Here is a 225,917-nt window from a genome sequence, read left to right as displayed (position 1 = left end):
CGATGACCATTGCGCGATTCCAATCAGCGATTGCAGCAACAACTTCACCCGCAGCAGGATCGGCCATAAAGCTGTTTTCAACGATAGGACGGCCCCAAAGCTTGTAAACGCCTTCTTTTGCGTCCCAAACAAGTTCACTACCTGTGGAAGCTGTCAAAGTGTGCAATTGCGAATACGCACCTGTAGACATAACGATTACAGCGTTTTTGCGGTACTTTTCGGATAGACCGAATACCATTTCGCGTAGATCGTCCAATGTGATTGCAGCAGCAGCATCCGCAACAACAGGGGAAGCAACAGCTTCAATTGTTGTAACATGTTCGGCAGCTTCTGTTTCAACAGCCAGACCCAAGATTTGGTTAATCATGCTTGCGTCAAAGTTCACAATGTCAGAAATTGTTTCGTTGGAAACATATTCAAGACGGTCATAAGAACCGATTGAAACTGTCTTTTCAGTGATTGTGGAATCTGTAGAAGTGTTTGCAGTACCACGTGTAGCGCCATTCTTAGTGAAGCCAGATGCGCCACCAGCGAAGAAAGGAACTTTTGCAGTTGTTGCAGTTGTAATCTCTTTACGTGCCAATAGGCGGAATGGGTTGTCTTCGTGTAGACCAGATGCAACACCGAATGTTTGTGAAGGTGCACCAGTTACATTTTGTGCTTGGTTAAGAGCCTTTGTTTCAATTGCAACGCCAGCTTTGCCGTTTTCTTCCACGTCATCAAAAGCTTTTGAAAGTGTAATATCTTCCATTAAATTTTCCTCTTTATTAATTACTGGTGCCGCTTCAAATTTTGCGATTGCGGATTCCAATTCTGTTTTGATTTCTTGAACGGTTGCTTTTTCAGCTTCCAATTCCTTTTTAAAATTTTCAAAAACATCGGATTTAACAAAAGCTTCCAACGCGTCTTCCTTAACAACGCCTGCAAATTTTTCGTCCAACATCTCTTTAATTTGTGTTTCAATTTCCATTTTTAATTCCTCTTAATTTTGTACGTACTTTTAGGATTAATAATTTTTAATGGCCGCTAAAATGCGTTCCAATTGCTCTGCCTTTTCGCATTCCACGTTTTCGGCTTTGCGTAATTGAACGATTCCGTTCCAACCATTTTCGAATAGTGCTTTGATTTCTTGTGGCGTCATTCCAACGCCTTTCAAACTTTCACGAAGTGCTTTTGTAGAAATCATTCCGTCTTCCGATTTAACGGAAACAACGTTAGCAAGCGCATTTGCTGGATTAACAACAACGCTTGTTTCTAAAAGGTGAATTTCACTAAATGTGTTTCCACCGAATTCATTTTTTTCAACTGAATCTTTTCTTGCGCCAAAACCAATGGAAACGTCTTTCAACTTTCCCATTTTCATTAATTTGTATAAGTCAGCGCCACGGCTGGTTTCAGTAAAGATTACCCCTTTGGCTAAAACGCCATGTTCATCAGCAACTAAATCTGTCCATTCACCAGCAGGTAAATCTTTAGTGTTGTGGTTGAAAAACATTGGCAACATTTTGTCATCTGGTGAAAAACCAGTTATGAAATTGTCTAATGCGCCTTTCTTGATAATGTCATTGACTTTATCTTTGTTTTCAAACGTAGTTAGATAGGCCGTAAATGTGCCTTCATCATCTGCAAAATCTTCCATCTTAATGTGGAATGATTTAGTAAAAGTGCTGTCCATTATTGAACCCCGTTAAATTTTATTCCTCATTATTATTTAGTCATTTGAATCAATTGGGATTTTCAAAAACGGGAATTAAAAACAAAAAAAGCCCATTTGAACTTAATCAAACGGGCTTTAGGATAGTTATTTTTGGATTTTGTTAGTTTGGTTTAATTTTCCATCCTTTTTCCTTTAATTCCTTTTCATTCGCACCATATGCAGATGCAAAATCGTCTACATTTTTAACAACGTATTGGTTGCCATTTGGGCAATTAACAACGTAGGAATTTGGCGTTTCTGGTTTTGCGTTTTTGTAAACTGTTTCTTTCTTTTTCTTATTCATTGGATGGCCCCGCGCTTGTTCTTGGTCCTTTCGGATCATTTGTTTCATAGTTGTTGTGACTAGTTGGTTGTGGTGCAGACGGTGTTTCAATGAAAGATTCACCATCTTCAATTTTTGGCAAACCTGCCATTTCACGGGCTTCATTTTTTGTCATTAATCCACCTGTGAATAGATCAAGAGCAACTTTGCTGTTCATTTGAATGTCACCCTTCGCATATCGTGTGCTGTCAAAACCGATTGTGTATTCGGTATCTTTTCCGAGCAATGCAGCCGCTAGTTTGTCCGCGATGTTGTTTGCAATTGGTTTCAATCCACGGTTGTAGAAGGTGGAATTAGCCTGTGCCATGTTGCTAAATTTGGCGCTGTCAGTGTCATTCAAAAATTGCGCTGGCACGTTAAATAGAGCAGCTATTCGGCGCATAGATTGTTGTTTCAAAGCTTGGCTGTCAGCATCACTTGCCTTCATTGGCAGGTGCTGTTTGAACGTCATCCCGTCAGTTAGAATAGCTGTTCCACCAACAGACGTGCCACCAGCACCAAATCTTTTCTGCCAGCCCTCAACAATCGCTTTTCGAATATTTGGTTCAACAGATGTTGGTGCTTCAATTACACCGCCAACAGACGTGCCATTACGAAAATTATTCGTTAAATTTTGGTCTAATGCCGTGTCTTGTTCGATTAGTGCTTTTGACAACATTATCCTGCTGTCACCCTCAACATTCTGCCCTACAATGTCGCGAATGTGGATGATATCTGCTTCTTTGTAGATCGTGCCGTTTGTGTGGCGATAACTGCGAATATAAAATTGGTTCATTTGCGGCGTAATATCAGCAGGGTCTAGTGGTACAAGATCAGTTACCCGATTGTTGCCACGAAAAATTTGCACATACGCATTGCCATAAAATAGAATGTCGGAAACTAATCTTTCTTTAAATTCACTGGCAGACATATTGTTATTTGGACGTTTTAAAATCGCGTTCAATGGATGGTCAACAGGTTCAAATGACTCTGAATCTTTCTGTGCAACAGACCAAGACAATTGCCCAATTTGTTCTGATAATATGTTTACACAATTTAGCACAGTCGGATTTTGACGGGCTATTTGAACGTCAAATTCGGTCGCTTTTGACGCGCCACTAATATAAAAATCATATCTTGATTGTGCTTGTGGTGTTTCTTTTGGTGTTAACCATTGTGATAATCTTCCAAACATTAATTATTTCCTCAAAAATCTATTTCCTTTCTTTCTATTATTTAGTGTTAATAGAACTCGTATTCGGTTGTTCCAGTTTCAGTTTCTGTTTCAGTTTCGATATCGTCTTCACCAAAATAGAAACCATAATTTGGTTTTGGCTCGTTTAAATTGGCTCTTACCATTGCCATAATGATAGCAATTACGGAGTCAATTTTTAGATTAACGTCTTCACCTTTACGAACTTTTACGTTTTCATTCGTATCAACAAAGATGCGACAATTCGAAACCATCCAGTTTAAAAATTCGTCTTTTTCGCTAATCAATTCACCATTCAAAATTTTGATTTCAACTTCTTTGGTTGTTGGTGAAAGAGCCTTCATAGATTGTTGAACATCAACCATTGTAAACCCGTCTTCTGCAAGCTGGTTTGTCAAAGTAATTGCAGACCAATCGTCAAAACAAATTTCTTCTACCTGATATTTGCTGGCTATTTTGTGGATGAAATCGCGGATTGCAGCGTGATCAGCTACTTCACCTTCTGTGACAATCAATTTGCCACTATCACGCGCGTCTGCATACACTTGGCGAACGTACTTTGCCGCCTCTTTGAATGCCTTTTCTGGAATAAAACATTGGTGATCTACATAAAATTTGCCGTTGGTATCAGGTCCAAACACCATCGCAACAGATGACAAATCTTTGGTAGCGCCTAAATCTAGACCAATATAAAGGGGTAAATTGCGATTAATTTTTTCAACAGCGTTCTTTTTCCATTTCTCAATAGGAATCCAAGATTCATTTGTTTCAATGAATTCATTTAGATATTTCGTTCTGTAATTTGCGGCTACTGTGGTGATTGATTTGGCTTGTTCTAATTCCTCTTGGTAGAAATCTTTTTTTACAGACACGCCAAGGTTTGGTTGTGCCTTGATAACGTTTCGCAAGTCCTGCCAATCGTCGCCGCTGTCAATTTGATAGGCTAAACAGAATATTCTTTCGTCTTCTAATATCCCGTCTAAAACTTTCTTCGCATAATCCAGTTGACCTAGGAAAAAGCTATTTTCATTTCCGGGCTGTCCTGTTGTTAGATGCACGATCAACGGGCTTTTTTGGTTGCCCATTGAAGATGTGACCACGTTAATTAGGTTAGGATCGGTGATCGCTGCACTTTCATCAGCAACAGCTAAACGAATATTCAGACCGTCCAGACGTTTTGAATCTTTTGACAAGGGAACGTAACGATTCCACTTGGCCAGATTGGATAGATTGTTTGTAGTTTCCTTAACATCTTTTGTTAAAATTGGGTCTGAAACGTCTTTCATTCTGCCAGACATGCCGAACACCAGCTTTGCCTGTTCCTTACGCGTGGCCAAAGTGACAATCTGGCTACCCTCTGGTGCAAACATAAGCTCATACAAGGCAAGTGCGCCCAAAATGGTAGATTTCCCTGCTTTACGTGCAACTAAGGTTATGGCGCGGGTATAGCGTCTTATATCGCTGTCGTTCTTATCTATCCAACCGTATAGGTTAACCATCAAGAATGCTTGCCACGGTTGTAGTATGATATTTGAACCAGCAACTGGCCCTTCGACAAAATTTAACGCTTGAATGTAGGCCAGCACGTGGCCAGCCTTTTTAACATCAAATTTCCAACGAAAATCTTTGTTATATTGACGTTTTTCAACATCATTTAAGAACTTTTGCGCCTGTTTAATTACATATTCACCAGCTATTAATTCGCCCTCTGCTACCTTTCGTGAATATTCAACCGCGTCTTCAACCGTCGATTTCCTTTCTAAAATAAAATTTGTTGTCATTTCCTTTCTCTGTTTGGTTATGATCCATTCATTAATGACTCATTTTCGTTTACCTCAACTGTCGTACCTTCAATTAAAGGTACGCGCGTATTTGGCGTTAAATGAAATTCAGACAACATGGGGATTATTGAACGGCTAATTTCCAATAAAACAGATGACGCTAATTTGCGGTCTATTTTTAACGTAGCTCGTTCATTCTTTGGCGCGGATTCATACAATTGCATAACATCGCGATACATAACAATTTGATCAACCAACAACGAAAGCAGGATTCCGTGTTCCTCTTGCGTCTGCCCTTGATTGTGCAAATAGTCGGAAAATGTATTGAATATTGTTTGCTTTGAAACGTCACTGCCAGCTTGCATAAAATAGGGAATATCCAAGTGCGATAGCCGCTCAACTGGAACTATTAAACCGCCATGTAAATCGTTTCTAAATGTGCCTTCTAATTTGTGTTCAGCTAAACTTTTTTTATTATGTCCGCCAGAACGCCCCTTTTTGCCAGCCATTAATTCCCATTTCCTCTTTTAATATCTCATTTAATTCAATGGTATTTAGTGGAAATGAGCAGTTTATCCCTAAATAATTTTGTACAATAAGGGGAACAAATAAATGGATGATTACGATTACGTCAGAAAAAGATTAGATCAACATTCAGAAACAATATCTAATCACTCTGCAAAAATTGGCGTGATTGAAAGCAAAGTTGACACCAATGGCCGAGATTTAAAAACTTTTAAAGATGCTGTTGTTAAAGTTTTGGTTGGTTTGATATTGGCAGGAATAACGGGACTAATTGGATTCTTGATTAGTGGCGGTCCTGCATTATGAAAGAGAAAACAAAATTAAAGAGTCTGGTAATTTCGGCTTATACAATATTGGCAATCAATTTAGCGATATTTGCTAAACCGTCTTTGGAATCGGTGATATTTCCAGTTGTTTCAGAAATTGAAACGGTTGAATCCACGAATATAGATGCCGATTTACAGCGCGTTTTTGTGAGATTTAAAAAATATCGGGATTGCGATTTTGTCGGATTGAGAATGTCAGACCCACTTGGCTACAGAGTCAAATTCGAATTTTTAGATCAGCATGGCGGCGATAGCTATCATTCAAGGCCAGCAGGGGTGAACGTAGCTGGTCCTTGGTTGGTGTACAGCAGCTATCCACTAGAAGAAATGAAAATAGAGGCCATTCACTTCTGTGACGGTCTATTCGGTAGAAAAAATAAAGTAACAAGCGTGATGAATGATGGAAAATAAAACATACAAAAGAGAAGTGGCAATTGCGCTATTGGTAGTAATGTTTCTGCTATTCGCCGCTGGCTTCTATGACGAATATTTTAAAGAAATCGGTGAATTGCTGGTTAGCCCTGTATTCCTGTTTAGTGGTGCATCTTTTGGGCTGGATTCATTCTCAAAACAAATGCGAAAATGAAGAATAAACGAGCTAACAGACCATGTACAAAGATGAGTGGTTGCCGTGCTTTTTCTTGTGATGACGATCTGTGTAGAGCTAAGAAATTTAAGCGTCATGACGTAAAACGAATAGGTAACGAACACCACAAATTTTATAATACTAAAGTATGGGCGGCTATTCGTGATGTTCAGTTGTCGCAATATCCACTGTGCGAACGCTGCATTGGAATGGACGTGGTTACACCTGCTGTTGTGGTAGATCACATTATACCATTTCGCACTGCTGACGATGCTGGCTGGAAATTGTTTGTATCACGCAGTAATCACCAGTCATTGTGCAAAGCCTGTCATGACAGTGAAAAGCATAAAGGCGAAGTGAAAGGCATATTCCATAATTGGACTGATAGCAGACATAAGCAGACATAAAAAAACCGCCACAATGGGCGGTCTAGTTGCGAGTCATTATCAAAAAAGAGCCATTTGCTAACATGTAAAAAAATTCACTGCGGGTGTGCTATATTGTCGCACCCCTTTTTGCGTTTTGGGAGTGTGACATTTATGTAACAAATATAAACGAGCGGGATAGACAAAGAAAACTACCCCGCTCTGACTGAACATCGTTATTTAGGTGTTTTTACAATCTTCAATCTTAACTAAAAGCTCTGGCTGTGTTTTCTTAATTATACCAGAAATCATGACACCAGCAAATACAGCCATGCCGCCAATTTCTTCGTCTTCCAACATTGATACTGTAACAGCGCCGCTTACGTTAAGAATAAACTGGTCAAATCTTTCTGGATATTCTTCACCAGCAAAAACATAGAACACAATTTCTTTCGGTGATAGATCACGGTCTGTTTTCTTGTCTTTGTTTGTCATACTTTGAATAAACATTTTCTCTACATGGGGTAAAATCTTTTTCTTTTCCCATGACCAAAGGCTGTCATATTCTGCAACTGCTTCAACTACCTCTACACATTCTTCTTTCGTAAATGGATCAACAAGGCCCATTTTTTCTTCTGCATAAGCTGGTGCAACTGCGCCACTCATTACCATTGCTGCTGTCGCTGCTGTCATTAAAATCTTTTTCATTTGTCTTTTCCTTTTGTTGTCTTGTCTTGTGATTGTATTTAGTAATTTACCGTTTTTGCTCGATTATCACCTTTTCTAATAGGCTGGCATAATATGTGCCAACCAAGATCGCTATTAAGTTACCTTTCAATAAAGGTTTGCCTCTAATTTTCCTTTCAAATGTTGCACCATTCTGTCCCTTAACTGTTAACTTTCCGCTGTCATTAATGGACATTTTCAGATTAACGCCATTAAACTTAAATGGATTCACGTCACCATTAATTGCTTTCTGATATGCAATCGCTAATGTTTCACGATCATTCTGGTCAATTGGCATAACAATTTGACTGCTGTTATGCGTTGTTTGAAGATGGTTTTCCAATCTCATATTTGTTGGACATACATTTGATTCATCACCGTCAATTGCAATTACCTTCGTCCCTATTATTCTTTCACCAATGTAGATTCCAAATGCTTCACGAATAGCTTTGAACGTTTTATTGGTTCCTGATAGCTTTAATGCATATGTTCCAGCAGTTGACCTTTTCTTAATGATACTTCCATTACGTCTGTAATAACGTCCTTCGTGAATATAAAATTCCTTTTCAATTTCTTCTAATGTCATTTCCTTTACCTGTTTAAGAATCATTAACTGTTATTATAATTGATGTTGTTACGCCGGTAAACCGGATGAATAATCTTTTTCTTGTTTTCATTAGTGGATAATTAATGTGAAAAAAATCTGGCGATTTTTGTTCCTGCTGGCGCAGGTCTCTTTGTTCTTATTCTTTGTTCAATCATTATGACAATCACCAGTGACACCTGAATAGGTAGTAGGGGGAATAGGTTCTCTACGTACTAACGGTTAACCTATATTTTTACAAAAAAAACACCAGTGACACCTGAATAGGTAGTAGGGGGATGTATCTCTACGTACTAACGGTTAACCCTATTTCCCATATCACATAGTTAACCGTTAGTACGTAGTACTCTACTACTCTCCCCATTCTCTAAAGAGTCACTGGTGAATGTAATTAATGGTTATTGTTACTGTTGATTAGAATTTAATTAAAATATCAGGACGTGAAACGAAAAATCGTCAGATTTTTCCCACTAATGATTCATTAATGAATGTTATGATTTTGTTTCCAAATCTATTGACCAGACATTGAAAGTTTGATATAGTTTCTTTAGTGGTTATCATTAATTTTTCTAATGATTCGTTTAGTTATTATGAAAACTTTTCATGTAAAAATGTTAAAATAATTGGGAATAGCTACCCTTTTAAGCATTCTTTATTACTAAATACCACTGTTAGGCATTAAGCTTTAAAAATGGAAGGTGAAGGGGGCAGCGCAGCCCCCGACACTACTTAAATTTCATTTTACCATAGTTTGAACGTCTAATTTCATTTTTAAAGAAAGCTTAAGACACGAATTGATTTTTCATTATACCATGTAATCGCCTCTTAGTTTTCAACACTAATTGAGGTATTTTTTATGTCTAATGACAAGTTAATTAACGAAAGTTTCCACACACTACCAGCGTTTCGCAACTGCCCATCTTTAAAGCAAGTTGTTATTACTGGTGATAGTTTCCGCACAGTTTCAGATAGCATATATGCTGAATACAACTTTGATGATTTGATTTCAAAGAAAGGCGGTCCAAAACCAAATATTCCCATTATTCTAGATGTTATCCTGTCAAATTTGATAGCAACACACCGCAAGAATCCCGATTTCTATTTGCGCGTTAGTCTTGACGAAAGAAACCCCATTTACATTAGAAAGAGCCGCTACAATGCGCACGGTATAACGAATAAGATTATGCCTATTCTAGATCATATGGTGAAAGTTGGTCTGATAACCATGCACAAGGGGTACTATGACCGCCTAAACGACACCAGCAGCCAAACTAGAATAAAGGCCAATGCCGAGCTAACAGCCTATTTTGAGCGTGTCAGCGGCTATTCTATTGATCACGGGAAACGTGAATCTATCATTTTGAAATCAGCAGACGGGAAATTGTTAGACTATTCTGATAATGAAGCTGTTGTACTCATGAGAGCTAACCTAAGACTGTACAACGAACTACTAGCCAGCACCCATTTTACAATTGCAGGTAAGGAAGTTTACGCAGAAGACTATAGCAACCGACCAGAACACGCCTTAGCTGGGATGGTTATTGAGCACGATTTGAATGAAGATAAGTTCGTTCGTCGCGTCTTTAATCGCGGAAATTGGTTTCATGGCGGTCGTTTTTATGGCGGTGCATGGCAACAGCTACCATCCAAAACCCGCAAAAAACTTGAAATCAATGGTAAAAGAACTGTCGAGATTGATTACTCTGGTCTACATATCCGCATAATTGCTGCTAGGTGTGGCGTCGATCTAGGCAAGAAAGACCCTTATAAAGTTGGTGTTCTTGATACTTCCATTAATTCAGAGCAGCAGCGCAAGATTTTGAAACTAATCATTTTGATTGCTATCAATGCAAAATCGGTGCTGGAAGCTTGTAGATCATTCACCAACAAACATGCCAACTTGATTGCCCATGTTGAGGGAAGCAAACACGATTACATCAAAAAATATATCAACCGTTTTGTTGAAATTCACCCTTGGGCAAAAAGCTACATCTGTGCAGATGCTGGCATTAAGTTAATGAATGAAGACGCGCAGATTGCAGAAAGTGTAATTATGCACTTTGTTAAAAAGGGGATACCCGTTCTGTGTGTACATGACAGTTTCATTGTTGACGCTGATTATGCAGACGAACTTGAAACTGTCATGCGCGAAGTAACTGTCATAAAATATGGAGTCGAATTTCAGACCGATTATGACAAAGAACCTGTTGCACCAAAGACCCCCAAAACAGAAACTATTTTCGATTTATTCGCTAATTCCAAGCGTGTCAAAAAGTGTGACGTGGTAGCAGGTAGAGGCGAATTTATGACATTGTTGGTTCCAGCTTTGAAAGACATTGCTAATACCAATTCCATTTTGAACAACCAAGTTCTTTTGGAAGACACCACTGTTAAAGTGATAAGATTGCATAACAAGATGCTGAAAAAGGAAAAATTAGGACGTTATGGCATGAAAAAGCCAAACGATTTTGTATTACCAGAAAACTTTGATGACGCTCAAAAAGTGTTTGACCTTCTACAAGATGCCATGACCAACTATTTAAACCAAAAAGCAGGATAAGAATAGATAGGAAAGGAAAAATGTCACTATATATTAAGAATGAGATATTGGCTCGAAACAAATTTACTGCAAACACTGTCACGCAATGTGACCCGTTTGTTTACCTTTGGGAAAATGAAAAGAACGGTATGAAATATATTGGCGTTCACAATGGACAGAAAGGCTATTGCTATGCTGGTAGTGGAAAATTGTTTGTTGAGGCATTTAACGAAAATCCCGAATATTTTTCTCGTGTTATTTTGGATCACTCAACCAGTTATAATTACGTTATTGAAAGGGAACAATATTATCTGAATCATTTTTGGGCTGGCGGTAATGAAAGTTGGTACAACTTGACGCCAATGACAGATCAGGAACAGCAAGTTTGGAGAGACAAAGAAAATAGATTGAGGCAAGAGCACATCGCCGCCCTACGTCAAAAAATTGGTTATTCTGGTGTTTCATTTAAATAATCCCAAAATTTCGTTTTTACTAAATAATAATAAGAAATGAGAATTTCTACTGAACAAGACATTAAACAAAGAGAAAGGAAATGATTACAAACAAATTAAAAAAAATTGCAGCCGCCAAAGATTGGGATATTGTATCAGAAATCACAAATTCGAATGGAAAAAAGAAAGTTAGATTAAAAAACAAAACTTGTGATTGCGTCAAAGAAGTCAGTCATGGCCATTTGTACAGCCAAACACGTTCACTAAAATGCAGGATTCATGGCGAAACAAGAAAAGAAACAACAGATTTATACATAGCATCAGCAGAAGAGCGCGGGTTTGAATATGTCGGACGTTCCACTAAAAAAGCTCACGTTGAGCTTGAATGTGAAAATTGTGGTGCACCAAAGACTGTCCATTCCAGCAATCTAGTCCGTTCGTCCATTCGTTGCCGCGAGTGTGATCTAAGTGGCGCTAGAAACGGCAACGAAGCTGCTTTCACATATCTTGCACGTGTCACCATGCCAGACGGGTATATTTGGATAAAACACGGTTCCACGCGAATGTTGGAATATCGTATCAAAAATTTAAGTTCAAAGAATGGTGCAACAGTTGAGCTATTGGCGCATAGGGTGCACCCAAATAGAAAAGAAGCATTTTCTGCCGAAACCGATTTCAAAGCTACCTATGCGTCTTTTCAAATTGATTATGATGACGCGATTAAAAAGAAAATTGTGGATGGTAAAAAAGAGGCGTTTACACCAGATATTTTAGCAGAAATTGGCATTGGCGTGTAATCATGATCATGATCATTATTGCAGCTATCCTATTCGCATCAATTTACTACGTGCAAACAACGAAAATTACAGAATATGACATTTTTTTACTGCAACAGGCACAACACCACTGTGAGAAAATAAAACGAATAATCGAAAAATAAAAAAAAACCGCGTCACAATCAAATGACGCGGTTTTTTACTAAGCAGGGGATATGATTACTGGTTTTCGATCCGAACAGCGTCTTCACCGTACTTTTCAACAGCCTCTGCGAACCAAGCTGGCTTTCGTCCAGCAGCGCCACAAGTTAGTGAATGATCGTCAGGATGGCGGAAAACTGGTGCAGCTTTCTTGCGTGTCTTTGTTCCAAACAAATCTTCTTTTGTGAGTCCAAGCATTTCAGCTTTTTCTTTCAAATCAGCAATAGCTTCTTCTTTTTTGTTTTCAATGGCGTTGGTCAACTGTTGCTGTGCATCCATCAGTTCTTCCAAAGACATATTCGAAAAATCCATTTTCATTTTTTTAAACTCCGTTTTGTTATTGTTCCTGTCGTTTTTCTAAATTCCATTTCTTATCCGGTCAAGGGGCAAAAATCGCGATTTACTAAATAAAGGTATGAACAACAAAACAAAGAGGAATACCAAAATGGAAAACGAATATATTAGCCCTTACCAAATTTTACGAAATATAGAAGCTTACAACAAAGAAGTAAAAGCGATTACCGTGCGCGCAAAAGCACGTCAAAGAGCGTTTGAAAAAAAGAAAGAACAGCTTTTGAAAAAGGTGCAATAATGAATAGACAACAATTTAAAGAGCGTGTGGCGTTAATGGTGATTGCGATAATTGAAGACGAATTTGACAGGTCATCAAAAGAAAAAAAGCCAATGTCATTTTTTTCACAAGAAGTAGACGATATTTTAAGAACCGTTGAAAGATATGACGCAGAAATAGCCGAATTGATTCATGATAAGATATAAGAGGAAACAAGATGTTTAATGTAATGAATAAAGCGCCACTTTATTTGATGAAAAATGGTCACAAACTAGTAGGGCGATTAGATCGCGCAGAAGTGCCAGTAGACGAAGCAATAGCCATTATGGACGAACTACCAGAAATGGACGAAGACGCCGCAACACAAATTTGGCTGTTGTTGGCAGTTTGGCTATTCAAAAATAGTAAAAGTGATATTGCCCATTTCGAATTAATGTCACCAGCGCCTGACGGTCTACCATTTGATGAATCTGAAATCGCTGATTTGATTGATCAGCATCAAATGTAATGGAATCATTAACTGTCGGATCAACCAGAGCCACGTGAAAAAGATGCAAAATCCGCTTGACAGGGTAAATTTGGGGTAACTTGGATAGTGTTTTGGATACTAAATGTGATACTATTTGTCCGCTAATACCCTTCACAAGTTATTGATTTTAAACGATTTGTAATTTCGTCGGACAATCCCTGTCTCTCCGCCATTCACTCTCGTTCCCCAGTCAGTCCAACCTTATTCCCGTACGTCACTACGCCCGCGCTCTTGACACGACTCGCGCCCTTTCAAATACTGACTGAGTGACCAGTTAATTTCCGTTCAGTGGAAATCACGGGCTTGGGAGGGCTTTGATTTTGGGACAGACGAAGGCGCAGTCAGCAGGGGTGGAATCTCTTTCCGCGGCTAAGGAATCCCGTTTTGATGCTATTCTGGATGCGTCTGAAACCGTCTTTGCCCGCTGCGGTTACGAAGGTGCCACCATGCGCGAGATTGCGGAGCGTGCGGGAGTGGCGCAGGGGTTGATCCACTATCATTTCAAATCCAAGGAAGTTCTGTTTGAGGCTATGGTGTCGCGCCGGTCGAAACAGATCAATGAAACGCGGGCCATGCTACTGGACCAGATATTGCAACAGGCGCAGAGGCCCGATCTAGAACCGATCGTTGAGGCGCTGTTCCGCCCCACCATTGAGGCCGGACTCTCGCAAGCCAGTGACGGCGGTGCCTTTGCGCAGATTCTGGTTACGACAGCCAATTCCGCAACGGAGCGGGAACAACTGCTGACCGAGAAATACTACGACCCTATCGCGCAGAAATTCATCCGCGCCTTTATGCAGGTAGAACCCGGCCTGACCCGCGCCAATGCGGTTTGGGCCTATATGTTTGCCATTGGCGTGGGCATGACCATGATGGCCAAGACCGGACGTCCGGCCCGCCTGTCCGATGGTCTGTGCGACGACGGGGATGCGGATGAGATGTTGACCAAGATCGTCCCGTTCATCTGCTCCGGTATCAGGGCGCTTGGCTGATTATATACTATCGAAATTCACTTCTGGGAGGAAAAGAATGAAACATTTGATTAAAAACAGCGCCGTAGCGGTGGCCCTATTGGCCGGAGCGACTGTCGCCGCGCCCCCTGCCACGGCCGAAGAAATCAGCGCCACGGTGGTGGCCGGACATCCCCCGGTTTTCCGCTGGGTAAAACACGTCAGCCAGACCTTTATTCCGGCGGTGAATGCCGCGCTGGAGGATTCGGAATATACCATCAACTGGAGCGAGCAATACGGCGGGTCGCTGGCCAAAGTGGGTGACGAACTGGAAGCAACCGAGGAAGGGCTCGCGGAAATCGGTCTGGTGTCGAGCCTGTTTGATCCGGCCAAGCTCGCCGTGCAGAACGTCACCTATTTCACGCCGTTTGTATCCAGCGACTCTACCGTTGTGGCGGAATGGATGGACAAACTACAGGCCACAGATGCGGATATGAAGGCGGCGTGGGAGGCAAACGGTCTGGAATATCTGGGCGGGGCTACGGGCATCGACGACTATCTGCTGATGACCAATTTCCCCGTGGACAGCATTTCGGATCTCGAAGGCAAGAAGATCGGCGCGCCCGGTCCGGCTGTGAACTGGCTGAAAGGCACTGGCGCTGTCGGGGTCTCGGGCAACCTGACCACCTATTACAACGAGATCAAAACCGGCGTTTATGACGGTGTGATCGTCTTTGCCTCTGCCGCTGTGCCGGGCAAGCTGTATGAGGTTGCGCCCCATGTGACCCGCATCGGGTTCGGTGCGCAATATGCCGGTGGTATCGCGGCCAATAAGGACTGGTATGACGCCCTGCCCCCGATGGTGCAGAAGGCCCTGAAAGGGGCGGCGATTACCAACCGGATCGCCTATCACAAGGATCTGGACGCAACCGTTGGCAAATTCCTGAGCATCATGGAAGAAAACGGTGCGACCGTTAAACAGGTGGACGAAGCCTTCCGCAAGGAATGGGCCGACGGCATGGATAATGTTGCCAAAATCTGGGCCGACAAGCTGGATGCGGACGGCGTTGGCGGCACCCGCGTTTTGAAATCCTACATGGACACCATGCGCGAGGCGGGTGCAACGCCGGTTCGCAACTGGGATCAAGAGTAATCTCCCTGACTGGGGCGGGTCGTTTGCCCGCCCCTTTTTTTCCAAGCTGACTGGACCTTTCGATTATGACCGATTTTCATGCCGACTCCGGGCAGGCGTTTCTGCCGCCGTGGTTTCAGTGCATCCGCCGGATTGCAGACGTAATGACGCTTGTGCTGAACGTGATCGGCACCCTTTTGATCCTTGCGGTAATGGTGCTGGTGAATGCCGATGTGATCGGGCGCGTGGGGTTTAACACCCCCGTGTCGGGCGTGCCTGAAATCGTCTCAATGTCCATCGTCGCCATCGTCTTTTTGCAAGTGGCGCAAGCGTTTCGTAAAGGCCGTCTGACCCGCACCGATGCGGTGCTCGATTACATCCAGAAACGCGCACCGCGCCTGCGCAGCTTGTTGGAATTGATATTCACTCTGGCCGCTATCGCATTGATCTGGCAGCTTTATGCGGCAAGTGAGCCCCTGTTCGTCAAAGCATGGGTACGAGGCACCTATGAAGGCACAGTGGGCGATTTCACCGCCCCGATCTGGCCGGTGAAACTGATCATCCTGATTGGCTGTGCGGCCCTTTTGGTGCAACTGGTGCTGCATGCCGTAACCAGCCTGTTCGCGCTGTTCGCTGCGAAAGGTCCCACGTCATGAGCCCGTTTGAAATTGGCCTGACCTCCTTTGGTGCGATGGTTGTCATGGTGTATCTGGGGTTCTGGGTGCCCTTTGCGCTGATGTTGTCGTCTTTCGTCGGCGTCTGGTTGATCAAGGGGTCGCCTCTGCTGGCAGGCAAGCTGCTGGCGCTGGCCGCCTCTGAAACCATATCGAGCTATTTCTTCGGCGTGGTTCCGCTGTTCATCATGATGGGGTTTATCGTTTCGGTCACGGGCATGGGGCGCGATGCTTTTGACGTGGCAAATCATATGTTCCGGCGGGTCCGCGGCGGGCTTGGTTTTGGCACGGTCGGGGCCAATGCCATTTTTGCAGCTATTACAGGAATTTCAATTGCTTCTGCGGCAGTCTTCACACGCATTGCCGTACCAGAAATGCGCCGCCACGGTTATTCCAAGCGGTTTTCTGTCGGGGTTGTCGCCGGATCTTCGGTGCTCGGGATGTTGATCCCGCCAAGCCTGCTTTTGATCCTCTATGGCCTGCTGACGGAACAATCCGTCGGGGACCTGTTCATCGCCGGCGTTTTGCCCGGACTGTTGCTGGCCTTTGTGTTCTGCCTCGGGATCTTTCTGGTGGCTCTGTTCAAGCCCAAACTGATTGGCGAGGGCATTACCGATCCTTCTGACGATACGGATACGCTGACCACGCGGGAGGTATTGGCCAAAGGTCTGCCCATCGCCGCGTTGATCGGTCTGGTTCTGGGCGGGATTTACGGCGGGTTCTTCACCCCGATTGAGGCCGGTGCCATTGGCTGTTCCGGTGCTATCATCATCGGATTGCTGCGCCGCGCCCTTACCCTAAAGGATTTCTGGGAGGTTCTGACCGATACCGGCCTGATCACCGCCGCGATTTCCTTTCTGATCATTGCAGCACAAATGTATTCGCGGATGCTGGCCCTAAGCGGCGTACCTGCGGGCTTTGGCAATTTTGTTGCAACCGCGGAAATCGGCTATTGGGGCGTGATCCTTGCCTATGTGCTGCTGGTGATCCTGATGGGCACCATTCTGGACAGTTCGTCAATCATGCTGATCCTCGTGCCCTTGATGCTGCCGGTTCTGTCCCTGTTGCAAGTGGATCTGATCTGGTTCGGAATCATCACCATCATCGCCGTTGAAATCGGGCTGCTGACACCGCCCTTTGGCATATCGGTCTTTGTGATCAAATCTTCTCTGGATGATCCGAGCATCACGCTCGGGGACATCTTTTATGGCGCAGCGCCCTTTGCGGTGTTGATGCTGGTGGTGCTCGGCCTTGTGCTCGCCTTCCCGCAACTCGCCACGGCATTGCTTTAGGAAAGGACATATTATGCCCCGTCGCTTTGTAGATCTCTCTGTTCCGCTGGAAACCGGCATTGCCTCGGACCCGCCGATCATGCTGCCTGAAATCGAATATATGACCCACGAGCAAACCGCCGAGCAGGTTTTATCCTTCTTCCCCGGTCTCCAGAAAGAGGACCTTCCGGGGGGTGAAGGCTGGGCGGTTGAAAAACTGACCGTGGCCACCCACTGCGGCACCCATCTGGACGCGCCCTACCACCACCACTCCACCATGAGCAACGGAGAGCGCGCGATCACCATCGACGAAGTGCCGCTGGAATGGTGCATGAACCCCGGCGTCAAACTGGACTTCCGCCATTTCGAGGACGGTTATCTGGTCACAGCGCAGGACATAGAGGCGGAACTGAAACGCATCAATCACGAAATACAACCCCTTGATATTGTTGTGGTGAACACCTCTGCCGGTGCCGCCTATGGCCAGCCGGATTACCTGTTGAAAGGCTGCGGCATGGGCCGCGAGGCGACGTTGTATCTGACCGAACGGGGCGTGCGCGTCACCGGAACAGACGCGTGGAGCTGGGACGCCCCCTTTGCCCTGACCGCAAAGATTTATGCCGAAACCAAAGACCCCTCAATCATCTGGGAAGGCCACCGCGCCAGTATGGACATCGGCTATTGCCACATGGAAAAACTCAGCAATCTGGAGAGCCTGCCCGCGACCGGATTTGAGATTTCCTGCTTCCCTTTCAAAATCAAGGCAGCCTCCGCCGGTTTCACCCGCGCCGTTGCCATTTTCACGGAGTAATTCCGATGCGCCTTGCCACTGTTACCTACAACGACCGCCCGCTGCTGGTGGCTGCAATTTATGACGACCGTCTTCTTAATCTGCGTGCCGCAGCCAAAGCCGCCGGACAGGATGACGGGGATTTCACCTCTATGCAGAGCCTGATTGACTCCGGACAAAGGGGGCTCAGCATTGCCCGCGGGCTGGTCGATCACCCCCAGCAATCCGCCACGATTGCGCAGGCGGATGTGACCTTTCTGCCCCCGATCATGCCAGTGCAATACCGGGATTGTCTGGTGTTTGAGGATCACCTGACCAATTGTTTTAAAGTGATGGAAGAAACCACAGGCCGCAAACACGAGGTGCCGGACGTCTGGTATCAGCAGCCGATCTATTACAAAGGCAACCGCATGTCCTTTATCGGGCATGGCATAGACGTGCAGTGGCCCACCTATGCCGAGCATCTGGATTTTGAACTGGAACTGGCCATCGTTGTTGGCAAAACCGGCAAGAATATTAGGGCCGAAGACGGGATCAACCATATTTTCGGGTATACGATCCTGAACGATGTATCCGCGCGTGATGCACAAATGGCAGAAATGCCGGGGCAGCTTGGCCCCTGTAAAGGCAAGGATTTTGACACCGGAAACATCCTTGGCCCTTATATCCTAACCGCTGACGAAGTCCCACATCCCGTTGCACTGGATATGGAGGCACGGGTGAACGGCGAACGCTGGGGCGGTGGCAACAGCCGCCAGATGCACCACGACTTTGGCGCAATTCTGGCCCATATCTCGGCCTGCGAAACCGTCTATGCAGGGGAAGTCATCGGCTCTGGCACGGTTGGCACCGGCTGCGGTCTGGAACTGGGCAAACGTCTGTCGGATGGCGACAGATTTGAACTGGAGATCGAGAAAATCGGCATTCTCGCAAACCGGATCGTTAAAGGAGCCTAAGCCATGGGAAATCCCATCGACGGCTTTGCGATCGACCCGGACAGCCTGAATACAGTTGGCACGGACCTACAACGCCCCGAATGTATTCTGGCGGAACCGGACGGCTCGCTCTGGTCAGCGGACGCACGGGGCGGTGTGGTACACATACGCCCAGACGGAACCCAGACCCTGATCGCGCAAAAGGTTGAGACCGGCTTTGCCCAAGCCAGTGATGACGCCAGCCGCTTTACCACCGGCACCCTGCCCAACGGACTGGCTTTTGCCCGCAGTGGCGACATCCTGATTTCGAACTTCGGAACCGACCGGCTTGAACTGATGAAGCGCACAGGCGACAGCGAGGTGCTTTACGACAGCATCAACGGCAAGCCCATTGGCAAGGTCAACTTTGTGCTGCGCGACAGCAAGGACCGCCTGTGGCTGACGGTTTCCACCACGATCCCGAACTGGATGGAGGCTTGTAGTCCGAACATCATCGACGGCTTTATCGCTATGGCCGATGAAAAGGGCCTGCGGATCATGGCGGACGGGCTGCATTTCACCAATGAAATACGCTTTGATGGGAATGAAAGCCATCTTTACGCCGTGGAAACCTGTGGAATGAGGATCACCCGCTTTCAGGTGGCCGACAACGGAGACCTGAGCGGGCGAGAAACATTTGGCCCCGAAAGCCACAACGCCTTTATCGACGGGATCGCCTTTGACGCCTATGGCAATCTCTGGGGCACCCATGTGATGACCGACCGCATCTTTGCGATCACGCCCGACGGGGATCTGCGTATCCTGTTGGATGACGACAATGGCTCCCCCGAAGGTAAGGCGCTGCTAAAGGCTTTTGCGCAAGACAAGGTCACACCCGATTTACAACTGGCCTGCGGAGGCAGCATCGCCAACTGGATGGCCAGTATCACTTTCGGCGGACCCGATCTGACGAACGTCTACATTGGCAGCCTGCGCGGCACCACTATCCCCTATTTCAAATCCCCCGTGGCCGGCTTGCCGATGATCCACTGGAACGAGAGGTAATTCCCATGAGCGATACAGAAGAGCAACCGCAACAGGCACTGGTGCAGTTTGACTGTAAAGGCCACGCCACCGGAAAGATGCGCAATGATCTGGAAGTTACCATGTCACAGCCCTTTGCCGAAGGCCCCTTCCACATGGCCACAGATGAAGGCAGCTTTCACGGCGGTGATGCCTCTGCCCCGCCGCCACTGGCGCTGTTTGTCGGGGGACTGACGGGCTGCATCATGACGCAAATCCGCGCCTTTGCGAAACGGCTGAAGGTAACAGTGAAGGATCTGGACGTGGAAACCCGCGTTGTTTGGAACTGGGAGGCCAAGGGCCGCGTCTACGAAACCGCGCCGAAGTCATTTGAAATCGACGTATTGATCGACAGCGACGATCCGCAGGACAAGGTTATCGAACTGATCGAAGCTGCGAAAAGGGGCTGCTTTCTGGAACAGACGCTGGGACAGCAAAACACCATTCACCACCGGATGAAGACACCCGATGGCTGGGTTGACGTTTAAGCCATTTCAATCCTGTCAGGGCTTTACCAGCCCTGACATCACATCCGCTGCAATCTCGAAAGACCGCAGCCGCGCCTGATGATCGTGAATCATCGCCGTGACGATCAATTCGTCCGGTTTGTAGCGGTCCAGAATGATTTCAAGCTGGCTGTTCACAGTATCCGGCGCACCAACCGCGGACACTGACAGCGCATGTTCCACGCCTTCCATCACGGCAGGAGGGATTTGCGCTTTCACATCATCCACAGGCAGCGGCAGCTTGCCCGGTTTGCCCGTGCGCAATCGCGCAAAAGCCAGCAATTGCGAGGAGCGCAAATATTCTGCCTGTGCATCCGTATCCGCCGCGCAAACTCCGGCTGCGACCATCACATAAGGTTCGGACAGAATGGGTGACGGCTTGAAAGATCGACGGTACACATCCAGCGCCTGATCCAGCATGGCAGGGGCAAAATGGCTGGCAAAAGCATAAGGCAGCCCCAGCATCGCCGCCAGTTGCGCCCCATAGAGGCTCGACCCGAGGATATAGACCGGCACCTGTGTGCCAACACCCGGAATGGCACGCACCGGAGCATTGTCGGGCATATCGTCGAAATAGCCCATCAACTCCTGCACGTCCTGCACAAAAGTATCTTCCGGCGACATATGCCGCCGCAAGGCCCGCGCAGTTGCCATATCCGTCCCGGGTGCCCGCCCGAGCCCGAGATCAATCCGGTCGGGATAAAGCGTGGCGAGCGTGCCGAACGCCTCAGCCACCATTAAAGGCGCGTGGTTGGGTAGCATAATACCCCCTGCCCCCACACGCATGGTCGAGGTCGCCCCCGCCACGTGGCCAATAACCACAGCGGTCGCAGCACTGGCAATGCCGGGCATATTGTGATGCTCCGCCAGCCAGTAGCGATGATACCCCGCCTTTTCCGCCAGCTGCGCCAGTTCAACCGTATTTTGCAAAGCCTGCCCCGTGGTCTGGCCTTCGGGGACAGGTGAGAGATCGAGAAGAGAAAAATGTTTCATATCAGCCTATGTAAGCATGCGTTTCATTTCCCCAAGGGGATTGCCCACAGATCAACCGGAGTTTGTAGCTGAGCACAAGGGAAACGGTGGGTCGTGAGGGGGCGAACAATAGCTACAATCAGACATACCGCCCGCTAGCTGGCAGTAGATCGGCGGAACAGAAGGCCCGTGATTACGTTTTGAAGGACCGTTTCAGGGATAGCTTATCTCTGTGCGAAAGCGGTCGTCCTTGTGCATCTGCCAATAGGCTCGGGTGATTTGCTGAGTTATCGGCCCGACCGATCCGGTTCCGATGAATGTGTTATCAACCTTGGTCACAGGCATCACCCCGCCTGCGGTAGAGGTCACGAACACTTCATCCGCCAGCCGTAGATCCTCGGGCGACAGATCACCCGTCACATAAGGGATCTGCAAGTCTTTACCGATGTCAAAGATGGTCTGGCGCGTTATCCCCAACAACACCCCGTATTCGGGCGTGTAGATTTTCCCTTCCTTCACAGCGAAAACGTTGAAACCGGGACCTTCGGCAATATTCCCCTCGGCATCCAAAAGGATCGCAGTTTCAGCGCCCTGCGCATAGGCCGCGTATAATCCTTGAACCAGATCCAGCCAGTGATAGTTCTTCACGGTCGGATCAACTGACGCAGGCGGAATCCGGACCAGATCGGTAACAGCGACATGAAGGCCACGGTCCATCTGTTCAGGGTTGGCAACCGAGGCGAAGGGAATCGCAAAGGCGATAAATCGGTTGACCGCATCCCGCGGGTCGCGGCTGAATGTGGGGGACGTTCCCCGCGTGCAGATGAACTCAACATAGGCGTTGTTCAAACCGGACAGTGCCACGCAGTTTTTGAGGATCTCCGTCACTGCAGCGCGATCGAGCGGGATCGACATATGCAGTTTTTCCATTCCGGCAAAGAACCGATCAAGGTGATCGTCCAGCCGGAAAAATGCGCCCTGCCACACATGCACAACATCGTAGGTCGCATCCGAGTGGAGAAATCCGTTGTCCAGCACGGAAATCTTCGCCTCGCTTATCGGAAGATACTGGCCATCCATATAGGCAACGCCCGGCGGGTATATCGCGGGGTCGGAATGACGGTCAGAAAGCGCGGGGAAGGTATTCATCTTTGCAAACTCCAGTGATCGCAAAGTTATAACGCGCCCCTTGCACAGAGCAATGAGCATGTCATCCCCCCGTCCCTGTTGAGACCTGAATGTGCCGCAAATCAAGGATCATAACGCTGCTTTGCGCCGTATTTTGCTCGTTACAACCACTAATTTTATTGAGTACAAAATGGGGTTAAACCAAGAACCTGAACATACGTATAGTGAATGAAGCGTGAACATGTACGATTTGAACGCGAAATCGTGCATTGTTGGGATAAGCAAAGGCGTGGCCCGTTCTCAGGGCCGATTTAGACAGGTTTATAACCACGCAGGATCACGCACATGGTCAGATTTTCGATGTGGTGGTGCAGCGCTCAGGCTTGGTTAGCGTCTGGCAGGCGATCAGCGCAAAGCGGCGATGATGCGCGGATTAACCTGCTCGGGGCTGCTTAGGACCGCCATGTGGCCCCCCTTGTCGATCTGCTCAAAATTCCACCCCGAGATATTCTGGCGCAGCAGTTCATATATCTCGTCGATGGAATTGACCGTGTCGGCGGCGGTTAGAACGGTCGTCTGCGCGGGCAGATCCCTTTCCCATTCTCGCAGGGAGGTTTCTTCCTTCATTACCGCATCCCACTCATGAAAATTCGGCTTTAATGCTTGGGAAAACTTTTCCTTGCGGTCGTCAGGCATGGCGTTCCAACTGCCTGCTCCGGTCCAGTAATCGGCAAATTTTTCGGCAGCGATCTCCCACGATCCGGCTTTGCCGTGTGCCTTGATCAGATCGCGCAGGGTCACAGCCTCTTGATAGGCGGCGGCGCGCCCGTGCTTGTCCAAAAGGTAAAACGGATTCGGCTCTATCAGGACCAGACGGTTTACCTGCTCCCTGAACAACGCAGCCGCTTTCATTGCGACGCTCCCGCCAAACGAATGCCCGACAAGCGAGAATTGTTCGCCTTTTTCCGGTAGGAAAGGCTCGATCAATCTGGCTTGATCTTCCAGCCGTTGCGCCCCGCTGTCCGCTCCCCAAGCGCGCGTTTTCCCATACCCGAACAGATTAATCGCAATGACATGGAATTCATCCGCAAGTGCCGCCATCAAACTGCGCCACTGTCTGGCGCCTGCGACGCTTGAATGGATCAGGATGACTTTTTCACCACGTCCCGCTTCGATGAAATCTGTGTCGTGGGCTCCCATAACAGCGCCTTTGAAATGCCAAGATGAACCATTCCTACCACAAAAAGCGATTCTACGGAATGTTGCCTCGTCCGCCCGCCATCGAACCTGCCCGTGACGATAGATCAGCACCGGACTCAGCCGATCAAACGAACCGACAAGATATAAACTGTAGAAATCGGGGGTTTTGCGCAAGGAATTGTCAGGACGACCCCAATTAAAGGAAATTGTCCAATAATTTCAAGTGGTACCCGAGGCCGGACTCGAACCGGCAAACCTTGCGGCGGGGGATTTTGAATCCCCTGCGTCTACCAATTCCGCCACTCGGGCAACGCTTGGGTGATTTAGCCTTCCCGATTATCCGCGTCAACGGAAAAATCGGGTTTTTCCCTCACTTACAGCGACGCGGCTCCGAAGGTGTCGCATTGCTGGATGTCGGCGGTTTCAAAACCGCGCTGGAACCAGTTCTGGCGCTGCGCGGATGTGCCGTGGGTAAAACTGTGGGGGTTCGGACGCTGGCCGGCGTTACGTTGCAGCGTATCGTCCCCGATCTGGCGGGCGGCGTTGAGCGCCTCGCCCAGATCGCCCCGTTCCAGCGTGCCAAGCCGGTCCTGTGCATAGCGGGCCCAGATGCCGGAAAAACAATCCGCTTGCAGTTCGATCATTACGGAAACGCGGTTGCTCTCCGCCTGCCCCATCCGCGCGCGGGCCTTGTTCGCCTCGGCCAGAATGCCCAGTTCGTTTTGAACGTGATGGGCGATTTCATGGGCGACAACATAGGCAGCGGCAAAATCCCCCGACGCACCAAGCCTGCGGGACAAAGTGGTGAAGAAATCCGTGTCGAGGTAGGCTTTCCGGTCTGTAGGACAGTAAAACGGACCCGAAGCGCCATTTGCACCGCCACAGGGGGATTGGGTCGCGCCTTTGAAAAGGACCATCGTGGCGGGACGATAGGTGGCATTCAACTGCTGTTCGAAAATTTCGGCCCAGATGGTTTCCGTATCCGCCAGCGTCACCGAGACAAATTGCGCCGCCTGTTCGTCTTGCGGTGTCAGTTCCACACTGCGCCCGCTGGTGATCTGACTGCCACCGGTATTAAGGAATGGCGTCACATCCACCCCGAGGAAATATCCGATCGCCAGCACAGCAAGCAGTCCAAAACCGCCGATGCCACCCGCAGCCCGTACCCCGCCGGAGCGACGGCGGTCCTCTATGTTACGGCTTCCCTGCCGGCCTCTCCATTTCATCTCAGCACTCCCGAAAATGTGATTTTTATTGAAACTAGCGCAGCCGCGTCGGGGCGCAAGGCTTGACCCATACCGGACGACGGGGCATGAGAAACAAAAAACGAGAGGCGCTTGCAGTGTTACGCAGATTTTACGAGTGGATTCTGTCTCTGGCCCAATCCCGCTGGGCGCTGGCGGCACTGGCCGTTATCGCTTTTGTGGAAAGCTCGGTTTTTCCGATCCCGCCCGATGTGCTGCTGATCCCGCTGATCCTTGCCGCACCGACCCGCGCCTTCACGCTGGCGGCGGTCTGTACGGTGTCATCGGTTCTGGGCGGCGCCTTTGGCTATTACATCGGGGCAGAGCTGTTCGACGCCATCGGACGCCCGATCCTAGAGTTTTACCACAAGGCAGAGGCGTTTGAATCCTTCAAGCTGCGGTTTAATGAACAGGGCCACTGGGCGGTTCTTTTTGCCGGGATCACCCCGTTTCCCTATAAGGTCATCACCATCACGTCAGGCGCGACCGACCTGCCCTTCTGGTCTTTCCTGTTCTGGTCGCTGATCGCGCGCGGTGTGCGGTTCTTCATCGTGGCGGCGCTTTTGTGGCACTTCGGCGCACCCATCCGTGATTTCATTGAACGCCGCCTTGCCTTGGTGTTCACTGTGTTTCTAATACTTCTGGTTCTCGGATTCTGGGCGGTGAAATACTTCTGATGCAACAAAGACTTATCCTACTGGCCGCGCTTGGCTCTGCGCTGATGCTGGCCACGGCTTTCGGGTTTCAGCACATTGGCGATCTGGCCCCTTGCAAGCTGTGCATCAACCAACGCTGGCCCCATGCCGTGGCCGTTCTGATCGGCTTGGTCGCGGCCTTGTTTCCCCATCGCATTCTGGCCCTGTTTGGCGCGGCGGCGGCCCTTAGCACTTCTGCCATCGGCTTTTATCACGCCGGAGTGGAGTGGAAATGGTGGGAAGGTCCAAGCACCTGTACCTCTGGTCCGGTCGGAGAACTGGCGGTGAAGGATCTGTTAAACCAGATACTTGAGGCGCCAATGGTGCGCTGTGACGAAATCCCGTGGGAGATGTTCGGCCTGTCTATGGCAGGTTGGAACGGCGTTATCTCGCTTGGTCTGGCGCTGGTCTGGCTGGCAGCGGCGTTTCAGCCAAAAACCCGCTAGGGCATTCAGGACTCTGGCGACTCAGGCTTCGAGTTCGGCATCCCAGTAGAGAAAATCCATCCAGCTTTCATGCAGGTGGTTTGGCGGGAATTTACGCCCAGCGTTCAGCAACTGGTTGGCCGAAGGCTGCATCGGGGTGCGGCGCAGTTTCATATTTGCCTGCCGCAAGGAACGCGCCCCCTTGCGCAGATTGCAAGGCCCGCAAGAGGCCACAACGTTCTGCCACGTGGTCTTTCCGCCACGGGACCGTGGCACCACATGGTCAAAGGTCATATCCCCGCGCGACCCGCAATACTGGCAGGTGAATTCGTCCCGCAGAAACAGGTTAAACCGCGTAAACGCCGTTGTTCGCGCCGGTTTTACGTAATCTTTCAACACGATCACCGAGGGAATGCGTATCTCGACAGAGGGCGAATGCACTGTTCGCTCATACTCTGCCACGATTGTGACGCGGTCCAGATAGGCCGCTTTTACAGCCTCCTGCCAGCGCCACACCGACAATGGAAAATAGCTGAGCGGCCTGAAATCCGCGTTCAGGACCAGTGCCGGGTTTTCCCGCAGCCCAGCCGGATTTCGGATGAAGTCTTGTGTAAACTCGGAAGTCATTAGCGTCACGCATCCCTGCTCTGTTGCGATTATCTGGCATCAGAGCGGGGCCTCCCGCCCGTCACCTTAAGGAAAACTATATATAGATGCTTTCCCAGAACAACCCTCTATATTCAGCAGGTAACAGGCTTATGACTGAAGACTAGCTTTCCGATTTATCCTCTTCGGTGCTGTAACGGGCAAACAATGGTCCCTGAACGATAAAGAAAACAAACACCAGCGCGGTGAGACCGAAGGTTTTGAAATTGACCCAGGCATCGGTAGACATGAAGCGCCAGACCAGTTCGTTTGCCAGTGCAAGGGCCAGAAAAAATGCGCAGACCCGTTTGGTCAGGATCATCCAGCCCTCATGGGTCATGGGCACCATTTCATCCATCACACTGCGCAGATAGGATTTCCCCTGCAAAAGGCCGATGCCCAGCAACCCGCCGAACAGCAGGTAGATAATCGTCGGTTTCATCTTGAAGAAACGGTCGTCATTGAACCAGATCGACATGCCGCCAAAAACAACCACCAGAACCGCCGTCATCAACTGCATCCGTGACAGTTTACCCGTCAGCCACCAAAGCAGGCCGGTAGACACCAGCAGCACCGGAATAAACGCGGCAGTGGCAATGATAAAGCCTTCATAGCTTTGGCCGAAAATCTCAAACTCGCGGTCTTTGATCCGTGTATAGGCCACAAAGAACAGGACAACCGGCCCAAGTTCCAGCCCGAGTTTCAGCATCGGGTTGATTGACTTCTCACTCATGAATTTTTGCCTCTAAACTGTCGTTTCTTGTGGTTTAGCCGCTAAACTCTACCAAAACCGCACCGCCTGCAATGGCTACCATCAGGGCTGTGCGCAAAAGACCGACTTTCTCATGCAGGAACAGCCAGCCGATCAACGCGGCAAACACCACAGAGGTTTCCCGCAGCACCGCGACCTCTCCGACTTTGTCCAGCCGTGTGGCAAACATGATAGACCCAAAGCTCGCGAAGGCCACCAATCCGCCGATAACGCCGCGCACCGCCATCGCGCGCAGTGCAGGCTGCATTTCCATCCTGCGATAGCGATACAGCGCAAACCACGGAAACACCAATCCATCCAGAAAGAACAGCCAGAAGATAAAGGTAAACGGGTTAAGCGTCGCACGCACCCCATAGGCATCCCAAGTGGTATAGGCCGCCACGCCAAAGCCTGTCAGCACCGCATAGAACAGCCCCATACCCATCGTACGCCGGTCAATGCCGCCCTGCATCAGGTTGATCCCCGCCAGCAGAAAGATGGCTGAAGACAGCAGGATTACTCCGGACCATTGCACCAGATTATAGCTTTCGTGAAAGCGGTCCTGAAACAATACGCCCACAAACAACATCGTCACCAGCGGCCCCATGCCCCGCACCACCGGATAGACCACCGTATAGCTGCCCCGCGCATAAGCCATAGCCTGAAAGAATTTATACACTAGATGAATACCCATCGCCCCGATCAACAAGGGCCACAGATGTGGTTCCGGAAAGGGCACAAGGAACAGGATCACCGGCAGTGACATCAGGCTGTAGCTTACATCAATCGCACCCCGCGCCAGCCAGGGATCGAGTTTTCCCTTTTGCAGCGCACCGAAGACAGCATGCAGCACCGCCGCCAGTATCGCCAGAGCCAGCGCAAGATTGCGTCCGAACTGGGTTCCGTCTACTTCTAGTAACCACTCGGTCATATCCGGCCCCCAATATCAGGATTTACCATGTACTCTGCCCTTGCCAGTGAATTCCAGATCAACGGCTCTGTCGTACCACTGGGTATTGTTATCTTCCGTATGTTCGCAGCAACGCTTATGGGAGGTATTATCGGTTGGGAACGGGAACACAACGCCCGCGCCGCCGGATTGCGTACCCATATGATGATTTCCGTTGCGTCCTGCCTGTTTGCGATCGTGGCGCTGGACCTGATTGCGCTGGATACCGAAGATCAGAACCGGATCAAGGCCGACCCTATCAAGCTGATCAGTGCCATTACCTCCGGCGTGGCGTTTCTCGCCGCCGGTTCTATCATCATTTCCGGCGGCAAGGTGCACGGGCTGACCACGGGGGCAAGCATGTGGCTGGTGGGTGCTGTCGGGCTTAGCTGTGGTACGGGGCGTATCCCGCTGGCACTGGTTGCAACCGTGATCGCCCTGATCATCCTATGGATCGTGAACCGTGTGGCGGCGCGGCCCGTGAAAAACCCATCGGAGACCGACGACAGCGACGATGATGAGAATGAAGGTTCGGAAAAAACAGAGACAGGCTAACCCTGCGCGTTTATTCCAGTCCTGTCAGGGCACGGGCGAACTCTTCCGGATCAAAGGGCGCCAGATCGTCGATTTGCTCTCCCAGCCCGATGGCATGGATCGGCATTCCAAAACGATCTGCCAGCGCCACGAGCACACCGCCCTTGGCGGTGCCGTCCAGCTTGGTCATCACCAACCCTGACACATCTGCGATCTTCTGGAAAATTTCCACCTGAGACAGCGCGTTCTGCCCCGTGGTCGCATCCAGCACCAATAGCGTGTTATGGGGCGCTTCGGGGTCTTTCTTGCGGATCACCCGAACGATTTTGGCCAGTTCCTCCATCAGATCCTGACGGTTCTGCAACCGCCCCGCCGTGTCGATCATCAACAGATCGGCCCCGTCCTGTTCCGCCTTGGTCATGGCGTCAAACGCCAGTGACGCCGGATCGGATCCTTCGGGCGCTGTCAGAACCGGAACGCCGGCCCGCTCTCCCCAGACCTGCAATTGTTCCACGGCGGCAGCACGGAAGGTATCGCCCGCAGCAATCACCACAGATTTGCCCGCCGCCTTGAACTGGCTGGCCAGTTTGCCAATGGTTGTCGTCTTGCCAGAGCCGTTAACCCCGACCACCAGAACCACCTGCGGACGTTTTGCATAGAGCGGCATCGGGCGGGCCACAGGCTCCATGATCCGCGCCACCTCGCTGGCGAGCAGCGATTTCAGCTCTGCGGTGGACAGCTTCTTGCCCATACGTCCTTCGGCCAGATTAGCGGAGACCCGCATCGCGGTCTCAACGCCCATATCAGCCGTGATCAACAAATCCTCGATGCTTTCCAGCATGGCATCGTCAAGCGCACGGCGCACAACTGTCTTGTCGGCTGTGCGACCGCCGAACAAACGCCCCAAAAGGCCCGGCTTGGCGGCTTCGGCCTCTTGCGCGGCTTTGGCAGCCTCCGCCTGTGCAGCAGCCTCACGGGCTGTTTCGGCCTCGGCTGCGGCCTGCTCTGCGCGGCGGCGCTCCTCGGCTTCTGCTTCTCTCTCACGACGGGCCTGCTCTTCGGCCTCAATCCGCGCCAGTCGCGCGGCTTCTGTGGCCTCGGCAGCCTTGCGGGCGGTTTCTTCTGCTTCCTGCTCTGCCTTGGCGCGGCTTTCTGCATCAAGTCGTGCGGTTTCCTGCGCTTCGGCTTCCAGTTGTTCCGCGTGACGCCGTGCGGCCTCTTCGCGCTCCACCTTGGCCGCCTCTGCGGCAGCCTCTGCCTCGCGCGCAGCCGCTTCCTGTTCCGCCAGTTCCCGTGCAGCGGCGGCCTGTGCCTCTTGCGCCTGTCGTGCGGCAGCGGCCTCTGCTTCGGCCTGACGGGCCAGTTCCGCTTCACCGGACTCTGCTTCGGCGGTCCCGCCATCCTCTACAATCGCATCAAGCCCTTCTTCGATCTTGGACGAAGAGTTGAACATGCGGTCTTTGAGTTTCTTGAAAAAGGACATATGACGGTTGCTCTTGATAGAAGTGAATTCACATGCAGGATGCTCTATTTCACCTAACCTCCGGCACGCAATTATTAAAGCCCGATTTTAACGTGTCATGCCGGATCCTCGCGTTATATCCCCCATTATGCGCCTGATTTTCATCCTTTTCCTGCTGTCCTCCCCCGTGTTTGCCGAACCACCCGACCGCCAGTGCAACACGGGCCGCTGGGGGTCGGTCTGGTGTATCCGCAACGATTTCATCGCCTATGACACCTGTCAGGCGATCCGTGATGCTGCCGTACTGCACCGGCTCGACACCGGCTTTTTCGCCCGGCTGATCTGGCAGGAAAGCCGGTTTGACCCCTACGCCCTGTCCCCCGCCGGAGCCGAGGGCGTGGCCCAGTTCATGCCTGCCACTGCAAAACTGCGCGGCCTTGGTGCCAGTTACAATCCGGCAGAGGCACTGGATCATTCGGCCCATTACCTTTCTGAACTGATCGCGCGTTTTGGCAACGCAGGACTGGCCGCTGTCGCCTATAACGGCGGCGAGCGGCGGGCCGCGGAATTTATCGCAGGCACTGGCGGACTGGCCCAGGAAACCGAGGATTACGTGCGCATCATCACCGGCCAGAGCGCGCTGGACTGGCGCGACGCTCCGCCAAAGGCGCTCGATATGGCACTCTCGCCGGATCAAGCCTTCATGCCCGCATGCCTTGCACTGGCCCGAACCAGTCGCGTCAATAAGCTGAAATCCCTGCGCCCCGTCCCAAGCCTGCCACCGTGGGGCGTCCAGCTCGCCGCCGGTTCCACACAGGCCAAGGCCGCCAGCAGCTTTCAGCGCAACTCCCACGCCTGCGACACGGAAATCGGCAGCCAAAAGCCGGATTACATCCGCAAAAAACCACAGGTACGGGGCCGCAAACCCTATTTCGTGGCACGCCTCGGCGCCCCCTCGCGCGGGGCGGCCCAGCAATTGTGCAACCGCCTTCGCAAATTCAACTGTGTCTGCGCCATCTATAAAAACTAAAAAAGCCGGATCAGGCGACCCGGCTCCTCCATTTTCTTCAAATATCCGCGCCGCAGGCATCCCCGCATTTGCGGGGACACTCCGGTATGGATCGCAGGCTTAGATCATCGCCATGCCGCCGTTCACGTGCAGGGTCTGGCCGGTGATGTAGCTGGCCTCTTCGCACGCCAGATAGGCCACCGCTGACGCAATCTCCCCCGCGTCGCCCATACGCCCCATGGGAATAGAGCCGAGCATCCCGTCCTTCACCGCATCGCCCAATTCTGCGGTCATCGCGGTTTCGATAAAGCCCGGAGCCACGCAGTTTGCTGTAATCCCGCGGGATGCGATTTCCTGCGCGTAGGATTTGGTCATGCCGATCATGCCCGCCTTACTGGCCGCATAATTCACCTGCCCCGCGTTGCCCGTCACACCTACAATCGAAGTGATATTGATCACACGGCCCCATTTCTGCTTCATCATCGGACGCATGACCGATTTCATCAGTCGCATGGTAGAGGTGAGGTTCACGTCGATCACATCCTGCCAGTCCTCGTCCTTCATGCGCATGAACAGATTATCCCGCGTGATACCCGCGTTGTTTACAAGAATATGCAAACCGCCCATCGCCTCGGACGCCTGCCCCGCCAGCGCATTCACAGCCTCGGCATCGCCAAGATTACACGGTGTTACAAAAGCCCGATCGCCCAGTTTTGCAGCAAGCTCTTCCAGCGGACCAACGCGGGTGCCGGATAGAGCCACAGTCGCGCCCTGCCCGTGCAATGCGGTCGCAATCGCCCCGCCAATACCGCCCGATGCGCCTGTGACCAATGCACATTTTCCTGTTAAATCAAACATCCGGTTATCCAATCTTTTCTGCTGCGGCTTTGGCCCCGTCAGGGTCATTCACAGCCACACATTCAATTTCGCGGGCAATCCGGCGGATCATTCCCGACAGTGCCTTACCGGCACCGATTTCATAGATTTCGCTTACACCCTGCGCCGCAGCATAACCCATGCTCTCGCGCCAGCGCACAGACCCTGTCACCTGCTCTACCAGCAGATCGCGGATCATGGCGGCATCAGAAACAGCTTCGGCCCGAACATTGGCAATCAGGGGCACGGCAGGGGCGTTGATGGTCACTTCGGCCAGCGCCTCGGCCATCCGGTCTGCGGCCGGTTGCATCAATGCGCAGTGGAACGGTGCAGAGACCGGCAGCAGCATCGCCCGTTTCGCGCCTTTATCCTTGGCAATCACCAGCGCGCGTTCAACGGCGGCTTTGTGGCCGGACACAACCACCTGGGAGGGATCATTGTCATTGGCGGCCTGACAGACCTCGCCCTGTGCGGCTTCTTCTGCAACTTCGGTGGCGGTGGCAAAATCCAGCCCCAGCAGAGCTGCCATCGCGCCCACGCCAACGGGAACCGCCTTTTGCATCGCCTCGCCGCGAATGCGCAGCAGGCGTGCCGTATCTGCCAACGAGATAGAACCGGCGGCACAAAGCGCTGAATATTCCCCGAGACTGTGGCCCGCCACATAAGACGCCGCCGTAACCGATACGCCTTCGGCTTCCAAAGCCGCCATCGCCGCCATGGATGTGGCCATCAGCGCAGGCTGTGCATTTTGCGTCAGGGTCAGGGTTTCAATGTCGCCTTCCCAGATCAGACCGGAGAGGCTCTCGCCCAGGGCTTCGTCCACCTCGTCAAAAACTGCTTTCGCCGCAGGATAGGCGTCCGCAAAGGCCTTTCCCATACCGATGGTCTGGGCGCCCTGGCCCGGAAATACAAATGCGCGTGTCATTGATGCCTCTTTTTTGCTTCACGTATTTTTAGAGTCTGTTACGGTTGGGGACAAGAAACTTCAACACGCGAGCCGGATTAACCGGCAAATGCCCCGCCAGCACGCTTACAGCTTGCATTCACCTCAGGCTTCGCTATACCCGCCCCATCTTCCGCAGATTTACGTTCACGCGGATGCCTCTCGTACCGGGGGGCGGAAGATTAACCCGGTTTTGAAGCACGCTTACATATGGTGATAAAATGGCGCTCTACGAGCACACATTTATTGCGCGTCAGGATCTTTCCAACGCGCAGGCCGAAAGCCTGATTGAGCATTTCGGCGCCGTTCTGACAGACAACGGTGGTAAAGTTGTCGAGAACGAATACTGGGGCCTGAAAACAATGGCCTATAAAATCAACAAAAACCGCAAGGGCCACTATGCCTTCCTGAAAACAGACGCGCCTGCGCCGGCTGTTGCAGAGATGGAACGCCTGATGCGTTTGCACGATGACGTAATGCGCGTTCTGACCATCAAAGTTGATGAGCACGAAGAAGGCCCTTCCGTTGTAATCCAAGCTAAAAACTCCCGCGACGAACGTCGCCGCGAACGTTAAGAAAGGACGCTAAATCATGGCCAACAAACCATTTTTCCGTCGTCGCAAATCTTGCCCGTTCTCTGGCGACAATGCGCCGAAGATCGACTATAAAGATACGAAACTGCTGCAACGCTACATTTCCGAGCGCGGCAAGATCGTTCCGTCCCGTATCACCGCAGTCTCTGCCAAGAAACAACGCGAGCTGGCCAAAGCCATCAAACGCGCACGGTTTCTGGCGCTGCTGCCCTATGCTGTGAAGTAAGGAGAAAATCCATGGATGTTATCCTTCTCGAACGTGTGGCCAAACTGGGCCAAATGGGTGATGTAGTTTCCGTTAAGCAAGGTTACGCCCGTAACTTCCTGCTGGCCCAAGGCAAGGCGCTGCGCGCCACCAAAGGCAACATGGAAAGCTTTGAAAACCGCAAAGCCCAACTTGAAGCACAAAACCTCGAAACCAAAAAAGAAGCCGAAGCAGTGGCTGCGAAACTGGACGGACAACAGTTCGTTGTGATTCGCTCCGCATCCGACGCCGGTTCGCTTTATGGTTCTGTTTCCACGCGGGACGCGGCAACTGCTGCAACCGAAGCCGGCTTCACAGTCGACAAGAAACAGATGGTTCTGGAAGCTCCGATCAAGGAACTGGGCGTACACACAATGCGTGTTGTCCTGCACCCTGAAGTCGAATGTTCCATCGAAATCAACGTTGCCCGTTCTGCTGAAGAAGCCGAACTGCAAGCCTCTGGTAAATCCATTCAGGAACTGGAAGCCGAAGCAGAAGCGGAAGCAGAATTTGAAATCTCCGAACTGTTCGACGACATCGGCGGTGCTGCGCTTGACGATCTGGAAGACAATGTTCCGGCTGCTGAAGAAGAAGCAACCGGCGAAGAAGAAGAGCCAAAAGCTTAATCTTCCCGACTGTTTGTCAGTTCAGATCAAATTTGAAAGGCCCGCTGGTTTCAGCGGGCCTTTTCCTTTGTACTACGCGCTGTCCGGTCTACCCCGCCAAGCCCTTGATGGATTCTGTCAGGCGGCGGGCATCGGCAATGGCTTTGCTCAGGCTTTCGACCCGCGCAGGATCGGCACGCAGCGCAGCCGCCACCTGCCCCTCTTGCGTAGCGCTCAGCCTTACACCGGCGGTCTGCGCGTTGGCGCGGGCTGCGATCAGGTCGGATTTGGCGCGGCTGTGTTCCATCCGCAACCGTGCAAGCTCACCCGCAAGCCGCGCGTTTTCCGCCTGTGCACTGTCTACCGCCGCCTGACGGCTTGCCACACGCCGCTCATAGGTGCCGTAGCTGGCCCCCGCCACGCCGTTGAAAAATCCACCGTCGCCGGGATCTTCGGAAGTGACACATCCGGCGAGGATCAGGACAGATGCGGTGATTGTTAACAGGTTATCCACTCTCATGATTTGGTCACACCTTTCATCTGACCCGCGACCGATTTCATCGCTGCGATCCGCTGGGACAACAGCGCGATTTCCCGATCGATTCCGGTGGTTTGCCCCCGCACCAGACGCAAGGAACGGGTTGATTTGAATTCCTTTTCCCATTTCTGTGCGCCTTTTATGGCCTTGCTCATATTGTTGAGATTGGCTTTGGCCTGCTTCAATTCCCGCCGGATCTGCCGCTTTTTCGCACCCGAGGCCCGCAGCGCGTTCAGCTCGCTTTGCTGAAAAGCCACGACTGCCTGCATCGTCGCAATAGAAGCTGCGAGTTCTTGATTGGCGCGGTTCACGTCATTGCGTATCCGCTCCAGCCGCAGTTCCTTGCGGCGGTATTTCTGCTGTAGCCGCGCCACATAACTGCCCGCCAGCGCACCCGAACCAATACCGATCTGCAAACCGGAGTTGTTGTCGTTACTGCTCAGCATATCTGCCAGCAGCCCGACAGCCGCCCCCGCCACGATCCCCTCGGCCATTGTCCTTTGAAACGCCTTTGCCTGCCGCGCCAGTTTCGCCTCGCTGTAATGGGTGGCCGCGCTTTTGGGCTGGTTACGGGTCAGGGGCGGATCCTCTCCCAGTGCACGGGTCCGCGCCCCCTGCGCAGAGGCGGTTGAAACCTGGAGCATGACGAGGGCCGTCACCAGTCCTGCAAGAAATATCCGATACATAACAAAACCTTCCGCTGCGTTGCGCTATCCCCAAGATTAGTGCGGGGATGCGCCAGATAGAAATGTCAAAGATCACGGTTTGCACGATCCCCGCGTTTTTCGGGCCTGCTCACTTTTACGTATAAATGCTGTTGCAGCGGTTTTTTTCGGCTAAGCTTGCAAGAATTACTAAGCCATTCATCTTTCCGAAACTTTTGGGAGTTTTACTATGAATATCATTGCAACCATTGGCTCCGGCCTGCTGGGTTTGTCCATCGCCACCGCTGCGCTGGCCGCAGGGGACGGCAACAGCAGCGCCACCCCGACAGAGGCAACCTGCAAAAAGAAAGGGATGGTGCTCGACCCGAAAACAAAAAAATGTGTTGAGGCTGAACATGGCATGTTCAGCGACGAGGTGCTTTATATCAACGCCCGTGGCATGGCATACGACGGCCAGTTCAAGGATGCGATCCGGCTGTTGTCTTTGGTTGAAAACAAGGACGATCCCCGCGTGCTGAACTATCTGGGTTTTTCCCACCGCAAGCTCGGGGATTTACAAACTGCGCTGACTTACTACCAAAAGGCATTCGAAATTGACCCCGATTACATTCTCGCCCGCAGTTATATGGGACAAGGCTATGTGGCAGATGGCAATATGGACGCCGCCCGCCAGCAGCTTGGCGAAATCCGCAAGCGTGGCGGTGAACAGACATGGGCCTATGTGATGTTGGAAAACGCGATTGAAACCCGCGTGACCTATTAAAACGCTGACAGATTTCTTCCTGTTAGCCCGTGACAAACCCCTTTTGCGCGGCCTATCAATAGGGACACGCATAAGGGAAATAGCACCGTGACCAAGAGTGAAATGGACGAAAGCCTCAACGTATTGGGAGAGGCCCTGAAGCCCTGCTCCAGCGACCCTGTGACGGGGTTTTACCGAGACGGCTGCTGTAACACCGGTCCCGCCGATCAAGGCAAACACACCGTCTGCTGCCTGATGACCGAAGCGTTTCTCGCTTTCTCCAAGTCCAGAGGCAACGACCTGTCCACACCCCGTCCGGAGTACGGCTTTCAGGGATTGAAACCGGGCGACCGCTGGTGCCTTTGCGCAGATCGCTGGGTGCAGGCAGATGCGTTCGGCTCTGCGCCCCATGTGGTGCTGGAATCCACCCATATCAACACGCTAGAGACCATCCCGTTTGAGATCCTCCGCCAGCGTGCGCTGGATATGAACTGAGTCCAAAGTCTCCGCATCGGTTCAACTGGCGCTATTCGGTGAAAACTCTGGCCCTATGAAACGGCAGCATTTTGCCCCTTTCCTATTGTCAGATAATCACGCAGGGTACGCCCCAAGTGACCTCCTCTTATAACCCTGAAAGGTGCCCGTCATGGATGCGATAACCACCAACGACATCGAAGAAATAATTGAGACAGACCGTGCCCATGTGTGGCACCACCTGATCCAGCACAAGCCTTTTGAAACCATTGATCCCAAGATCATCGTAGAGGGTAAGGGCAACCGCGTTTGGGATGCCCGTGGCAAGGAACATCTGGACGCTGTGTCCGGTGGCGTCTGGACCGTTAACGTCGGCTATGGCCGCGAACGGATTGCCAATGCGGTTCGTGACCAATTGGTCAAGATGAACTATTTCGCCCAAACTGCCGGTTCTATTCCGGGGTCCATTTTCTCCAAAATGCTGATCGACAAAATGCCCGGTATGAAGCGCGTTTATTACGCCAACTCCGGCTCCGAAGCGAATGAGAAAGCCTTCAAAATGGTGCGCCAGATCGCCCATTCCAAACACGGCGGCAAGAAACACAAGATCCTCTACCGCGAGCGGGACTACCACGGCACCACAATTGCCTGTCTCTCTGCGGGTGGCCAGCCAGAGCGGAACGCCCAATACGGCCCCTTCACCCCGGGTTTCGTCGAAGTGCCCCATTGTCTGGAATACCGCAACCAGTTTGGCGTCACCGCCGAGCAATATGGCGAAGCCTGCGTCAAAGCCACCGAGGAAGTGATCCTGCGCGAAGGCCCCGACACAATCGGCGCAATCTGTCTGGAACCGATCACCGCCGGCGGTGGTGTGATCGTGCCGCCCAAAGGCTATTGGGAAGGCATCCAGGAACTGTGTAAAAAATACGAAATCCTGCTGCACATTGACGAAGTGGTATGCGGCGTGGGTCGGACCGGCACATGGTTCGGCTACCAGCACTACGGCATTCAGCCGGATTTTGTAACGATGGCCAAAGGTGTCGCCTCCGGCTATGCGGCGATTTCCTGTCTGGTGACAACCGAAGCGGTTTTCGACAACTTTAAAGACAATGTTGACGACCCGATGAACTATTTCCGCGATGTGTCCACCTTTGGCGGCTGTGCCTCCGGTCCGGCGGCTGCGATCGAAAATATGAAGATTATCGAAGAAGAGGGCCTGCTGCAAAACACCATTGATATGGGCGAATATTGCATGGGCAAACTGGGCGAGCTGATGGACAAGCACAAGGTCATCGGTGAGGTGCGCGGCAAGGGTCTGTTCCTTGGCGCAGAGCTTGTTGCAGACCGCGACAGCCGGGAACCGATGGACGAAAAGAAAGTCGCAGCGGTTGTCGCCAACTGCATGGCGCAAGGGGTGATCATCGGCATGACCAACCGCTCCCTGCCCGGCCTGAACAACACGCTGTGCCTGTCACCTGCGCTGATCTCGACCAAAGACGACATCGACGAAATCGCAGTCGCAATGGACAAGGCGCTTAGCGAGGTCTTCGCGTAAACGCGCATTTTCAAAACATATCGAAGGGCCGTCCCAAGGGGCGGCCCTTTCTCGTTGGTGGCAGAGCAATAAATACCCTTAAGGGCTTTAGATCAGATACATCTATTGGATAAAGCGCTGGACCTAATGGTCGTTTGGATCGGGAACCGAGCACTGAACTGTGCCATCTTCCACTGGTCAGTTACCCATTCCGAAGATGCCCCGAAAGCTACGATACTGCCATCACAGAAACACCCCCTAAAGGTGCGGTCGCGTCCCTCTACAAAAAAGGCCCGTCCTTCGCAGGACAGGCCTTTCCTCTACATCCGTGACGAACGCCCTACCCCGCCACTGTATTCAACAGCACAAACACTAGCCCCGACAGTATAGACGCGGCGGGCACGGTGATGACCCACGCCGCGATGATGGTCAGGAAGTGGGAGCGACGTACAAGTTTGCGGTGTTTGCGCTTTTTCTTGTTTGCCTTGCCTGCTTCGGTTTCGACCACCTGCTGCACGACCTCGCGGTTGTGGGTCACACGCCAGTGGGCTTCGCGGAAAAAGCCGACGCCAAAGACCGCGCCAACAGCGATATGGGTAGAGGAGACCGGCAGACCCAGCCAGCTTGCCACAATCACGGTGATCGCGGCTGACAGCGCCACACAATAGGCGCGCAGCGGGTTCAGCTTGGTGATTTGCTCTCCAACCATCCGGATCAGTTTCGGGCCGAACAGAAGCAGGCCAAAGGACAGGCCAAAGGCGCCAACGATCATGACCCAGATCGGGATCGACACTTTGGCGACAACTTCGGAGGCTTCGGCCGTGTGTACAATCGCGGCAAGCGGGCCAATCGCGTTGGCCACATCGTTCGCACCATGGGCAAAGGAGAGCAGCGCCGCCGCGCAAACCAGCGGCAGCGTGAACAGCTTGCGCACGGTTTCCTTGGTGTTTTCCTTGCCCTCGGACTGTTTGCGGATCATCGGATGAGAGACAAAGTAGAACAGAACCGCAGACACCGCGCCAATCAGCAACGCGTATTGCAGATCAATAGAAACAATCTTTTTCAGCCCCTTCACCGCCAGATAGGTTGAAAACGCACCGGCCATGACAGCGATCAGGATCGGCACCCAGCGCCGCGCTGCGGTAATTTTGTCTTCTTGATCTGACACTTGCGACTTGATCAGCCACAGGAACAGGGCCGCAACCACGCCACCCAACACGGGTGAGATCACCCAGCTTGCCGCGATCTGGCTCATCATGGACCAGTTCACTGCGGCAAACCCGGCAGCGGCAATGCCCGCCCCCATCACACCGCCTACAACGGAGTGTGTCGTGGAAACAGGCGCACCGACCCATGTGGCAAGGTTCACCCAGACCGCAGATGCGATCAGCGCGGACATCATCGCCCAGATAAACACACGGGGTTCCGAAACGGCGGTGGGGTCGATAATCCCTTTGGAAATTGTACCCACCACATCGCCGCCTGCCAGCAAGGCTCCGGCACTTTCAAAGATGGCTGCGATAATCAGCGCCCCGCCCATAGACAGCGCATTGGCCCCCACAGCAGGGCCGACATTGTTGGCCACATCATTGGCGCCGATGTTCAGCGCCATATACGCCCCGAGACCGGCGGCCAGCGCGATAATCAGGCCATTACCTGCCCATCCGAACGCCAGACTGGTCAGCAGGATCGCAACCACAATGAACACCCCGCCCAATGCGGGGGCCACCAGTGGTTTGCGAATGGCATAGTTGGCGTTTTCCAGCAAGACACGGCTGCCGAGATCCCGGTCGAGTGTCTTGTTAGGGCGAGCTGATTTGACCATTAGAGTCCTCCACGATAGCGGTGATTCCCGCGAACGCGACCGCTATATGAATCTTTTGTAACAGAGATATGACGGGGGTCGGAAAATTCCAGAATTTATCCGGAGCGCGAGAGCGAAGCACCCGGATCAAGTTTGATCCGGGTCTTCCTTGCCAACGCCTTTGAAGACGAATTTGAAGGGCAATACCCAAGCAACGCCAAGAAAGATATAGACCAGCAGTTCTACCAGCATGGGCAGTCGCGGAATTGCGTTCATCACTGTCACAGCGATGACGCAATAGATCGGCAGCCAAACCAGCAGCAGAACCAGAGACCAGCGCCGGCGCGCTTTATAGGATAATGCCATTCAATCTTTCCTTAATCGGCAAACGGGTCGGTCACGAGGATCGTGTCTTCCCGCTCTGGTGACGTGGAAAGCATGGCCACAGGGCAGCCGATCAGCTCTTCCACACGCCGCACATATTTGATCGCTTCGGCGGGCAGATCAGCCCAGGACCGCGCGCCTTCGGTGCTTTGCGACCAGCCGGGCATTTCTTCGTAGATCGGTGTGCAACGGGCCTGTTGATCCGCTGCGGTCGGCAGATAGTCCAGACGCTTGCCGTCCAGATCATAAGCCACACAGATTTTCAGGGTTTCAAAACCGTCCAGCACGTCAAGCTTGGTCAGGGAGATTCCTGTCACACCCGAAGTTGCGCAGGTCTGGCGCACCAGTGCCGCGTCAAACCAGCCGCAGCGGCGCTGACGGCCTGTTACGGTGCCAAATTCATGACCACGTTCGCCCAGCCGCTGACCGTCTGCATCCTGAAGTTCGGTCGGGAACGGGCCTTCGCCCACCCGTGTGGTATAGGCTTTGACGATGCCCAGCACATAATCAATAGAGCCCGGACCAATCCCCACACCCGTGGCAGCCTGTCCTGCGATCACGTTGGACGAGGTCACAAAGGGATAGGTGCCGAAATCAATATCCAGCAACGCGCCTTGCGCCCCTTCAAACAGAATTCGTTTGCCCGCCTTGCGCTGTTCGTTCAGCACTTTCCAGACCGGCGCGGCATACGGCAGGATTTCCTTGGAAATCTCGCGCAGCTGGTCAATCAACCCGTCGCGATCCACCGCTTCGATGCCCAGTCCTTTGCGCAGCGGATCATGGTGTTGCAACGCACGATCCACGCGGGCGATCAATGTGGCCTCATCCGCAAGGTCGGCAACCCGCACCGAACGGCGGCCCACTTTGTCTTCATAGGCCGGACCGATACCGCGCCCTGTGGTGCCGATCTTGGTCCCCTTGGAGGCCGCTTCTTCCCGTGCGCGGTCCAGTTCACCGTGGATTGGCAGGATCAGCGGCGTGTTTTCCGCGATCATCAGGGATTCGGGGGAAATCTCGACGCCCTGCTCGCGAATCTTGGCGATTTCCTGCACCAGATGCCACGGATCAAGCACCACACCGTTGCCGATGACGGACAGTTTGCCGCCACGCACCACACCAGAGGGCAGCGCATTCAGCTTGTACACCTTGCCGTCGATCACCAGAGTGTGGCCGGCATTATGACCGCCCTGAAACCGTGCGATGATGTCCGCACGCTCTGACAACCAGTCAACAATCTTCCCTTTGCCTTCGTCACCCCATTGTGCGCCGACAACTACTACATTGGCCATTTTGGCTGCCTCTTGATGTGTAAAAAACCCTACCCCGTATAACGACCCAACGGAGCGGCTGAAACACCAAAATCGCCGCAGGCTGCTGTTGGCGGTAAAAACCCCCAGAATGCTGGGGAAATCCGCACCAATGCCCCGTGCTGACACAGGGACGTGATCCGGTTGCGTCATTTCTTGGCCGTTTTGATGATGAAACACCCCTCCACAGCCCCTATCTGTGCATCATTCGCCAATTCGTCCGGTGTCTGCACTTCCCAATAGACACCCCCAGCACAATCCGTTAGACACCCCCCGAAGCCGCACGATCCGGCCCACAGGCACAAAATCCGAGACCGCACATGCAGAACATCGTCCTTGTTATCCTTCTTATTCTGGCCCTGAGCCTGATTGTGACCGTGCTGATGCAGCGCTCTGAGGGTGGTGGACTGGGCATTGGCGGCGGTGGCGGCAATATGTCAGGGCGCCCCCCTGCATCACCTGCGGCCAAGTTTACGTGGATTTTGGGCGCCGGTTTCATGGCAGCCAGCCTTGCGCTGACGATCATCGCAGCCCGTGAGGACGGGAATAATTCCTTGCTGAACGGCGACCTGACAGCCCCGGCCGCATCCCAGTCCGAGGACAGCACCACACCGCTTGGCGGCAACCTGTTGCCACCGTCTGCGGCAGATGGTCCGGCCACACCGCCCAAAGCGGAAGACTAAACCCTATACATAGTTGATCCCTGCCCGTGCTCTACAAGATCATGGGCAAATCACCCCGAAATCACACATGAATCAAAGTGGCAGGTCTTGCTTTGCCACCCCGAATCCCGTTATCCTTAAACCCCGTGAGTAGCGGGGCTGAACAGGTTATCGGCCCACTAGTTTTTTTCTGACACGGGAGCTTTCCAGTCTATGGCGCGTTATATTTTCATCACCGGTGGCGTGGTTTCATCCCTTGGCAAAGGTCTGGCCTCTGCCGCTTTGGGTGCCTTGCTGCAAGCCCGCGGCTATTCGGTGCGCCTGCGCAAGCTGGACCCCTATCTGAACGTCGATCCGGGCACGATGTCCCCGTTTGAACACGGCGAGGTTTTTGTGACCGACGATGGTGCGGAAACCGATCTGGACCTTGGCCATTACGAACGGTTCACAGGTGTCGCTGCGCGCAAGACTGATTCCGTGTCCTCGGGGCGGATCTATTCCACGGTACTGGAAAAAGAACGGCGCGGCGATTATTTGGGCAAAACCATACAGGTTGTACCCCATGTCACCAACCAGATTAAGGAATTCCTCGAAATCGGTGATGATGAAGTGGATTTCATGCTCTGCGAAATCGGCGGCACTGTGGGCGACATCGAAGGTCTGCCCTTCTTTGAAGCCATCCGCCAGTTCGGCCACCAGCGCCCGCGCAACAACTGCATTTACATGCACCTCACCCTGCTGCCCTATCTGGCCGCCAGCGGCGAGTTAAAGACCAAACCGACCCAGCACAGCGTAAAGGAACTGCAATCCATCGGCATCGCGCCGGATGTGCTGGTGTGCCGCTCCGAACATCCGATTCCCGAAAAAGAACGGGAGAAACTCGCGCTGTTCTGTAACGTGCGCCCCGAGGCCGTTATCGCGGCCTATGATCTCGGCTCGATCTACGATGCGCCGCTGGCCTACCACAAGGAAGGGCTGGATCAGGCGGTTCTGGATGCTTTCGGGATCACCCCTGCGCCCAAACCCAAACTGGCCACTTGGAAGGATGTGTCCGATCGGGTCCATCACCCTGACGGCACCGTGCGCGTGGCGATTGTGGGCAAATACACCCAGCTGGAAGACGCCTATAAATCCATTGCCGAGGCGCTGGTGCATGGCGGCATGCACAACCGCGTGAAGGTCAAGATCGAATGGGTCGATGCAGAACTGTTCGACACCCAAGATCCCGCCCCATATCTCGAAGGGTTCAACGCCATTCTGGTGCCCGGCGGATTTGGCGAACGGGGTACCGAAGGCAAGATCAAAGCGGCCGAATTTGCCCGGACCCGCAAGGTGCCCTACCTTGGCATCTGTCTTGGCATGCAAATGGCCGTGATCGAAGCGGCCCGCAATCTTGCGGGTCTGAAGGATGCCGGTTCCGAGGAATTTGACCACGAAGCCGGAAAGAAACGCTTTACGCCTGTGGTATATCATCTCAAGGAATGGGTAGAGGGCAACCGCACCATCCAGCGGGATGCCGATGACGATAAGGGCGGCACCATGCGTCTGGGCGCGTATAACGCAACGCTGAGCGAAGGCTCGAAAGTGGCTGAGATCTATGGCGGAACCGCCATTTCCGAACGCCACCGCCACCGCTACGAAGTTGACATCCAATACCGCGAGGATCTGGAGAAATACGGTCTGGAATTTTCAGGCATGAGCCCCGACGGACGTCTGCCCGAAATCGTCGAGTTCAAGGATCATCCGTGGTATATCGGCGTGCAGTTCCACCCCGAACTGAAAAGCAAGCCGTTTGAACCCCACCCCCTGTTCCGCGACTTTATCAAGGCCGCCGTAGACCAGTCGCGGCTGGTTTAACCCGATCACGGGAATTGGATTTGCCCAAACGGACATAGCGCACTAGGTTTCGATCATGTTTCAAGCTCTGATAGACCTCTTTACCGTTCCTGATGCCCGCGCCGATCTTCAGCCCGAAGATGCCCGCGCGGCCCTTGCCACGCTTCTGGTGCGGATAGCCCGCGCCGATGACCGTTATGACCCTGCAGAACACCAGATGATTCTGGATGTGCTACAGGATCGCTACCAGCTCGGTCTGGAAGCGGCGCAAGAGTTGAAAGCCGATGCGGAACGGTTGGAGTCACAAGCTCCGGACACCGTGCGGTTTACCAAGATCGTCAAGGATGCTGTTCCCTATGAGGATCGTATTGGCGTGGTAGAGGCGCTTTGGCGGGTGGCTATGGCGGACGGACAGCGGGACCATGAAGAAGACGGTTTCCTGCGTCTCGTGGTGAACCTGCTGGGCGTGAATGACCGTGACAGCGGCTTGGCCCGCCAACGGGTGATTGCGTCGCTCGACAACGGTTAAACGGACAGAAATCTGCGGCTGAAGGCTTTATGCCTGTTCCAGCCTGATAAATCCGGCCCTGCGATCTGCTGATCGTCAGGGCCGGATTTGTTTCAAGGCGCGTTAAAAGAACGCCTGAAGGCCGGTTTGCGCCCGGCCGAGGATCAGCGCGTGAACGTCATGGGTGCCTTCATAGGTGTTCACGGTTTCAAGGTTCATCATGTGACGGATGACCTGAAACTCCTGCGAAATCCCGTTGCCGCCGTGCATGTCCCGCGCCATCCGCGCAATATCAAGCGCCTTGCCGCAGTTGTTGCGTTTGATGATGGAAATCATCTCGGGCGCGGCATTGGCGGCATCCATCAAACGGCCCACTTGCAGGGCGGCTTGCAGGCCAAGGGTGATCTCGGTTTGCATATCTGCCAGTTTCTTCTGGAACAATTGGGTTTGCGCCAGCGGTTTGTTGAACTGTTTGCGGTCCATTCCGTACTGGCGTGCTGCGTGCCAGCAGAACTCTGCCGCACCCATAGCGCCCCACGCGATGCCGTAGCGGGCACGGTTGAGACAGCCAAACGGTCCTTTCAGACCTTCCACATTCGGCAGCAAGGCATCGTCCGAAACCTCTACGCCGTCCATCACGATTTCACCGGTGATCGACGCGCGCAAGGACATTTTGCCTTCGATTTTGGGCGCAGACAGTCCCTTCATGCCTTTTTCCAGAACAAACCCGCGGATCTTGCCGCCATGTTCTTCGGATTTGGCCCAGACCACAAACACATCCGCAATCGGTGAATTGGAGATCCACATCTTTGAGCCGTTCAGCACATAACCGCCCTGCACTTTTTCAGCGCGGGTTTTCATGCCACCCGGATCGGAACCGGCATCGGGCTCTGTCAGGCCGAAACAGCCGATCCATTCGCCGCTGGCGAGTTTTGGCAGGTACTTCTTGCGCTGCTCTTCAGAGCCATAGGCATAGATCGGGTACATCACCAAGGAGGATTGCACCGACATCATCGAGCGATAGCCCGAATCCACCCGCTCTACTTCCCGCGCGACCAGACCATAGGTCACGTAACCCGCGCCGATCCCGCCGTATTCTTCCGGAATGGTGGTGCCGAGCAGGCCCATTTCGCCCATTTCCCGAAAGATTTCCGGATCTGTGGATTCTTCGGCAAACGCCTTGATCGCACGCGGGGCGAGCTTTTCAGATGCGTAGGATTTTGCCGCATCGCGGATCATCCGCTCTTCTTCGTTCAACTGGGATTCCAGCAACAACGCGTCCTCCCACTGGTACGAACCCAACTCCGGTTTGTCTTTTGCCTTCAGGCTTGGCGCTTGCGCGGTCATGATGTCACTTTCCGTTATTATATATAATTTGCTGGTCAAAGGGGTAAGGCACCACCACGCAATTGGCAAGTGGGCCAGCCACATCGTTCTATCCGCTTGCCTGCCCCTGCCAGTCTGTGCAACCTGTGACCAAACAACTTTTACAGGTGAATTATGAAAATCGGTATTCTGCAAACTGGCAGATCCCCCGAACAGCTCGTGGCCCAACACGGCGAATATGGCGAAATGTTTCAGACCCTGCTGGCAGACCGCGGCTTTGACTTTCAAACCTATGATGTGATTGAAAGCCGGTTCCCCAAAAATATCAACGAATGCGACGGCTGGATCATCACAGGCTCCAAATTCGGCGTCTATGAAGATCTCCCTTGGATTGCACCGCTCGAATCGCTGATCCGTGCCCTGCACAAAGCCAGACGCCCGCTGATCGGCGTGTGTTTCGGTCATCAGATCATCGCACAGGCATTGGGCGGCAAAGTTGAAAAATTCAACGGCGGCTGGTCGGTCGGTCGGGTGGATTACCCGATGGCCGACGGGCGCACCCTGCCCCTGTTTGCGTGGCATCAGGATCAGGTGACAACCCCGCCCGCAGGTGCTGTAACCGTGGCACAAACAGAGTTTTGCAAACACGCCGCGCTGACCATTGGCGATCATATCTACACAATCCAGCCCCACCCCGAATTCACAGCCGCCTTTGTTACCGGACTGGCCGAAACACGCGCTGTTGGCGTGGTTCCCGATCCAGAACGGCTCGCCGCGATAGAAAGCACGCGATTGCCTGTCGCCCGTAGTGAAATGGCCGACCTGTTTACCTCTATTCTCAAAGGAGCAATGGCCCATGGATGACAGTTTGAAATGGATCGAAAGAATCCCGCAAGCCGCGCAGGATTACATCGCCAACCGCCGCCTAGAAGAAGTAGAGTGTATCATCTCGGACACCACCGGCATCAGCCGCGGCAAATGTATGCCCGCGCGCAAATTCGGCCGGCTCGACCCGATGTATCTGCCCGACAGCATCTTTTATCAGACTGTGACCGGCTCTTACGTTGATATTGAGAACATCGAAAACCAGTATACCGAAGGGGATATGGTGCTCTCGCCGGATTTCTCGTCTGCGACCGCCGCGCCCTGGACCGGCGATGTCACGCTTCAGATCATCCATAACGTCACCGATGTCCACGGCGCGCCGATGCCGCTGGTGCCGCGCAATGTACTGCGCCGTGTCCTGTCCTACTATGAGGCAGAGGGCTGGGAACCTGTGGTTGCGCCCGAGATGGAGTTTTACCTTGTCGCCCGCAACACCGATCCGAACCAGCCGGTTGTGCCAAAGCTCGGGCGGACCGGACGGCCTGCGGCCTCTATGCAGGCATATTCTATGTCGGCGGTGGATGAATACGGCCCTGTGATCGACGATATTTACGACTTTGCCGAAGATCAGGGCTTTGAGATCGACACGATCATTCAGGAAGGTGGCGCCGGTCAGGTAGAGATCAACCTCAAACACGGTCATCCGATCAAACTGGCAGATGAGGTGTTTTACTTCAAACGTCTGATCAAAGAGGCCGCCCTGCGCCATGATTGCTATGCGACCTTCATGGCCAAACCGATGGGGGACCAGCCCGGTTCCGCGATGCATATCCACCACTCTGTTCTGGATACATCCACCGGCAAGAACATCTTTAACGACGAACAGGGTCAGGCAACGCCAACCTTTGGCCATTTCATCGCCGGTCTGCAACACCATCTGCCCGCCGCCACGCCGTTTATCGCACCCTATGTGAACAGCTACCGGCGCTACGTGGCGAATTTCTCGGCGCCGATCAATCTGGAATGGGCGGAAAACAACCGCACCACCGGCATCCGCGTGCCAATCTCCCCGCCAGAGTCCCGTCGGGTGGAAAACCGTGTGGCCGGTATGGATTGCAACCCGTATATCGGTCTCGCCGCATCGCTGGCCTGTGGCTATCTCGGCATGAAGAACAAACTGGAACCCCGGATCGCGGCCTCCGGCGAGGCATATGACGCCGATCGCGACATCCCCCCGACCATGTACGAAGCCCTCAGCCTGCTGGCCGAAGACGAACAACTGGCCGAAATGATGGGACCTGAGTTCACGGCGGTCTATACAGCGGCGAAAAACAAGGAATATGACGAGTTTCAGGAAGTCATCAGCCCTTGGGAACGGGAACACCTGTTAATGAGCGTCTGATGCCATTGAACCTGCTGCACGCCAATGACGCACGCGGAAGCTACCCTGCAAGCTGGTACGCGGCCACCGCCAACACCCTGCCGCCCTTCCCCGTGCTGGAAGGCGATCACAAAGCGGATGTCTGCGTCATAGGCGGTGGGTTTACCGGCCTGTCGAGCGCATTGCATCTGGCGCAACGGGGCTACCGCGTCATCCTGCTTGAAGCGCAGCGCGTTGGCTGGGGCGCTTCGGGGCGCAATGGTGGACAGGTCGGCTCCGGCCAGCGCCGCGACCAGATGGACCTTGAAAAGATGGTGGGGCCGGATGATGCCCGCCACCTGTGGAATTTATCCCAAGACGCCAAGACGCTGGTCAAATCCCTGTGCGAGACCCACACGATCGACTGCGCCCATAGGCCCGGTGTGGCCCATGTGGACTGGAACGCCGCCGATGTCCCCCACGAGCATGCCTATGCAGAGCATCTCAACAAAACCTACGGTTATACCGACATCAAACCGCTCGACCGCGCGGCCACCTGTGACCTGCTTGGCACCGAGGTCTATCACGGCGGTACGCTTGATATGGGGGCGGCCCATATCCACCCGCTGAACTTTGCGTTGGGTCTGGCCCGCGCCGCACAGGATGCGGGCGTTATCCTTTATGAGCAAAGCGAGGTCACGGGCATCCAACAGGGGGATCCGGTTACAATCAGCACCGCGACAGGCCGGATCACCGCCAGCCATCTGGTGGTCGCCTGCAACGGCTATCTAGGCGGGCTGCACGAAAAAACCGCCTCTCGGGTGATGCCGATCAACAACTTCATCGTCGCCACAGAACAACTGGGACAAGATGGCGCCGAAGCGCTGATCAAACAGGATGTGGCCATAGCCGACAGCAAATTTGTGGTGAATTATTACCGCCGCTCCGCGGATCACAGGCTGCTGTTTGGCGGTGGCGAAACCTACAGTTACCGTTTCCCTAAGGACATCCGCGCACTGGTGCGCAAACCGATGCTGGAGATTTATCCGCAACTGAAAGATGTCAAACTTGACTACGCTTGGGGCGGCACATTGGCCATTACGGTGAACCGGATGCCCTATTTTGCACGCCTCTCCCCCAACATCCTGACCGCATCGGGATATTCGGGCCACGGCGTCGCTCTTGCAACGCTCGCAGGGCGGATCACCGCCGCTGCTATCGCAGGCCAGTCCGAGGATTTCGATGTCATGGCCCGCGTGCCGACCATCCCCTTTCCGGGCGGTCGCGCCCTGCGCTACCCGAGCCTTGTGCTCGCCATGTCATGGTATGCGCTGCGGGACCGGCTGGGGCTCTGACGCGCAGGCTCTTTTTGGTTCAAATATCCATCTCCCACCTTATCCGCGCAGACGATGGCCCGCAGGATCAAACGGCGGCTCTGCCAGAATAACCGCGCGGTGGGGCCGGCCTAACACCGCCACATCCAGCACGGTTCCCGCCTCTGCATGGGCGGTCTTGATAAAGGCCAGCGCACAGGAAGCCGCAACTGTATACCCGTAAGCCCCCGAAGTGATCCGCCCCACGGGGGTTCCATCGGGCAGAAACACCGGCTCTCCGCCGGAACTATCCGCGTTTTCTGCGTCAATCTGCAAACAAACCAGCTTTTCCCGCGCTGGCCGGTCCTTGATCGCAGCATAGGCGGCGCGGCCCAGAAACGCTGGCTTGTCCATCTTCACCAGCCGCGCAAAGCCCACTTCTTGCGGCCAGTATTCCGGCGAATACTCGCGGCTCCATGACCCGTAGCCTTTCTCAATCCGCAAAGCGCCGAGCGCACGGCTGCCTACCGGAACAACCCCGAGGTCCTGCCCCGCGTCAAACAACGCATCCCAAAGCTTGATCTGGTCCGCCTCCGCCACGTAAATCTCCCAGCCCAGATCGCCGGTAAAGGATACCCTGATCCCGATCGCCGCGATTCCGGCAATGGTAAACCTGCGGGACCGCATGAACGGCCAGCCGGTGTTTGACAGGTCTTCCTGTGTCAGCCGCGCCAGCAGTTCGCGGGATTTCGGACCGGCAACATTCACCCCGCAAAGGGCTTCGGTCACAGATTTGAACACCGTCCCGTCAGGCAACGGCACCATCTGGAAATAGCGTTGGTGATAGCGTTCGGCCATGCCGGTGCCCACCATGAAGAAATGATCCTCTGCCAGCTTGGTGATCGTGAAATCCCCCGCAATTCCGCCCCGCAGACCCAGCATCGGGGTCAGACAAGAGCGACCAACCTCTGTCGGGACGTGATTGGCCACCACGCGGTTCAGCCAGTCGGCACCACCTGCGCCGGTGATCTCGTATTTTCCGAAGTTCGATATATCAATCACACCAGCATGTTCCCGCAAGGCCCGGCATTCTTGCCCGACAGGTTCAAACCAGTCCTGACGGGTAAAACCATAGGTTTCGCAACCCGTCTGCCCCTCTCCGGCATACCAGAGCGGATGCTCCCAGCCGTAGTTCAGCCCATGCACCGCCCCCATTTCCTTCTGACGTTGATAAAGCGGACGCAACCGCGTTTCGCGCCCCGCCTGCCGTTCCTCATAGGGGAAATGGATGGCAAAGCGGTTGGCGTATTGATCTGCCACTTTCTCCATCGTGAACTTGCGATCCGCCCAAGGACCAAAGCGACTGAGGTCCCAAGGGAACATGTCAAATTCCGGCTCTGCCTCTACGATCCACTGGGCCGTCATCAGACCCAGACCACCTGACTGGCTAAAGCCCGGAATAATGCCGCAACAGCAGAAATAATTCCTCAGTTCGGGCACAGGACCATAAAGCGCGGCACTGTCGGGCGACCAGATCATCGGCCCGTTTATGACCCGTTTGATACCTGCCGTTGCTGCCACGGGCACCCGTGCCATCGCCCGCTCCAGATTCTCCATGATCCGGTCGAGGTCTCCGTCAAACAACTCATGCCCGAAATCCTGCGGTGTGCCGTCTTCGGCCCAGAATTTCAGATGTTTCTCGTAGGCGCCGATCAGCAGGCCGTTGCCTTCCTGACGCATGTAATATTCCCCGTCCCGATCCGCCACCGAAGGCAGGCGGTCTTTCATGGCAGCAATTTCGGGGATGGTTTCCGTCACAAGATACTGATGCTCGGTCGGTTGCAGCGGCAGTTTTACCCCCGCCATCGCCGCCACTTCCCGCGCCCAGAGCCCGCCGACATTTACCACCCATTGCGTATGGATATTGCCGTTCGGCGTTTCTACGATCCAGCTGCCATCGGGCTGCGGGGTAGTCGCGGTTGCAGGACAGAACCGGTGGATTTCTGCCCCCATCTTGCGCGCTCCGGCGGCATAAGCTTGCGTTACGCCGGACGGGTCCACATTGCCGCCGTCCTCTTCAAACATAATGCAACGCACCCCCTCCAGATTGAGCAGGGGATTCTTGTCCAACGCCTGCTCGGGGGTGAGTTCGTAGAATTTCTCTGCAAAATACCGTGCTTTGGATTCCTGTAAACGTAACTGGTGTTCCCGCGCCTCTGTCTGGGCGAGATAGATGGAACCGGGCTGGAACACACCGCAGCCCTGCCCGGTTTCCTGTTCCAGTTCTTTATAAAGGTTCATCGTATAATACTGGATTTTCGAGATGTTGTTATTGTCATGCAGCCCGTGCAGGTTTGCCGCCGCATGCCAAGTTGACCCGGAGGTGAGTTCGTCCCGTTCCAGCAGAACCACATCGCGCCACCCCAGTTTGGCGAGGTGATAGAGGATCGAGCAGCCCACCAGACCGCCTCCGATGACAACAGCTTGTGCGTGGGTTTTCATCTGCTGACTCCTGTTACTGGCTGTGCGGCGGGATTTGAGTATTTTTGGAACATTGAAGCGGGTTTCAGGCTTCGCGCCCGTAAGAGCGAAGCGTATAGTAGAGGGTTTCAGCCTCGGGCAGACCCGCCTCCAACGCGTAGATATAGGCGTGGGTCAGGTAGAAACAGCCCCGCGTTTCATCCTCTGCCAGCGCGGATTTTCCGGCCTGCTGGTAAAGCTGCACCAGTGCGCGGCTGTCCTGCGCATTATGGGCTGCCAGCAGGGCCTGATCCAGCGGGGTCATGTGTCCGTTTGGGGTGCAGCGCGGATCAGCGCGTCGGCCACCCATTTGTGAAACAGATGGGTTGGTCCGTCCATCACCGGAGAGAATTTTCCGCCGTCAAAATAAGGTGCGTGGCGACCTTTCTGCATGCCCTCGACCACGAAAATATCCTCTTCGAAAACCTCTTTCCACTGGCGGGTGTTTTTTTCTCGCAGGGGGGCAAATTCAGGGGAGGTTGCTTCGGGTGTGGCGTAGAAAATCTCGATATGTTCGCGGGTCCTATCCCGCGCGAGAGGTTCCAGCAAAATGGCGTAATAATGGTCGCGATGCGCCCCGAGCAGGACGTTCGGGAACACGCTGATGTATTCCGCGCCAGTGTCCCATTCTGCCCCGAGCCCTGCAAAATCGGGAAAGACCGAACCGTTCTCTCCGGCAAGCTGGCGGTAAACCAGCGTGCCCTGTCCGGCGTAGCGATCCGGTTTCGTGATGTTGTAGTGATCTTCCAGCCGTGAATAGCTGTTCAGTCCGGGGTGGACCCAAGGCAGATGATAGCTTTCGCAGTAATTCTCTACCGCGAGCTTCCAGTTGCAGGACACCTCAAGGCTGAAGGAACTGTCTGCGCCGCCGTGGTGCAGCGGTTTGTCAAACATCGACCAGCGGGCCATCAGGTCCTTATGGACCTCTTCGAACGGGGCGGCGGTGCCGGAGATATTCACATAGACCACCCCGAGCCAGACGTAGCTGCAGATTTCGATCAGGCCCAGTTCGTCCCGTTTAATGTCGTCATGGATATTCTGCCCCGGTCCGCCCACATGCGGGGTCGAGCGCAGCCGCCCGTCCAGCCCGTAGCACCAGCTATGATAGGGGCAACGCAGGGTGCCGCGGATATTGGCCGCCTTGTCGAGCAGGATCATCCCGCGGTGGCGACAGGTGTTCTGATAGACCCGCACCTGTCCTGCGTGGTCCCGCAGGATCAACAGTGGCACGCCGAGAAAATCTACCGGATTGGCATCGCCGGTATTTGGCACATCTTTGGCAAATCCGACACCGGACCAATTGTCAAACAGGACGGATTTTCGTTCCTGATCAAAGACATCCTGATCAGTATAATGGGCATTTGGCAGCCCCCGCGCCTGTGCCACATCCTGTGTCACTGCGTTCAAATCCGAAAGAGCGATTGTCATCCTGTCACCCGTCTGAAAATGGTTTCCTGCCGCTGACTATGCTTTTGGAAAAGACGGGCTGCCAAGATCGAGAAACTTGTTTTTGAGATGAGATCAGCTCATGTGACGGGCGCGCATCCAGTCATAAAGGGTTCTTGTGGCCTCGGGCATGTCGGGGTTGGCGGCGATCAGGTAAAAGGCACCGGGGGCCGCGCAACTATGGTCGTCCAGTGTCACCAGTTTGCCCTGATCCAGCAGGGGCGCCGTCAGTTTCCGCCAGCCAAGCGCCAGCCCTGCCCCTTCCTGCGCCAGTTGTATTGCGATCGAGTAATTGTTCACCCGTCGTGCCGGAGCGATCGGGCCGTGGTATTTCATCATGTCGAACCAGACTGCCCATGTGGTCCAGTTCTCGTTGCGGGCGTCCATGTTGATCAGCGGCTCACGCGCCAGTTCTTCCAGACTTGCGCCGTGCAGCCGTTCGGCCAGAGCGGGCGTGCAGACCGGCACCAGCATATCCCCGAACAGGCGGATGTGTTCCGGTTCCCGAGGGGGCGCCAGCCGGTATTCGATGGCAAGATCTGCGTGGATCGGCCGTTGTAACAGCCGGTCCGAGATTTGCTGGTTGATCTGGATGCCTTCATATTCGCGCCAGAAGGAAATGATGCGGGGCGTCAACCAGAGAGAGGACACCGCCGTCGTCGCAGCAATTTCGACTTTCGGCGTCTCTGCCTGATTGCGCAGCGACGCGGTGATGGCGGAAATATCGCGAAAGCTGTGGCTGAGCACCGCAAACAGGCGTTCTCCGTCATCTGTCAGCGTCACAGAGCGGTGCCCGCGGGTGAACAGCGCCAGCCCCAGCCATTTCTCCAGCGCCTTGACCTGATGACTGACAGCGCCGGGCGTGACGTTCAATTCGGCAGCCGCCTCGTTGAAGGCGCCGCGACGGGAGGCAGCCTCAAACGCGCGCAACATGGTCAGCGGCGGCATGTCATAGGGTTTGGATCGCATGGGCGCACCTGCTCGCGGATGGGTCGTTGCAACAGGTTACACAAGTTTGCACCGCGATCAATCAGGCAATGGTTCACGCAGTTGCGGGCCTTCGACACGACCTGAATTCACCTCAAGCCCGACACGGTGACGGGCGAAATAGGCCGGATCGGCAGCCTCCATCAACGTAGCAGCACCTTTGCCTTCTTCTCCCAGCCACAGGCCAAAGTTTTCGGGCGTCACGGTCACGGGTTCGCGGTGGTGGACCTCTGCAATGTCGGGTCCGGCCTCGGTTGTGACCATCGCGCAGGTGACGGAGCGCTGGCCCTCGGCACCTGTCCAGACCTGCCAGATCCCCGCAAAGGCCATCAACGGCCCGTCGGAGGGATAGATGTACCACGGTTCCTTGCCCTTGCCCTTTTCGCGGTGCCATTCGTAAAACCCATCCGCCGGTATCAGACAGCGGCGGCTGCGCACTGCGTCGCGGAAAGCGGGTTTTTCAGCGATGGTTTCTGCGCGGGCGTTGATCAGCAGCGGACCATCGGTCGGGGATTTGTACCATTTGGGCAGGAACCCCCAGCGCATCGGCACCAGATGACGCGCCCCGTCATGGAACACCGCCACCGGAATATCCTGCGTCGGGCATATGTTATAGCGCGGCTGTTCCCACTGCGCGGTGATCTCTGTCGCGCCGAACCAGCCGGCAACAGCGTCCGGTGGAAGGGTCAGGGCAAAACGGCCACACATGTTTTCTTCTCCTGTGCTTTGCTACTCCACGCGGAAATCCGGCCCCATCCAGGGAAATTTCTCAAGACAGGGCTGCATCAGCTTCTTGCGGATCAGCGGGCGCATCAGGGCCGCAACGTCCCCTGCGATACTGTCCATTTCCCCTTGTCGGGCGATCAGGGAAATACTGCGGGTCAGCGCCTTGAACGGCAGTGGCATCACATCAAGCGCCCCGTGAAAGCGCTGCGCGCTCATATAGCCGAGCGGCGTTGTCACCGACCAGCTGCGCCCGCTGGCCACCATTGAAAGGATGGCATGATAGCTGCCAAATTCAAACCTGTTGGGCAGATTGATCCTCTGGCGCGACAGATGCGCCTCTATCTGGCGACCCATCATCTGACGGGAGGAATACCGCACAAACGGCAGTTTTTCGAGCTGTTCGAACACCGGCTTGGACTGATCCACATAGCCCTTGGGCGCCACCGCGACAAAGGGCTCTTGCATAAGACTATGCACTTGCATCCATTTTTCGGCAATATTCAGGTCCGCCACCACCACCAGATCAAGGGCGCGGGAGTCAAGCGCATCGGTCAATGTGTAACTGCTGGCGCTTTCCAGCAGGAACTGACACCCTTTCAGCGCTCCGGCCAATTGCTCCATCAGCGCGGGCGTAACTTCGGCGTCGAAATCTTCGATCAGACCAAGGCGCAAACGGCTCATCTGCGAAAAATTATATACGGCCAGTTCTGCCTTGGCCTGATTGGCCTCTGACAGAATGGCTTGCGCCCGCTTCAGAAACAGCCCGCCCGCAGGGGTCAACTGCTGGGGACGAATGCTGCGATCCAGCAGGCTCGCCCCCAAAGCCGCTTCCAGATTGGTCAATTGCTGGGAGACGGAGGAAATGCTTGCCGACAGGCGTTTGGCGGCGTTGGACACAGAGCCTTCTTCAACAGCCGCAATAAAAACCTCAATCGCCCAGAGCGATAATTTTCCAGGGGTATCTACCATGGCACCATTAAGGACAGCCTGCGGCTTTGGGCAAGCCTTTTTCTAATAAATTCAGGGGCTCGGACGATGCGACACCTCTGCACGCAAACGCTGCAAACGGTCATCCACGTGATCAAGGAACGTTTTGATCAGTGCCAAGCGCCCGTTGTTCTTGCGCCATTGGGCAAAGAATTCCGGCTGGCGGACAGGTAATTCCTCTAGCACCGGCACAAGACGTCCGCTGGCAAGATCCGCTCCGACCCGCGATTTCGGCAGGATCGCCAGCCCCGCACCAGAGCGGCAAAGGTTGTGAACCAACTCGATGTCATCGCATTTGATCCGATAGGAAATCGCCGGAAAAACACTGCCCGCGCCACGGTAAAACAGCTTTGCCCAGTCAGAGGCAGAATGATCGCTGCACAGCAGGATCGGAATTTTCGCCGGTATTTCCTGTACCGGCGTTCCCTTCATCCGCTCTGCCACATCAGGGGCGGCATAAAACGCCGCGCCGGTGCCTTCGATCTTGCGAAAACTGATGTCGGTGCTGGTCGGGCTGTCAGAGGACACCACCAGATCGAACAGTTCCAGTCCTTTTTCAGAGGTGTCTTGCTCAAAGTTGATTTCGATACTGACGTTGGGATGGGCAAGCAGAAAATCTTGCACCACTTCGCGCAGGATGCCGCCGGACAGGAGCACCGGCAAATCCAACCGCAACACCTGCGCCCGTGTCTTGCGACCCCCGCCAAAGGATTGCAGCCCCTCTGTGCCGATTTCCAGCATCTCCCGCGCGGTCTGGTAGATGCGCATTCCCTCTGCCGTCAACTCGAACGAGCGGGCGCGACGGATCAGCAGTTGCTTGCCCAGACGGTCTTCAAGGTCGGAAATCAGTGCGCTTGTTTTTGCTTCGGACAGCCCGAGTTCCCGCGCCCCCGCCTTGACGGAGTTGTAATCCACCACGACGGCAAAAGCGATCATCGAGAGATACGGGTCAATCATTTAGTCTGACCAATCAACAAAAATGGGAACACGTATCAAGGATACGGTCCCCCAACCTTAGCAGGACTCCCCCATGCTCACAACAATTAGAAAGTTAACCCTTGGGCAACCACCTCAGTCCCCGAAGGGTCGCAGGCCAGAGGGAAGCGTCTCGGGCACCGCCACTTGGTCGGTCTGTGGCGCGGACAAACTGTGCAGAAAACGGATCAACTGATCCACCTGTCGCTGGTGCAATGTGGCTGGCACCTGCGCTTTGGCGGGATAGGCCAGAAAAGCAGCGCGGATACGACGAAGTTCTGTCACATCCTGCCAGTGGGTGATCCCTTCTGGCGGAATAAAATCTGCGCTGGCGCCAAGCGGGTCCATATGGTGACGGATCACGGACTCCAGTGTTGGGAAGATGCCGTTATGTCCGTAAGGCGCGGTCTGCGCCACATTGCGCAAAAACGGGGTGCGAAAGCGGTAGCTGTCCCTGACATCATCGCTTACGGCCAGTCTTCCCGCATCACGGGCCACCGGATCAAACCGGCGGGTACGGCCCGGTCCCAAGGGCGGCAGGGCAAGGTTGTGAAACGCCTGATCCGACAAAAGCGGACCACTATGGCACTGGCTGCATTGCGCTTTCCCGTAGAACAGCGCCATTCCTGCGCGCTGGTCCGGATCAAGGGCAGACCGCACGCCGCCCAGATACCTGTCGAAATCCGACCCCATGCTGCGAAACGCGGTTGAGATATACGCCGCCAGCGCGTTTGCGATTGTGGTAATGTCGATGTCTGCCGGTGCTGCCATGTCACGATAGCCTGCAATCGCACCCACCCGCCGCGCGATCATGGCCCATGCCTCGGGCGCGGATGTCTGCGCTGCGGCGGCGATCTCGTTGCTCTCGGGCGCCCCTGCCATTTCGCTGCGGGCGATCAGGGGAAATAACACCTGCGCCGCAAGCAGACTGTTCAAACCGCTTGGCAACTGACCTTCGGCGGCCGTGCGCACCACCGCCCCCCGCTGTTCCACCCGTCCGTCATGGAACAAACGCTGCACCTGCCGCGCACCCAGATCCCACAACGCAGGAGCATTGCGGGCCTGCCGCTGCACCGCGCGTCCCATCTGCCGCGCCGCGCCGCGACCCGTGCCCCCTTCCCCGATGCCAAGCGCCAGAGCGTCACTGCCACCATAGGCCGGATTGTGACAAGTGGCGCAGGCAATGTTCCGGTTGCCTGAAAGCAACGGATCAAAGAACAGCGCGCGGCCAAGTGCCACCTCTGCGGCGCTATACTGCGGGTAGTCTTGCGGCATCAAAGGCTTGGGCAACTCCTGCGCCTGTGCTAATCCTGCGAAAAGCCCTGCACTACAAAGGATTATCGGATGCGCAAACTTGCCATTGCCGCCTGCTTTCTTGCAGCCCCTGCGCTTGCGGATATGCAGATGGCCCGCGATGCGTTCCAGCGGGGGCAATTTGGCGAAACTGTTGCGCGGCTTACCCCTGCTGCGCAATCGGGCAATGCCGAGGCAGAATTTCTGTTGGGGCGCATTTATGCGCTGGGGTTGGGGCACCCCGAAGACGCTTGGCGGGCCGTGGAGTTTCTGAAACGGGCGGCAGGCAAAGGCCATCCCGCAGCGCAACTGCATCTGTCCAAAGCCTATGCCAGCGGTGCAGGACTCGCTGCCCCCGATCCCCTTCGTGCCGCGCTCTGGGCAGAGCTTGCGGTGCTGGCCAATGCCGAAGGTGCCGCAGCGCATCTGGCAGAACAGCGTCGCCGCCTGTCGGAACAGGATAAATCCCGTCTTGCGCCCCTGCTGTCCGATTATCGCACCCATCTGTTTCCCTTCAGTCCTAAGTAACACAGATTTCCGGCGCGACTGCAACATTGCCAGTCGCGCTGCGGGTTGATCCATCTTCCCCCTTGGAACAGCCGCACAGCCAGCCTATAACGCCGCCAAACACCAGCAAAGGCCCAGCCCCATGCGCACAGCGACCCTGACTAGAAACACCGCCGAAACCGCCATCACGGTTGAAATCAACCTCGACGGGACCGGCGTCTATGACAATGAAACCGGCGTCGGCTTTTTCGATCACATGCTGGACCAACTGTCCCGCCACGCGCTGATTGATATGAAGGTGCGGGCCAAGGGCGATCTGCACATTGACGACCACCACACCGTCGAAGATGTGGGGCTTGCGCTGGGCAAGGCGCTGGCGGAAGCGGTTGGCGACAAACGTGGCATCCGGCGCTATGGCTCCTGCCTGCTGCCGATGGATGACGCATTGGTCTGCTCTGCCCTTGATCTGTCAGGACGGCCCTATCTGGTCTGGAAGGTCGATCTGCCGAGCGCGAAAATCGGCAGTTTTGACACCGAGTTGGTGCGCGAATTCTTTACTGCTTTTGCCATGCAGGGCGGTATAACCCTGCATGTCGAAGCGCTTGACGGGTTCAACAGCCACCACATCGTCGAAGCCGCTTTCAAATCAGTCGCACAGGCCCTGCGCACCGCACTTGAAACCGACCCGCGCAAATCTGATGCGATTCCATCCACCAAAGGCACCCTCTCCGAATGATTACTGCGATTGTCGATTATAACTCCGGCAACCTGCGCTCTGCCGAGAAAAGCTTTCAGCGGATGGCGCGTGAAGTGGGCGGTGGTGACATCATCGTAACAGACGATCCCGAACAGGTGCGCCGTGCGGATCGTGTGGTCCTTCCGGGCGTTGGCGCTTTTGCCGATTGCCGTCAGGAACTCGGCGCGATTGACGGGCTGTTCGGCGCGATTGAAGAAAAGGTCAAGGCGGGCAATCCGTTTTTGGGTATTTGCGTCGGCATGCAGATGATGGCCACTTGGGGCCGCGAGCATGGCAACCACACAGGCTTTGACTGGATCAAGGGCGAAGTGATTGCCCTGACGCCAAATGATCCATCGTTGAAAATCCCGCACATGGGTTGGAACAGCCTGAACCAATCACCGGAGCACCCTGTATTTGAAGGGATTTCCGCAGGGGATCACGTCTATTTCGTGCATTCCTACCACCTCGTGCCAAAAGATCCGGCGGACATCGTGGCGACAGTGGATTATGGCGGCGACATCATCGCTGCCGTGGGGCGTGACAATATCATCGGCACCCAGTTCCACCCCGAGAAAAGTCAGGCTACCGGCCTGCGACTGATCGGAAACTTCCTGAAATGGGCCCCGTAACAGAGGCCCCTTCAGACCTGTCGCTTATTTTACCCGCGCCCACGTACCGCCGCTGCGACACACGCCCAGCACGCAGCCTTTGACGTTCAGGCTGTTTCCGCTCAGCACCAGTTTGCCGGAGTAGGTTTTGTCGCGGTCCGGCGAATAAACCTTGCCACCGCCATAGGTGCCGCCGCCCTTGTTTACCATATTCCAGATCAGCTTGCGCCCCTGATTTTCAGATTTGAACGCCTTGCCATTGCTGTCAAAAGAGTTGACCAGAACGCCGCAAATCTTGCTGCCGCATGGACCGACCTGAATATGGCCGGAGTTTCCGTTGTCATCTGCAATCGTGCGCCATGTGCCATAGATGTCATCTGCAAAAGCCGGCGCACCCAGCGACGCGAGTGTGGCGATAACTGCCAGTTTCTTCATCGTAACCTCCCTAGTTTTGGCAATCCTGCGCAGAGCACCGGCACCGGTCAAGCAAAACCCTAGGGCAACCGGACCTTTGCAATTCCGCGCCTATGGGGATAGAGGAAAGCGGAACGACAAAACATCAGGCCCTACCATGATTCTATACCCTGCGATTGATCTTAAGGACGGCGCCTGCGTGCGTCTTTACAAAGGCGAAATGGATCAGGCGACCGTTTTCAACGACGATCCGGCCGCGCAAGCACAGGCGTTTGTGGATCAGGGCTGCGACTGGTTGCATCTGGTGGATCTGAACGGGGCTTTTGCGGGGGAACCGGTAAATGCCCGTCCCGTCGAAGACATTCTGAAAACTGTCAAAGTCCCCGCACAACTGGGCGGTGGCATTCGCGATATGGCTACCATCGAAGGCTGGCTGTCCAAAGGTCTGCAACGGGTCATTCTTGGCACAGTTGCGGTGGAAAACCCCGATCTGGTACGCGAAGCGGCCAAAGCCTTTCCCGGTCATGTGGCTGTCGGCATAGATGCCCGTAACGGTATGGTCGCGACCCGCGGCTGGGCCGAAGAAACCACCGTCAACGTCACCGATCTGGCCCGCCAGTTCGAAGATGCAGGCGTTGCCGCGATTATCTACACCGACATCAACCGTGACGGCGCGATGCAAGGCCCCAATGTCGAGGCAACCGCCGATCTGGCCCGTGCCGTCTCGATTCCTGTGATTGCATCGGGTGGCGTTTCGTCCATGGCCGATCTTCAGGCACTCAAGGATTGCGGTGCGCCGCTGGACGGGGCTATCTCGGGCCGTGCGCTTTATGACGGACAGATCAATGTGGCCGACGCGGCGGCGCTTTTGAAGGCATGAGGCTGAAACAGATCCTCATCGTGCTTTACACCCTGCCGTTGATGGTGTTTCTCTGCACCACGATCTTTGCAGTGATTGCGGATATGATCGGAAGCTGCGCCTATATCGATGGCACTGTCACAAATTGCACGGCTTGGGGACGCGATTACAGCTGGCTGTATGACACCTCTACCCCTGTGGGTTTCATGTCCAATTGGGCGTTCCTTGTGGGATGGATTTTACTCGGCGGTTGTACCATGTACGCGCTTGACTGGTTGAAGAAACGAAATGCTTAAAACCCGAATTATTCCCTGTCTTGATGTGAAAGACGGCCGCGTTGTAAAAGGCGTGAACTTTGTGGATCTGATAGATGCGGGCGACCCCGTGGAATCTGCGAAAGCCTATGATGCGGCTGGCGCGGATGAATTGTGTTTTCTCGACATTGCCGCCACGGTGGAAAATCGGGGCACCATGTTTGATGTGGCGCGGCGTACTGCGGAACAGTGCTTTATGCCGCTGACCATCGGCGGTGGCGTGCGTTCCCCTGATGATGTGCGCAATCTGCTGCTGGCGGGGGCAGATAAGGTTTCCTTCAACTCCGCCGCTGTTGCCAATCCTGATGTGGTGGCACAATCGGCCAACCGCTTCGGTTCACAATGTATTGTTGTGGCGATTGATGCGAAAACCGTCTCGCCCGGAAAATGGGAAATCTTTACCCACGGCGGGCGCAAAGGAACCGGAATTGACGCAGTAGAGTTTGCCAAAGACATGGCGGCCAGAGGCGCCGGAGAGATCCTGTTAACCAGCATGGACCGCGATGGCACCCGCGCCGGATTCAACCTGCCCCTGACCCGCGCTATTTCCGACGCTGTAAGCATCCCCGTGATCGCTTCGGGCGGTGTCGGCACGCTGGACCATTTGGTGGACGGCGTGAAGGAAGGCGGCGCATCGGCGGTACTTGCGGCATCCATTTTCCACTTTGGCGATTTCACAATTCAAGAGGCCAAGCAGCACATGCAGGCCGCAGGAATACCGGTAAGGCTCTGATAACATGGCAAATGTACTGACGCGGCTGGCCCGCACCATTGATTCCCGTAAAGGGGCTGACGATAAGAAATCCTACGCGGCGAAACTGTTCGCGCGGGGCCCCGAGAAATGTGCCGAGAAATTCGGTGAAGAATCCGTAGAAGCCATAATCGAAGCGGTGAAGGGGGACCGGAAGAAACTGACCGAGGAAGCAGCCGATGTGCTGTTCCACCTGCTGATCATGCTGTCGGCCCGCGATGTAAAGCTCGAAGATGTTTATAAAGAGCTGGAACGTCGCGAAGGCACATCGGGCATTGTTGAGAAACAGTCCCGCAGCAAATAATCCTGCTCTACAGGGTTAGCGATACCACATATTCGCCTTCTTGATCCGCTGACGGATAGCCTGTTCCTTGCGCGGCAGGTCATTCCGGTCAAACATATCCCGCAGCTTCCGGCCCTTCCCCTGAAACACCAGACGGCGGAACGGTTCATGTGCCTTCACCACTTTCTTGATCGGATTCGGGGCGAGCACTTTTTCCAGAACCTCCACCGTTTCATCCGGTGCAGTCGCATAGAGCAGTGGCACATAGCGGTAGTGCCAGCTGACGGAACCATCCAGCAGGCCGGAAGGAATCGTATCCCGCGCCCCGCCAAGCCTGTGGATCACCAGCGGCAACGCGATCTGATCCAGCCAGGGATAAAGCTGCTGCGTCTCGATTTGCCATGGCGGATCGCGTTCGATCTCGCTGGCGTAATGGGTGAAATAGGTGGCAAATTCGGCAGGGTCTTTGTAGAAAAACCACCCCGCGTTGAAATAAAGGTATCGCTTCCAGTATTCATCCGGCTGTGACAGATCCAGCGAGCTGGCATAATCCAGATCAAATTTGTCGTAGAGCGATTTCCACATCTCACCGTAACCCGGTCCATAAAGATCCACCTCCGGCCAGGTATTCTCCCGTTTCATGGAGGCGGTCGGCCGGTTGAAATCAAACGGAACGTTGTTCAGCCGTCCGGTAAAAATCGTGTCCGTGTCAAAGAACACGAAAGGCTCGTTATCTGGCAGTGCCGTCAGACCGATGATCTTGTTTCCATTTGGATAGCGGCTGCCAAAGACCCCGTTCTGGAATGGCACAATCTCGGCTCCGAGGTCCAACAAAAGGCGGCGCACCTGTGGGTTCTGGATGCGTGGATCGTGGTCCCAACGCTCGGACGGTTGCGGCTCCCCTAGGATCAAACGTCCGGTAAAATTCGGGTTCCGGTGAAAGAACGAGGCGACAAAAAGCACCGCTTCATATTCAAGCCGACCGCCCTGTACGATTGCAAAAACGTTATAGTCCTGTGCCACTGTCACTGCCCGTTCTGATTTTGCCGACCTATAGCCAATCAGGGCAAAAAATGGAATGGACTCAACCCCGTCAGGTCAAATTTCTTGCAACTCTGCCGCAAAACTGCAGAGTTTCAGGGTAGAGAGGTCCTGCTATGTCCAATATCTTTGCAAACACCCTGAAATTTACGGCCATTAAGACCCGCGGGCGTAATTGGTGCCGCCCTGCATCTGTTGCTGCTGTGTTGTTTCTATCTCCTCTCATAATATCGGTCCCACCCCAACCTGCGTCAGCGCAGGCAAAATTCCTAAGTGCGGCGCAGATCAAGCCGATCCTGACAGCGACCAAGGGCAACTGGATCGCGGTGCGGGAATACGATGGGCAGGATTTGTTGTATTTTACGCACCTCCTGTCATGGCGTTGTGGGCTGACAGCGATAGATTACAGGGTGAATAATGAAGAAACCTTTAAGAGCTGGCCAATAGGAACTTGCAACGAAGATCTGTCCAATCCCAATGCACTGGCTGATGATCAGAAAATCTATACGGGTTTTCCGCTTGGTGCGATCAGAACTGTAACGGTCCGGATCACCTATGATGATGAAACAACAGAGGAAAACCGTTATGAACGCGAAATGGTGCTACTTCCTTAATTTAATCTGTCGCCGGGTGAATTGTTCAATGCTACAAAAAAAAGGGGCCGCAAAACGGCCCCGATTTTACTTAATTTTTAGGAAACTTAATTGGAGCTTTGGGTCTCATCTGCAGAGTCCACTCTGACAGTTGCATCCGCTTCGCCTGCACTATCCGTCGTTTGGGCTGCGTCCACCGCCTCGCTGGCGGCTTCCATTGCGGAATTTACCGTGTCGTTCAAGCTCTCCATAGCAGAGCCTGCCATATCCGCAGCACCCTCAGCCGTAGCAGCCGCCGTATCCTTTACAGCCTCCACAGCAGCGGCAGCCGCCTCCGGAGCGGTATCCACAGCCTGTTCCGTGGACTCTACCACATCAGCCACTGCTTCCGAAGCGGCCTCTGTGACGGCCTCGATGGTGGCCGCAGCCGTGTCCTGAATGTCCTGCACCGCCTCCTGTGCGGTCTCTTCCAGAGTTTCTGCTGTCTGCGCCGCGTCAGACGCGGTTCCGGCATCTGCCTGACCATCCTCTTCTACATCTGTGGCGACATCGGCCTCTACCGCCACTGTTTCGTCGGCACCTGTGTCAGCCTCCGTCGTGATCGTCACATCGACAGTATCGTCTGGCTGATTCTGGGACCAAACCAAGAATCCCCCCGCAGCTACAACGATTACACCACCAATGATTAATAAGTTCTTCACTGTATTCTTCCATTTCTTCTTGAGTATTGAACCGCCCCCGCATCTGCGCGGAAAGGACTTCAACGACAAGAGCTAAGTTACTGGTGGAAAAGCATATAGGCTGAAACACGCCGAAACCAAGAGCGGCGACAAAATTGCCGCCGCTCTGTAATTAAGATTATTTTTACCCCTGACAGGTTAGTGTGAGTCGGAGGTTACTGGAGCGCCTCAAAACGGCTTTTAGCCTCGTCAGCGGCGGACTGGCGTGCGGCTGCCTGCTCTGCTGCCCGGGTGGCTTCTTCTTGCGCGGTCACGGCCTCGCTCTGGGCCGTTTCGACTGCGGCACGTGCGTCCGCTTCGGATTGTTGCGCGGTGTCAAGTTGGGCTTTGGCGTCCTGCAGGCGGGCCTTGGCGTCTTCGATTGCCTCTTGTGCTGTTTGCAGCGCAGCTTCTGCTTGCGCTTGCGCGTTGGAGGCTTCACCCGCCGCGGCCTCGGCCTTGCGAACGGCTGCTGCCGCTGTTTCATATTCGGACTGGGCCTGCGCCAGTTCGGCGCGACGCTGTTCTGCTGCGGCCTCTGCATCGCTGACGGCGGATTGCGCAGCGGTGATGGCATCTTTGAAGCGCTGCGCGGTCTCTGTCGCGGCGTCCAGCCGTTCCCGTGCGGCCTCTGCCTTAGCCTGATCGCTTTGCGCTTTGGCAACCGCCGCATCAAGCGCTTGCTTCGTGGCTGTAGCTGCTTCGCGTGCAGTGTCTGCGGCAGTACGGGTTTGATCCAGCAGAGTCTCGTCCACCGCCGGTTGGGTCTCTGTGCTGTTGGTGGCACCGGCTTGGGCTTCTATGTCAGCCAGTTTCGCTTCGGCGGCATTGGCATTCGCTTCGGCCTGATCAGCCACATCACGGGCGTTCTGGGCTGGTCCGGCAGATGCGTCAGCCGCTGCAAGCGCGGCGTTCAGTTCGCGCTCGGCCACAGCTTCCTGCGCCAGTTCGTCCTGACCGTCGGACTCCGCTTGATCAAGCGCAGCCTGAGCTGCAATGACATCGTCCTGAGCCTTGGCATGGGCTGCTTTGGCCCCTTCAAGCGTTGCAGCCGGTCCATCCAGAGATGCCGGTTTTACCGCGTCGCGGGCGGTTTGGGCGGCTTGCGCTGCAGTCTCAACAAGCTTCTCGGCCGCGGGAAGTGCAGCCTCGGCTGCGGCAACTGCGTCTTCAGCCGCCACAACCGCATCTGCAGCCGCCTTCACCGCGGCCTCTTTTTCGGCCACATCCTGCTGGGCTGTCTCTACTGCGGCACCTGCGCTTTCGGCCCGCGCCATTGCATCGGTGTGCGATTGCGCTGCGGTCTGGGCAGCCACTTGCGCGGTTTCGGCTTCGTTCTTTGCGGCTTCGAAACTGGCCTGTCGGTCCCGTGCGTTTTTATCAACGAAGCCCCACACAGCAATCAGCACCACCAACGCAAGCGCGATAATTCCAGCAATCTTTTTCATTTCCATCCCTTGGTCTTTGTAACAGGCCACCACGAAACCGGCAGTGGCAATTATGCGCTTTTCAGCTTGGGGATTTGAACAAGGCATGCAAGACTTAAATGGCTCACTCCGCCTATTTCCGGCGGCGCTTTGCGATTTCCCGACCGATCTGAAATGGGAGGTTGAACCTTTCGCAGTGCAGAGCTACATAATAAGCACATTTTAAAGCTACAAAGGACTAGAAACCGATAGCCCGCAGACCTCATCACGCGCCACCACAGCGCGACACTGGCCCCCGCGTCAATGAACGCATTACATCCAATGAAATCCGTCTTATCGGAGCAGAAGGCGAAAACGTCGGCGTTGTTACGCCCGCGAAAGGTCGAGAACTGGCTGCTCAGGCTGGGCTGGATCTGGTTGAGATTTCGCCCAATGCCAAGCCGCCTGTTTGTAAGATCATGGATTTCGGCAAGTTCAAATATGAACAGCAAAAGCGCGAGTCCGAAGCCCGCAAGAAGCAGAAGATCATCGAAGTCAAGGAAGTCAAATTCCGTCCAAATACGGATAACGCCGACTTTGAAGTGAAAATGCGTAATGTTTTCAAATTCCTGAGCAATGGCGACAAGGTAAAGATCACCCTGCGTTTTCGCGGTCGGGAAATGGCGCACCAGCGTTTGGGCGCAGAATTGCTGCACCGTGTTGCGGATGCAGTGACCGAAGCCGAGGCTGGTAAAGTGGAAAACATGCCCAAGATGGAAGGTCGTCAGATGATTATGATGATCGGCCCCATCAGCAAGTAAGCGGCAACTCCAATTTCCGGTGACAACAGAATTTGAAAGGCGCCTTCGGGCGCCTTTTGCTTTGCGGGGCCGGTTATTGCGCCTTAACGATTTTCGCCTGTGCTTTCACCCGATCAAATTCCGCCCGTTTCGCGGCAATTTGCTCTGCGCTCAGCAAATCGGCGTTGGAATAATCCTTCTGCCAGTCCGCTGCACCCGACCAGACAATCGGGGACTGTACCGTGCTGCGCGGCTGTTTCGCAGTCGCCAGCAGCGTCACCGCAAGACGGGCGGTTTCCAGTTGCGCTTCCGGATCATCCGGCAGGCCCGCTGCATTGCCTAAGGGAAAATTGCTGAACAACAGTCTGGGCACCCCGACCCGTTCAACAATATCCCGCGCACAGCCCATGACCACGCTCGGAATCCCCGCGGCTTCGAGACTGTGGGCCGCGATTGCCGCCGACTGGTGGCACACCGGACAATTTGGCACCAGCACCACCCCGTCGAGCGCGTCTTCCTGCGCAAAACCGACCAGCCGCGCCGCATCCTCGCGCGTGCGGGTTTGAGAGCGGTTTGTAGGAAGCCCGTAAAACCGCTCTGCAACCGCGCCGATTTCTTTGGCATCTGCCAGTTTTTGCAGCGCTTGCAAGGGGAAATAGCTGCGCTGGTCCGCCGCTGAAGTATGGACACGATCATAGGCGATATGGGAAATGCCAAGAACAGGTTCCGGCTTAACGGGGGCTGCAAAAGGCTCAAAAAACTTGGCCGCGCCATTATAGGGCGCCCCTGCCCCTTGTGCGCCCGCGCCCGCCTTGAACGGGGCTGCTGTCGTAACAATCCCGATCCGCGCCGCGTTCAGCGGTTTGGCAAGCGGGGCGAAAGGCACCCTTTCATGCACGGCCCATTCATAAGGCGCACCATAGCCAAGCGCTTGATAATAGGCGCGAATGCGCGGGATATAGTCCAGCGGCCGATCCGGTGTCATCTCATTTCTCCGTTCTTATCTGACCCTACGTTACGTGGCTTGCCCCTCTAATCCAACTCCCCTAACGTCATCTTCATGGAAACTGATAAAATTCACCGCTGGCACGATATGGGCGGACAGCCTGCCGGAGACATCAACCGCGAAGAGCATGATTTTGCGCTTTGGGAAAAGCGGGTGGATGCATTGCAGGTGCTTACCTCGTCCAAGGGTTATTTCACCGTGGACGGATTGCGCCGCGTGCTGGAGGACATGGGCGAGGACGCCTTTGAAACCATGACCTATTACGAACGCTGGGTGCAATCGGTGAACCAGAACCTTCTTGAAGCCGGCGTCTATACCATCGCAGAACTGGCGGAGCGGATGGAACAGGTACAGTCCCGCGGCGAGACTTATGGCGAATGTGCCGGATCGGGTGAGTGATGGAGCGCGCGCAAAAGGTTCGTGTCAAGAACTGGCACCCGCCTGGTCATGTTCGCGCACCTATGTATTTGCGCGGCAAAACCGGAGAGATCGAGCGTGAACTCGGTCCTTTCGCAAATCCTGAAGAGCTCGCCTATGGGCACAAAGCCAGCCGCCGTCGCCTGCTTAGGGTTCGCTTTACGATGGGCGAACTCTGGGGGGCAGAGGCGGAAAATCCTGCCGACATCCTAGAGGCCGAAATTTACGAACACTGGTTGGACCCGATCAATGCCACATGACCACCATGACCATTCTGATGACACTCAAGGGCTCAGCCCATCGGGACATCCCTACAAACCGGATCAGGATCACAAGCTAACCCGTTGGCAGGCAATGGAAATCGCAATGCGAGAGCTTTTGATCGAAAAGGGTATCGTCACCGCCGCGGAAATCACCGCAACGGTGGAGCAGATGGACCGTCGCTCTCCGGCGGACGGGGCAAAGGTTGTGGCGCGGGCTTGGGTTGATCCCGCCTTTAAGGCGCGCCTGCTGCAAAACGGCACCGAAGCGATCCGCGAAATCGGTGTGGAACCGGGTGTGCTAAAGCTGATCGCGGTGGAGAATACGCCAGAGGTTCACAATGTAGTCGTCTGCACCCTATGCTCCTGTTATCCGCGCAACCTGCTTGGCCTGCCGCCTGATTGGTACAAGCAACGGGCGTACCGCTCTCGAGTGGTAAAAACACCGCGCAAGGTGTTGGCGGAATTCGGATTGGAATTGCCCGATACCGTGCAGGTCCGTGTTCACGACAGCACCGCGGATATGCGCTATCTGGTGCTCCCCGCCCGCCCCGAGGGAACGGACAAACTGGACGAAACCGCACTGGCCGCACTGGTCAGCCGCGATGCCATGATCGGTGTCGCCACCGCACGGCACCCGTAATGACCGCGCTCAACCGGTACTGGAGCGGGCTTGGACCGCTGGCCAAGGGTGCGCTGATGTTCATCCTGACCATCTTTCTGTTTTCCATCATGGACACGATTGCGAAATCCCTTTCGCAGCGCCATCACCCGCTAGAGGTCGTCTGGGCCCGCTACACCGCGCAAACCGTGATCGCCTTCATCGTGCTGTCGCCCCAATTGCGGCGATTGCTGCGCACAGAGCATTTGACGCTACAGGTGATCCGCTCGGCCTTTCTGTTCGGCGCGACCATGTGTTTCTTCACATCGCTGGCCTATATGGAAATGGCCTCCGCCACTGCAATTTTTGAAATTGCACCGCTGTTCATGACAATAGCCGGCTATTTCGTTCTGAAAGAGAAAGTCGGCCCGCGCCGCTGGATCGGTGTCTCTATCGGCCTGATCGGGGCCATGATCATCATCCGCCCCGGTTCGGATGTGTTCACGCCGGTTGCGCTGCTCCCCGCGCTGGCGGCAGCCTGTTTCAGCGGGTATGCGATTTCCACCCGTTTTCTGGGACAGGAAGAAAGCCCTTGGACCAGCTTTCTCTACACTGCCCTGATCGGCTGTATCGCAAGCTGCGTTATCGTCCCCTTCGTCTGGTCGACCCCGTCGCTGGCGGATGTCGGTCGCATGTCGATGATGGGGGTTGTCGGAGGCATCGGCCATTTGTTCCTGATCCGCGCCTTTACTGTCACCGAAGCGTCTTTCCTTGCGCCTTTCGGCTATCTGACCCTGCTGTTCAACGCATTCTGGGCCTTTGCCTTTTTCGCAGAAATACCGGACCGCGCCACAGTTATTGGCGGCGCAGTGATCGTCTTTGCAGGGGTTTACGTCTGGTATCGGGAAAGCTTCGGCACGAAGAAACCGGTAAGCATCTGACCCGCGGCAGGTTTAATCCAACCGCCGCGCCGCCAATACCGGACCGAGGTTTTCGGACTGCACAACCACGGCATAATGGGCAGATGTTTCGATCGGATGGGTCAGGCTCATCGGGGCGGTACCGTTCCACTGGCCGATGGTGGACCAATCTGTCACCGTGTTCACATAGTCGATGTGGCGTCCTGCATTTTCACCGTGCTCGATCTTCACCTCGACACTAGGCTCAAAGGCAATCAGATGAATGTCAGCGGGGGCCGACAGCCCCTCTACCGGCGTCAATACAATCTTAAGCGCAGCGCCATCCCGTGAAAGCACCATGCCCGCCCGCTCCGGCTCCGCTGCAAGCATCTCAACATAATCGAGGATCTTCTGGCGTTTCGCACCGGCCACATAATCCCGCCCGTTAAAGATCATCTGCGGCGTGACCAGCCGGTATTTGCTGTCCATCTTCGTGTTGAACGCCGCCTGACGTTCGGTAAATTCCGGTTGCGCCAGATGGTCCTGCCAGCCGAGGTAATCCCAGTAGTCCACGTGCAACCCCAGCGCCAGAACATCATCGCGCTTGGCAATTTCCGCAAGAATCACATCCGCTTCCGGACAGGAAGAACACCCCTGAGAGGTGTAAAGCTCCACCAGCACCAGCGAACCTTCCGCCTGTGCCGTCTGCATTAATCCGGTTGTGGAAATGGCCAGAGCGGCCAGAAATCTGCGCATGAACTGTGCTCGCATCAAAGTGTGTTACCCTGTTATAACCGTCCCTGCACCGCTTTTACCAATAAAGGTTTCGAGAGGTAAATGTTACAAACCGGCCAGGGGGCTATCGCTGTTGGGCAAAGCGGCTTTAGGATGGGAAGACGCCGGACAACTTTGGAACATGCTATGATCTCACCGCGATCTCCTGTCGTAATTCTGGGCGCTGGCGCGATTGGCTGCTATCTCGGCGCTCATTGGGCCGCGAAAGGGGTGCCTGTCACCCTTCTCGGGCGGGACCGGCTGCTAAACCTGCCTAAAACCGGCCTGAGCGTGGAAAACGGCCCCCGTTTCAGCGGTGCGGAACTGGCGCAAAATCCACTGATCAACTGTGATCCCGAAACGCTCGCAACTGCGGGGCTTATTGTAGTGACGGTGAAATCAACGGCGCTCGAATCGGCAATCGCAGATATTCGCAGCCATAGCGCCACCGATACGCCGGTCCTCTGTCTGCTCAACGGTATCGCCCCCGCCCGCAGACTCAGGGCTGCCCTGCCTGAGCAAGTCATTTCCGCCGGTATGGTGCCGTTCAACGTGGTCTGGAGCGATAGCGGGACCCTGCGCCGCTCCTCCGTGGGGCAGGTGGTATTGGAACGCTCTGCTGCAACTGAGGATCTGATCGGACATATCGGCACTGAACATATCCAACTGAGCAATGACATTCGCGCGGTGCAATACGGCAAGCTGTTGCTCAACCTTAATAATCCGGTAAACGCGCTCTCTGGCAAATCCCTGTACCACCAGTTGCGTGAACGCCCCTACCGTCTGGTCTATGCCGCCGCGCTGCAAGAGGCGCTGGATGTTTATGAAGGCGCGCAGATCGCCCATGCAAAATCCGGCCCCCTGTCCGCCCGTCGCATTGTCCAGATGCTGCGCACACCGGATTGGCTGTTCAACAGCATCGCGCTCCGCTTGCAAAAACTCGACCCGCAGTCGCAAACCTCCATGGCGCAGGATCTTTTTGCGGGCAAGCCAACAGAGATCGACACGATCAACGGCGAAATCGTCGATCTGGCCACCGCCACCGGTCAGGTCGCGCCCGTGAACACCAGACTGGTGGAGCTGATCCGGCAAGCCAGTCAGGGCGGACCAAAAGTCTTTAGCGGCAGGGAACTCTACCGCGCGGTTTTATCCTGATCGCCCCGCCTCTTTTTAGATCAAATATCCAAAACCCGCCCTCAAGACACAAAAAAGGCGCCGCAAGGGACGCCTTTTCCGTTCGGTATTTTACCAGTGAAATCAGGCAGATTTCGCCAGATTGCGCAGCACATAGTGCAGAACGCCACCGTTTTTGATGTAGTCGATTTCCACTTCGGTATCGATCCGGCACTTCAGCGTGATCTCTCTCACATCGCCGTTCGGGTAAGTGATGGAACACAGAACCTCTTGCAAAGGTTTCACGCTTTCCAGACCTTTGATCGACACGGTTTCCTCACCGGTCAGACCCAGTGATTTACGTGTGTCGTCGCCGGTGAATTCAAACGGTACCACACCCATCCCTACGAGGTTGGACCGGTGAATCCGCTCAAAACTCTCAGCGATGACCGCTTTCACACCCAGCAGCGCAGTCCCTTTGGCCGCCCAGTCGCGGCTGGAACCGGCACCGTATTGAACACCGCCAAAGATCACCAGCGGCGTGCCGTTGGCCTGATGGGCCATAGCCGCATCATAGATCGAGGTCTGTTCGCCATCGACACCTTTGGTGTAACCGCCTTCAACACCGTCCAGCATCTCGTTCTTGATACGGATGTTGGCAAATGTCCCACGCATCATCACCTCGTGGTTCCCGCGACGGGAGCCGTAAGAGTTGAATTCGCGCACAGGCACCTGATGGTCGGTCAGATATTGACCGGCCGGTGTGGACTGTTTGAACGACCCCGCCGGAGAGATATGGTCGGTTGTGATCATATCGCCCAGCAACGCCAGAACCTTCGCGCCTTCGATGCTGCTGATCTCGGTCGCAGGCTCTTTGGACATACCTTGGAAATATGGCGGGTTACGCACGTAAGTGGACGATGCAGGCCAGTCGTAGGTCAGGCTGTCCGTTGTCTCAACGGCTTGCCATTTCTCGTCACCTTCAAAGACAGAGGCGTATTTCTCAAGGAAGGCTTCACGGGTCACGGTTTGCTCGACCAGCTCTGCGATTTCCTGTGTGGAAGGCCAGATGTCTTTCAGATAGACGTCATTGCCGTCTTTGTCCTGCCCCAGAACCTCTTTGGTGATGTCCACATTCATGTCACCCACCAGAGAGTAGGCAACAACCAGTGGCGGAGAGGCCAGATAGTTGGCGCGCACATCAGGGCTGATCCGCCCTTCAAAGTTCCGGTTGCCCGACAGGATCGACGTAGCGATCAGGTCGTAGTCGTTGATGGCCTTGGAGATTTCAGCCTCCAGCGGACCGGAGTTCCCGATACAGGTCGTACAGCCGTAGCCCACAAGGTTAAAGCCGATGGCGTCCAGATCTTCCTGCAGGTTGGCCGCTTCCAGATAGGCCGAAACCACCTGACTGCCCGGCGCGAGGGAGGTTTTCACCCAAGGCTTGCGGGTCAGACCTTTTTCACGGGCTTTCCGCGCCACCAGACCGGCACCGATCATCACATAAGGGTTGGATGTGTTGGTACAGGATGTGATGGAGGCAATAACGATAGACCCGTCGTGCAGTTGGTAGTTGCCCTCATCGGTGGCAACATAACCGCGTTGGTGGTGGCCTTCATCGCCCGGAATCTCGCGGGGTTCGGGCTGTCCGCCCTCACCTTCCCAACGGACTTCCGCCCGTTCGCTGGTGTCTTTGGCCGTGCGTTGACCCTTGACATACTCGCTGAACGTGGTGCTGGCCTTGTCCAGTGCGATATAGTCCTGCGGGCGTTTCGGGCCGGAGATTGCCGGAACGATGGTGCCCATGTCGAGGGATAGGGTGTCGGTGTAGATCGGTGCGTAATCCGCATCGCGCCACATGCCGTTTTCCTTGGCATAGGCTTCGACCAGCTTGATGCGGGCTTCGTCGCGGCCTGTCGTGCGCATGTAGCGCAGGGTTTCGGCGTCGATCGGGAAGAAACCACAGGTCGCGCCGTATTCCGGTGCCATGTTGGCGATTGTTGCGCGGTCTGCCAGTGGCAGTTTGTCGAGACCGGAGCCGTAGAATTCGACGAATTTGCCAACAACGCCTTTTTCGCGCAGCATTTCCACAACCTTGAGAACAAGGTCGGTGCCTGTTGTGCCTTCGACCATTGCGCCGGTCAGTTCAAACCCGACAACTTCGGGGATCAGCATGGAAATCGGCTGGCCGAGCATGGCTGCTTCGGCCTCGATGCCGCCAACACCCCAACCCAGAACAGCCGCGCCGTTCACCATTGTTGTGTGGCTGTCTGTGCCCACCAGAGTGTCCGGATAGGCCACTTCAACGCCATTCTGGTCTTCGTCGGTCCAGACGGTCTGGGACAGATACTCAAGGTTTACCTGATGACAGATACCGGTTCCGGGCGGTACAACACGGAAGTTGTTAAACGCGCTTTGACCCCATTTCAGGAATGTATAGCGCTCCATGTTGCGCTCATACTCGCGGTCCACGTTCATCTGGAACGCCCGCGGGTTGCCAAATTCGTCAATCATAACAGAGTGGTCAATGACCAGATCAACAGGGTTCAACGGGTTGATTTGCTCTGCGTCTCCGCCAAGCGCCACAATCCCGTCCCGCATCGCTGCCAGATCCACAACAGCCGGAACCCCGGTAAAGTCCTGCATCAACACGCGTGCCGGACGATAGGCGATCTCGCGCGGGTTCTTACCACCGTTCTCGCCCCATTTTGCAAAGGCTTTGATGTCGTCCACGGAAACCGTGCGCCCGTCATCTTCAAAGCGCAGCATGTTTTCAAGAACAACCTTCAGCGCCGCTGGCAGGTTGGTAAAATCCCCCAGACCTGCTTCTTGGGCCGCAGGAATGGAATAATAGTCCACAGAAACGCCATCAACACTGAGGGTTTTGCGGGTTTTGCTGGTATCGTTGCCGACGGATACGGTCATGTTGGTCCTCCGAAACTGGGTGAATAGAACTGGCTGGCCCGTCAATGCACCATTTTGCCGAGTCCTGCAAGGGTGTCGGTATACAATTGTGCACAATAAACCGCCGAGGGGCTGGCGGATTGGCGCCCCCCTGCATTTCCCGATTGAATTACACAAGTTTGTCAGGCGTCAAACCTGCGCTGCAAAACTGCATTTGTAGATGACATCCCATTGATTGAAAGGCAATGTCGCGGCATGAACACTGTTGCCAGTCATCCCGCCCCCCACACCAGTTGCGCCTTCCTGTTTGACGGCGCTGGCGCTGCTGTTGCACTTGATCCTAACGCCGCACCTGCCCCGCCCGAAACCGGATTTCTCTGGGTCCATCTGGTGCGTGAAGACCCCTCCACCGCCCCTTGGCTGGAACAGATGCAATTGCCCCCGATGATCGAGGCAGCCATCACCGCAGAGGATACCCGCCCCCGTTGCACGCCCCACGGGGACGGTGCAGTGATCATCCTGCGCGGCGTTAACCTGAACGAAGGAGCGCGGGCCGAGGATATGGTGTCGATCCGCCTTTGGGTGACGCAAAACTGTATCGTCAGCTATGCCCAACGGCGGCTGCGCGCCCTTGAAGACATCCAGTCAGGGGCCACCAGCGGCCACACGGCCCATAGTCCGGGGGATTTCCTCGGGCGGTTGACCCAGCGGCTGGCGGATCGCGCCGAACCGACTGTTTCTGAACTGAACGAGCAGCTTGACGGTATCGAAGAGATGATTCTGGACGATGGCACCCTGCCCGACCGCAGCAATCTGGGGGACATCCGCCGCACCGCCATCACCCTGCGCCGCTATATGATGCCGCAACGGGATGCGCTGACCACCCTGCTGATCGAGGATTTTACGTGGCTGTCCGATGCCGATCTCGCCCGTCTGCGCGAAGCCACCGAGCGTATTACCCTATTGTCCGAGGAACTCGACGCGATCCGCGACCGTGCACAGGTCGTACACGACCAGATTCTCGACAAACGGTCTGAAACCATGAACCGGCAGATGTTTATTCTCTCCTCTGTCGCGGCGATCTTTTTGCCCCTTGGTTTGATCACCGGATTGCTCGGCATTAATGTGGGGGGCATTCCGGGCACTGAAAACCCCAGCGCCTTTGCCCTTGTGACGGTGGGTCTGGTGGCGATGGGCGGCCTGCTGGTCTGGCTGTTCCGCAAATGGGGGCTGCTCTAACCTGCGCCCTTTGGTCCCTTCCCCCGCGCCGCCAATTCCCGTAAGGCTTCGCCCATGATGACCGTCACCGATCTAGACTGCCTGCGCGGGCAAAGACGCGTTTTGAGCGGGGTTTCCTTTTCGCTCGACGCTGGCGATTGCCTGATCCTGCGCGGCCCGAACGGTGCGGGCAAAACCACCCTCTTGCGCACGCTAGCAGGGTTAAGCCCCGCGCCCCGTGGCACGATGTCTACAGCACCCGAGGATTTGGTCTACACCGGCCATCTGGACGCGGTAAAACCCCAGTTAACCGTATCGGAAAACCTGACCTTCTGGCAGGGAATCTATCAGAACGCGCCACAGGACACGCTGACCCGCTTTGATCTGGACGATCTGTCTGAACGTCCCGCCGCCACGCTGTCAGCCGGTCAAAAACGACGGCTTGGCCTTGCCCGTCTGCATGTGTCGGGGCGTAAAATCTGGTTGCTGGACGAACCCACCACCGCCCTTGATACCGCCCATGTCGCCCGCTTCACCGAAATTCTGCAAACCCATTGCGACAGCGGCGGCATCGCGATTATCTCAACCCATCTGGACATCGCCCTGCCCCAAGCCCGCAGTCTTAATGTGGCAGATTTCGCGGCCCTGCGGGACGCACAGACAGAGAGCGAAGCCGACCCGTTCCTGCAAGGATCCTATTAATGCTGGCGCTGTTCAAACGGGACATCCTGCTGGCCGTCCGCTCTGGCGGGGGTTTTGGTCTGGCGCTGGCGTTCTTTCTGATCCTCGTGATGTTCGTGCCGTTCGGCGTCGGACCGGACCGCGCGGTGCTGGCGCGGATTGCACCGGGCATCCTGTGGATCGGCGCATTGCTGGCCTGTCTGCTCTCGCTGGACCGTGTGTTCCAACTGGACGCAGAGGACGGCACGCTTGAGGCGCTTGCCACCTCCCCGATTCCGCTGACAGGTCTGGTCAGCGCCAAAGCCGCCGCCCATTGGATCACCACCGGCCTGCCCTTGACCCTAGCCAGCGCCCCGCTTGGCTATTTGCTTGGGCTGCCGGTTGAGGGGTATATCTGGCTGATCGCGAGCCTTGGGGTCGGCACGGTCTCGCTCTCCTTCATCGGAACGTTTGGTGCAGCGATTACGGTCGGCATAAAACGGGGCGGGCTGTTGTTGTCCCTGTTGGTGCTGCCGCTATACATCCCCACCCTGATCCTTGGCGCGCAAGTCGTTACGCGTGCTGTGACCGGACAATCCCCTGTTGCCTCGCTCGCACTGCTAAGCGGCTTAACCCTGCTGACTCTAGCCTTGATCCCTGCCGCCGCAGCCATGGCTCTGCGGGCAAATTTGCGTTGATGAAAACATCACAAATTTTATAATGAAACTTGTTTAATAAACTAACTAATAGGAATTTCCATGTCACCTTTCCGCGCCATCCTCCTGTCCGCTGCGTTGTCTCTGGCCGCTGGCCCCGTCCTCGCCGCTGACTTCAAAGTAAAACTCGCCGGAGGCTGGAACGGCAAGAAAATCCCCGCCGGTCAACAGTGCAAATTGTTTGGTGGAAACGGGGCGACACCGCCCATGGTGATCAGCGGTCTGCCCGCCGGCACAGAGTGGGTTCTGGTTCAATATAACGACCGTGACTACAAGCCCTTGTCTACCAAAGGCGGCCACGGCGCCATCGGCTTTCCGGTGAAAGGCTCCAAAGCGCAGCTTCCGGCAATCCCGGCCAATGTGAAAAAACTGCCAAACGGTATTTTCATAGCCTCCAAAGCCCGCAGCAGTGGGAAATACGCCTCCAAAGGCTATCTCCCCCCGTGTTCTGGCGGAAAAGGGAACAGGTATTTTGCTGATGTCTTTGCAATGACCGGCAAGAATAAAGCGCTTGGTGCGGCGAGGGTAGAGCTCGGCCGCTACTGATTTGAACCTTCCCACATCAGGACATCGGGCGGGTTACGAACCTGTGACCCGATGTCCATTGGCGGAGGTGTGAAAACCCGCTAAACACGGGTCTATGTCGCTCTGGGAATATGCAAATCCGGTTAAGTTCATGGCTCTCTCGGGCCGTATTCTGCCGTCCGCCACACTTCTGTCCGCCGCGCTTCTGTTGACCGGTCTGGTCTGGGGGTTTTTCTTTACGGCGGATGACTACAAACAAGGTTCCACGGTCAAGATCATCTTCCTGCATGTGCCTGCGGCTTTGATGGCAATTAACATCTGGCTGATGATGCTGGTGGCCTCTCTGGTCTGGCTGGTGCGCCGGCATCATGTCTCGGCACTGGCGGCACGGGCTGCCGCACCGATTGGCATTACCATGACGCTGATTGCCCTGTTTACCGGCGCGATCTGGGGCAAACCGATGTGGGGCACCTATTGGGCGTGGGATCCGCGGCTGACCTCTTTTATGATCCTTTTCGTTTTCTACCTCGGCTATCTCGCCCTGTGGCAAGCAGTTGAGGATGACGACACCGCCGCCGATCTGACCTCTATCCTGTGCATGGTTGGCTCTGTCTTTGCGCTGCTGTCCCGCTATGCGGTGAACCTGTGGAATCAGGGGCTGCATCAGGGCGCGACCCTGACCGCCACCAAAGAAAGCCCCATCGACGGCAGTTACTATTATCCGCTACTGATCTGTATTGTCGGGTTTATCTGCCTGTTCGTCACACTTGTTCTGTTGCGCACAAGGATGCACATCCGCCTGCGCCGCAGCCGCGCGGTTCTCGCACGAGAGGCCACCAGATGATCCCTGATCTTGGAAAATACGCCAGCGATGTGCTCTCTGCCTATGCTGTTGCCCTGCTTTTGCTGGTCGGGCTGATCGTGATCAGCCTGCGCCAATCCGCGAAGGCCCGCAAAACCCTTGAAGACGCTGAACGAAAGAGCCGTAAATGAGCCGCATGTTCCAACGCATTTCCCCGTGGGTGGTGCTGCCGCCCGTGCTGTTTCTCTCGATTGCTGCAACCTTCCTGCTGGGGCTGAACCGCTCTGATCCGGATGCGCTGCCCTCTACGATGATCGGCAGACCGGCCCCCGTCTTGCAGGTTGATCCCCTCGGGGATCTGCCGCCCGCTACCGAAGACATGCTGCGCAGTGGTGATTTCAAGCTGGTGAACTTCTGGGCAAGCTGGTGTGGTCCCTGCCGCGTCGAACATCCCAATCTGACAGAACTGGCCGCTAACGGCATGCCGGTGATCGGGCTGAACTACAAAGACAACGCCACCAACGCGCTGGCCTTCCTTGACGAACTGGGCAACCCTTATGTGGGGGCATCATCGGTTGACGGACGCGCGGCGCTGGAATGGGGGGTCTACGGCGTGCCAGAGACGTTTTTGCTTGACGCTGATGGCACCATCCTGATGCGTGCAGCCGGACCTGTGACCCAGCGCATCATCCGCGAGAAACTGATCCCCGCAATGGAGGCAGCGCGCCAGTAAACGCGCCGCCCGTTGGCATGGATTACATCGCCAGTACCGATTTGACCGCAGCCGCAGCCTCGGCGCCCTTTTTGACGAAATGGGCCTTGTAGAACGCCTCATGCTCGGCGGTTTCCTGATAGTGATGGGGGGTGAGGCTGACGGAAAACACCGGCACGCCCGTGTCCATCTGCGCCCGCATCAACCCGTCCACAACCGCAGCGGCGACGAAATCGTGACGGTAAATCCCGCCATCCACAACCAATGCCGCCGCAACGACTGCGTCGAACTCTCCAGTTTCGGCCAGTTTCTTGGCCAGAAACGGCATTTCAAACGCGCCGGGCACATCGAAGGGCTTTACGTCCGCATCCGGCATCTCGGCCAGAAATCCCTCGTAAGCACGATCCACAATATCCGCATGCCAGCGGGCTTTGATAAAAGCGATTTTAGCGGGTTTTGTCATTGCTCTGTTCCTTTCTTTCAACAAGACAAGACCCAGAGCGTTCAGACCTCTGCTCCCGACACGGGAACACAGCTCCATTCTCTTCCATCCGGACTATACCGTCGGCTCCGGAATTTCACCGGTATCTGCCCTGTGACAGGCTCGCGGGCTGTAACCGCCGGTGGGGAATTGCACCCCGCCCTGAGAATAGGCAATCGCTAGCAAGCCCGCCGCCCGGAAACAAGCCCCATTCGCCCGACATTACGTCATTTTCCCACCCTTCAATGTTCTAGAAATACTCACCCGACCCGCTGCATCGTAATGCAACCGCCCGAAACTCCTTGCCCACCAGCCGTTGAGTTTTGTATCAGCAGGCAACAACACAGGAGCATTCTCGCATGACCAGCCTTACCATCCGCCGCCCCGACGACTGGCACCTGCATTTGCGCGACGGGGATATGTTGCGCGGCGTTCTGCCCGAAACCGCGCGCGACTTTGCTCGCGCGATCATCATGCCAAATCTGGTGCCCCCTGTTGTCACCGCCAAAGACGCTGCAGCTTATAAAGAGCGCATCCTCGCCGCCCTGCCCGCAGGCAGTGATTTCCAGCCGCTGATGACGCTGTATCTGACCGAAACCACCGATCCGGCAGATGTGGCTGCCGCTTTTGCCGACGGGCTGATCCATGCGGTCAAACTCTACCCCGCCGGTGCCACCACAAATTCCGCCTCCGGTGTGAAAGACATCAACAAGGCGATGCCGGTGCTAGAGAAAATGGCCGAAATCGGCCTGCCCATGTGTGTTCACGGCGAAGTCACCGATGCAGATGTGGACATTTTCGACCGCGAGGCTGTGTTCATCGACACGAAACTTGATCCCCTGCGCCGCCGCCTGCCGGAACTGCGTGTCGTGATGGAGCATGTGACCACCAGTGACGGGATTGATTACATCAGTGAGGCCGAGGAAAACCTCGCCGGGACCATCACCACGCACCATCTGATCATCAACCGGAACAACCTGCTGGTGGGCGGCATCAAACCCCATTACTACTGCCTGCCGGTTGCCAAACGGGAAGAACACCGTCTTGCCCTGCGCCGCGCTGCGACATCGGGGGACGAACGGTTCTTCCTTGGCACCGATTCAGCGCCCCATACCGATCCGAACAAACTCTGTGATTGTGGCTGTGCGGGCGTGTTTTCTGCCACCAACACGATGGCCTGTCTCGCCCATGTTTTTGAAGAGGAAAACAGGCTCGACAATCTGGAAGCCTTCGCCGCGCTGAATGGTCCGGCCTATTACCGCCTGCCGGAAAACGAAGCCACGCTGACCCTTACGAAACACGATACCCCGGTGGCTTATCCCCAAAAGATCGAAACCGGCGAAGGCCCTGTCACCCTGTTTGATCCGGGATTCCCGTTGTACTGGTCCGCGTCCTAAGTCGCAAATCCCCATAAAAAACCCGGCTGCCGTAGCAGCCGGGTAAGTGCACCTGATAAATGACCGCCGACCTCGGAGGGAAGGACAGTCATGAGGCAGTTTAGAGAACAACAGTCCGAGCCTAACCGGAGTTAGCAATGTTGGGTGGCCAGCGCACAAAAATCGGATCCGCTTGCGCATCACCGAGACGAGGATTTGCACGCAGACAACCCACACCCGATTCGCGTCCTCACGGGGTAAACCTAGCACGAATTGTATTGATGCAAAAGTTTTCCACTATATTTTGTGGCACCCCATTCCACGCGTAAATATTTTTCGCTGTGAATGTCTCTGTGTAAGCCAGCCAATCCAACCGCTTTTTCCCCTTATCCACATAGAATCCGCCCTGTTTTGAAGATTGCCATTTACCGCCTAATATCCCACATTGCTGGCAATCAAAAAAAGAGGACGAGATGAGCGGAATCGCAGCAATACCGGACCCCGGTCCGATCCCTGAAAGCAGTGAAAAATCGGCCCCCTTGCCCCATTCCATCGAAGCGGAACAGGCGCTTCTCGGGGCTTTGCTGGTCAATAACGAAGTTTATGACCGCATTGCCTCTCTGGTGAATGAAACCCATTTCTATGATCCGGTCCACGGACGCATTTTCGAAGTGATCGCACGGCGCATCCAGAAGAACGCGCTGGCTTCGCCCGTGACGATCAAAGCGTTTCTTGAAGAGGATCCGGGGCTCGCAGAATTGGGTGGTCCGGCCTATCTGGTGCGTCTTGCCGGTGCCTCCATGTCGATCTTTGCCGCGCGGGACTATGCGCAGATGATTTATGACATGGCGATCCGCCGCGACCTGATTGCCATCGGTGAGGAAATCAGCGCCAAAGCCACCGCCATGAGCGTGGATGACGAGCCGAAGGAACAGATCGTCGCCGCCGAGCAACGGCTCTACGCGCTAGGGGAGCAGGGCAGCGTGGACAGCGGCTTTCAGTCCTTCCTCAAAGCCGTGACCGAAGCGGTGAATGTGGCCAACACCGCCTACCAGCGGGACGGCGGGCTTGCGGGGATTTCCACCGGCCTGAAAGACATGGACGCCAAACTGGGCGGGCTGCATAAATCCGACCTTCTGATCCTTGCAGGACGCCCCTCTATGGGGAAAACCTCGCTGGCGACCAACATCGCCTATAATATCGCCAAAGCCTATAAAAAGGGCGTTACGCCCGATGGCAAGGAAGGCGCGGTCGAAGGCGGCGTTGTCGGTTTCTACTCGCTTGAGATGTCCGCAGAGCAGCTAGCCGCGCGTATCCTGTCGGAAGCCTCCGAGGTTGAATCCCACAAAATCCGTGCCGGTGACATGACCGAAGAGGAATTCCGCCGCTTTGTTGAAGCCGCGAAAAATCTTGAAAACTGTCCGCTGTTCATCGACGACACCGCCGCGTTGCCGATCTCCCAGCTTGCCGCCCGCGCACGCCGTTTGAAGCGGACCCACGGTCTGGACGTGCTGATCATCGACTATTTGCAGCTTGTGCGCCCCGCCTCGGCCAAAGACAGCCGCGTGAACGAGGTGTCCGAGATCACCCAAGGTATGAAAGCCATCGCGAAAGAGTTGGACATCCCCGTGATCGCCCTGTCCCAGCTGTCCCGTCAGGTGGAAAGCCGTGATGACAAACGCCCGCAACTCTCGGACCTTCGGGAATCCGGCTCGATCGAGCAGGATGCGGACTGTGTCATGTTTGTGTACCGCGGTGAATACTATAAGGAACGGGAAAAACCGGCAGAACACGAAGCCGAAAAGATGATGTCCTGGCAGGCCGAAATGGAAGAACTGATGGGCAAGGCCGAAGTCATTATCGGCAAGCAGCGTCACGGTCCCATCGGCTCGGTCGATCTGGCGTTTGAAGGCCGCTTCACCCGCTTCAGCGATCTGGCCAAACCGTGGCAAAGAGACCGCGAAGAAGAATATTAAACCGATCCATAATGGCGCGGGGTCCCGGCCCCGCGTCCCGCGCAGGCCGGTTGCGCCGATAAATCCTCTTGACCTCTGCAATGCTCTGGTGTCCCTACATCTCGCAAGAAAAGGAACACGTCATGGCTGTAGCAACCCTAACCATTAACCTTGAAAATCTTGTGGCAAACTGGCGGGCGCTCGACGCTTGCTCTGCCCTGTCTGTGGAAACCGCCGCAGTGGTAAAGGCAGACGGTTACGGGTTGGATGCCGGGCATGTGGCAGGGGCGCTGGCGAAAGCGGGAGCGAAAACCTTTTTTGTTGCCGTTGCAGAAGAAGGTGTTGCAGTTCGCAAATCCGCCGGTCCGGACGTGGAAATCTACGTGTTCTCAGGGTGTTGCGGGGATGATGCGGCGCTATTGAAAGCCCACAACCTGATCCCGCTCCTGAATTCCCCTGAACAGGTTAACGAGTTTCTTCCCATTGGTCAGGCATTCGGCATCCAGCTTGATTCCGGTATGAACCGGCTCGGGATGGAGCCTGCGGAATTTGCCAGTCTGAAGGCGCAGATCACCGCAGCTGGTCCGAAACTGGTCATGTCTCATCTGGCCTGCGCCGATGAACCGGACCACCCGCAGAACAGGGCGCAACTGGACTGTTTCCGCGCCATGACCGACGGGCTGACCACCCGCAAATCCCTCTCGGCAACGGGCGGCACCCTGCTTGGGGCCGATTACCATTTTGACCTGAACCGTCCCGGTGTCGGGTTGTACGGCGGCGCACCTTTCGGTGATGCCAAAGCGGTGGTTGGTCTGGCGATCCCCGTGATCCAGACCCGCCGCGTTACAAAAGGCGAGACTGTCGGCTATGGCGCGAACTGGACAGCAACGCGGGACAGCAAGGTGGCGACCATCGCGTCAGGCTATGCGGACGGGTTGATCCGTGCCATCGGCAACGGCAATCTGAACCTTTACGCCGGTGACACCCCCTGCCCGCTGATTGGCCGAGTGTCGATGGATCTGATCACCGTTGACGTGACCGAGCTTGAAACCATTCCCGATCATCTTGACCTGTTGAACGACATCCAGACCGTGGACCATCTGGCGGATGCCGCTGGCACCATCGGCTATGAAATTCTCACCTCCCTTGGCGCGCGTTACAATCGCGTCTACAAGGGGTAAAACAGCGTCGCGGAATCGCGAAACCGGCTGGCTTAACAGTCTAAATCCGGTTAACACCGCAAAAAAGGGTAGATTATGCAGGCACTTACATTCCTTGACGCCTTTCTGGGCAGCATCGGGCGGTCTGTGCTCGGGCTCTGCGCCGCGATCGGGCGCATCGCAATATTTGCCGTTCTGACCATCAGCCACCTGCTGCGCCCGCCGTTCTATCTGGCGGAATTTGGCCGCCAGTTGCTGCATATCGGTTATTTTTCCCTGCCTGTTGTGGGATTAACCGCCCTGTTCACCGGCGGTGCTCTGGCCTTGCAAATCTATTCCGGCGGTGCCCGTTTCAGCGCCGAAGCTGTGGTCCCTTCCGTGGTCGCAATCGCAATGGTGCGCGAACTTGGTCCGGTTCTAAGCGGCTTGATGGTTGCAGGGCGGGTTTCCTCCTCTATTGCTGCGGAACTTGGCACGATGCGCGTGACCGAACAAATCGACGCGCTGACGACACTATCCACCAACCCAATGAAATATCTGGTGGTGCCCCGCGTGCTCGCCGCCACAATCGCCATGCCGATCCTTGCCTTTATCGGAGATGTCATCGGCATCATGGGCGGCTTTCTGGTGGGCACACAGCGGCTCGGTTTCAACGCCGCCACCTACATCAACAACACCTGGAGCTTTCTGGAGTTTGAAGACGTCTTCTCCGGTCTGGTCAAAGCCGCCGCATTCGGGTTTATCGTCGCACTGATGGGCTGCTATCACGGCTATAATTCGGGCCGCGGCGCACAGGGTGTGGGCCGCGCCACAACCAATGCCGTGGTCAGCGCCAGCGTGCTGATCCTCGCTGCCAACTACCTTCTGACAGAGATATTCTTCACCTCATGATACAGCTTATCAACGTCAAAAAATCTTTCGGAAACAATCACGTCCTGCGCGGTGTTAACCTTACCATCGAACAGGGCGAAAGCATGGTGATCATTGGCGGATCGGGCACCGGCAAGTCGGTTGCGCTGAAATCCGTGCTTGGTCTGGTGCAACCGGACAGCGGCCAGATTCTTGTGAATGGCGCAGATACAACCGAGGGCGACCGCGATGCGTTTCTGGCGCAGTTTGGCATGCTGTTTCAGGGCGGTGCACTGTTTGACAGCCTGTCGGTCTGGCAGAACGTCGCCTTCCGTCTGCTGCGCGGCAAGGGAAAACTCTCCAAATCTGACGCCCGCGATGTGGCCATTGAAAAACTGCGACGTGTCGGATTGAAGCCCGAAGTGGCAGACCAATTTCCCGCCGAACTTTCGGGCGGCATGCAAAAACGTGTCGGCCTCGCCCGCGCCATTGCAGCGGAACCGGATATTATCTTCTTTGATGAACCCACTACCGGACTCGACCCGATCATGTCCGGCGTAATTAACGAGCTGATCCGCGAGATCGTCGTGGAAATGGGCGCAACCGCCATGACCATCACCCACGATATGTCATCCGTCCGCGCCATTGCCGATAAAGTTGCCATGCTCCACGAAGGGGTTGTCCAATGGACCGGCCCTGTATCCGAAATGGACAGCAGCGGCGATCCCTATCTCGACCAGTTTATCAACGCCCGCGCCGAAGGCCCGATAGAGGCCGTGCGCTGATCCGCTTCAATGTTCCACAAATACTCATCTTTATACCCACCCGTCCCCAGCCCCCGTGGCACCGATGCTCAAAGCCGCCAATCTCTGCCTTCTGATCCTCTTCCCCGTTGCATGGTTTGCACCGCTGCTGCGGGCGGGATTGCTGCCGTTCTTTGCGCTGGATGAAATCAGCGTCATATCCGGCCTTCAGGCGCTCTGGCAAAAGGACGTGTTTCTCGCCCTTCTGGTCACGTTTCTCGCGCTGGTAGCCCCTCTGGCCAAGGTGATCGGCACGTCCCTGATCCAGTTCAACCTGATGTCGCGCCGCCTCAAACCTGTCCTGATAATGCTTGGCCGTTTGGCCATGGCAGATGTTTTCCTGATCGCGATTTATATCGTTGCGGCCAAGGGCATTGGCGTTGGCCGACTGGAAACCGGCTGGGGCTTGTACCTGTTCACTGCGTGCGTTTTCGTCTCTTACGCTATCACCCTGATCGACAAAACGCCGGACCCCGATCAAAGAGCTTGATCCTGCCACCCGCTTTGGCCTATTTGCGCCTATGGCCAAACAATCTCTCGCTTTTTCCTGCTCTGCCTGCGGTGCCTCCCATAAGAAATGGGCGGGGCGCTGTGATGCTTGTGGTGAGTGGAACTCCATTCAGGAACAGGCGCCTCTGGCCGCTGGTCCCAAGGGTAAAACCATCGGTGCCGCCAAGGGCCGCCGGATAGAGCTGTCCGACCTTACTACCAAAGACGCGCCCCTGCCTCGTTCCAACTGCGGGATAGAGGAACTGGACCGTGTGTTGGGGGGCGGTTTGGTCCCTGCATCTGCCATTTTGGTGGGCGGCGATCCCGGCATCGGGAAATCCACCCTTCTGCTACAGGCCACCGCGCGGTTTGCCATGACCGGCAAGAAAGCGATTTATGTTTCCGGAGAGGAAGCCGCCAGCCAGATTCGGATGCGTGCGCAACGGTTGGGCCTGACACAGGCGCCGGTGCAACTGGCCTCTGAAACCAACCTGCGGGATATTCTGACCACGCTTGAGGCGGAAAAGCCCGATCTGGTGGTGATTGATTCGATCCAGACCATGTGGGCCGATCACATTGACAGTGCCCCCGGTTCCGTGTCGCAGGTCCGCGCCGTTGCCCATGAACTAACCACTTTTGCCAAAAGCCGCGGTGTGGCGGTGATCCTTGTGGGCCATGTCACCAAGGAAGGCCAGATCGCCGGCCCCCGCGTCGTGGAACATATGGTCGACACGGTCCTTTATTTTGAGGGCGAGCGCGGCCACCAGTTCCGTATCCTGCGCGCCGTGAAGAACCGCTTTGGCCCTGCGGATGAAATCGGGGTGTTCCAGATGACCGGTGCCGGTCTTGAGGAAGTCACCAACCCCTCGGCGCTGTTTCTGTCTGATCGAGAAAAACCGGCCCCGGGTTCAGTGGTCTTTGCCGGTATCGAAGGCACCCGCCCGCTGCTGGTGGAAATTCAGGCGCTTGTGGCGCAATCCGCGCTGGCCAATGCGCGGCGCACGGTGGTGGGCTGGGACAGCGGCCGCTTGTCAATGATCCTCGCGGTGCTGGAATCCCGCGCGGGATTGTCCTTTGCGGGGATGGACGTATATCTCAACGTGGCTGGCGGCATGCGAATAACCGAGCCTGCAGCCGATCTGGCCGTGGCGGCGGCGCTGATTTCGGCCCGTCAGGACACCAGTCTTCCGGGGGATCTGGTGGTGTTTGGCGAAATCAGCCTGTCGGGCGGATTGCGCCCGATCTCTCAGGCCGAAGCCCGCTTGAAAGAGGCAGCCAAGCTTGGCTTTAGTGGCGCGTTTGCGCCATCCCGCATGAAACTTGCCAGCACATCTGGCATGACGTTAAAAAAAGTGAATGATGTGGCTACGTTTATCGCTGATTGCTTTGGCGACATAGAGGCCTGAAGAAGAGGATACCATGGAAGGTTTCACACTGGTGGACGGCGGCGTTGCTGTTGTTGTTCTAATTTCGGCCATTCTGGCCTATTCGCGCGGCTTTGTTCGCGAAGTCCTGTCCATTGCAGGTTGGATCATCGCCGCTGTGGTGGCCTATGTGCTGACACCGCAGGTGGAACCTCTGGTTAAGGAAATTCCCGTTGTCTCCGACATTATCGGCGGTTCTTGTGTACTGTCCCTGATCGTTGCCTTCGCGATCATCTTTGCGGTTGCGCTGATCGTGGTGTCAATCTTCACGCCGCTGTTTTCAGGCATGGTGCAGCAATCCGCCATCGGCGGTGTCGATCAGGGGATCGGCTTCCTCTTTGGTGTTGCACGGGGGCTGTTGCTGGTGCTGATTGCCTTTATCCTTTATGACAATATCTTCCCTGCGGGCGACCGTCTGGAGATTGTTGAAAATAGCAAATCCCGCGCGGTTCTGTCCGAAAGTCAGGCGCGTCTGGCAGAAATGCTGCCCACCGAGGTCCCTACCTGGCTGCAAGACCGCTATGAAGCCTTTGTTGGCACCTGTGGTGGTGGCGCTGACGGTCCGTCCGATACGGGGATCACAACGCCCTCTACACCAGAGAACACCTCTGAAACCTGAGCCACCTTGCAGGATTTGATCCCGCACCCTTTCTGACAAACGCGCGCCGCGATCATCCGGCGCGCGTTTTTTTGTTGCGCACATGCCTTGCGCACGTCTTTGGTCGCGCTCCACGCTGGTTGCGCTGCGACATTTGGTATGACATTTTGATGAACACTCGGCCATAGACGTTCACCGGCTTGCAGGTTATACCCTGCCTACCTGCTGCCAATCTCGGAATCTCCCCATGCTGAGTCAGACCAAGCCGTTTCTTTCCCATCCTTTTGACGACGACAAACTCAAAGAGGAGTGCGGCGTTTTCGGTGTTATCGGCGTCCAGGACGCCGCCAATTTCGTTGCTCTGGGGCTGCACGCCCTGCAACACCGCGGGCAGGAAGCCGGCGGGATCGTTGCCTATGACCCCGAACACGGTTTCAACAGCGCACGGCGTTTTGGTTATGTGCGCGACAATTTCACCAAAGCTTCCCTGATGGAAACCTTACCCGGATCAAACTCGATCGGGCATGTGCGCTATTCCACATCCGGTTCCAAGGGCCACACCGCAGCCCGCGACGTGCAACCCTTCTTCGGAGAGTTCTCTCTTGGCGGTTGCGCGATTGCCCATAACGGCAACCTGACCAATGCGGATTCCCTGCGCAAAGAGCTGATCTCGCGCGGGTCGATTTTTCAGTCATCATCCGACAGTGAATGTATCATCCACCTGATCGCCCGTTCCTACCAGTCCACGCTGCCAGAACGTCTGAAAGACGCGCTGCGCCGTGTTGAGGGCGCGTTTTCCGTCATTGCCCAAACCCGCACCAAACTAATCGGTGTGCGCGATGCGCTGGGGGTCCGGCCGCTGGTTCTGGGCAAACTCGGGGACGGTTGGGTGCTGTCATCTGAGACCTGTGCGCTCGATATTATCGGTGCAGAGTTCATCCGCGAAGTGGAACCGGGCGAGATGATCATCGCTTCGGCCAAGGGTATCGAAAGCTCTTACCCTTTTGAGAAAGCCAAACCGCGTCCCTGTATCTTTGAACACGTTTATTTCTCCCGTCCCGACAGTATTCTTGGCGGTCAATCCGTCTATGAGACCCGCCGCCGGATCGGTGTCGAACTCGCCAAGGAATCTCCGGTCGAGGCTGATCTGGTCTGCCCCGTTCCGGATTCCGGCACGCCGGCCGCCATCGGTTATTCGCAGGAAAGCGGCATTCCCTACGCGATGGGCATCGTGCGCAACCAGTATATGGGCCGCACCTTTATCGAACCGACAGAGCAGATCCGCAACATGGGCGTGCGTCTGAAACTGAACGTGAACCGCGCCCTGATCAAAGGCAAGCGGGTCATTCTGGTGGACGACTCGGTTGTGCGGGGCACGACCTCGCGCAAGATCAAGGAAATGATACTGGATGCCGGCGCTGCCGAGGTCCATTTCCGCATTGCTTCACCGCCTACGGCATGGCCCTGTTTTTACGGTGTAGACACGCCACAGCGGGAAAAACTGCTCGCCGCCACCATGAGCGAGGACGAAATGCGCCACCATCTGGAAGTGGCTTCGTTGAAGTTTGTCACGCTTGACGGGCTCTACCGCGCCTGTGGCGTTGAAATCGGCCGTGACAATGCGTCTCCGGCCTATTGTGACGCCTGTTTCAGCGGCGAATATCCGGTGAAACCGGCAGACCAGATCGAAAAAGGCTTTCTGATGAAAGCAGCGGAGTAAGACGTGACCCAACCTGTTTCACTTGTAACCGGCGCATCGCGCGGGCTGGGCGCTGCCACGGCCGAAGCACTGGCCGCCAAAGGCCATCACGTGATTGCTCTGGCGCGAACCACCGGCGCTCTGGAAGAGCTGGATGACCGTATTCAAGCCAAAGGCGGCACCACCACGCTGGTGCCGCTGGACGTGAAGGACGAAGAGGCGGTCAAACGGCTGTGCATTTCAATTCACGAGCGTTGGGGCGGGCTGGATTTGTGGGTGCATTGCATTAATCACGCGCCGCCTCTGTCGCCTGCGAACCATGCCGCGCAAAAGGATTGGGACAATACGTTCAACACCAACGTGCGTATGGCGCAGCAGTTGATCGTGAACATCGACCCGCTGTTAGAGGCCCGCAAAGGCACCGCTGTCCATTGCGTTGACCCCCGTGCCGGAGAAAAATTCTTCGCCGCTTACGGCGCCTCCAAGGCCGCGCAAAAAGCATTGTTTGACAGTTGGGCGGCCGAAGGTTCGGGACGCGGGCGCAAGGTTATCGGTTTTGAACCGGCCCCGATGCCCACAGCGACACGGGCACGGTTTTATCCCGGCGAAGACCGCGCAGCCCTGACGCCCTGCGCCAGCGAAGCCGCAAGACTCGTCGCGCTGCTCTGACCCGCACAATCTGACCCGTCCGGTTGCAACGCAGGGGTGCAATCCCCCTTCCCTTTCCCGACGGTTTCCAGCAGACTGCGAAAAAAACAGTCTGCAGGCAGGATCGTGCGCACATCAAAGGTTAAAAACATCCTCTTTCTGTCGATTGAGGATCTGAACGACTGGATAGAACCGCTGGGCGGCCATCCCGACACGATCACCCCGAATCTGACCCGTCTCGCCGCCCGTGCGCAGGTGTTCCAGAACGCCTATGCCGAGGCGCCCGCCTGTTCGCCCAGCCGCACCTCTACGCTGTTTGGCCGTCATCCTTGGTCTACCGGCGTTTATGCCAACAACCACAAATGGCACGATTTTTTTGAACCCGGCGCACGGAAGTCCCTGATCGGGCGGTTCCGCGATGCGGGCTTTGATACCCACGGCGCAGGCAAGGTTTTCCACGTAGCCCCCAAGCATTTCGATCACAGCGACTGGACCAGTTACAACGACATCCAGATTGAAGGGTTTGAGCCGATCAGCAAGACCCGAAAATCCGGCAAAGTGGGCATTTATACGGATTTCGGTCCGCTGGAAGAAGGCTACCTGCAATACGACGACCACAACACCGACTGGCTGGTCGAACGCCTGCAACCCAAGGCTACGGGCCAGTTCTGGGCACTGGGGCTGTATCGGCCGCACCTGCCGTTTCTGGTGCAGCAAAAGTATTTTGACCGCTTCCCCGCGGTTATTACCGATCCGCCGGGATTGGGGCTGAACCGGTTTGATCCGGCCAATACCTCGCTGCATGATCCGCTGCCGGAGTCCGGTAAAATGATTGCCAATGATTCCGCCATGTTGCGCCGGATACTGGGGCGCAACGACGAGTATAAAGACCTGCTGAAAGCCTATCTCGCCTCAATCAACTATGCGGATGAACTGCTTGGCAAGGTGCTTGACCGGATGGATGCTTGTGACCTGTGGGAGGATACGCTGGTGGTGCTCTGGTCCGATCACGGTTGGCAATTGGGCGAGAAACTGGCCTTCCGCAAATTCACGCTTTGGGAGCGGGCCTTGCGCGTACCTTTGATGTTCGCAGGCGCCGGTATTGAGGCAGGTCAGGTGCACGAACCCGTCTCCTTATGTGACATCGCCCCCACCCTGTTTGCCCGCGCAGGGCTGCCCCTGCCGGAGCAGTTTGAAGGGCAGGATCTTTCTCCCGTCATGGATCATACCCGTGCAGAAATGCGGGGCAGCGCTGTGGCGGTTTGGGGGCGCGAGTTCAAGACCGACAGTCCGAAACTGGCGATGTCAGCGCGGTCCCGCAGTCATCGCTATATTCTTTACTGGGATGGCGGAGAGGAGCTTTACGACCATCGCAGCGACCCGTTCGAGCATGTGAACCTGCTGGCTGATCCGACTGCGGCAAAGGACCCCGAACTTGCCGCTATACGTGAGGCCCATCAGTTGATGCTGCCCGAAGATTTCGCCATCCCCGTTTCCCAGACCGCCCATCGTGAATAAGCGTCATGGTTAAAAATCATGGATAAGCCGCACCAGAATATCCTGCTGTTCTCGATCGAGGATTTGAACGACTGGATCGAACCCCTTGGCGGGCATCCGGATGCGATAACGCCGAACCTGTCACGGCTGGCAAAACGCGCCGCCGTGTTTACCCAAGCCTATAGTCCGGCGCCTGCCTGCTCCCCCGCACGAACCGCAGCGCTTTTCGGGCAAAACCCTTGGGAAACAGGCGTTTATGAGAATAAACACAAGTGGCACCACCATTACGCAAAGGGCAAACGGCTCTCTCTGATCGGTCGGATGCGCAGCGCCGGATTTGAAACCCACGGGCTTGGCAAAGTGTTCCATGTCAACAAGCCGCAGTTCGACTATGAAGATTGGGACAGTTTCCCCCAAAGCAATTCGGAACTGTTCCCGCCGATCAGCCGTCTGGCGAAAACCGGCAAGTTCGGCCCCTCCATAGACTTCGGGGCCATTCCCGATGGCGATGATCTGTACGACGATGCAAACACCAGTGCGATGATTGCGCGGATGGAACGCGGCAGTCAGGGGCAGTTCTGGGCCTTGGGGCTCTACCGTCCGCACCTGCCCTTCGTGGTGCCGCAGCGGTTTTTTGACATGTTGCCCGACACAGTGGCCAACCCACCGGGGCTGGGGCAAAACAGCTTTGACCCAACGGCAGAGGCGCCCCAATCAGGCCTGTCCGCCGCTGGCAAGGCCTATGCCAACAGCCGCGCCCAGTTCCGCCGCATCGTCAGCCGGACAGGGGAATATCAGGATTTTCTCAAAGCCTATCTCGCCTCTGTCGCCTATGCGGATTATCTGCTTGGGCGGGTGCTGGACCATATGGACGATGCGGGTCTGTGGGAGAATACAACCCTGTTACTCTGGTCCGATCACGGCTATCAACTGGGCGAAAAGCTGGCATTTCACAAATTCACCCTGTGGGAGCGGTCCTTGCGAGTGCCCTTGATGATCGCGGGACCGCAGATTGCAGCAGGACGCTACGACGAGCCGGTGTCGCTGATTGATATTGCCCCGACGCTGATGGCAGTGGCGGGACAGCCCCCTGTGCCGCAGTTTTCCGGTCAGAACCTGCTGCCGCTGCTAAAAGGCGAAACTGCGGCGATGCGCGGGTATGCAGGATCGGTCTGGACGCAGCAGAGCAAGGAGGGTCTGGCACAGACCGCGCTATCCCTGCGCAGCGCCACACATCGCTATATTTTCTACTGGGACGGTTCAGAGGAACTTTATGATCACCAGCGTGATCCATTCGAGCATGACAACCTGCTGGCTGGCGGCACCGGAAATGCACGTGCGCTGGCATTACGCGAAGAGTTTATGGCGCTACTGCCCGAGGACATGGCAGAGCCTGCCAACTGATCCCGCCGGAGCCCGAGAGTACGGGAGCCTCCGGCGGGGATATTTTTTGCCAGAAGAAGCCGTTTTAAGACTTGGGTTTGACGCCCCGTCCGGCCTCTTTGCGATAGCGACCTTCGGTGTGTTTGTTCAACTTGGTCACTTTCTTTTCTTTCTTGTCCCGATACGGGTTTTTGTCCGACTGACTGCGCATGAACAGGCGGATCGGTGTTCCAGGCATATCAAGATCGGCCCGCAAGCCATTGATAAGATAACGGTTATAACTTTCAGGAACCAGATCCGGATGCGAACACATAATCACAAAGCTCGGCGGTCTGGTCTTTACTTGTGTCATGTAGCGCAGGCGGATGCGGCGACCGCCCGGTGCGGGTGGCGGGTGCGCCTCTAGCATTCCGGTCAGCCAGCGGTTCAGACGCGCCGTGCTGATCCGCCGGTTCCAGACTTTATGCGCGCTCAGGATTGCGGCGTGCAGACGGTCCAGCCCCTTGCCGGTGCGTGCGGAAACCGTCACCATCGGTGCGCCGCGCAACTGGGGCAGCAAACGGGTGAAGCTTTCGCGCAATTCCTTCAGCTTAGCCTGTTTGTCGTCTTCCAGATCCCATTTGTTCACCGCAACCACAACAGCGCGGCCTTCCCGTTCGGCAAGATCGGCAATACGCAGGTCCTGCTGTTCAAACGGGATGTCTACATCAAGCAGGACCACCACGACTTCGGAGAATTTGACCGCGCGCAGCCCATCGGAGACGGAGAGCTTTTCCAGCTTTTCCTGCACTTTGGCCCGCTTGCGCATTCCGGCGGTATCCCAGATCCGAAACGGAATACCGTCCCAGTTGGCATTGGTCGAAATCGCATCACGGGTGATGCCCGCTTCAGGGCCGGTCAGCAGTTTGTCCTGACCGAGAATTTTGTTGATCAGCGTGGATTTACCCGCATTCGGGCGGCCAACCACCGCAATTTGCAGGGGTCTGGAGGCGGAATAGGTGATTTCCACATCCTCATCCTCAAAATCCTCATGCTCGTCGGAGACATCCACATCGGTTTCCGGTTCGATCTGGCGGTCTTCAAATTCCTTGGCCAGCGGTTCCAGCATCCGCAGCAGATCGTCCATGCCCTCGCCGTGTTCGGCAGAAAGCTGCACAGGTTCGCCCAGACCAAGGGAAAACGCATCGTAATATCCGGTCTCGCCGGCTTTGCCTTCGGCCTTGTTCGCGGCAAGGATCACCCGCGCGGATTTCTTGCGCAGGATTTCGGCAAACACCTGATCGGCGGGCATAACACCGGCGCGGGCATCCATCATGAACAGACAGATGTCGGCCATTTCGACGGCCCGTTCGGTCAGCATCCGCATCCGCCCTTGCAGGCTTTCGTCGGTGGCTTCTTCCAAACCGGCGGTGTCGATCACCGTAAAGCGCAGCGGGCCAAGGCGGGCATCGCCTTCGCGCAGGTCGCGCGTGACCCCCGGCTGGTCGTCAACCAGCGCGAGTTTGCGTCCAACCAGACGGTTGAACAGAGTGGATTTACCAACGTTGGGACGCCCGACTATGGCCAGCGTAAAAGACATAACTAGAAACCTGTGTATGGGTTGAAACCGCGCTCTAACGGATCGCAACCCTATTGGAAAGGCTTATTGATAGGCGTGCAACTGGCCATTGGCCGAGAAGATGTAGAATTTGCCACCCGCGATTGCCGGTTGAGAGGCCGCACCGCCGGGAATTTCCACCGTTCCGGTCAACGCGCCATCCGCCGGATTATAGCTGCGCAACAATCCGTCGCTGCCCGCAACCCACAACTGTCCGCCCGCCAGAACCGGCCCGAAATAGGCATAGGTTGCCCGCTTGCGGCGATCCCGTTCTGCTTTGAAATCAGGGAGTTCGGCCGACCAGACCTCGGTTCCGTCCGATGCGTTCAACCGCTTAACGGCAAAGCGGTCGGTGATCATGAAGACCGCACCGCCCGCAGGCCAAACCGGAGAGTAAGAGCCGTCTTTGGCGGTCCAGAGCCGGTCACCCGAGCGCCGGTCAAGCGCCGCAAGGCGGCCTGACTGGTTGGCAACATAAAGTGTTGTGCCATCAATCACGGGATCGCCGGAGATGTCGGAGACCAGATTACGCGCCTGCCCCTTATTGCTGCCCGTGACGGTTGCGGACCACGCCCGCAACCCGTTGCTGGTGACGGCTCCGACGATTTCACCGGATGCAAAAGGCAGAACGGCAAGTTTACCAGCCGCCGCCGGAGCGCCTGCCCCCGCGATGCCCGAGGTATCGCCCGGACTGATCTGTTGCCACAGCAGGCGTCCGTTAGATATATCCAGTCCGATTGCAACGTTGTTACGGGCAACCGCTACAACCACATCGCCCACGATGAGCGGATCGCTGGAAATGGCGCCCGTCATCTGGTGACGCCAGCGGATGGCGCCTGTGGCCGCGTCCGCCAGGATCACCTCGCCATAGCCCGTGGTGATCGCAAGCAGCCCGTTGGAATACACAACACCGCCGCCCGATGCCTCGCCTTTTTTCTCATTCGGCGGGGTCAGGTCACGAGTCCAGACAGGCTGCCCCGCAAGGGTGAATGCCCGCAGTGAACCGGCGGAATCCATCGAATAGATACGCCCGCCGCCAATCACAGGGCTGGCGGTGATGGCATTTTTGCGGCTGTTGCCCGCACCGATCCCAACGCTCCAGACCCGCGACAGGCTGCGCCCGAGTGCGGGATGGCGGATCAGATGCTGCGCCGAGCCGTTGCGGTGGGTCCACTCAGCGTTTACAGCGGGCGCGCGCAGGGCCAGTCGGTCAACCCGAGCGGGTTCCGTCCCTGCCCCTTCGGGCAGGAAGGGTTCGCGCAGGTCCAGCCGCTCGCCCGGCAAGGGCGGTTCCTGTTGGGAACAGGCCACAAGCGCGGTTCCAAGCAGCAGAGATACCACGACGGCACGTCCGAGTTTGCTTGTTTTTGTTAAATTACGACTGCTTACCACTTGCTCGGCCCCGATCTTGGATTGATCCTGTTGTAACTGCAATTGTGCCTTTTTTTACTCGGAAAGCAATTGGGACATTGCCGGAATTTCCGCATCAAGGGCCACCAGAACCTGTGAGGCACGGTTGCGCAGCGCGTCTGTTGACTCGCTGTCCTGTACCAGCTCTGCGTAAAGCGCGATTGCGGTGTCCTTATCATCGGCTGCCAGCGCGGAAATCGCCTGTTGCTCAAGCGCCAGCGGACGATAAATCGCACCCGGTGCAGCCAGCGATTCCAGTTCGGCCTGACGTGCGGCAGCATCCATTGCCGTGCCTTGCAGGATGACTGATTTCAGCCGTGCCAGTTCCGTATAAACCGGACCGGCAGCGCTGTTGGCAACCCCGTCATAGGCGGCGACAGCCCCGTCTACATCCCCGGCCTCGGCCAGTTCTGCGGCGCGGCGCAATTCTACGATCACCGCAGCCGGACCGGAATTGGCGGTCAGTGCGGCCAGTGCCTCTGCCCGTGCAGCAGGGTCATCGGCGTCAAGCGCGGCGGCGAATTGATCACCACGGGCTTGCGCATCTGCGGCCAGACTTGCCTTTTGCCATTCCAGAAAACCTGTCACACCAACTGCACCAACCACCAGCACAACAGCAATCCAGCCGTATCTGCGCACGTATTTATATAGTTGGTCGCGCCGAACTTCCTCGGTGACTTCTTCAATAAAGGAATCGCTATCGCTCACAGTTGTCTCCTGACCCGAATTCGGGCGGACAATACTGCGAAGCGGGCAAGTTTGCCAAGGCGCATTTGCAAGAACCCCCCGCAGAGGCGCAGAAATGGCCCCTTGACGTGCAAGCTGTCCTTGTCAGCAAGGGTTCACGCCCCTATTCAGAGAGCACTGCTTATTTACGCCAATCGCTGCGCAATGGGTGCTGCGATGCAAAGAGGTTTCTACATGCGCTTTACCCCGTTGCTGACAGCCGCGCTCGTCTGTGCTTTTACCTATATGCTCATTCTTGAGCGGGAGGCCCTGCTGGCATTTGCCGGGGCCGAGACAGAGCCGCCTGCGCAGGAAACGGTCGAAAACGGTATTGAAGACAAGCCGCCGGTTTCCGTGCTGGTGAAAAAATCCGAGGCCCAGCCGGTGGCCCGTGGCATTGTGTTGCGCGGACAGACGGCGGCCTTTCGCCTGTTGGACGTAAAGGCCGAGACCAGCGGGCAGGTGATCTCACCGCCTTTGCGGGCCGGAACGCTGATCGGTGAAGGGGAGTTGCTGTGCAAACTGGACCCCGGCACCCGAGAGGCAACCCTGTCAGAAGCCGAGGCCCGTCTGGCCGAGGCGCAGGCCAATAACAATGTCTCTGCCAGTCTGGTGCAAAAAGGCTATGCGTCCGAAACCACTGCGATCTCCCGCGTTGCTGCCCTGCAAGCGGCCCAAGCGGTGGTGGAGCGGGCTAAGAAGGAACTGGAACAACTGGAGATTCACGCGCCGTTTTCCGGTCTGCTGGAATCCGATACGGCGGAATTTGGCGCCTTGCTGCAAACCGGCGGCACCTGTGCGCGGGTAATTGCGCTTAATCCGATCAAACTAGTGGGCTATGCCACGGAACAACAGGTGCAGCGGATTTCGGTTGGCGGCCCTGCGGGGGCGCGGCTGATCGGCGGGCAGCAGGTACAAGGCAAGCTGACCTTCATTTCCCGCAGTGCCGATCCGCTGACACGGACTTTCCGCGTCGAAGTGACGGTGCCAAACGAAGACCTGTCCATCCGCGACGGTTCCACCGCGGAAATCTACATTGCGTTGCACGGTGAAACCGGACACCTGCTGCCCCAATCTGCGCTGACCCTGAACGATCAGGGGCAGCTTGGCGTGCGCATTGTGGATGGGGAAACGGCGGCGTTCAAACAGGTAAGCATCCTGAACGAAAGCCCTGACGGGGTCTGGGTCGGCGGTCTGCCGGAACAGGCGGATGTGATCATCGTCGGGCAGGAATATGTCGTAAGCGGGCGCCGTGTGACCGTGACCTATCAAAAGGATGCGTCATGATCGGTATCGTCGACTGGGCCTCTGCCCGCGCACGGATGATCTTTGCCTTGATCGCCCTGTCGCTGGGCGCGGGGACGTTTTCCTATGTAAACCTGCCCAAAGAGGGTGAACCGGACATCGACATTCCGGCCCTGTTCGTATCGGTCCAGTTTCCCGGTATCTCGGCGGAAGATAGCGAAAAGCTGTTGGTCAAACCGCTGGAAAGCAAGCTGCGCGATCTGGACGGGTTGAAGAAAATCTCTGGCACGGCGGCAGAAAACTATGGCGGTGTGGCGCTGGAGTTTGAATTTGGCTGGGATAAATCCGCCACCATAGCGGATGTGCGCGACAAGGTTAATCAGGCGCAGGCCGATTTCCCCGAAGACGCGGATCAACCCACGATCAACGAGATTAACTTCTCGGAGTTTCCGGTGCTTGTGGTGTCCCTGTCCGGCGCCATACCCGAACGCACTTTGTTACGCGTTGTCAAAGACTTGCAGGACAAGGTTGAGGCCCTGACACCCGTGCTAGAGGCGGGACTGGCGGGGCATCGGGACGAAATGCTCGAGGTGCTGATCGACCCGCTGAAGCTGGAGGCATATAACGTCACTGCTGGCGAGTTGATCAATGTTGTCACCAACAACAACCAGTTGATTGCCGCCGGTGAAGTGGAAACCGCGAACGGGGCGTTTTCGGTCAAGATCCCGTCTGCCTTTGATGATCCGCAGGATGTGTACAATCTGCCGGTAAAGGTGAACGGCGACCGTGTGATCACGCTGGGCGATCTGGCCGATATTCGACTGACCTTTGAGGATCAGGTAGGCACAGCGCGCTATAACGGGCAGACCACCGTGGCCTTGCAGGTGGTCAAACGCAAGGGCACCAACCTGATCAACGCGGTACAACTGGTGCGTGACACGGTCGAGGCTGCGCAACAGGAGTGGCCACAGGAATTGCGCGACAGTATCACCGTCAGCTACTCTATGGACGAAAGCACCAATGTGGCCGATATGGTCAGCCAGCTTGAGGCTTCGGTCCTGACGGCCGTGGCGCTGGTGATGATCGTGGTGCTGGCTGCCCTTGGCGTACGTTCTGCGCTGCTGGTGGGCTTTGCCATTCCCACCTCTTTTCTGTTGTCCTTTGCAATCATGGCGGTGGCAGGGATTTCGATTTCCAATATTGTTATGTTCGGCCTGATCCTTGCGGTCGGAATGCTGGTGGACGGGGCCATTGTGGTGGTGGAATACGCCGATAAGGAAATCACCCGCGGTGTCGGCCCGATGCGGGCTTATACGGCGGCGGCAAAGCGGATGTTCTGGCCGATCGTGTCCTCTACAGCCACTACCCTGTGTGCCTTTTTGCCAATGCTGTTCTGGCCCGGTGTGCCGGGTGAATTCATGGGCAACCTGCCAGTCACCCTGATCTTCGTCCTGTCCGCTTCCCTGTTGGTGGCGCTGGTCTATCTGCCCGTCGTGGGCGGGGTTGCGGGGCGGATTTCGGCCATTCTCGGGCGGGTTTCGGACTGGTTGCGCGCCAAGGTCCACTGGGCCTTGCGCCTGATTATGATGGTTCTCAGCGCGGTAATCCTGTTCAACGGAGTCCTGATGCTGTTGCGGGGCGAAATGGCCGGAGCTGTCATCGCCATATTGCTGGGCTGTCTGGCGCTGGCGGCGACGGGTGGATCGCTCGGGCCGCAGCAGAAGAAAAAGAAGATAAAGGCCGGCTACAAGCGCACGCCCTTTGGCTGGGTCATCCACCTGATCGCAGGCAATCCGGTGATGCCCATCGTGACAATTGCCGCAATCGGGTTCTTTGTTGTCTCGGTTTTCGGCTATTTCGGCACCCATTCCAAAGGCGTGGAGTTCTTCGTTGAAACCGAACCGGAGCGAGCCATCGCCTATGTGCGGGCCCGCGGCAATCTTAGCCTTGAAGAAAAGGACAGTCTGGTCCGTCAGGTCGAAGCCGAGATTATGCAGGTGGACGGGGTCGAGAGCCTGTTTGCCTTTGCCGGAGAAGGCGGTTTGAACCAGAACACCGGCGGCGCCATTGCCCCGACCGACAGTATCGGACAGGTGCAGATCGAACTGGTAAAATGGACCGAACGCCCCCGTGGGTCCGGCAACGACATTCTGAACCGCATCAACGAGCGTCTGAAAACCGTTCCGGGCATTCAGGCAGAAATTTCCGAGGCTGCGATGGGGCCTGCATCCGGCAAGCCGCTGAACCTGCGGGTAACGGGGGATAATTGGGAAGAGTTGCAAGCCGCAGCAGATATTGTGCGGCGCAAATTCGACAATACCACGGGGCTGATCAAAATCGAGGACACCCGCCCCCTGCCCGGTATTGACTGGCAGATCGACGTGGATGTGGAACAGGCCGGACGCTACGGCGCGGATGTGCTGTCAGTGGGCGCGATGGTCCAGCTTGTGACCCGTGGTCTGATGCTCGACACCATGCGGGTGGACAGTTCGGATGATGAAATCGAAATCCGCGTGCGGCTGCCGGAAAACGACCGGTTGCTCTCTACCATTGACACGCTGCGGGTGCGGACCGCTTCGGGTTTGATCCCGCTCAGCAATTTCATCACCCGCACGCCCGTGGACAAATTGGGACAGATCGACCGCTTCGACACCAAACGCTATTTCGATGTTAAAGCGGATATAGAACCCGGACTGTTTGTTGACGCTGACGGAGACATCGTTTCAGGCGATGTGGAAGGGGCCAAGCCGCTTAACGGGAATGTGGCGATTGAGGCGATGACAAAATGGCTGCAAGAGGACTCCCCCTTGCCGCCCAGTGTGGAATGGTCATGGCAGGGCGACCAGCAGGATCAGGCGGAATCCGAAGCGTTTCTTGGCAAGGCTTTCGCAGGTGCGCTCGGCCTGATGTTCGTCATTTTGCTGGCGCAGTTCAACTCGGTCTACAACTCCATCCTTGTGCTGTTGGCCGTGGTTCTGTCCACCACAGGCGTTCTGATCGGGATGCTGGTGATGGACCAGACGTTCTCGATTATCATGACAGGCACTGGTATTGTGGCGCTGGCGGGAATCGTGGTGAACAACAACATTGTTCTGATCGACACCTATCAGGAATATGCGGAATACATGCCGCGGCTACAGGCGATTGTGCGCACCGCAGAGGACCGCATCCGCCCCGTTCTGCTGACCACCATCACAACAATGGCAGGTCTGGCACCGATGATGTTCGGCCTGTCTATCGACTTTTACAATGGCGGTTATTCCATAGATGCACCAACCGCGCTGTGGTGGAAGCAACTTGCCACTGCGGTGGTCTTTGGACTTGGCATTGCTACGGTGCTGACGCTGGTGTTCACGCCTTCCATGCTGGCGCTGCGGGTCTGGTTCACCACCGGCGCCTATAGTGCCGGCGCACTGGCAGGAACGGTTCTGGGCGGTCGGGGCAGCCGCATTGCGCAGGACCGCAGGCAGCGCAAACAGGCGCGTCACGCCAGTGCAGGGGAAATCCACTGGGATGACGCGGTGGAAGGCCCTGCGCCGGTGACAGAGCTATCCGCCAGCCCCAAACCGCCCCTGAAAGCAGCCGAGTAATCAGGACTTCACGGAAACGAAAAAGCCCCCGCCAGAGCATCCACTCCGGCGGGGGCTTTTGTTTGGGTCCAGCCTTACCGCCTTAGGCGACGGCGCTGCCTTCCTCGTCCTGTTCAGAGAGTTGGCGCTGCCACATGCTGTAATAGCGCCCGCCCATCGCGACCAGTTCGTCGTGGGTGCCCTGTTCAACAACCACACCCTGTTCCAGCACCATAATCCGGTCTGCATCCACCACAGTGGACAGACGGTGCGCGATAGTAATCACCGAACGCCCCTGCCCCATGGCCCGCAGGCTTTCCTGAATGTCCCGTTCGGTTTCGGTATCCAGCGCCGAAGTCGCCTCATCCAGCAGCAGGATCGGCGGGTTCTTGAGCAAGGTCCGTGCGATGCCGACCCTTTGTTTCTCACCACCCGACAGCTTCAGCCCCCGTTCCCCGACAGCAGTGTCATAGCCTTCGTGCAGGGATTCCACAAAGTCGTGGATCTTGGCAGCCTTGGCGGCAGTGATCACATCCTCGCGGGTAGCGCCCTCGCGTCCGTAGGCAATGTTATAGCCAATGGTATCGTTGAACAGCACCGTATCCTGCGGCACAATGCCAAGCGCATCATGCAGACTGTCTTGCGTCACATCCCGCAAGTCCTGACCGTCAATCTTGATCGAACCGCCGTTCACATCGTAAAACCGGAACAACAGCCGCCCGATGGTGGATTTGCCAGAACCGGACGGCCCGACCACCGCAACCGTCTGACCGGGTTTCACCACCAGATCGAGCGATTTAAGGATTTGACGTTCCCCGCTATAGCCGAAATCCACCCCTTTAAAGCGGATCTCACCGCCCGTGACATTCAGCTTCTTCGCATCAGGCTTGTCTGTCACTTCCGAGGGTTGTTCCAACAGATCGAACATTTCGCCCATATCCACCAGCGCCTGACGGATTTCACGGTACACGGTGCCAAGGAAGTTCAGCGGCATGGTGATCTGGATCATATAGGCGTTAACCATGACGAAATCGCCCACCGTCATCTGCCCGCTTTGCACGCCCATCGCGGCCATGACCATGACGATCACCAGTCCGGTTGAAATAAAGAACGACTGGCCGAAGTTCAGGAAGGACAGCGAGTAGCTGGTTTTAAGGGCCGCGGATTCGTAATTTTTCATACTTTCGTCGTAACGGGCCGCCTCGCGCTTTTCCGCGCCGAAGTATTTCACCGTTTCAAAGTTCAGCAGACTGTCGATGGCCTTCTGGTTGGCGTCCGTGTCCTGATCGTTCATTTCTTTGCGGATTTGCACTCGCCATTCGGTCACCTTGAAGGTGAACCAGATGTAAAGCCAGATGGTTACAACCACCACAGCCAGATACCAGACATCGAATACAAAAAAGAGGATACCGCCGATTAGCACCAGTTCCAGCACCAGCGGTCCGATGGAGAACAGCAAGAAGCGCAGCAGAAAATCCACGCCCTTCACGCCCCGTTCGATGATCCGGCTCAGCCCGCCGGTCTTGCGGGTGATGTGATAGCGCAGCGAAAGCGCGTGCATATGTTCAAAGGTTTCCAGCGCCAGTTTGCGCAGCGCCCGCTGGCCCACACGGGCGAAAATCGCATCGCGCAACTGGTTGAAGCCTACAGACAGCAGACGCAACGCACCGTACGCCACCGTCAGACCAACCGCGCCCATCGCCAACATCAGAACGGGGGGTGTTTCCTCGGCCACCGGTGCCAGTGCATCCACCGCGCCTTTGTAGAAAAACGGGGTCGCAACGGCGATCAAACGGGCAATCACCAGCACCACAAGGGCGGCGATCACGCGGGTCTTGATCTCGGGCTTGTCGCTTGGCCACAGATAGGGCATCACCTTGCGGATGGTGCGCATGCCGCTTTTGCGATCAATGTCAGAAGTGGTAATAGTGGATTTTCGCATCGGGACGCCTTCTCTTGAAGGCTCTTAGATAGTTCCCGGCGACCGGATTGACCAGAGCGGCGAAGGCTTAATTTGGCGCCGCCGCCTCTGGCAGGTCAAACACCTGTCCGGGGTAGATCAAATCCGCATCCCTGATCCGGTCCCGATTGGCGCGGAAAATCTGGACGTATTTCACCCCGTCCCCGTAACGGCTTTCGGCCAGCGCCCAAAGCGTATGGCCCGGTTGCACCACCACTGTTGATTTATCCGGCGCATTGCGGGCAGCGGCGGCCAGTTCTGCCGGTGCTTCCCGTTTGAACGGACTTTCGACACGGGACAGCACATCTCCGGCCTTGCTGATCTGATCCACCCGCAGCGTGTGGACCCCCTGATCCACCGCAGGCAGCACAACGCGCCAGTTGCCATCCTGTAGCACGGGTTCGGTCTGGACCGGCTGGTTGTCCACATAAACCCGCACGAATTGTGCGCCACTGCCGCGCCCCGCCAGCACCACTGCGCCGCCCTGATCGTAGGAAATGGTATCAAGGCTCAGCGGATCGTCAGACAGTTCTTCGGGCAACGGGGGCTGGCCCGGTTGGATCACCGCAGCCCCTTGGGTATCGGCCACGACAATGGTGGGCGCGGTTTCCGGCGTATCGGGTTGCGGCGGCACCACCAGCACCGTCTGGGGAGAGGCTGAAACAACATCGCCATCCCGTAATTCCTCCAGCCCCATCGTCTGGGGATTATTTCCCGCCGGAAGCTGGACAATAGCCACGAAAGAACCGCTTTGATCCGCCCGAACGGTTTCCAGAGGGGCATTTCCAAGCGTTACCTGCACCTCCGCCCCGGGCGCCGCCTGTCCTGCGATCACGGTTGCGCCGCTGTTATCCACCCGCACCAGATCAAATCGCGGGGCTTTCGTGGTCGGGTCGGGCTGTGCGGTGGTGGCTTGCACCTCTGGCGCAGCGGCGGGTTGGGACGAATTGACCGCCAGATCCGGCGCGGATGCCTCCGCCGGTTCTGCAAGGTTATCCTGCACGCGTGGCTCGGTGATGTCTTCAAGCGCTGCCGTATCGGTTTCGTTCACGGGACCGACAGCTTCGCTGGCAGTGGCAAGGGTTGTGACAGGGGTATCGGCTACATCAGGGGTGTTCAGCCGCTCTGCTGGCTCTTGTGCCACCAAAGGTTCTGCCACGGGCGCTTCTGCCGCTGCCGTTTCTTCTGCGGTTTCGCCTGCCGTTTCCTCTGCGGTTACAGGCTCTGACAGCGCGGCCGCGGTGTCGCTTGCTGTTGGCTCTCGCTCAGTTGCGGGAGATACGGCGGGTGCTGTATCGCGCCCCGCCGTGTTCGGGCTGGCAGTCTCAACCGGTTCCTCTTCCTTTATAGCGTCAGTTCCGACGAACCCGAAATCGGCCGGCCTTTCGCGCGGGGCGGCCGGATCATCCGCGTTAACTTGCGCGGTGCTATTGGATGCCGTCGCAGTCTCTTGCACACGCCCGGACTGGGTCGTAGTCCGGGACGAGGATTCGCGCTGCGTCCCTAGTGACGTGTCCTGCAAGGTGGTTTCTTCCCGCGTTGGCACCAGTTCCGGCGGTAAAGGATCCCGCAGGAACACCATCAGCGCCATGATTATAGCGAGCGTCACACCCGCGATGGCAATCTGGATCGGGACGGAAATCGAAGGCAGCTTGGACATAAATCGTGGTCTTCTCGGGGCAGCGTTTTGCCGTTTCACCGGCTCGCTACCGTGATACACTAAGAAAACCCAATCTCAAAATGCCAATAACAAAGAGCCTGCAATGCCCCTAAATACCCAAAACCTCTCTGTCTGCGTCTTCTGCGGCTCCCGTTTCGGGACCGATCCGGCCTATAAACAGGCAGCGATCGACCTTGGCACCGGACTGGCGGAACGGAACATGCGGCTGGTCTACGGGGCCGGAGATGTCGGATTGATGGGCGCGGTTGCCACCGCCGCACAAAAGGCCGGCGGCGAAACCTTCGGCGTCATTCCCGAACACCTGCTGAACTGGGAGGTCGGCAAACGGGACCTGTCGGCCTTTATCGTCACCGAGACCATGCACGAACGTAAAAAGGTGATGTATAAGAACTCTGACGCGATTGTGGTCCTGCCGGGCGGCGCCGGTTCGCTGGACGAGTTCTTTGAGGTGCTGACATGGGCGCAGCTAAAGCTCCACGCCAAGCCGATTATTCTGGTGAATATCGACGGCTACTGGGACCCGCTGCTGGCATTGGTGGATCACACGGTAGATAAGGGTTTTGCCGATGGCAGTCTGAAACAGTTGTTTGTTGTGGACGAAACCGTTGAGGCAGTCCTGAACCGGCTATCCCCTGCCAACGGCTAGCCCCCAAATGAAGCGGTGCGGGCATATTCCCCGCACCGCTGTTTTTCCGGCACCGACTGCGTCAGGCGGCCAGTTCTTTTTTCACAATATCCTCAATTTCATCCAGCGGGTGATTGGTCAGGGTTTTGGCAATCTCGCCAACCACCTTATCGGACACTTCCGAATGGATCTGACTGCGCAGCTCCCCCAGAATGTTGGGTGCAGCCACAAGAACAAGGTGCTTGAACTGGCCCTTATGGGCGCGCTGGTACAGCATGTCTGCCAGTTGGGCCGCGAAACGTTCTTTCTCCAACTCATGAAAATCCGTATCCGCCAGTGCAGAACGTTGTCCCTGCCCCACATCGGGCATCCGTCCGGGTCGGTTGGCAGCCTGTTCCCGGTGGGGGGGATTGTCCTGCTCTTCCTTACGGACCACTTGCAGGTGCGGATCTTCTCCATCGGTCAGGTTTTCCAGAAACAGCGCTTTTTCACCGTCTGCGACAAGCACCCAAGTCCCGTTTTTCAGTTCAGCCATCTGATCCTCCTAAGTTGTTCCGGTTCACAGAGCCAACGCGGGGCAGGACGACAAGGTTGCATGAAAAAACCCGCCCCCAAGGTTTGGGAGCGGGTCAAAAGATCTGTCGTCATGGCGCAGGACCGCGCCCTGCTGCTTACATGCGGCTTGCGACGTTTTCCCAGTTTACCAGTTTGTCGAGGAAGTTCGACAGATAGGCCGGACGTTTGTTGCGGAAGTCGATGTAGTAGGAGTGTTCCCACACATCACAGCCCAGCAGCGCGGTCTGACCAAAGCACAGCGGGTTCACGCCGTTTTCGGTTTTGGTCACTTTCAGACCGCCGTCTTTGTCTTTTACCAGCCAGGCCCAACCGGAACCGAACTGACCTGCACCTGCTGCAGAGAAGTCTTCCTTGAACTTGTCAACAGAACCGAAGCTGTCTTTCAGGGCGGCTTCCAGTTCGGAAGGCATCTTGCTTTCGCCCGGACCCATCATTTCCCAGAATTGGTTGTGGTTCCAAAGCTGGCTGATGTTGTTGAAGATGCCGTTCTGGGCAACAGAAGACGCATCATAAGTGCCGGTGATGATGTCTTCGAGGGACTTGCCCTCCCACTCGGTTCCCGCGATCAGCTTGTTGCCGTTGTCCACATAGGCTTTGTGGTGCAGGTCGTGGTGATATTCCAGTGTTTCCTTGGACATGCCGGCATCTGCCAAAGCATCGTGCGCATAGGGAAGATCGGGAAGTTCAAAAGCCATAGTATCCTCTTTCTGTTTAGTCTGGCCAAAGCACTGCTCTGGCGTCGGGGTGATTGTATCGCGCTTCACCTGTCGGTAAAACCCGTGTTTTGCCTATCTCTAATGCGTTGAAATTGTTTTGCAAACCAAATCAGGCTTTTGCTGTGCCCGACGGCATGGATGATTTCGACGCAGACCTTCCCGCCCCGTGCAAGAGGCTAGAGAGGTATCAGTTGTTCCAAGGGTGCGTTGCTTTCGACGCAGGCTCCCTTGGCGGTGAAAAAGCTGTTCAGACCGCTTGGGCTGGCCCGTAAAAGGATTTTGTTCCCGCCCCTTAGCAACGTTGCGGTAAAGGTAATCGGCAGCGCCCCGCGCCCTGAAAAATCGCGCGTGGGGCGGGCTTTGGGGTTGTCATAGCGTCCGGATTTCCAGTTCAGCGACACCCGCACCGAATTGGCGGTCACAACCTGCGCGGTGGCCAGTTGGCCGCTGATCGAATAGGTGATCGGGTCAAAGGCACGCGCCGTGGTGTCGCCTTCAAATACCTCAAACGCAAGGGTTTCGGGGGCCCATCCGCTGTTTCTGGCGTCTTTGAGCACACAATTATAGGTCCGCGCAGCCGCCGGTGCAGCCAGCAGGATCGCCGTAAGGCAGGACAGATGTAAAAGTCTTTTCATAGCCCATAACCTAGAGCCTCCGCCAGCAAAGCCAAGCCCTATTCCAAGCTCAGACTGGCAAGGCGGCGATGGCTACGCGGCGGCCTTCGGACAACAGGATGTTATAGGTGCGACAGGCGCTCGGGCTGGACATGACCTCGGCGGCGACACCCGCTTCTTCGAGCGTCTCGCGCAGGCTGGCGGGCAAGGGCGCAATATCCGCACCCGTACCCACAAAAAGAATGTCATAACTGTCTGCAAGGGCCAGCAGCGGTGCGGGATCCTGCAATCCCGCCCAATCCGAAATACCCTGCGAACTTAACAACAGGGCGCCGTCGCGGGGCTGGTTTTCCACCCGAAAGAACCCCGGACCATAGGCGTCCACAGGCGGTTGTGAACCGAAGGTGACTTCTGAAAGTTTCATAGGCTTTCTCCTGTTTTTCTGGCGCGCGGCCTAACCCCATAGCGGCAGCCCCGTCAGGGCCGACACGGTAATCACGACGAATGCTGCCGCTCGATACAGGTTTTCCTTGGCAGGATCAAACAACGCCGCCCCTACCGCCGTTCCTGCCATATAGGGCAGCAGCGCCAGCAGCCCGATAAGGATCGGCTCCCAGCCCAGCACGCCCTGCATCCCGAGAACCGGAAAAATCGCCAGATCAGCTAGGATCAGATAGAGGATCATATTGGCGCGAACGGTTTCGGCGGGCAAACTGCTGGCCATGTAAAGCACCGTGACCGGCGGGCCGGGCAACCCGGCAACCCCGCCGAGAAATCCGCCAAGCCCCCCTGTAGCAGCGATCACGCCCTTGGACAGTTGCCCCCTATAGCGCAACCCCGACAGCAGAACCATAACGCAGATCAAAGTGGTGACAGAAACCACATAGCGGTAGGTGTCTGATTCCATACGCACCAGAAACCACAGTCCAACCGGAAGCATGATCACCAGCCCCAAACCCATCAGAACGATGTCGCGGGGCTGCCCCTTGCGCAGCGCACTGGGCACCATTGGCAGCGGGCCGAAAATATCCATCGAAATCAAGGAAACCAGCGCAGTGACCGGACTGACCACCGCACTGGCGAAGGGCAGATAGACCATCGCGGTGCCAAACCCTGTGAAACCGCGCACAATGCCGGCGATGGCAGCCCCAAGGAGCAGCCACCACAGTCCGGGCAGCTGCACCAGTTCTGTCAGGGTGTGCACGTCAGGCGTCGATGTTGGCGAACTGGTTGCCCGAGGTATTGTCAGGTTTGGATTTATCCCGTGTCACACCAAGGCGCAGCAGCACGCTGGAGGCCACAAAGACCGACGAATATGTCCCCACCAAAACGCCCCAGATCATCGCAAACACAAAACCGCGGATCACATCGCCGCCCAGCACAAACAGGGAAATCAGCGCGATCAGGGTTGTGACAGAGGTCATCACCGTCCGGCTGAGGGTCTCGTTGATGGAGAGGTTCAGAACATCCTGCAACGGAGTTGTCTTGAACTTGCGCAGGTTTTCCCGCACGCGGTCAAACACCACCACCGTATCGTTCAGCGAATAGCCCACAATCGTCAGCAGCGCCGCAATAATGGCCAGATCGAATTTGATTTGCAGCAGGCTGAACACACCGATGGTCAGGGTCACGTCATGGATCAGCGCCAGCACCGCGCCCACTGAGAACTGCCACTCAAACCGCAGCCAGATGTAGAACAAAACCGCCAGAACAGCAAAAACAACGGCCTCTACCGCGGTCCAGACCAGCTCTCCGGAGACCTTTGGCCCGACACTTTCCACAGATGGGAAAGTGATGGTGCTATCCGCCTCGGTCAGCGCCGCTTTCACCGCCTGAATAGTCTCGTTGGTGATTGCCTGCGCCCCGTCCTGCGCCTGAATACGGATTTGCGCCACATTCAGGTCAGGCCGCGTCGGATCGGTCACTTCGGTGATGGAAATATCCCCGAGGTTCAGCGGCGTTAGCGCATCGCGGTATACCCCCACATCCACAGTTGTCTCACTGTCGGTGCGGATCGTTGTCCCTCCCATGAAGTCGATCCCATAGTTCAACCCCATCGTCAGGAACAGCACCACAGAGGCCACCATCGCCATCGCTGACAGGCCCACCGTGATATAGGTGATGCCGAAGAAATTAACATTCGTGCTTTCGGGAACCAGTTTCAAACGCATGTTTCTTGCTCCTTCAAACTTCGATTGTCTTTGGACGACGATATTGCATCCATGTGGAAATCAGCAGTCGCGTTACCCAGATTGCCGTAAAGACCGAGGTCACGATGCCAAAGCCAAGGGTAATCGCAAAGCCGCGCACCGGACCGGACCCCATGACGAACAGGATGACTGCGGCGATCAGAGTGGTGATATTCGCATCCACAATGGCCGAGAACGCCCGCTCGTAGCCAAGCTCGATCGCGCGGGCCGGGCCTTTGGCAGATTTCAACTCTTCGCGGATACGCTCAAACACCAGCACGTTGGCGTCCACCGCCATCCCGATGGTCAGCACGATCCCCGCAATACCGGGCAGGGTCAATGTTGCGCCAATCGCGCTGAGCAGTCCAAAGATCAGGGCAACGTTGATAATCAGCGCCACATTGGCAAACAGGCCGAAGGTGCCATAGCTGAGCCCCATGAAGATCAGCACAGCGGCAAAGGCAACGATACAGGCGATACGCCCCGCATCAATGCTGTCCTGCCCCAGTTCCGGCCCGATGGTCCGTTCTTCCAGATAGGTCACTTTCGCAGGCAAGGCCCCCGCCCGCAACTGGATCGCCAGTTTAGCGGTTTCTTCCACACTGAATCTGCCGGTGATGATGCCGGAACCGCCCGGAATATGGCTGCGGATTGTTGGTGCGGACACGACGCCCCCATCCAGCACAATCGCAAAAGGCGTGCCGATGTTATTGGCGGTGTATTCCCCAAAAATCCGTCCCCCCGAGGGGTTCAACCGAAAGCTGACAGCCGCCTGATTGTTCTGGTCAAAGGCCGCTTGCGCATCCACCAGTTGTTCGCCGCTGATGACAGGGGTTTTTTCGAGGATGTAAAAAATCCCCGGCTCGTCTTCGGAAGGCAGCATGATCTGGCGGGACTGGACGCGGGCGTTCTGATCTGACGTGCGCCCGACAACCGCGTGAAACGTCAGTTTCGCGGTGGTACCGATCAGGTCCTTGAGTTCTTCTGCCGAACCGATGCCAGGCACCTGGATCAGAACACGATCCGTGCCCTGCCGCTGGATTGTCGGCTCTCGTGTGCCGGCCTCATCCACACGGCGGCGGATAATTTCGAGGGTTTGCTCCAGCGTGCGCTGGTCGGTGGCCAGTTTCTCGGCCTCGGACAGACGCACGATGACATCTGCCCCGTTGGAGCTGACTTCGATGTCGGTCTGTCCCGCACTTGTCAGCGAAACCACGGGTTGGGCCAAAGCGCGAACGGCTGCGACCGCTGCATCAATGGCTTCGGGTTTGGAAATGCGCACGTGCAGCTCGTCTTCGGGGCTGTCCACGCGGCGGATGGTGCCGATCTCGCTGCGTTTGCCGCGCAGCGCATCGCGCACAGACGGCCACAGATCATCCATTCGGGCGGCGTAAACCTCTCCCAGTTGGACCTCTGCCAGCAAATGCGCCCCGCCCCGCAGGTCAAGTCCAAGGTTCACCAGAGACGATGGCAGGAAGGACGGCCATTGTGCGGCCATTGCCGCCAGTTCCGGCGTTTCCTCCGCCCCCGCTTCCAGCGCGGCGGTAGCATCATTGTATTGTTCCACCTGCGTATATTGCAGGTTGGGACTGGCCATAAGAATTCCAAGGGCGCAAATGCCCCAGATCACTATCTTTTTCCAAAGGGGGAATTGAAGCATGCTCTGCCCTTGTTCTTGTTATTATAGCCGAAAATGCGCACCGGAGACCGATGCGCATTCTGGCGTGTTTACGTTGTCGGCTCTGTCTTGCTCAGAACGGTCTGGATGGTGGATTGGACCACACGAACCTTAACGCCTGTGGCCAGTTCGACTTCGACTTCATTGTCTTCCTTAACCTTGGTCACTTTGCCGATCAGACCGCCGGCGGTGACAACCTGATCCCCTTTGCGCAGGGCTTCGACCATAGCGCGGTGTTCCTTCAGCTTCTTTTGCTGGGGACGGATCATCAGAAAATACATGATGCCAAAGATCAGAATCAGCGGCACAAAGCCCCCGATTCCACCCAAACCACCACCGGCTGCCTGTGCATAAGCAGGACTTGCAAACATATTTTTATCCTTTGTAGCGGGCAGCCGTTCAGCCACCGAATTTCCGCGTGGAACCTAGAACTTCAGATGGGGGATAGCAAGGCCGCTGACAAGAGCTAATGCAGCGAGAAAACAGATCGAATCGCGCAATCTGCCCGCAAACTGCCAGATGCCACGGTTTTGTGACCGCTCCGCTGCGGTCGGTTTTCCCTTATCGGGCAAAATCATCGCGGCCTGCGTGTTTCGTTTCCCAAACGGAAACGATGAATGAAATTGCCCCCTTGCCCGACAGAAACTTTGCGTCAAATAAGTTGATAACACAAGAAATCCGGCGCACTCTGGTCGCTATACTACTGTAAGAATTATCCAAAATGCTTTGCGCATCTGTCGGGGGGACAGTCTATGGAAACAACAGAACGGGGGCTGGTGCTCGATCTACCGGCAATTACGATTCCCACCTCTCTGTCGCCAGAGATGGTGCCCTGGGCTCTGGCCGCCGGTGTTCTGCTGTTGATCCTGATCCTGCGTTACAAGATGTGGCGCGTCTGGCGGCGGCGGCTGAATTTCTTTCGCCGCACCGAAAAACCGCTGCTGCGGGTGATAGGCTGGATGTCGATTCTGGTGTCTCCGATCTGGATTTCTCTCATATTTCTGGTGTTTTTCTCAATCTGGATGCTGGCGATTTCCTTTGGCGAGGCTATCGGCGTTGAATCCATGCGCTGGCACGTGCTGGCGATTGTCGGGATGATCGCCTCTTTGGTGGGGCTGTTGTCCATGCCGCTGTTGATCATGAACGCCTTTCACGCCGAGCGGCGCACCCGCGCGAATGAAGAAAGCTATCTGACCGACCGGATTTCCCAAGCGGTGGAAAAACTGGGGGCGGAACGGGTTGTCTGGCGGGACAACAAACAACAATCCGAGCCCAACCTTGAGGTGCGCATGGGGGCGCTGTACCTGCTGGAGCGGATCGGCAAGGACAGCCCGCGCGACCATATCCCCATCACCGAGACCATCTGCGCCTATATCCGCGAAAACGCCAATGCGCCCTATATTGACGCCGCCGCTACCCGCCAGAATGAAATCGACGCCGCCCGCCGGCTCAAGATCAAGCGGACCGATCTGGAAGACAGCGACAGGACCGCCTGTCTGACCTATGCGGTGCCGCGCGCGGATATTCAGGCGGCCGCTACCATTCTGGGTCGCCGTTCTGAGGATGCCATTGCGCTGGAAGAATCTGAAAAATACGTGCTTGACCTGCGGGGGGTGCATCTGGACCGGATCGACCTGACCAATGCCCATCTGGCCAATGCCATAATGGATGACGCCAGCCTCAACGGGGCCAGCCTGTGTGTAGCCAATCTGCGGGGGGCGCGGCTTAAGAATGCCTCGCTCATCGGGGCTGATCTGTTCAAGGCCAATCTAACCGAGGCATGGCTGTCCGGCGCGACCCTGTCCAATGCGTGGCTCGACTGGGCTGTGCTACACGGTTCGCAATTGTCGCTGGCGAAGTTCCAGAACGCGAATTTCTCGGCCACCGAACTTAGCTTTGCGGCGGTGAAAAGCACCGATTTCACCGATGCAAAACATCTCGACGAACAGCAACTGGCTGAAACGGTGGGCGATGGCTCTACCGTTCTTCCGGTCAATATCCTGACACCCCGTTCTGAGACATGGACGGATAAGGTGCTGCCGTCCGAAGCCTTTTTCAGCCTGTGGCGCAATGTAAAGAAACAGGCGGGGATGACCTGAGCCACCCGCCCCGAAACTTTGTCAGTTTAACAGCACCCGCAGTTTCTGGCCCGGACGCACCGTCACCCGTTTGGCCACCGAACCGCCCTCAGGGAAATAGCTGTTAGGCACGGTCCAAAGCACCCGTGACTGCACGTAATACGTCCCTGCCGCCACGCCGTTAAACTCAAAATCCCCCTCCGCATCGCACATCGCAATGCGGCGATACTGTAAATATTCCGGTGGTACGCCTTTTTGCGTCACCCCCTGAAACACATTGATCCGCCCGCCCGACACATCGCCGTAGATCTTGGCAAACCGCTCTGTCGCGTAGCGGGTCGCGGGAAACAGATTTACCTCTTCGCCCGCACAGGTCACAACGCCGCCTCCGTTCTGGCGCATAAACGCCTGCCCCGAAAGATGCGCCGATCCCCCCTGTTTGACAAAAGCCGCCTCACGCGGATCGAATTTGGCGGTGATTTCCAGATCCCGCCCGACACAGGCCCCCAAAATCAGGGCCAGACAGGAGAGTTTAATACCTTTGAACACAGTTTTATTCCTTACAATACGTCGACTTAACATTTCAAACTGGCGCGGGTCAGGACCGTGTCGGATTTCGGAAGCACTGCTTTCACCTCACATCCCGTCACGATTTCAATCGCCGTGACCCCGTCGGACACCGCCTGTTTCAACCCCTTCAGGGACTGGTTGTTCAACCGCAGGGCCTGCGCCTCTGCATCGTTGTAATAAACCAGAAAGCGGTTTTCCCCCACGTTGAGCCGATTGCTCTGCTCATAGTCAAATCCGACCAATGGCGTATCACAGCCCGCAAAAGCCACACAAAATCCGAATATGATCCAAAACTTACCCATGACCCCAGCTTGACCCAAAGCGGTTAACACATGGTTAATGCACTGGCGAAACCGGACAGGTGCCGCCGCATCACGCCCGCAACAGGCCAAAGCCCCTGTTGAACAAACCCTCTTAACCTTGGCGCCGGTTTCCTATATCCCGCCATCATCACCGACTCCGTTACTTTGAAAGGCTTAAGGACGATGCATGATATTCGACTGATCCGTGACAACCCCGAAGGGTTTGATGCCGCACTGGCGAAACGTGGATTGGCGCCGATGTCATCCCAAATCCTCGCCATTGATGAATCCCGCCGTGCCAAGATAACGGCGGCGGAAACCGCTTTGGCGGATCGCAATGCGGCCAGCAAACAGGTGGGCGCGGCCAAGGCCAAGGGCGACGAGGCAGAGTTTGAACGCTTGCGTGCGCTGGTGGCGGATAAAAAGGCAGAAATTGCCACTCTGGAAGAGGAAGCCAAAGCCGAGGACCAGCGTTTGCAGGGCCTTCTGGCCACAATCCCCAACCTGCCCCATGACGACGTGCCCCTTGGCGCGGATGAGTCCGACAACGTGGAACTGCGCAAGTGGGGCACGCCGAAATCCTTCGATTTTAAGGCGAAAGAGCACTTCGAACTGGCCGCTGTGCAAGGTGGCATGGACTTTGAGGCGGCGGCGAAACTGTCCGGTTCGCGCTTTGTTGTGATGTCGGGTGCCGTGGCGCGCGTACACCGTGCGCTGGCCCAGTTCATGATCGACACCCATACCAGCGACAATGGACTGACCGAGGTCAACACCCCTGTTCTGGTGCGCGACGAGGCGATGATGGGCACCGGCCAGTTGCCGAAATTTGCCGAGGACAGCTATCAGACCACGAACGGCTGGTGGCTGATCCCCACGTCAGAGGTTACACTGACCAACCTTGCCGCTGGCGAGATGATGGACGAGGCTTCCCTGCCCCGCCGCTACACCGCCCATTCCCTGTGTTTCCGGTCCGAAGCAGGGTCGGCGGGACGGGATACCTCGGGCATGTTGCGCCAGCACCAGTTTGAAAAGGTCGAAATGGTCAGCGTCACCCGCCCCGAGGACAGCCTGTCCGAACTGGACCGGATGACAAAATGCGCCGAGGGTATTCTGGAACGTCTGGAACTGCCGTATCGAACGGTGATCCTGTGCACCGGCGATATGGGTTTTGGCGCGCGCAAGACCCACGACATCGAAGTTTGGCTGCCCGGTCAGGACACCTACCGCGAGATCAGTTCCTGCTCGGTCTGCGGAGATTTCCAAGCCCGCCGCATGAACGCCCGCTTCAAACGCACTGGCGAGAAAAAACCGGAGTTTGTGCACACGCTGAACGGTTCCGGACTGGCGGTTGGGCGCTGTCTGATTGCGGTGCTGGAAAACGGCCAGCAGGAAGACGGGTCTGTCAAACTGCCAGAGGCGCTGCATCCGTGGTTGGGTGGTAAAACCATGATCACAGCCGACGGGGTTATGGCCTGACGCCAAACCCGCTTGGGCTGTCCGAAAACACAAAACCCCGCCGGACTGGCGGGGTTTTTTATTGGATTACAAAGCCTTACACAGCCAAGGTGAAGCGGATTAAAGGTAAGGTGTGGGGTCCACACTCTCGGTGCCGCGCCGGATTTCAAAGTGCACGAAACCGGGCGAACCGCCCGCAACTTTGCCAAGTGATTGTCCGCGGCTCACATTCTGACCCTTGCTGACGGACACGTCAGACAGATTGGAATAGACGGTATACAGATTGTCTGGGTGGCGCACGAGGACGATCTTGGAATTGCCGCCCGCCGAGGACACGAGTGCGACTTCGCCGTTTTCGGCGGCTTTCACTGTGGTGCCTTTGTCGGCTGCAATATCCAGCCCTTCATTCCCGCCGGGTTTGTTGGAATAGCCGCGCAGAACCTCGCCGGACACCGGCTTGAGCAGCTTGCGGGACGCGCCAGCAGGGGTGCGTTCGGCTGCGAGGTTCGGGCTGTCGGGCACAACCGCCTCTTCCACGGGTTCGGGCAAAGGTTCAACAGCGCTTGGCGGGATCGGCGTGATGGAGCCCTGCCCCGGTGCCGGTTCCACCGCCGCAACTTGCTGTGTCTGGCGGGCCGGTGTGCCGTCTTCAACCACGGGAATCAGCAGTCGCTGGCCGGTGCGCACCGCAAGATCCTTGCCCAGACCATTCCAGCTTGCCAGAGAGGTCACGGACACACGATACAGCCGCGCAATAGAATAAGCGGTTTCGCCCTGTTCCACCACATGGCGGATCGGTTCGGGGCCTTGTTGCACCGCAGCCGTTTGCTGGTTGCCCGCCCGCCCGATCGCCGTAGAGGCAATCGCTTCGATGTTATTGGTGCCAGCAGCCGTGCCAGCAGAGGTACCCGCAGCAACAGATGTCGAGCCGACCGGAATAACAACGCCTTTGGGCAGGGCCAGAACCTCACCAGAGCGGGGCATGTAATTCGGGTCGAGTCCGTTGTAACGGGCCAGTTCAACGCCGGTCATACCGATACGGCTGGCCACATCGTTCATGGTGTCACCCCGGTTGGCGACAATGACCTGATAATGGGGATAGGTGATCAGTCCGCGACTGTCGGGTTTGGGCCTCGGGGCGGACTCGACAACGGCGTTATTCGTGTTCGGCCTGCGGTCAAGCCTGTCGGTCAGACTGCCCGGACTGGTGTCACACCCCATCAGCAAAATTGCGCCGCCTGTCAGTAGAATTGCACTCTTGCGAAGTCCTGTCATACCCTTCGTCATACCGCTCACCTCAATCGTTTGCCCAGTTTCAGGCTATTTTCTTAGGGATCCGGAGAGATCCCCTCTACCAGCGGCACAAAACGTACCGCCTCTAACTCTGTGTATTCAAAGCCGTTTTCCAGCTTTTCCACCTTGATCAAATGTTGCACCGCATCCGTTTGCCCAACGGGTAATACCATAATACCCCCGACACGCAATTGCGCCAAGAGATTTGCAGGCGGGTCTTCTGCGGCGGCCGTCAGAAGGATACGGTCAAAGGGCGCCTGATCCTCCAGCCCAAGAGATCCGTCTCCCGTCATCACAATCACATTCGCCAGCCGCAATTCGTCGAGCACCCGCTGCGCACTTCGCGCCAGACCGCGATGCCGCTCTATGGTGTAAACCCGCCGTGCCAGATGGGACAGGATCGCCGCCTGATAGCCCGATCCGGTCCCGATCTCGAGCACCTTGTCCCGTGGCCCCACATCCAGCGCCTTGGTCATTTTACCCACCACCGAAGGCTGGCTGATTGTCTGGCCGCTGGCAATTGGCAGGGCCATGTCTTCATAGGCGCGGGGTTGGAAGTGACCTTGCACGAACAGATGCCGTGGGACTTTCTCCATCGCGTTCAGAATGCGCTTGTCCGTGACGCCGGCTGCGCGCAACGCGAACATATATTGCATCATGGATTGCGCATTAACCATCAGGCAAAGACCTTTTGAAGCTGTGCCATAGATTGATGCGCGGTCAGATCGGCCCGCATGGGTGTCACCGAGACATAGTTTTGCAGGTTCGCATGGACATCACTGCCCGGTTCGGTCGGCTGGTCCTGCGGTCCGCCCTGAATGAACAGGAACCGGCGGTTGTTGATCGTGTGGGGGTCGATGGTAAATTCGGTATCCGCACGCCAGCCCTGTGTCACCGCCTTGGTGCCTTGCACCTGCGCTGCCGAACAGGGCGGGAAATTCACGTTATAGAACAGCTCGTAAGGGCCGTCGTGCCACGGGGCTTCGTCATAAAGACGGCGCACGACCTCTTCTCCGCTGGCCCGTGCAGCCGCAAACGGATCATCAAGATCGCGGTTGTCCGGTCCGAAATACTGGGACAGGGCAATGGATTTCACCTGATGCATGGCGGCTTCGATCACGGCCCCGACCGTGCCGGAATAAAGCGTGTTTTCCGCCGCGTTGTTGCCACGGTTCACACCGGAGAGGATCAGATCCGGCGGATTGTCCTTCATAACCTCGAACAGCCCCGCCAGCACGCAATCCGCGGGCGAGCCATCCACCGCAAAGCGGCGCGGGTCCAGTTCGGTCAGCAACATCGGCTTGGTGTAAGAAATGCAATGACCCACACCGGATTGTTCAAACGCCGGTGCCACGGTCCAGACGTTGTCCTTGCCCGCAATTGCGCTGGCAATTTCATGCAACGCCATCAATCCGGGCGCGGAAATTCCGTCATCATTGGTAATCATTATCCGCACGGCTGCCTGCTTTCCGTTTTGCTGTCTAAAATACTCTGCAGTGTAGCTACCCCAAGCAGCGCGGCGTGAAAAGGCGGAATTCGCCCCTCCACCTAGGGAAACCTTGACAGAACAGAGACGAGGCGGAACACTCAACCCTATGTTTACCGACGGAGCACCTCTCGCACAGGCGCCGCCCGCTCTCCCATTCGACTTTTAGGAGCCTTTCCATGTCTGCCAAACTACTGACCACTATTTCTGCCCTCGCGCTAAGCGCCTCTGCGGCGGCTGCGGATTATTCCCTGACCATCCTGCACACGAATGATTTCCACTCGCGGTTCGAGCCGATCAGCAAATACGACAGCGGCTGTTCGACCGAGGACAATGACGCAGGCAAGTGTTTTGGTGGTTCGGCCCGTCTGGTGACAGCCATCAAAGAGGCCCGCGCCCGGTCCAACAATGCGATTCTCGTGGATGGCGGCGACCAGTTTCAGGGTTCGCTGTTTTACACCTATTATAAGGGCAAGCTGGCGGCCGAAATGATGAACAAGCTCGGCTATGACGGGATGACCGTGGGCAATCACGAATTTGACGACGGCCCCGAAGTGCTGCGCGGGTTTATGGATGCGGTCAATTTTCCGGTTCTGATGTCCAACGCGGATGTTTCTGGCGAGGATCTTCTAAAGGACAAACTGGCCAAATCCACCGTGATCGAACGGGGCGGCGAAAAACTGGGCCTGATCGGTCTGACGCCCCACGACACCCATGAGCTCGCCAGTCCGGGACCGAATATCATCTTCACCGATCCAGTAGATGCAGTTCAGGGCGAGGTGGACCGGCTGACGGAAATGGGCGTGAACAAGATTATCGTGCTGTCCCACTCCGGTTATATGGTGGATCAGAAGGTTGCGGCTGAAACTACAGGTGTAGATGTGATCGTGGGCGGTCACACCAACACACTGCTGAGCAATACCAACGAGCGCGCCCAAGGCCCCTATCCCACAATGGTCGGCAACACCGCGATTGTGCAGGCTTACGCCTATGGCAAGTTTCTGGGCGAGTTGAACGTCACCTTTGACGACGCGGGCGAGATTGTCTTGGCCAAGGGCGAACCTGTCATTGTTGACGGCGAAATTGCCGAAGACGCCGACACCAAGGCGCGGATTGCCGAAGCAGCCGTTCCCTTGGATGAGATCCGCAACAAGGTGGTTGCGGAAACAGCCGAACCCGTTGAGGGCAACCGCGAGGTCTGCCGGATTGAAGAATGCGCCATGGGCAATCTGGTGGCCGATGCCATGCTGGACCGGGTGAAAGATCAGGGCATAGACATCGCCATTGCCAACTCCGGCGGTTTGCGGGCCTCGATCGACGGGGGCGAGGTGACGATGGGCGAAGTGCTAAGCGTGCTGCCCTTCCAGAACACGCTGTCCACCTTTCAGGTCAGCGGTCAGACCGTCATCGACGCGCTGGAAAACGGGGTTAGTCAGGTCGAAGAGATCAAGGGCCGTTTCCCGCAGGTGGCAGGGCTGAAGTTCACTTGGGACCCGTCCAAACCTGCGGGTGAAGGCCGGATTGCAGAGGTAATGGTGGCCAAGGGTGACGGGTTTGAACCGATTGATCCGGCGGCGACCTACGGTGTGGTTTCAAACAATTATGTGCGGGGCGGCGGTGACGGCTACAAGATGTTCATTGATGCGCAGAACGCCTATGATTTCGGACCGGATGTGGCGGATGTTCTGGCGGAATACCTCGCAGCGAACGGACCTTACAAGCCTTACACGGACGGTCGCATCAGCCGCAAATAGGCAGCATCCGGTCCATTTCAATTGATTACAAGTCAGCTCCGGCGCTGGAATTGCACCTGCGCCGGAGCTGGCGCTTATATGCCCGGTTTTACGCCGCTCGAAATCTTGAAATACTGCTGCACCTCCGCTAACTTACGCCGGAATTTCGGAGGGATTTATGACTACACATACTTTTAGCGCATTTAGAGCAACTGACAAAAAGAATGTGCTGACACTGGTGAACCAGAACAGCACCGTCACCATGACGTTCAATCACATTGGCGAAACCCTGAGCTATGCGCATTTTGACGACGACCCGCGCGGGCTGTCTCCGGTCGAGCTTTTGACGGTGCCGCAGCAGGTGGTCATCGACGGTACGGTTTTCAATGGCGTGGAAGGTATTCAGGATATTGACGTTGGACGACTTGAATGGGGGGCCGGCAATGTAACTGATGTCATGCTGATCCACCTGTCGCGGACAGAGTTCGTTTTCATCAATATCGCGGGTGATCCGGTCAGGGTTGAATCCTCCGAGGAGCTTCGCAGCTTCGTGTCCAGCCTGACCGCAGAAGGCCCGATCCTTTCTGGCGATCTTGCTGCGAACCAGTCTTTCAGCTTCACCCGCTTCACAGATCATGTGTCCGTCAGCGAAAACGATGACGTTACCGGGACGGAAGGTGACGATAGCTACCAGCTTGGCGCTGGCGACGACACGGTCAAAGCGCTTGGAGGTTCGGACCTGATCGATGGTGAAGACGGCAATGATACGATATTTGGCGGCGACGATCAGGATTTTCTTTATGGCGGCAAGGGGAGAGACCATCTCTACGGCGGCGCATCCGGCTATTCGAGCTCGTTTGGTACAGATCAACTCTTTGGCGGCGCCGGCAAGGATTCCCTGTTTGGTGGCCCAGAGCAAAGCGAGCTTTACGGCGATGGCGGGCGCGACAAGCTTTACCTGCTGGAAGGCGATGGTGTCGCCTTTGGTGGCGGTGGCGGCGACAAGATCTACCTTGAAACAGAACTGTTCGGCGGCGCCTACGAGATGCAGGCTTATGGCGGTAAGGGCAACGACAAAATCTTCGGCGGCAATGCGTCGGATTATCTTTATGGCGACGACGGGCGCGACGTATTGAAGGGCGGCAAGCGGGGCGATTTTCTGGACGGACGGAACGGTGATGACCGGCTGTTCGGCGGTGCCGGCGGTGATCAGCTTAAGGGCGGGTCCGGCGATGACAAACTCTTCGGACAAAACGGTGCCGATGTGTTTTACGGGGGCACCGGTGCGGATGAATACTACGGCGGGAAAGGCAAGGACACGGTTTCATACGAACTGTCCAAAACCGGCGCGACAGCATCCCTGAAAAACGACAGTGCGAATGCAGGGTCAGCGGCCGGTGACAGCTACCAAAAGATCGAGAACCTCCACGGCACCCATTACCACGATCACCTGACCGGCACGAACGGCGCCAACAGTATCGCCGGTTTTGCCGGAGACGACATGCTGTTTGGCGGCGGCGGCGCCGACTGGATGTCTGTCGAGGACGGCAACAACGAACTTTACGGCGGTAGCGGCAAGGACAACATGGAAGGGTTTGGCATCGGCACGAACCTTTATTATGGCGGCGGCGGCAATGATTACATCTGGGATGAATCCAACGGAGCGACAGTCTATGGCGGGGGCGGTGCAGACTACATCCAGACCAGCAAGGGCCGTGATCTGATATTCGGCGGTGCCGGTAAGGACGACATCCACAGCGGCAAGGGAAATGACACTGTCGCCGGTGGCGGTGGCGAAGACAATTTCTATTTCCACACCGATCTGAACGACCGCCTGACCATCACGGATTTTCAGGATGATGTGGACACGCTGTTCTTCGACCACAATCTTTACGAGGACAAAAAAGGCGACCCCACCAGCATCGCGGCCTTCATGGATAAATATGCCCATGAGGTGGACGGGGACGTGATCTTTGATTTCAACAACGGAAACAAGGTTGTTGTCATGGGCATGACCAAGATGGAACTGGTTGACGATCTTGCCTGAGACCGGAGGCGTCAAGCGGGCGTGAAATCGTATATCCGCCCTTGGGGAGAAAGCCTCCAAGGGCGTTCCGCGTGCACCAAAGGCCCCCGAATCAAGGGGCGCCTCCACGCCCCCTACGCTTTGTGATCACATAATTTTGACGTGTGATCACAAAATGACGTATTTACGCCGATAACGGAAAAATTATCCTTTTTCCCTTCAAACACTGTTCTGGATGTGCGACCAACGGGTGAATTCTTTGCCTAAGGGACAGCTCGCATGAACATTCACGAATATCAAGCCAAGCAACTTTTGAAAGAATACGGTGCTCCGGTATCTGACGGCCGCGTGGTTCTGCGCGCCGAGGATGCCAAGACCGCCGCAGGAGAGCTGGACGGCCCGCTTTGGGTGGTCAAGGCCCAGATCCACGCAGGGGGACGCGGTAAAGGATCGTTCAAAGAGGAATCCGCTGGTGATAAAGGCGGTGTGCGCCTGACCAAATCCGTGGAAGAAGCCGCCGAGGAAGCCCGCAAGATGCTGGGCCGCACGCTTGTCACCCATCAGACAGGCCCCGAAGGCAAACAGGTCAACCGCATCTATATCGAGGACGGTTCCGGCATCGAAAAAGAGCTGTACCTCGCTCTGCTGGTCGATCGCGTATCCAGCCGCGTTTCCTTTGTTGCCTCTACCGAAGGCGGTATGGACATTGAAGAAGTGGCCGCGAATACCCCTGAAAAGATTGTGACTTTCTCGGTTGATCCGGCCTCCGGCCTGTCCGCATTCCACGGCCGCCGCGTGGCTTTTGCACTGGGTCTTGAAGGCGCACAGGTCAAACAATGCGTTCAACTGATCTCGCAACTTTACAAGATGTTTGTCGAGCGGGACATGGAAATGCTGGAAATCAACCCGCTGATCGTGACCGACAAGGGCGATCTGAAGTGCCTCGACGCCAAAATGGGTTTTGATGGCAACGCTCTGTACCGTCAGAAGGATATTCTGGCATTGCGGGATGAAACCGAAGAAGACCCCAAAGAGCTCGCCGCATCGAAGTTCGATCTGAACTACATCGCGCTGGACGGTGAAATCGGGTGTATGGTGAACGGTGCCGGTCTGGCGATGGCCACTATGGACATCATCAAACTCTACGGTGCAGAGCCTGCCAACTTCCTTGATGTGGGCGGCGGTGCGACGACTGAGAAAGTGACCGAAGCCTTCAAGATCATCACCTCCGATCCAAACGTCAAAGGCATTCTGGTCAACATCTTCGGCGGTATCATGCGCTGTGACGTGATCGCAGAAGGCGTTGTTGCGGCTGTGAAAGAAGTCGGTCTTCAGGTGCCGCTGGTTGTGCGTCTGGAAGGCACAAACGTGGAAGAAGGCAAGAAGATCATCAACGAGAGCGGCCTTGCCGTGATTGCTGCCGACGATCTGGGCGATGCTGCACAGAAGATCGTCAAAGAGGTCAAAGGCTAATGTAGGGCGGGGTTCACCCCGCCAGCGCTTTCCGGCGGGGTGAACCCCGCCCTACCCCAAATTACCAAGGAACAAACACTATGGCCGTACTCGTAAACAAGAACACCAAAGTTATATGCCAGGGCATCACCGGCTCTCAGGGGACTTTCCACTCCGAGCAGGCGATTGAATATGGCACACAGATGGTAGGCGGTGTGACACCGGGCAAAGGCGGGCAATCCCACCTGAACCTGCCGGTGTTCAACTCTGTCCATGAAGCCAAAGCCAAGACCGAAGCCAATGCGTCTGTGATCTACGTGCCCCCGCCCTTTGCTGCGGATTCCATTCTGGAAGCGATTGATGCGGAAATGGAACTGATCGTCTGCATCACCGAAGGTATTCCGGTACTGGACATGATGAAGGTGAAACGGGCGCTGGAAGGCTCCAAATCCCTGCTGATCGGTCCGAACTGTCCGGGTGTTATCACACCGGGCGAATGTAAGATCGGCATCATGCCGGGTCACATCCACAAGCCGGGTTCTGTGGGCATCGTTTCCCGCTCCGGTACGCTGACATATGAAGCGGTTGGCCAGACATCTGCGGCTGGACTGGGTCAGTCCACGGCGATTGGCATCGGTGGTGATCCGATCAAAGGCACCGAGCATATCGACTGTCTGGAAATGTTCCTTGCAGATGATAACACCCATTCCATCATCATGCTGGGCGAAATCGGCGGTTCTGCCGAAGAAGAAGCCGCACAATTCCTGAAAGACGAAGCCAAAAAGGGCCGTTCCAAGCCTTGCGCCGGTTTCATCGCAGGCCGCACAGCGCCTCCGGGTCGTCGCATGGGTCACGCCGGTGCGATTGTTGCCGGTGGCGTCGGTGGCGCGGAAGACAAGATCGAAGCGATGAAATCCGCTGGCATCGTTGTAGCTGACAGCCCTGCCGGACTTGGTGAAGCTGTTCTCAAGGCTATCGGCTGATGCCCCGCCGCCGCGATGGTTGCGCGGAGATTGCGCACGCATTCCTGACTGGCGGCTTTACTCTTGCAAGGCGCGCCCGTCGCGCCTTGTGTGCGCTGTGCCTTGTGGCGCTGGCGCCCGCTTCGGCCCATGCGTTTGACACCGCAGCCTGTATAACCCCCACAAGCGACCTGACCGATGTTGAAGCCCGCCTGAGCGCGGAAGGCTGGAGCCGTGTCACCCGCCCGAGCACACCTGTGATCGAATCCCTCGCCTGGATCGGCATGCCGCAGTTTTTCGCGGGCGACAGCGGTGGCCAGACGCAATCTTATGTGCTGGATCTGAAACGCAAGGCCGCGCAGGGGTATTTTCGCAAAAAAGACCTGCCCAACGCCAAGACCCGCATTCTGACCCGAAAGGTCGGGCGGGAGTCCGAACTGCTGTTGCTGTCGTGGTTAAGAACCTCGCTGATGGAAATCCATGTCACCTGTGACTTTGCGCTGAGCGAAGCCACCACCGCCCCCTTGCGAAATCAACATGCGCCCCTAGCTTACAGCAAAGGGTTCGCCCGCGTGCCAACCCTCAGAGCAACGGACTTCGGCAACACCCGCACCATCCAGCTTGTCTTTATGGACAAGAAAACCTTGAAATCCGGCCTGCGAACCAATGTTCCGGCCTCTGCTATCATCTCAACCTCCCTGAGCTATCCCGCAAAGGACCACAAACCATGACCGAACTTCCTTCCAACGACCAGTTTAATGCTGAGAGTTTTTTGCAGGGACATAATGCTGAATATATCGAACAGCTTTATGCGCGGTTTACCAAAGACCCCTCTGCGGTTGATGCCGCTTGGGGCGATTTCTTCCGGTCGTTGGATGATCCGGCAGGTGATGTGCAGGCAGAAGCCGCTGGCCCCAGTTGGGCCCGTTCGGATTGGCCGCCCCAGCCCAATGACGAACTGACAGCAGCGCTGGACGGTCAGTGGGGCACGGACCCGAGCGCGAATGCCGAGAAGAAAATCACCGAGAAAGCAGCGGAAAAAGGGGTCGCTATTTCTGAAACGCAGGTCCGTCAGGCAGTGCTGGATTCCGTGCGCGCCCTGATGCTGATCCGCGCCTACCGGATCGTCGGCCATCTGGCCGCTGACCTTGACCCGCTGAACATGCGCAAGACCGGAGACCTGCCCGAACTGCGCCCCGAAAACTACGGCTTTAGCGAGGCGGATATGGACCGCCCGATTTTCCTAGATAACGTCTTGGGTCTGGAAACAGCCACCATGCGCGAAATTCTGGAGATCGTGAAACGCACTTATTGCGGTACTTTCGCGCTGCAATACATGCATATTTCCGATGCAGAACAGGCCAGCTGGCTAAAGGAACGCATAGAGGGTTTTGGCAAGGAAATCCATTTCACCAAGGAAGGCCGCAAGGCGATCCTGCAAAAAATGGTCGAAGCCGAGGGCTTTGAGAAATTCCTGCATGTGAAATACACCGGCACCAAACGTTTCGGGCTGGACGGCGGCGAAAGCCTGATCCCTGCGATGGAACAAATCATCAAACGGGGCGGCGCACTTGGCGTTGAGGACATCATCATCGGCATGCCCCACCGCGGCCGGTTGAACGTTTTGTCCAACGTGATGCAAAAACCCTTCCGCGCGATCTTTCACGAGTTTCAGGGCGGCAGTTTCAAACCCGACAGCGTGGATGGGTCCGGCGATGTGAAATACCATCTCGGCGCGTCTTCGGATCGTGAGTTTGATGGCAATTCGGTGCACCTGTCCCTGACCGCCAACCCCTCTCACCTTGAGGCGGTGAACCCTGTGGTTCTAGGCAAGGCACGGGCCAAGCAGGAACAGCTTAACGATACAGAGCGCACCAAGGTTCTGCCGATCCTGTTGCACGGCGATGCGGCCTTTGCCGGACAAGGTGTGGTTGCGGAATGTTTCGGTCTGTCGGGTCTGAAAGGCCATAAGACCGGCGGCACCATTCATGTTGTGGTGAACAACCAGATCGGCTTCACCACAGCGCCCCACAACTCGCGGTCCAGCCCCTATTGCACCGATATTGCGCTGATGGTTGAAGCGCCTATTTTCCACGTAAACGGCGATGATCCCGAGGCAGTGGTCCACGCCGCCAAAGTTGCGATTGAATTCCGCCAGAAGTTCCACAAGGACGTGGTGATCGACATCATCTGCTACCGTCGTTTCGGCCACAACGAGGGCGACGAGCCCATGTTCACCAACCCCGAAATGTACACGCAGATCAAGAAGCACAAGACCACTCTGGCGGTTTACACCGAACGGCTGGTCAAGGACGGTCTGATCCCCGAAGGCGAAATCGAAGATCAGAAAGCCGCGTTTCAGGCCTATCTGAACGAGGAATTCGAGGCGGGCAAATCCTACAAACCCAATAAGGCCGACTGGCTGGACGGGCGCTGGTCCCATCTGGACAAGCGGGGCGAGGATTACCAGCGCGGGGCCACATCCGTAGACGAAGAGTCCCTGCGCAATGTGGGCGAGGCGTTGACCACCCTGCCCGACAGCTTTAACGTTCACCGCACGGTGTCCCGCCTGCTGGAAGCCAAGAAAGAGATGTTTGCCACTGGCAAGAACATCGACTGGGCCACAGCCGAGGCGCTGGCCTTTGGCACATTGCTGCGCGAAGGCTATCCGGTGCGTCTGTCGGGTCAGGATTCCACCCGCGGCACGTTCAGCCAGCGGCATTCCGGTATCATCGACCAGAAAACCGAAGAACGCTACCTGCCGCTGAACCACATCGCGGACAAACAGGCGAAATACGAAGTCATCGACTCCATGCTGTCGGAATATGCGGTGCTGGGATATGAATACGGCTACACCCTTGCCGAACCGAACGCCCTGACCCTCTGGGAAGCGCAATTCGGGGATTTCGCCAACGGTGCGCAGATCATGTTCGACCAGTTCATCAGCTCCGGCGAGAGCAAATGGCTGCGGATGTCCGGTCTGGTTTGCCTCTTGCCCCACGGCTATGAGGGCCAAGGACCGGAGCACTCCTCTGCCCGTCTGGAACGCTTTCTGACCATGTGTGGCGGGGATAACTGGATCGTGGCGAACTGTACAACGCCTGCGAACTACTTCCACATCCTGCGCCGCCAGATGCACCGGACGTATCGCAAACCCTTGATCCTGATGACGCCGAAATCCCTGCTGCGCCACAAACTCGCAGTCTCCACACTGGCGGAAATGGCCGAGGGCTCCAGCTTCCACCGTGTGCTGTGGGATGATGCGCAATACGGCAACTCGGACACGACACTGGTAGATGACGCCAAGATCAAACGGGTCGTTCTGTGTTCCGGCAAGGTTTACTACGACCTGCTGGAAGAGCGGGACAAGCGGGGCATTGATGACATCTACCTGCTGCGTCTGGAACAGTTCTACCCCTTCCCTGCCCATTCCATGGTGACAGAGCTGCAACGCTTCCCAAATGCAGAATTCATCTGGTGTCAGGAAGAACCCAAAAACCAAGGGGCCTGGACCTTTGTGGAGCCGAATATCGAGTGGGTTCTGACCCGTATCGAACATAAGAACACCCGCCCGTCCTATGTCGGTCGCAACGCCTCCGCGTCGCCGGCAACAGGACTGGCAAGCCAACATAAAGCAGAACAACAGGCGCTGGTGAATGCGGCGCTGACATTAGAGGATAAATAACCATGGCCGACGTAAGAGTACCAACTTTGGGCGAAAGCGTAACCGAAGCGACCATCGCCACATGGTTCAAACAACCCGGCGACAGTGTAGCCGTGGACGAAATGCTGTGCGAACTGGAAACGGATAAAGTCACCGTCGAAGTTCCCTCTCCTGTGGCGGGCACGCTGGGTGAAATCGTTGCCGCAGAGGGCGAAACCGTTGGCGTTGATGCGCTGCTGGCCGTGATCAGCGAAGGCGGCGAAGCGACCGAGGCTCCGGCCAAGAAAGATGCCCCCGCAGACGCAAAAGACGATGCTCAGCCTGCGGACAACACAGCCAAACCGGCTGAAGGCGGCGAAGAGGTTCCCGTGATGGTTCCCGCCCTTGGCGAGAGTGTCTCCGAGGCCACCGTTGCCACGTGGTTCAAAGCCGAAGGCGATGAAGTGGCGGCGGATGAAATGCTCTGCGAGTTGGAGACTGACAAGGTCTCTGTTGAGGTTCCTGCCCCTGCCGCCGGTATCCTGAGCAAGATCTACGCCGGGGACGGTGTGACGGTCGAAGCGGGCGGCAAGCTTGCGCTGATTTCAGCGGGTGCCGCCGGTGGCGCTGCCAAATCCGAACCACAGGCCGTTGCTGCAACCGCTTCGCCACAGGTGACAAGCGACGGCATGAAAAACGCGCCTTCTGCTGAAAAACTGATGGCAGAAAAAGGTCTGACAGCGGATCAGGTCACAGGCACGGGCCGTGACGGACGGATCATGAAAGAAGACGTGCTTAAGGCCGAAGCCTCTGGCGGGGCGTCCAAACCGGCAACCGCTACACCACCACGGGCGGCGGCATCGGCTCCGGTTGCGGCGGATCAGGCCGGACGCGAGGAACGGGTGAAAATGACCCGCCTGCGTCAGACCATCGCGCGTCGTCTGAAAGACAGCCAGAACACCGCCGCCATGCTGACCACCTACAACGAGGTGGACATGACAGAGGTGATGGCCCTGCGCAGCGAATACAAAGAGCTGTTCCAGAAGAAACACGGTGTAAAACTGGGCTTTATGTCCTTCTTTACCAAAGCCTGTAACCACGCCCTGAAAGAAGTCCCCGAGGTGAACGCCGAAATCGACGGCACCGAAATTGTCTACAAGAACTACGTGAACATGGGTATCGCCACAGGCACGCCAACAGGTCTGGTGGTTCCGGTGGTCAAGGATGCGGACAGCCTGTCCTTTGCCGAGATCGAAAAGGAAATCGCCCGTCTGGGTGGTCTGGCCCGCGACGGCAAACTGTCTATGGCAGATATGCAGGGCGGCAGCTTTACCATTTCCAACGGCGGTGTGTACGGCTCGCTGATGTCTTCGCCCATTCTGAACCCGCCGCAATCGGGTATTCTGGGGATGCACAAGATTCAGGACCGCCCGATGGCGATCAACGGTGAAGTTGTCATCCGTCCGATGATGTATCTGGCCCTGTCCTATGATCACCGCATCGTGGATGGCAAAGGGGCTGTGACCTTCCTTGTACGGGTCAAAGAAGCGCTGGAAGATCCCCGCCGCCTGCTTATGGATTTGTGATTGCGATAGGCTGATCCCCGCCCTACCGTGAAAGGCAGGGTGGGGTTTGCCCACCGCAAAACCAGCCAAAGGAGAATACCCATGACCTCCGAATTATCCATACTTGCCCTCTATGGCTTGCTTGTCATTCTGACGATTGTTGTGCAGGCGTCATTTGGTGCGGCGCAACTGGGCCTGCCCTATCTGGCGACCGCCCGTGACGAAGGGCGGGAACTGTCCGGCATGGGCGCGCGCGTTGAACGCAGTCTGAACAATTCAGTCGTTGCACTGGCGCTGTTCGCCCCTGCGGTTCTGATTCTGGCCGTAACCGGCGCAACCACAGCCAGCACCCTGCTGGCCGCTCAGATATTTTTGATTGCGCGTATCCTCTATGCGCCGATTTACTGGTTCGGCATTCCTTGGCTGCGCACGCTGGTCTGGGCCGCCGGTTTCCTTGCCACCATCTATCTTTATCTCGCGGCGCTTTGACCCTGACATGACCCCAAGCGCCCCCCATTTGCATCCCCGACACACACCCCGTGTTCCTGTCGGAGGTGCAGCACTCTGCCGGACCGGATCGGACCAGAATTAATGAGTACAGAGATCACAGTCCTGACCTATGCGGCCCTGCTGCAAGTGGTGCAATTCGCGCTGATGTCGATTACGGCCAATCTGGACGTGGGACCGGGCAAGACCATGTCGCCACGCGACCCCTCCCGTTTGGGCAAGCCGGTGCAGGAATTGCTATCCGAAAAGCCGGGCCGCCTGTTCCGCGCCTTTAACAACCATTTTGAAGGGCTGATCCTGTTTACCATCGCCGTCGTGGTGGTGACTCTGGGTGAGCAGTCTACCGGCTTTACCGCGATTTGCGCTTGGGTCTATCTAGGCGCCCGTATCCTTTATGTTCCGGCCTATTACTATGGCCTCGCGCCCGGTCGTTCGATCATCTGGTTCGTCGGGTTCCTTGCAACCCTCTTCATGCTGCTGGCTGCACTGGTATGATTGCGCTCGACCATATTGCGCTGGCGGCAGCCACCCTGTCCGAAGGCGTTGACTATGTAAAAGCCCGAAGCGGCGTGACTGTGCCGTTCGGCGGTGCCCATCCCGGTCGCGGCACCCACAACGCGCTGACCGCTACGGGCGGGGGCAGTTATCTGGAGATCATCGCCCCTGACCCCGAACAGGATGAACCACAAACCCCGCGCCTGTTTGATCTGGACGCCGCATCCACCCGCGCAGCCCTGAAGGCGGGGCCGCGTATCCAGACCTATCTGCTGCGCACCGATGACATCGAACGGGATATGGCGATCTACCGCGAACACGGTTTTGACCTTGGCGACTCCGTGACCGCGTCACGGGGCGATCTGCGCTGGCACATTGCGCTGCGCCCCGATGGGAAACTCAACGCCCAAGGCGCGGTTCCGGTGCTGTTGCAATGGCCCGAAGGCCCCCATGTAAGCGAGAGCATGGATACACAGGGCCTGACCCTGCACCGGCTTGAAATCCGCACCCCGCTGGCGGACGAACTGACATCGCTCTACCGTGCCCTTGGCCTAGTAGACGACCGAATTGAGGTGATCCCCGCGGCAACACCCGCGATCACCGCAACCTATCAAACCCCAGACGGCACACTGGCCGTATTGGGCGACTGACACCTAAAAGGAGACCTATCATGGCAGACTATGACGTAATCATCATCGGTGGTGGCCCGGGCGGCTATGTCTGTGCGATCCGCTGTGCGCAACTCGGCCTGAAAACCGCCTGTGTCGAAGGCCGTGGCGCCCTTGGCGGCACCTGTCTGAACGTGGGCTGCATCCCGTCCAAAGCCCTGCTGCACGCCTCCCATATGCTGCACGAGGCAGAGCATAATTTCGCCAAAATGGGTCTGAAAGGCAAAAGCCCCTCTGTGGATTTCAAACAGATGCTGGCCTATAAAGACGAGACCATCGCTCAGAACACCAATGGTGTTGAATTCCTGTTTAAGAAGAACAAGATCGACTACCTGCGCGGCTGGGGCAAGATCACCGGCAAGGGCGAGGTTTCCGTTGATGGCGAAGTGCATAAGGCGAAAAACATCGTCATCGCCACAGGCTCCGAACCGTCTGCACTAAAAGGTGTTGAAGTGGACGAGAAAGTCGTCGTGACCTCTACAGGTGCGCTGGAACTGCCTAAAGTGCCCAAAACCATGGCTGTTATCGGTGCCGGCGTGATCGGGCTGGAGCTCGGCTCTGTCTACTCCCGTCTTGGCACTGAAGTGACCGTGATCGAATACCTCGACCACATTACGCCAGGCATGGACAAGGAAACCGGTAAGGCGCTGCAACGGGTGCTGAAAAAGCAGGGGCTGAAATTTGTTCTCGGCGCCGCTGTGCAAAGCGTTGAAGCCAGCAAAACCAAAGCCAAACTGGCCTATGAAACCCGCAAGAAAGGTGAATCCGTCACGATTGATGCGGATGTGGTTCTGGTCGCAACCGGCCGCAAACCCTTCACCGACGGCTTGGGCTTCACCGAATTGGGCGGCGAGATGACCGAACGGGGTCAGATCAAAACCAACGACACTTGGGGCACAAACATTGACGGTGTATACGCCATTGGTGACGTGATCGAAGGTCCGATGCTCGCCCATAAAGCGGAAGACGAAGGCATGGCCGTGGCGGAACAGATTGCGGGCAAGCATGGCCACGTGAATTACGGCGTTATTCCCGGCGTGATCTACACCACCCCCGAAGTGGCCTCTGTCGGTAAAACCGAAGAGCAATTGAAAGAGGAAGGCGTGGACTACAAGGTCGGCAAATTCCCCTTCATGGGCAACGGCCGCGCCAAGGCAGTGCATCAGGGCGATGGTTTTGTAAAACTTCTGGTAGATAAAAAGACCGACCGGATTCTGGGGTGTCACCTGATCGGCCCCTCCGCCGGTGATCTGATCCATGAAATCTGTGTGGCGATGGAATTTGGCGCCTCTGCGCAGGATGTGGCGCTGACCTGTCACGCCCATCCGACCTTCTCTGAAGCGGTCCGTGAAGCTGCACTGGCTTGCGGCGACGGCGCTATTCATGCGTAACGCCTAGTGGAACTCGCCCTTCTGGCCGCCGGCGCGATTGCCGGCGGTTTTGTAAACGGTCTGACCGGATTCGGCTTTGCCTTGATGTCTGCCGGATTCTGGCTGATCGTGCTTCCCCCGACCACTGTTGTTCCCTTGATGGCCACCTGCATGGCCTGCGGCCAACTGCTAACCATGCCACGGATCTGGCGGATGATAGAGGTGAAACGCGCTCTGCCTCTGACGCTGGGTGGATTGATCGGCGTGCCCTTCGGCATCGCCCTGCTGCCCCTTGTGCCACTGCCCCAGTTCAAAGCGGGCGTGGCCCTTTTGATCTGTCTGAACCTGCTGTTTGTGCGCGTGCTGCAAAACCGCCTGTCCCTGCCCCGACAGGCAGAGCGGTTTCACTTTCCCGTGGGTATTCTGGCGGGCGTATTTGGCGGAATTTCTGCGCTGTCCGGTGTGGTGACGACAATCTGGGCGGGCTTGTTCGGGTGGAGCAAACAGGAAAAGCGCGGCGTATTCCAAGCCTTTAACCTGTCGATGGGGCTGTTTTCACTTAGCCTGTTTGCCTATTGGGGGTTTCTGGACAAGCAGTTCTTTTACACCGCCCTGTTCGTGATCCCGCTAACGCTGCTTGCTGCGACCATCGGGTTGCGGGTGTTTGAACGGATGGGAAATGCGGGGTTTAGCAAGCTCATCCATCTGTTGCTGGGACTGTCGGCGCTGAACCTGCTGGTCTCGGTGTTTTTCTAGGGGTCAGCTCCCGAGCATACGCAAACCTTGGGTCACATCGGCCCGAATAGCCAGTTTCAGCCCCGGTTCGTCCCCCGCCCGCAAAGCCGCAATCGCGGTGCGGTGGTTTCCGGCGGCATTCGGGCGCTGCAATCGGGCATAAAGGGCGCTCATCGTCGGGCCGAGCTGCAACCACACGGTTTCTACCATCGCCAACATCGCCGGAGCCTGCGCCCGCAAGTAAAGCGTGCGATGGAACTCCAGATTGCTGCGGATGTAGCCCACAGCGTCCTTTTTTACGATCATCTGTTCGATGGTGGTGTTGATATTCTGAAGCCGTTCAATCAAAGCCAGATGCGCCCGAGGCTGCGCCCGCGCGGCCAGTTCCGGTTCCAAAAGTGCACGGATGGAGGCCAGTTCCTCAATCCGCTCGGTGCTAAGCTGCGGCGCGGACACGCGACCGGTTTTGGACAGGGACAGCGCCCCTTCGGCTGTCAGACGGCGCACGGCCTCTCGTGCGGGGGTCATGGAGACGCCATACGTATCGGCAATGCCGCGTATGGTAATCGCCTGCCCGGGCGTGATCTCGCCGTGCATAATCTCGGAACGCAAGGCGCGGAAGACCCGCTCATGGGTGGGGGTAGAGGTTTCTGCGGGACGATCGGGTTTGCTCATGGATTTTTTGTGATCACAATCTGGGGCTTTGTCAATGTCAGATTAGGCGGAAATTCAGGCGCACGTGTGGAAACGGCGCTTATCCGATACGGGCTGCGAAACGGGTAATTGTTCCGATCACCCTGCAAATATGAAGCGTCTTAATCGACGCGTCTTATATGAAGCTTCATATATGACGCTTCATATCTGCAGGGTCATACGAAAAACATCTTACAAAACAATTCGATGCAACAACGCGCCGTTATCCCGCAGCCACTGCCTCTGCGCCTGATAGTCCGGATAGACCGCCGCCACATGCGCCCAGTAAGCCGCCGAGTGGTTCATCTCCAGCAAATGACACACTTCATGGGCGGCCACATAATCCTGAACCCCGCGCGGCGCCATCACCAGACGCCATGAATACATCAGATTACCATCACTGGTGCAGGACCCCCAACGGGACCGCGTATCGCGCAGGGTAATCCTAGAGACCTTTCGCCCCACCATCGCCGCATAGCGTTCAGAGGCCTGCGACAGACGATCCCGCGCAAGTGTCTTTAGGTAAGCCCGCAGCTTTCCGGCCAGTTGCTCCTCGGTTCCCGGAACCAGCAGCGTCCCCTCTGAAAACTCAACGGTGCGCCCCTGCCCCTGTGTCAGCGCGACAGGCATTCCGTCGATCAGGATCGTTCCACCAAATGCAGGGATAACCCGGTCGGGCTGTTTGTCGAGATGCTTGCGCATCCAGCCCTCTTGCGCGGTCGCAAAGGCCATCGCATCCCGTTTGGCCGCCCGCTTTGGCATGGTCAGGCTAACCGTCCCGTCCACATTGGAAATACGCAGCGAGAACCGCCGCGCCCGCGCGGATTTCTTCAACACAACAGCAATGGGCGGCGCCCCGATTTCAAAACTCTCCGGCATGGGCATATCCTTAGCGCCGCCTGTGCCAGAGGCAATCCCAAAGCAGCGCCCAAAGCGTGGTCAGGGTAAAAATCCCCATTCAGCCTTTGACAACACTCTTGCTCTATGGCAGTTGGCTGCGATACTCGCAAAAACAGTGTACCAAGGGGTTATCCAATGGCAAAAGAAGAATGGGGAGTGAAACGCGTTTGCCCTGAAACCGGCAAGCGTTTCTACGATCTCGGCAAAGACCCGGTCGTCAGCCCCTACACCGGGAAAGAATATCCTCTGTCCCACTTTGTGTCTGACAAGTCGAAAACGACGATGGCAGACAAGGAAGACAAATCCGCGATCAAGAAAGCCACCGAGGCTGATGATTCTGATGATCTCGACGTGCTCGACGATGAGGACGACGTGGATGTGGATCTGGGCGATGACGTGCTCGAAGATGACGACGATGAGACCGTTCCGCTGGAAGAAATTGCGGATGTTGCATCTCCGGATGACGATAGCTGAAAAAAAATGGATTTTCCGCTTGCACCTGCAAGCGGGTTTTCCTAAACACCACAGGCGCACTGAAGAGTACGCATCGGGGCCTTAGCTCAGCTGGGAGAGCGCTTCGCTGGCAGCGAAGAGGTCAGGAGTTCGATCCTCCTAGGCTCCACCAAAACCTTCCTTTCTATTGTAAGCGTTTTGAGTGGGTTACGGAGAAATCCGACCCCTGTCTGCTATATGGCTATAGCCGGATTTTTCTGTAATTTCTTAATAAAAACTACAGATTTTTAGGACCTATTACCGACGCAACCGAAACCGCACTTCCTGCTTCGATTTGAAAAACATCGACGCCGCATCAGCGTCCTGATATTGCCGATTCGCCCCCTAGCGACGCCTGTGTCGCCTCCCTGTCTTAATCCGTTGCCCAATCTGATTCTGGGTCGGCTCCGCGCACCGGAATCACAACGAATCCGTCACGCCTGCCCCTGCTCCATTATCCAGTCGCGAAACAGTCGGGCCGTAGGATTACGTTCATCTGCCCGCAGAAAATACCCCTCCTGCGAAGGTGCCACGCGGCCGTGGGCCAGCACCAGCGCACCGGAGGCAAGGGCCGGATAGGACAGCACCTCACTGACCAGCGCCACCCCGTTGCCATGCACCGCCATATTCAGCGCCGCCCCGAAGGAATCTACATAGATTTGCGGGACCAATTCGGGCATTTCGGCGGTTTTCCAGTTTTTCCACCCCGACGAGGTGCCCACAGCTTCGATCAGCGGCAGATCCTTCAGTTCGCCCGCCAGATGCGGCGATTTCATCGCCACCAGACCGCTCGGTTCCAGCAAAACCGCGCCTTGCCCGAACTGCTTGTGTGACCCGAACGGGATCTCCACATCGGCGCGAATGGTGTTGAAATCATCGGGCCAGATCGTGCTGAGAAACCGGAAACGGATGTCGGGGTGGCGCTTGGTGAAACTGGGAAGCCGTGGCGCAATAAACCATTGCGCCACCGTTACAGAGCACGCGATGGTCAGCAGGTTCTGCGTCGATCCGGTTTCAAAAGACCGCGCAGCAGCCCCGAGCGTTTCAAGCGCAGATGTCACCTGCGGCATCAGTTTTCGCCCGTCATCAGTGATCATCAACCCCCGCGCCTGCCGGATGAACAAGGCAACGCCAAGCCTGCTTTCCAGTGATTTTACCTGCTGGCTGACGGCAGATTGGGTCATGCCAATTTCTTCCGCAGCAGCGGTAAAGCTCAGATGTCGGGCGGCCGCTTCAAAGGCGCGGAACCACGTGAGCGGCGGCAGGGATTTGGCCATGATCAATCCATCCATTAGTAAGACTTATACCTAAGCCTGCAAATCCTTCGTTTGTCAAATTTTCCTGTGCGGACAATGATCTGTGCAACGCTGTGAAGGAATACACCATGCAACCGGAAATCCGAAAGATCGTCACCTTTGACGAAGAAATCCTGATCGAAGGCTTCAAACCCGCCAAGACGCCATGGCGCATGTTTGCTGTGGCGGCTGTTGTGAAAAACCCTTGGGCGGGACGCTATGTCGAAAATCTCAAGCCCGAGATTATGGCCTATGGCCCTGTTCTGGGCGAATTGATGACAGAGCGGATGATCGCGCTGGCAGGGTCCGGAGAGAGTATCGAAGCCTATGGCAAAGCGGCAGTTGTCGGTCTGAACGGCGAGATCGAACATGCCTCCGGCCTGATCCACACCCTGCGCTTTGGCAACCACTACCGCGAAGCCGTAGGCGCGAAATCCTATCTGGCTTTCACCAACACCCGTGGCGGGGCCAATGCGCCCATTGCCGTGCCGCTGATGGACAAGAACGACGCGGGCCGCCGGTCCCATTATCTGACCATCCAGTTCGCCATTCCCGATGCCCCGCGCGACGATGAAATCGTTGTGGTGCTGGGCGCTGCGATGAACGGACGGCCACATCACCGGATCGGTGATCGCTATCAGGATCTGAAGGATTTGGGACATGATCTGGACAATCCGGCCGCGGTCTGAAACCGGCGCTCTGGCAGCAATCACCGCAGGAAAAGGGCCGCTTGTGGTTCTGATCCACGGGGTTGGCTTGCGGGCAGAAGCTTGGGGCGCACAGATCGACGCGCTGGCGCAGAATTACCGCGTGTTGGCGGTGGATATGCCCGGACACGGAGAAAGCCTGCGTTTTACGGAACAGCCCACGCTTGCCTCTTACACGGGGCGGATCGCGGAAATTATCGACGAACCGGCCACGGTGATCGGCCATTCCTTTGGCGCAATGATTGCGCTTGATCTGGCAATCCGGCATCGTTGGAAAATCACCGGTGTGGCTGCGCTCAGTGGGATTTACCGCCGTAGCCCGGACGCCCGCGCTGCGGTCGTAGCCCGCGCGGACAGTCTGAACGGTGTCAGCACTGCGGACCCAGCGATACCGCTTGACCGTTGGTTTGGTTCTGAAATTTCAAAGGAACGCAAAGCCTGTGAAAGCTGGCTGCGCAAAGCTGATCCGCGCGGTTATCGCGATGCCTACCGCGTCTTTGCGCAAGAAGACGGACCACAGGAAAGCGATCTACAGGCCCTGCACTGCCCCGCATTGTTCCTCACCGGCGGGCGAGAGCCGAATTCGACCCCCGCCATGTCCGAACAGATGGCCGCACTTGCACCGCAAGGACGGGCCGAAATCCTGACCGACGCGGCCCATATGGCCCCGATGACTCACAGTGCCGATGTAAACCGGATTTTGACCGGATTTTTGAAGGAGACCTGCTGATGCCCCCCATTGATCCCAAAGAACTGCGCGTGGCGTTTGGCAGCTATCCGACCGGCGTCACAGTGGTGACAGCGCGACGGGCGGACGGAACGCCCATCGGTTTTACCGCCAATTCCTTTTCATCCGTATCGCTCGACCCGCCGCTGCTGCTGGTCTGTCCGGGCAAATTTCTGTCAAACTATACCGCCTTTTCGGAATGCTCCCATTTTGCGGTGAATGTGCTGGCACAGGGACAGGATGACATCGCGGATATTTTTGCCCGCTACAAAGGCGACCGCTTTGCGCAGGTAAATCACCGGATCGACGCCCGCGGTCTGCCCCTGATCGACAATGCCGCCGCACAGTTTTCCTGTCAGACCCACCAATCAATCCCAATGGGCGACCACAGCATTCTGATCGGTCAGGTGCTGGCTTTCACCCAGAGCGACACGCTTGGCCTTGGCTATGGCGGGGGCCGCTATCTCAACTTCGCACCACAAATCGCCGCGCAATAGATCACCCCGCAGAGGATACATCCGATGGAATTTTCACTGTTTGCCCACATGGAACGGATCACACCGGACCAGAGCCACGCCAGCCTGCGGGACGAACTGATCGCGCTGGCGAAAATGGCGGATGACGGCGGCATGCGGGCGATCTGGACGGGGGAACATCACGGCATGGATTTCACCATCGCGCCCAACCCGTTCCTGACCCTTGTGGACCTCAGCCATCACACCAGGAACCTGCGTCTTGGCACAGGCACCGTTGTGGCCCCCTTCTGGCATCCGATCAAACTGGCCGGCGAAGCTGCCGCCGCCGATCTGATCACTGACGGACGCATCGAAATCGGCATTGCGCGCGGGGCTTATTCCTATGAATACGAAAGGCTTCGCCCGGGGCTGGACGCGTGGGAGGCCGGACAGAGAATGCGCGAAACCGCCCCCTTGCTGCGCCCGCTCTGGGACGGGGATTGCATCCATGAGGGGGAGTTTTACCAGTTCCCGTCAACCACCTCTGCCCCCAAACCGCTGCAGGAAAACGGTCCGCCGATCTGGATCGCGGCGCGGGATATTAACAGCCACAGTTTCGGCGTGGAAAACGGCTTTAACATTCAGGTTACACCGCTCTGGCAGGGGATTGGCGAAATTCAAAGCCTGATGGAAAAGTTCAACGAGGCGTGCACCGCCTATGACGGTCCCCGCCCCAAAATCATGCTGCTGCACCACACCTATGTCGCCGCCGATGACGCCGACACCGCGCGTGCCGCAAAAGAGCTGTCGCGGTTTTACAATTATTTCGGTGCATGGTTCAAAAACCAGCGGCCCGTGCATCAGGGGTTGATCGAAACCCTGTCAGAGGATGAAATGGCCGCAAACACGATGATGTGCCCCGAAAACATGCGCCGCGATCTGACCATCGGCACCGCACAGGAAGTGATCGACCGGATCAAACGCTATGAGGATCTGGGCTATGACGAATACGCCTTCTGGGTGGACAGCGGCATGGATTACAGCCGCAAGCGGGACTCGCTTGCACGGTTTATTGACGATGTAATGCCCGCTTTTGCTTAAGGATTGAAATGACTGATCTCCCCCACTTCCAGCTTTATATTAATGGCACCTTTTGCGAAGGGCATGACGGGCAGGTTCTGCGCTCTGCTAACCCCGCCACCGGAGAGGACTGGGCCAGTTTCGCCTGCGCCGCACCGCAGGATGTGGACCGCGCGATCAAGGCAGCCCGCCGCGTTCTGGACGATCCGGCTTGGCGCGACATGACCCAGACGCAAAGGGGCAAACTGCTGCACCGGCTGGCGGATCTGATCGAACAGAACGCAGAAAAACTGGGGCGGATCGAGACCACCGACAGTGGCAAGCTGCTGGCCGAAACCGCCAGCCAGACCGGCTATGTCGGGGATTATTACCGCTATTACGCGGGGCTGGCGGATAAGATCGAGGGCGCGGTTCTGCCTATCGACAAGCCCGATATGCACGTCTTTACCCGTCGCGAACCTATCGGTGTAGTGGTAGCCGTTGTGCCGTGGAATGCGCAGATGTTCCTGACCGCAACAAAACTTGGCCCTGCATTGGCGGCGGGCTGTTCGGTGGTGCTGAAAGCATCCGAAATTGCGCCCGCCCCCATGCTGGAGTTTGCCAGACTGGTGGATCAGGCCGGTTTTCCGCCCGGTGTCGTATCCGTGATTACCGGAGATGCAGAGAATTGCGCCATTCCGCTGACCCGCCATCCGGACGTGGACCGGATCGCCTTTACCGGCGGCCCTGATACCGCGCGCCATGTGGTGCGCAACTCTGCCGAGAATTTCGCCGTCACTTCGCTGGAACTGGGCGGTAAATCCCCGATCCTTGTGTTTGAGGATGCGGATCTCGACAGTGCGGCAAACGGGTTGATCGCAGGGAACTTCGGCGCCTCGGGGCAAAGCTGTGTCGCCGGATCGCGGGGGTTGATACAACGTTCGGTGCTGGCTGATTTGATTGAACGGATCGCAAAAGCCAGCGCAGGCATAATAGTCGGTGATCCGCTGGAGTCTGCCACCCATGTGGGGCCGCTGTGCACCCCAACGCAGATTGCGCGGATCGTCTCAACGCTCGCCAAGGCGCGGGAACAGGGGGCAAGAATCCACTTTGGCGGTGCGCCGCTGGAGCGTGCGGGCAATTATATGGCACCGACGCTGGTGGAATGTGCGGATCACAGCATCGCTACGCTGAACACCGAACTTTTCGGCCCAGTCATGTCGCTGCTGCCCTTTGATACCGAGGAGGAAGCGATTGCGCTGGCCAACAGCACCCCCTACGGACTGGGTTCAGGGGTGTTCACCCGCAGTCTGGCTCGCGCGCACAGGGTGTCGGACAGGTTGAAAGCGGGGATTTGCTGGATCAACACCTACCGCGCCGTGTCCCCCATTGCGCCCTTCGGTGGCACCAATCATTCAGGCTATGGACGTGAAGCGGGCATGGATGCGATCCACGATTACACCCGCACCAAAACCACGTGGATCAACACCTCTGATGCGCCAATGGCGAACCCCTTTGTGATGCGGTAAGGCGCGAAACCGCCCTTACTTCTCCTGCTGAACCTCGGACAACCGGCTTCCGACGATCACCGCCGCACCACTCAGCACTGCCATGATCCCCAGCACCAGTTGCGGTCCGGCGGCGTCTGCGATGACGCCGAAAACACCGCCTGCCAGCAACAGCATGCCGATCATCGTGTTGGACAGCGCGGTATAAACCGGTTTTCGGTCGTGGCTGTCCATATCCGTCAGGTGGGTTTTGCGCCCTGCCCTTGCCCCTTGATAGGCGATCTGGGCAAAGAAGACATAAGCCGCAATCAGCCAGCCGCCACCTACCCCGAACGCACCGCCGAGAGCTGCCAGCGCGAAGATCACAGCCGACACGCCGCCTGCAACCATCAAGGTCTTCCGGCTGGAGTAATCTGCGAATGTGCCCCACAGGTAAGAGGACACGATAGACGCAATAGAGGATGCGAGGATCAGCAGGCCAAGATTGCCAAAACCGTTCTCGCTCTCGCCGCCGCCGAGCATGATCAGGAACGGCGGCGCGAGTGCTGTTGAAATCAGCAGTGCGCGGGTGGCGATATAGGTGCGGAACTCGCCGTCTTCGCGCAGCGGTTCCGACAGCCCCTTCAAAGACTGCTCTGCATCGTCTGATGTTTCGGCCTCCGGCTCATCAAGCGTAGTGAAGATAAAGGATGCCAGCAGCCACAACACGCCTGCCAGCGCAATCGCAATAGCGATGACAACGGGTTCCCGTGGCAGGATGTTAAAACTTAGCAAAAGGGCAAAAAGCAGAACCACCACCGCCGACAGGGTTCCCGCCAGTCCGGACACCCTGCCCCGACGCCCCTTGTCCACAGTGCGGGCAAGAATATCCTTAAAGCTGGCCGAACACACCGACCGCGCCACGGCCAAGACCGCAAGACAGAGCAGGATCGTCCACCCCGCCGCCGCCCCGTCCAGAAACGCTGCTGCCGCAGCCATTCCAAAGGCCGCAATCCCCTGAACCGCAGCTCCGCCCGCCCAGAAATACTTGCGCTGGCTGCGCCGCTCCAGCATTCGTGCGAACAGAAGTTGCGGGAACAGCGAGCCGGATTCCCGCACCGGCACCAGAAACCCGATCAGATAGCCCGGCGCACCAAGCGCGTTCAGCAACCACGCAAGGACCAGTTTCGGATTGATCAGCCCGTCGGAGGTTTTGGTCAGGGCCAGCGCGCTGACATGGGTCATAAATGCTTTTTTCATGTAGCGGATATATGCCGGACTGCGCCGCAAGCCAGTAAAAACCGCAGCAAAGAAAAACCGCCCGACGTTTTCACGACGGGCGGTTTGAAGGTCTAGCGCTAACGGGTGTTTCAGCCGATGATGTTATTCAGCGTCTCGGACGGGCGCATCACAGCAGCAGTTTTCGCATCGTCTGTGTGGTAGTATCCCCCCAGATCAACGGCTTTACCCTGTGCAGCAGCCAGTTCGGAGACGATTTTCTCTTCGTTTTCCGCCAGCGCCTTGGCAATCGGTGCAAAGTGGGACGCCAGTTCGGCATCGTCACCCTGTGCCGCCAGTGCCTCGGCCCAGTAACGCGCAAACCAATAGTGGCTGTCGCGGTTGTCAGGCTCACCCACTTTGCGCGAAGGCGAACGGTCGTTGTCGAGAATACCTTGCGTCGCTGCATCCACGGCCTCGCCCAGAACACGCGCTTTGGCGTTGTCCCGTGCATCTGCAAGGAAGGTCAGGCTTTCGCCCAAGGCACAAAATTCGCCCAAGGAATCCCAACGCAGGTGGTTTTCTTCCATCAATTGTTGCACGTGTTTTGGTGCAGAACCGCCAGCGCCTGTTTCAAACAGACCACCCCCGTTCATCAGCTTTACGATGGACAGCATTTTGGCCGAAGTTGCCAGTTCAAGGATCGGGAACAGGTCGGTCAGATAGTCCCGCAGCACGTTGCCGGTGATGGCAATGGTGTTTTCACCCTTGGTGATGGTTTCAAGGCTGGCGCGGGTCGCCTCACGCGGGGCCATGATTTCGAACTTGTCGGCAACGCCTTTGGCTTCAAGGATCGGCTTCACATAAGCGATCAGTTCAGCGTCATGGGCGCGGTTTTCATCAAGCCAGAAAATAGCGCGGCAACCTTCGGCCTTCTGGCGGTCGATTGCCAGATTGACCCAGTCTTCAATCGGGGCCTTGCGCGCAGAGGCAGAGCGCCAGATGTCACCGGCTTCAACCTTGTGGCTGTGCAGAACGGTGCCATCGTCAAGGATCATCTTCACTGTACCCGCTTCGGCAAGCTCAAACGTGGTCGGGTGGGAACCGTACTCTTCTGCCTTTTGCGCCATCAAACCGATGTTTTGCACTGTACCCGCAGTTGCAGGGTTCAGCTTGCCGTTGGCTTTGAAGAAGTTGATCGCTTCGTCGTAAACAGGGGCGTAAGAATTGTCAGGGATCACGCAATTCGCATCCGCTTCCTGACCATCCGGACCCCAGCCCTTGCCGCCCGCACGGATCAGCGCAGGCATAGAGGCGTCGATGATCACATCGGATGGCACATGCAGGTTGGTGATGCCCTTGTCGGAATCCACCATGTACATTGGCGGACGGGCGTCCATGCAGGCTTTGATGTCGGCCATGATCTCGTCATTGCCGGCAACATTTGCCATCAGTGCACCCAGACCGGAATTCGGGTTCACACCCAATTCCTTCAGCGCATCACCGTGCTTTTCAAACACAGGGGCAAGGTAGGCTTTCACAGCGTGGCCAAAGATGATCGGGTCGGACACCTTCATCATCGTGGCTTTCATATGCAGCGAAAACAGCGTGCCTTCTGCCTTGGTCTTTTCGATCTCTTCGGCAAGGAAAGCATCCAGTTTCGCCGCGCTCATGAACGTAGCATCAACCACGGTTCCGGCCGGATAGGACAGACCGTCCTTCAGAACAGTTTCGCCGCTGGCGGTTTCCAGAACGATTTTCGCACCGGTTTCCTTGTCGAGCGTTGCCGAAACTTCGTTAGAGAAGAAATCACCGCCAGACATGGAAGCCACACGTGTCTTGCTGTCTGCAGACCAGTCCCCCATGCGGTGCGGGTTGTTCTGGGCAAAGGTTTTGACGGCCTTTGCAGCACGGCGGTCGGAGTTCCCTTCGCGCAGAACGGGGTTCACAGCCGAGCCTTTCAGCGTGTCGTATTTCGCACGGATTTCTTTTTCCGCGTCGGTTTCAGGGGATTCAGGATAATCCGGCAGCGCGTAGCCTTGGGTCTGAAGCTCTTTCACTGCGGCCACCAGCTGGGGTACAGAGGCAGAGATGTTGGGCAGCTTGATGACATTGGCTTCTGCTGTTTTCACCAGACGGCCCAGTTCGGCCAGATCATCGGACTGGCGCTGCTCCTCTTTCAGATGCTCTGGGAAGGTCGCCAGAATACGACCTGCAAGGCTGATGTCCTTGGTGCCAACAGAAACGCCCGCAGCGGCGGCGAATTTCTGGATGATCGGCAGGAAGGATGCGGAAGCCAGTTCCGGTGCTTCGTCCACTTTGGTGTAGATAATATCTGACATTGGAAACCTCTCGAATGTTGCTCGCTGCTCCATAGCCGATAGATCCGGTGAAGTCGATAGTATACCGTTGCATACAGAGCGAAAACTTGCGGAACGGGCAAAATGACCCGATCCTTGCCCCCCGACCAGATTGCGTTGCAACCTGATCTGCGTGACAGAGATGTTTTTGCAGCCCCCCCTTGCACCCGGACGATATGGGCACTACCTCAATCCGAAACGCCGGAATTATATGAGTGGGGTAAGCCTTGGGCCAATCAATGATTTTTTTGCTCGTGGCGCTCCCGCTGTGTCTCGCCGTGGTGGTAATCTCTGCCGGTTTTTTCGTTAAAGGCGCTGTTTCCGTGGCCCACCGCCTGTCCGTGCCGGAATTTCTGGTCGGTTCGGTCATCGTGGCCATCGGCACCTCCGCCCCTGAAATGGCGATCAACATATCCGCGGTCCTTGAAGGCGCCGGAGACATTGTGATCTCTAACATCGTCGGGTCCAACATCGTCAATATCGGTTTGGGCGTCGGCATCGCGGGATTCATGCTCAGCTTTGACCGCGCCCGTCCGGAATATATGAAGAGCGTGTTTGTCGGTCTGCTCGGCACGCTCGCCCTGCTTGCAAACACGCTGCTGACCAATGCAGGGATGGTGACATCCCAGTTCAGCCTGGTCTACGCGGGGGCAATTTTGGTGGCCTTCGCCTATTATATGTATATCTCCATCCGCGATGCGGACGGCTCCGACGATGAAGAAATCGACGCCAGCTCCCCTTTGTGGCTGGCTGTGATTTTTCTGATTGGCGGTGCTGCTGCAATGGCGCTGTTTTCCGATCTGGCAGTGCAATACGCCGTCAGCCTGTCCAAAATCATGGGAATTTCCGAGGCGGTCATCGGCGCAACTGTAATCGCAGCGGGCGGGAGCCTGCCGGAAGTGTCTTCCTGTATCGCGGCGGCGCGGATCAAACGCCCGAATCTGATTCTCGGCAATGTGGCGGGTAGCCAGATCTTTAACATCCTTGGCATTCTCGGCCTGTCCGGTCTGATCCGCCCGTTTGATTACTCCACCGTGCTTTGGGTGGATATGGCGGTTTTGACGGGGATGACGCTTATCCTGCTGGCCTGTATCCGGTATTTTGCCCTGCGCCGCTTTATCGGCACGCTGCTGTTCGGATCTTATGTCTGTTACGCCGGATACCTCGTTTATATCTCCACCTGACCCTGCGCATTGCGCAGATTAACACGTGTGCAATCACAAAGACCAGCGTCATAGCGCACCGGCTGTTCATCCAATTCTTTCAGCTATTTAGACATAAAAGCAGCAGTATTTTTTTATTCTCTGAAAGGCGGTTGTGGAATTAAAATTCCGCCGATAGAACACGCAATCTGACGATGTCCTTAACCTGTAAAGATTATGGCATGAAAGCCAGCAACACTGTCTCAATGCCGCCTTAGTTAAGCCACCATCTCCAATCATAGACCGCTAAAGATCGCTGAGAGAATTATAATATGTTAACTGTCCTCCACTCCATGCATTCAGAACACGATTTTGCCCTGGTGCTTCTGGCGGCTTTACTCTGCACCTTTGGAAGCTGGGTTGTGTCCAGTCTGTACCGGCACGCTATGATCCGTCCCAAGGCACAGGCCGTGATCTGGTATTTTGTCGCGGCTGCCACGGCAGGCATTGCGATCTGGTGCACCCATTTTATCGCAATTCTTGCCTATCAACCCAACGCGCCCGTCCATTTCAACCTGCAACTGACCTTTGCCTCCTTGTTGATTGCAATCTTTGGCTGCACGATCGGCATTCTGATTTCCGGAATGTTCAAAACCAATGTGGCAACAGCCATTGGCGGTATCATTTTTGGACTTTCAGTATCTGCGATGCATTACACGGGAATGGTCGCCTATCGCGTGGACGGGATTGTCACATGGGATAAAACCTATCTGGTCGCATCCGTCATCCTCTCGGTAATCCTTGCCACACTGGCCCTGTTCTTTGGCAGAAATCAAAGCAAACGCAGCACTTTGTGGATGACCTTCGCACTCAGCCTCGGGATCATCGCACTGCACTTCACCGGCATGGCCGCATTCAAGGTGACTGCGGTAGAACTCGCCCTCGACTATGCAAATCCGGACGAGTACAAACTGATCGCTTTCGTCATTGCGGGCACGGCAACCTTGATCGTTCTTGGCGGGTTGTTCACTTATTTCATCGAAAACCGCACCAGAATGGAAAGCATAGAAGAGCTGCGCAAGGCACGGGATGAAGCCGAAAGCGCCAGCCGCGCGAAATCCGAATTCATGAGCGTGCTAAGCCACGAATTGCGCACCCCCCTGACAATCATCATCGGCTACGCCGGCTTCCTGTCAGTTCTCAAGGATAAAACCACCGCCAGACTGAAACCTGACGAACCAATTACCGAGCAGCATTTCCATTCCGTCGGGGATCAGGCCCAGCAATACGGCGAACGTGTGAAGGTTGCCGGCAAACATCTTTTGACGATCATCAACGAAATCCTCGATTACACCAGCATCGAACTGAACGATATTAAACTGGCCAAAACCGCGTTTGATCCGCGTGAACTACTGGACGAAGTCGAAGACGAGTTCAAAGGTCTTGCGGGTGAAAAACAGGCGGTGCTAGAAACTGAATGCGATGAAATGACCGTCATGGCAGACCGCAGCCGGTGCCAGCAAATCCTGATCAACCTGATTGGCAATGCTCTGAAGTTTTCCCAAGCGTCGAAAATTTCCGTTCGCGCCAAACGCGAGGGCACAGGGTTCCTGTTTGAGGTAGAAGACAACGGCTGCGGCATTCCAAAGAAAGATCTGGACCTTATCTTTCAGGCATTCACGCAGCTTGAATCCTCTGACAATCGCAAGGAAGGCGGAACCGGACTTGGCCTGTCGATCAGCAAGAAACTTTCCACAGCCCACGGTGGCGACATCAGGGTTGAAAGCACGCTCGGGTCCGGCACGAAGTTTTCTGTCACCATACCGGACAGTCTTGTGAAAGAAGACGCCAATAAAAGCAGCGTAACGGCGGACGGCGCAGGAAAACAGATCGCTGCTGCAGCGTAAATCGGGTGGTCCCTTCCCTCTGCACCAGAGGGACACCGCATAGCCCCACAGGAAAAAAGCGCCCGAGGGCGCTTTTTATTTCTTATCAGACAATGAAAACCTGAAAATGCACGGGTCCTAGCCTAGCTGCACACCGCGCCGTGCGGCCAGATCAACCACATATTGCCAGGCCACCCGACCGGAGCGATTGCCCCGTGTCTGCTGCCATTCAATCGCCTCAGCCCGCAGATCCTCGTCCGAAATAGAGATGTTATAGGCGTCACAATAGCCGCGGATCATAGAGAGGTACTGGTCCTGATCGCAGGGATGAAAGCCAAGCCACAGACCAAAGCGGTCCGACAGAGAGACTTTTTCCTCGACCGCTTCGGACGGGTTGATCGCGGTGGAGCGTTCGTTCTCGATCATATCGCGGGGCATCAGGTGGCGCCGGTTCGAGGTGGCATAAAACGCCACATTCTCGGGGCGTCCTTCGATCCCGCCATCCAGCACCGCCTTGAGCGATTTGTAATGGGCGTCATCATGGCCAAAGCTCAGGTCATCACAAAACAGCAAAAATCTGTGCGATGCGGCCCGCAAAACATTTAGCAAACGGCCGATTGAAGGCAGATCCTCGCGCTGGACTTCCACCAGCTTCAACCCGCCAACCTGACGGTTTGCCTCTGCATGGGCCGCCTTCACCAGTGACGATTTCCCCATGCCCCGCGCGCCCCACAACAGAACGTTGTTCGCGGGCAAGCCACGGGCAAATTGCAGCGTGTTCTCCATCAGAATATCACGAGAGCGGTCAATCCCCACCAAAAGGCCGATCTCCACTCTGTTCACCTTATCAACCGGCTCCAGCCGGTCCGGACCCACATGCCACACAAAGGCATCCGCCTGCGAAAAATCAGGGGCCGGCATCGGGCGCGGGCTGATCCGCTCCAGTGCTTCGGCAATGCGGGTCAGCGCGTCTAACTCACTCATAACTTATTCCATGTCTTCGGGGTGTCGTTCCATTGTGCCATCTTCGGCCAGTCCGTCTTCGCGCAGACGTTCTTCCTGTTTGCGCTCTACCATGATGACCAGCCAGATCGAAATCTCGTACAGCATGTAAACCACCACGAACAGGATCATCTGGGTAATCACATCAGGCGGCGTCACAACCGCGGCGAGGACAAGAATACCCACGACCGCATATTTGCGCACCGAACGCAAACCCGCAGAGCTGACCAGACCGGCCATGCCCATCAGGGTCAACAACACTGGCAACTGAAAGCAAATGCCAAAGGCGAAGATGAATTTCAGCGTAATATCAAGGCTTTCCTTGATGGATGGCAGAATGACGGTTTTGATCTGGGATGGATCCTGCGCCATCACATCCGCATCATCCCCCGCCACCGCATCCGCAAGGGCCGGTATGATGTCGGCAAATCCCACAAAGAACCGCATCGCCAGCGGTGTCACAATGTAATGGGCAAAGGCCGCGCCCAGCAGGAACAACAGGGGCGAGGCGATCATGAAGGGCAGAAAAGCCCCCTTCTCGTTTTTGTAGAGTCCCGGTGCCACAAACCGCCAAAGCTGATAGCCCACCACCGGAAAGGCCAGCATAAAGCCGCCCAGAAAGGAAATCCGGAAGAAGGCAAAGAACTTCTCTTGCGGGGAGGTGAAAATCAGCGTCGGGTCCTGACCGTATTCGATCAGGATTTTCGCCAGAGGCCGCACCAGAAAGTCCAGCAACGGATCGGCAAAGTAAAAGGTGATCATCACACCGGCGAGCAGTGCATAAACGCAATAAATCAGCCGGTTGCGCAATTCGGCCAGATGCTCGATCAGAGGCGCCGAGCTGTCTTCAATTTCATCTGTGCTCATGATTTGGTCTCAGCCGCCTTACCGGATGTTTTGGCTGCGGGCTTTTTCGGCGCCGCTGTTTTTGCCGCCGTTGTTTTTGGGGTAGCAGATTTCGTCGCCGTTTTTGCCGCCGCTGGCTTCTTTGCTGCGGGTTTCTTTGCCGCAGTTTTTTTGGCAGCAGCAGGCTTTTTTGTGGCAGGTTTCTTGGCAGCAGGCTTTTTCGCAGGCGCCTTCTTTGCCGGGTCTTTCACCTTGGCCGGAGCCGCCGACTGCAGCGGCTCTTCCACCACTTCGGAATTGGCCACTTCGGGCACGGCTTCGGGCGGCCATTTCGTTGCTGCCTTGTTAGCCTCGGCCACGGCCGCCTCGCGGCGGGCCTTTTCAGCAGCAGCGTCTACCTTTTCAGGCTCGAAACTCTTCTGATAGTCCTGAAACGATTTTGTCGCATCGTCCAACCCGAGGTTTTTCATAGAGGTCACGCTTTTCAGATCGGAGGCGATTTCATTCACCCCCGTCCCGTCAGCCGCCTGTTCCATAGCCCGCTGGAAATCACGCGCCATACCGCGCGCCTTGCCCACAAACTGCCCCACTTTGCGGAACATTTGCGGCAGGTCTTTTGGCCCGACCACGATCAGCGCAACCACGCCGATCACGATCATTTCAGCCATGCCAATATCAAACATGCAGGCGCTCCGCGCTTGTTAGACTGAAGTTTTGTCTTTTTCAGGTGTCACATCTTTCGCGTCGTCGCCAGAGGCGGATTCCAGCTCGTCCTTGCCTTCGGCCACGCCTTTTTTGAACGACGTGATGCCCTTGCCCACTTCGCCCATCAGGTTGGAAATCTTGCCACGACCGAACAGGACCAGCACGACAACGGCGATCAGAAGAAGGCCGGGAAGGCCGATGTTTTGAATGAACATTGGTGTAGGTAGCATTATATGTCTCCGAGTGCGGCGCGACCTGCGCGCCAGTGCAGTACGAAACACATTTATGGGGTTTTACCGGCGCTTTCAAACCCCCAAACACCGCCGATCACGGGGATTTGCCCCAAATCTTCTATCAGATCGCGCCACTTTGGGGGGCACCGGGTGGGAAAGCGGGCGTTTGGAACGGATGATCCGGAATCTTGCGCCGCCGCGCGAGCCGTTTGCGGATCGCGATACTGCCAAGACAGATCCAGACAATCTGGATCATGGCAGAGGCGAGATTGAAATTCTGGCTCAGCGAGATCAGAACACAACTTGCCGCCAGCGTATTCAGACAAAAGAACAGTACCCCGCGGCTGTCGATCCGTTGAAACGTCACGAGCGTGTAATTGCTCATGTAAATCATGAAACCGATCACGCCGATCGTGTTGCACACAAGCGAGAGAGTGGACACTCCGTCAAAAATAGCAAGTGGGTTGGAATAATCGGGCACGGTCGTCTCCGAAAAAATAAGGGAATAACCTAAGGTAAATCTGCTTGAACCGAATTAGAAAGTGACAAAAATCACTGTTTAAAACGCTTTCACGTTTCTGCCCACCAAGCCTGTCATTTCTCACGGTTCTTTCACGACCGTTTAACGAAAAATTAACCGGTCATGTTTTCGGGAAAACAAAACAGCGGTCGCGTCGCATGGACAGCCACAGGGCACGGCCCTTTTCGGGCAGGAAAACACCGGGAATCGTGACTTGCAGTTGCGAACCGTCATAGTCCATCGTGAATTCCACCAAAGAATAATGCCCCAGATAACGGGCCCGGCTGACAATGCCCCGCGCCGGAGTGCCCTCTTTAGTTGTCGGATTAGGCCCACGCCCGTCCCGATCAAAATCAAGCCGCAGGTGTTGCGGGCGAATGATGATCTCGACCTCGTCGCCGTCGTGACTGCCCGGAACCAGAAACTGGCCGAAGGGCGTGTTGGTCAGGGCGTTTTTAACCACACCCGGCACCACGTTGATATCCGAGAAAAACGCCGCCGCCTCTTTGTCCACAGGCGCATTGTAAATGTTGTAGGGGGCGCCCATCTGCACCACCTGCCCGTCCCGCATCAGCGCAATTTTATCAGCCATGCGCATCGCCTCAACCGGCTCATGGGTGACAAGCAGAACCGCCGACCCTTCGTCTTTGAGCAGTTCCAGCGTTGCATCCCGCACGTCATCGCGCAGCCGGTCATCCAGACCGGAGAAGGGTTCGTCCATCAGCAAAACACGGGGTTTCGGGGCCAGCGCACGGGCCAGCGCCACGCGCTGCTGTTCGCCGCCAGACAACTCGTGCGGGTATTTCCCGTTGTATCCCGTAAGATCAACGCGGTCTAGCAAGTCATTGATACGGGTCTCTTTTTCAGCCCGCGACCCGCGCAGACCAAACCCCACATTGCCTGCAACATCCAGATGGGGAAACAGGGCGAAATCCTGAAACATCAACCCGATAGAGCGGTTCTCAGGTTCTTGATGGTGACGGTCATCCGACACCACCGCGCCGTCGATCAGGACCGTGCCGCCGCTCTGCCGGTCCACCCCTGCGGCAATGCGCAGCGTGGTGGATTTTCCGCAACCCGAAGGACCAAGCAGACAGATCACCTCTCCCGCGTCGAGCGTCAGGGACACATCCGCAACGGCCTGTTGCCCGCCAAACCGACGGGTGATGTTCTGTAACTCCAGACGAGGGGGATGTTGGACGGCCAAAGGGCACTCCGCTGTGATTAACCACTGAATTTTGTCAGATAACAGCGCAAAGCGGCTACAGCAAGGCCACTTTGGGTCAAGCCTGCGTCAGATTGAATGTGCCAGCCGCCCGAACCACCCCGTTCACCTGCAATTTCATTCGCTGCGCACCGGGGTACAGCCGATAGGTGGTGGCATCGCCTCGCAACCTGTGCCGTTTGCCAATCGTGACAGACTGCCCGGCTTTCAGGTGCAATTGCTTCAGCTTGAACACTTTAACCCTGTAACGGCCATCCGCCTTCAGAAATTCAAGCGCGTAATCAGTTAACAAATCCACATCCGACTCTGCCCGCAAGTTCACCTCGAACGCCAAAGCAGTGCCGATAGCTACATCCGGCGTCAACACACGCAATTCCGGCGGCGCAACGGGCGGTTTGGCGTGATAGCCCAGCAGGTCCAGCGCCCCCGAATGGCCCTGTTTGACCAATCCCCGCAGGGCATGACGGGTGATCCAGTCCATTTCCTTGCCGGACTGCCGCCCCTCTGCACGCCAGCGGGCAAGTCGGGACAGCACCACATCGGGATCAAACTTTGATATATCATTCAGATGGTTCGCCACGGAACGTGTCACATATCGGGTCGGATCAGCATAAAGCCTGTCCAGAAATACCAGCGGCGCATGGTAGTCGAGCGCAATTTTGCGTCCCCAAGGCAATCGCGGGCGCGTCCCCTCGCTCACCAACCGGCGCAGATGGTAATTGCTGTCTTGTGCCCAGTCCTGCATGACCTCCATCACAAGCGCTTCTCGGGCGTTCAGAAAATCCCGTATGGCATATTCCATAGAAAACCGTTTGGTTAACGTTGCGAGCGTTTCAAGCGCATGCTCCGGCTGCTCCATTCCCTGTTTCGCAACGAAAGCGCCGAATGGGGCAAAGATGAAATCGCCAAAATCATCATCGGTTTTCTGCGGATCAAGCTCCGGCGGCAAAGCCCGCGCGATCAGATCGGCAGCAGCTTCAAACTCCGCAGGCAAGTAGCGCGTCAGAACCTCTGCAATGTGATCAATCCGCTGTTTAAGCTCCAGCTCCGGTAGTCTGGCCATCACATCCCGCTCAAATCCGGCCCGGTCGAATCCCCCGTCAGCCTGCGCCAGCAAACCGCCAAGATAGGCAGTCTTGTCCGCGTTAAATAAAGCATCCTTAAGACTGAACCGCGCTTGTGCCATGCGTCCCCCTGCTTCAATGTTGCCCAAATACTCAAAATCCGGCCGCGCAACACGCGACCGGACTTTTAAGCTAACAGACTCCGCTGCCAGTTAATGGCAGCAGATCCTGCCTTACATGGTGGAATTTACTGCCCCACCGTCCAGCAGGATATTCTGGCCAACGATAAATCCCGCGTGCTGCGAGCAGAGAAACGCACAGGTGGCGCCAAATTCCGCAGCGGTGCCATAGCGACGGGCGGGAATAGTTTCGCAACGCTGCGCCTTGGCCTCTTTTGCGCTGATGCCCTGTTGCGCCGCCACACCGTTATCAAGCGATTCCGCACGATTTGTGGCGTGAATACCCGGTTGCAGGTTGTTGATGGTCACGCCGTTCGGAGCGACCTGACGAGAGGTTCCGGCCACATAGCCCGTCAAACCGGCCCGCGCCGAGTTTGACAGACCCAGAACCGCAATCGGTGCTTTTACGGATTGGGAGGTGATGTTAACCACACGTCCCCAACCCTTATCCATCATTGCAGGCAAACAGGCTTTCATCATTGCAATGGGTGCTAACATGTTGGAATCCAGCGCTTTAATGAAATCTTCACGGTCCCAATCGCTCCACATACCCGGAGGCGGCCCACCGGCGTTGTTCACCAGAATATCCACCTCACCCGCAGCTTTCAGGACCGCGGCGCGGCCCTCTTCAGTGCTGATGTCGGCGGCAACGGTTGTCACCTCAACCCCGTGCGCCCGCAGCTTTTCGGCGGCCTCTTGCAACGGTCCGTCGGAACGGGCGTTGATGACCAGATCGACACCGGCCTCTGCCAGCGCCTCGGCACAGCCAAAGCCCAAACCCTTTGACGCCGCGCAAACAATCGCACGTTTTCCTTTTATGCCCAAATCCATTTCCGAATCTCCTTTGTTCGTGTTGGGCACAAACTACGAAGACTGGGCAGCTAACACAATCGCAGCCACTCGCTCTTCCTTCTTTCACCGCTCCCTTCACGGCTCGCCTTATCGCGCCTCGCTGTTTCAACCATCGGCGGTCCCTTGCTCGGATCGGCGGGGAAATCAGCCAAAGCTTGCGCTTGCAGGATTTCTGCCAAATAACACCGCCAGCCCCCCCGAAAAAACCGATAAGTGGAAAGCCCGATGCCCCGTTTGATGCAAACCCTGTTAACAGGCCTCTGCCTGAGCGGACTGGTGTTTCTTGCGGCCTGCACAGAGAATGACCGCCCCGCGCCGCCCCTGATGGAAGCGCAAACAGCACCTGTTATCGCAGGGCAACGAAACGTGCTACTAAGCGAAGGATTGATCCGCTTTTCCCGCGTGCACAAACGACTGCTGCCTGTGGCAAAACGGGCGTGCCAAAAGGCCCACCCCGAACAAAAAGCCGCACGCTGTGCGTTTCAGTTTGTGGTCGCACTGGATCGGGGCAACCCGCCGGACGCCAAATTTACCCGCGATGGCGCTGGCCGTCCGGTCATCGTATTTAACCACGCAATGGTTAAATTTCTGAAAACAGATGACGAATTCGCGATGGTGATGGCCCATGAAATGGCCCATCAAATCGCCCGCCACATCACGCGCGGGCAGGAAGAAGTGCTGCGCGGCGCAATGAACAGCGCCAAGACCGCCAAAGCCGAAGGGCGCGATGTCAATCAAGCCGCCCGCTATGGCGCACAACGGGCGCTGGCCTCTTATACCAAACAGTTTGAATATGAGGCCGATCGCAACGGCACGATTTTGATGATGGCGGCAGGGTATAACCCCGATCAGGCGATTACCCTGCTGAACCGCCTGCCCAAATCCTCTGGCCGGACCAGCCGCCATCCCGCAGATCCGGACCGGATCAACAAGGTACGCGCCTTGTCCCGTCAAATCCGTGACAGTCAGTCAATCGGGCGTAAGGTGCCGCTGCTGTTCTGACTAAATTCACGCCGCATGGATTAAAACACCCGCACACCGCCCACCCGAGGCACCGAATTTATTGACAGGACGCCCCTGCCCGCCGCAAGGTTTCCTTCAAGAAAATTCAGGAGTCTTTCATGCCCGACGGTCAACCCCTCGTTTCCTTTGAAAATCTGCGGGTGGAGTTTGATACCAACTCCGGCGTTGTGGTCGGGGTAGAGGATGTGAGTTTTCACATCAATCCGGGCGAAACCGTTTGTGTGGTCGGGGAAAGCGGCTCTGGCAAATCGGTGTCCTCCTTGTCCTTGATGCGGCTGATCGAATATGGCGGTGGCCGGATCGCCTCTGGCAAACTGAATTTCACCGCCTCCAACGGCAGCGTCAGCGACCTGACCGAAGCGGATGCGGATTTGATGCGCACCATTCGCGGCAACCAGATCGGCATGATCTTTCAGGAACCGATGACCTCTCTCAATCCTGTGTTTACCGTGGGGCGACAACTGACCGAAGGCTTGCGGGTCCACAAGAAAATGTCCCGCACCGCAGCAGAGGCCCGTGCTCTTGAGCTGTTGCAACGGGTGCGGATTCCCGAACCGGAACGCCGCCTGACCCAATATCCCCACGAACTTTCGGGGGGGATGCGCCAGCGGGTGATGATCGCTATGGCGCTGGCCTGCGAACCCCGTCTGTTGATCGCGGATGAGCCGACGACCGCGCTTGATGTGACCATTCAAGCCGAGATCCTCTCGCTTATCAACCGGCTGAAAGAGGAAACCGGCACCGCAGTTCTGTTTATCACCCACGATATGGCGGTGGTGGCGCAGATGGCGGATCGGGTTGTCGTCATGTTTCGCGGCAATCTGGTGGAAGAAGGTCCGGTCGCGGAAATCTTTAACAATCCCAGGGAAGAATACACCCGCGCCCTGCTTGCGGCGGTGCCCAAGCTCGGGGAGATGGCAGGCAAACCCAACCCCGAACCGATGGCGATTATGGGGGAGACCCGCGCAGAACCGCCCCGGCCGATCATCGCAGGAACCGAGACGCTGCTGGAGGTCCGGAACCTGACCACCCGCTATCCGGTGAAAGGCGGGTTGTTGCGCCGCACCGTGGCCAATGTTCATGCTGTCGAAGACGTATCCTTCACCCTGAAACGGGGCGAAACCCTGTCGCTGGTGGGTGAAAGCGGCTGTGGCAAATCCTCGGCGGGGCGTTCGGTTCTGCGCCTTGAAGAACCGTTGAGCGGTGAAGTCGTCATCAATGGCGTCAATATTCTTGAGATGAACGGCGCGGACCTGCATGAAGCGCGGCGCAACATGCAGATGATTTTTCAGGACCCGTTTGCTTCGCTTAATCCGACCCGCAAGGTTGTGGATCAGGTGATCGAACCGATGATCAATTACGGCATCGGCAAACGCTCTGAAATGCGCGAGCGTGCGCGACAGTTGTTTGACCGCTGCGGCCTGAATGAAACCTTTCTCGATCGCTACCCGCACGAGTTTTCCGGCGGCCAGCGCCAGCGCGTCGCCATTGCCCGCGCTTTGGCACTGAACCCGAAACTGATTGTCGCGGATGAGGCCGTTTCCGCCCTTGATGTATCGGTACAAGCGCAAGTTTTAAACCTGATGATGGAACTTCAGGCGGAACTGGAGCTGTCCTATCTGTTCATCAGTCACGACATGGCAGTGGTAGAACGGGTATCCCATCAGGTTGCGGTGATGTATCTGGGGCGTATCGTTGAAATAGGCCCGCGGGCGGCAATTTTCGAAAATCCCCAGCACGACTACACACGCACCCTGCTGTCCGCAGTGCCCCGCCCTGATCCCCATGACAGGCAAATCGACAGAGAGCTGAACTTCAAACCGATTCCAAGCCCGATCTTTCCGGTGGGATATACCCCCTCGCCCTCTCGCTATCGGGAGGTTTCTCCGGGACATCGGGTGCTTGAGGATTTGCAATAATTTAGGGCTGGAAAGATGCAGTGCTGCTCATGGCGTTGGCCGTAGTACTCTCTACGCGACACCGGAAACTTCGGCCAACGCCCCCGAGCACGACACCGCTTCGGGTATCCTCTTGTTGACGGTCTATCAGGGCGAAAACAACGGTGTTTACGTGAATTGCATGGGTTGTTTCGTGAATGGCATAGGGTGGAGATTTCGCGCGAGAAGATTCAACCAGCAGTAGCATCCCTTGCCTTCCCCTGTTTTCTCTACAATATTACAATGTATTAGCCGGAAAACCGGGTGTCAGGGACTCTGTGATTCCCGTGGGGCCCCGCAAATCGCGGGCATAACGTAAGAGAAGCAGAGATCATTAACGCATGACCGTTTTTCGTGAAAATCCATTCTCTAAACCCTTTCTCAAGCGGGTTTTTTTCGCGACAGAGCGCCGTGTTTCCCATCCGGCCACCCTGACGATCATGATTGGCGCCACCATAATCTGCACCCTTATCGGACCGTTTGATACCTATCGGCAGGACAGCTTTGCCTTTCGGCTGTATTTCTGGGGCGCGATTGTTCTGACCTCTACGACCTACGGTTGCCTGGCGTCGGTCTGGACGAATCTTGCCTTCCGACACCTGCCCTATTGGCAGCGCACATTGATCAACCTGCCAATCTTTGCCTTGCCATTTACCTTGGTCAGTTGGGAATTTGCCAGCATGTTTTACGCCCCGCAAGATATGCCCCACCCGATTGTTGTGCTATCCCTGATCCTGGCCGTTGATCTGTTTGTGCACGGCTGTCTTTGGGTCAGCTACGCCAACCGCAAAAAAGCGGTGCCGCCACAGGAACAGCCGCTCCGCATGCCCGCCCCACCGCCGCCGCTGCCCGATACGCCACCTTCTGAAACTGTGCTCCCCGAAACGGAACCGGAGCCGGAGGCAAAACCTGAAGGATGTCCTTTTTTGCACCGTCTGGGGCCGAATGGCGGCAGCTATCTGATCCGTTTGGCGATGAACGACCACTATATCGAGGCCCATACCGACACAGGCATTCACATGCTTTACATGCGTTTCGGAGATGCTGTCGCCATGTTGAACTCTGAAAACGGCGCCAAGGTGCATCGGTCCCACTGGGTCCGGTTTTCCGAGATTATTGACGTGGAACGCAACGGCCAGAAAGTGGCACTTGTAATGTCGGATGGCGCGACTGTTCCGGTGTCGCGCAGTCACAAAGCCTTCCTGCAGGAAAAGGGAATCATCTAGCCCCATCCTCATGGGCTTTGCGGATCAGCGCGAGACTGGTTTCAATTTCCGTAACCAGCGCCGTGACATCTTTGGTGTCGTCCCCTGCGTCCCTGCGCAGATCCGATAGTTTTTGTTTCAACATATCTTCAATCAGGGAATAATCCTTCGGCCCCACGGCATCCGCATCCCAATGGGATTGCACCAACCCCGATTGCAGCGCATGCCAGTAGATGCGCAGGATCGAATTGATCCGCGCCTCAAACCCTGTGCCAAATTTGCGGAACCATTTCAGCAGATCGTCATCAAGACTTAGCGTAATTTCCGTCTTTGGCGGCGCAACAGGGTGAAGAAGCGGGATGTCATTCCATCCTTGCGGTAACGATCCCTTAACCCATTGCCGTTGAAAATCGCTTTGCAACCTTTTGAGTTCATACACCAGATTTGCGTTGGCGGTTTCCTGGGCTTTTGTGGTCACGGTTCGGCTCCTTTGCTGTGGGACAGTCGGGAACCTAGTTAATTTGCGTTAACACCGGCTTGGAGCTGCGCACTCTTGGCGGATTACGGCGAAATTTCTTACAAACTCCGCCGGTCCAACGCTGTTTTCTTGCCACGCCCGCAAAGCTTAACTATACGCACACGCATGTTAGATCGCACCTCAAACCAGCCCGTGTTGCCGCCGGAAATCGACCGTCGCCGCACATTCGCAATTATCTCGCATCCGGATGCGGGTAAAACCACGCTGACGGAAAAATTTCTGCTCTATGGTGGTGCGATCCAGATGGCCGGACAGGTGCGCGCCAAGGGGGAGGCCCGCCGCACCCGCTCGGACTTCATGCAGATGGAAAAAGACCGCGGCATCTCGGTTTCCGCGTCTGCTATGTCGTTTGAATTCCGCGACTATTGGTTCAATCTGGTGGACACGCCCGGTCACTCCGATTTTTCCGAGGACACTTACCGCACGCTCACCGCTGTAGACGCCGCGATTATGGTTATTGACGGCGCCAAAGGGGTGGAGAGCCAGACGCAAAAGCTGTTCGAGGTCTGCCGGATGCGGGATATGCCAATCCTGACCTTCTGTAACAAGATGGACCGCGAAAGCCGCGATACCTTTGACATTATTGACGAAATTCAGGAAAATCTTGCGATTGACGTCAGTCCCGCCAGTTGGCCGATCGGCGTCGGACGGGAGTTTATGGGCTGTTACGACCTGCTGAATGACAGGCTGGAATTGATGGATCGCGCCGACAGAAACGTGGTTTCGGATTCGATCAAGATCAGCGGTCTGAGCGATCCCAAACTGGCAGAACATGTCCCCGCACATCTGCTGGAAAAACTGCTCGAAGAAATCGAGATGGCGCGCGAACTGCTGCCGGAACTGGATCATCAGGCATTTCTGGACGGCACCATGACGCCAATTTGGTTCGGCTCTGCGATCAACTCTTTTGGCGTGCAGGAACTTATGGACGGGATTGGCACCTATGGTCCCAAACCCCAAGTGCGCCCCGCCGCCGAACGCCAGGTCTTACCGGACGAAAAGAAGGTTTCCGGCTTTGTGTTCAAGGTTCAGGCCAATATGGACCCCAAGCATCGCGACAGGATCGCCTTTGTGCGCCTGTGTTCGGGGCATTTCAAGCGAGGCATGAAGCTGACCCATGTGCGCACCAAAAAACCGATGGCCATTGCCTCTCCGATGTTGTTTCTGGCGTCCGACCGTGAACTGGCCGAGGAAGCATGGGCTGGCGACATCATCGGCATCCCCAACCACGGCCAATTGCGGATCGGTGACGCGCTCACCGAAGGCGAAGCGCTGCATTTTGCCGGTATCCCCTCCTTCGCACCGGAGCTGTTGCAATCGGTTCGGTCAACCGACCCGATGAAGGCAAAACATCTGGATAAGGCATTGAACCAGTTTGCCGAAGAAGGCGCTGCCAAATTGTTCAAACCCGCCATTGGCGCAGGCTGGATCATCGGCGTTGTGGGGGCCTTGCAATTCGAAGTGCTCGCCAGCCGGATTGAATTGGAATACGGCATTCCTGTGCGTTTCGAACCGACCCAGTTCACCTCTGCCCGCTGGCTGAACGGGCCGCAGGACAAAGTTGACAGCTTCATCAACGTGAACAAGGGCCATATTGCCCATGACCACGACGGGGATCCGGTCTTTATGACCCGACTGCAATGGGATATTGACCGTGTGGAACGGGATTATCCCGATTTGAAACTGACCAGCACTAAAGAAATGCTGGTGATCTAAACTCCTTATAAAGCGGGCTAAACCGGCCCGCTTTCAAACCGGCACGTACCAACCGTCACGTTCACAAAGCAACGCCAAACCGTCCGCGTCACACAGTGATCTTCGGCTTTTTATCGTCTTTGAATTCCATATCACCAAATTCCCGAGAGCAATCAATCACCGGATTATGGTAAAGGTCCATCTTTTCCCATAGCGCCTCCTCATCTGCATCCTCTTTGACTTTGAATTGGCCGAGTAAGGGCTTTAGTGACTTATAAGCCTTAAGAAATGCTTTATTTTTGAATTTTTTATTGTTCTTTGCCCAAACCGAGGCCGCCCCGTAAGTCTTGTCCAATGGCTTGATCATCTTGGGAAACTCGGCGTTCCATTTTTTAATATCTGCCTTCTTTTCAAGCTGTTCCTTCCATTTAAAGAACGCCTGATAGTGTTTGTCCTCTTTCCCTTGCAACTCAATCATGGCTTTGGCGGTTTTTTCCGCTTTGGCCTCATCTCCTTTGATCTCCTGCTTCATCCCTTTTACCTGGCTGTCCGCCTGATCCACCAGCGTTTGCAAATCCTTAACTAATGCGTTGTAGGATGCATCAAACGTCTTCTGGAGGATCTTCGCCTTGGGCTTGTACTTATTATAATTGGCTTTCAACTTCGCTGCGAAAGCCTTGTGGCTGGATTTGCACACCGCAACCGCACCTGTGTAGGGTTCCAGAAACGGTGCCCTGTTGCCGTCCCGCGCCATTGCAAACCCGTTTATAAGTTTGTCGGCCTTCTTCAAATTCTCGACCACGCGTTTGTGGTCTTTCAAACTGTCGGTAAATTTCTTGTCGATATTCAACGAGGCATAGGTCTTGGGAAATTCGCTGATCAAAGAGGCATAGGTCTTGCCCCAACTGCCGGACATCAGTCGCATGGTACTTCCTCTGAATAAATAAATATTTTATTGAATTGGTCGCAGTATACTATGAACCGGCATCTGCGGGAATACCTTGCCCACGCCGGCTTTGTGCAGAAAGTCACGGTTTTAGGGAAAATATTGATCCATATACAGCAACAGACCGCGCATTTTCGGCTTATTGTTGCGAAAGGGGTGCGCTGCGTTGACTCCGCTGTAAAAACATTTATGTCAGTGCGCAGAGGAACGGGCCCAATACGGGGCCCCAGCCGCAGCCAACTTTGCGGTATGAATCAACGCCGTAACGATAAGGCTCGAATGATAAAATTTTCCGATCTGGACCTGGACCCCAAGGTCCTCAAGGCCATTGATGAGGCCGGGTATGTGTCCCCGACCCCAATCCAAGCCGCTGCCATTCCCCTTGCCCTGCAGGGACGTGATGTGTTGGGTATTGCCCAAACAGGGACGGGCAAGACTGCCAGCTTTACCCTGCCGATGATTACAAAGCTCGCCAAAGGGCGTGCGCGGGCGCGTATGCCCCGCTCTTTGGTGCTCTGCCCGACGCGGGAACTGGCCGCGCAGGTTGCAGAAAACTTTGAAATCTATGCAAAAAATCTGAAACTGACGATGGCATTGCTCATTGGTGGCGTCAGCTTCAAGGATCAGGACCAGAAAATAGATCGTGGTGTTGATGTTCTGATCGCTACGCCCGGCCGTCTGCTGGACCATTTCGAGCGTGGCAAACTGATGTTGAACGGTGTTCAGATCATGGTCGTGGACGAAGCAGACCGCATGCTCGATATGGGATTCATTCCGGACATCGAACGCATTTTCAAGCTGACACCCTTTACCCGCCAGACGCTGTTTTTCTCGGCTACGATGGCGCCGGAGATTACGCGGATTACGCAGGAATTCCTTCAAAATCCCGAGCGGGTCGAAGTGGCGCGTCAGGCGACCACAGGGGAAAACATCACGCAGAAAATCTGCATGTTCTCCCCGTCCAACCGCACCAGCGAAGCCAAGGAAAAGCGCGAAGTACTGCGTGAGATCCTGAAGGCCGAAGGCGAAGCGGTGGACAACGGCATCATCTTCTGCAATCGCAAATCCAATGTGGATATTGTGATGAAGTCTTTGAAAAAACACGGTTTTGATGCGGGCGCCATTCACGGCGATCTGGACCAGAGCGTGCGAACAAAAACGCTCGAAGCCTTCCGTAACGGTGATCTTAAACTGCTTGTGGCTTCTGATGTGGCTGCCCGTGGACTTGATGTGCCCGCCGTGAGCCATGTGATCAATTTTGACGTGCCGATCCATTCCGAAGACTATGTGCACCGGATCGGGCGCACGGGTCGTGCGGGTCGGGACGGCAAAGCCATCACAATTTGCGCCCCTTTTGAGGAGAAATACCTCGAAAAAATCGAAGAGCTGGTTGAGAAGAAAATCGACCGGATGGAGCAACCTGCCCTGTCCAACGGTAAGAAATCCCGCAGCAGCTCTCGCAAATCCGAGCCGCGCAAATCCGATGCACAGGACGACAAAGCCGCCGCGAAACCGGTTCAGTCTGAGAGCCAGCCGGAAAAAACTCCCGCAAAAGACAATACGGCGCAGAAATCCGATAATGGCCGGAATACACGCAGCCGGAATGACAAAAGTGCCGGCAATGGCAATCAGAAGTCCGAGCAGCAAAAACGCGGTCGCTCTGATTCCAAGGCTCCGGTGGTTGGCATGGGCGATCACGTCCCCGCCTTTCTGATGCGCTCTTTTGAGATCAAACGCTCCAAGGCGAAGAAATCCGAGGAGCAGGCAGAAGCTGAAATCGAAACCGTGGAAGATCAAGCGGTTGAGGCCCAGCCCGTTGAGGAAAAGCCTGTAGAGGAAAAGCCGGTGGCGGAGAAGAAAAAACGTGCGCCGCGCAAGAAGGCTGTGAAAAAGACAGAGCCGAAGGAAGAACCTGCCGCGGAGACATCTGACGCGCCAGCCGAAACGCCGGAGGAGGAATCCAAAGCCAAGGCTGAGGACCCTGTGGAAGAGGAAAAGTCGAAAACGCCTGCCCCTGCGCCCGACGCACCGGCCGCAGAGGACACACCCGCCAAAGACACGGCGAGCGAAAGCACAAGCTGATGCACTGCCCTGTTTGATTAACGGGCATTTCGCAGTTTTTCGCTAAATTCGAAACAAAAAAAGGGCATTCCGAATATCTCGGAACGCCCTTTTTCGTTAGCGTTTTACGCAGCCCTAATCGACCAACCGGTTGATCAGCACTTTGGCGACAGGTTTCTTGCCGGTCAGATCCTTACAAACACGAGAGACCGTGCGCAGAACCAGCTTTTCCAACTGTTCGTCACTGGCCAACAGATTGCGTTTCGCACCGGACAGTTCCCCGTCGATCTCGCGTTCCAGAACCTCTTGCAAGGACGGGCTGTTAGACGGAGTTTCAGGCAGGCCCAAAACCTCGGCCCAGCTTTCGCCAATCTGCTGGTTGTCTTCCAGCAGCAGGCTGACAACCACGGTACCACGCATCGCCATGCGCATCCGTTCCAGCACAACGCCGTCAAAGGCACCGATCAGCGACTTTCCGTCCAGATACAGACGCCCTGTTTCGATGTTTTCGACCACTTTCGGCGCATCGCCCCCCAGATCAACCATCGCACCATTTGCGGCGATGACGGCACTGATGCCCTTGGCCTCGGCCAGTTCCGCATGGGCGCGCAAGTGGCGGTGTTCGCCGTGCATCGGCACCAGCATCTTCGGTTTGAAAATGCCGTGGATTTCTTCAAGATCGGGCCGGTTTGCATGGCCGGACACGTGATAAAGACCGCTATCATCGTCGATGACTTTTACGCCCATCTCGCTGAAACTATTGACGATCCGGCCAACACCGATTTCATTTCCGGGAATGGTTTTGGAGGAAAACAGGAAGGTATCGCCTTCCCGCAACTCCATGCCAAGGTATTTGCCATTGGCCAGTTGTGCCGAGGCCGCACGGCGTTCGCCCTGACTGCCAGTGACCAGAAGCATCAGGTTTTCGCGCGGAATATCGCGGGCATCTTCAATGTCGATGGTCGGCGGGAAATTGTCGATCAGACCGGCAAAATTCGCATAGCCGAGCATCTTTTTCATCGCCCGTCCCAGCACCACAACTGAACGGCCTGAATCCACACCAGCCTGTGCCAGTGTTTTCAGGCGCGCGACGTTAGACGCAAAGGTCGTGGCGACAACCATGCCGGTCGCCTCTTTCATCATCTGGGTGATGTTGCCGCCCAGCCCCGCTTCAGAGCGTCCGGCCAGTGGCGAGAACACATTGGTACTGTCACAGACCAGCGCCTGAACACCGTCCTTGGCAATTTCGCGGTACAGCGCAGGATTATACGCCTCGCCCACGATCGGATCGGGGTCGAGTTTGAAGTCGCCCGTGTGAACGATCCGGCCCTTTGGCGTATCAATCACCAGACCGGAGGCTTCGGGAATAGAGTGGGCAACCGGCATAAAGCCAACCTTGAACGGGCCAAGCTCTACCATTTCGGGGAAGCTGCCGATCACTTCGATCCGGTCGATGTCCTGTCCGTGCTCTTCCATCTTCGCCCGCGCCACAGCGCCGGTAAATTTGCGGGTATAAACCGGCACGCCCAAGCGCCCGTAAAGCAGACCCAATGCACCGATGTGGTCTTCGTGTGCGTGGGTGATAAAGATCGCTTCCAGCCGGTCCGCGCGGGCTTCAATATAGGCGGTGTCCGCCATGATCAGGTCCACACCCGGCGTGCCGTCCATTGTCGGAAAAGTCACGCCAACATCCACAAGGATATAGCGTTCCTTACCCGCAGGGCCGTAGCCGTAAAGGTACATGTTCATACCGATCTCTCCGGCGCCACCCAGTGGCAGGAAGATCAAACGTTCGGGTTTACTCATTTAGTCGCCTCGGTTTTTATCTGCAATCAGGACGAGCCCGTGCATGGTTAGGTCACCGTCAATACTGTCAAAAAGGTCGGTGCCCCGTTCAAACAGGCCCGCAAGCCCCCCTGTCCCGATGATCTTCATCGGACGGGGATGCTCTTCGCGGATTTTCTTACATACGCCTTCAATCAGGCCGATATAGCCCCAAAACACCCCCGCCTGCATACAGACGAGCGTGTTGGTGCCGATTACATTCTCTGGCATGGTCACATCAATATGGGGCAGCGCGGCGGCTGCTTCGTGCAATGCCTTGATGGACAGATTCACACCGGGAGAGATCGCCCCGCCGATATAGGCGCCGTCCTGATCCACCACGTCAAATGTCGTGGCTGTGCCAAAGTCCACCACGATTAGATCGCCGCCGTAGCGGTCATAGGCCCCGACGGTATTCACCAGTCGGTCGGCCCCTACCAGTGTTCCTGTGTCCACACGGACCGGAACCCCTAGGTTCACTTCGGGTTTGCCCACCACAACGGGGCGGCATTCGAAATACTTGTCGGACAGCAGACGCAGGTTAAACACCACTTGTGGCACGACTGCAGAAATCACCACGCGGTCGATGTCCGGCGCGATCCCGTTCAGCAACATCAGGTTTCGCAGCCAGACATAATACTGATCCGCAGTGCGGGCCTGTTCCGTCGCGCAGCGCCACTCTGACAGGAATTTGGTCCCGTCATGGATTGCAAAGACGGTGTTTGTATTGCCTACGTCGATGGCTAGCAGCATCTGGGATCCTTAAAGTGAAATATCGGCAGCCGTGATCACGTGCTGCCTGTCGGGTGCTTGTAGTATGAGCGCGCCTGTTTCGTCTACCGTCTCGAAAATGCCCTCGATACTGCGATCCGCCAATCGCGCCGTGACCGGCTTGCCGATGTTGGCGGCGCGGGCCAGCCAAGCCTCGCGGATCGGGGCAAAGCCGTAGGTTTGTAACCTAGTCTCCCAATCCGCATAGGCAACCGCCAGCGCGCCCAGAAAAGACTCCGGTGCGATGCTGACGCCCATATCCTGTTTCAGCGATTTCGGCGCAAGAGCGGTCGGTTCCAGTTTTCCGGCCTCGGGACGGTTGGCGAGATTGACCCCGATGCCGATAATCAAAGCATAGCGGTTTGGGCCTTCGGCAATGGTCTCCAGCAGGATACCGGCGAGCTTGCCGCCCTTCAGCAGCACATCATTCGGCCATTTCAGTGCAAAAGCATCGCTGCGCCCTGTACATTCCACCAAAGCATCATACAGCGCGAGAGCCGCCACAAAACTGCGCAGGGCGAGTTTGTCCGGCGCAGCGTCGGGGCGGATCAGCAGAGAGGCAGCAAAGTTGCCCTTCTGACTGGACCAAGGCCGCCCCCGCCTGCCCGATCCTGCGGTTTGTTCATGGGACAAAAACCAAGCCGCCCCCGCTGTTGCGGGGGCTTGCCGGCGTGCTTCGGCCATCGTGCTGTCGATGGTGTCAAAGACGAATTTGCCTGTACCTTCCGGCCAGCCTTGCATCAGTTCAGCAAGGATTGCGCGGCCAGAGCAGCATAGTTTTCGATCCCGAAGGGATTGATGATCCCGATCAGCATCAAGGCGGCGGCCCCCATCAGGGCAACAAAATGCAGGCCGGGCATTTTGCCGTCCAGACCATCTGTCTCTTCACCGAAGTACATATAGTAGATGATGCGCAGGTAGTAGAACACGCCGATCACGGAAGCAATCGCACCGCCAACCGCCAGCCAGACCATATCCGCCCCGACAGCAGCGCGGAACACATACAGCTTACCGATGAAACCGACCATTGGCGGGATACCGGCGAGCGAGAACAGCAGCACTGTTAGAGCAGCCGCACGACCCGGTGCCTGTTTGGAATACTGGCCAAGGCTACGAATGTCCGTGACTGCACGGCCGTCTTTTTCCATGTTCAGGATAAAGGCGAATGTCCCGATGTTCATCACCACATAGATCGCAAGATAGATCAGCAACGCCTTGACGCCGTCCTCGGTCCCTGCGGCAAGCCCCATCAGCGCAAAGCCCATGTGAGAGATTGAAGAATAGGCCATCAGGCGTTTGATGTTGGTCTGACCGATCGCAGCAACCGCGCCAAGGAACATGGACACCAGCGACAGGAAGGCCACGATCTGTGTCCAGTCCGCCTGTGCGCCGTCGAAAGCATCAAACATGACGCGGGCAAACAGCCCCCCTGCCGCAACTTTCGGTGCGGTGGCGAAGAAGGCTGTAACCGGCGTGGGCGAGCCTTCGTAAACATCCGGTGTCCACATGTGGAACGGTGCGGCAGAAATCTTGAACGCAAGCCCAACACAGAGGAACACCAGACCAAAGACAAGACCAAGCTCCAGATGCTCACCGGTGGTGATGGTGGAGGCGATACCGGCAAAGTTTGTTGTACCGGTGTAACCGTAAACAAAGGACGCCCCGTAAAGCAGCATACCAGAGGACAGCGCCCCGAGGACGAAATACTTCAGACCCGCTTCGGTGGATTTCAGACTGTCACGACGGAAGGCCGCGATGACATAGAGCGCAAGAGATTGCAGCTCCAGCCCCATATAGAGGGACATCAGATCGCCGGCAGAAACCATCATCATCATACCCAAAGTCGCAAGCGCGATCAGGATCGGGTATTCAAATTTGAACATATCATTGCGGCGCAGGTAATCTTGGCTCAGCAACAGCATGATCGCGCTGGCCCAAAGCATCAGGACTTTGGCGAAACGGGCGAAGGTGTCGTCAATGAAAGCACCGTTAAAGGCGTCGCGGTTTGCCATCGGAGAGAAGGCAATCCACAGGCCGAGCACAATCATAACCCCTGCCGTGGCCCAGGTGATCACGGGCGCGGTCTCGTCCTTTTTCGTGTAAACCCCGAACATCAGCGCCATCATGGCGAAGACTGCAAGGATCAGTTCTGGCAGAACAATATTCAGATCGCTGGAAATCATCTAATTGCGCTTTCGTTAGTGGCTGGGCGCACTGGCAACCGCGGTAGCGGTCTCAGGCAGTGCAGATTGGACGTTTTCGACAAGATGTGCGACCGACGGCCCGATCAGATCGAGCACCAGTGCAGGGTAAACACCCAGCAGCAGGGTCATCACCACCAGCGGCACCATCATCAGACGCTCGCGGGTGTTCATGTCGGTTATGGTTTTCAGGCTTTCCTTGATCAGATCTCCGAAAACCACGCGGCGATAGAGCCAGAGGGCATAACAGGCAGAGAAAATCACACCGGTGGTGGCAAGGAAGGCAATCCAAGTGTTCACCTGAAACGCCGCCGAAAGGGTCAGGAATTCTCCGACAAAACCGGATGTACCCGGAAGACCGACGTTGGCCATGGTGAAGAACATAAAGACCAGTGCATAGGCCGGCATGCGCACAACAAGACCGCCGTAAGCGTCAATCTCGCGGGTGTGCATCCGGTCGTAGATCACGCCGACGGACAGGAACAACGCACCAGAGATAAAGCCGTGACTAATCATCTGGAAGATCGCACCGTCGATACCCTGCTGGTTAGCTGCAAAGATACCCATGGTTACGAAACCCATGTGCGCAACCGAGGAATAGGCAATCAGCTTTTTCATGTCCTGCTGCATCATCGCCACGAGGGATGTGTAGATGATCGCAATAACCGACAGGGACATCACAAAGGTGGCCAGAAGGTCGCTTGCCACAGGGAACATGGGCAGGCTGAACCGCAGGAAGCCGTAGCCCCCCATCTTCAGCAGGATCGCCGCCAGAACCACGGAACCGGCTGTTGGCGCCTGAACGTGTGCGTCAGGCAACCATGTGTGCACCGGCCACATCGGCATCTTCACGGCAAAGCTGGCAAAGAAGGCAAGGAACAGCAGTGTTTGCAGCCCACCCATGATCTGGAACCCCATAAGCGAGAACGCCTCGGAGGAGAATTCGTGGTTCAACAGCGTCGGAATATCTGTTGTGTCCGCATCCCACCACATGGCGAGCATGGCAACGAGCATCAGGATCGAGCCGAACAGCGTATAAAGGAAGAACTTGAACGCCGCATAGACTTTGTTCTGACCGCCCCAGATGCCAATGATCAGGAACATCGGGATCAGACCAGCCTCGAACACCACGTAGAACAGCACGAGATCGAGCGCACAGAACACGGCGATCATCAGGGTCTCAAGGATCAGGAACAGGATCATATATTCCTTGACCCGCTCGTTCACGCTCCAACAGGCACCGATGACAACCGGCATCAAGAAAGTGGTCAGCAGAACAAAGAGAACCGAAATCCCGTCAACGCCCAGTTTGTAGGTCAGACCGCCAAACCACTCGTATTCCTCAACCAGCTGGAAGCCGGTGTTGGAGGGATCGAACTCTGTGTAGATCGCAATAGAGATCACAAAGGTTGCCAGTGTCGCCACCAATGCCAGTATCTTGGCATTGCGCTGTGCGGCCGCATCCGTGCCCCGCAGGAAAACCGCGAGGATAAGGGCTGCCAGCATGGGCAGGAAGGTAACAATAGATAGAAGATTGTCCATCAGTGTGCGCCTCCGCCGATCGCAAACCATGTAATAAGTGCAGCCAGTCCGACAAACATCGCGAAGGCATAGTGGAACAGGTAGCCGGATTGTGCCCGACCCGCCAGTTTGGTGAACCAGGGCACGATGCCCATGGCCAGACCGTTGAGACCGCCGTCAATCACAGCCCCGTCGCCTTTCTTCCATAGGAAGGTGCCGAGCCATTTCGCGGGACGCACGAAGATCACGTCGTAAATCTCGTCGAAATACCATTTGTTCAGCAGGAACTGGTAAAGGATGTGTTGTTGCGCAGCCAGTTTCTTGGGCAGTGCAGTGTTCTTGATGTAGAACATCCAAGACACGATAAAGCCGAGCAGCATGGCAACGAACGGGCTGACTTTGACCCACTTCGGCACGTCATGGGCATCATGGATGACGGTATTCGTGTCGTGGTTCATGTAAACCGCGTATTCAAACCATTCCTCAACGTGGTGGCCGAAGAAATCTTCGTACCAGAACATCCCTGCAAAGATCGCGCCAAGGGCAAGAACTGCCAGCGGGATCACCATAACCATCGGGCTCTCATGGGCGTGATCGTGGGTGTGTTTATCGCCCCGTGCCTCGCCAAAGAAGGTGAGGAAGATCAGACGCCAGGAATAGAAGCTCGTGAAACAGGCCGCGATCACCAGCATGATGAACGCATAGGTCGCAACACCGGTCCCGCCTGCAAAGGCGCTCTCGATGATGGCATCTTTTGACAGGAAACCGGCAAAGCCGATGTGTGTCAGCGGAATACCAACGCCGGTGATAGCCAGCGTACCGATCATCATCGCCCAGAAGGTATAGGGGATCTTCTTGCGCAGGTTGCCATAGTTCCGCATGTCCTGCTCATGATGCATCGCGTGGATCACGGAGCCTGCACCAAGGAACAACATCGCCTTGAAGAAAGCGTGTGTAAACAGGTGGAACATGGCCACCGGATAGGCGCCAACGCCTGCGGCAACGAACATATAACCAAGCTGCGAACAGGTGGAATAGGCGATAACCCGTTTGATGTCGTTCTGGACCAGACCCACAGTCGCTGCAAAAAAGGCAGTCGTGGCACCGATGAACACAATGAAATTCGGCGTGAAGGTTGCGTATTCCATCAGCGGGGACATACGGCAGACCATGAACACACCCGCTGTTACCATCGTCGCGGCGTGGATCAGCGCAGACACAGGCGTCGGGCCTTCCATCGCATCTGGCAACCATGTGTGTAGCAGCAGTTGCGCCGATTTACCCATCGCACCGACGAACAGAAGGAAGGTAATGACTTCCAGCGCATTCACATCCCAGCTCAGGAAGTGGACCGACTGCCCTGCGATATTGCGGGCGTTTTCCGGATCAAGAATTTCAGCGAAGTTAATGCTGTCAGACAGGTAGTATAGCCCGAAGATCCCGAGCAGGAAGCCAAAGTCCCCGACACGGTTCACAACAAACGCTTTGATATTCGCCGCATTCGCGCTCGGCTTGCGGAAGTAGAAACCGATCAGCAGATAGGACGCAACGCCCACACCTTCCCAGCCAAAGAACATTTGCAACAGGTTGTCTGCTGTCACCAGCATCAACATCGCGAATGTAAAGAAAGACAGATAGGCAAAGAAGCGGGGGCGATAGCTCTCGCCTTCTTTGAAGTTCTCGTCATGGGCCATATAGCCGAGCGAGTACATGTGAACCAGCGCCGAAACTGTGTTGATCACAACCAGCATGATTGCTGTCAGTCGGTCGATCCGGATCGACCAGTCGGTGGACAATGTGCCGCTTTCGATAAAGCGGAAGATTGGCGTGACTTGAACACCGTCATGGGCGTCATAACTAAAGAAGATGATCCAGGACAGAACCGCTGCCAGCATCAGCAAACCGGTGGACACATAGGTCGCCGCCGTTTCGCCCAATACCCGCCAGCCAAAGCCGCAGATCAGCGCGCCCACCAGAGGGGCAAAGAGGAGAATGGTTTCCATTGGTACGTTCTACCCCTTCATCACATTCACATCTTCCACCGCGATCGTGCCGCGGTTCCGGAAGAAACAGACTAGAATTGCAAGGCCGATGGCGGCCTCTGCTGCGGCCACGGTAAGCACAAACAGCGTGAAAATCTGGCCGACCAGATCCCCCAGATGGGTGGAAAAGGCGACGAGGTTGATATTGACCGACAGCAGGATCAACTCGATGGACATCAGAATGACGATCACGTTCTTCCGGTTAAGGAAGATGCCGAAGATGCCGATTACGAACATCATCGCGGCAACTGTGAGGTAGTGTTCAAGCGTAATCATCACAATGCTCCGGTTCTGGTACAGACAACAGTCATCACAACCCCTGCCCTGATTTAACGTCTTTAAGTTCCATCGCCGTGGCCGGATCGCGGTGCATCTGGTGCAAGGCGTTCTGGCGTTTGACATCCACGCGGTGGCGCAGCGTCAGCACGATGGCCCCGATCATCGCCACCAGCAGGATCAGACCGGACGCCTGAAACAGGTAGATGTAATCGGTGTAGATCAACTGGCCAAGCGCCAGCGTGTTGTGGGCTTCGGACAGTTCGGGTGTGGGCGATTGCAGCAACGCATCCGCGTTATCCGCCATGTTCCAGTGACCGTAAACCAGCCCCAGTTCGATCAGAAGGATCAGGCCGATCAACAGGCCGAGCGGCATAAAGCGCTGAATACCACCGCGCAGTTCCGCAAAGTCCACGTCCAGCATCATCACGACAAAGAGGAACAGAACCGCAACCGCGCCCACGTAAACAATCGCCAGCAGCATGGCGACAAATTCCGCGCCCATAAGGATAAACAGGCCTGCCGCACTAAAGAAGGACAGGATCAGCCAGAGCACCGAGTGCACCGGGTTGCGCGAAAGCACCACCATCAGGGAACCCCCGACGCCGGTTATCGCAAAGAGATAGAATGCCAATGCAGTGACGCTCATGTTTTCGCTCCATCCATGGCAAAGGCGGACATAGCCACCATGATTGCTTTTTGTGCGCCTGTCACAGCACCAACGCTGGTCATTTGCAGGATTGTTTCTGTAATTTCACGTTTCGATGCGCCAGCGGACAAGGCCAGATTGATCGCCGTGGTCAGAACCACAGTGTCCTCGGCCCCTTTTGCCGTCAGACCCGCAATCGTCGCAAGCGCACGGGTTTTGGCGTCAATGCCCTCCCCGACCAGTTCCTGCATCATGGCGGCGACGCCTTCGGGCATCATGTCCTTGGTGGCGTCAAACCACTGGGCCTGGGTTTTCGCAAACTCCTTGCCCATCTGGTCCGCCATTTGCTGGCTCTGCTTGAGAAAACCCTCAAACATCTTGTTTAAGTCGTTCATACCGCCCCCCCGCAAGCGAGCAGCAGGACTGCTCCTTTGGGATAGGTATCAATGCCTGGCTTGTCGGTCATCGGTACGGTGCATCCATTTCGATATTACGTGCAATCTCGGCTTCCCAGCGGTCGCCGTTCGACAGCAGTTTGGCCTTGTCGTAGAACAGTTCCTCACGGGTTTCTGTGGCGAACTCGAAATTCGGCCCTTCCACAATCGCATCCACCGGACAGGCTTCCTGACAGAAACCGCAGTAAATACATTTCGTCATGTCGATGTCATAACGGGTGGTCCGGCGGGAACCGTCCTCGCGGGGTTCCGCGTCAATGGTGATGGCCTGTGCAGGGCAGATCGCCTCGCACAATTTACAGGCGATGCAACGCTCTTCCCCGTTGGGGTAGCGGCGCAGCGCGTGTTCACCACGGAACCGCGGGCTGAGCGGGCCTTTTTCGTGGGGATAGTTCAATGTCGCCTTCGGGCCGAAGAAATACTTCAGTCCCAGTTTCATGCCGACAAAGAAGTCTTGCAGCAGGAAATATTTGGTTGCGCGTGCGTAGTCAAAAGCCATTAGTTTGACGCCTCCACTTGCCAGCGTGCCCACAGGCCGCCGAGATTACGATCATCCCCGTCGGTAAATGCAAGGATCGACACAACAACAACCCAGATCAGGGACATTGGCAGGAAGACCTTCCAACCGATGCGCATCAACTGGTCATAGCGGTAGCGTGGAACCACAGCCTTTACCATTGCGAAGAGGAAGAAGAAGAAGGACATCTTCAGCACCAGCCACAGCGCACCGTCCGGCAGACCCGGGATCGGGGACAGCCAGCCACCGAAGAAGAAGATAGACGTCAGCGCACACATCAGCCAGATGGCGATATATTCACCAGCCATAAACAGCAGGAACGGCGTTGAAGAATATTCAACCTGATACCCTGCAACCAGTTCGGATTCCGCTTCGGGAAGGTCGAACGGCGGGCGGTTGGTTTCAGCCAGCGCACTGATAAAGAACAGGAAAACCATCGGGAAGTGCGGCAACCAGTACCAGTTGAACAGACCCCAGTTACCCTCTTGTGCCTTCACAATATCCACAAGGCTGAGAGATCCGGTCGAGATGATGATACCAACGATGATGAAACCGATGGACACCTCGTAAGAGATCATCTGCGCAGCAGAGCGCAGAGAGCCGAGGAACGGGTATTTGGAGTTGGACGCCCAACCGCCCATGATCACGCCGTAAACTTCCAGCGAGCCAATGGCGAAGATGTAAAGCACCGCAACGTTCAGGTTTGCCAGAACCATATCTTCGGAAAACGGAATAACCGCCCATGCAATCAGGGCGAGGATGAAAGAGGCCAGTGGCGCCAGCAGGAACACCGTTTTATCGGCCCCGTCCGGGATCAGAACCTCTTTGAACACGTATTTCGCAGCATCCGCCACGGTTTGCAGCAAGCCCCAAGGGCCAACCACGTTCGGGCCGCGCCGCATTTGCACCGCGCCCCAGACCTTACGATCGCCGTAAACCAAAAACAGCAGGCTGATCATCACGAAAGCCGTGACCAACAGACACTGGCCGATCACAATCACCAGTGTGCCAAGGTTGGTTGCAAAAAATCCGTCCATAATCCGCCTCTTAAACCATCGGAATGTTGTTAGCACGGCAATCGGCTGCCGTAACTTCTGCATCTATAACGTAACGACCGCCCGGATGGGCGGATGACAGGGTGTAAACCCCCTGCCCGATCCAGTTACCGCGCTGGCGGCTTACATCGTTGCGCACCCGCCGTGCAAAACCGCTGCCGCGGATCAACGCGTATTGCGCGGCAACGCAATCGGTAAAGGCAAGAACGTCCTTCTCCGAAGCTGCACCGCGCATGTTGACGTCAAAACTGACCAGATTGCCTTCCAGCAGTTTGGTCTGAACTGTCCCGTATTCCGGCACAATATCACTCTCCACAGCCGGAGTCTCTCCGGTTGTGCAGGCGGCCAGAGCCGCGCAAGTGGATATGATCAGTGCGGGTTTCACAGGTTACTCTGCCGCCAGCTTGCCAGCACGCCGCGCCGCCGCATTTGCGGACAGCTCTGCCATCACCTGACTGGCGCGCGCAATCGGGTTGGTCTGGTAATGCTCTTTGATCGCATTTTCCAGTGCACCCGTCCCAAGGGCTTTGCCAGAAACCGGCTGCCAGTCATTTTCCGGCACCTGATCAATCGCGCCAAGATGGGGCACTTCGCCCATCATGGCCGCGCGCAGGGCTGTCAGACTGTCAAACGGCAGTGTGTGACCCAAAACACCGGACAAAGCCCGCAGGATTGCCCAGTTGTCCCGCGCCTCCCCGGGCGCAAAACCGGCGCGGAACGCCATTTGCGGACGCCCTTCGGTGTTCACAAAGATGCCGCTCTCTTCGGTATAGGCCGCGCCCGGCAGGATCACATCAGCGCGATGCGCCCCGCGATCCCCGTGGCTGCCCTGATAGATCACAAACGGACCGGCAGCGATTTCGGTTTCATCAACACCAAGGTTGAACACCACATCCGCCCGCGAAACGAGCGCCTCGGGGCCGTCCACACTGGTGCAGCCCAGATCCATCGCGCCCACACGACCGGCAGCCGTATGCAGCACCATGAATTTGGAATTGGTTTTCTCGGCCAGCGCCATAGCGGCGGCCAGAACATCCGCCCCGTTGTCACCCTGCAAGGCACCCTGCCCGATGATCACAAGAGAGGCTTTGTCCTGAACATCGCCGTGATCCCCGTCCAGCAGACCCGCCAGATCGGATACATCGGCGCCAACATGGGCATAATCATAGGTCAAATCAACCGCTTCGCCCACCAGACCAATATCCGCACCGCGCATCCATGCCTTGCGCAGACGCGCGTTCAGCACTGGCGCTTCGGCCCGTGGATTGGTGCCAATCAACTGGATCATCTCGGCACTGTCGATGTCTTCGATCGTGCCGGTGCCAACATAGCCCGAACGGTTGCCCGCTGGCAGTTTCGCACCATCTACGCGGCAATCCACCTCACCACCCATAGCGGTGATCAGGGATTTCAACGCGAAGGCGGCTTCTGTGCTGACCAGATCGCCCACCAAACCGGCAACGGACTTTCCGTCAACAGCGGTTTTGATTGCGGCAAAAGCCTCGTCCCAGCTGGCCGGTTTTAACTTGCCGTCAATCCGCACATATGGGCGGTCCAGACGCTGGCGGCGCAGACCGTCCCAGATAAAGCGGGATTTGTCCGACAGCCATTCTTCGTTCACACCATCATGGTTCCGCGGCAGGATACGCATCACTTCGCGACCCTTGGTGTCCACACGAATGTTAGAGCCAAGCGCGTCCATCACGTCGATGGTTTCGGTCTTTTTCAGCTCCCACGGGCGGGCGGTAAAGGCATAAGGCTTGGATGTCAGCGCACCAACCGGACACAGATCAATAATATTGCCCTGCAATTCCGAATCGAGCGTTTGGTTTAGATAGCTGGTGATCTCGGCATCTTCGCCACGACCGGTCTGACCCATCTGGGTGATCCCGGCAACTTCGCTAGTGAACCGCACACAACGGGTGCAGGAAATACAGCGGGTCATCTGGGTGTCCACAAGCGGGCCCAGATCCAGATCGTCCACCGCGCGTTTGGCTTCGCGGAAACGGGAGAAATCCACCCCGTAGGCCATCGCCTGATCCTGCAAATCACATTCGCCGCCCTGATCGCAAATCGGGCAATCGAGCGGGTGGTTGATCAGCAGAAATTCCATGACCCCTTCACGGGCCTTCTTAACCATAGGTGATTTTGTTTTCACCACAGGCGGCTGGCCTTCGGGTCCGGGACGCAGATCGCGCACCTGCATGGCACAGGAGGCCGCAGGTTTGGGCGGGCCGCCGACAACTTCGACAAGACACATGCGGCAGTTGCCAGCGATGGTCAGTCTTTCGTGATAACAAAACCGGGGAATTTCGACGCCAGCTACTTCGCAGGCCTGGATCAGCGTCATTGCGCCATCCACTTCTACTTCGGTATCGTCGATGATGATTTTGCGCAAATCGGTCATGCCGCCTCCCAAATCGAGCGCGCCGCGCTCTGGGCTTACTTTTGAGTAACAGCGGTCTAACACCGCCGTACAGCCAGATACCGCAGCTTGGCGCGGGCCTCAACCAAAGAAAAGCAAATTTGGGGGTAAAAAAGCCACAAAGTTCCATTTCAAAGCCATTGCGGCTCTGAAACGGAAACCCTTGCGAAATCAGGTTAATACCTGAGTATTTTTGTTAGTTACCTCTCGTAAAGCAGGGTGCCAATGGCACTGCCTCTGGCGATCTCCTTGCGGCCAAGCGCACACATAGAGGCCTTGTCCTCAAGGCTTGCGCCATTGGCTTTCAGATAGGCTTTGCCCCGTGCCTTAAGACGGTTTTTCTCGGCGCGGCTGTCCACAAAGGTTTCGATTTCCGATTTGGAATAGCCCATATCCTGCGCCTGTTTGTGAATCGCACGCAAGCGCCCTACCCCTTTGAAGATACGGCCGGAAATGCTGTCGCAGTTTTTGCGGATCTCATCGGCCAGCCCCACATACAGCAGACCGTCGTTGATCTCTTTCACCTCGCGCAGCGGGGGATTCGCGAGTGCAGTCGTCGCCATCATGCCGGTCAGTGCGGCAGTAAGTAAAATACGCATATTATTCTCCTGTCTTGCCCGATGGATCGGGTCAATGCTCAGAAGGAATAAATGGGGTGATCGCCGTGTTATGCAATAACACGCGGTTCACAGCGTGTTACAGGGGCGAAATATTGCCTTCGCCAAAGCAAAAACGCGCCCCGATTGACAGGGCGCGTTTTGAGAAATTAGGCAGAGTTCGGATTTACTCAGCAGCTACCGCGCTAACGCGGCCGGTGCGTTTATGCTTGATCCGGTCCTCGATTTCGTCGCGGAAATGGCGGATCAGCCCCTGAATGGGCCAGGCGGCCGCATCGCCAAGGGCGCAGATGGTGTGGCCTTCAACCTGTTTGGTCACATCAAGCAGCATGTCGATCTCTTCGACCTCGGCCTCGCCTTTGACCAGCCGATCCATAACCCGCATCATCCAGCCGGTGCCTTCACGGCACGGCGTGCACTGGCCGCAGGATTCGTGTTTGTAAAAGGCAGCCAAACGCCAGATCGCTTTGATAACGTCGGTGTTCTGATCCATCACGATCACCGCAGCCGTCCCCAGACCGGAGCGTTGTTCCCGCAGCCAGTCAAAATCCATGATCGCTTCGTCGCACATGTCTTTGGGCAGCAGCGGCACGGACGCACCGCCCGGAATCACCGCCTTAAGGTTATCCCAGCCGCCGCGAACACCACCGCAATGACGGTCGATCAGCTCGCGTAGCGGTGTGGACATAGCGTCCTCAACCACACAGGGGTTGTTAACGTGACCGGAGAAAGCAAACAGCTTGGTGCCCGCGTTGTTCGGACGGCCAAAGCCGGTAAACCATTCCGCGCCACGGCGCAGGATTGTGGGCACCACAGCGATGGATTCCACGTTATTCACCGTGGTCGGACAGCCGTACAGACCCGCGCCCGCAGGGAACGGCGGCTTCATGCGCGGCATGCCTTTTTTACCTTCAAGGCTCTCCAGCAGCGCTGTTTCCTCACCACAAATATAGGCACCTGCCCCGTGAGAGAGGAACAGATCAAAGTCCCAACCGGACTTCGCCGCGTTTTTCCCAAGCAATCCGGCGTCATAAGCCTCGTCGATGGCGGCTTGCAGAGCTTCCCGTTCGCGGATGAATTCACCGCGGATGTAGATGTAACAGGTGTTCGCATTCATCGCGAAACTGGCGATCAGCGCCCCTTCGATCAGCGTGTGAGGATCATGGCGCATGATCTCGCGGTCTTTACAGGTGCCCGGTTCGGATTCGTCAGCGTTAATAACCAGATAGGACGGGCGACCATCGCTCTCTTTTGGCATGAAAGACCATTTCAGGCCGGTCGGAAAGCCCGCACCGCCCCGACCGCGCAGACCGGATTTTTTCATCTCGTCGATGATCCACTCACGGCCCTTTTTGATGATATTGGCCGTGCCATCCCAATGGCCACGCTGCTGCGCGCCTTTGAGCGTGCGCTCGTGCATACCGTAAATATTTGTAAAGATGCGGTCCTGATCAGCGAGCATCGTCTAATCCTTCATGTTCTGGCGTTTGCGCCAGGCTTGATACAAAACAACCAGCGCCCAGAAGAACGCGGCCAGAGCGGCGAAATCGAACAGAAACGCAAAGCGTGTGGGCAGTCCGATCATCCCGCCTATCCAACTGGCCCCCATCCATATCACCATCGTCACGATTATGACGATAGAGGCGATCCGTATTTGCGCGGACGCCGGATCTGGATGGTCTTTGGCCAATCGGTCTTCCTTTCATATTAGCAAAGCCGACAGACTTTGCCACACCTGCCCTGAAGGTCAGGTTTTACCTGTATTCGCTGGCAGTTAACTGTCAGAGCCTTTGCCTTTGGTGCCGGCGAGCTCGCTTGCATGGGCAATCCAGCCGTCCCGTTCGATGCGGCCTTTGAATTTCAGACGGGCATCGACCCAAGCCACTTCTTCAGGGCGCCATTTGGCGATCTGGTCATAGTGGTAGAACCCCATTTCATTCAGGGTTGCCTCCAGCTTCGGTCCAACGCCTTTGATCCGTTTCAGATCATCAGGCCCTGCCTTGCGTGGTGCTTTCAATGTGCGGGGTTTCTTTTCCGCAACTTCTGCCACACCGGAGTCACTGGTCACGGCGGGGCCCTCTTCCTCGGCGGCTTTTGCGGCCGTGGTCACTTTGGGCTTGCCCTTGCTGCGATTTTCTTCTGCGTCCGTCTTGGTGGCCCTTTCCGGCGCGCTGACCGTGTGTTTCGGGGTTGCGGAGACACCGTCCTTGGGCGCGGGTTTGTCCTTTTTCGCGGTGGCTTTTTTCTTGCCACTGTCAAGCCAAGGGGTCAGGATCGGAACCTCGTCCCCTTGAATCCGCTTGATTGTATCCCCGATGTCGGTCGCCAGACCCACAGAAGCGTTATGCTCTGCGCGGCCTGCTTCATAGTCTTTCAACACCGTTGCACCGCCCAGAGGCTCTGCTGCGTAACGGCCGTTTTGCGGTCCGGGTGTCGGAACCTTGCCAGCGGCAAATTCCTCGATGATTTCGGCAAACCGTTCAGCGGTCAGGTCTTCGTAATAATCCTTGCCGATCTGAACCATCGGCGCGTTGGTGCAAGCGCCCAGACATTCGACCTCTTCCCAGCTGAACTTGCCATCAGCAGAGATCGCATGGGGCTGTGCCGCAATCTTTTCCTTGCAGACGCCGATCAGGTCCTCAGCACCGCAAATCATGCAGGAGGTGGTGCCACAAACCTGAAAATGCGCCACAGAACCAACGGGTTGCAACTGGAACATAAAGTAGAATGTCGCCACTTCCAAAACGCGGATATAGGCCATGCCCAGCATATCGGCCACGGTCTCAAGCGCAGGGCGGGAAATCCAGCCCTCTTGCTCCTGAACCCGCCACAACAACGGGATCACAGCGCTGGCCTGACGGCCTTCGGGAAATTTGGTCAACTGCGCTTCGGCCCATTTCTGGTTCATGGGCGTAAAGGCAAAACTGTCGGGTTGGTCAGGGTGCAGACGGCGTAACATTAGCGGTCAATCTCTCCGAAAACGATATCAAGTGTTCCGATAATGGCCGCAACATCAGCAAGTTGATGGCCCTTGGCGATATGATCCATAGCCGCAAGATGCAGGTATCCCGGCGCGCGGATCTTGGCTTTGTAGGGTTTGTTGCTGCCGTCCGACACAAGGTAGACCCCGAATTCGCCTTTAGGCGCTTCGACACAGGCGTAAACCTCACCCTCTGGCACATGAAAGCCTTCGGTGTAGAGTTTGAAGTGGTGAATCAGCGCTTCCATCGAGGTTTTCATCTCGGCCCGTTTGGGCGGCGTGATCTTGCCCCGTGCCAGCACATCGCCCGGCCCTTCGGCGTTCAGCTTGTCGATACACTGGTGAATGATCTTGATGCTTTCCAGCATCTCCTGCATCCGGCAGAGGTAACGGTCGTAGCAGTCGCCATTGGTGCCAACCGGAATCTGGAAATCCATCTCGTCGTAGCATTCATAGGGCTGCGAGCGGCGCAAATCCCACGCCATACCAGAGCCGCGCACCATCACACCGGAGAACCCCCAGTCGAGCGCTTCCTGCTCGCTCACCACAGCGATATCAACGTTACGCTGTTTGAAGATGCGGTTTTCGGTCAGCAGGTTTTCGATGTCTTTCAGGATCGCCGGAAACGCCGTGGCCCAAGTGCCAATGTCGTCGATCAGGTCTTGTGGCAGGTCCTGATGCACCCCGCCCGGACGGAAATATGCGGCGTGCAGTCGCGCACCACAGGCCCGTTCGTAAAAGATCATCAGCTTTTCGCGTTCCTCAAACCCCCAGAGCGGCGGCGTCAGTGCGCCCACGTCCATAGCCTGAGTGGTCACGTTCATCAGGTGGTTTAGGATACGGCCGATTTCAGAGAAAAGCACACGGATTAGGCTGGCACGGCGGGGCACTTCGACCCCTGTCAGCTTTTCAATCGCCAGACACCAGGCGTGTTCCTGATTCATCGGCGCCACATAATCCAGCCGGTCGAAATACGGCAGGTTTTGCAGGTAAGTGCGGCTTTCCATCAGCTTTTCGGTGCCACGGTGCAGCAGGCCCACATGCGGGTCGCAACGTTCGACAACTTCGCCGTCCAGCTCTAGCACAAGACGCAGAACGCCGTGGGCTGCAGGGTGCTGCGGACCGAAGTTGATGTTGAAGTTACGGATGCGCTGTTCGCCCACCTGTGCATCGTTAAAGGTGCCGTCCATCATTTTGCAGCCTCTTCTTTCTTCTCGTCACCGGGCAGGATGTATTCCGCACCTTCCCACGGGGACATGAAATCGAACTGACGGTATTCCTGAATGAGACTTACAGGTTCATAAACAACCCGCTTTTCCACCTCATCATAGCGCAGTTCGGTATAACCCGTTGTCGGGAAATCCTTGCGCAGCGGATAGCCGCGGAAACCATAATCCGTCAGCAAGCGGCGCAGGTCCGGATGCCCCGAGAACATGATCCCGTACATATCAAACACTTCCCGCTCAAACCAGTTGGCAGAGGGATGCACCGCGGTGATCGACGGAACCACTTCGTCCTCATGCACGGCCGCCTTCACGCGAATGCGCTGGTTGGTGTACATGGACAGAAAATGGTAAACCACTTCAAACCGCTTGTCCCGACCGGGATAATCCACGGCAGTGATGTCCACCAGTGTTGAAAATCGTGCGTTGCTTTCGGTTTTGATGAATTCCACGAAATCCGGCAGGGCCGCAGGGGACACCTGCACGGCCAGCTCGCCGGTTTTGGTCACTTCGGTGGCCAGCACAGCATCGCTGCGACCAGCCGCCAGTGCATTGCCCAGTTCTGTAAGAGCCTCTGACATAAGAGCGTCTTCCTTTCGCAGCTTAGCGAACGATTGTGCCGGTGCGGCGGATTTTGCGTTGCAATTGCAGGATGCCGTAAAGCAGCGCCTCGGCAGACGGCGGGCAGCCCGGAACATACACATCGACCGGAACGATCCGGTCACAGCCCCGTACAACGGAATAGCTGTAGTGGTAATACCCGCCACCATTCGCACAGGACCCCATAGAGATCACATAGCGGGGTTCTGGCATCTGGTCATAAACCTTGCGCAGTGCAGGCGCCATCTTGTTGGTCAACGTGCCTGCAACGATCATCAGATCGGACTGGCGGGGGGACGCGCGGGGCGCCGTACCGAAACGCTCCATATCATAGCGGGGCATGGCGGTGTGCATCATCTCGACCGCGCAGCAGGCCAGACCGAAAGTCATCCAGTGCAGCGACCCTGTGCGCGCCCAGTTGATGATGTCATCGGTTGAGGTCAGCAAGAAGCCCTTGTCCTGCAACTCTTCGTTCAGGGCGCGGGTGACGACCTCTTTATCCACACCAGCGGTGTTGGCAGTTGTGCTCACTCCCATTCCAGTGCTCCTTTTTTCCACTCATACGCAAAGCCGATTGTCAGGACGCCCAGGAACACCATCATCGACCAGAACCCCAGAACGCCAACATCCTTGAAGGAGGCGGCCCATGGGAACAGGAAGGCAACTTCCAGATCGAAAATGATAAACAGAATGGACACCAGATAGAACCGGATGTCGAATTTCATCCGCGCATCGTCAAATGCGTTGAACCCGCATTCATAGGCCGAAGTCTTTTCGGCATCTGGGTTCCGGATAGCAATAATAACCGCCGCAAGGATCAGCACGAGTCCGAGGCCCGCAGCTATCCCCAGAAACACCAAAATCGGCAGGTATTCTCTGAGCAGGTCTTCCATAGGCGACTCCTTCGCGCAAATCTGGTTGTCGGCATCGTTTAACTATCCCTGCCCCGTACCAAGGTCAACCAAGGGTCCGCCGGAATTGCGGCCAGAACCCAAAGAAAGTGCCGAATGTTCTGCTACTTGCGCAGGCGCAGGGCGGCGGGATGGATTTGGCTTGTCGCCATCTTGGCGATTGCGTAGCCTTTTTTGCAAGTCGCCAACTGAAAAAGAGCCCGAATTTGGCTGAAAAACTTGCAATTCTGAAGGGGCGCACCTTTTTTCTGGGGGTTGGCGCGCAAAAAGCCGGTACCACATGGCTGTCATTTTATCTGCGGGACCATCCGGAGGTGTATTTTTCTCCGATCAAGGAGATGCATTTCTGGGGCAATCGCAGCCGCGAGGACAACTGGCCGGCCTCCATGTTTCGCAAAAAACTGAAAGCACGGGAAGCGGAACTGGCCGCGGATCCCGATTTGCCCGCCAAAGGCGCTGTGGCGCTGCGCGAAAGGCTGCGGATGGGCAGCGATCTCGGGGCGTACCGGCGGTTTTTCCGCAGACGCGTCGGGGAAGCGCAGGTTTTCGGGGAAATCACCCCTGCTTATTGTGCATTGGAACGGGAGGAACTGGAGCTGATCCGCAGCCAGTATCCTTTGACAAAAATCATATTCCTGCTGCGCAATCCGGCAGACAGGCTTTGGTCGCAGATGCGGTTCTCCGAAAACTTCGAGACGCTTGCAGAGCTGGAAGCCAAGGTAGACGGCGTGTTTGACAACAAGCGTTACCGCGAACGCTATGATTATGTGACCGCCATGCGCAATTTGCGTTCGGTTTTTCCACCCGAAAAGCTGCATTTCGCCTTTTATGAAGAGTTGTTCACGCAAGAGGCCATTGACCGGCTGTGCGAGTTCCTTGGCATCAGCCCGCTGCCCGCCCAATTTGAACGCAGCCGCAATGTTTCGGTCAAAATGCCGCTCGGTCCTGCGCTGCGGCGCAAGATCGTGGAAAGACTTGCGCCGCAATATACCTATATGCGCGATGTTTACGCCGGAGATCTGCCCGCAAGCTGGCTGGCCGATCTGCAAATCCTAGAGCACGCAGACTGACGCCCACGTGTGAAACCACCCTACAGGCGGGCCTGCGCCCCTGACGGCCGCTGGATCACCCCGCCCAAGGGGCTTTCTCTTTGGCGAAGAAGGCGTTGATCCCGTCTGTTGCCTCGGAATCCTCCCAAGCCTCTACCAGCGCCTTGATGCTGTCCTCTATCTGCGCCGCGCTTATGTCACCGCCCTGTCCGCGGATCAGACGTTTGGTTTTCTCCACCGCACGCGGGGCGACAGAGAGATAGGGTTTCACCTCGGCCTCTATCGCATCATCAAGCGCGTCAGCATCCACCACACGGGCCAGTAGGCCGAGTTCCTGCGCCTCTGCGCTGTCAAACAGGCGCGCCGACATCATCACCCGCCGCGCCATCGGTTCCCCCATGCGCTTAATCACATAAGGCGAAATCGTTGCCGGAATCAGACCCAACCGCGTTTCGGTCAGACCGAATTTCACATCCGGCACGCCAATTGCAATGTCACAGACTGACATCATCCCGATGCCGCCGCCAAAGGCCTGCCCCTGAACGCGACCGATCAGTGGTTTTGGCAGGGTATTCAACGCACCGAGCATTCCGGCCAGTTCCCGTGCCCCTGCCGCCCGTTGTTCCGCAGTGGCGGCCATTTGTTCCTTCATCCAGCCCAGATCACCACCGGCGCAGAAACTGCGCCCTTCTGCGGCCAGCACCACCACGCGAATTTCGCCGTCCTGTGCGATCTGCGCCGCCGCCTGCGTCAACTCGCGGATCATCTGCGCGTTCATCGCGTTATGTTTGTCTGCCCGTGCCAGTGTCAGCGTCGCCACGCCACGGGAATCAGTATTCAGTGAAATCGTTTCAAACACGTTAAGTCCTCAGGGTTCGGGCGAATTCTGCCGCTTGCGCCAAAGCATCTAGATCAAGGCCGGTGTCATATCCGGCTTCCGCCAGCATCGCAGCCACCGATTCTGTTGCTACATTACCCGATGCACCCGGCGCATAGGGGCAACCGCCCAGCCCGCCGGCAGAGGCATCAAATACTGTGACACCTAACTCCAAAGATGCGCGGATATTCTCTAACGCGCGCCCTGCGGTGTCATGATAATGTCCGGCGAGCTTTTCAGCGGGAACCTCTGCCAGTACCGCCTGCAGCATCGCTGTGACCGTTTCGGGTGTGGCCTGACCAATCGTGTCGCCAAGACTGATTTCATAGCAGCCGAGATCGCGCAGGGACGCGGCGACCTCTGCCACTTTCTCCGGCGGGGTCGGCCCGTCGAACGGGCAGTCGGTCACGCAGGATATATAGCCGCGCACCGGAAGGCCGGACGCTTTCGCCGCTTCTGCCACTGGCACGAAACGTTCAATACTTTCGGCTACAGAACAGTTGATATTGGCCTGACTGAACCCTTCAGAGGCAGAGGCAAAGATGGCGATTTCATCGGCGCGGGCGGCAACAGCGCCTTCAAAGCCGCGCTTATTCGGCGTTAAAGCGGCATAACGGCACCCGTCTGCGCGGGAAATGCCCGCAAGAACATCGGCACTGTCGGCCATCTGCGGCACCCATTTGGGGGAGACAAAACTTGCCACCTCAATCCGGCGGAACCCGCAGGCGGACAGCATATCCACCAGCTTCACCTTATCGGTGGTGGCGATCATGGTCTTTTCATTCTGCAACCCGTCGCGGGGGCCGACCTCGAATATCTCTGCACGTTTGCTCATGCGGCGTCGGCCTCCTCTGGGTCTTCCATGCGGATCAGCAGGGCGCCATCTGTCACCTGCCCCCCCGCCGAAACCGGAACTTCTGCAATAACACCATCAAAGGGCGCGGTCATGCGGTGTTCCATCTTCATCGCTTCCAGAATTGCCAGCGTATCGCCCTTTGAGACGGTATCCCCGGCCGAGACCATGACCTCTTTGACTGTTCCGGGCATGGGCGCAAGGATAGTGCCCGCCCCCTGTTCATCACTGGCGCCGCGATCCAGCAGGTTGCGCAGGGCAAAGTGATGGGTCTGCGCCCCGAACAGGCTGATGCCGCCCCCGTGGGCCACAGCGCGGTAGTCCGGTTTCACGCCGTCAATGCGCCAGACATCCCGTGTTGCGACCTCAAAACTTTCCGCGTTAACAGTGCAATGCACCTTACCTTCCCCCAAGGCCCGCAAGACCACATCCTGCGCCCCTGCCTTGTGATCCAGCGGCACAGTCCGTGCCAGCGGCTCCCACAGGGTGAACCCTTTTTGCGGCATGGCCAGATCCAGTCCGGCCGCTTTGACCGCAGCCAAGGCCCACATCTGCGGTGTCGGCTCATCTTCTGCTACCAGCGATTCCTGATCCCGTGCGATCAATCCGGTATCAACGCGCCCTGCGGCAAAATCTTCGTGCCGGGTCAGCGCCCCCAGAAATGCAAGGTTCGTAACACAGCCCGCCACCTCGGTGCGCGCCAGCGCCTGTTCCAGCTTGCCGAGTGCTTGTGCACGGGTCGCCCCATGCACCACCAGCTTGGCAATCATCGGGTCGTAATGGGGCGTAATTGCATCCCCTGCCCGCACGCCGGTATCTGCCCGCGCACCGGCCGGAAACGCCAGATGGGACAGCGTCCCGATTGAGGGCAGGAACCCCCGTGCGGCGTCTTCGGCGTAGATCCGCGCCTCAAACGCCCAACCGTTGATTGACAGGTCTTCCTGCGATTTGGGCAGCGGTTCACCACTGGCCACCCGCAACTGCCATTCCACCAGATCCTGTCCGGTGATAGCCTCGGTCACAGGGTGTTCCACTTGCAGGCGGGTGTTCATTTCCATGAACCAGAAACCATCCTCGCGCAGCGGACCAGAGCCATCTACGATAAATTCGATGGTCCCCGCACCGGAATAGCCAATCGCTTTAGCCGCCCGCACCGCCGCTGCGCCCATTGCTTCGCGTACGGCGTCAGGCATGTCAGGTGCCGGAGCTTCCTCGATCACCTTCTGATGGCGGCGCTGAAGCGAGCAATCCCGCTCAAACAGATGTACCGCATTGCCGTGACTGTCGCCAAAGACCTGAATTTCAATATGACGGGGGTTCTGCACAAATTTCTCTACCAGCACATCCGAATTGCCAAAGGCTGTGGCCGCTTCGGAACGGGCCGAGGATAGTTCTGCGGCAAAATTCTTGGCCTCGTCAACCAAGCGCATCCCCTTGCCGCCGCCACCCGCGACTGCTTTGATCAGCACCGGATAACCGATGGCTTCGGCCTGTTTTGCCAGAAATGCGTCCTCCTGAATGTCCCCGTGATAGCCCGGAACCACCGGCACGCCTGCCTCTTCCATCAGGGCCTTTGCCGCATCTTTCAGCCCCATTGCGCGGATGGCATCGGCACTTGGCCCGATAAACACAAGCCCTGCATCCGCCAGCTTTTGCGCAAAATCGGGGTTTTCCGACAAGAAACCATAGCCCGGATGCACCGCCTGTGCGCCGGTATCAAGGGCTGCCTGAATGATCGCATCGCCGCGCAGATAGCTTTCTGCCACGGGTGCAGGCCCAAGCCGCACCGCTTCATCCGCCATAGCCACATGTCGGGCAGTGGCATCCGCATCGGAATAGACCGCAACAGTGGCCAAGCCCATCTTGCGACAGGTTTCCATCACGCGGCAGGCAATCTCGCCCCGATTGGCAATCAGTATTTTGTTAAACATCCCGACATCTCCGGTCTGTGCCCGCAGCATCGCGCGCAGGCGTTGTTTTGTTCGGTGCGGGGCAGCCCCCGCACGATAATTCATTGCATAAGCTTACATGCGGAAGACGCCAAAGCGGGTATCCTCAATCGGTTTGTCGAGACAGGCCCGCAGGGACAGCGCCAGCACATCGCGGGATTTGCGCGGGTCGATCACCCCGTCGTCCCACAACCGCGCCGAGGCATAAAGCGGGTGGCTCTGTTCCTCAAACATATCAAGGGTAGGCTTTTTGAAGGCAGCTTCCTCTTCCTCGCTCCAGCTTTCGCCGCGCCGCTCCATTCCGTCCCGTTTGACGGTGGCCAGCACGTCAGCGGCCTGTTCACCGCCCATCACGGAAATCCGGCTGTTGGGCCAGGACCACATAAAGCGCGGCGAATAGGCCCGCCCCGCCATGCCGTAGTTCCCCGCCCCGAAAGAGCCGCCAACCACCATGGTGATTTTGGGCACAGAGGTCGTCGCAACGGCTGTCACCAGTTTCGCACCGTGCCGCGCGATACCTTCGGATTCGGCCTTTTTTCCCACCATAAAGCCGGTGATATTCTGCAAAAAGATCAGCGGCACCTTGCGCTGCGAACACAGCTCTACAAAATGCGCCCCTTTCTGGGCGCTTTCGGAAAACAGAATGCCGTTGTTGGCGATGATGCCACAGGGCATGCCCTCAATATGGGCGAAACCGCAGATCAATGTTGTGCCGAAACGGGCTTTGAATTCATCAAACACAGACCCGTCCACAATCCGCGCAATCACATCGCGGATGTCATAGGGAGTTTTCAGATCTGCTGGCACCACATCCAGAATAGTTTCGGGGTCAAACTGAGGGGCCACAGCCGGTTTCAAAGCCAGCGCAGCCTTTACCGGCGGCGCAAGCGCCCCGACAGCCTGACGGGCAAGTGCGAGCGCATGGGCATCATCGTCGGCCAGATAATCCGCCACACCGGACAGGCGCGTATGCACATCACCGCCGCCCAGTTCCTCGGCGCTGATCACCTCGCCGGTGGCCGCCTTGACCAGCGGTGGACCGGCCAGAAAGATCGTGCCCTGTTCCTTTACGATGATCGAGACATCGGACATGGCCGGAACATAGGCCCCGCCTGCGGTACAAGACCCCATCACAACCGCGATCTGTGCGATGCCTTTGGCGGACATATTGGCCTGATTAAAGAAGATACGCCCGAAATGGTCACGGTCGGGGAAAACCTCATCCTGATTGGGCAGATTCGCCCCGCCACTGTCCACCAGATAAACACACGGCAGGTGATTTTCCTCGGCTATTTCCTGTGCGCGCAGGTGCTTCTTGACCGTCATCGGGTAATAGGTGCCGCCTTTAACAGTGGCATCATTACACACCACCATAACCTGACGGCCCTGCACTTGCCCGACACCGGCGATAACTCCGGCACAGGGGGCTGCGCCGTCATACATATTATGCGCAGCCGTGGCCCCGATCTCCAGAAACGGTGAACCGGGATCAAGCAGGTTGGCAACCCGTTCACGGGGCAGCATCTTGCCACGGGATACATGCCGCTCGCGGCTTTTCTCGCCGCCGCCAAGGGCTGCGGCTTGTGCGGCCTGTGCAATCTGATCCAGCAGCGCCAGATGGGTTTCCTTGGCTTCCATTATACGGTGTCCTTACTGTTGTCTTGCGGCGCTGGCAGGAGTTTACGCTCCATCATCCAGCGCAGCGAATAGGCATAACGGGCCGCGCGGGCCACATCGGTTTGAAAACTTGCGTTAACAGTTGCGCCCACCAACCCGCCGACCACAGGCACCACCTGCCCTGCCTTGCGCCCCGCAAGGGACACGCCAAGCTGACGGGCGATCCGGTCCACGACTTTCGCGCCCACCCAGTCAAGCGAGCTGTCAACGGCCTTGCGCACAGCCGGATCGGATAGCATTTTCGCCGCCTTATTAATGCGCTGAAGCGTTTCGTTGCGACTGTCAGAGGCACCGGAACTGGCCACTTCCAACACCATCAGCCGGAAGGCGCGTTCCGCTTCGCTGTCCCCGCCAAATCCATAGGCCGCAGCGGTTGCCCGTACCGTGCGTGCGGCCAGCACCAGCGTCGCGGGCACATCAACCGCCAGCCCCGCAGCGCCCCAGACACCTGCCGCAAAACCTGAAGAGGCATTCAGCCCCTGCGCCCATCCCTGCACGCGTATGGCAGCCACTTCGCAGGCGGCCGGATCGCTTGTATCGTGATCCATCGCTGGCAGGGTAAATCCAGCAGAATTGTCGGAGGCATCCACAGCCGCACGCACCCATTCCGGTTTGACGAACCGCCCGATGACCGGCCCCACCAGCGATGTGGCCCATTCGGTCCCCTTGCCTAAACGGGTCGGGCGTTTTTCCTCATAGGCGCGTTGCTGTGCGATGACATGATCAATAGCCTCGTGCATATTCCTGATGCTTGGCGGTTTACCGGACATGGCGTTACTCCTGTACGATACAGTAAGGCGAGAGGGATTTGCCTTGCAAGCAACTGTCAAACTCGGTCGAGAGTCCGGCAAATTCGCTGATCTCGCAGCCAAGCCGCGCCGCGTCTGCGCTTATATCGGCTTTTTCCTGCGCGACCCCGTTACATTTATTGCCGACATAGCCGAACCACTGCCCCAGAAGATCGGTTAACTGGCCGGAGCCTTCTGCTGTCAGACGCGCGTTCAGGGTCAGGGTGGTTGCATCCAGATGCGCACGCCAGTCTGCTTTCTGTTCTGCCAGACAAGTCAGGTGATCCTCACCCCCGACAGGAAATGTCTCGCACGGATGGAACAGCAGACTGCGACACTCTGGCCAGCTTGTCTGCCCCTGCTCCATCCCTGACAGGCAAGCCACGACGCGGGTCTGCTCCGAAGACTCCTGCGCTGCGGCAGGCAGGGACGCCACAGACAAAAGGCAAACAGCTATGGCCCGCGCGGATAGCATCAGGCTTCCTGCAGCTTCATCAGCTCGCGCCCGCACAGCATCCGGCGGATTTCCGACGTGCCTGCGCCGATTTCCATCAGCTTGGCATCCCGCATGATCCGGCTGAGCGGGCTGTCATTCAAAAAGCCTGCCCCGCCCATGGCCTGCACCCCTTGGGTCGCAACTTCCATCGCTTTTTCAGAGGCATAAAGCACACAGGCCGCTGCATCCTGACGGGTCACTTCGCCCCGATCACAGGCAGAAGCCACCGCATAGACATAGGCCCGCGCAGAGTTCATCGCCGCGTAAATATCCGCGATCTTGCCCTGCATCAGTTGGAAATTACCAATGCTCTGACCGAACTGCTTGCGCTCCACCATATAGGGCATGATGTGGTCCAGCACCGCGTGCATGGTGCCGACCCCGATGCCTGACAGAACAACCCGTTCGTAATCAAGACCGGACATCAGGACGTTAACGCCCTTGCCCTCTTCGCCCAAAACATTCTCAAACGGCACTTCCACATCATCGAACACCAGTTCGGCCGTGTTGGATCCGCGCATCCCCAGCTTGTCAAAATGGGCGCTGGTGGAAAAACCTTTCATGTCCTTTTCGATCAGGAAGGCCGTCATACCGCGTGGGCCAGCCTCGGGATCGGTTTTTGCGTAAACCACCAATGTGTCCGCATCCGGCCCGTTGGTGATCCAGTATTTCGTGCCGTTCAGCGTGTAATACCCGTTCTTCTTTTCTGCCTTCAGTTTCATGGACACAACGTCAGAGCCTGCACCCGCTTCGGACATGGCCAATGCGCCCACATGCTCGCCCGAGATCAGACCGGGCAGATATTTCTTTTTCTGCTCCTCGGTGCCGTTCAAATGGATCTGGTTCACACAAAGGTTGGAATGGGCGCCGTAAGACAGGGATACACTGGCAGAGGCCCGCGCGATTTCCTCTACCGCGATTGTATGGGCCAGATAGCCCATATCAACGCCGCCGTATTCTTCCTTTACCGTGATCCCGAGCAATCCCAGATCGCCCATTTCCTTCCACAGCTCTGCAGGAAACACATTCTTCTGGTCGATTTCCGCCGCGATCGGGGCAACCCGTTCCTGCGCCCAGCGGTGCACCATATCGCGCAGGGCTTCGATTTCCTCGCCACAGGCGAAATTCATTGAAGAGGTGAACATACGAACTCCCAGATCGTTGGCCGGCTTTGCGCCGGCAATTAATTGAACACTCGTTCACATAATAGGAGCGGTATCCCCTTTTGTCCAGTCAGAATAGAACGACCTGAAAGCCCCCTGCCAGTGGCGGGGGCGGGTTTGGATATTTGCACCAAAAAGAGGCGAACTTCGGGATGGAATTGTCAGGGACGTCGGGCTAGCCGGCTTGATGCAGGATGCCGGCTTCTTCGCGGATGATCTGCGCGATTACATCACAGTCCTGTAGCGAGAAGGTCAGCGGCAGGCGCATATCCATCAGTCCGGCGAGAATCCGGTCGGTTTGTGGGAGGGATTGCGCGGAAACATACTGCCAACTGTCATGGCGCGAGGTGAAGCCTACGGGCGTGTCCGCGCCGAACCATTTCAGCTCTACCCCCCGTGCTGCGGTACGCTTTTGCAGCGCAACCATCTGCTCCGCCGTGAAATCGGGGCACAGGAACTGGAAGGAGGACATCACATAAGATTCCGCTTCGGGCCGTTCTATCACCTTTACACCGGGGGTATTGGCAAGACCGGACTCGACCCTTTGATAGCGGGCATTCCACGCCGCGCATTGATCCGGCAGATTGCGCAACTGGGGCCGCAGGATCGCCGCGCGCAGGTTGTCCATCCGCCCTGAACAATTGGGCGTTTCCAGTCTGATCTGCTCGAAAACCTCGGCAGGCGGTCCGGCGGTGTGCCGTTCATACAACATATAAGAGCCGGACAGCATGATCGCACGGGCGGCCAGCTCTGCATCATCTGTCACCAGAAACCCGCCCTCGCCCGAGTTCAGATGTTTGAAGGTTTGGGTGGAATAGCACCCTGCCACCCCGTGACGGCCGCTTGGCACCCCGTTCCATGCTGCCCCCATCGTGTGGGCGCAATCCTCGATCACCTGCACACCGGCCCGGTCGCAGATCGCCATCAGAGCATCCATATCAACGATGTGTCCTCGCATATGGCTAAGCATCAGGAACCGCGCCTTGGTTTGCGCAATCTTCATTTGCAGATCGTCCAGATCCATCACCAGCTTGTCCGTCACCTCGACAAACACTGGCGTGCAGCCTGCATTGGCAATCGCACCGGGCACAGGGGCAAGGGTGAACGCATTGGTCAGAACCGCGTCTCCGGCCTGTGCGCCGGCGGCGCGCAAGGCAGCCGCAAGTGCATAGCCGCCCGATGCCACCGCCAGACAATATTTCGCCCCAGTAAAGGCGGCAAATTCTTCCTCCAGTAGCGCGGTCTCCCCCTTTTCCCCGTCCGAAAGATTATAGCGGTGCAACCGCCCGTGACGCATCACACGCACTGCGGCCTCTATCGATTCTTCGGGGAGCGGTTCTTGCTGGGTGAAATTTCCGGTGAAAATCTGGGACATTTTGGCGCCTTTGGTTTCTGCGCACAACCAACAGGAACAGCCGCTAAAGATCAATGGGTTGCAGATTGCTAAAGCGCAACGCAAACCGGACTTCGGGAATTGCGAAACCGTCCGGTTCAGCGCACCAGACGGTCGGCCAGATCCGGCAGTTCATCGTAGTGATGCAGCAGGGCTTCCGGCTCCATTTCTGCGACCCCGTGACCGGAGGGGCCGAATGTGACCAACACGCTTGGCACATTCGCGTTGCGCGCGGCAGAGCGGTCGTTGTCCGTATCCCCGATCAGAACCGACCGTTCCAGATCGCCCCCCACGCGGCGGATGGTTTCCCACAGATGTTCGGGATCAGGCTTGCGCACCGGCAGCGTATCCGCCCCGAGCAAGGCCCCGAACATCGAACGCACCCCGAGCTGCGCCATCAGGGTTTCGGCCAGTGCCTCGGGCTTGTTCGTGCAAACGCCCAGCAGATAGCCGCGGGATTTCAGCTCTTCCAAAGTTTGTTCGACATTTGGGTAGAGCCTTGTATGCACAGCGATATTTTCACCGTAATGACGCAAAAGCACGTTATATTGGGCATCTACCGTAGACTCGTCCCAAGGCGCCCCGATCCGCGAGAACCCCAGTCGCAACATGGCCCGCCCGCCATGAAAGGCCGTCAGCATATCCGCTTCGGGGTCCAGCAGCAGACCGTGCCCCAACCCGTCAAAACAGGCATTTGCCGCAGCAATCAGATCACCGCTGGTATCCGCCAGCGTCCCGTCCAGATCGAAAATAACAGACTTCATACCGTTCCCTTTTTCGCCCACATGCCACAGCTTGTAACGCAATGAAAGTTTTCTTGTGCACGGCCCCCTTTTTGTGGCCTTGCTTTTAGGCTAGGTGACATGGAACAGAAAATTTCCGAGGGGGCAAGATGCCTGTAGCAGTGGTAATTCTGGCAGCCGGACAAGGCAGCCGCATGAAATCGGATCTTCCCAAAGTCCTGCACAAAGTGGCCCATGCGCCCCTGCTGGTGCATGCCATGCGTGCGGCGCAGTCGATTGAGGCGGACCGTATTGTTGTCGTCACCGGACATGGCGGCGCTGCGGTGGCCAAGGCTGCAACGGATTACGACGAAAGCGCCGTGATCGTGACGCAGGACGAACAGCTTGGCACGGCCCATGCCGTCGATCAGGCCCGCGATGCACTGGCGGATTTTGGCGGAGATGTAATCGTCCTGTACGGCGACACGCCATTTATCCGTGAAGAAACCCTGCAAGACATGCTCTCTGCCCGCCAATCCGGTGCGGGTGTTGTTGTGCTCGGTTTTGATGCTGCAGAGCCTGCGAAATACGGACGATTGGTGCTGGATGAAAAGGGCGGTCTGGAACGGATCGTCGAAGCCAAGGACGCCAGCCCTGAAGAACTGGCGATCACACTGTGCAACTCCGGCGTGATCTGCGCCGATCGCGCCATTATGTTTGACCTGATAAAAGCCGTTGATAACAACAACAAAAGCGAAGAATATTACCTGACCGATCTGGTAGGTCTGGCGCGAAACAAGGATTTGCCCTGCGCGGCCATTACCTGCCACGAGGCGGAAACCTTGGGCGTAAACTCCCGCGTTGATCTGGCCGCAGCCGAAGCCACGTTCCAGACCCGTGCGCGACTGGAGGCAATGGAAAACGGCACCACGATGCCCGCCCCCGAAACTGTGCATTTCGCTTATGACACCTATGTCGGGCGCGATGTGGTGATCGAACAAAACGTGGTGTTCGGCCCGGATGTCACGGTGGAAAGCGGTGCGCATATCCGTGCCTTTTCCCATCTGGAGGGGTGCCACGTCAGCGAAGCGGCGGTCATTGGCCCCTATGCCCGTCTGCGCCCCGGTGCCGAAATCGGTGGTGGCGCAAAAGTCGGCAACTTTGTCGAAGTGAAAGCCGCGCTGGTGGCATCCGGCGCCAAGATCAACCATTTGTCTTATGTGGGCGATGCCGAGATCGGTGAGGACGCCAATATCGGGGCGGGCACGATCACCTGTAACTATGACGGTGTTTTCAAACACAAGACCGTCATTGGCGCACGTGCCTTTATCGGATCAAACACGGCACTGGTCGCGCCGGTCGCGATCGGTGATGATGCAATGACAGCCTCCGGTTCGGTTGTCACACAGGATGCCGGTGAAGGTGATCTTGCTATTGCCCGTGCCAAACAGGTGAACAAAACCGGTCTGGCGCTGCGATTAATGAACAAATTACGCGCAGCCAAAGCTGCTCAGTCAAAGGACAATTAAGATGTGTGGTATTGTAGGCATCCTTGGCAATCACGAAGCCGCCCCTATTCTGGTGGACGGCTTGCGCCGGCTTGAATATCGCGGTTATGACAGTGCGGGTATTGCGACCGTGCAGGATGGCAAACTGGAACGTCGCCGCGCGGTTGGCAAACTGGTTAACCTGTCAGACCTTCTGGTGCATGACCCGATCAAGGGCAAGGCTGGCATCGGTCACACCCGCTGGGCCACCCACGGCGCACCGAATGTGCAAAACGCCCACCCGCATCAAGCCGGAGATGTGGCGGTTGTCCACAACGGCATCATCGAAAACTTTCGCGAACTGCGCGAGGAACTGTCTGCGCAGGGCATCGGGTTTGAGACTGAGACCGACACGGAAACCGTTGTTAAACTTTGCGAAAGCATTTTGAAACAAGGGCTTGATCCGATTGAGGCCGCGCGTCAGACTGTGGCCCGTCTTGAAGGTGCCTATGCGTTGTGTTTCCTGTTTGACGGGCAGGACGATCTTCTGGTCGCCGCGCGCAAAGGCTCTCCTCTGGCGATTGGGCATGGGGACGGGGAAATGTTTGTGGGGTCCGATGCGCTCGCACTCGCCCCGATGACCAATAAAGTGACATATCTGGAAGAAGGCGATTTTGCCGTCGTCACCCGCGCCGGTGTGGAGATCACAGATGCCTCCGGTGCCCGTGCAAACCGCGAGATGCGCGAGATTTCCCACGGTGCGATCAGTGCCGACAAAGGGGTCTACAAACACTTTATGGCCAAGGAAATTGCCGAACAGCCGAGCGTTCTGGCAGAGGCTGTCAAACATTATGCTGCAGCGGACGGGAAATCGATCCAGCTGCCCGGCGCGGATCCTGATTTCGCCAGCATCGACAAAGTCACTATGGTGGCCTGCGGCACGGCTTATCTGGCCTGTAATGTGGCGAAATACTGGTTCGAACAACTTGCCCGCCTGCCTGTGGAACTGGATATTGCGTCGGAATTCCGCTACCGCGAGCCGCCGCTCAGCCGGAACTCTTACGCCTGTTTTGTCAGCCAGTCCGGTGAAACTGCCGACACTCTGGCCGCCCTGCGCTATTGCAGCGACAACGTGGATAAAACGGTTGCCGTCGTGAATGTACCGGAAAGCTCCATCTCTCGCGAAGCGGACGTCTCCCTGCCCATTCTGGCAGGCGTGGAAATTGGCGTAGCCTCCACCAAGGCGTTCACCTGCCAGTTGACCGTATTGGCCGCACTGGCCATTCAGGCAGCACGGCAACGGGGTAATATTGACGCAGCGCAGGAGGCCGAACTTGTGGCGGCCCTGCATGGTTTGCCCGGTGTGATGAACCTTGCGCTGGAACAGGAAGCGGCGATCAAAGCGACCTGCGCGCAGCTTGTCCATTCCCGCGACGCCCTGTTTCTGGGGCGCGGCGCGATGTTCCCGCTGGCCCTTGAAGGCGCGTTAAAACTGAAGGAAATCAGCTACATCCACGCCGAAGGTTATGCAAGTGGCGAACTGAAACACGGCCCCATCGCGCTTGTCGACGAACATATGCCGGTGGTGGTTATGGCGCCCCGGGACGAGCTGTTCGACAAAACCGTGTCCAACATGCAGGAAGTGATGGCACGGGGCGGCAAGATCATTCTGGTGACAGATGCCCAAGGCGCGAAAGAGGCCGGCGAAGGTGCATGGCAGACCATCGTTATGCCGACCGTGCATCCGATGTTCGCGCCGATTGTCTACGCGGTTCCGGCGCAACTGCTGGCCTATCACACTGCCGTTTATAAAGGCACGGATGTGGACCAGCCGCGCAATCTGGCCAAATCGGTGACGGTGGAATGACCCCCGAACAGGCGCTGCAAGACATCAAGGCACTGGCAGACCGGCAAAAGGCTGCGGAAATGGCCGCCTATCACAAGGTGGAGCGCCCCTATCTGGGCGTTTCCAACCCGCAGCTTGATGCGCTGTACAAAGACTGGCGTAAGGAAACGGATATTCCGCAACGCATTGAGATTGCGGGTTATCTCTGGGACAGCAACATCCACGAAGCCCGCATTGCGGCGGCTAAACTACTGACGCAGGCACGGATCAAACCGGATCAGGCGGTCTGGGAGGAAATCTGTCGCTGGGTGCCCATGTTTGACGCTTGGGCAATCGCCGATCACGCTTGTGGCGCGGGTGCAAGACGGTTGTTTCTGGACGACGTACGGCTTGATACGGTCGAGGGTTGGACACAGGATGAAAACCTCTGGGTGCGCCGTGCAGCACTGGTGATCACCCTGCCCTGGACCAAATCCACCCATCCCAAACCCGAAGAACTGGCGCAGCGGGAGCGTATTCTCGGCTGGGCTGCGGGCTATGTGAACGATCCCGAATGGTTTATCCAGAAATCCATAAGCTGGTGGCTGCGCAGCCTGTCCAAACATGATCCCGAACGGGTGCGCCGCTTTATGCACGACCACGGAACAGACATGAAGTCCTTCGCCCGCAAGGATGCAACACGGTTGCTCTGATCCGTATCAAACCCGACCTGAAAACAAGAAAAGCCGGCGCATCTGCACCGGCTTCATCATTTCTCAGGATTTATCGGTGATCAATCGTCCCGATGAACCTTTTCTTTACGCTCGTGCCGTTCCTGTGCGGCAAGGGACAGTGTCGCAATCGGACGGGCATCCAGACGTTTCAGGGAAATCGGCTCCCCTGTTTCGTCGCAATAACCGTAAGACCCGTCCTCGATCCGGCGCAGGGCGCTGTCGATCTTGGCAACCAGCTTGCGCTGGCGGTCCCGTGTGCGCAATTCCAAAGCGCGGTCGGTTTCTTCGGAGGCACGGTCAGCAACGTCCGGAATGTTCCGTGCGCCTTCCTGCATACCTTCGATGGTGTCTTTGCTGTCTGACAGAAGATCCGCCTTCCAGGCCAGTAGCTTGCGCCGGAAATATTCTGATTGACGTTCGTTCATAAATGGTTCGCTGTCGACCGGACGGTAGTCGGCATCAAGAATGACTTCAGCTTTCATTCTTTTCTCCCTAAAAAAATCACTATGCAGTGCCATGACGTTCTCACCCAACGTTTGCGCATCCAATATCCGAGTCGTAACGTATTGTCACCCCACTTCCTTCTTAGGTTGCAGCATTGTGACGGGAATACTAGATTGCCCCCAAGCTATCAGGGAAAAGCAGAAAAATGAAGTTTGAAGGCACGCAACAGTATGTTTCCACCGACGATCTGACCGTAGCAGTGAACGCTGCAATCGCGTTGGAACGCCCTTTGCTGGTCAAGGGGGAACCCGGAACCGGCAAGACCGAACTGGCGATTCAGGTGGCCAAATCACTGGGATTGCCGCTGCTGGAATGGAATATCAAATCCACCACAAAGGCCCAACAGGGCCTGTACGAATACGATGCGGTTAGCCGCCTGCGCGACAGTCAGCTTGGCGAGGAACGTGTCCATGATGTGAAAAACTACATCAAGAAAGGCAAACTTTGGGAAGCTTTTGAAGCCGGCGACCGTCTGGTGTTGCTGATTGATGAAATCGACAAAGCCGACATCGAATTTCCGAACGATCTGTTGCAGGAACTCGACAAGATGGAATTCTACGTCTACGAGACCGGCGAGACAATCAAAGCCAAGAAACGTCCGATCGTGATCATCACGTCGAACAACGAAAAAGAACTGCCCGACGCCTTTCTGCGCCGTTGTTTCTTCCACTACATCCGTTTTCCAGAAATGGAGACTTTGAAACAAATCGTAGAAGTTCACTTCCCCGGCATCAAACCCGCGCTGGTGGCAGAGGCTCTGACACAGTTCTACGACATACGCGAAACACCGGGGCTGAAGAAAAAGCCCAGCACCTCTGAGGTGCTGGACTGGTTGAAACTGCTGCTGGTTGAGGACCTCGACCCTGCGGATATGAAGCGGGACGGCAAGGACGCCCTGCCCCGCCTGCACGGTGCCTTGTTGAAAAACGAACAGGATGTGCATCTATTTGAGCGGCTCGCCTTTATGGCGCGGGGCAACAGATGACCACAAGCGTTCGCTATGTAACTCCGGCGGATGAATCCGACTGGCGGGCGTTGTGGAAGGACTATCTGGCCTTTTACGAAACCAGCCGCGATGAAGACGTCTATGCCGGAACGTGGAAGCGCATTCTCGATCCGCAGGAAGGCATGTTTTCGATGGTGGCCGAAACGCCAGACCACGGTGTCGTCGGTATCGTTAATTTTCTGTATCACAGCCATTTCTGGGGGCCAGAGAACCGCATTTATCTAAACGACCTCTACGTGCGCCCCGATATCCGTGGCACCGGAGCGGGCAAAGCCATGATCGACGCCGTCGTCGCCCATGCAAAGGAACATAATTGCCCGCAGGTCTGGTGGTTAACAGCGGAAGATAACACCGTCGCGCGAAAGCTTTATGACGGCGTGGCTACGCTGGCCCCTTTTGTAAAGTATCAGATATGAATTTCTGGCGCGGCGCAGCCTTCGGACTGTCGGTGATGGCCCTCTCTGCCTGCGCAGGACCGATGGCCGATGTGGTGAGCAAACGCTCCGATCCCACCGTCCAACTGTCAGGGATGAAAACCTTTCACGCGCCGCCCCCGGCCGCTGGTGTGGCCCGCTCCAATCTGGATGTGTTTGAGGAATTTCTGGACCTGACCTTCGCACTGGAAAGCGGACAGGATCTGACAAAGTTGTCCCGCTTTGAAGGGCCGATCACGGTGGCTCTGGTAAACCCGACACATCAGGTGGTGGGGCAGGATCTCGACCGGCTGATCAAACGCTTGCAAACAGAGGCGAATATCCCGATTTCGCGGGTTCAAACCGCTGCTGCGGCCAATATCGTGATCGAAATGGTGTCCAAACGCCAGTTGCGCCGCGCCGCGCCCACCGCCGCCTGTATCGTGGTCCCCCGCATGAGCAGTTGGGCAGAGTTTCGCAAGAACCGTTTTAACCGCCGCGCAGACTGGACCTCTCTGGAGGTGCGCAGCAGGGCTGCGGTTTTCATGCCGCGCGATATTTCCCCGCAGGACGCGCGGGATTGCTTGCACGAAGAACTTGCACAGGCCATCGGACCGCTAAACGATCTTTATCGCCTGCCGGATTCTGTCTTTAACGATGATAATTTTCACATTGTTTTAACCCCTTACGACATGATGATCCTGCGCGCTATGTACGCGCCGGAATTGCACTCGGGCATGGCAAAACACGAAGTCGCCGCCGTGTTGCCCCGCATTCTGGCCCGTGTGAATCCGCAGGGTGCCGGTCTTGCTCCGCTGCATCGACAGGAATCGCCGGGGTCCTGGGTGCGTAAGATCGAGATCGCTCTCGGGCCGGATGCTTCTGACAAAACCCGTATCGAGGCCGCGGCGGATGCGGTGCGCATTGCACAGCAACTGGGGATGACCGATCACCGGCTCGGCTTTAGTTACTACGCCCGCGCCCGCGTCACCGCTGCCACAAATGGTGTGGAAGCTGCAGCAGACTATGCCCGTGCCTACGCAAATTTCTCAAAGATCTTCGGACCGTACGACATTCACACCGCCCAGGCCGGATTGCAGATGGCATCCCTTGCCATGTCGAGCGGAGAGTTCCGCCAAGCGCTGCAGTTCATCGAAAGCGGTTTAATTACCGCAAAAACCGCACAAAACGGCCGTTTGATGTTCAGCCTTCTGGCTATGAAAGCGGAAATCTACAAACTTGCAGGGCGCACAGATGAAGCCACCGCGCTGCGCACGGAAGCCGTTGCATGGGGGCAGTACGGCATCCATCCGCCAAGCGAGATCAACAAGCGGCTCGATTTCATTGCAAACCTGCCTCCCCGCCTGCCCCAGAAAGAAAGTTAAGCTATGTTTACAATTCCGGCCTTCCTGATCGGCGCAATTATCGGGTGGTACCGCGCCCGCAAATTTGGCGGCAAAACCGCGGATAAACTGCAGTATAGTGTCATTCACGGCATCATTTTCTTCCTCCTTGCGCTCTTTGCAACGGTTATGGTGGACTGGTTGGGGTTGGTCTAAATGTTCCTGCGTTTCTTTGAAGCCCTCCGCGCTGCGAAAATTCCCGTTTCCCTGAGGGAGTATCTGGCGTTTCTTGAAGCCATGAAAACCGGCCTTGTGCTCTACGATGTGGAGGGATTCTACTTCCTCGCCCGTGCCACGATGGTGAAAGACGAACGCAATCTCGATAAATTTGACCTGGTATTTGCAGATGTGTTCAAAGGCATGGAAAACCTCTCTGTAGATGACATCCTGAACGCCGTGGATGTGCCCGACGACTGGTTAACCAAACTGGCAGAAAAGCATCTGACACCCGAAGAAATGGCCGAAATCGAAAGCCTCGGCGGGTTTGACAAGCTGATGGAAACCCTGAAAGAGCGCCTTAAAGAGCAGGAAAAGCGCCATCAGGGCGGGAATAAATGGATTGGCACAGCGGGCACCTCTCCCTTCGGGGCGTACGGTTACAATCCTGAAGGCGTTCGGATCGGCCAAAAGGAAAGCCGTCACCAGAAGGCGACGAAAGTTTGGGACAAGCGAGATTTCAAGAACCTCGACGATTCTGTAGAGCTTGGCACACGTAATATTAAGGTCGCGTTAAAGAGGCTGCGGAAATGGGCCCGCGCCGGGGCCGAAGACGAGCTGGACCTGAACGGTACAATCCGGGCGACTGCTGAACACGGCTATCTGGACGTCATCACCCGCCCCGAGCGCCGCAATGCGGTTAAGGTACTGTTATTCCTTGACGTTGGCGGTTCAATGGACAGTTACATCAAGCTGATCGAAGAGCTTTTTTCGGCGGCAAAAACCGAATTCAAACATATGGAATATTTCTATTTTCATAATTGTTTGTACGAAGGTGTCTGGAAGGACAACGCACGGCGCTGGACCGAGCAAACCCCCACATGGGATGTATTGCGGACCTATGGATCTGATTACAAATGTATTTTCGTCGGTGACGCCGCGATGAGCCCCTATGAAATTGTCTATAAGGGCGGCGCGAACGAGCATTGGAATGAGGAGCCTGGACAGGTCTGGCTGGAACGGGCGCAGGAACAATGGCCCGGCTCGGTCTGGATCAATCCGGTAAAAGAACAATATTGGCAGTACACCCATTCGACCATGATCCTTAAGGAAATCTTTAACGATCGCATGTATCCAATGACGCTAAAGGGCATCGAAGCGGCTATGAAAGAATTGGGCCGCTAGTCGCCTGCGGTTGGAAAAGTTGGACACATTCGGGTGAACCTCTTGCGGGTGGCTTGACAGGTTGGCATCGCGCCTTCAGGCTTTTTACATGTTTTTTCGCTCCTTTATATTTGTAGCGATGCTGGCTGGACAGACAGCGGCGGAATGCCCTGCGCTGCCGGAACGTCAGACGGAAAGATCTGACCTGTTAGAGAAACTTGCAAAAGCTGACGATTATGGAACAGCACAGCGCGCAGCCAATGCGCTTTGGCAATTCTGGCACGTGGCACCGGACGAAATTTCACAAGAAATGCTGGATTCCGGCGTGGACGCAATCCGCTATGGGAATTACATTCTGGCTGAAGAAACGCTCACCCGATTAATCCGCTATTGTCCTGAATATGGCGAAGGCCATAACCAACTGGCATTCGTTTATTTCCTGCGAAGACAGGATTCGAAATCTTTGGACCTGTTGACCCGCGCTCTCGAACTGGAGCCAGCCCATTTTGGCGCCCTATCCGGCATCGCATTAATCCACATTCGCAACGGCCGGACAGCGCTGGGTCATATCTACTTGCGACGTGCGGTCGCCCTTCATCCTTGGCTAAATGAACGGGCCCTGCTGGAACAACCGGTTCCCGACGGAAGCACCGCTAACGAATTGTAAAGTTCGGAGCGCCACGAATTGGTCCTTCAGACCCACATCATAGCGCCTACCTGTGAAGAAAACGTTAAACACCGATAGCCTTTTTACCCTTCCGTAAAAACTCAACCAATTTAGTGAGCAAGATCACTTTTTTGCCGTAAAATGGTTGTCGGCAGATTTGTTTTTTTTATAACCTTAAGTTGAGGCTGGATTTTGGTATTTTTGACCGGATAATAAGGCCTTACGGGGCATTGGCCCCTTCATTTAGCATAGCCTCCGGCGAATCTTGATCGCGTCGGATGCGTTTAAAAACTCTAACGGGAGAAAAATTAGAAATGGCTGACTTTATTGGGACCGAAGAAGACGACGGCTTGGTTGGCGGGCTGTTTTCCGACATGATTGTGGGCATGGAGGGAAACGATCTTCTTGCGGGTCTGAATGGCGATGACACCCTGGACGCCGGAGCCGGGGACGATGTTCTGATCGGGGGAATCGGAGACGACGTCATGTTTGGCGGCAGCGGGAATGACAAGATTGTCATGACAGCCGGTGACGATCAGGTATTTGGTGGTGGCGGTAACGATAAATATTTCGTTAACGGTTATGCGGGTGACTGGTCGCTGATAACCGACACCTCGGGCATTGATACACTGAATTTCGCGGGCGGCATTACCGGCGCGGACATTGACCTGTCGCCCGGTGCCCTGTCTTACGTGGACGACCGTGTGATCGAAATTTCTGGCCTCAAAGACTCCGAGCGCCCGTTGGAACTGGTGCTTCTGCAGGACCTGTCCGGCTCCTTCTCCAATGACCTCGTTACGGTGAACGGTTTGGTGGACGACCTCATCACCTCGGTCAGCGGGCTGGCGGATGATGTGCGTTTGGGGCTGACCTCTTTTATTGATAAACCGCTGTCACCTTTTGGATCGTTTGGGGATCACGAATACAAGACCGAGCTTGGTCTAACCAGCGACACGGATGTCTGGAAGACAGCGGTGACAGGCCTTTCTACCGGTAGCGGAAATGACGGGCCGGAATCCCAGATGACGGGTCTATTGCAAGTTGCCTTGCGCACTGCCGAGGTCGGCTGGAGCTCCTCCTCTCTTAAAGTTGTCGTGCTGACCACGGACGCCAGACCCCATTTCGCTGGCGACAATCCGGACACCGCAAATAATGGAGACACCGTGCTGGACGGTCCGGGTGGAGACGGCACCGGTGAGGATTATCCCTCGGTCGAGATGGTTAAAGCCGCGCTGCTCGACGCGGGGATTATACCCGTGTTTGCTGTCACTTCTGACGTTACGGCCGACTATCAGGCTCTGGTTGATGCTTTTGGTTTCGGTACGGTTGTGCCTTTAAGTTCGGACAGCTCGGACATTATCGCAGCCTTTGAAGACGGTATTAGCGGCGCAGCGGATTCGCTGATCGAAAACGCCATTGGGACTGCCCACCGCGACGATATTTTCGGCAATAGCGCGGATAACATGATCAAAGGCAAAGCCGGCAATGACAAAATTCGCGGTGCCGGCGGCGATGATTACCTAAAAGGAAACAAAGGCAAAGACAAACTAGATGGCGGCAAGGGCCATGACATGCTCGACGGCGGGGCCGATAAGGATAAACTGACAGGCGGTGCCGGAGCCGACACCTTTGTCTTTGATGTTTCCCATCCGGATCATTCCCGCGATGTGGTGAAAGACTATGAAGACGGTGTCGACAAAATCATGGTGCTGAATGACACAATGCTGTCCTTTGCCGACATTGACGTGCGGCAGGCCGGCGGCAAAACTATCCTGTCCCATGACGGCGATGACTTTGCCTTGCTGAAATCCACCAATTCAGCGGATATTGATGCAACTGACTTCGTGTTCGACATCGCCTGATCGCTGACGCATTCAGATTCATCGTAATGATCCCCATACTGCCCCTGACACATTGTGCTGTCAGGGGCAGTTTTCTGTTTCAGGCACATATCTTTCGCAGGCTTTTCTATTCATTTACTTTCCTTTCATGCAGGGGCTGGTCTTTCCCAGCTTACTTCCCATATCTTAAAATATGCTGAAACTGACTCCGATCCTTCTCGCCCTGCTTTACGGCTTTGTTTATTATAGATTTTCAATCTGGCGGACCCAATCGGAGCTGGATGCGAAATCTACTGAACTGGCCGATCCTGTGTTGCGAAAACTGTGTAAACGCATGGCCGATTCGCTGGATCTGGCGCAGGTCAAAGTGCATATTTACGAGATTGATCCGGTGAACGGGCTTGCCGCGCCGGACGGGCGCATTTTTATCACCCGCGGTTTTTATAGGAAATACCAAAGCGGTGAGGTCAGCGCCGAAGAAATTGCCAGCGTCATCGCCCATGAGCTCGGGCATGTGGCGCTTGGGCATTCGCGGCGGCGAATGATTGATTTTTCAGGACAAAATGCTATTCGAGTCGCGCTTGGCATGGTGTTGGGGCGTCTTATTCCGGGGGTTGGCATCTGGCTTGCGGGGATGTTGTCAGGGCTGCTGGCGGCCCGTTTGTCGCGGCAGGATGAGTATGAAGCGGATGCCTATGCTGCGGCGCTTTTGACCAAATCGGGCATCGGAATCGCTGCGCAGAAATCCCTGTTTACCAAACTTGACGCGCTGGCCGGAAGCAGCGGCCAGCCGCTCGCCTGGTTGATGAGCCATCCGAAAACCGCCGAAAGGATTGCCGCGATTGAGAAACTGGAACATCGCTGGCAATAAATTTCCGACTGTTTACCATTAATTTACACTCCTGCCCTTATGTTCCTCATCAACAGCCGAACGCAGCGTGAAAGGGCAACTGATGTTGAAACGGTTACACTATGAGAGCCGGATCACCGGACGGCTCGGACCGTTGGCTTTGCTGACGCTGCAAAAAAAATGTGTCCGCCGCAATATAGAGTCGGGCATTACCAGCTTTTTGTTCGTTGACAGGCAGCGGATTTTTCAGGTGCTGGAGGGAGAAACCGAAGATGTAGATGCAACGATGGAGCGGATTGCCAGCCACCGGATGCACAAAGACATAAAGGTTCGTGCGATCATGCGGTGTTCGGAGCGCAAGTTTACCAGTTGTCCCTTTGGCGTGACCACACTTCACGATGCAGAGTTCAAGCGCGTTATGAATGCGGGCATGCAGCGGGACTTTTTCAAGCTGGACGTGCTTCAGGCGGAGCGGTTTTTAGGAATTATAGCTTCCCGCAAGCGACGGGCGCTTCGGCCGGAGGAGTTCGAGGCGAGCGCCAGACGGTTCCATTCCAAAGCTGCCGGTCGGACCGCTTCGTCAGCGGCACACACGCCTCAGGGTGGCAAGATCTATGTGCCAGGTCACCAACCGGATAAACGGGCGGAGGCTTGAACGCCCCTTGCGCTGCCCCCGTTTGGGCGCCGATCACACAGAAACGCTCGGCTTCACGTTCAATAAGCTATAGCGCGCAGTTTATCGGATTTGTTGCGCGGGGTTCCAGTTTGCCGCGGGACCAAGAACCTGAACTGACTTGCTCAACTCTGGCATTATTGCCTGACATCCAGATACCGCCGCAGTGAAAATCTGATCTCGCCCTGAACCCTTACGTGTTTTTTATCTTTTCACCGGATTAAATCTGCGTATAAAGGCTGCATGATTACGCAGACACATATCCATAATATCGCCACCGCTTTTGGTGCCACTGCTGCTGCGCTTCTACTACTTAGCCGCCTCTGAGCGTGTCGGGGTCCGGCGCGTGCGCTCAGGGGAGAGTCAAATCCGCGCTGGAACGAACCCGAAAAGCTAAGTAAATCAAAGAGATACTGAAATGAACGATACAGCAATACAAGACCGCGTCTTGATTTTTGACACCACTTTGCGTGACGGGGAGCAATCCCCCGGCGCCACCATGAGCCACAATGAAAAGCTGGAGATTGCCCAGTTGCTGGACGAAATGGGTGTGGACATCATCGAGGCCGGTTTTCCAATCGCCAGTGAAGGGGATTTCAACGCGGTCAGCGAAATTGCCGCCCGTTCCCAGAATGCTGTGATTTGCGGTCTGTCCCGCGCGGACAACCGCGACATTGACCGCTGCTGGGAAGCGGTCAAACACGCGAAACAACCGCGTATCCACACGTTTATCGGCACCTCCCCCCTGCACCGTGCTATTCCCAATCTCAATCAGGATGAGATGGTGGAACGGATCCACGACACCGTAACCCACGCCCGCAACCTCTGTGACAATATCCAATGGTCTCCGATGGATGCGACGCGCACAGAGGATGACTATCTTTGCCGCGTGGTTGAAGTGGCGATCAAGGCCGGTGCGACGACGATCAACATCCCCGACACCGTGGGCTATACCGCCCCGCGCGAAAGCGCAGAGCTGATCCGGATGCTGCTGGAAAAAGTGCCGGGCGCGGATGAAATTATCTTTGCCACCCACTGCCACAACGATCTGGGCATGGCGACCGCGAACTCTCTGGCTGCGGTTGAGGCCGGAGCCCGTCAGGTGGAATGCACCATCAACGGACTGGGCGAGCGGGCGGGCAACACCGCACTGGAAGAGGTGGTCATGGCGCTGAAAGTGCGCAACGACATCATGCCCTACCGCACCGATATTGACACCACCAAGATCATGAACATCAGCCGCCGTGTCGCCACCGTCAGCGGTTTTCAGGTGCAGTACAACAAGGCCATCGTCGGCAAGAACGCTTTCGCCCATGAAAGCGGCATCCATCAGGACGGCATGCTGAAGAACGCCGAAACCTTTGAGATCATGCGCCCCGAAGACGTGGGTCTGTCCGAAACCAACATTGTGATGGGCAAACATTCGGGCCGTGCGGCGTTGCGTTCCAAGCTCAAAGACCTCGGGTATGAGATGGGGGACAACCAGCTTAAGGATGTCTTTGTCCGGTTTAAGGCCTTGGCCGATCGCAAGAAGGAAGTGTACGACGACGACCTGCTCGCCCTGATGAACGACGAAGGCACCAATGCGGCGAACGATCGTGTACAGGTGAAATCATTGCGGGTGGTTTGCGGCACCGAAGGTCCGCAGCAGGCCGATCTGACCCTGACAATCGACGGCGTTGACCACAGCGTTTCCGCCACGGGCGATGGTCCGGTGGACGCTTCGTTCAATGCTGTGAAACAGCTGTTCCCCCACAGCGCGACACTGCAACTGTACAACGTGCATGCCGTGACCGAAGGTACAGATGCGCAGGCAACTGTCTCGGTTCGGATGGAAGAGGCCGGCAAGATTGTGGTGGGCCAATCCGCCGACACTGACACCGTTGTGGCCAGCGCACGGGCCTATGTGAACGCCCTGAACAAGCTGCTGGTGCGCCGCGAAAAAACGGCTCCGGCGTAGACAGCCTGATTCTTGAATAAGACAACGGGCAGGTTGCAAAAATCTGCCCGTTGTTCGTTATGTGCAAGTATTAAGTGAAAGAATGGGCAAAGCCCCCCTATTCTTGGCGCGATAACGCCTATTTTTCACAAGCCCCACCTTTACCCCGCGCGTCCGACCTCGCTATAAACAGGCCTTCTGCACCGTGTTTCTGCACGGTACCAATTCGTGCAAGCAAAGGCGGCAACGCATGTATGGAAAACTTCAGGGTTTATTTTCTGTGGATATGGCAATTGACTTGGGGACAGCAAACACGCTGGTCTATGTCAAAGGTAAAGGCATCGTTCTGAATGAACCTTCGGTTGTCGCCTATCACATCAAGGACGGTGTCAAACGGGTTCTGGCCGTTGGGGAAGACGCCAAGCTGATGCTGGGCCGCACACCGGGTTCCATCGAGGCAATCCGCCCGATGCGCGACGGTGTGATTGCTGATTTCGACGTGGCCGAAGAGATGATCAAACACTTCATCCGCAAGGTGCACAAACGCTCTACCCTGACCAAGCCGCGCGTGATTGTCTGCGTGCCTTTCGGGGCGACTCCGGTTGAAAAACGCGCGATCCGCCAGTCGGTTCTCTCCGCCGGGGCCCGTAAGGCTGGGTTGATTGCAGAACCGATTGCCGCTGCAATCGGGGCCGGTATGCCGATCACCGACCCGACAGGCAGCATGGTTGTCGATATAGGTGGCGGGACCACCGAGGTTGCGGTTCTGTCGCTGGGAGACATCGTTTATGCGCGGTCCGTGCGCGTGGGCGGGGACCGGATGGACGAAGCGATCATCAGTTATCTGCGCCGCCAGCAAAACCTGCTGATCGGGGAAAGCACTGCGGAACGGATCAAAACCACCATCGGCACGGCCCGTATGCCTGAAGACGGGCGCGGGACATCGTTGGAAATTCGCGGGCGCGACCTGTTAAACGGTGTGCCGAAAGAAACCGAAATCACACAAGCGCAGGTCGCGGATGCGCTGGCCGAGCCGGTGCAGCAAATCTGCGAAGCGGTTATGACCGCCCTTGAAAGCACCCCGCCCGATCTGGCCGCAGATATTGTGGACCGCGGCGTGATGCTGACCGGAGGCGGTGCACTGCTCGGGGAACTCGATCTGGCCCTGCGCGAACAGACCGGACTGGCGATTTCTGTCGCAGACGAGAGCCTGAACTGCGTAGCACTTGGCACCGGTAAATCGCTGGAATATGAAAAGCAACTGCTTCATGTTATTGATTTCGACAGCTAATGCCTGTGACGGATATTCATGGCCCATCAAAATGACAGCGAGGTCTATTTTCGCCGCGTCGTAAGGCGCGTGCTGATCTCTGTCCTGCTGGTTTTTCTGGTCGCGATCTTCATGATCTGGCGGATCGACAATCCCCGTGCCGAACGGTTCCGCATGGCGATGATTGATCGGGTTGTGCCCAATCTGGAATGGGTGTTCGCGCCCGTGGCCCATATGTCCAACATGATTTCGGATTTTCAGGCCTATTCGCGTATTTACCAGCAAAATCAGGAACTTCGCCGTGAATTGCAACAGATGAAAGCCTGGAAAGAGGCTGCCATCCAGTTGGAGCAAAAGAACGCGAAACTGCTAGATCTGAATAACGTCAAACTGAACCCCAAACTGACCTACACCACCGGAGTCGTGCTGACAGACAGCGGCAGCCCCTTCCGCCAAAGTGCGCTGATCAATATCGGGCGGCATGACGGTGTGGTTGACGGCTGGGCGGCGATGGACGGTTTGGGGCTGGTGGGACGGATTTCCGGTGTCGGCAAGAACGCCTCCCGTGTGTTGTTCCTGACCGACAGTTCCAGCCGCATCCCGGTAGAGGTCACGCCTTCGGGCCAAAAGGCCATTCTGGCGGGCGATAACACCCCCTTGCCCCCGTTGGAGTTTATCGACGGCGTGGATCAGGTGCGCGCCGGTGACAGGGTTGTCACTACGGGCGATGGCGGGGTGTTTCCGCCGGGTCTGCTGGCGGGAACCGTGTTTCTGAGCGGCGACGGCCGTCTGCGGGTGAAGCTGGCGGCGGATTATCGCCGTCTGGAATTTCTGCGCGTGATCCGCCACCTGCCCTCTGCGCCGATCTCCGAACCCGGCCGTCTTGTCGGTCCAACCCTGCCCGGTCAGGTGAGTGCAGGCCCCGATGGATGATGTCTCGCTGGTTCAGCTTTGGGCCCGCCGCTCGCTTTATATCGGGACCGGATTTGCCATCATCCTGTGGTCTATCGTCCCCTTTGACCTTAGCGCGGGCGCCCTGCCCGGTCCTGATATTCTTTATTGCATCACAATGGCTTATGTAGTGCGCAAACCCGAATGGGCGCCGGTTTGGGCGGTGTTTCTGGTCTTTTTCTTCCGGGACATCCTTACCCTTGCGCCGCTTGGCCTGTTCACCCTTTTGATCGTACTCGGCACAGAGGTGGTACGCTCAAACATTCAGGCGTTTCGCGAGTATAGCTTCGGACTGGAGTGGCTCTGGATGGGCACGATCTTCTTCATCATCACCATCCTGCAACAGATCATTTTGCTGATGACCCTGACCCATACACCAAGATTTGTAGAGCAGCTCTATCTTATGGTTTTCACCATTTTGCTCTATCCTGTTATTGTCGGCGTGATGAAATTCGGTTTCGGCTTCCAGCGGCCCCGTCCCGGGGAGTTGGACGCTTGGGGAAAAAGACTATGAGACGCCCTGTCAAACCCGGTCGCCTGCGCCAGATGCTGACACGCCGCACAATCCTGCTTGCAGGGTTGCAGGCGGGTATTATTGGCACGCTTGGCGTTCAGATGCGCCGGATCGCGGTAGAGCAGAACCAGTCTTTCCGCCTGCTCGCTGAGGAAAACCGCGTCAACATCCGCCTGATCCCCCCTGTGCGTGGCCTGATCTTTGACCGTCTGGGCAAACCGCTGGCCTATAACGAGCCGAATTACAAAATCGACATGGTACGAGAGCAATCGGGCGACCCTGAAACCGTCCTGCGCCGTCTTGCGACCATCATTCCGATCAGCGAATCCGACATCACCAGCGCATTGGAAGAAATGAGCAAGCGACGCGGCTTTGTGCCAGTCACGGTTGCCGAAGATCTCGATTGGGAACATATCGCCGCGGTCAGCGCGAACGCCCCCGCCTTGCCCGGCATCACGCCAGAGCTCGGGCACTATAGGATCTACCCACAAGCCGATGATTTTGCCCATATTCTGGGGTTTGTCGGGCCGGTTTCGGATTACGATCTCAGCCAGACCGATGACGATGACCCGCTGCTGTTGATCCCCCGTTTCCAGATCGGCAAGAACGGGATCGAGCGGCGCATCGAAAAACCGCTGCGGGGCAAATCCGGCGTTAAACGGATTGAAGTGAACTCCATCGGGCGCGTCATGCGGGTATTGGGCCGCGAGGAAAGCCAGCCCGGCGCCAATGTGCAACTGACCATCGACAACCGCCTGCAACGCTATGCGATGGAGCGGCTTGGCAAAGAAAGCGCTGCTGCCGTGGTTATGGATGTGCGCAACGGCGATATCGTGACATTGGCCTCTGCACCCAGCTTTGACCCCAATAAATTCGTGCGCGGCATTTCTACCACCGACTGGAATGCGCTGAACACGGATATTTACAAACCGATGCTGAACAAGACCGTCACCGGCACCTATCCTCCGGGGTCTACCTTCAAGATGGTTACAGCCCTCGCTGCGCTGAAAGGCGGATTTGTGAAGCCCGACGACAAAGTCTATTGCGGCGGCTATCTGGAGCTGCACAATCGGCGGTTCCATTGCTGGCGGCGGGGCGGCCACGGCAAGGTCAACATGCACGACAGTCTGAAAAAATCCTGCGATGTTTATTATTACGAGATCAGTCAGGAAGTGGGCATCGAGAATATCTCTGCGATGGCCAAAGAGTTGGGCATCGGTGTGGAACACGAACTGGAACTGCCCGCCGTGCGCGAAGGGCTGGCCCCAACCAAGGACTGGAAAAAACGGCGCAGGGATGCTGATTGGGTGATCGGGGATACGCTGAACGCCTCCATCGGTCAGGGCTTCGTGCTCGCCTCCCCGATGCAGCTCGCGGTGATGACAGCGCGAATTGCTTCTGGCACCAAAATTTCCCCCCGTTTGGTGAACGCAATCGACAACCGCCCCCAGCCCGTCAAAGGACGCGAGCCCCTTGATATTGATCCCGAACACCTGAACGCCGTGCGCAAAGGCATGTACGGCGTCGTGAACGAGCGTGGCGGCACCGCCGGACGGTCCCGCATCCGCAAGGAAGGCTGGGATATGGCCGGAAAAACCGGCACCAGTCAGGTCCGCTTCATCACCAAGGAAGAACGCGCACGCGGCGTCATCCGCAACCGTGACCTGCCTTGGGAACGCCGCGACCACGCGTTGTTTGTGGCCTATGCCCCGGCCGACAATCCGCGCTTCTCGATCTCCGTGGTTGTAGAACACGGCGGCGGCGGCTCCACGGTCGCTGCGCCGATTGCACGGGACATCATGCTCGAAGCGCTCGAACTTTCCGAAGATATGGATTACCGCTCGCTGCCCACAGACGTGCGCGCCGGACGGGAGCGCCCGGACGACAAAGCATGAGCTATCTCGAACAGAATATCCGCACCATACCCACCGGCCTATCCAAAGTGCTCTACTTCAACTGGCCGCTGGCCCTGTTGCTGACAGCCGTGGCCTGCACCGGCTTTCTGATGCTCTATTCCGTGTCTGGCGGAGACATCGAACGCTGGGCCCAACCCCAGATCATCCGCTTTGCGCTCGGCATGGGGGTGATGATCTTCATGGCTTTTATCCCGATCAATTTCTGGCGTGAAATCAGTGCCTTCGCCTATATCATCGGGATCGCATTGCTGGTGGCGGTGCCCTATATCGGGGAAACCCGTGGCGGGGCGCAACGCTGGATCGATTTGAAATTCATGACACTGCAACCCTCCGAGTTGATGAAAGTGGCGGTGGTGATGGTGCTGGCGCTCTATTACGACTGGCTGGACGAACGGCGCATTTCCCGTCCTTTCTGGGTTGCGCTGCCAATCCTGCTGATCCTGCTGCCAACCTTTCTGGTGCTCGGCCAGCCGGACCTTGGGACTGCGCTACTGATCATGGCCGGAGGCGCGATAGTCATGTTCATCGCCGGTGTCAGTTTCTGGTATTTCGGCATTGCGATCCTGTCCATCGTGCTGCTGGTAACAGCGGTTATCGCCTCCAAAGACACCGAATACCAAATGCTGAAAGACTATCAGTACAAACGGATCGAGACCTTCATTGATCCCTCATCCGATCCGCTCGGGTCGGGGTATCACATCACCCAGTCCAAAATTGCGCTTGGGTCGGGCGGTCTGACGGGGCGCGGTTTCATGCAAGGCACCCAGCAGCGGCTGAACTTTCTGCCTGAAAAACACACGGACTTCATTTTCACCACTCTGGGAGAGGAATTCGGCTTTGTCGGCGGCATCGTATTGCTGGCGCTATACGGGCTGATCCTGATCTTTTGCTATGTTTCGGCCCTGTCAAACAGGGACCGCTATGGGTCACTGGTGACAATTGGGGTCGGAACGACCTTTTTCTTCTACTTCGCGGTAAATATGTCGATGGTCATGGGTCTGGCCCCTGTGGTGGGCGTGCCGCTGCCGCTGGTCAGCTACGGCGGATCGGCCATGATGGTCTTGCTGATCGCCTTCGGACTGGTACAAAGCGCCCATGTCCACCGACCAAGATAAGGCTTTGCAATGATCAATATCCTGTTTTCCGCACGCGCGGCACAATGGCCCGTTTACCGTGCCCCGCTGGAAACCGCTTTTGCAGAGAAAGGTCTGGAATTCACGCTAACGGATCACACAGACTCCCCCGAAACCATCGACTATTTGGTTTACGCACCAGCACGTGAGGACGATGACCTGAGCGTCTATTCCAACCTCAAGCTGATCCAGAGCCTTTGGGCAGGCCCCGACAAGCTCCTTAAAAACAAGACATTGACCCAGCCAATGGCCCGAATGGTCGATCCGGGCATGACTCAGGGCATGGCCGATTACGTCTTCGGCCATATCATGCGCCATCATCTGGAAGTGGACCGTTTCACCAACGCCAAACCGGGAGACTGGCTGATGGACTGGGCCCCGCCCCTGCCCGCAGAACGCACAGTTGCCATCCTTGGCATTGGCGCGCTTGGCATGGCCTGCGCCAAAGTCGCCCACGACTATGGGTTCAACGTGATCGGCTGGAGCCGGACACAAAAAGACGACGCCCCCTTTGCCTGTTACGCCGGTGCAGAAGGTCTGGAAAAAGCGCTTCGTGAGGCAGACATCATCGTCACGCTTCTTCCCAATACGCCTGCGACCGAGAAGGTGATTAACGAAAAGACGATTGCGCAGATGAAGGACGGTGCCGCCCTTATCAACCCGGGTCGCGGCCAGTTGATCGACGACGACGCGTTTCTGGCCGCCCTGAACAGTGGTAAAATATCAGGGGCCACTCTGGATGTGTTCCACACGGAACCGCTGCCCGCCGAACACCCCTACTGGCACCACCCGAATGTACTGGTAACGCCCCACGTCGCCTCTGAAACCCGCGTAGACACGGCTGCGCGGGTCGTCGCAGAAAACATCGCACGGGTGGAAAAAGGACAAAACGCCCTTCACCTGATTGACCCGGCGCTCAAATACTAATCCAGCAGCGGGGGCATTCTGCCCCCACACCCCCTGAGGATATTTCCCCCAAAAAGAGCCGTTTCAATGTTCCGACAAATACTCCCGCCGGAGGCACCCGACAGAGCGGATTAACGCAGGATCGGCGGTTTGTCGGGATTTGAGCCGGGCGCCTCAAGGCTGCGGGTTTTAGGGGTTTCCGGTTCCGGCAGGTCAAAGCGCAGGCCGTGTTTGGCGAGCGCGCCGCTCAGCGGATTTTGCGCGTTCAGGAACACCACGTCGAGCGTTCCGGCCTCGATCCCTGAAAACGTCAGTGCCTCGGAAATGGCGGCTGCGATGGCGCTTTGGGCTTCGGGGATGGCCTCTATGAAGGCCATAACATGGCTGCGGGGCCGGTTTTCGTATTCGATCTGCGCGAGATAGGCGAATTTGGCCAATCCGGCCATAGTTGCTAGTTTCGTATCCAGCGCCGTGATGAGCGTTTCAGGCAATGTGCCGGGCGGATAAATCGCGCTTGGCGTAGCCTCCTGCGCTTCCGGTCCTTTCCCCAGCGTTTCGTTCAGCCAGTCCACCGCCGTATCGGGCAGCAACATGGAAGACGGCGCCACGGCAAGGTTCAGGCCAAGCCCGATTCCCTGCCCTGCCAGCAGAGCGGCGATCTGGCGGCCTGCCATCGCCAGAAACGGCGTAATTGATTGGGTAAAGCGCGCCATACGCTCTTCGCTGTCAAAGACCAGCGCGTATCGTGCGCCTTCGACCTCAAACACCGCGGGGGTAATGCGGTCGGCAACGGGCTCGGTTTCGAGCACCAGAAACATTTCGCTGTCGGCCACACGTTCGTAAAACGCCATCCGTTTTGCGGTGTCGTCCGGTGCGGCTTCCATAGCGGCGTGGGCAGTATCAAGAGGGGTCATAAAAGCTCCGTTATGCGCTTGCGCAAATGGGGGATCAGGTCGGTTTCGAACCAGGGGTTCTTCTTTAGCCAACTGGTATTGCGCCAGCTCGGGTGTGGTAACGGGATAATGGCGGGATCGTATTTCTGCCAGTTTCTTACCGTTTCCGTCATGGACTTCGTGTTCAAATGCCACTTTTGTGCATATCCGCCAATCAGCAGGGTAAGCCGTATCTGCGGCATCAGGGTCAGAGTGTCCGCCCGCCACTGATCAGCGCACAGCTTTGGGGGCGGCAGGTCCGATCCTTTTGCATCATAACCCGGAAAACAGAATGCCATCGGAAAAATCGCGATCCTGTTCTGATCGTAAAACGTCTTGCTATCGACGCCCATCCACTGGCGCAGCCGCTCCCCCGAGGCGTCGGTAAAGGGACGGCCCGAGACGTGGACCCGCGCACCGGGCGCCTGCCCTACCACCATAATCCGCGCAGTTTGGGACAACCAGACAACGGGGCGGGGTTGGTGGGCCGTTTTGGTGACGGCGAACCGCTCTGCACAAAGGCGGCAATCGCGGATCTTTTGTATGTGGTCCGAAAAACTGCTCATTGGTGGCCATGTAACAGGGTTTCGGGGCAAGGCAAAGAGAGGGTAATACCTCTATATTTCTAGCCTTGTAGAAATAAGGGTTGATTTATTTCTACTAAACTAGAAATATAATCCCATGACACATGGAATCGAAAAAGACATCAGTATCGAAGATGCAGCGCAGGCATTTGCGGCGCTTGGATCGGAACAGCGCCTCGGCGTATTGCAAACTCTCGTGCGGGCGGGACCGGAGGGGCTTTCGATGGGCGAGTTGGGCAAACGCACCGGCGTGCCCGGTTCGACCCTGAACCACCACCTGCGGTTTCTGGTTCATGCAGGGCTGGTGGAACAGGCCAAACAGGGGCGCAGCGTGATTTGTTCTTCGGTGGCCTATGACATGACCCGCTCCCTTTCGAATTTCATCCTGAAAAACTGCTGTGCCGATGCAAATCACAGCGATGCCCATGACCAGCACCAAGAGGACAGCTGATATGACCGAGTCGACCACTAATCCGGATTTCTGGCAGCGCTTCAAACCGGACAAAGCCTGGATCGCCATTGCCCTGATATTTGGCGCGGTGGCGGTGTTGGTGCCCGCTGATCTGCTTGGCGTGGGTCAGGACACGGTGATCTCCGTGATGGGCACGGCGCCGTTTATCCTGTTTGCCGTCTTCATGGTGGCCTATCTGAAAGCCACAGGGGCCGAAGGTATTGTAGCGGAGGCCTTTAAGGGCAGCCCTGCGCGAATGGTGGTTCTTGCGGCCCTTGTGGGCGGGATCGCACCGTTTTGTTCCTGCGAGGTTATTCCCTTCGTGGCGGCCCTACTTGCAATGGGGGTGCCACTGGCGGCGGTGATGGCGTTCTGGTTATCCTCTCCGATTATGGATCCACCGATGTTCATCATCACCAGTGCCGCGCTGGGGGTGGATTTTGCCATCGCAAAGACGATCGCGGCGGTGGCTTTCGGGCTGTTCGGCGGTTTTGTGGTCATGGCCTTCAGCCGCACTGCCCTTTTCACAGATCCCTTGCGCCCTGACGCCCAAGGCGGAGGGTGTGGATGCAGCGCCAATCCATTCACCGGCAAGCCGGTCTGGCGCTTCTGGCAGGAGTCCGACCGTTTGACCCAGTTCAAGAACACAGCGGCCCATAACCTTGTGTTTCTGCTGAAATGGCTGACGCTCGCCTATACGGTAGAGGCTGTGATGGTGCGCTATGTGCCCGCAGAATGGATCGCAAACATCCTCGGCGGTGAGGGGTTCGGCCCGATCCTGCTGGGCGCTTTGGTGGGGGGGCCGGCCTATCTGAACGGCTATGCGGCAGCCCCGCTGGTCGGTGGGTTGATTGACCAAGGCATGAGCCAGGGTGCCGCCATGAGCTTTATGATGGCCGGATCGGTCAGTTGTATTCCGGCGGCAATTGCGGTCTGGGCCATTGTGAAGCCCAAAGTGTTCGCCGCTTATATCAGCTTTGGCTTTACCGGCTCGCTAATGGCTGGTTTGCTTTGGGCGGCGTGGATCTGATACAGAACGGGGCGGCTTAAAACCGCCCCGTTTTTATGACAAGTCCTGTATAGGCTTCTTTAGAAGAAATTTACCAGCAGCGCAGCGGCCAGCAGGACAGCGACCCACAACACCATTGACCCTGTCGGCCAGACCCGCGCGATGCGCCCTTCAGGGCCGTGGGTCTTGTAGAGGCCGGTTGCGACATCGGTTAACTGGCGCAGCGCAAAGCGCGTGACACCGTCCCACATCCGCCCGATCATCAAGGCTGCGTACCCGATCACAGCCGGTGCCATACGGCGGTAGCTCCAGTCGGTATCAAGATACACATTGCGCGTCATCTTTGGATAGTGGCCGGTGTTGACCAGAACCACGTAGGACAGCAGTGCAAACAGCAATAGCTGGAATTGAGTGACAATATGGGTCAGCGTATAGGGCGCGTAATCCACATCGAACGGCAGCAGATCATAAAGCATCGCCGGAAACACCCCAAGCGCAATACACAGCGCAGCGGTGATCCCCATTGCCAGCAGCATCTGCACCGGCGCCTCTTTTGGGCGCAACCCGCTGTCGCGACCAAAGAACACTTTGTGCAGGATCTTCAGGCAGGAATGGTGCAGCGTCACCGCAGAGGCAAACAGCAGTACCGCCCAGATGACGTAATACCCGTCATGGGAGGCCGCAGACAGGATCAGCGATTTGGAAATGAAGCCCGAGAACCACGGAAAGGCTGCAATCGACATCCCGCCGATTGCGCAGAAAATCATCGTCAGCGGCATGGTTCTGTGCAGCCCGCCGAGTTCCGATGCTTTTGCAATTCCGGTGCGGTACAGCACCGCGCCAACGCCCATGAACAGCAGCGCCTTGTAAAGAATACCGGCAAAAGCATGGGCCACAGTGCCATTCAGCGACAGCTCTGTCCCGATGCCAACCCCAACCACCATAAAGCCAAGCTGGATGTTCAGCGAATAGGCCAACACGCGGCGCAGGTCGTTTTCAAGCACAGCGTATAGCGTGGGCAGCAGCGTCATCACCGCGCCCACATAGATCAGCAGTTCCGTACCGGGAAACCCCCGCGCCAGCGCATAAATCGCCAGTTTCGTGGTAAAGGCCGACAGGATCACCGCCCCTGTCACAGTGGCCGCAGGATAGGCATCGGACAGCCAGTTGCCCATCAGCGGGAAGGCCGCTTTGACCCCGAAGGACAGCAGCAGCAACCATGTTCCCAGACTGCCAAGGGTCATGGCGTCAAAGGTGAAAGAGCCGGTCTCCTGCCAGATCAGCACGGTTCCCGCCAGCAGCATTACGCCCGAAGAAACCTGAATAATCAGATAGCGCATCCCCGTGGCAAGCGCCCCTTCGGTGCGGCGTGCCCAGATCAGAAAGACCGACGTGATCGCCGTGCCTTCCCAGAACAGAAACAGCGCGATCAGATCACCGGCAAACACCGCGCCAATGGCGGAACCGGCATAAAGCAGCGCCGCAATCTGTTGCACCGTGTCGCGCACATGCAGGGCATAGAGATTGGCAAGGAAAGCCGCGATACAAAAGATGATTGCAAAAATACGGGACAGACGGTCTACCCGCAGCAGTTCCAGTTCCACATTCAGCAATTGGGCGGAAAACAGATTGCCTTCGGGGAGGTTCCAGATCAGGTAGAGCGCGACCAGCGGCACCACCAACAACACCCCTGCCCGCAACGCGCCTTTGGGCAGCAGCGCCAGCAGCGCGGCTCCGGCGAAGAACAGGAAAGCAATGGGGAAGGCTTCAACCATTGTGGCGCTCCTCGTCCAGATCGTCTTGGGGGTGGGCTTCGGGGTCTACGTCACAAGGGGCGTAATAATCCTCGGGGCGGCGAACCCACCCGCCCCAGAGTTTCGCCAACAGCACCAGCCCGCCGGTTATAAAAAATCCGTAAAGCGCGTAAAAGCCGGGAATTTTTTCAACCGAAACATAGGTGTGCTTGTGATAGAGGAAATCCGCAAGGAACAATCCGGCGCATAGGATCACCAGAGCATAGAACAGGGCTTTGCCCGCCTTGGGCGCAGACAAGGCCGTAAAAACCCGCCCCAGTGCCGGATAGCCGGAGCTATCCTGCTGCCCGTTGCGGGTCATGTGATGGTCCCCGTCGCTGCCAGCGTCCGGGGCTGCAGGCTCGGTTTGCTGTTGATCAGACATAGTTACCCTTTGTCCTCTGCGGCAATGATCTTTTTGGCCCAGTCCCGCGCTTCGTCCTTGGGGATGGTCAGGGTCTGGGCGATTTTATAGGCGAAACGCGCCTCGGTCAGCGCCGGAAAGCGGGACCGCAGCACGTTAAGCTCATATCCACGGGCACGGTTGAGCGTGGCGCAGGTTTCAATGACCTCTTCGATGGTCATATCGAAATGGGCACGCAGGGCCTTGCGGATGTATATCTCGCGCTGGCCTTCCTGTTCCAACCGTTTTGCGTAGGTCACATCGGTCTCAGTGGCGCGGGGAATGTCGGTCGCGAAGTCTTTGTGTTTGCTCATTGGGGTACTCCAAGCATGGGCGTGAGGAATTCCACCAATGTGCCTGCATACAAGAACAGGATCACACAACCGATGGCCGTGAAGACGGGGGGGATGTAACAGAAAGCCGGCGCCTCCTTGATCCCGTTATAGGGATTGGCGGGCGAAGAACTGAAGAAACCTTGCGCCACAACCGGCAGCAGATAGCTCAGGCTGAGCAGGGAAGACGCCATCAGCACGCCGATCATGATCTTGTGGTCCGCATCCGCAGCCCCCACCATCAGCAGCCATTTTGACCAGCTTCCGCCAAGGGGCGGCAGGCCGATGATGGAAAGCGCGCCGATCAGAAAGGCGATATAGGTGAAGGGCATACTGCGGCCCAAGCCTTTCATCTCGGAAATATTGCTTTTGTGGGTGGCCACATAGATCGCACCGGCACACATGAACAGGGTGATCTTGCCCATCGCGTGCATGGCAATCTGAAGCGCACCGCCCATAACCCCCATCTGTGTCGCCAGCGCCAGACCCAGCGTCACATAGCTAAGCTGGGACACCGTCGAATAGGCCAGCCGCCGTTTCAGATTGTCCTGCTGATAGGCCACTATGGAACTGGCCAGAATGGTATAGGCGGCAATCCACATCAACCAGTCAGACGCCCCCGTATCAGCCAGAAAATCGATCCCGAAGGTGTAAACGCCCACTTTCAGCATGGTGAACACACCCGCTTTCACAACTGCCACAGCATGCAACAGCGCGGACACAGGCGTTGGAGCCACCATCGCGGCAGGCAGCCAGCGGTGGAAGGGCATCAATGCGGCCTTGCCGATCCCAAAGGCAAACAGCCCCAGCAGGATCGGCACAAGCAGTCCCTCAACCTTGCCCTGAAGGATACCACCGGGCACAAAGTCCAGCGTTCCCGCCAGTGTATAGGTCCAGATAATCGCCGTCAGGAACAGCGCGATAGAGGTGCCGATCAACACGCCAAGATAGGTGCGCGCACCGCGGATCGCCTCGGGCGTGCCCTTGTGGGCCACCAGCGGATAGGTGGAAACGGTCAGAACCTCATAAAACAGGAACAGCGTCAGCAGGTTGGCAGAAAAGGCAATGCCGATTGCCGCAGAAATCGCCACTGAGAAACAGGCGAAGAAACGGGCGTGGTGTTTCTCTTTATTGCCGCGCATGTAGCCAAGGCCGTAGATATGGGTCACGATCCACAGGCCGGACGCCACCAGCGCAAACATCAGGCCAAGCGGTTCAACCTGTAGCGCGATTTGCAGGCCGGGCAGCATTTCCAACAGCGTGATTTCTTCGGATGTGCTGTTGCCCAGATTACCAAGCACCCCCAGCACCGCGCCAAAGGTCAGGATGGCGCAGACAAAGGTAAACCCGTCCCGCAGGTTGTCCTGTCGGGCGAAGGCCATATTGCCAAACATGGCCAGTACAGGCAGCAGCAGGGCCAGAAAGATGAGCGTGTTCGTGTCCATGTTTCTACCCTAATGCCCGTTGCCAAGAAGTCCGCCCACCGTGGGCGTAAGCGCCATACCGTCGGTACCGCCCATCAATCCGATTGCCGCTGTATTGGCAGCGCCCATCGTCAGGCTTGTATCAATCCCGAACCAGACACAGGCCCCTGCTGCGATCCACATCGGGATCACCATGCTGAGGG

General features: G+C 56.3%; 230 protein-coding genes, 2 tRNA genes, 1 pseudogene and 1 riboswitch (2 of these 234 only partly in view). Of the genes and pseudogenes, 120 read left to right on the top strand and 113 right to left on the bottom strand.

Going from position 1 to position 225,917, the window contains the following annotated elements; translation table 11 throughout:
* The 6 genes from BFV97_RS08425 to BFV97_RS18730 all read right to left on the bottom strand — a co-directional run.
* Positions 1-970, bottom strand: the 5' portion of a protein-coding gene (locus BFV97_RS08425) for a phage major capsid protein (protein WP_069299887.1). 134 nt of this gene lie to the left of the window's left edge; only the first 970 of its 1,104 coding nucleotides appear in the window; its start codon is at positions 968-970; its stop codon lies beyond the left edge, outside the window.
* A gap of 36 nt (positions 971-1,006) precedes the next feature.
* Complete coding sequence (locus tag BFV97_RS08420; protein WP_083225566.1) at positions 1,007-1,675, bottom strand: HK97 family phage prohead protease; 669 nt, start codon at positions 1,673-1,675, stop codon at positions 1,007-1,009.
* Between the two features lie 142 nt (positions 1,676-1,817).
* Positions 1,818-2,000: a hypothetical protein gene (locus tag BFV97_RS08415; RefSeq protein WP_069299885.1), complete on the bottom strand. Its 183-nt coding sequence runs from the start codon at positions 1,998-2,000 to the stop codon at positions 1,818-1,820.
* Positions 1,993-3,213, bottom strand: coding sequence for a phage portal protein (locus BFV97_RS08410; protein ID WP_083225565.1), 1,221 nt, complete (start codon positions 3,211-3,213; stop codon positions 1,993-1,995). The genes BFV97_RS08415 and BFV97_RS08410 overlap by 8 nt, the downstream gene beginning before the upstream one ends.
* A gap of 47 nt (positions 3,214-3,260) precedes the next feature.
* Positions 3,261-5,012, bottom strand: coding sequence for a terminase large subunit (locus BFV97_RS08405; RefSeq protein WP_069299883.1), 1,752 nt, complete (start codon positions 5,010-5,012; stop codon positions 3,261-3,263).
* Positions 5,013-5,029: 17 nt separating this feature from the next.
* On the bottom strand, positions 5,030-5,521 hold the full coding sequence (locus BFV97_RS18730) for a hypothetical protein (RefSeq protein WP_157888291.1): 492 nt from the start codon (positions 5,519-5,521) through the stop codon (positions 5,030-5,032).
* A gap of 103 nt (positions 5,522-5,624) precedes the next feature.
* Between BFV97_RS18730 and BFV97_RS18725 the strand changes: the two genes are divergently transcribed.
* The 4 genes from BFV97_RS18725 to BFV97_RS19245 are packed head-to-tail and all read left to right on the top strand — an operon-like array spanning position 5,625 to position 6,856.
* A complete protein-coding gene (locus tag BFV97_RS18725) occupies positions 5,625-5,843 on the top strand; it encodes a hypothetical protein (protein ID WP_157888290.1) in 219 nt (72 codons plus the stop codon).
* Entirely contained in the window at positions 5,840-6,274 is a 435-nt protein-coding gene (locus tag BFV97_RS18720) for a hypothetical protein (RefSeq protein ID WP_157888289.1), read from the top strand. The genes BFV97_RS18725 and BFV97_RS18720 overlap by 4 nt, the downstream gene beginning before the upstream one ends.
* Positions 6,261-6,449 carry a hypothetical protein gene (locus tag BFV97_RS08400; protein ID WP_069299882.1) on the top strand — a complete coding sequence of 63 codons (189 nt, stop codon included), beginning with the start codon at positions 6,261-6,263 and terminating at the stop codon, positions 6,447-6,449. Before BFV97_RS18720 ends, BFV97_RS08400 begins: the two co-directional genes overlap by 14 nt.
* Positions 6,446-6,856, top strand: coding sequence for an HNH endonuclease (locus BFV97_RS19245; RefSeq protein WP_083225564.1), 411 nt, complete (start codon positions 6,446-6,448; stop codon positions 6,854-6,856). The genes BFV97_RS08400 and BFV97_RS19245 overlap by 4 nt, the downstream gene beginning before the upstream one ends.
* A gap of 198 nt (positions 6,857-7,054) precedes the next feature.
* On the opposite strand, the gene BFV97_RS08395 is transcribed toward BFV97_RS19245, so the two are convergent.
* Both BFV97_RS08395 and BFV97_RS08390 read right to left on the bottom strand, forming a co-directional pair.
* Positions 7,055-7,522, bottom strand: coding sequence for a hypothetical protein (locus tag BFV97_RS08395; protein ID WP_069299881.1), 468 nt, complete (start codon positions 7,520-7,522; stop codon positions 7,055-7,057).
* A gap of 46 nt (positions 7,523-7,568) precedes the next feature.
* The gene (locus BFV97_RS08390; RefSeq protein WP_069299880.1) at positions 7,569-8,126 is read right to left on the bottom strand and encodes a hypothetical protein; all 558 of its coding nucleotides are present in this window, start codon (positions 8,124-8,126) and stop codon (positions 7,569-7,571) included.
* An 874-nt stretch (positions 8,127-9,000) separates the two neighbouring features.
* Here BFV97_RS08390 and BFV97_RS18715 point away from each other — a divergent pair.
* From BFV97_RS18715 to BFV97_RS18710, 3 genes are all read left to right on the top strand, one after another.
* Positions 9,001-10,704, top strand: a complete 1,704-nt coding sequence (locus BFV97_RS18715; protein ID WP_157888288.1) for a hypothetical protein — start codon at positions 9,001-9,003, stop codon at positions 10,702-10,704.
* A gap of 20 nt (positions 10,705-10,724) precedes the next feature.
* The gene (locus BFV97_RS08380) at positions 10,725-11,156 is read left to right on the top strand and encodes a GIY-YIG nuclease family protein (protein ID WP_069299878.1); all 432 of its coding nucleotides are present in this window, start codon (positions 10,725-10,727) and stop codon (positions 11,154-11,156) included.
* A gap of 80 nt (positions 11,157-11,236) precedes the next feature.
* Complete coding sequence (locus BFV97_RS18710) at positions 11,237-11,932, top strand: hypothetical protein (protein WP_157888287.1); 696 nt, start codon at positions 11,237-11,239, stop codon at positions 11,930-11,932.
* 198 nt (positions 11,933-12,130) lie between these two features.
* On the opposite strand, the gene BFV97_RS08375 is transcribed toward BFV97_RS18710, so the two are convergent.
* On the bottom strand, positions 12,131-12,430 hold the full coding sequence (locus tag BFV97_RS08375) for an H-NS histone family protein (RefSeq protein WP_069299877.1): 300 nt from the start codon (positions 12,428-12,430) through the stop codon (positions 12,131-12,133).
* A 127-nt stretch (positions 12,431-12,557) separates the two neighbouring features.
* Between BFV97_RS08375 and BFV97_RS18705 the strand changes: the two genes are divergently transcribed.
* The 11 genes from BFV97_RS18705 (at position 12,558) to BFV97_RS08325 (ending at position 20,514) form a co-directional block, all read left to right on the top strand.
* On the top strand, positions 12,558-12,704 hold the full coding sequence (locus tag BFV97_RS18705) for a hypothetical protein (protein WP_157888286.1): 147 nt from the start codon (positions 12,558-12,560) through the stop codon (positions 12,702-12,704).
* Positions 12,704-12,889 carry a hypothetical protein gene (locus tag BFV97_RS08370; protein ID WP_069299876.1) on the top strand — a complete coding sequence of 62 codons (186 nt, stop codon included), beginning with the start codon at positions 12,704-12,706 and terminating at the stop codon, positions 12,887-12,889. The genes BFV97_RS18705 and BFV97_RS08370 overlap by 1 nt, the downstream gene beginning before the upstream one ends.
* A gap of 11 nt (positions 12,890-12,900) precedes the next feature.
* Complete coding sequence (locus tag BFV97_RS08365) at positions 12,901-13,191, top strand: hypothetical protein (RefSeq protein WP_069299875.1); 291 nt, start codon at positions 12,901-12,903, stop codon at positions 13,189-13,191.
* Between the two features lie 371 nt (positions 13,192-13,562).
* Positions 13,563-14,204 carry a TetR/AcrR family transcriptional regulator gene (locus BFV97_RS08360; protein WP_216635952.1) on the top strand — a complete coding sequence of 214 codons (642 nt, stop codon included), beginning with the start codon at positions 13,563-13,565 and terminating at the stop codon, positions 14,202-14,204.
* A 37-nt stretch (positions 14,205-14,241) separates the two neighbouring features.
* Positions 14,242-15,315: a C4-dicarboxylate TRAP transporter substrate-binding protein gene (locus BFV97_RS08355; RefSeq protein WP_069299874.1), complete on the top strand. Its 1,074-nt coding sequence runs from the start codon at positions 14,242-14,244 to the stop codon at positions 15,313-15,315.
* 65 nt (positions 15,316-15,380) lie between these two features.
* Positions 15,381-15,950, top strand: a complete 570-nt coding sequence (locus BFV97_RS08350; RefSeq protein WP_069299873.1) for a TRAP transporter small permease subunit — start codon at positions 15,381-15,383, stop codon at positions 15,948-15,950.
* A complete protein-coding gene (locus BFV97_RS08345) occupies positions 15,947-17,260 on the top strand; it encodes a TRAP transporter large permease (RefSeq protein ID WP_069299872.1) in 1,314 nt (437 codons plus the stop codon). Before BFV97_RS08350 ends, BFV97_RS08345 begins: the two co-directional genes overlap by 4 nt.
* A gap of 13 nt (positions 17,261-17,273) precedes the next feature.
* Complete coding sequence (locus BFV97_RS08340; RefSeq protein ID WP_069299871.1) at positions 17,274-18,050, top strand: cyclase family protein; 777 nt, start codon at positions 17,274-17,276, stop codon at positions 18,048-18,050.
* 5 nt (positions 18,051-18,055) lie between these two features.
* Positions 18,056-18,985, top strand: a complete 930-nt coding sequence (locus BFV97_RS08335) for a fumarylacetoacetate hydrolase family protein (protein ID WP_069299870.1) — start codon at positions 18,056-18,058, stop codon at positions 18,983-18,985.
* 3 nt (positions 18,986-18,988) lie between these two features.
* On the top strand, positions 18,989-20,008 hold the full coding sequence (locus tag BFV97_RS08330) for an SMP-30/gluconolactonase/LRE family protein (protein WP_069299869.1): 1,020 nt from the start codon (positions 18,989-18,991) through the stop codon (positions 20,006-20,008).
* A gap of 5 nt (positions 20,009-20,013) precedes the next feature.
* Complete coding sequence (locus tag BFV97_RS08325; protein ID WP_069299868.1) at positions 20,014-20,514, top strand: OsmC family protein; 501 nt, start codon at positions 20,014-20,016, stop codon at positions 20,512-20,514.
* A gap of 15 nt (positions 20,515-20,529) precedes the next feature.
* On the opposite strand, the gene BFV97_RS08320 is transcribed toward BFV97_RS08325, so the two are convergent.
* The 5 genes from BFV97_RS08320 to ypfJ all read right to left on the bottom strand — a co-directional run bounded on the left by BFV97_RS08320 (position 20,530) and on the right by ypfJ (position 25,058).
* Positions 20,530-21,525, bottom strand: a complete 996-nt coding sequence (locus BFV97_RS08320; RefSeq protein WP_069299867.1) for an LLM class flavin-dependent oxidoreductase — start codon at positions 21,523-21,525, stop codon at positions 20,530-20,532.
* 192 nt (positions 21,526-21,717) lie between these two features.
* Positions 21,718-22,653 (bottom strand): aminotransferase class IV, encoded by a 936-nt coding sequence (locus BFV97_RS08315; RefSeq protein WP_069299866.1) that lies wholly within the window; start codon positions 22,651-22,653, stop codon positions 21,718-21,720.
* 384 nt (positions 22,654-23,037) lie between these two features.
* A complete protein-coding gene (locus BFV97_RS08310) occupies positions 23,038-23,832 on the bottom strand; it encodes an alpha/beta fold hydrolase (protein ID WP_069299865.1) in 795 nt (264 codons plus the stop codon).
* A 224-nt stretch (positions 23,833-24,056) separates the two neighbouring features.
* Positions 24,057-24,141 (bottom strand) — tRNA-Leu (locus tag BFV97_RS08305).
* A gap of 65 nt (positions 24,142-24,206) precedes the next feature.
* On the bottom strand, positions 24,207-25,058 hold the full coding sequence (gene ypfJ / locus BFV97_RS08300) for a KPN_02809 family neutral zinc metallopeptidase (RefSeq protein WP_069299864.1): 852 nt from the start codon (positions 25,056-25,058) through the stop codon (positions 24,207-24,209).
* Between the two features lie 116 nt (positions 25,059-25,174).
* Between ypfJ and BFV97_RS08295 the strand changes: the two genes are divergently transcribed.
* Together BFV97_RS08295 and BFV97_RS08290 are read left to right on the top strand one after the other, a co-directional pair.
* A complete protein-coding gene (locus tag BFV97_RS08295) occupies positions 25,175-25,753 on the top strand; it encodes a YqaA family protein (RefSeq protein ID WP_069299936.1) in 579 nt (192 codons plus the stop codon).
* Entirely contained in the window at positions 25,753-26,217 is a 465-nt protein-coding gene (locus tag BFV97_RS08290) for a disulfide bond formation protein B (RefSeq protein ID WP_069299863.1), read from the top strand. The genes BFV97_RS08295 and BFV97_RS08290 overlap by 1 nt, the downstream gene beginning before the upstream one ends.
* A 21-nt stretch (positions 26,218-26,238) precedes the next feature.
* On the opposite strand, the gene BFV97_RS08285 is transcribed toward BFV97_RS08290, so the two are convergent.
* The 3 genes from BFV97_RS08285 to BFV97_RS08275 form a co-directional block, all read right to left on the bottom strand.
* Positions 26,239-26,823 (bottom strand): HNH endonuclease, encoded by a 585-nt coding sequence (locus BFV97_RS08285; protein ID WP_069299862.1) that lies wholly within the window; start codon positions 26,821-26,823, stop codon positions 26,239-26,241.
* A gap of 142 nt (positions 26,824-26,965) precedes the next feature.
* Entirely contained in the window at positions 26,966-27,574 is a 609-nt protein-coding gene (locus BFV97_RS08280; protein ID WP_069299861.1) for a septation protein A, read from the bottom strand.
* Between the two features lie 34 nt (positions 27,575-27,608).
* Positions 27,609-28,523, bottom strand: a complete 915-nt coding sequence (locus tag BFV97_RS08275; RefSeq protein WP_069299860.1) for an EamA family transporter — start codon at positions 28,521-28,523, stop codon at positions 27,609-27,611.
* Between the two features lie 27 nt (positions 28,524-28,550).
* Between BFV97_RS08275 and BFV97_RS08270 the strand changes: the two genes are divergently transcribed.
* A complete protein-coding gene (locus BFV97_RS08270; protein WP_069299859.1) occupies positions 28,551-29,096 on the top strand; it encodes an MgtC/SapB family protein in 546 nt (181 codons plus the stop codon).
* A 10-nt stretch (positions 29,097-29,106) separates the two neighbouring features.
* On the opposite strand, the gene ftsY is transcribed toward BFV97_RS08270, so the two are convergent.
* Positions 29,107-30,558, bottom strand: coding sequence for a signal recognition particle-docking protein FtsY (gene ftsY, locus BFV97_RS08265; protein ID WP_083225563.1), 1,452 nt, complete (start codon positions 30,556-30,558; stop codon positions 29,107-29,109).
* Positions 30,559-30,685: 127 nt separating this feature from the next.
* Here ftsY and BFV97_RS08260 point away from each other — a divergent pair, with 127 nt between their 5' ends.
* Positions 30,686-31,567, top strand: a complete 882-nt coding sequence (locus BFV97_RS08260; RefSeq protein WP_069299858.1) for a lytic transglycosylase domain-containing protein — start codon at positions 30,686-30,688, stop codon at positions 31,565-31,567.
* Between the two features lie 99 nt (positions 31,568-31,666).
* On the opposite strand, the gene fabG is transcribed toward BFV97_RS08260, so the two are convergent.
* Together fabG and fabD are read right to left on the bottom strand one after the other, a co-directional pair.
* On the bottom strand, positions 31,667-32,404 hold the full coding sequence (gene fabG / locus BFV97_RS08255) for a 3-oxoacyl-[acyl-carrier-protein] reductase (protein ID WP_069299857.1): 738 nt from the start codon (positions 32,402-32,404) through the stop codon (positions 31,667-31,669).
* Between the two features lie 4 nt (positions 32,405-32,408).
* Positions 32,409-33,347, bottom strand: coding sequence for an ACP S-malonyltransferase (gene fabD, locus BFV97_RS08250; RefSeq protein WP_069299856.1), 939 nt, complete (start codon positions 33,345-33,347; stop codon positions 32,409-32,411).
* A 239-nt stretch (positions 33,348-33,586) separates the two neighbouring features.
* On the opposite strand from fabD, the gene rpsF reads away from it, so the two are divergent.
* Genes rpsF through rplI form a run of 3 tightly spaced genes read left to right on the top strand, consistent with a single transcriptional unit; the run spans position 33,587 to position 34,828 of the window.
* Positions 33,587-33,940: a 30S ribosomal protein S6 gene (gene rpsF, locus BFV97_RS08245; protein WP_069299855.1), complete on the top strand. Its 354-nt coding sequence runs from the start codon at positions 33,587-33,589 to the stop codon at positions 33,938-33,940.
* A 16-nt stretch (positions 33,941-33,956) separates the two neighbouring features.
* Complete coding sequence (rpsR, locus tag BFV97_RS08240) at positions 33,957-34,184, top strand: 30S ribosomal protein S18 (RefSeq protein ID WP_069299854.1); 228 nt, start codon at positions 33,957-33,959, stop codon at positions 34,182-34,184.
* An 11-nt stretch (positions 34,185-34,195) separates the two neighbouring features.
* On the top strand, positions 34,196-34,828 hold the full coding sequence (rplI, locus tag BFV97_RS08235; RefSeq protein WP_069299853.1) for a 50S ribosomal protein L9: 633 nt from the start codon (positions 34,196-34,198) through the stop codon (positions 34,826-34,828).
* An 88-nt stretch (positions 34,829-34,916) separates the two neighbouring features.
* Here rplI and BFV97_RS08230 read toward each other — a convergent pair whose 3' ends face one another.
* Together BFV97_RS08230 and BFV97_RS08225 are read right to left on the bottom strand one after the other, a co-directional pair.
* Positions 34,917-35,327: a hypothetical protein gene (locus tag BFV97_RS08230; protein WP_069299852.1), complete on the bottom strand. Its 411-nt coding sequence runs from the start codon at positions 35,325-35,327 to the stop codon at positions 34,917-34,919.
* Complete coding sequence (locus tag BFV97_RS08225; protein ID WP_069299851.1) at positions 35,324-36,031, bottom strand: hypothetical protein; 708 nt, start codon at positions 36,029-36,031, stop codon at positions 35,324-35,326. The genes BFV97_RS08230 and BFV97_RS08225 overlap by 4 nt, the downstream gene beginning before the upstream one ends.
* 208 nt (positions 36,032-36,239) lie before the next feature.
* Here BFV97_RS08225 and BFV97_RS08220 point away from each other — a divergent pair, with 208 nt between their 5' ends.
* From BFV97_RS08220 to BFV97_RS08210, 3 genes are all read left to right on the top strand, one after another.
* Entirely contained in the window at positions 36,240-36,773 is a 534-nt protein-coding gene (locus tag BFV97_RS08220; protein ID WP_069299850.1) for a tetratricopeptide repeat protein, read from the top strand.
* A 102-nt stretch (positions 36,774-36,875) separates the two neighbouring features.
* The gene (locus tag BFV97_RS08215) at positions 36,876-37,247 is read left to right on the top strand and encodes a DUF2237 family protein (RefSeq protein WP_069299849.1); all 372 of its coding nucleotides are present in this window, start codon (positions 36,876-36,878) and stop codon (positions 37,245-37,247) included.
* A gap of 151 nt (positions 37,248-37,398) precedes the next feature.
* Positions 37,399-38,781, top strand: coding sequence for an aminotransferase family protein (locus BFV97_RS08210; protein ID WP_069299848.1), 1,383 nt, complete (start codon positions 37,399-37,401; stop codon positions 38,779-38,781).
* 319 nt (positions 38,782-39,100) lie between these two features.
* Here the strand turns inward: BFV97_RS08210 and BFV97_RS08205 are convergent, their stop codons facing one another.
* From BFV97_RS08205 to BFV97_RS08195, 3 genes are all read right to left on the bottom strand, one after another.
* Entirely contained in the window at positions 39,101-40,585 is a 1,485-nt protein-coding gene (locus tag BFV97_RS08205) for an inorganic phosphate transporter (RefSeq protein ID WP_069299847.1), read from the bottom strand.
* Between the two features lie 126 nt (positions 40,586-40,711).
* Positions 40,712-40,930 carry a DUF2842 domain-containing protein gene (locus tag BFV97_RS08200; RefSeq protein WP_069299846.1) on the bottom strand — a complete coding sequence of 73 codons (219 nt, stop codon included), beginning with the start codon at positions 40,928-40,930 and terminating at the stop codon, positions 40,712-40,714.
* Positions 40,931-40,941: 11 nt separating this feature from the next.
* Positions 40,942-42,237 carry an adenylosuccinate synthase gene (locus BFV97_RS08195; protein WP_069299934.1) on the bottom strand — a complete coding sequence of 432 codons (1,296 nt, stop codon included), beginning with the start codon at positions 42,235-42,237 and terminating at the stop codon, positions 40,942-40,944.
* Between the two features lie 338 nt (positions 42,238-42,575).
* Between BFV97_RS08195 and secG the strand changes: the two genes are divergently transcribed.
* The 3 genes from secG (at position 42,576) to BFV97_RS08180 (ending at position 45,282) form a co-directional block, all read left to right on the top strand.
* Positions 42,576-42,938 (top strand): preprotein translocase subunit SecG, encoded by a 363-nt coding sequence (gene secG, locus BFV97_RS08190; protein WP_069299845.1) that lies wholly within the window; start codon positions 42,576-42,578, stop codon positions 42,936-42,938.
* A gap of 192 nt (positions 42,939-43,130) precedes the next feature.
* Positions 43,131-44,774 (top strand): CTP synthase, encoded by a 1,644-nt coding sequence (locus BFV97_RS08185; RefSeq protein ID WP_069299844.1) that lies wholly within the window; start codon positions 43,131-43,133, stop codon positions 44,772-44,774.
* Between the two features lie 55 nt (positions 44,775-44,829).
* Entirely contained in the window at positions 44,830-45,282 is a 453-nt protein-coding gene (locus tag BFV97_RS08180) for a tellurite resistance TerB family protein (RefSeq protein ID WP_069299843.1), read from the top strand.
* A 102-nt stretch (positions 45,283-45,384) separates the two neighbouring features.
* Here BFV97_RS08180 and BFV97_RS08175 read toward each other — a convergent pair whose 3' ends face one another.
* The gene (locus BFV97_RS08175; protein ID WP_069299842.1) at positions 45,385-46,608 is read right to left on the bottom strand and encodes an acyl-CoA dehydrogenase; all 1,224 of its coding nucleotides are present in this window, start codon (positions 46,606-46,608) and stop codon (positions 45,385-45,387) included.
* A gap of 153 nt (positions 46,609-46,761) precedes the next feature.
* Between BFV97_RS08175 and BFV97_RS08170 the strand changes: the two genes are divergently transcribed.
* The 3 genes from BFV97_RS08170 to BFV97_RS08160 are packed head-to-tail and all read left to right on the top strand — an operon-like array spanning position 46,762 to position 50,127.
* A complete protein-coding gene (locus tag BFV97_RS08170) occupies positions 46,762-47,451 on the top strand; it encodes a type 1 glutamine amidotransferase (protein ID WP_069299841.1) in 690 nt (229 codons plus the stop codon).
* A complete protein-coding gene (locus BFV97_RS08165) occupies positions 47,444-48,814 on the top strand; it encodes a glutamine synthetase family protein (RefSeq protein WP_069299840.1) in 1,371 nt (456 codons plus the stop codon). Before BFV97_RS08170 ends, BFV97_RS08165 begins: the two co-directional genes overlap by 8 nt.
* Positions 48,815-48,819: 5 nt before the next feature.
* Entirely contained in the window at positions 48,820-50,127 is a 1,308-nt protein-coding gene (locus tag BFV97_RS08160) for an NAD(P)/FAD-dependent oxidoreductase (protein ID WP_069299933.1), read from the top strand.
* Positions 50,128-50,166: 39 nt separating this feature from the next.
* On the opposite strand, the gene BFV97_RS08155 is transcribed toward BFV97_RS08160, so the two are convergent.
* From BFV97_RS08155 to BFV97_RS08120, 8 genes are all read right to left on the bottom strand, one after another.
* Positions 50,167-52,587, bottom strand: a complete 2,421-nt coding sequence (locus tag BFV97_RS08155) for a GcvT family protein (protein WP_069299839.1) — start codon at positions 52,585-52,587, stop codon at positions 50,167-50,169.
* Positions 52,588-52,651: 64 nt separating this feature from the next.
* On the bottom strand, positions 52,652-52,870 hold the full coding sequence (locus tag BFV97_RS08150; protein ID WP_069299838.1) for a hypothetical protein: 219 nt from the start codon (positions 52,868-52,870) through the stop codon (positions 52,652-52,654).
* A complete protein-coding gene (locus BFV97_RS08145) occupies positions 52,867-54,033 on the bottom strand; it encodes an aromatic ring-hydroxylating oxygenase subunit alpha (RefSeq protein ID WP_069299837.1) in 1,167 nt (388 codons plus the stop codon). The genes BFV97_RS08150 and BFV97_RS08145 overlap by 4 nt, the downstream gene beginning before the upstream one ends.
* A 93-nt stretch (positions 54,034-54,126) precedes the next feature.
* Entirely contained in the window at positions 54,127-55,020 is an 894-nt protein-coding gene (locus BFV97_RS08140; protein WP_069299836.1) for a LysR substrate-binding domain-containing protein, read from the bottom strand.
* Between the two features lie 57 nt (positions 55,021-55,077).
* Entirely contained in the window at positions 55,078-55,746 is a 669-nt protein-coding gene (locus BFV97_RS08135; protein WP_069299835.1) for an SOS response-associated peptidase, read from the bottom strand.
* Positions 55,747-55,767: 21 nt separating this feature from the next.
* Positions 55,768-56,733, bottom strand: a complete 966-nt coding sequence (locus tag BFV97_RS08130; RefSeq protein WP_069299834.1) for a LysR family transcriptional regulator — start codon at positions 56,731-56,733, stop codon at positions 55,768-55,770.
* Between the two features lie 51 nt (positions 56,734-56,784).
* A complete protein-coding gene (locus BFV97_RS08125) occupies positions 56,785-57,708 on the bottom strand; it encodes a LysR family transcriptional regulator (protein ID WP_069299833.1) in 924 nt (307 codons plus the stop codon).
* A 114-nt stretch (positions 57,709-57,822) separates the two neighbouring features.
* Positions 57,823-59,016 carry a cytochrome-c peroxidase gene (locus BFV97_RS08120; protein ID WP_245667659.1) on the bottom strand — a complete coding sequence of 398 codons (1,194 nt, stop codon included), beginning with the start codon at positions 59,014-59,016 and terminating at the stop codon, positions 57,823-57,825.
* A gap of 54 nt (positions 59,017-59,070) precedes the next feature.
* On the opposite strand from BFV97_RS08120, the gene BFV97_RS08115 reads away from it, so the two are divergent.
* The 3 genes from BFV97_RS08115 to hisH all read left to right on the top strand — a co-directional run bounded on the left by BFV97_RS08115 (position 59,071) and on the right by hisH (position 60,894).
* Entirely contained in the window at positions 59,071-59,547 is a 477-nt protein-coding gene (locus BFV97_RS08115; RefSeq protein ID WP_069299831.1) for an SEL1-like repeat protein, read from the top strand.
* Positions 59,548-59,668: 121 nt separating this feature from the next.
* On the top strand, positions 59,669-60,262 hold the full coding sequence (hisB, locus tag BFV97_RS08110) for an imidazoleglycerol-phosphate dehydratase HisB (RefSeq protein ID WP_069299830.1): 594 nt from the start codon (positions 59,669-59,671) through the stop codon (positions 60,260-60,262).
* Positions 60,259-60,894 (top strand): imidazole glycerol phosphate synthase subunit HisH, encoded by a 636-nt coding sequence (gene hisH / locus BFV97_RS08105; protein WP_069299829.1) that lies wholly within the window; start codon positions 60,259-60,261, stop codon positions 60,892-60,894. Before hisB ends, hisH begins: the two co-directional genes overlap by 4 nt.
* Positions 60,895-60,918: 24 nt before the next feature.
* Here hisH and BFV97_RS08100 read toward each other — a convergent pair whose 3' ends face one another.
* Complete coding sequence (locus tag BFV97_RS08100; RefSeq protein ID WP_069299828.1) at positions 60,919-61,308, bottom strand: DUF2147 domain-containing protein; 390 nt, start codon at positions 61,306-61,308, stop codon at positions 60,919-60,921.
* Positions 61,309-61,444: 136 nt separating this feature from the next.
* Here BFV97_RS08100 and hisA point away from each other — a divergent pair, with 136 nt between their 5' ends.
* Genes hisA through BFV97_RS08080 form a run of 4 tightly spaced genes read left to right on the top strand, consistent with a single transcriptional unit; the run spans position 61,445 to position 63,515 of the window.
* Entirely contained in the window at positions 61,445-62,167 is a 723-nt protein-coding gene (hisA, locus tag BFV97_RS08095; protein ID WP_069299827.1) for a 1-(5-phosphoribosyl)-5-[(5-phosphoribosylamino)methylideneamino]imidazole-4-carboxamide isomerase, read from the top strand.
* Complete coding sequence (locus tag BFV97_RS08090; RefSeq protein ID WP_069299826.1) at positions 62,164-62,442, top strand: hypothetical protein; 279 nt, start codon at positions 62,164-62,166, stop codon at positions 62,440-62,442. The genes hisA and BFV97_RS08090 overlap by 4 nt, the downstream gene beginning before the upstream one ends.
* Positions 62,435-63,193, top strand: a complete 759-nt coding sequence (gene hisF, locus BFV97_RS08085) for an imidazole glycerol phosphate synthase subunit HisF (RefSeq protein WP_069299825.1) — start codon at positions 62,435-62,437, stop codon at positions 63,191-63,193. The genes BFV97_RS08090 and hisF overlap by 8 nt, the downstream gene beginning before the upstream one ends.
* 4 nt (positions 63,194-63,197) lie before the next feature.
* Positions 63,198-63,515 carry a phosphoribosyl-ATP diphosphatase gene (locus BFV97_RS08080; protein ID WP_069299824.1) on the top strand — a complete coding sequence of 106 codons (318 nt, stop codon included), beginning with the start codon at positions 63,198-63,200 and terminating at the stop codon, positions 63,513-63,515.
* 15 nt (positions 63,516-63,530) lie between these two features.
* Here BFV97_RS08080 and BFV97_RS08075 read toward each other — a convergent pair whose 3' ends face one another.
* Positions 63,531-64,517 (bottom strand): hypothetical protein, encoded by a 987-nt coding sequence (locus BFV97_RS08075; RefSeq protein WP_069299823.1) that lies wholly within the window; start codon positions 64,515-64,517, stop codon positions 63,531-63,533.
* Positions 64,518-64,651: 134 nt separating this feature from the next.
* Here BFV97_RS08075 and BFV97_RS08070 point away from each other — a divergent pair, with 134 nt between their 5' ends.
* The gene (locus BFV97_RS08070; RefSeq protein WP_083225562.1) at positions 64,652-65,149 is read left to right on the top strand and encodes a hypothetical protein; all 498 of its coding nucleotides are present in this window, start codon (positions 64,652-64,654) and stop codon (positions 65,147-65,149) included.
* 86 nt (positions 65,150-65,235) lie between these two features.
* Here BFV97_RS08070 and BFV97_RS08065 read toward each other — a convergent pair whose 3' ends face one another.
* Positions 65,236-65,829, bottom strand: a complete 594-nt coding sequence (locus BFV97_RS08065) for a hypothetical protein (protein ID WP_069299822.1) — start codon at positions 65,827-65,829, stop codon at positions 65,236-65,238.
* Positions 65,830-66,023: 194 nt separating this feature from the next.
* Entirely contained in the window at positions 66,024-67,295 is a 1,272-nt protein-coding gene (locus BFV97_RS08060; protein WP_157888284.1) for a coiled-coil domain-containing protein, read from the bottom strand.
* Between the two features lie 227 nt (positions 67,296-67,522).
* On the opposite strand from BFV97_RS08060, the gene infC reads away from it, so the two are divergent.
* On the top strand, positions 67,523-68,074 hold the full coding sequence (infC, locus tag BFV97_RS08055; RefSeq protein ID WP_083225561.1) for a translation initiation factor IF-3: 552 nt from the start codon (positions 67,523-67,525) through the stop codon (positions 68,072-68,074).
* A 73-nt stretch (positions 68,075-68,147) separates the two neighbouring features.
* Here infC and BFV97_RS08050 read toward each other — a convergent pair whose 3' ends face one another.
* Positions 68,148-69,038 (bottom strand): glycine reductase, encoded by an 891-nt coding sequence (locus tag BFV97_RS08050; RefSeq protein WP_069299819.1) that lies wholly within the window; start codon positions 69,036-69,038, stop codon positions 68,148-68,150.
* A 75-nt stretch (positions 69,039-69,113) separates the two neighbouring features.
* On the opposite strand from BFV97_RS08050, the gene BFV97_RS19170 reads away from it, so the two are divergent.
* From BFV97_RS19170 to BFV97_RS08030, 4 genes are read left to right on the top strand one after another with little or no spacing between them, the layout of a single operon-like run.
* A complete protein-coding gene (locus BFV97_RS19170) occupies positions 69,114-69,458 on the top strand; it encodes an SH3-like domain-containing protein (RefSeq protein WP_281200943.1) in 345 nt (114 codons plus the stop codon).
* A complete protein-coding gene (locus tag BFV97_RS19165) occupies positions 69,458-69,736 on the top strand; it encodes an SH3-like domain-containing protein (RefSeq protein ID WP_069299818.1) in 279 nt (92 codons plus the stop codon). The genes BFV97_RS19170 and BFV97_RS19165 overlap by 1 nt, the downstream gene beginning before the upstream one ends.
* Complete coding sequence (gene nthA, locus BFV97_RS08035; protein ID WP_069299817.1) at positions 69,726-70,379, top strand: nitrile hydratase subunit alpha; 654 nt, start codon at positions 69,726-69,728, stop codon at positions 70,377-70,379. The genes BFV97_RS19165 and nthA overlap by 11 nt, the downstream gene beginning before the upstream one ends.
* The gene (locus BFV97_RS08030) at positions 70,379-71,278 is read left to right on the top strand and encodes a DMT family transporter (RefSeq protein ID WP_069299816.1); all 900 of its coding nucleotides are present in this window, start codon (positions 70,379-70,381) and stop codon (positions 71,276-71,278) included. The genes nthA and BFV97_RS08030 overlap by 1 nt, the downstream gene beginning before the upstream one ends.
* A gap of 12 nt (positions 71,279-71,290) precedes the next feature.
* On the opposite strand, the gene BFV97_RS08025 is transcribed toward BFV97_RS08030, so the two are convergent.
* The gene (locus BFV97_RS08025; RefSeq protein ID WP_069299815.1) at positions 71,291-71,992 is read right to left on the bottom strand and encodes a DUF1223 domain-containing protein; all 702 of its coding nucleotides are present in this window, start codon (positions 71,990-71,992) and stop codon (positions 71,291-71,293) included.
* 165 nt (positions 71,993-72,157) lie between these two features.
* On the opposite strand from BFV97_RS08025, the gene BFV97_RS08020 reads away from it, so the two are divergent.
* Positions 72,158-73,165: a 2-dehydropantoate 2-reductase gene (locus tag BFV97_RS08020; protein WP_157888283.1), complete on the top strand. Its 1,008-nt coding sequence runs from the start codon at positions 72,158-72,160 to the stop codon at positions 73,163-73,165.
* A gap of 102 nt (positions 73,166-73,267) precedes the next feature.
* Here the strand turns inward: BFV97_RS08020 and acnA are convergent, their stop codons facing one another.
* Positions 73,268-76,048 (bottom strand): aconitate hydratase AcnA, encoded by a 2,781-nt coding sequence (gene acnA, locus BFV97_RS08015; RefSeq protein WP_069299814.1) that lies wholly within the window; start codon positions 76,046-76,048, stop codon positions 73,268-73,270.
* Between the two features lie 234 nt (positions 76,049-76,282).
* Here acnA and BFV97_RS08010 point away from each other — a divergent pair, with 234 nt between their 5' ends.
* The 7 genes from BFV97_RS08010 to BFV97_RS07980 all read left to right on the top strand — a co-directional run bounded on the left by BFV97_RS08010 (position 76,283) and on the right by BFV97_RS07980 (position 80,681).
* Positions 76,283-77,266 carry a zinc transporter ZntB gene (locus tag BFV97_RS08010; protein WP_069299813.1) on the top strand — a complete coding sequence of 328 codons (984 nt, stop codon included), beginning with the start codon at positions 76,283-76,285 and terminating at the stop codon, positions 77,264-77,266.
* Positions 77,267-77,320: 54 nt separating this feature from the next.
* Positions 77,321-77,947 (top strand): heme ABC exporter ATP-binding protein CcmA, encoded by a 627-nt coding sequence (gene ccmA, locus BFV97_RS08005; protein ID WP_069299812.1) that lies wholly within the window; start codon positions 77,321-77,323, stop codon positions 77,945-77,947.
* Entirely contained in the window at positions 77,947-78,603 is a 657-nt protein-coding gene (ccmB, locus tag BFV97_RS08000; RefSeq protein WP_069299811.1) for a heme exporter protein CcmB, read from the top strand. The genes ccmA and ccmB overlap by 1 nt, the downstream gene beginning before the upstream one ends.
* A 60-nt stretch (positions 78,604-78,663) precedes the next feature.
* Positions 78,664-79,167, top strand: a complete 504-nt coding sequence (locus BFV97_RS07995; protein WP_069299810.1) for a hypothetical protein — start codon at positions 78,664-78,666, stop codon at positions 79,165-79,167.
* A gap of 94 nt (positions 79,168-79,261) precedes the next feature.
* Positions 79,262-79,990, top strand: coding sequence for a heme ABC transporter permease (locus BFV97_RS07990; RefSeq protein ID WP_069299809.1), 729 nt, complete (start codon positions 79,262-79,264; stop codon positions 79,988-79,990).
* On the top strand, positions 79,987-80,139 hold the full coding sequence (ccmD, locus tag BFV97_RS07985) for a heme exporter protein CcmD (RefSeq protein WP_069299808.1): 153 nt from the start codon (positions 79,987-79,989) through the stop codon (positions 80,137-80,139). Before BFV97_RS07990 ends, ccmD begins: the two co-directional genes overlap by 4 nt.
* Entirely contained in the window at positions 80,136-80,681 is a 546-nt protein-coding gene (locus BFV97_RS07980; RefSeq protein ID WP_245667657.1) for a DsbE family thiol:disulfide interchange protein, read from the top strand. Before ccmD ends, BFV97_RS07980 begins: the two co-directional genes overlap by 4 nt.
* 22 nt (positions 80,682-80,703) lie before the next feature.
* On the opposite strand, the gene BFV97_RS07975 is transcribed toward BFV97_RS07980, so the two are convergent.
* Positions 80,704-81,123 (bottom strand): 6,7-dimethyl-8-ribityllumazine synthase, encoded by a 420-nt coding sequence (locus BFV97_RS07975; protein ID WP_069299807.1) that lies wholly within the window; start codon positions 81,121-81,123, stop codon positions 80,704-80,706.
* Between the two features lie 72 nt (positions 81,124-81,195).
* Positions 81,196-81,315: riboswitch (FMN riboswitch) on the bottom strand.
* Positions 81,316-81,500: 185 nt separating this feature from the next.
* On the opposite strand from BFV97_RS07975, the gene pyrC reads away from it, so the two are divergent.
* The 12 genes from pyrC (at position 81,501) to BFV97_RS07915 (ending at position 95,043) form a co-directional block, all read left to right on the top strand.
* Positions 81,501-82,538 carry a dihydroorotase gene (gene pyrC, locus BFV97_RS07970; protein WP_069299806.1) on the top strand — a complete coding sequence of 346 codons (1,038 nt, stop codon included), beginning with the start codon at positions 81,501-81,503 and terminating at the stop codon, positions 82,536-82,538.
* Positions 82,539-82,990: 452 nt separating this feature from the next.
* Complete coding sequence (locus BFV97_RS07965) at positions 82,991-84,493, top strand: replicative DNA helicase (RefSeq protein WP_069299805.1); 1,503 nt, start codon at positions 82,991-82,993, stop codon at positions 84,491-84,493.
* A 122-nt stretch (positions 84,494-84,615) separates the two neighbouring features.
* Positions 84,616-85,653, top strand: a complete 1,038-nt coding sequence (alr, locus tag BFV97_RS07960) for an alanine racemase (protein WP_069299804.1) — start codon at positions 84,616-84,618, stop codon at positions 85,651-85,653.
* A gap of 75 nt (positions 85,654-85,728) precedes the next feature.
* On the top strand, positions 85,729-86,523 hold the full coding sequence (locus BFV97_RS07955; RefSeq protein ID WP_069299803.1) for an MlaE family ABC transporter permease: 795 nt from the start codon (positions 85,729-85,731) through the stop codon (positions 86,521-86,523).
* Positions 86,520-87,266 carry an ABC transporter ATP-binding protein gene (locus BFV97_RS07950; RefSeq protein ID WP_069299802.1) on the top strand — a complete coding sequence of 249 codons (747 nt, stop codon included), beginning with the start codon at positions 86,520-86,522 and terminating at the stop codon, positions 87,264-87,266. Before BFV97_RS07955 ends, BFV97_RS07950 begins: the two co-directional genes overlap by 4 nt.
* Positions 87,267-87,330: 64 nt before the next feature.
* Positions 87,331-87,774, top strand: a complete 444-nt coding sequence (locus tag BFV97_RS07945; RefSeq protein WP_069299801.1) for a paraquat-inducible protein A — start codon at positions 87,331-87,333, stop codon at positions 87,772-87,774.
* Between the two features lie 31 nt (positions 87,775-87,805).
* Complete coding sequence (gene radA, locus BFV97_RS07940) at positions 87,806-89,179, top strand: DNA repair protein RadA (RefSeq protein WP_069299800.1); 1,374 nt, start codon at positions 87,806-87,808, stop codon at positions 89,177-89,179.
* A 13-nt stretch (positions 89,180-89,192) separates the two neighbouring features.
* Positions 89,193-89,816 carry a CvpA family protein gene (locus BFV97_RS07935; protein ID WP_069299799.1) on the top strand — a complete coding sequence of 208 codons (624 nt, stop codon included), beginning with the start codon at positions 89,193-89,195 and terminating at the stop codon, positions 89,814-89,816.
* A 226-nt stretch (positions 89,817-90,042) separates the two neighbouring features.
* On the top strand, positions 90,043-91,515 hold the full coding sequence (gene purF / locus BFV97_RS07930; RefSeq protein ID WP_069299798.1) for an amidophosphoribosyltransferase: 1,473 nt from the start codon (positions 90,043-90,045) through the stop codon (positions 91,513-91,515).
* Positions 91,516-91,518: 3 nt separating this feature from the next.
* Positions 91,519-92,163 (top strand): SDR family NAD(P)-dependent oxidoreductase, encoded by a 645-nt coding sequence (locus BFV97_RS07925; protein ID WP_069299797.1) that lies wholly within the window; start codon positions 91,519-91,521, stop codon positions 92,161-92,163.
* 105 nt (positions 92,164-92,268) lie between these two features.
* A complete protein-coding gene (locus BFV97_RS07920; protein ID WP_069299796.1) occupies positions 92,269-93,660 on the top strand; it encodes a sulfatase in 1,392 nt (463 codons plus the stop codon).
* A gap of 18 nt (positions 93,661-93,678) precedes the next feature.
* Entirely contained in the window at positions 93,679-95,043 is a 1,365-nt protein-coding gene (locus BFV97_RS07915) for a sulfatase (protein WP_069299795.1), read from the top strand.
* Positions 95,044-95,107: 64 nt separating this feature from the next.
* Here the strand turns inward: BFV97_RS07915 and der are convergent, their stop codons facing one another.
* From der to BFV97_RS07900, 3 genes are all read right to left on the bottom strand, one after another.
* Entirely contained in the window at positions 95,108-96,601 is a 1,494-nt protein-coding gene (der, locus tag BFV97_RS07910) for a ribosome biogenesis GTPase Der (RefSeq protein ID WP_069299794.1), read from the bottom strand.
* A gap of 63 nt (positions 96,602-96,664) precedes the next feature.
* Positions 96,665-97,960: an outer membrane protein assembly factor BamB family protein gene (locus BFV97_RS07905; RefSeq protein ID WP_069299928.1), complete on the bottom strand. Its 1,296-nt coding sequence runs from the start codon at positions 97,958-97,960 to the stop codon at positions 96,665-96,667.
* Positions 97,961-98,065: 105 nt separating this feature from the next.
* The gene (locus tag BFV97_RS07900; protein ID WP_069299793.1) at positions 98,066-98,737 is read right to left on the bottom strand and encodes a tetratricopeptide repeat protein; all 672 of its coding nucleotides are present in this window, start codon (positions 98,735-98,737) and stop codon (positions 98,066-98,068) included.
* 213 nt (positions 98,738-98,950) lie between these two features.
* Between BFV97_RS07900 and BFV97_RS07895 the strand changes: the two genes are divergently transcribed.
* Positions 98,951-100,042: an efflux RND transporter periplasmic adaptor subunit gene (locus BFV97_RS07895; RefSeq protein WP_069299792.1), complete on the top strand. Its 1,092-nt coding sequence runs from the start codon at positions 98,951-98,953 to the stop codon at positions 100,040-100,042.
* Positions 100,039-103,590 carry an efflux RND transporter permease subunit gene (locus tag BFV97_RS07890; protein ID WP_069299791.1) on the top strand — a complete coding sequence of 1,184 codons (3,552 nt, stop codon included), beginning with the start codon at positions 100,039-100,041 and terminating at the stop codon, positions 103,588-103,590. The genes BFV97_RS07895 and BFV97_RS07890 overlap by 4 nt, the downstream gene beginning before the upstream one ends.
* 82 nt (positions 103,591-103,672) lie before the next feature.
* Here the strand turns inward: BFV97_RS07890 and BFV97_RS07885 are convergent, their stop codons facing one another.
* Entirely contained in the window at positions 103,673-105,511 is a 1,839-nt protein-coding gene (locus BFV97_RS07885; protein ID WP_069299790.1) for an ABCB family ABC transporter ATP-binding protein/permease, read from the bottom strand.
* Positions 105,512-105,578: 67 nt separating this feature from the next.
* Positions 105,579-107,189, bottom strand: a complete 1,611-nt coding sequence (locus tag BFV97_RS07880; RefSeq protein WP_069299789.1) for a LysM peptidoglycan-binding domain-containing protein — start codon at positions 107,187-107,189, stop codon at positions 105,579-105,581.
* Between the two features lie 103 nt (positions 107,190-107,292).
* Between BFV97_RS07880 and BFV97_RS07875 the strand changes: the two genes are divergently transcribed.
* Entirely contained in the window at positions 107,293-107,856 is a 564-nt protein-coding gene (locus tag BFV97_RS07875; protein ID WP_069299788.1) for an LOG family protein, read from the top strand.
* Between the two features lie 61 nt (positions 107,857-107,917).
* On the opposite strand, the gene BFV97_RS07870 is transcribed toward BFV97_RS07875, so the two are convergent.
* From BFV97_RS07870 to yajC, 8 genes are all read right to left on the bottom strand, one after another.
* Positions 107,918-108,370, bottom strand: a complete 453-nt coding sequence (locus BFV97_RS07870) for a host attachment family protein (RefSeq protein WP_069299787.1) — start codon at positions 108,368-108,370, stop codon at positions 107,918-107,920.
* Positions 108,371-108,506: 136 nt separating this feature from the next.
* Positions 108,507-109,106, bottom strand: a complete 600-nt coding sequence (locus BFV97_RS07865) for a superoxide dismutase (RefSeq protein WP_069299786.1) — start codon at positions 109,104-109,106, stop codon at positions 108,507-108,509.
* A 197-nt stretch (positions 109,107-109,303) separates the two neighbouring features.
* On the bottom strand, positions 109,304-109,762 hold the full coding sequence (locus BFV97_RS07860) for a hypothetical protein (RefSeq protein ID WP_069299785.1): 459 nt from the start codon (positions 109,760-109,762) through the stop codon (positions 109,304-109,306).
* 49 nt (positions 109,763-109,811) lie between these two features.
* A complete protein-coding gene (locus BFV97_RS07855) occupies positions 109,812-110,165 on the bottom strand; it encodes an Mth938-like domain-containing protein (RefSeq protein WP_069299784.1) in 354 nt (117 codons plus the stop codon).
* 30 nt (positions 110,166-110,195) lie between these two features.
* The gene (locus BFV97_RS07850) at positions 110,196-110,945 is read right to left on the bottom strand and encodes a sulfite exporter TauE/SafE family protein (protein WP_069299783.1); all 750 of its coding nucleotides are present in this window, start codon (positions 110,943-110,945) and stop codon (positions 110,196-110,198) included.
* A gap of 1 nt (position 110,946) precedes the next feature.
* Positions 110,947-111,912 (bottom strand): protein translocase subunit SecF, encoded by a 966-nt coding sequence (gene secF, locus BFV97_RS07845; RefSeq protein WP_069299782.1) that lies wholly within the window; start codon positions 111,910-111,912, stop codon positions 110,947-110,949.
* A 13-nt stretch (positions 111,913-111,925) separates the two neighbouring features.
* Positions 111,926-113,590 (bottom strand): protein translocase subunit SecD, encoded by a 1,665-nt coding sequence (secD, locus tag BFV97_RS07840; protein WP_069299781.1) that lies wholly within the window; start codon positions 113,588-113,590, stop codon positions 111,926-111,928.
* Between the two features lie 68 nt (positions 113,591-113,658).
* Positions 113,659-113,979 (bottom strand): preprotein translocase subunit YajC, encoded by a 321-nt coding sequence (gene yajC, locus BFV97_RS07835; RefSeq protein WP_069299780.1) that lies wholly within the window; start codon positions 113,977-113,979, stop codon positions 113,659-113,661.
* A gap of 381 nt (positions 113,980-114,360) precedes the next feature.
* Between yajC and BFV97_RS07830 the strand changes: the two genes are divergently transcribed.
* Positions 114,361-115,707, top strand: coding sequence for a pentapeptide repeat-containing protein (locus BFV97_RS07830; protein ID WP_069299779.1), 1,347 nt, complete (start codon positions 114,361-114,363; stop codon positions 115,705-115,707).
* A 21-nt stretch (positions 115,708-115,728) separates the two neighbouring features.
* On the opposite strand, the gene BFV97_RS07825 is transcribed toward BFV97_RS07830, so the two are convergent.
* Positions 115,729-116,235 carry a hypothetical protein gene (locus BFV97_RS07825; protein WP_069299778.1) on the bottom strand — a complete coding sequence of 169 codons (507 nt, stop codon included), beginning with the start codon at positions 116,233-116,235 and terminating at the stop codon, positions 115,729-115,731.
* 26 nt (positions 116,236-116,261) lie between these two features.
* Positions 116,262-116,558 carry a hypothetical protein gene (locus BFV97_RS07820; RefSeq protein ID WP_069299777.1) on the bottom strand — a complete coding sequence of 99 codons (297 nt, stop codon included), beginning with the start codon at positions 116,556-116,558 and terminating at the stop codon, positions 116,262-116,264.
* 183 nt (positions 116,559-116,741) lie between these two features.
* On the opposite strand from BFV97_RS07820, the gene serS reads away from it, so the two are divergent.
* A complete protein-coding gene (gene serS, locus BFV97_RS07815; protein ID WP_069299776.1) occupies positions 116,742-118,034 on the top strand; it encodes a serine--tRNA ligase in 1,293 nt (430 codons plus the stop codon).
* Positions 118,035-118,133: 99 nt separating this feature from the next.
* Here the strand turns inward: serS and BFV97_RS07810 are convergent, their stop codons facing one another.
* Genes BFV97_RS07810 through surE form a run of 3 tightly spaced genes read right to left on the bottom strand, consistent with a single transcriptional unit; the run spans position 118,134 to position 120,762 of the window.
* Entirely contained in the window at positions 118,134-119,300 is a 1,167-nt protein-coding gene (locus BFV97_RS07810; RefSeq protein WP_083225555.1) for a peptidoglycan DD-metalloendopeptidase family protein, read from the bottom strand.
* Between the two features lie 41 nt (positions 119,301-119,341).
* Positions 119,342-119,983: a protein-L-isoaspartate(D-aspartate) O-methyltransferase gene (locus BFV97_RS07805; protein WP_069299775.1), complete on the bottom strand. Its 642-nt coding sequence runs from the start codon at positions 119,981-119,983 to the stop codon at positions 119,342-119,344.
* Positions 119,983-120,762, bottom strand: coding sequence for a 5'/3'-nucleotidase SurE (surE, locus tag BFV97_RS07800; protein WP_069299774.1), 780 nt, complete (start codon positions 120,760-120,762; stop codon positions 119,983-119,985). Before surE ends, BFV97_RS07805 begins: the two co-directional genes overlap by 1 nt.
* A gap of 209 nt (positions 120,763-120,971) precedes the next feature.
* Here surE and BFV97_RS07795 point away from each other — a divergent pair, with 209 nt between their 5' ends.
* The 12 genes from BFV97_RS07795 to BFV97_RS07740 all read left to right on the top strand — a co-directional run bounded on the left by BFV97_RS07795 (position 120,972) and on the right by BFV97_RS07740 (position 135,969).
* On the top strand, positions 120,972-122,546 hold the full coding sequence (locus BFV97_RS07795; RefSeq protein WP_069299773.1) for a bifunctional metallophosphatase/5'-nucleotidase: 1,575 nt from the start codon (positions 120,972-120,974) through the stop codon (positions 122,544-122,546).
* A 157-nt stretch (positions 122,547-122,703) separates the two neighbouring features.
* On the top strand, positions 122,704-124,572 hold the full coding sequence (locus BFV97_RS07790; RefSeq protein WP_108721654.1) for a calcium-binding protein: 1,869 nt from the start codon (positions 122,704-122,706) through the stop codon (positions 124,570-124,572).
* Between the two features lie 258 nt (positions 124,573-124,830).
* Positions 124,831-126,024, top strand: coding sequence for an ADP-forming succinate--CoA ligase subunit beta (gene sucC, locus BFV97_RS07785; protein WP_069299771.1), 1,194 nt, complete (start codon positions 124,831-124,833; stop codon positions 126,022-126,024).
* A gap of 80 nt (positions 126,025-126,104) precedes the next feature.
* Positions 126,105-126,986 (top strand): succinate--CoA ligase subunit alpha, encoded by an 882-nt coding sequence (gene sucD, locus BFV97_RS07780; RefSeq protein WP_069299770.1) that lies wholly within the window; start codon positions 126,105-126,107, stop codon positions 126,984-126,986.
* Complete coding sequence (locus BFV97_RS07775; protein ID WP_069299769.1) at positions 126,986-127,696, top strand: hypothetical protein; 711 nt, start codon at positions 126,986-126,988, stop codon at positions 127,694-127,696. Before sucD ends, BFV97_RS07775 begins: the two co-directional genes overlap by 1 nt.
* The gene (locus BFV97_RS07770; protein WP_069299768.1) at positions 127,693-130,650 is read left to right on the top strand and encodes a 2-oxoglutarate dehydrogenase E1 component; all 2,958 of its coding nucleotides are present in this window, start codon (positions 127,693-127,695) and stop codon (positions 130,648-130,650) included. The genes BFV97_RS07775 and BFV97_RS07770 overlap by 4 nt, the downstream gene beginning before the upstream one ends.
* Positions 130,651-130,652: 2 nt before the next feature.
* Positions 130,653-132,194 (top strand): 2-oxoglutarate dehydrogenase complex dihydrolipoyllysine-residue succinyltransferase, encoded by a 1,542-nt coding sequence (odhB, locus tag BFV97_RS07765; protein WP_069299767.1) that lies wholly within the window; start codon positions 130,653-130,655, stop codon positions 132,192-132,194.
* Between the two features lie 81 nt (positions 132,195-132,275).
* Positions 132,276-132,662, top strand: coding sequence for an MAPEG family protein (locus tag BFV97_RS07760; protein WP_069299766.1), 387 nt, complete (start codon positions 132,276-132,278; stop codon positions 132,660-132,662).
* 102 nt (positions 132,663-132,764) lie between these two features.
* Positions 132,765-133,175 carry an MAPEG family protein gene (locus BFV97_RS07755; RefSeq protein ID WP_069299765.1) on the top strand — a complete coding sequence of 137 codons (411 nt, stop codon included), beginning with the start codon at positions 132,765-132,767 and terminating at the stop codon, positions 133,173-133,175.
* Positions 133,172-133,825, top strand: a complete 654-nt coding sequence (locus BFV97_RS07750) for a VOC family protein (RefSeq protein WP_069299764.1) — start codon at positions 133,172-133,174, stop codon at positions 133,823-133,825. The genes BFV97_RS07755 and BFV97_RS07750 overlap by 4 nt, the downstream gene beginning before the upstream one ends.
* A 20-nt stretch (positions 133,826-133,845) precedes the next feature.
* A complete protein-coding gene (gene lpdA / locus BFV97_RS07745; RefSeq protein ID WP_069299763.1) occupies positions 133,846-135,234 on the top strand; it encodes a dihydrolipoyl dehydrogenase in 1,389 nt (462 codons plus the stop codon).
* 6 nt (positions 135,235-135,240) lie between these two features.
* Positions 135,241-135,969: a sulfite exporter TauE/SafE family protein gene (locus BFV97_RS07740; RefSeq protein ID WP_069299762.1), complete on the top strand. Its 729-nt coding sequence runs from the start codon at positions 135,241-135,243 to the stop codon at positions 135,967-135,969.
* 3 nt (positions 135,970-135,972) lie between these two features.
* Here BFV97_RS07740 and BFV97_RS07735 read toward each other — a convergent pair whose 3' ends face one another.
* Together BFV97_RS07735 and BFV97_RS07730 are read right to left on the bottom strand one after the other, a co-directional pair.
* Positions 135,973-136,623 (bottom strand): GntR family transcriptional regulator, encoded by a 651-nt coding sequence (locus tag BFV97_RS07735; RefSeq protein WP_069299761.1) that lies wholly within the window; start codon positions 136,621-136,623, stop codon positions 135,973-135,975.
* A gap of 210 nt (positions 136,624-136,833) precedes the next feature.
* Positions 136,834-137,520, bottom strand: coding sequence for a M48 family metallopeptidase (locus BFV97_RS07730; RefSeq protein WP_069299760.1), 687 nt, complete (start codon positions 137,518-137,520; stop codon positions 136,834-136,836).
* Positions 137,521-137,676: 156 nt separating this feature from the next.
* On the opposite strand from BFV97_RS07730, the gene BFV97_RS07725 reads away from it, so the two are divergent.
* Together BFV97_RS07725 and BFV97_RS07720 are read left to right on the top strand one after the other, a co-directional pair.
* On the top strand, positions 137,677-138,015 hold the full coding sequence (locus BFV97_RS07725) for a TIGR02300 family protein (RefSeq protein ID WP_069299759.1): 339 nt from the start codon (positions 137,677-137,679) through the stop codon (positions 138,013-138,015).
* A 75-nt stretch (positions 138,016-138,090) separates the two neighbouring features.
* Positions 138,091-138,166 (top strand) — tRNA-Ala (locus tag BFV97_RS07720).
* Positions 138,167-138,467: 301 nt separating this feature from the next.
* Here the strand turns inward: BFV97_RS07720 and BFV97_RS07715 are convergent.
* Entirely contained in the window at positions 138,468-139,310 is an 843-nt protein-coding gene (locus tag BFV97_RS07715; protein WP_069299926.1) for a LysR family transcriptional regulator, read from the bottom strand.
* Between the two features lie 107 nt (positions 139,311-139,417).
* Here BFV97_RS07715 and BFV97_RS07710 point away from each other — a divergent pair, with 107 nt between their 5' ends.
* The 5 genes from BFV97_RS07710 to BFV97_RS07690 are packed head-to-tail and all read left to right on the top strand — an operon-like array spanning position 139,418 to position 143,805.
* On the top strand, positions 139,418-140,017 hold the full coding sequence (locus tag BFV97_RS07710) for an amino acid synthesis family protein (protein ID WP_069299758.1): 600 nt from the start codon (positions 139,418-139,420) through the stop codon (positions 140,015-140,017).
* The gene (locus tag BFV97_RS07705) at positions 139,989-140,765 is read left to right on the top strand and encodes an alpha/beta fold hydrolase (RefSeq protein ID WP_069299757.1); all 777 of its coding nucleotides are present in this window, start codon (positions 139,989-139,991) and stop codon (positions 140,763-140,765) included. Before BFV97_RS07710 ends, BFV97_RS07705 begins: the two co-directional genes overlap by 29 nt.
* On the top strand, positions 140,765-141,259 hold the full coding sequence (locus BFV97_RS07700; protein WP_069299756.1) for a flavin reductase family protein: 495 nt from the start codon (positions 140,765-140,767) through the stop codon (positions 141,257-141,259). The genes BFV97_RS07705 and BFV97_RS07700 overlap by 1 nt, the downstream gene beginning before the upstream one ends.
* Positions 141,260-141,283: 24 nt before the next feature.
* Positions 141,284-142,318 carry an LLM class flavin-dependent oxidoreductase gene (locus tag BFV97_RS07695; protein ID WP_069299755.1) on the top strand — a complete coding sequence of 345 codons (1,035 nt, stop codon included), beginning with the start codon at positions 141,284-141,286 and terminating at the stop codon, positions 142,316-142,318.
* Between the two features lie 8 nt (positions 142,319-142,326).
* Positions 142,327-143,805, top strand: a complete 1,479-nt coding sequence (locus BFV97_RS07690; RefSeq protein ID WP_069299754.1) for an aldehyde dehydrogenase — start codon at positions 142,327-142,329, stop codon at positions 143,803-143,805.
* A gap of 15 nt (positions 143,806-143,820) precedes the next feature.
* On the opposite strand, the gene BFV97_RS07685 is transcribed toward BFV97_RS07690, so the two are convergent.
* Entirely contained in the window at positions 143,821-145,023 is a 1,203-nt protein-coding gene (locus tag BFV97_RS07685; RefSeq protein ID WP_069299753.1) for an MFS transporter, read from the bottom strand.
* Between the two features lie 110 nt (positions 145,024-145,133).
* Entirely contained in the window at positions 145,134-147,323 is a 2,190-nt protein-coding gene (locus BFV97_RS07680) for an NADP-dependent isocitrate dehydrogenase (RefSeq protein WP_069299752.1), read from the bottom strand.
* 257 nt (positions 147,324-147,580) lie between these two features.
* Here BFV97_RS07680 and BFV97_RS07675 point away from each other — a divergent pair, with 257 nt between their 5' ends.
* Positions 147,581-148,525 carry a sodium:calcium antiporter gene (locus BFV97_RS07675; RefSeq protein WP_069299751.1) on the top strand — a complete coding sequence of 315 codons (945 nt, stop codon included), beginning with the start codon at positions 147,581-147,583 and terminating at the stop codon, positions 148,523-148,525.
* A 290-nt stretch (positions 148,526-148,815) separates the two neighbouring features.
* Complete coding sequence (locus BFV97_RS07670; RefSeq protein ID WP_069299750.1) at positions 148,816-150,390, top strand: sensor histidine kinase; 1,575 nt, start codon at positions 148,816-148,818, stop codon at positions 150,388-150,390.
* Between the two features lie 117 nt (positions 150,391-150,507).
* Here BFV97_RS07670 and BFV97_RS07665 read toward each other — a convergent pair whose 3' ends face one another.
* From BFV97_RS07665 to BFV97_RS07630, 8 genes are all read right to left on the bottom strand, one after another.
* On the bottom strand, positions 150,508-151,353 hold the full coding sequence (locus BFV97_RS07665) for an ATP-binding protein (RefSeq protein ID WP_069299749.1): 846 nt from the start codon (positions 151,351-151,353) through the stop codon (positions 150,508-150,510).
* Positions 151,354-151,356: 3 nt separating this feature from the next.
* Entirely contained in the window at positions 151,357-152,241 is an 885-nt protein-coding gene (tatC, locus tag BFV97_RS07660; RefSeq protein WP_216635954.1) for a twin-arginine translocase subunit TatC, read from the bottom strand.
* The gene (gene tatB, locus BFV97_RS07655) at positions 152,235-152,900 is read right to left on the bottom strand and encodes a Sec-independent protein translocase protein TatB (protein WP_069299747.1); all 666 of its coding nucleotides are present in this window, start codon (positions 152,898-152,900) and stop codon (positions 152,235-152,237) included. The genes tatC and tatB overlap by 7 nt, the downstream gene beginning before the upstream one ends.
* Positions 152,901-152,918: 18 nt before the next feature.
* Entirely contained in the window at positions 152,919-153,152 is a 234-nt protein-coding gene (locus BFV97_RS07650) for a twin-arginine translocase TatA/TatE family subunit (protein WP_245667654.1), read from the bottom strand.
* Between the two features lie 124 nt (positions 153,153-153,276).
* A complete protein-coding gene (locus BFV97_RS07645; RefSeq protein WP_157888282.1) occupies positions 153,277-153,636 on the bottom strand; it encodes a CBU_0592 family membrane protein in 360 nt (119 codons plus the stop codon).
* A 160-nt stretch (positions 153,637-153,796) separates the two neighbouring features.
* The gene (locus BFV97_RS07640) at positions 153,797-154,882 is read right to left on the bottom strand and encodes an ABC transporter ATP-binding protein (protein WP_069299744.1); all 1,086 of its coding nucleotides are present in this window, start codon (positions 154,880-154,882) and stop codon (positions 153,797-153,799) included.
* A gap of 76 nt (positions 154,883-154,958) precedes the next feature.
* Positions 154,959-156,086 carry a hypothetical protein gene (locus BFV97_RS07635; RefSeq protein ID WP_069299743.1) on the bottom strand — a complete coding sequence of 376 codons (1,128 nt, stop codon included), beginning with the start codon at positions 156,084-156,086 and terminating at the stop codon, positions 154,959-154,961.
* 111 nt (positions 156,087-156,197) lie between these two features.
* Complete coding sequence (locus tag BFV97_RS07630) at positions 156,198-156,974, bottom strand: SDR family oxidoreductase (protein WP_069299742.1); 777 nt, start codon at positions 156,972-156,974, stop codon at positions 156,198-156,200.
* A gap of 246 nt (positions 156,975-157,220) precedes the next feature.
* Here BFV97_RS07630 and BFV97_RS07625 point away from each other — a divergent pair, with 246 nt between their 5' ends.
* The 3 genes from BFV97_RS07625 (at position 157,221) to BFV97_RS07615 (ending at position 161,181) form a co-directional block, all read left to right on the top strand.
* Positions 157,221-157,997, top strand: a complete 777-nt coding sequence (locus BFV97_RS07625; protein WP_069299741.1) for a M48 family metalloprotease — start codon at positions 157,221-157,223, stop codon at positions 157,995-157,997.
* 119 nt (positions 157,998-158,116) lie between these two features.
* Positions 158,117-159,937, top strand: a complete 1,821-nt coding sequence (locus tag BFV97_RS07620; protein ID WP_069299740.1) for an ABC transporter ATP-binding protein — start codon at positions 158,117-158,119, stop codon at positions 159,935-159,937.
* A 359-nt stretch (positions 159,938-160,296) separates the two neighbouring features.
* Positions 160,297-161,181: a LytTR family DNA-binding domain-containing protein gene (locus BFV97_RS07615; protein ID WP_069299739.1), complete on the top strand. Its 885-nt coding sequence runs from the start codon at positions 160,297-160,299 to the stop codon at positions 161,179-161,181.
* On the opposite strand, the gene BFV97_RS07610 is transcribed toward BFV97_RS07615, so the two are convergent.
* A complete protein-coding gene (locus BFV97_RS07610; RefSeq protein ID WP_069299738.1) occupies positions 161,174-161,638 on the bottom strand; it encodes a BrnA antitoxin family protein in 465 nt (154 codons plus the stop codon). The two genes, BFV97_RS07615 and BFV97_RS07610, sit on opposite strands and share 8 nt — an antisense overlap.
* 165 nt (positions 161,639-161,803) lie before the next feature.
* On the opposite strand from BFV97_RS07610, the gene BFV97_RS07605 reads away from it, so the two are divergent.
* Positions 161,804-163,414: a peptide chain release factor 3 gene (locus BFV97_RS07605; protein ID WP_069299737.1), complete on the top strand. Its 1,611-nt coding sequence runs from the start codon at positions 161,804-161,806 to the stop codon at positions 163,412-163,414.
* A gap of 88 nt (positions 163,415-163,502) precedes the next feature.
* Here BFV97_RS07605 and BFV97_RS07600 read toward each other — a convergent pair whose 3' ends face one another.
* Positions 163,503-164,318, bottom strand: a complete 816-nt coding sequence (locus BFV97_RS07600; protein WP_069299736.1) for a hypothetical protein — start codon at positions 164,316-164,318, stop codon at positions 163,503-163,505.
* Positions 164,319-164,618: 300 nt separating this feature from the next.
* On the opposite strand from BFV97_RS07600, the pseudogene BFV97_RS07595 reads away from it, so the two are divergent.
* A pseudogene (locus BFV97_RS07595) lies at positions 164,619-166,079 on the top strand (DEAD/DEAH box helicase); the annotation flags it as partial.
* A 456-nt stretch (positions 166,080-166,535) separates the two neighbouring features.
* On the opposite strand, the gene BFV97_RS07590 reads toward BFV97_RS07595, so the two are convergent.
* The 21 genes from BFV97_RS07590 to BFV97_RS07490 all read right to left on the bottom strand — a co-directional run bounded on the left by BFV97_RS07590 (position 166,536) and on the right by BFV97_RS07490 (position 186,449).
* Positions 166,536-168,206 carry a ribonuclease J gene (locus BFV97_RS07590; protein ID WP_069299734.1) on the bottom strand — a complete coding sequence of 557 codons (1,671 nt, stop codon included), beginning with the start codon at positions 168,204-168,206 and terminating at the stop codon, positions 166,536-166,538.
* Positions 168,207-168,977: a type III pantothenate kinase gene (locus BFV97_RS07585; RefSeq protein WP_069299733.1), complete on the bottom strand. Its 771-nt coding sequence runs from the start codon at positions 168,975-168,977 to the stop codon at positions 168,207-168,209.
* Between the two features lie 9 nt (positions 168,978-168,986).
* Positions 168,987-169,736 carry a biotin--[acetyl-CoA-carboxylase] ligase gene (locus BFV97_RS07580; RefSeq protein WP_069299732.1) on the bottom strand — a complete coding sequence of 250 codons (750 nt, stop codon included), beginning with the start codon at positions 169,734-169,736 and terminating at the stop codon, positions 168,987-168,989.
* Positions 169,736-171,178 (bottom strand): NADH-quinone oxidoreductase subunit NuoN, encoded by a 1,443-nt coding sequence (gene nuoN / locus BFV97_RS07575; protein ID WP_069299731.1) that lies wholly within the window; start codon positions 171,176-171,178, stop codon positions 169,736-169,738. The genes BFV97_RS07580 and nuoN overlap by 1 nt, the downstream gene beginning before the upstream one ends.
* 15 nt (positions 171,179-171,193) lie before the next feature.
* Complete coding sequence (locus tag BFV97_RS07570; protein ID WP_069299730.1) at positions 171,194-172,738, bottom strand: NADH-quinone oxidoreductase subunit M; 1,545 nt, start codon at positions 172,736-172,738, stop codon at positions 171,194-171,196.
* Positions 172,738-174,720 (bottom strand): NADH-quinone oxidoreductase subunit L, encoded by a 1,983-nt coding sequence (gene nuoL, locus BFV97_RS07565; RefSeq protein ID WP_069299729.1) that lies wholly within the window; start codon positions 174,718-174,720, stop codon positions 172,738-172,740. Before nuoL ends, BFV97_RS07570 begins: the two co-directional genes overlap by 1 nt.
* Before the next feature lie 9 nt (positions 174,721-174,729).
* Positions 174,730-175,035, bottom strand: coding sequence for an NADH-quinone oxidoreductase subunit NuoK (gene nuoK / locus BFV97_RS07560; protein WP_069299728.1), 306 nt, complete (start codon positions 175,033-175,035; stop codon positions 174,730-174,732).
* Positions 175,036-175,069: 34 nt separating this feature from the next.
* The gene (locus tag BFV97_RS07555; protein WP_069299727.1) at positions 175,070-175,684 is read right to left on the bottom strand and encodes an NADH-quinone oxidoreductase subunit J; all 615 of its coding nucleotides are present in this window, start codon (positions 175,682-175,684) and stop codon (positions 175,070-175,072) included.
* Entirely contained in the window at positions 175,681-176,079 is a 399-nt protein-coding gene (locus BFV97_RS07550) for a carboxymuconolactone decarboxylase family protein (protein ID WP_069299726.1), read from the bottom strand. The genes BFV97_RS07555 and BFV97_RS07550 overlap by 4 nt, the downstream gene beginning before the upstream one ends.
* Positions 176,080-176,146: 67 nt before the next feature.
* Positions 176,147-176,638, bottom strand: coding sequence for an NADH-quinone oxidoreductase subunit NuoI (gene nuoI, locus BFV97_RS07545; protein ID WP_069299725.1), 492 nt, complete (start codon positions 176,636-176,638; stop codon positions 176,147-176,149).
* The gene (gene nuoH, locus BFV97_RS07540; RefSeq protein ID WP_069299724.1) at positions 176,638-177,693 is read right to left on the bottom strand and encodes an NADH-quinone oxidoreductase subunit NuoH; all 1,056 of its coding nucleotides are present in this window, start codon (positions 177,691-177,693) and stop codon (positions 176,638-176,640) included. The genes nuoI and nuoH overlap by 1 nt, the downstream gene beginning before the upstream one ends.
* Before the next feature lie 10 nt (positions 177,694-177,703).
* A complete protein-coding gene (locus tag BFV97_RS07535) occupies positions 177,704-178,096 on the bottom strand; it encodes a hypothetical protein (RefSeq protein ID WP_108721653.1) in 393 nt (130 codons plus the stop codon).
* 3 nt (positions 178,097-178,099) lie between these two features.
* A complete protein-coding gene (gene nuoG, locus BFV97_RS07530; RefSeq protein WP_069299723.1) occupies positions 178,100-180,118 on the bottom strand; it encodes an NADH-quinone oxidoreductase subunit NuoG in 2,019 nt (672 codons plus the stop codon).
* Between the two features lie 218 nt (positions 180,119-180,336).
* Complete coding sequence (locus BFV97_RS07525; RefSeq protein WP_069299722.1) at positions 180,337-180,735, bottom strand: DUF5333 domain-containing protein; 399 nt, start codon at positions 180,733-180,735, stop codon at positions 180,337-180,339.
* A 184-nt stretch (positions 180,736-180,919) separates the two neighbouring features.
* Complete coding sequence (nuoF, locus tag BFV97_RS07520) at positions 180,920-182,215, bottom strand: NADH-quinone oxidoreductase subunit NuoF (RefSeq protein WP_069299721.1); 1,296 nt, start codon at positions 182,213-182,215, stop codon at positions 180,920-180,922.
* Between the two features lie 3 nt (positions 182,216-182,218).
* Positions 182,219-182,443 carry a DUF5337 family protein gene (locus BFV97_RS07515; protein WP_069299720.1) on the bottom strand — a complete coding sequence of 75 codons (225 nt, stop codon included), beginning with the start codon at positions 182,441-182,443 and terminating at the stop codon, positions 182,219-182,221.
* A gap of 84 nt (positions 182,444-182,527) precedes the next feature.
* Positions 182,528-183,712, bottom strand: a complete 1,185-nt coding sequence (locus BFV97_RS07510) for an NADH-quinone oxidoreductase subunit E (protein ID WP_069299719.1) — start codon at positions 183,710-183,712, stop codon at positions 182,528-182,530.
* On the bottom strand, positions 183,712-184,923 hold the full coding sequence (locus BFV97_RS07505; RefSeq protein ID WP_069299924.1) for an NADH-quinone oxidoreductase subunit D: 1,212 nt from the start codon (positions 184,921-184,923) through the stop codon (positions 183,712-183,714). The genes BFV97_RS07510 and BFV97_RS07505 overlap by 1 nt, the downstream gene beginning before the upstream one ends.
* Positions 184,923-185,537, bottom strand: a complete 615-nt coding sequence (locus tag BFV97_RS07500) for an NADH-quinone oxidoreductase subunit C (RefSeq protein WP_069299718.1) — start codon at positions 185,535-185,537, stop codon at positions 184,923-184,925. Before BFV97_RS07500 ends, BFV97_RS07505 begins: the two co-directional genes overlap by 1 nt.
* Positions 185,538-185,559: 22 nt before the next feature.
* The gene (locus BFV97_RS07495) at positions 185,560-186,093 is read right to left on the bottom strand and encodes a NuoB/complex I 20 kDa subunit family protein (protein WP_069299717.1); all 534 of its coding nucleotides are present in this window, start codon (positions 186,091-186,093) and stop codon (positions 185,560-185,562) included.
* Complete coding sequence (locus tag BFV97_RS07490; RefSeq protein ID WP_069299716.1) at positions 186,084-186,449, bottom strand: NADH-quinone oxidoreductase subunit A; 366 nt, start codon at positions 186,447-186,449, stop codon at positions 186,084-186,086. The genes BFV97_RS07495 and BFV97_RS07490 overlap by 10 nt, the downstream gene beginning before the upstream one ends.
* Before the next feature lie 224 nt (positions 186,450-186,673).
* Here BFV97_RS07490 and BFV97_RS07485 point away from each other — a divergent pair, with 224 nt between their 5' ends.
* Positions 186,674-187,537, top strand: coding sequence for a sulfotransferase (locus BFV97_RS07485; RefSeq protein ID WP_157888281.1), 864 nt, complete (start codon positions 186,674-186,676; stop codon positions 187,535-187,537).
* Between the two features lie 55 nt (positions 187,538-187,592).
* Here BFV97_RS07485 and BFV97_RS07480 read toward each other — a convergent pair whose 3' ends face one another.
* The 9 genes from BFV97_RS07480 to BFV97_RS07440 form a co-directional block, all read right to left on the bottom strand.
* Positions 187,593-188,375, bottom strand: a complete 783-nt coding sequence (locus BFV97_RS07480; protein WP_069299714.1) for a crotonase/enoyl-CoA hydratase family protein — start codon at positions 188,373-188,375, stop codon at positions 187,593-187,595.
* Between the two features lies 1 nt (position 188,376).
* Positions 188,377-189,228, bottom strand: a complete 852-nt coding sequence (locus BFV97_RS07475; protein WP_069299713.1) for a hydroxymethylglutaryl-CoA lyase — start codon at positions 189,226-189,228, stop codon at positions 188,377-188,379.
* Positions 189,225-191,177, bottom strand: coding sequence for an acetyl/propionyl/methylcrotonyl-CoA carboxylase subunit alpha (locus tag BFV97_RS07470; RefSeq protein ID WP_069299923.1), 1,953 nt, complete (start codon positions 191,175-191,177; stop codon positions 189,225-189,227). The genes BFV97_RS07475 and BFV97_RS07470 overlap by 4 nt, the downstream gene beginning before the upstream one ends.
* A 93-nt stretch (positions 191,178-191,270) precedes the next feature.
* Positions 191,271-192,833: a carboxyl transferase domain-containing protein gene (locus tag BFV97_RS07465; RefSeq protein ID WP_069299712.1), complete on the bottom strand. Its 1,563-nt coding sequence runs from the start codon at positions 192,831-192,833 to the stop codon at positions 191,271-191,273.
* The gene (locus BFV97_RS07460; RefSeq protein ID WP_069299711.1) at positions 192,833-193,642 is read right to left on the bottom strand and encodes an EcsC family protein; all 810 of its coding nucleotides are present in this window, start codon (positions 193,640-193,642) and stop codon (positions 192,833-192,835) included. Before BFV97_RS07460 ends, BFV97_RS07465 begins: the two co-directional genes overlap by 1 nt.
* Positions 193,643-193,646: 4 nt before the next feature.
* Entirely contained in the window at positions 193,647-194,135 is a 489-nt protein-coding gene (locus tag BFV97_RS07455) for a hypothetical protein (protein WP_069299710.1), read from the bottom strand.
* A complete protein-coding gene (locus BFV97_RS07450; protein ID WP_069299709.1) occupies positions 194,135-195,301 on the bottom strand; it encodes an isovaleryl-CoA dehydrogenase in 1,167 nt (388 codons plus the stop codon). Before BFV97_RS07450 ends, BFV97_RS07455 begins: the two co-directional genes overlap by 1 nt.
* A gap of 193 nt (positions 195,302-195,494) precedes the next feature.
* Positions 195,495-196,694 carry a DegT/DnrJ/EryC1/StrS family aminotransferase gene (locus BFV97_RS07445; protein WP_069299708.1) on the bottom strand — a complete coding sequence of 400 codons (1,200 nt, stop codon included), beginning with the start codon at positions 196,692-196,694 and terminating at the stop codon, positions 195,495-195,497.
* Between the two features lie 116 nt (positions 196,695-196,810).
* A complete protein-coding gene (locus tag BFV97_RS07440; protein WP_069299922.1) occupies positions 196,811-197,476 on the bottom strand; it encodes an HAD hydrolase-like protein in 666 nt (221 codons plus the stop codon).
* A gap of 128 nt (positions 197,477-197,604) precedes the next feature.
* Here BFV97_RS07440 and glmU point away from each other — a divergent pair, with 128 nt between their 5' ends.
* From glmU to BFV97_RS07425, 3 genes are read left to right on the top strand one after another with little or no spacing between them, the layout of a single operon-like run.
* On the top strand, positions 197,605-198,963 hold the full coding sequence (gene glmU / locus BFV97_RS07435; RefSeq protein ID WP_069299707.1) for a bifunctional UDP-N-acetylglucosamine diphosphorylase/glucosamine-1-phosphate N-acetyltransferase GlmU: 1,359 nt from the start codon (positions 197,605-197,607) through the stop codon (positions 198,961-198,963).
* Position 198,964: 1 nt separating this feature from the next.
* Positions 198,965-200,788 carry a glutamine--fructose-6-phosphate transaminase (isomerizing) gene (glmS, locus tag BFV97_RS07430; RefSeq protein ID WP_069299706.1) on the top strand — a complete coding sequence of 608 codons (1,824 nt, stop codon included), beginning with the start codon at positions 198,965-198,967 and terminating at the stop codon, positions 200,786-200,788.
* The gene (locus tag BFV97_RS07425; protein ID WP_069299705.1) at positions 200,785-201,459 is read left to right on the top strand and encodes a DNA alkylation repair protein; all 675 of its coding nucleotides are present in this window, start codon (positions 200,785-200,787) and stop codon (positions 201,457-201,459) included. The genes glmS and BFV97_RS07425 overlap by 4 nt, the downstream gene beginning before the upstream one ends.
* Positions 201,460-201,539: 80 nt before the next feature.
* Here the strand turns inward: BFV97_RS07425 and dksA are convergent, their stop codons facing one another.
* Entirely contained in the window at positions 201,540-201,962 is a 423-nt protein-coding gene (dksA, locus tag BFV97_RS07420) for an RNA polymerase-binding protein DksA (protein ID WP_069299704.1), read from the bottom strand.
* A gap of 167 nt (positions 201,963-202,129) precedes the next feature.
* On the opposite strand from dksA, the gene BFV97_RS07415 reads away from it, so the two are divergent.
* From BFV97_RS07415 to BFV97_RS07345, 16 genes are all read left to right on the top strand, one after another.
* Entirely contained in the window at positions 202,130-202,969 is an 840-nt protein-coding gene (locus BFV97_RS07415; RefSeq protein ID WP_069299703.1) for an AAA family ATPase, read from the top strand.
* Positions 202,966-203,406 (top strand): GNAT family N-acetyltransferase, encoded by a 441-nt coding sequence (locus BFV97_RS07410; RefSeq protein ID WP_069299702.1) that lies wholly within the window; start codon positions 202,966-202,968, stop codon positions 203,404-203,406. The genes BFV97_RS07415 and BFV97_RS07410 overlap by 4 nt, the downstream gene beginning before the upstream one ends.
* Positions 203,403-204,788, top strand: a complete 1,386-nt coding sequence (locus tag BFV97_RS07405) for a DUF2927 domain-containing protein (RefSeq protein WP_069299701.1) — start codon at positions 203,403-203,405, stop codon at positions 204,786-204,788. The genes BFV97_RS07410 and BFV97_RS07405 overlap by 4 nt, the downstream gene beginning before the upstream one ends.
* Before the next feature lie 3 nt (positions 204,789-204,791).
* Positions 204,792-204,962: a hypothetical protein gene (locus BFV97_RS18865; RefSeq protein WP_172827902.1), complete on the top strand. Its 171-nt coding sequence runs from the start codon at positions 204,792-204,794 to the stop codon at positions 204,960-204,962.
* Positions 204,963-206,147, top strand: coding sequence for a vWA domain-containing protein (locus tag BFV97_RS07400; RefSeq protein WP_069299700.1), 1,185 nt, complete (start codon positions 204,963-204,965; stop codon positions 206,145-206,147).
* 88 nt (positions 206,148-206,235) lie between these two features.
* Positions 206,236-206,793, top strand: coding sequence for a tetratricopeptide repeat protein (locus BFV97_RS07395; protein WP_069299699.1), 558 nt, complete (start codon positions 206,236-206,238; stop codon positions 206,791-206,793).
* A gap of 314 nt (positions 206,794-207,107) precedes the next feature.
* Positions 207,108-208,655: a M10 family metallopeptidase C-terminal domain-containing protein gene (locus tag BFV97_RS07390; RefSeq protein ID WP_069299698.1), complete on the top strand. Its 1,548-nt coding sequence runs from the start codon at positions 207,108-207,110 to the stop codon at positions 208,653-208,655.
* A gap of 172 nt (positions 208,656-208,827) precedes the next feature.
* Positions 208,828-209,505: a M48 family metalloprotease gene (locus BFV97_RS07385; RefSeq protein ID WP_069299697.1), complete on the top strand. Its 678-nt coding sequence runs from the start codon at positions 208,828-208,830 to the stop codon at positions 209,503-209,505.
* A gap of 82 nt (positions 209,506-209,587) precedes the next feature.
* Positions 209,588-210,139 (top strand): BLUF domain-containing protein, encoded by a 552-nt coding sequence (locus tag BFV97_RS07380; protein WP_069299696.1) that lies wholly within the window; start codon positions 209,588-209,590, stop codon positions 210,137-210,139.
* Positions 210,140-210,575: 436 nt separating this feature from the next.
* Complete coding sequence (locus tag BFV97_RS07375; RefSeq protein WP_069299695.1) at positions 210,576-212,117, top strand: 2-isopropylmalate synthase; 1,542 nt, start codon at positions 210,576-210,578, stop codon at positions 212,115-212,117.
* Between the two features lie 229 nt (positions 212,118-212,346).
* Positions 212,347-213,387, top strand: a complete 1,041-nt coding sequence (locus tag BFV97_RS07370; RefSeq protein WP_069299694.1) for a rod shape-determining protein — start codon at positions 212,347-212,349, stop codon at positions 213,385-213,387.
* 18 nt (positions 213,388-213,405) lie between these two features.
* Positions 213,406-214,299, top strand: coding sequence for a rod shape-determining protein MreC (mreC, locus tag BFV97_RS07365; protein ID WP_069299693.1), 894 nt, complete (start codon positions 213,406-213,408; stop codon positions 214,297-214,299).
* A complete protein-coding gene (locus tag BFV97_RS07360; RefSeq protein WP_069299692.1) occupies positions 214,292-214,831 on the top strand; it encodes a hypothetical protein in 540 nt (179 codons plus the stop codon). The genes mreC and BFV97_RS07360 overlap by 8 nt, the downstream gene beginning before the upstream one ends.
* Positions 214,828-216,726, top strand: coding sequence for a penicillin-binding protein 2 (gene mrdA, locus BFV97_RS07355; RefSeq protein WP_069299691.1), 1,899 nt, complete (start codon positions 214,828-214,830; stop codon positions 216,724-216,726). The genes BFV97_RS07360 and mrdA overlap by 4 nt, the downstream gene beginning before the upstream one ends.
* The gene (gene rodA / locus BFV97_RS07350) at positions 216,723-217,862 is read left to right on the top strand and encodes a rod shape-determining protein RodA (RefSeq protein WP_069299690.1); all 1,140 of its coding nucleotides are present in this window, start codon (positions 216,723-216,725) and stop codon (positions 217,860-217,862) included. Before mrdA ends, rodA begins: the two co-directional genes overlap by 4 nt.
* 9 nt (positions 217,863-217,871) lie before the next feature.
* On the top strand, positions 217,872-218,807 hold the full coding sequence (locus tag BFV97_RS07345) for a 2-hydroxyacid dehydrogenase (RefSeq protein WP_069299689.1): 936 nt from the start codon (positions 217,872-217,874) through the stop codon (positions 218,805-218,807).
* A 110-nt stretch (positions 218,808-218,917) separates the two neighbouring features.
* On the opposite strand, the gene BFV97_RS07340 is transcribed toward BFV97_RS07345, so the two are convergent.
* Both BFV97_RS07340 and BFV97_RS07335 read right to left on the bottom strand, forming a co-directional pair.
* Positions 218,918-219,700, bottom strand: a complete 783-nt coding sequence (locus BFV97_RS07340) for an SseB family protein (protein ID WP_069299688.1) — start codon at positions 219,698-219,700, stop codon at positions 218,918-218,920.
* Entirely contained in the window at positions 219,697-220,284 is a 588-nt protein-coding gene (locus tag BFV97_RS07335) for a uracil-DNA glycosylase family protein (RefSeq protein WP_069299687.1), read from the bottom strand. The genes BFV97_RS07340 and BFV97_RS07335 overlap by 4 nt, the downstream gene beginning before the upstream one ends.
* A gap of 115 nt (positions 220,285-220,399) precedes the next feature.
* On the opposite strand from BFV97_RS07335, the gene BFV97_RS07330 reads away from it, so the two are divergent.
* Entirely contained in the window at positions 220,400-220,753 is a 354-nt protein-coding gene (locus tag BFV97_RS07330; protein ID WP_069299686.1) for an ArsR/SmtB family transcription factor, read from the top strand.
* Between the two features lies 1 nt (position 220,754).
* Positions 220,755-221,783, top strand: coding sequence for a permease (locus BFV97_RS07325; RefSeq protein ID WP_069299685.1), 1,029 nt, complete (start codon positions 220,755-220,757; stop codon positions 221,781-221,783).
* Between the two features lie 59 nt (positions 221,784-221,842).
* On the opposite strand, the gene BFV97_RS07320 is transcribed toward BFV97_RS07325, so the two are convergent.
* The 5 genes in view from BFV97_RS07320 to BFV97_RS07300 are tightly spaced (at most 9 nt apart) and all read right to left on the bottom strand, a layout consistent with a single transcriptional unit that may run on beyond the window.
* The gene (locus tag BFV97_RS07320) at positions 221,843-223,537 is read right to left on the bottom strand and encodes a Na(+)/H(+) antiporter subunit D (RefSeq protein ID WP_069299684.1); all 1,695 of its coding nucleotides are present in this window, start codon (positions 223,535-223,537) and stop codon (positions 221,843-221,845) included.
* Positions 223,530-223,940 carry a hypothetical protein gene (locus tag BFV97_RS18945; protein ID WP_069299683.1) on the bottom strand — a complete coding sequence of 137 codons (411 nt, stop codon included), beginning with the start codon at positions 223,938-223,940 and terminating at the stop codon, positions 223,530-223,532. Before BFV97_RS18945 ends, BFV97_RS07320 begins: the two co-directional genes overlap by 8 nt.
* Positions 223,941-223,942: 2 nt before the next feature.
* Complete coding sequence (locus BFV97_RS07310; RefSeq protein WP_069299682.1) at positions 223,943-224,272, bottom strand: hypothetical protein; 330 nt, start codon at positions 224,270-224,272, stop codon at positions 223,943-223,945.
* On the bottom strand, positions 224,269-225,735 hold the full coding sequence (locus tag BFV97_RS07305) for a proton-conducting transporter transmembrane domain-containing protein (protein WP_069299681.1): 1,467 nt from the start codon (positions 225,733-225,735) through the stop codon (positions 224,269-224,271). The genes BFV97_RS07310 and BFV97_RS07305 overlap by 4 nt, the downstream gene beginning before the upstream one ends.
* 9 nt (positions 225,736-225,744) lie before the next feature.
* Positions 225,745-225,917 carry the 3' end of a monovalent cation/H+ antiporter subunit D family protein gene (locus BFV97_RS07300; RefSeq protein ID WP_069299680.1) on the bottom strand. Its footprint extends 1,396 nt past the window's final position, so the window shows 173 of its 1,569 coding nt (coding positions 1,397-1,569); the start codon falls outside the window, past its right edge; the stop codon is at positions 225,745-225,747.

The organism is Neptunicoccus sediminis (assembly GCF_001719615.1).
GTDB lineage: Bacteria > Pseudomonadota > Alphaproteobacteria > Rhodobacterales > Rhodobacteraceae > Amylibacter > Amylibacter sediminis.
Note: the sequence above shows the minus strand (reverse complement) of the source record. Positions and strands in the feature narration are given on the sequence as shown.

Excerpts from the sequence above, each read along its gene's own strand:
- BFV97_RS08420 (WP_083225566.1), bottom strand. The coding sequence starts at position 1,675 with ATGGACAGCACTTTTACTAAATCATTCCACATTAAGATGGAAGATTTT.
- BFV97_RS08415 (WP_069299885.1), bottom strand. The coding sequence starts at position 2,000 with ATGAATAAGAAAAAGAAAGAAACAGTTTACAAAAACGCAAAACCAGAA.
- BFV97_RS08410 (WP_083225565.1), bottom strand. The coding sequence starts at position 3,213 with ATGTTTGGAAGATTATCACAATGGTTAACACCAAAAGAAACACCACAA.
- BFV97_RS08405 (WP_069299883.1), bottom strand. The coding sequence starts at position 5,012 with ATGACAACAAATTTTATTTTAGAAAGGAAATCGACGGTTGAAGACGCG.
- BFV97_RS18730 (WP_157888291.1), bottom strand. The coding sequence starts at position 5,521 with ATGGCTGGCAAAAAGGGGCGTTCTGGCGGACATAATAAAAAAAGTTTA.
- BFV97_RS18725 (WP_157888290.1), top strand. The coding sequence starts at position 5,625 with ATGGATGATTACGATTACGTCAGAAAAAGATTAGATCAACATTCAGAA.
- BFV97_RS18720 (WP_157888289.1), top strand. The coding sequence starts at position 5,840 with ATGAAAGAGAAAACAAAATTAAAGAGTCTGGTAATTTCGGCTTATACA.
- BFV97_RS08400 (WP_069299882.1), top strand. The coding sequence starts at position 6,261 with ATGATGGAAAATAAAACATACAAAAGAGAAGTGGCAATTGCGCTATTG.
- BFV97_RS19245 (WP_083225564.1), top strand. The coding sequence starts at position 6,446 with ATGAAGAATAAACGAGCTAACAGACCATGTACAAAGATGAGTGGTTGC.
- BFV97_RS08395 (WP_069299881.1), bottom strand. The coding sequence starts at position 7,522 with ATGAAAAAGATTTTAATGACAGCAGCGACAGCAGCAATGGTAATGAGT.
- BFV97_RS08390 (WP_069299880.1), bottom strand. The coding sequence starts at position 8,126 with ATGACATTAGAAGAAATTGAAAAGGAATTTTATATTCACGAAGGACGT.
- BFV97_RS18715 (WP_157888288.1), top strand. The coding sequence starts at position 9,001 with ATGTCTAATGACAAGTTAATTAACGAAAGTTTCCACACACTACCAGCG.
- BFV97_RS08380 (WP_069299878.1), top strand. The coding sequence starts at position 10,725 with ATGTCACTATATATTAAGAATGAGATATTGGCTCGAAACAAATTTACT.
- BFV97_RS18710 (WP_157888287.1), top strand. The coding sequence starts at position 11,237 with ATGATTACAAACAAATTAAAAAAAATTGCAGCCGCCAAAGATTGGGAT.
- BFV97_RS08375 (WP_069299877.1), bottom strand. The coding sequence starts at position 12,430 with ATGAAAATGGATTTTTCGAATATGTCTTTGGAAGAACTGATGGATGCA.
- BFV97_RS18705 (WP_157888286.1), top strand. The coding sequence starts at position 12,558 with ATGGAAAACGAATATATTAGCCCTTACCAAATTTTACGAAATATAGAA.
- BFV97_RS08370 (WP_069299876.1), top strand. The coding sequence starts at position 12,704 with ATGAATAGACAACAATTTAAAGAGCGTGTGGCGTTAATGGTGATTGCG.
- BFV97_RS08365 (WP_069299875.1), top strand. The coding sequence starts at position 12,901 with ATGTTTAATGTAATGAATAAAGCGCCACTTTATTTGATGAAAAATGGT.
- BFV97_RS08355 (WP_069299874.1), top strand. The coding sequence starts at position 14,242 with ATGAAACATTTGATTAAAAACAGCGCCGTAGCGGTGGCCCTATTGGCC.
- BFV97_RS08350 (WP_069299873.1), top strand. The coding sequence starts at position 15,381 with ATGACCGATTTTCATGCCGACTCCGGGCAGGCGTTTCTGCCGCCGTGG.
- BFV97_RS08345 (WP_069299872.1), top strand. The coding sequence starts at position 15,947 with ATGAGCCCGTTTGAAATTGGCCTGACCTCCTTTGGTGCGATGGTTGTC.
- BFV97_RS08340 (WP_069299871.1), top strand. The coding sequence starts at position 17,274 with ATGCCCCGTCGCTTTGTAGATCTCTCTGTTCCGCTGGAAACCGGCATT.
- BFV97_RS08335 (WP_069299870.1), top strand. The coding sequence starts at position 18,056 with ATGCGCCTTGCCACTGTTACCTACAACGACCGCCCGCTGCTGGTGGCT.
- BFV97_RS08330 (WP_069299869.1), top strand. The coding sequence starts at position 18,989 with ATGGGAAATCCCATCGACGGCTTTGCGATCGACCCGGACAGCCTGAAT.
- BFV97_RS08325 (WP_069299868.1), top strand. The coding sequence starts at position 20,014 with ATGAGCGATACAGAAGAGCAACCGCAACAGGCACTGGTGCAGTTTGAC.
- BFV97_RS08320 (WP_069299867.1), bottom strand. The coding sequence starts at position 21,525 with ATGAAACATTTTTCTCTTCTCGATCTCTCACCTGTCCCCGAAGGCCAG.
- BFV97_RS08315 (WP_069299866.1), bottom strand. The coding sequence starts at position 22,653 with ATGAATACCTTCCCCGCGCTTTCTGACCGTCATTCCGACCCCGCGATA.
- BFV97_RS08310 (WP_069299865.1), bottom strand. The coding sequence starts at position 23,832 with ATGGGAGCCCACGACACAGATTTCATCGAAGCGGGACGTGGTGAAAAA.
- ypfJ (WP_069299864.1), bottom strand. The coding sequence starts at position 25,058 with ATGAAATGGAGAGGCCGGCAGGGAAGCCGTAACATAGAGGACCGCCGT.
- BFV97_RS08290 (WP_069299863.1), top strand. The coding sequence starts at position 25,753 with ATGCAACAAAGACTTATCCTACTGGCCGCGCTTGGCTCTGCGCTGATG.
- BFV97_RS08285 (WP_069299862.1), bottom strand. The coding sequence starts at position 26,823 with ATGACTTCCGAGTTTACACAAGACTTCATCCGAAATCCGGCTGGGCTG.
- BFV97_RS08280 (WP_069299861.1), bottom strand. The coding sequence starts at position 27,574 with ATGAGTGAGAAGTCAATCAACCCGATGCTGAAACTCGGGCTGGAACTT.
- BFV97_RS08275 (WP_069299860.1), bottom strand. The coding sequence starts at position 28,523 with ATGACCGAGTGGTTACTAGAAGTAGACGGAACCCAGTTCGGACGCAAT.
- BFV97_RS08270 (WP_069299859.1), top strand. The coding sequence starts at position 28,551 with ATGTACTCTGCCCTTGCCAGTGAATTCCAGATCAACGGCTCTGTCGTA.
- ftsY (WP_083225563.1), bottom strand. The coding sequence starts at position 30,558 with ATGTCCTTTTTCAAGAAACTCAAAGACCGCATGTTCAACTCTTCGTCC.
- BFV97_RS08260 (WP_069299858.1), top strand. The coding sequence starts at position 30,686 with ATGCGCCTGATTTTCATCCTTTTCCTGCTGTCCTCCCCCGTGTTTGCC.
- fabG (WP_069299857.1), bottom strand. The coding sequence starts at position 32,404 with ATGTTTGATTTAACAGGAAAATGTGCATTGGTCACAGGCGCATCGGGC.
- fabD (WP_069299856.1), bottom strand. The coding sequence starts at position 33,347 with ATGACACGCGCATTTGTATTTCCGGGCCAGGGCGCCCAGACCATCGGT.
- rpsF (WP_069299855.1), top strand. The coding sequence starts at position 33,587 with ATGGCGCTCTACGAGCACACATTTATTGCGCGTCAGGATCTTTCCAAC.
- rpsR (WP_069299854.1), top strand. The coding sequence starts at position 33,957 with ATGGCCAACAAACCATTTTTCCGTCGTCGCAAATCTTGCCCGTTCTCT.
- rplI (WP_069299853.1), top strand. The coding sequence starts at position 34,196 with ATGGATGTTATCCTTCTCGAACGTGTGGCCAAACTGGGCCAAATGGGT.
- BFV97_RS08230 (WP_069299852.1), bottom strand. The coding sequence starts at position 35,327 with ATGAGAGTGGATAACCTGTTAACAATCACCGCATCTGTCCTGATCCTC.
- BFV97_RS08225 (WP_069299851.1), bottom strand. The coding sequence starts at position 36,031 with ATGTATCGGATATTTCTTGCAGGACTGGTGACGGCCCTCGTCATGCTC.
- BFV97_RS08220 (WP_069299850.1), top strand. The coding sequence starts at position 36,240 with ATGAATATCATTGCAACCATTGGCTCCGGCCTGCTGGGTTTGTCCATC.
- BFV97_RS08215 (WP_069299849.1), top strand. The coding sequence starts at position 36,876 with ATGGACGAAAGCCTCAACGTATTGGGAGAGGCCCTGAAGCCCTGCTCC.
- BFV97_RS08210 (WP_069299848.1), top strand. The coding sequence starts at position 37,399 with ATGGATGCGATAACCACCAACGACATCGAAGAAATAATTGAGACAGAC.
- BFV97_RS08205 (WP_069299847.1), bottom strand. The coding sequence starts at position 40,585 with ATGGTCAAATCAGCTCGCCCTAACAAGACACTCGACCGGGATCTCGGC.
- BFV97_RS08200 (WP_069299846.1), bottom strand. The coding sequence starts at position 40,930 with ATGGCATTATCCTATAAAGCGCGCCGGCGCTGGTCTCTGGTTCTGCTG.
- BFV97_RS08195 (WP_069299934.1), bottom strand. The coding sequence starts at position 42,237 with ATGGCCAATGTAGTAGTTGTCGGCGCACAATGGGGTGACGAAGGCAAA.
- secG (WP_069299845.1), top strand. The coding sequence starts at position 42,576 with ATGCAGAACATCGTCCTTGTTATCCTTCTTATTCTGGCCCTGAGCCTG.
- BFV97_RS08185 (WP_069299844.1), top strand. The coding sequence starts at position 43,131 with ATGGCGCGTTATATTTTCATCACCGGTGGCGTGGTTTCATCCCTTGGC.
- BFV97_RS08180 (WP_069299843.1), top strand. The coding sequence starts at position 44,830 with ATGTTTCAAGCTCTGATAGACCTCTTTACCGTTCCTGATGCCCGCGCC.
- BFV97_RS08175 (WP_069299842.1), bottom strand. The coding sequence starts at position 46,608 with ATGACCGCGCAAGCGCCAAGCCTGAAGGCAAAAGACAAACCGGAGTTG.
- BFV97_RS08170 (WP_069299841.1), top strand. The coding sequence starts at position 46,762 with ATGAAAATCGGTATTCTGCAAACTGGCAGATCCCCCGAACAGCTCGTG.
- BFV97_RS08165 (WP_069299840.1), top strand. The coding sequence starts at position 47,444 with ATGGATGACAGTTTGAAATGGATCGAAAGAATCCCGCAAGCCGCGCAG.
- BFV97_RS08155 (WP_069299839.1), bottom strand. The coding sequence starts at position 52,587 with ATGAAAACCCACGCACAAGCTGTTGTCATCGGAGGCGGTCTGGTGGGC.
- BFV97_RS08150 (WP_069299838.1), bottom strand. The coding sequence starts at position 52,870 with ATGACCCCGCTGGATCAGGCCCTGCTGGCAGCCCATAATGCGCAGGAC.
- BFV97_RS08145 (WP_069299837.1), bottom strand. The coding sequence starts at position 54,033 with ATGACAATCGCTCTTTCGGATTTGAACGCAGTGACACAGGATGTGGCA.
- BFV97_RS08140 (WP_069299836.1), bottom strand. The coding sequence starts at position 55,020 with ATGCGATCCAAACCCTATGACATGCCGCCGCTGACCATGTTGCGCGCG.
- BFV97_RS08135 (WP_069299835.1), bottom strand. The coding sequence starts at position 55,746 with ATGTGTGGCCGTTTTGCCCTGACCCTTCCACCGGACGCTGTTGCCGGC.
- BFV97_RS08130 (WP_069299834.1), bottom strand. The coding sequence starts at position 56,733 with ATGGTAGATACCCCTGGAAAATTATCGCTCTGGGCGATTGAGGTTTTT.
- BFV97_RS08125 (WP_069299833.1), bottom strand. The coding sequence starts at position 57,708 with ATGATTGACCCGTATCTCTCGATGATCGCTTTTGCCGTCGTGGTGGAT.
- BFV97_RS08115 (WP_069299831.1), top strand. The coding sequence starts at position 59,071 with ATGCGCAAACTTGCCATTGCCGCCTGCTTTCTTGCAGCCCCTGCGCTT.
- hisB (WP_069299830.1), top strand. The coding sequence starts at position 59,669 with ATGCGCACAGCGACCCTGACTAGAAACACCGCCGAAACCGCCATCACG.
- hisH (WP_069299829.1), top strand. The coding sequence starts at position 60,259 with ATGATTACTGCGATTGTCGATTATAACTCCGGCAACCTGCGCTCTGCC.
- BFV97_RS08100 (WP_069299828.1), bottom strand. The coding sequence starts at position 61,308 with ATGAAGAAACTGGCAGTTATCGCCACACTCGCGTCGCTGGGTGCGCCG.
- hisA (WP_069299827.1), top strand. The coding sequence starts at position 61,445 with ATGATTCTATACCCTGCGATTGATCTTAAGGACGGCGCCTGCGTGCGT.
- BFV97_RS08090 (WP_069299826.1), top strand. The coding sequence starts at position 62,164 with ATGAGGCTGAAACAGATCCTCATCGTGCTTTACACCCTGCCGTTGATG.
- hisF (WP_069299825.1), top strand. The coding sequence starts at position 62,435 with ATGCTTAAAACCCGAATTATTCCCTGTCTTGATGTGAAAGACGGCCGC.
- BFV97_RS08080 (WP_069299824.1), top strand. The coding sequence starts at position 63,198 with ATGGCAAATGTACTGACGCGGCTGGCCCGCACCATTGATTCCCGTAAA.
- BFV97_RS08070 (WP_083225562.1), top strand. The coding sequence starts at position 64,652 with ATGTCCAATATCTTTGCAAACACCCTGAAATTTACGGCCATTAAGACC.
- BFV97_RS08060 (WP_157888284.1), bottom strand. The coding sequence starts at position 67,295 with ATGAAAAAGATTGCTGGAATTATCGCGCTTGCGTTGGTGGTGCTGATT.
- BFV97_RS08050 (WP_069299819.1), bottom strand. The coding sequence starts at position 69,038 with ATGACACCGGATCGGCCGCTGGACTATATCCCGCGCATTCGCGCCTAT.
- BFV97_RS19170 (WP_281200943.1), top strand. The coding sequence starts at position 69,114 with ATGGAAACTGATAAAATTCACCGCTGGCACGATATGGGCGGACAGCCT.
- BFV97_RS19165 (WP_069299818.1), top strand. The coding sequence starts at position 69,458 with ATGGAGCGCGCGCAAAAGGTTCGTGTCAAGAACTGGCACCCGCCTGGT.
- nthA (WP_069299817.1), top strand. The coding sequence starts at position 69,726 with ATGCCACATGACCACCATGACCATTCTGATGACACTCAAGGGCTCAGC.
- BFV97_RS08030 (WP_069299816.1), top strand. The coding sequence starts at position 70,379 with ATGACCGCGCTCAACCGGTACTGGAGCGGGCTTGGACCGCTGGCCAAG.
- BFV97_RS08025 (WP_069299815.1), bottom strand. The coding sequence starts at position 71,992 with ATGCGCAGATTTCTGGCCGCTCTGGCCATTTCCACAACCGGATTAATG.
- BFV97_RS08020 (WP_157888283.1), top strand. The coding sequence starts at position 72,158 with ATGATCTCACCGCGATCTCCTGTCGTAATTCTGGGCGCTGGCGCGATT.
- acnA (WP_069299814.1), bottom strand. The coding sequence starts at position 76,048 with ATGACCGTATCCGTCGGCAACGATACCAGCAAAACCCGCAAAACCCTC.
- BFV97_RS08010 (WP_069299813.1), top strand. The coding sequence starts at position 76,283 with ATGAACACTGTTGCCAGTCATCCCGCCCCCCACACCAGTTGCGCCTTC.
- ccmA (WP_069299812.1), top strand. The coding sequence starts at position 77,321 with ATGATGACCGTCACCGATCTAGACTGCCTGCGCGGGCAAAGACGCGTT.
- ccmB (WP_069299811.1), top strand. The coding sequence starts at position 77,947 with ATGCTGGCGCTGTTCAAACGGGACATCCTGCTGGCCGTCCGCTCTGGC.
- BFV97_RS07995 (WP_069299810.1), top strand. The coding sequence starts at position 78,664 with ATGTCACCTTTCCGCGCCATCCTCCTGTCCGCTGCGTTGTCTCTGGCC.
- BFV97_RS07990 (WP_069299809.1), top strand. The coding sequence starts at position 79,262 with ATGTCGCTCTGGGAATATGCAAATCCGGTTAAGTTCATGGCTCTCTCG.
- ccmD (WP_069299808.1), top strand. The coding sequence starts at position 79,987 with ATGATCCCTGATCTTGGAAAATACGCCAGCGATGTGCTCTCTGCCTAT.
- BFV97_RS07980 (WP_245667657.1), top strand. The coding sequence starts at position 80,136 with ATGAGCCGCATGTTCCAACGCATTTCCCCGTGGGTGGTGCTGCCGCCC.
- BFV97_RS07975 (WP_069299807.1), bottom strand. The coding sequence starts at position 81,123 with ATGACAAAACCCGCTAAAATCGCTTTTATCAAAGCCCGCTGGCATGCG.
- pyrC (WP_069299806.1), top strand. The coding sequence starts at position 81,501 with ATGACCAGCCTTACCATCCGCCGCCCCGACGACTGGCACCTGCATTTG.
- BFV97_RS07965 (WP_069299805.1), top strand. The coding sequence starts at position 82,991 with ATGAGCGGAATCGCAGCAATACCGGACCCCGGTCCGATCCCTGAAAGC.
- alr (WP_069299804.1), top strand. The coding sequence starts at position 84,616 with ATGGCTGTAGCAACCCTAACCATTAACCTTGAAAATCTTGTGGCAAAC.
- BFV97_RS07955 (WP_069299803.1), top strand. The coding sequence starts at position 85,729 with ATGCAGGCACTTACATTCCTTGACGCCTTTCTGGGCAGCATCGGGCGG.
- BFV97_RS07950 (WP_069299802.1), top strand. The coding sequence starts at position 86,520 with ATGATACAGCTTATCAACGTCAAAAAATCTTTCGGAAACAATCACGTC.
- BFV97_RS07945 (WP_069299801.1), top strand. The coding sequence starts at position 87,331 with ATGCTCAAAGCCGCCAATCTCTGCCTTCTGATCCTCTTCCCCGTTGCA.
- radA (WP_069299800.1), top strand. The coding sequence starts at position 87,806 with ATGGCCAAACAATCTCTCGCTTTTTCCTGCTCTGCCTGCGGTGCCTCC.
- BFV97_RS07935 (WP_069299799.1), top strand. The coding sequence starts at position 89,193 with ATGGAAGGTTTCACACTGGTGGACGGCGGCGTTGCTGTTGTTGTTCTA.
- purF (WP_069299798.1), top strand. The coding sequence starts at position 90,043 with ATGCTGAGTCAGACCAAGCCGTTTCTTTCCCATCCTTTTGACGACGAC.
- BFV97_RS07915 (WP_069299795.1), top strand. The coding sequence starts at position 93,679 with ATGGATAAGCCGCACCAGAATATCCTGCTGTTCTCGATCGAGGATTTG.
- der (WP_069299794.1), bottom strand. The coding sequence starts at position 96,601 with ATGTCTTTTACGCTGGCCATAGTCGGGCGTCCCAACGTTGGTAAATCC.
- BFV97_RS07895 (WP_069299792.1), top strand. The coding sequence starts at position 98,951 with ATGCGCTTTACCCCGTTGCTGACAGCCGCGCTCGTCTGTGCTTTTACC.
- BFV97_RS07890 (WP_069299791.1), top strand. The coding sequence starts at position 100,039 with ATGATCGGTATCGTCGACTGGGCCTCTGCCCGCGCACGGATGATCTTT.
- BFV97_RS07885 (WP_069299790.1), bottom strand. The coding sequence starts at position 105,511 with ATGCGAAAATCCACTATTACCACTTCTGACATTGATCGCAAAAGCGGC.
- BFV97_RS07880 (WP_069299789.1), bottom strand. The coding sequence starts at position 107,189 with ATGTCCAAGCTGCCTTCGATTTCCGTCCCGATCCAGATTGCCATCGCG.
- BFV97_RS07875 (WP_069299788.1), top strand. The coding sequence starts at position 107,293 with ATGCCCCTAAATACCCAAAACCTCTCTGTCTGCGTCTTCTGCGGCTCC.
- BFV97_RS07870 (WP_069299787.1), bottom strand. The coding sequence starts at position 108,370 with ATGGCTGAACTGAAAAACGGGACTTGGGTGCTTGTCGCAGACGGTGAA.
- BFV97_RS07865 (WP_069299786.1), bottom strand. The coding sequence starts at position 109,106 with ATGGCTTTTGAACTTCCCGATCTTCCCTATGCGCACGATGCTTTGGCA.
- BFV97_RS07860 (WP_069299785.1), bottom strand. The coding sequence starts at position 109,762 with ATGAAAAGACTTTTACATCTGTCCTGCCTTACGGCGATCCTGCTGGCT.
- BFV97_RS07855 (WP_069299784.1), bottom strand. The coding sequence starts at position 110,165 with ATGAAACTTTCAGAAGTCACCTTCGGTTCACAACCGCCTGTGGACGCC.
- secF (WP_069299782.1), bottom strand. The coding sequence starts at position 111,912 with ATGCGTTTGAAACTGGTTCCCGAAAGCACGAATGTTAATTTCTTCGGC.
- secD (WP_069299781.1), bottom strand. The coding sequence starts at position 113,590 with ATGCTTCAATTCCCCCTTTGGAAAAAGATAGTGATCTGGGGCATTTGC.
- yajC (WP_069299780.1), bottom strand. The coding sequence starts at position 113,979 with ATGTTTGCAAGTCCTGCTTATGCACAGGCAGCCGGTGGTGGTTTGGGT.
- BFV97_RS07830 (WP_069299779.1), top strand. The coding sequence starts at position 114,361 with ATGGAAACAACAGAACGGGGGCTGGTGCTCGATCTACCGGCAATTACG.
- BFV97_RS07820 (WP_069299777.1), bottom strand. The coding sequence starts at position 116,558 with ATGGGTAAGTTTTGGATCATATTCGGATTTTGTGTGGCTTTTGCGGGC.
- serS (WP_069299776.1), top strand. The coding sequence starts at position 116,742 with ATGCATGATATTCGACTGATCCGTGACAACCCCGAAGGGTTTGATGCC.
- BFV97_RS07810 (WP_083225555.1), bottom strand. The coding sequence starts at position 119,300 with ATGACGAAGGGTATGACAGGACTTCGCAAGAGTGCAATTCTACTGACA.
- BFV97_RS07805 (WP_069299775.1), bottom strand. The coding sequence starts at position 119,983 with ATGGTTAATGCGCAATCCATGATGCAATATATGTTCGCGTTGCGCGCA.
- BFV97_RS07795 (WP_069299773.1), top strand. The coding sequence starts at position 120,972 with ATGTCTGCCAAACTACTGACCACTATTTCTGCCCTCGCGCTAAGCGCC.
- BFV97_RS07790 (WP_108721654.1), top strand. The coding sequence starts at position 122,704 with ATGACTACACATACTTTTAGCGCATTTAGAGCAACTGACAAAAAGAAT.
- sucC (WP_069299771.1), top strand. The coding sequence starts at position 124,831 with ATGAACATTCACGAATATCAAGCCAAGCAACTTTTGAAAGAATACGGT.
- sucD (WP_069299770.1), top strand. The coding sequence starts at position 126,105 with ATGGCCGTACTCGTAAACAAGAACACCAAAGTTATATGCCAGGGCATC.
- BFV97_RS07775 (WP_069299769.1), top strand. The coding sequence starts at position 126,986 with ATGCCCCGCCGCCGCGATGGTTGCGCGGAGATTGCGCACGCATTCCTG.
- BFV97_RS07770 (WP_069299768.1), top strand. The coding sequence starts at position 127,693 with ATGACCGAACTTCCTTCCAACGACCAGTTTAATGCTGAGAGTTTTTTG.
- odhB (WP_069299767.1), top strand. The coding sequence starts at position 130,653 with ATGGCCGACGTAAGAGTACCAACTTTGGGCGAAAGCGTAACCGAAGCG.
- BFV97_RS07760 (WP_069299766.1), top strand. The coding sequence starts at position 132,276 with ATGACCTCCGAATTATCCATACTTGCCCTCTATGGCTTGCTTGTCATT.
- BFV97_RS07755 (WP_069299765.1), top strand. The coding sequence starts at position 132,765 with ATGAGTACAGAGATCACAGTCCTGACCTATGCGGCCCTGCTGCAAGTG.
- BFV97_RS07750 (WP_069299764.1), top strand. The coding sequence starts at position 133,172 with ATGATTGCGCTCGACCATATTGCGCTGGCGGCAGCCACCCTGTCCGAA.
- lpdA (WP_069299763.1), top strand. The coding sequence starts at position 133,846 with ATGGCAGACTATGACGTAATCATCATCGGTGGTGGCCCGGGCGGCTAT.
- BFV97_RS07735 (WP_069299761.1), bottom strand. The coding sequence starts at position 136,623 with ATGAGCAAACCCGATCGTCCCGCAGAAACCTCTACCCCCACCCATGAG.
- BFV97_RS07730 (WP_069299760.1), bottom strand. The coding sequence starts at position 137,520 with ATGCCGGAGAGTTTTGAAATCGGGGCGCCGCCCATTGCTGTTGTGTTG.
- BFV97_RS07725 (WP_069299759.1), top strand. The coding sequence starts at position 137,677 with ATGGCAAAAGAAGAATGGGGAGTGAAACGCGTTTGCCCTGAAACCGGC.
- BFV97_RS07715 (WP_069299926.1), bottom strand. The coding sequence starts at position 139,310 with ATGGCCAAATCCCTGCCGCCGCTCACGTGGTTCCGCGCCTTTGAAGCG.
- BFV97_RS07710 (WP_069299758.1), top strand. The coding sequence starts at position 139,418 with ATGCAACCGGAAATCCGAAAGATCGTCACCTTTGACGAAGAAATCCTG.
- BFV97_RS07705 (WP_069299757.1), top strand. The coding sequence starts at position 139,989 with ATGATCTGGACAATCCGGCCGCGGTCTGAAACCGGCGCTCTGGCAGCA.
- BFV97_RS07700 (WP_069299756.1), top strand. The coding sequence starts at position 140,765 with ATGCCCCCCATTGATCCCAAAGAACTGCGCGTGGCGTTTGGCAGCTAT.
- BFV97_RS07695 (WP_069299755.1), top strand. The coding sequence starts at position 141,284 with ATGGAATTTTCACTGTTTGCCCACATGGAACGGATCACACCGGACCAG.
- BFV97_RS07690 (WP_069299754.1), top strand. The coding sequence starts at position 142,327 with ATGACTGATCTCCCCCACTTCCAGCTTTATATTAATGGCACCTTTTGC.
- BFV97_RS07685 (WP_069299753.1), bottom strand. The coding sequence starts at position 145,023 with ATGAAAAAAGCATTTATGACCCATGTCAGCGCGCTGGCCCTGACCAAA.
- BFV97_RS07680 (WP_069299752.1), bottom strand. The coding sequence starts at position 147,323 with ATGTCAGATATTATCTACACCAAAGTGGACGAAGCACCGGAACTGGCT.
- BFV97_RS07675 (WP_069299751.1), top strand. The coding sequence starts at position 147,581 with ATGATTTTTTTGCTCGTGGCGCTCCCGCTGTGTCTCGCCGTGGTGGTA.
- BFV97_RS07670 (WP_069299750.1), top strand. The coding sequence starts at position 148,816 with ATGTTAACTGTCCTCCACTCCATGCATTCAGAACACGATTTTGCCCTG.
- BFV97_RS07665 (WP_069299749.1), bottom strand. The coding sequence starts at position 151,353 with ATGAGTGAGTTAGACGCGCTGACCCGCATTGCCGAAGCACTGGAGCGG.
- tatB (WP_069299747.1), bottom strand. The coding sequence starts at position 152,900 with ATGTTTGATATTGGCATGGCTGAAATGATCGTGATCGGCGTGGTTGCG.
- BFV97_RS07650 (WP_245667654.1), bottom strand. The coding sequence starts at position 153,152 with ATGCTACCTACACCAATGTTCATTCAAAACATCGGCCTTCCCGGCCTT.
- BFV97_RS07635 (WP_069299743.1), bottom strand. The coding sequence starts at position 156,086 with ATGGCACAAGCGCGGTTCAGTCTTAAGGATGCTTTATTTAACGCGGAC.
- BFV97_RS07630 (WP_069299742.1), bottom strand. The coding sequence starts at position 156,974 with ATGGATTTGGGCATAAAAGGAAAACGTGCGATTGTTTGCGCGGCGTCA.
- BFV97_RS07625 (WP_069299741.1), top strand. The coding sequence starts at position 157,221 with ATGCCCCGTTTGATGCAAACCCTGTTAACAGGCCTCTGCCTGAGCGGA.
- BFV97_RS07620 (WP_069299740.1), top strand. The coding sequence starts at position 158,117 with ATGCCCGACGGTCAACCCCTCGTTTCCTTTGAAAATCTGCGGGTGGAG.
- BFV97_RS07615 (WP_069299739.1), top strand. The coding sequence starts at position 160,297 with ATGACCGTTTTTCGTGAAAATCCATTCTCTAAACCCTTTCTCAAGCGG.
- BFV97_RS07605 (WP_069299737.1), top strand. The coding sequence starts at position 161,804 with ATGTTAGATCGCACCTCAAACCAGCCCGTGTTGCCGCCGGAAATCGAC.
- BFV97_RS07600 (WP_069299736.1), bottom strand. The coding sequence starts at position 164,318 with ATGCGACTGATGTCCGGCAGTTGGGGCAAGACCTATGCCTCTTTGATC.
- BFV97_RS07590 (WP_069299734.1), bottom strand. The coding sequence starts at position 168,206 with ATGAGTAAACCCGAACGTTTGATCTTCCTGCCACTGGGTGGCGCCGGA.
- BFV97_RS07585 (WP_069299733.1), bottom strand. The coding sequence starts at position 168,977 with ATGCTGCTAGCCATCGACGTAGGCAATACAAACACCGTCTTTGCAATC.
- BFV97_RS07580 (WP_069299732.1), bottom strand. The coding sequence starts at position 169,736 with ATGCAAGGCTGGCCGGAAGGTACAGGCAAATTCGTCTTTGACACCATC.
- nuoN (WP_069299731.1), bottom strand. The coding sequence starts at position 171,178 with ATGATTTCCAGCGATCTGAATATTGTTCTGCCAGAACTGATCCTTGCA.
- BFV97_RS07570 (WP_069299730.1), bottom strand. The coding sequence starts at position 172,738 with ATGGACAATCTTCTATCTATTGTTACCTTCCTGCCCATGCTGGCAGCC.
- nuoL (WP_069299729.1), bottom strand. The coding sequence starts at position 174,720 with ATGGAAACCATTCTCCTCTTTGCCCCTCTGGTGGGCGCGCTGATCTGC.
- nuoK (WP_069299728.1), bottom strand. The coding sequence starts at position 175,035 with ATGATTACGCTTGAACACTACCTCACAGTTGCCGCGATGATGTTCGTA.
- BFV97_RS07555 (WP_069299727.1), bottom strand. The coding sequence starts at position 175,684 with ATGAGCGTCACTGCATTGGCATTCTATCTCTTTGCGATAACCGGCGTC.
- BFV97_RS07550 (WP_069299726.1), bottom strand. The coding sequence starts at position 176,079 with ATGAACGACTTAAACAAGATGTTTGAGGGTTTTCTCAAGCAGAGCCAG.
- nuoI (WP_069299725.1), bottom strand. The coding sequence starts at position 176,638 with ATGGCTTTTGACTACGCACGCGCAACCAAATATTTCCTGCTGCAAGAC.
- nuoH (WP_069299724.1), bottom strand. The coding sequence starts at position 177,693 with ATGGACGGATTTTTTGCAACCAACCTTGGCACACTGGTGATTGTGATC.
- nuoG (WP_069299723.1), bottom strand. The coding sequence starts at position 180,118 with ATGACCGATTTGCGCAAAATCATCATCGACGATACCGAAGTAGAAGTG.
- BFV97_RS07525 (WP_069299722.1), bottom strand. The coding sequence starts at position 180,735 with ATGCGTATTTTACTTACTGCCGCACTGACCGGCATGATGGCGACGACT.
- nuoF (WP_069299721.1), bottom strand. The coding sequence starts at position 182,215 with ATGCTCGCTGATCAGGACCGCATCTTTACAAATATTTACGGTATGCAC.
- BFV97_RS07510 (WP_069299719.1), bottom strand. The coding sequence starts at position 183,712 with ATGTTACGCCGTCTGCACCCTGACCAACCCGACAGTTTTGCCTTTACG.
- BFV97_RS07505 (WP_069299924.1), bottom strand. The coding sequence starts at position 184,923 with ATGGACGGCACCTTTAACGATGCACAGGTGGGCGAACAGCGCATCCGT.
- BFV97_RS07500 (WP_069299718.1), bottom strand. The coding sequence starts at position 185,537 with ATGTCAGAGGCTCTTACAGAACTGGGCAATGCACTGGCGGCTGGTCGC.
- BFV97_RS07495 (WP_069299717.1), bottom strand. The coding sequence starts at position 186,093 with ATGGGAGTGAGCACAACTGCCAACACCGCTGGTGTGGATAAAGAGGTC.
- BFV97_RS07490 (WP_069299716.1), bottom strand. The coding sequence starts at position 186,449 with ATGGAAGACCTGCTCAGAGAATACCTGCCGATTTTGGTGTTTCTGGGG.
- BFV97_RS07475 (WP_069299713.1), bottom strand. The coding sequence starts at position 189,228 with ATGAGCAAACGTGCAGAGATATTCGAGGTCGGCCCCCGCGACGGGTTG.
- BFV97_RS07470 (WP_069299923.1), bottom strand. The coding sequence starts at position 191,177 with ATGTTTAACAAAATACTGATTGCCAATCGGGGCGAGATTGCCTGCCGC.
- BFV97_RS07465 (WP_069299712.1), bottom strand. The coding sequence starts at position 192,833 with ATGGAAGCCAAGGAAACCCATCTGGCGCTGCTGGATCAGATTGCACAG.
- BFV97_RS07460 (WP_069299711.1), bottom strand. The coding sequence starts at position 193,642 with ATGTCCGGTAAACCGCCAAGCATCAGGAATATGCACGAGGCTATTGAT.
- BFV97_RS07455 (WP_069299710.1), bottom strand. The coding sequence starts at position 194,135 with ATGCTATCCGCGCGGGCCATAGCTGTTTGCCTTTTGTCTGTGGCGTCC.
- BFV97_RS07450 (WP_069299709.1), bottom strand. The coding sequence starts at position 195,301 with ATGTTCACCTCTTCAATGAATTTCGCCTGTGGCGAGGAAATCGAAGCC.
- BFV97_RS07445 (WP_069299708.1), bottom strand. The coding sequence starts at position 196,694 with ATGTCCCAGATTTTCACCGGAAATTTCACCCAGCAAGAACCGCTCCCC.
- BFV97_RS07440 (WP_069299922.1), bottom strand. The coding sequence starts at position 197,476 with ATGAAGTCTGTTATTTTCGATCTGGACGGGACGCTGGCGGATACCAGC.
- glmU (WP_069299707.1), top strand. The coding sequence starts at position 197,605 with ATGCCTGTAGCAGTGGTAATTCTGGCAGCCGGACAAGGCAGCCGCATG.
- glmS (WP_069299706.1), top strand. The coding sequence starts at position 198,965 with ATGTGTGGTATTGTAGGCATCCTTGGCAATCACGAAGCCGCCCCTATT.
- BFV97_RS07425 (WP_069299705.1), top strand. The coding sequence starts at position 200,785 with ATGACCCCCGAACAGGCGCTGCAAGACATCAAGGCACTGGCAGACCGG.
- dksA (WP_069299704.1), bottom strand. The coding sequence starts at position 201,962 with ATGAAAGCTGAAGTCATTCTTGATGCCGACTACCGTCCGGTCGACAGC.
- BFV97_RS07415 (WP_069299703.1), top strand. The coding sequence starts at position 202,130 with ATGAAGTTTGAAGGCACGCAACAGTATGTTTCCACCGACGATCTGACC.
- BFV97_RS07410 (WP_069299702.1), top strand. The coding sequence starts at position 202,966 with ATGACCACAAGCGTTCGCTATGTAACTCCGGCGGATGAATCCGACTGG.
- BFV97_RS07405 (WP_069299701.1), top strand. The coding sequence starts at position 203,403 with ATGAATTTCTGGCGCGGCGCAGCCTTCGGACTGTCGGTGATGGCCCTC.
- BFV97_RS18865 (WP_172827902.1), top strand. The coding sequence starts at position 204,792 with ATGTTTACAATTCCGGCCTTCCTGATCGGCGCAATTATCGGGTGGTAC.
- BFV97_RS07400 (WP_069299700.1), top strand. The coding sequence starts at position 204,963 with ATGTTCCTGCGTTTCTTTGAAGCCCTCCGCGCTGCGAAAATTCCCGTT.
- BFV97_RS07395 (WP_069299699.1), top strand. The coding sequence starts at position 206,236 with ATGTTTTTTCGCTCCTTTATATTTGTAGCGATGCTGGCTGGACAGACA.
- BFV97_RS07390 (WP_069299698.1), top strand. The coding sequence starts at position 207,108 with ATGGCTGACTTTATTGGGACCGAAGAAGACGACGGCTTGGTTGGCGGG.
- BFV97_RS07385 (WP_069299697.1), top strand. The coding sequence starts at position 208,828 with ATGCTGAAACTGACTCCGATCCTTCTCGCCCTGCTTTACGGCTTTGTT.
- BFV97_RS07380 (WP_069299696.1), top strand. The coding sequence starts at position 209,588 with ATGTTGAAACGGTTACACTATGAGAGCCGGATCACCGGACGGCTCGGA.
- BFV97_RS07375 (WP_069299695.1), top strand. The coding sequence starts at position 210,576 with ATGAACGATACAGCAATACAAGACCGCGTCTTGATTTTTGACACCACT.
- BFV97_RS07370 (WP_069299694.1), top strand. The coding sequence starts at position 212,347 with ATGTATGGAAAACTTCAGGGTTTATTTTCTGTGGATATGGCAATTGAC.
- mreC (WP_069299693.1), top strand. The coding sequence starts at position 213,406 with ATGGCCCATCAAAATGACAGCGAGGTCTATTTTCGCCGCGTCGTAAGG.
- BFV97_RS07360 (WP_069299692.1), top strand. The coding sequence starts at position 214,292 with ATGGATGATGTCTCGCTGGTTCAGCTTTGGGCCCGCCGCTCGCTTTAT.
- mrdA (WP_069299691.1), top strand. The coding sequence starts at position 214,828 with ATGAGACGCCCTGTCAAACCCGGTCGCCTGCGCCAGATGCTGACACGC.
- rodA (WP_069299690.1), top strand. The coding sequence starts at position 216,723 with ATGAGCTATCTCGAACAGAATATCCGCACCATACCCACCGGCCTATCC.
- BFV97_RS07345 (WP_069299689.1), top strand. The coding sequence starts at position 217,872 with ATGATCAATATCCTGTTTTCCGCACGCGCGGCACAATGGCCCGTTTAC.
- BFV97_RS07340 (WP_069299688.1), bottom strand. The coding sequence starts at position 219,700 with ATGACCCCTCTTGATACTGCCCACGCCGCTATGGAAGCCGCACCGGAC.
- BFV97_RS07335 (WP_069299687.1), bottom strand. The coding sequence starts at position 220,284 with ATGAGCAGTTTTTCGGACCACATACAAAAGATCCGCGATTGCCGCCTT.
- BFV97_RS07330 (WP_069299686.1), top strand. The coding sequence starts at position 220,400 with ATGACACATGGAATCGAAAAAGACATCAGTATCGAAGATGCAGCGCAG.
- BFV97_RS07325 (WP_069299685.1), top strand. The coding sequence starts at position 220,755 with ATGACCGAGTCGACCACTAATCCGGATTTCTGGCAGCGCTTCAAACCG.
- BFV97_RS07320 (WP_069299684.1), bottom strand. The coding sequence starts at position 223,537 with ATGGTTGAAGCCTTCCCCATTGCTTTCCTGTTCTTCGCCGGAGCCGCG.
- BFV97_RS18945 (WP_069299683.1), bottom strand. The coding sequence starts at position 223,940 with ATGTCTGATCAACAGCAAACCGAGCCTGCAGCCCCGGACGCTGGCAGC.
- BFV97_RS07310 (WP_069299682.1), bottom strand. The coding sequence starts at position 224,272 with ATGAGCAAACACAAAGACTTCGCGACCGACATTCCCCGCGCCACTGAG.
- BFV97_RS07305 (WP_069299681.1), bottom strand. The coding sequence starts at position 225,735 with ATGGACACGAACACGCTCATCTTTCTGGCCCTGCTGCTGCCTGTACTG.